Origin of the sequence: Pseudomonas putida, from assembly GCF_001976065.1 — a bacterium.
GTDB lineage: Bacteria > Pseudomonadota > Gammaproteobacteria > Pseudomonadales > Pseudomonadaceae > Aquipseudomonas > Aquipseudomonas serbica.
In genome coordinates this window covers 1-230,686 of the sequence record NZ_MNAH01000005.1, presented here as the reverse complement: position 1 = coordinate 230,686, position 230,686 = coordinate 1, and the positions used below count along the sequence as shown (strand labels likewise).

The following is a 230,686-nucleotide window of genomic DNA, read 5'->3' as shown; positions in this document are numbered from 1 at the left end:
CATGATCGGCGCAGAAGTCGGTATTAGTGTCGCGGCGGAACACCTGGTGCTGTTCCAGGCGTCCGGCAGCATGGCGGCGCAGATTCCGACGGTTGATTCAGGGGTCCGGCGCTACAGTCCCGCCCACTGAAGAAGCAATTCGCTGTAGGAGCTGGCTCGCCAGCGAAGGCGTAGTCTCAGTCGACATCTTCGTTAACTGATCTGCCGCATTCGTCGGAACGCCGTCTGGGGCAAGCCCGCTCCTACAGTTCAAGCACGGCCAATCTCGGCAAATTTCCCCTGGGTGTGCTCCGCCAGCACCGCCGGTGCCAGTTCGACTTCCAGCCCCCGCCGGCCCGCACTGACAAAAATGCTCGCCAATGGTTGAGCCGAACTGTCGATAAAGGTGCGCAAGCGCTTCTTCTGCCCCAGCGGACTGATCCCCCCCAATAGATAACCGGTGGAGCGCTGGGCCGCCGCAGGGTCGGCCATTTCGACTTTCTTCACCCCGGCCGCGTGCGCCAAGGCCTTCAAGTCCAGACTTCCGCCAACCGGCACCACAGCCACCAGCAACTCGCCTTTCTCACTGGCCGCCAGCAAGGTCTTGAACACCTGCGCCGGATCCAGTCCGAGCTTCTCCGCGGCTTCCAACCCATAGGACGCCGCCTTCGGGTCATGTTCATAACTGTGCACACGGTGTTCGGCACGAACCTTTTTCAGCAAATCCAATGCGGGTGTCATGACGGCTCCAGACTGGGTGGCAGTAGAAAAATCCTGCGCCGGATTCTAGGACATTGATCCACAAAAGGCTCTATCGCCTCGCCGCTGCAATAAACGCCGCGCCCGCTCACTGACGCGATCATTCACACAACTAATAGATTATTTGTGACCAATGGTTCACTTTCGACCTTTGACATCAGCGTTTCTTGTCTATATTTTTTCGTTTCTGAATCTGTATGAAAAATCCTACCGCAGTACCCTGCTGTAAACCGGGAACAGTGGAATGAAAGCGCCAGACAAGAAAAACAATGAGGTTTCAATGACAACTGCTTTACAACAACCGTCACTCTCAAGCCAATGCATGGCCGAGTTCCTGGGGACTGCGCTGCTGATCTTCTTCGGCACCGGTTGCGTTGCCGCGCTCAAGGTCGCGGGTGCCAGCTTTGGCCTGTGGGAAATCAGCATCATCTGGGGGGTCGGCGTGAGCATGGCGATCTACTTGACCGCCGGAGTGTCCGGCGCTCATCTGAACCCTGCCGTGAGTATCGCACTGAGCATTTTTGCCGACTTCGAAAAGCGCAAACTGCCTTTCTATATCATCGCCCAAGTGGCGGGTGCCTTCTGCGGCGCCTTGTTGGTGTACACGCTGTACAGCAATCTATTCTTCGATTTCGAACAAACTCACCAAATGGTTCGCGGCACCGCTGCCAGCCTTGAACTGGCGTCGGTGTTTTCCACCTTCCCCAACCCAAGCCTGTCCACCGCCCAGGCGTTCCTGGTTGAAGTGATCATCACCGCCATCCTGATGGGCGTGATCATGTCGCTGACCGACGACAACAATGGCCTGCCCAATGGCCCGCTGGCACCGATCCTGATCGGCCTGCTGATTGCGGTGATTGGCAGTTCGATGGGGCCGCTGACCGGTTTCGCGATGAACCCGGCGCGCGACTTCGGTCCTAAACTGATGACTTTCTTCGCTGGCTGGGGTGAAATTTCCTTCACTGGCGGCCGAGTCATTCCGTACTTCCTGATTCCGGTGTTTGCACCGATTGTCGGTGCCTGCCTGGGTGCTGCCGCCTACCGCGGCTTGATTGCCCGTCACCTGCCGGGTACTGCACCTGCTACAAAGGATGCACAACCTGCCATTGACGGCAAGCCCAGAACCTCTTGATTCCGTTGGCGCGCGCCCCTGCCCGTTTGATCGCGCGCCAGACTTCACTCTCCCTTTTTCGTCCAAGGCAATCGACATGACCGACACTCAGAATAAGAACTACATCATTGCCCTCGATCAGGGTACGACCAGCTCGCGCGCGATCATTTTCGATCGCGACGCCAACGTGGTCTGCACCGCCCAGCGCGAGTTCGCGCAGCACTATCCGCAAGCCGGTTGGGTCGAACATGACCCAATGGAAATTTTCGCTACCCAGAGCGCAGTGATGGTCGAAGCCCTGGCGCAAGCTGGCCTGCATCATGACCAGGTCGCAGCCATCGGCATCACCAACCAGCGTGAAACCACCGTGGTCTGGGACAAGAACACCGGCCGCCCGATCTACAACGCGATCGTCTGGCAATGCCGGCGCAGCACCGAGATCTGCCAGCAGCTCAAGCGCGACGGCCACGAGCAATACATCAGCGACACCACGGGCCTGGTCACCGACCCATACTTCTCCGGTACCAAGCTCAAGTGGATCCTTGATAACGTCGAAGGCAGCCGCGAACGCGCGCGCAACGGTGAGCTGTTGTTCGGCACCGTCGACAGCTGGCTGATCTGGAAATTTACCGGCGGCAAGGTGCACGTCACCGACTACACCAATGCCTCGCGCACCATGCTCTTCAACATCCACACCCTGGAGTGGGATGCGAAGATGCTGGAAGTGCTGGATATCCCGCGGGAAATGCTGCCGCAAGTCAAATCGTCGTCGGAAATTTACGGCCGCACCAAAAGTGGCATTGCCATCGGCGGCATCGCCGGTGATCAGCAGGCCGCCCTGTTCGGTCAGATGTGTGTCGAAGCCGGTCAAGCGAAAAACACCTACGGCACCGGTTGCTTCCTGCTGATGAACACCGGTGACAAAGCCGTGAAATCCAACCACGGCATGCTCACCACCATCGCCTGCGGCCCCCGTGGCGAAGTGGCTTATGCGCTGGAAGGCGCGGTGTTCAACGGTGGCTCCACCGTCCAGTGGCTGCGCGACGAATTGAAGATCATCAACGACGCCCACGACACCGAATACTTCGCCAACAAGGTCAAGGACAGCAACGGCGTGTACCTGGTCCCGGCCTTCACCGGCCTGGGTGCTCCGTACTGGGATCCCTATGCCCGTGGCGCGTTGTTCGGCCTGACCCGTGGCGTGCGCGTCGATCACATCATTCGCGCCGCGCTGGAGTCGATTGCCTACCAGACCCGCGACGTGCTCGACGCCATGCAGCAGGACTCCGGCGAACGCCTCAAGGCCCTGCGCGTGGACGGTGGCGCCGTGGCGAACAACTTCCTGATGCAGTTCCAGGCCGACATTCTCGGCACCCAGGTCGAGCGTCCGCAGATGCGCGAAACCACGGCATTGGGCGCCGCTTACCTGGCGGGCCTGGCCTGCGGCTTCTGGGGCAGCCTGGACGAATTGCGCGGCAAGGCAGTGATCGAACGCAAGTTCGAGCCGACGCTGGATGAAACGGCGAAGGAAAAACTCTACGCCGGCTGGAAAAAAGCCGTCAGCCGCACCCGCGATTGGGAGCCACACGAAGGCGCTGAATAAGCCAGGTTGAGGGCTCGTATCGGGATGTAACTGGTAGGGAGCAGATTCCTGCGGCATCATGGGCAAATTTTGCACGGCAGCCCAAAGGACGCCCCATGAATCTGCCTCCCCGTCAGCAGCAAATCCTCGAACTGGTCCGCGAGCGCGGCTATGTCAGCATCGAGGAAATGGCCACGCTGTTCGTTGTTACCCCGCAGACCATCCGTCGCGATATCAATCAACTGGCAGAAGCCAATTTGTTGCGCCGCTACCACGGTGGCGCGGCTTACGATTCCAGTGTTGAAAACACCGCCTACGCCATGCGCGCCGATCAGATGCGCGACGAGAAACAGCGCATTGGCGAAGCCATCGCCGCGCAGATCCCAGACCACGCCTCGCTGTTCATCAATATCGGTACGACCACTGAATCCATTGCCCGTGCCCTGCTCAACCACAATCACCTGAAGATCATTACCAACAACCTGCATGTGGCCTCGATGCTCAGCGCCAAGGACGACTTCGACGTGCTGCTGACCGGGGGCAATGTGCGGCGTGACGGTGGCGTGGTCGGCCAGGCCAGCGTCGACTTCATCAACCAGTTCAAGGTCGACTTTGCCCTGGTCGGCATCAGCGGCATCGATGAAGACGGCAGCCTGCTGGATTTCGATTATCAGGAAGTGCGGGTATCCCAGGCCATCATCGCCAACGCCCGCAAGGTGATTCTCGCGGCCGACTCCAGCAAGTTCGGGCGCAACGCCATGATCCGCCTGGGGCCGATCAGCCTGATCGATTGCCTGGTCACCGACCAGCAGCCCGTGCCAGCGCTGACCCAGTTGTTGAATCAGCACAAGATTCGTCTGGAGGTCGTTTAACACCGAAGGTGCTTAAACAACCTGTAGGAGCCGGCTTGCCGGCGAAGGCGATCTCAGCAACGCCTTCGCCAGCAAGCCTGACTCCTACGGAACACACGCAATCCCTCCCGCCTTTTAAATGTTCGAATATTTTCCTTTAATCACCCTTCGATGAGTATTTTCAATCGAAGCCGACTGGCTGCGCGCGTCTTTATAGGCTAAGATTTTCGCAAATGAACATTAATGTTCGAATTCAAATACAGAAAATCAAAGAATTCCGAGGCCTTAGCCGATGCCCACTACTCATTTGCCAACGCCGCCTCTCGCCGAGGTCTACGATATCGCCGTCATCGGTGGCGGCATCAATGGCGTTGGGATCGCGGCAGATGCCGCCGGTCGCGGCCTGTCGGTGTTCCTTTGCGAAAAGGATGATCTGGCCAGCCACACCTCGTCGGCCAGTAGCAAGCTGATCCACGGTGGCCTGCGCTACCTCGAACATTACGAATTCCGTCTGGTGCGCGAAGCCCTGGCCGAGCGTGAAGTGTTGCTGGCCAAGGCTCCGCACATCGTCAAGCCCATGCGCTTCGTGCTGCCGCATCGCCCGCATCTGCGCCCGGCCTGGATGATCCGCGCCGGCCTGTTCCTTTATGACAACCTGGGCAAACGGGAAACGCTGGCCGGTTCAAAAAGCCTGAAGTTCGGCCCGGACAGCGCGCTGAAAAGCGAAATCACCAAAGGGTTCGAATACTCCGACTGCTGGGTCGACGATGCGCGCCTGGTGGTATTGAACGCCATGGCGGCCCGGGAAAAAGGCGCCCACGTCCACACCCAGACTCGCTGCGTGAGCGCGCGCCGCACCAAAGGCCTGTGGCACCTGCACCTGGAGCGCGCCGATGGCAGCCTGTTTTCGATCCGCGCCAAAGCGCTGGTGAATGCGGCCGGCCCGTGGGTCGCCAAGTTCATTCGCGACGACCTGAAGATGGAATCGCCGTATGGCATCCGCCTGATCCAGGGCAGCCACCTGATCGTGCCGAAATTGTACGAAGGCGATCACGCGCATATCTTGCAAAACGAAGATCAGCGCATCGTCTTTACCATTCCGTATCTCAATCACTTCACCCTGATCGGCACCACCGACCGTGAGTACACCGGCGATCCGGCAAAAGTGGCGATCACAGAGACCGAGACCGATTACCTGCTGCAAGTGGTCAACGCTCACTTCAAGAAGCAGAGCAGCCGTGACGATATCCTGCACAGCTATTCCGGCGTGCGTCCGCTGTGCAACGACGAGTCCGACAACCCGTCGGCCGTCACCCGCGACTACACCCTGGCGCTGTCGGGCAGCGGCGAGGAAGCGCCCCTGCTGTCGGTGTTCGGCGGCAAGCTGACCACCTACCGCAAGCTGGCCGAGTCGGCGCTGGCGCAACTGGCACCGCACTTTCCGCAGATCAAGCCAAGCTGGACCGCCACCGCGACCCTGCCGGGCGGCGAGGACATGAGCACACCGCAGGCGCTGAGCTCGCTGATCCGCGACAAGTACGACTGGATTCCCAGCGAAATCTCGCGCCGCTGGGCCACCACCTACGGCAGCCGGACCTGGCGCATGCTCGAAGGGGTACAGAATCTCGATGACATGGGCGAACACATTGGCGGCGGCCTGTACACCCGTGAGGTCGATTACCTGTGCAGCGAAGAGTGGGCAAGCAGCGCCCACGACATTCTATGGCGTCGCAGCAAGCTCGGTCTGTTCACCACCCCTGAACAACAGGAACGGCTCGCCGATTACTTGAGCAAGGTTGAGCAGAACCGCAGCAAGATCGAAGCAGCCTGATCCCCCCTCTGGTAGGAGCCCGGCTTGCCGGCGAAGGCGTCCTCAAGCCTTGCGCCAGTCTGTCGGGCGCCTTCGCCGGCAAGCCGGACGCCTATGGATTCGCATTCGGTTTTCCGAACGCGACTCGGCGGTCAATTCGGTAAACCGGATTTCTTCTGCCCGCCAACGCCCCCAATAAATATTTAATTTCCTTATAAATCAGTTAATTAGCCCATACAGCCTGGCCTGGCACGAGTCATGCTCTACACTCTTGGACGAATGCCTGTTGTGCCAACACTTCAGGAGCCGTCAGGCATTCGAAGCACAAAAGGGCCGAAGAACTGGCTCCATAAAAAAAACAATGTCGAGGAAAATTTGATGCGCATCGTTCCCCATATCCTGGGCGCAGCCATTGCTGCCGCTCTGATCAGCACGCCAGTTTTCGCCGCCGAACTCACCGGCACCCTGAAGAAGATTAAAGAGTCCGGTGTCATCACCCTCGGGCATCGTGACGCTTCCATTCCTTTCTCCTACATCGCGGACGCTTCCGGCAAACCGGTCGGCTACTCCCACGACATCCAGTTGAAAGTCGTCGAAGCCCTGAAAAAAGACCTGGACCTGCCGAACCTGCAGGTCAAGTACAACCTGGTCACCTCGCAAACCCGTATCCCGCTGGTGCAGAACGGCACCGTGGACTTGGAATGCGGCTCCACCACCAACAACGTCGAGCGTCAGCAGCAAGTTGACTTCTCCGTTGGCATCTTCGAAATCGGTACCCGCCTGTTGTCCAAAAAGGACTCCAAGTACAAGGATTTCGATGACCTCAAAGGCAAGAACGTCGTGACCACCGCCGGCACCACGTCCGAGCGCATCCTCAAGGCGATGAACGCCGACAAGCAGATGGGCATGAACGTGATCTCCGCCAAAGACCACGGCGAATCCTTCCAGATGCTGGAAACCGGCCGTGCAGTGGCCTTCATGATGGACGACGCCCTGCTGGCCGGTGAAGCCGCCAAGGCCAAGAAGGCTGATGACTGGGCCGTGACCGGCACTCCACAGTCCTACGAAATCTACGGCTGCATGGTGCGCAAAGGCGACGAGCCGTTCAAGAAGGCCGTGGATGACGCCATCAAGGCCACCTACGCGTCGGGCGAGATCAACAAGATCTACGAAAAATGGTTCATGCAGCCAATCCCGCCAAAAAACCTGAACCTGAACTTCCCGATGAGTGACGAACTCAAGGCCCTGATCGCCAATCCGACCGATAAAGCGGCTGACGACAAGAAGTCCTGATTTCTGACTAACCTTATCTCCTGAGAGGGCCCCGGCCCTTTCGGGGGGTTGTCACTCCCTGCTGGCATTTTTTGGAAACACTCGCACCGGTCGCTGTCGAGCCGATGTCGTGTGCCTGACCGTCAAGGTCGGGCGGGAACGGAGCTTCCCCCAAGCGGGTACCTGTACATCGATCGATCTGAGGGGAGACCCTAATGAATTACAACTGGGACTGGGGCGTGTTCTTCAAGTCCACCGGCGTTGGCAGCGAGACCTATCTCGACTGGTACATCACCGGCCTGGCCTGGACCATCGGCATCGCCATCGCGGCCTGGATCATTGCCCTGACACTGGGCTCGATCCTGGGTGTCATGCGTACCATGCCGAACCGCATCGTATCGGGCATCGCCACCTGCTACGTCGAACTCTTCCGTAACGTGCCGCTGCTGGTCCAGCTGTTCATCTGGTACTTCCTGGTACCCGACCTGCTGCCCGCAGACCTGCAAGAGTGGTACAAGCAGGACCTGAACCCGACCACATCGGCCTTCCTCAGCGTCGTCGTGTGCCTGGGCCTGTTCACCACCGCACGGGTTTGCGAACAGGTGCGCACCGGTATCCAGGCGCTGCCCCGCGGCCAGGAATCCGCGGCCCGCGCCATGGGCTTCAAGTTGCCGCAGATCTACTGGAACGTGCTGCTGCCCCAGGCCTACCGGATCATCATTCCGCCGCTCACCTCGGAATTCTTGAACGTCTTCAAGAACACTTCCGTGGCCTCGCTGATCGGCCTGATGGAGCTGCTGGCGCAGACCAAGCAGACCGCCGAGTTCTCGGCCAACCTGTTCGAAGCCTTCACCCTGGCCACGCTGATCTACTTCACCCTGAACATGAGCCTGATGTTGCTGATGCGCCTGGTCGAGAAGAAAGTCGCCGTACCAGGCCTGATTTCCGTAGGGGGTAAATGATGGAATTCGACTTCTCGGGCATCATCCCGTCCCTGCCGGGCCTGTGGAACGGCATGGTCATGACCCTCAAGCTGATGGCCATGGGCGTGATCGGCGGGATCATCCTCGGCACGATCCTGGCGCTGTGCCGTCTGTCGCACAACAAACTGCTGTCGAACCTGGCCGGCGCGTACGTCAACTACTTCCGCTCGATCCCGTTGCTGCTGGTGATCACCTGGTTCTACCTGGCGGTGCCGTTCGTGCTGCGCTGGATCACGGGCGAAGACACACCGATCGGTGCGTTCACCTCGTGCATCGTCGCGTTCATGATGTTCGAAGCGGCTTACTTCTGCGAAATCGTCCGCGCCGGGGTGCAGTCGATTCCCAAGGGCCAGATGGGCGCTGCCCAGGCGCTGGGCATGACCTATGGCCAGATGATGCGCCTGATCATCCTGCCGCAGGCGTTTCGCAAGATGACCCCGCTGTTGCTGCAGCAGAGCATCATCCTGTTCCAGGACACCTCGCTGGTGTACGCCGTCGGCCTGGTGGACTTCCTCAATGCTTCGCGCGCCAGTGGCGACATCATTGGCCGCTCCAATGAGTTCCTGATCTTCGCAGGTCTCGTGTACTTCATCATCAGCTTTTCCGCCTCGCTGCTGGTCAAGCGTCTGCAAAAAAGGTTCGCCGTATGATCTCTATCAAAAGCATCAACAAGTGGTATGGGGACTTCCAGGTACTGACTGATTGCAGCACCGAGGTCAAGAAAGGCGAAGTGATCGTGGTGTGCGGGCCGTCCGGTTCCGGCAAATCGACCCTGATCAAGTGCGTCAATGCTCTGGAACCGTTCCAGAAAGGCGACATCGTGGTCGACGGTACGTCCATCGCCGACCCGAAGACCAACCTGCCGAAACTGCGTTCGCGGGTGGGCATGGTGTTCCAGCATTTCGAACTGTTCCCGCACCTGACCATCACTGAAAACCTGACCATCGCGCAGATCAAGGTGTTGGGCCGCAGCAAGGAAGAGGCCACCAAGAAAGGCCTGCAGTTGCTGGAGCGTGTCGGCCTCTCGGCCCATGCGCACAAGCACCCGGGTCAACTGTCCGGCGGTCAGCAGCAGCGCGTGGCGATTGCCCGCGCGCTGGCGATGGACCCGATCGTCATGCTGTTCGACGAACCGACCTCGGCGCTGGACCCGGAAATGGTCAACGAAGTGCTGGACGTGATGGTGCAACTGGCCCACGAAGGCATGACCATGATGTGCGTGACCCACGAAATGGGCTTCGCCCGCAAAGTGGCCGACCGCGTGATCTTCATGGACGCTGGCAAGATTATCGAAGACTGCAAGAAAGAGGATTTCTTCGGCGACATCAGCCACCGTGCCGAACGTACGCAGCACTTCCTCAACAAGATCCTGCAACACTAAGAAAACACCGCTCCCCAAATGTGGGAGCGGGCTTGCTCGCGAAAGCGGTGTGTCAGTCGCACCTGTTTTGAATGTGCCGCCGTCTTCGCGAGCAAGCCCGCTCCCACATTGGGTCAGCGGTGATTTTAAGATTTGTGTTGTGGTTGACCCAAGGCATCTGTGATGAAATGCGACCCCAATCTTTATCGCGCCACGTCGCCATCACTCGCCGTGAAACCCCGCCTGATTCGCCATCTGTTCCTGCCGCCGCTGATCATCGCGCTGATGATCGGACTGGGTTATATCGGCTTCTGGACCAGTGAACACTATGGTATCCGCAGCCTCGGCGAAAACGGCCAGCGCCAGCTGGAACTGCACGCCCGTGCCGTCGAAAGCGAGATCAGCAAATACACCTACCTGCCCAGCCTGCTGGAACTCGAAACCAGTGTTTCCAAGCTTCTGGCCGACCCGACGCCGGAACACCGGCAGACCGTCAATGATTACCTCGAAGGCCTGAACCGACGCAGCCGCAGCCGGGCCATCTACGTGATGGACACCACTGGCCGCGTCATGGCCACCAGTAACTGGCGCGATGTCGACAGTTACCTGGGCGAAGACCTGTCCTTCCGTGCCTATTTCCAGAACGCCGTACGCGGTCAGCCCGGCCGTTTCTATGGCATCGGCAGCACCAACGGCGAACCCGGTTACTACCTGGCCCATGGCCTGGAAGAACACGGCAAGATCATCGGCGTCGCGGTGGTCAAGGTGCGCCTCGAAGCCATGGAAGAACGCTGGCAGAGGGCGCGCCTGGAAGCCTTCGTCAGCGACGAGAACGGCATCATCATTCTCTCCAGCGATCCGGCCCGACGCCTGAAGTCAGTGGTACCGCTGAGCGAAGAAACCAAGGAAAAGCTCGCCCGCAGTCTGCAGTACTACTGGTTTCCGCTGAACGAACTGCAACCGCTGGCCCGGGAAACCCTGTCCGAGGGCGTGGAAAAACTCACCTTCCCCGCCAACAGCGAACTGGTTTCCGATGACGAAAACATCAGCTACCTGTCGCAAACCCGGCCCTTGAGCGACACCCCCTGGAATTTCACCCTGCTTACGCCACTACAGGATTTGCGCCGCGAAGCGATCAACCAGGGGATTCTGGTGGCCGTGGCATTTGCCCTGGTCGCGTTCCTGCTGATTGCCTGGAACGAGCGGCGCAAGGTGATCGCCACCCGCCTCGCCGCCCGGGAAGCCTTGCAGGAAGCCAACAACCAACTCGAGCGTCGGATTACCGAACGCACCACCGACCTGCGCGCCAGCAACGAGCGGCTCAAGGGTCAGATCCGCGAACGCCGTCAGGCCGAAGAGACGCTGCGCCGTGCCCAGGATGAACTGGTGCAGGCCGGAAAACTCGCCGCGATCGGGCAGATGTCCACCAGCATCGCCCACGAATTGAACCAGCCATTGGCGGCGCTGCGCACCCTGTCCGGCAACACCGTGCGTTTCCTCGAGCGTGGTCAACTGGACGTGGCCAGCACCAACCTGAAGACCATCAACGAATTGATCGACCGCATGGGCCGGATTACCGCCAGCCTGCGCTCCTTTGCCCGGCGCGGTGACGACAAGGGCCAGGCCTGTCTCGGCAAAGCCGTGGACGCGGCCCTGCAATTACTCGGCGGACGCATGGAAAACGCCCATCTGCAATTGCATCGCCACTTCGAGGATGTGCAGGTGCGGATCGACCAGACCCGCCTTGAGCAAATCCTGGTCAACCTGATCGGCAATGCCCTGGACGCCATGCAGGCGCAACCGCAGCCAGAGTTGTGGCTCGAAGGCGAAGTATTCGATGGCAAACATCGTCTGCGAGTGAGGGACAATGGCCACGGCATCGATGCCGAAGCGCGCAAGCACCTGTTCGAACCGTTTTTCACCACCAAACCTGGCGAACAAGGCCTCGGCCTCGGCCTGACCCTTTCCGCGAGCCTGGCCGCTGCCACTGGCGGTCATCTGGGGGTCGAGCACCCGGCCAGTGGTGGTACCGCTTTCGTCCTCAGTTTACCGTTGGTAAGCCCCACTTCCGCTGAGCCAATATGAACAACGACCTTAGTGTATTGATCGTCGAAGACGACCCACATGTGCTCCTCGGCTGCCAGCAGGCGCTGACCCTGGAAGACATTCCCTGCATCGGTGTCGGCAGTGCCGAGGAAGCCTTGGAACGGGTGGGCGATAACTTTGCCGGCATCGTCATCAGTGACATTCGCCTGCCGGGCATCGATGGCCTGGAACTGCTGAACCGCCTCAAGGCCCGCGACCGCAGCCTGCCGGTGGTGCTGATTACCGGTCACGGCGACATTTCCATGGCCGTCGGCGCCATGCAGAAAGGCGCCTACGACTTCATGGAGAAACCCTTCTCGCCCGAACGCCTGGTGGACGTCGCCCGTCGAGCCCTGGAACAACGCAGCCTGGCACGGGAAGTCTCGTCGCTGCGCCGGCAACTGGCCGAGCGCGACTCCCTCGAAGGGCGGATCATTGGTCGTTCGCCGGCCATGCAGAACCTGCGCGAACTGATCGCCAATGTCGCCGATACTTCAGCCAACGTGCTGATCGAAGGCGAAACCGGCACTGGCAAGGAACTGGTCGCGCGCTGCCTGCACGACTTCAGTCGTCGGCACACCCGGCCATTCGTCGCGCTCAACTGCGGTGGCCTGCCGGAAAACCTGTTCGAAAGTGAAATTTTCGGCCACGAGGCCAACGCTTTCACCGGCGCCGGCAAACGGCGGATCGGCAAGATCGAGCACGCCGACGGCGGCACCCTTTTCCTCGACGAAGTGGAAAGCATGCCCCTGTCCCTGCAGATCAAACTGCTGCGGGTGTTGCAGGAACGCACCCTCGAACGCCTCGGCTCGAACCAGAGCGTGGCGGTCGACTGCCGGGTGATCGCGGCCACCAAATCCGATCTCGATGAATCGAGCAAGGCCGGTGAATTTCGCAGTGACCTGTATTACCGCCTCAATGTGGTGACCCTGGAACTGCCTCCCCTGCGCGAGCGCCGCGAAGACATCCTGCAACTGTTCGAGTATTTTTTGCAGCAGTCGTCCTTGCGCTTCGACCGCGTCGCACCGGAACTGGACAACCAGACCTTGTCAAACCTGATGAGCCACGACTGGCCAGGTAACGTGCGCGAACTGCGTAACGTCGCCGAACGATTTGCCCTGGGCCTGCCGGCGTTCAAGAAACCGGGTGCAGGCGGCGGCGCCCAAGGCCTGGCTTTCGCTGAAGCGGTGGAAGCCTTCGAGCGCAACCTGCTCAGCGACGCCTTGCAACGCAGTGGTGGCAACCTGACCCAGGCCAGCCTGGAACTGGGCATGGCCAAGACGACGCTGTTCGACAAAGTGAAAAAGTACGGCCTGAGCCATTAAGCGAGACCCGTGTGGACCTGATACTCAAAGCAACCCTGGGCGCGGCGGTGGTGGTGATCCTCGCCGCCCTGGCCAAGACCCGGAACTACTACATCGCCGGGCTCGTGCCGCTGTTTCCGACTTTTGCGCTCATCGCCCATTACATCGTCGGCAAGGGCCGTTCGCTGGATGACTTGAAGACCACCATCGTGTTTGGCATGTGGTCGATCATTCCGTACTTCATCTACCTGGCCACGCTGTATGTGATGGTCGACCGCCTGCGTCTTGAGGCATCGCTGGCCGTGGCGGCCGTGGCGTGGTTGATCGCGGCATCGGCATTGGTCAGTGTCTGGGTTCGCCTGCACGGTTGAGCACAATCTCCTGTTACAGCCTGGCACGAATACCTGCAGGTGCTGGCCCGCCCCTTGCATTTACCCTCTAAAGCCCCTCGGCCGGTCTTCATGTCAATGAAGCCGGTGTCCGGGAGGGGTCTGCCAAGGGTGAATACTGACCTTGAACATTCTAGATCTCGACCACAGCCTCACGGCCCAGGCACCGATCGCGCAGTTGCTCGACAGCGGCCGCGCCAAACGCCTGGACCTGCTCGACCTCGGCCCGAAACTGCGGCTTTGGTCCAGTGAACGCACCTGGCGCCGCTTTTGCGAGCGCTTGCAACAACGCCCCCGCCACAGCGGCCCACAGCCGGAAATATTCTTCGTCGGCTCCGGCGACTACCACCATTTGACCCCGGCTTTCCTCACCGACCTGCCGGAGCCCACCAGCCTGATCCACTTCGACAACCACCCCGACTGGGTTCGGTTCGCGCCGCGCAGGCATTGCGGTTCATGGGTCAACCAGGCACTGAAACTGCCGAACATCCAGCGCATCGTTACCCTCGGTCCCTGTAGCGACGACCTGCAAAATCCGCAGCTCAAGGGCGGCAACCTGCCAGCGCTCAAGCGCGGCGTGTTGCAACTGTTTCCCTGGCAGCACGCACCGTCGCGCATCTGGGGGCTGATCGGCGATGGTGCCGGGCATCGGCAACAGGAAAACCTGCTGCACTGGCACAACCTGGCTGGATTGGACTGGCCGGCGTTTCTCCAGCAACTGATCGCCAGCCTGCCTACGCAGGCGGTGTGGATCACGATCGACAAGGATGTGCTGGCCAGCGAGGACGCCGCGACCAACTGGGACCAGGGCGCCATGCGCCTGAGCCATCTGTTGCAGGCAATTCGCATGCTGGCAGCCGGCAAACGCATCCTCGGCATCGATGTCTGTGGCGACTACGCCAGGCCGGGCTTCAGTAATGTCCTGAAACGCTGGGAGGCCAGGTCTGACCAACCCCCGGCCGAGCGCTGGTGCGAAGCCGACCTGCTGCGCAATGCCGCGACCAACCAGGCTTTGATCGAGTTGCTGGAGGAGCTGTTCCCATGACCTTCACCGTGATCGTGCTGGTGGCGATTTCCATTGTGCTGGACGTCATCGGTCAACTCTGTTTCAAACTCGGCCTTGATCGCTTGCCGGAGCTCGAAGGCGGGTTTCGCCTGAATGCGTTCTGGGGCCAGGTATTCAGCGCGCCACTCCTGTGGTGCGGGGTCGGCGCCTACGTGATCGAGTTCTTCATCTGGCTCGAAGCCCTGTCCAGGGCACCGCTGAGCCTGTTGTTTCCAGCGGCGGCGCTGGCCTATTGCGGTGTGGTGTTGGCGGGCAAGGTCATTCTCGGCGAACACGTCAGCCGACGACGCTGGCTCGGTACGCTGGTGATTACGGCGGGCGTCATGCTCGTGTGTGCGGTCAATGCATGAAGATCGAGCGATGATCAGGAGCAAGGCCGACTGGCTGCACGAACGTCTGGGCACCGTTGTCCTGTGGGTCCTGTTGATCGGCCTGGAAAGCGCGGGCCAGATCGCTACAAAGGTCGGTGGCGATGAACTGGGGCAAATGGACTTCAACCTGCAGTGGCTGCTGGCAGTGGCGGCAAACACCGGGGTCTGGCTGGCAATTGCCTGCTACATCGCTGCGTTCTTCGTGTGGATGCTGATCCTGCGACGCAGCCATTTGTCCCTGGCCTTTCCCTTGAGCTCACTGGTGTTCGTTGGGGTATTGCTGGGATCCTGGCTTTGGTTGGGGGAGCACATCAGCGTGCTGCATTGGTTGGGAGTAGCCGTGATCATGGCAGGGATTGTGTTGTTGGCCGGGGGTGAAGAAACCTGACCCAGCCCATCCGCCATTTCCTCTTCAGGAGCTGGATTGCGCGAAAGCGCCGTGCCTGTCACATCGCGTCGTTTGGTTCGCCAGCAAGCCGGTTCCTACGGACGATACGGGAATCAGTCGAACTCATAGGCAAGCGCTGCCTGGAATTCTCTCTGACGCCCGTCACCAACGGCTTTGACGATACTGCTGTCGGCCGCAGAACCCGTCAGGTGAATCCAGCTGGCGCTACTCAGCAGCGACCAGTTCGGCGCCAAGGGAATCTCGAAGCTCAGGCTCAGCGCCACGTTCTGCAACCCTCCACTTGCGCTGTAGCGAGCAATCCCCGAGGCCTGTGATTCATCGGCACTGACGCCGAAGTAGGTCTGGGTTTGTCGGGCATCGGCGAAGTGCGCTGTCAGGTTGGTGCTGCCGATCACCCCGCCCCCCACCGGGTAACCCACCTCGCCAACTACCCGACCCAGCACGCCACCCTGCCCGTCGTGCCCGCCGACCGCTTGGCCAACAGAGGCAAATACCCGCCAGAAATCGGCCGGGGCGTATTGCACGAACCCGCCCACCTCGCCCATGTCCGGCACATCGCGCAGGCCCTGCAACTGACCGTTCGCGGTCCGGCCCGGCAGGTAATTCACGAAAGGCCCGGCGCTGAAACCGTTGACCTTGAATGCATTCCAGGTCAGCCCGTCATCAGTGCCCAGGCTGACATCGCCCCAGTCCAGATCGAGGTACGGCAAGGGCCGGGTTTCGTAACGACTGCCGGTCGGATCGTGGGGTTGATAGCTCAGGCCCAGCCCGGCTTCACCGCTGATGCCATCGGCGCGCACGTTGATTGAAAGGCAAGCAAGCGCACCAAGTAGCGCAACTGTAATCCTCGACATGAGGCAATTCCTTGAACGGGACATGCGCGCATCAATCCCCGGATTGCCCCGACCACGCAAGCACTCATGTTGATTGTAGAAACCTACAAAAATTGTAGCTCCGCCTCCGACAATATCTGCCAAACCCCCGGCCCCACGGGGCCAGCCACGATTGGCACAGTCCCTGCTCTGTCCCTTGGAAAGCGCACGGAGCGCATCCTGCCCAATAGGTACAAAACATGATTGACTGGCATATCGTGTGTGATTTCGACGGGACCATCACCCGCACCGACGTGATCGACAGCATCCTCCAGCGTTTCGCCGACCCAGGCTGGGAAGCGATCGAAAATGCATGGCTGGCGGGCGACATCGGCTCCCGAGAATGCCTCAGTCGCCAGCTTTCGCTGGTCAAGGCCACGCCTGCCGAACTGCTCGGCCTCTTCGACAGCATCGAAATCGATCCGCACTTTCCCGATTTCGTCGACCACGCCATCGGCCTCGGCGCGTCCTTCGAAGTGGTCAGCGATGGCATCGAACAAGCCATTGCAAGAATCCTGGCGCGCCACTACGTCAGCCTCCTGCCGATTCTCGCCAATCGCTTGCGCCAGGTCGAAGACAGCCGCTGGCGCATCGACTTCCCGCATGCCAGCGACGCCTGCCGCGGCGCTGCCGGCAATTGCAAGTGCAAGTCTGCACCGATGGCCCGTCGGGTCCTGGTGATCGGCGACGGCCAGTCCGACATGTGCGTAGCCTCCACCGCCGATTTCGTGTTCGCCAAGGATCGCCTGGCCGAACACTGCGAACGCAACAACATCGCTTACGCACGCTTTGACAGCTTCGCCGAACTTCCCGCCCTGCTGGCCCTGCTGCCAAGCGTCAGCGCCGCCAACACTTTCAAACGCGCCACACAGGAGTTTTTCCAGCATGTCTGATATTCGAATCGCCACCGCTGAAGACCAGCTTCTTTTGGAAAAAGAAGCCCGCTATTGCTCCTACGGCGACACCGTCCACTACATAGAACCACCCCGTATTTTCAGCCGCTGCAAAGGCTCGTATGTCTGGGACACCAGCGACCAGGCCTATCTCGACTTGCAGATGTGGTATTCGGCGGTCAACTTCGGCTACGCCAACCCCCGCCTGAACAATGCACTGAAACAGCAGATCGATGCGCTGCCGCAAATCGCCAGTCAGTATCTGCACAAGGGCAAGATCGAGCTCTCGGAGATGATAGCGGTCGATGCCAGGAACAAGTTCGGCCTGGACGGGCGCGTGCATTTCAACGTGGGCGGTTCACAGTCCATCGAGGACTCGTTGAAAGTCGTGCGCAACGCCTCCCAGGGCAAGAGCCTGATGTTCGCCTTCGAGGGTGGGTATCACGGGCGCACCCTAGGTGCTTCGTCGATCACGTCCAGTTACCGCTATCGACGCCGCTACGGCCATTTCGGCGAACGCGCCCACTTCATCCCGTTTCCGTACCACTTTCGCGGCCCCAAAGGCATGACCAAGGAAGAGTACGGCAGTCACTGCGTGAAGCAATTTGCCAGGCTGTTCGAGACTGAATACAACGGCGTCTGGGACCCGAAAGTCGGCCAGTGCGAATACGCTGCGTTTTACGTCGAACCGATCCAGGGAACCGGCGGCTATGTCATCCCACCGATGAACTTCTACAGCGAACTCAAGCATGTGCTCGACCAGCACGGCATTCTGCTGGTGGTCGACGAAATCCAGATGGGCTTCTACCGCACCGGCAAGCTGTGGTCGATCGAACACTTCGACGTCAAGCCGGACGTGATCGTCTTCGGCAAAGCCTTGACCAACGGCCTCAATCCCCTCGGTGGCCTCTGGGCCAGGGAAGAGCTGATCAACCCCGGGATCTTCCCGCCAGGGTCGACCCACTCGACCTTTGCATCCAACCCGCTGGGCACCGCCGTCGGCCTGGAGATGTTCAAGATGACCAGTGAATTCGATTACGGCGCGATGGTCATGAACAAAGGCAAGTATTTCCTCGAGGGCTTGAAAGACCTGCAGAAACGTTACCCGATCATTGGTGATGTCGACGGTCTCGGGCTGGCCCTGCGTTGCGAAATCTGCGCTCCGGACGGATTTACTCCAGACAAGGCAACCCTGGACTTCATGGTCGAAGAAGGCATGAAGGGCGACATCGAAATCGACGGCACCCGACTGGGCCTGATCCTGGATGTGGGCGGGTACTACAAGAACGTGATCACCCTGGCACCGTCGCTGGAAATCAGCTATCAGGAAATCGACCTTGCCATCGCCCTGCTCGATCGCCTGCTGCATCGGGCGATGCAACGATGAACGCTCGGCCTTCACCCGAAGCGGTCGACATTGGCGAAGGTGACGCCGGGTTCATTCTCGGCAGCGGGAATGTGGCGGTGTTGCTGATTCACGGCCTGACCGGCACGCCGACGGAGTTGCGTCGCGTGGCCATGGGCCTGGCCGCGGTGGGGTATACGGTCTACGTGCCAACCCTGGCCGGCCACTGTGGCAACAACGCCGACCTGCAAGCCACGCGATGGCGCGACTGGTACGAGAGCGCACGCAACACCTACCTCGGCGTACGGCGCAAACACCAACGCGTTTTCGTCGGCGGCTTGTCCATGGGTGCCGTGCTGTCGATGTACCTGGCGGCCGAGCACCCGGGACAGATCGAAGGCCTGCTGCTCTACTCGACCACCCTGCGCTACGACGGCTGGAACATACCCAAGGCAGCGATACTCACGCCGTTGCTGATGGCGATTCCGTTCGGCGTGCACCTGTGCCGCTTCAAGGAAAAATCACCTTTTGGCATCAAGGACGAACGCCTGCGGGCAATCGTCGAGCGACAGATGAAGGCAGGCGACAGCAGTAATGCCGGGCTGTTGAGCATGTCCGGGGTCTGTATTCGCGAACTGCACCGGTTAGTGGCGGCAGTGAAAAAACGCATGCCGCACATCACCACCCAGGCACTGGTGGTGCATTCACGCGAAGACGATATCACCAGCCGCTGGAATGCCGACTACGTGGAACGCAATCTCGGCGGACCGGTCGTGAAAATCCTGCTCGACGACTGCTACCACATGATCACCGTCGACCTGCAGTACCGGCAGGTGGTGGCGTTGAGCGTGGATTTTATCCAGCAACGTTTCAAGCAGCAGTCCAACACCCCGCTTTCCGTGCGCCAAACATATCGGCAATTGGCCTGAGACAAGGAAACCCCGTGATCACTGCCCTAGCCTTTTCGACCATCGAGGCCATCGACCGCGATGCCTGGAATGATTGCTTCCCTGCCGAGCTCGAGGATTGGGATTACTACCGGGCTGTTGAACGGGCGGGCATTGCCGGTTTTCAATGGCGCTATCTGGCTGTGTATGAGCAACAGGTTTTGATCGCCGCAGCCGTGGCGTTCACCACTGCCTATTCACTGGACACCACGGTTCAAGGCCTGGGCAAGCGTATCAGTCAACGGTTGCGCCGCTGGTGTCCGGGGCTGCTCGACATTCCGCTCTACGCCTTGGGCTCACCGGTGGCCGAGCGTTGCCATGCGGGCACGCTCCGGCATATCGAACCTGCCAGACGCCCCGCCTTGCTCGAGCAATTGTTGATCCTGGCCCGTAACGATGCGGACCAGGCCGGCATTGGCTTGATGGCTGTGAAGGACGCATCCGACCGGGACCCGCAGTGGTTGCAGGCGTGCCACGATGCCGGCCTGCAAAGCATGCCCGGCTTGCCCGGCGCCGAACTGCCCATCAGGTTCGCCAGCCTCGACGCCTATCTCGACACCCTCGGCAAATCCACCCGCAAGGACTTGCGCCGCACCTTGCGCACCCAGGGGCCGCGTATCGAGTGGCGACGGCAAGTGGAAGATCTGCTGCCGGTCATGATGCCGCTCTACGAATCCACATTGAACCGCAGTGACTTGACGTTCGAACGCTTGCCACCAGCCTACTTCAGCCAGGTGCTGGAACAACTCGATGAACGAGCCGCCTGTGTACTCTATTGGCTCGACGGCGAACTGGTCGCGTTCAACCTGGTATTGCTGGACGACCAGCAGATGGTCGACAAGTTTTTCGCCCACGACCTCGACCGCACCCGCGAACACAACCTGTACAGGCGCAGCTGGCTGGCCAATGTCGACTACTGCATTGAACATGGCCTTACGATCTATGCAAGCGGCCAGGCCGGCTATGCCGGTAAGCTGCGCCTGGGTTGCTCGTTTACCGCCAACACCGTGTTTTTCCGCCACCGCAACCGCTGGCTCAACGGCCTGTTGCGCGGGCTGAAAGTGTTTATCCGTCCGGACCGATCCGACCCTGCCATGGCTGCTGCGATAAGCGAAACCCGATGACTAAAGCCCCACGCCCCAACACCCGCCCCTTCGCCCTCTCCGGCTGGAGCCTGCAGCGCAAACTGGTGCTGGCCTTCTGGCTGGTCAGCGTGATTCCGACGATGATCGCCGCCGAACTGGCGGCCACCACCCTGTCGCAGATTTTCGACAGCAACGTGCGGATCTGGCTGCAGGAGTCGACCAGGATCGTCGAGGACGAAATCAGCGAAATCCTGCGCGACCATACTCGGGCCGTGCACCTGTTCCTACGCTATACGCGCCCGTCCACGGACCGGCTATCTACCCGAAATGACAAACTGACCACTGACATCGCCGACTCTATGGGCATCGATGTGGTGGCGCTGGTGCGCAGCAACGATCAAAAAGTGGTATTCAGCACCGTCGCCGACGATATCGTCCGCCAGATCAGCACGGCCCCCAAAGCCACGCTGCAAACCTTGCAAGTCGCCGGGGTGGCCACCGGCACTGTGGTTTCGACCTTCGAGACCGAGCAGGAAGGCCTCGCGTACAAACTGGTGATCGCCACTTATCTGGACAACAGTTTCCTCACCAGCGTGGCGGACGTTCATTCCCTGGACCTGCGCCTGTACCTGGCCAAGGCGGGCGACTTCTCGGAGATTTTCTCAACCCAGCGCTTCGAGAATCACCCCCTGCAGGTTCCAGCAAAAATCGAACAGTCCATGCGCCAGAGCAAACAACCCATTGAGCAATTCACCAGTCGCTACAGCGGCATCTACCAACCGATACTCAACGAAAACGGCGAGCTGCAAGGCGTGATCTACAGCGGGCTGCTGCGCCACAGCAGCCTGGTCGGGCTGGTGAACCAGAGCAACCTGTTCATCCTGATTTTCCTGCTCAGTTCGGCGGCCTCACTGGCGGTCGGCTGGATGGTTTCGCAACGGCTGACCAAACCCTTGCGCGGGCTCTCCAAGGGCGTGCAGGCCGTAATTGCCGGGGACTATCGCCAGCGCTTGCCCGTGACCGGCGGCGACGAACTGGCGGAATTGAGCAGCACCTTCAACCACATGAGCGAGCGCCTTGGCCAGTTGCAGCATTTGGAATCGCAGCTGCGTCGCCGCGACCGCCTGCTTGCCCTGGGCGAAGTCGCCATGGGCCTGGCCCATGAAATCCGTAACCCGCTGGGGATCATCAAGACCGCGACACAACTGCTGCATCGGCGCGCCGATCTGCCAGAGTCCGACAAGCGTCACCTGGAATACGTTGTCAGCGAAGTCAGCCGGATCAACGACCTGATCAGCGATTTTCTCGAATTCGCCAAGCCCAGTGCGCCCATGCGTTCTACGCAAACAGTCCGGTCGCTGGTAGAGGATTTGCTGGGCTTCTGCGCACCAGAGCTGGCCAGCCACCACATCGAGGCGCACATCGACGATCAGGCCCCCGGTGCCACCGTCCACGCCGACCCACGACAACTCAAGCAGGCCGGCCTGAACCTGATCGTCAACGCCATCGATGCCATGCCCGACGGTGGACAGCTTACCCTTGCGATCAGAAGCGATCCGCCATACACCGTGATCAGCATCCGCGACACCGGCCCGGGCATCGACCCGGACATGCTCGAACGCATTTTCACGCCGTTCGTCACCACCAAGGCCTCGGGCACCGGCCTGGGCTTGGCGAAGGTGTATTCGATCATGGAAAGCCATGAAGGGCGCATCGAGTGCACCAGTGGAAAAAATACCGGCGCCACATTCAGCCTTTACCTACCGGCCAAGGGTGATGGGTTCGACGAGGGTAGCGATGACACATAACGTACTGGTGGTCGACGACGAGCCCAAGCTCTGTGACCTGCTGGCGTCGGCGCTGAATCAGAATGGCATCACGGTGTTCACTGCGGGCAATGGCTTGCACGCCCTGAAAGTGCTGGAGACCGAAGACATCGACCTGGTCATCAGCGACTGGCGCATGCCCGGCATGGACGGTCCGCAGTTGCTGGCAGAAATCAAAAGCCGATTTGCGCACTTGCCGGTGATTGTCATGACGGCCTACAGCACCGTGAAAAACGCCGTGCAATCGATGCGCAACGGGGCGTTCGACTATATCGCCAAACCGTTCGACATTGATGAACTGGACATCACCGTCAGCAAGGCCCTGCAATTTCGCGACATCCTCAAAGACAACCAGCGCATGCGCGCCGAACTCGATGAACACCAGCAAATCGACAGCCTGATCGGGGACAGCCCGAGCTTCCGTCGGGTGTTGCAGGCGATCGATTCGGTACGTGAAAGCAATGCGACGATTTTGCTGACCGGCGAAAGCGGAACCGGCAAGGAAATGGTCGCCCGGGCCATCCACAAACATGGCAATCGCGCCGACAAGCCTTTCGTCGCGGTGAACTGTGCGGCCATCCCCGAAGGATTGCTTGAGAGCGAGATGTTCGGCCATCGCAAAGGCGCGTTTACCGGCGCCGTGGCCGACCGCGTCGGGCGCTTCCTGCAAGCGGACAAGGGCACGCTGTTCCTCGATGAAATCGGCGAAATGCCCTTGGCCTTGCAGGCGAAGATCCTGCGGGCGTTGCAGGAGCGTGTGATTGAGCCGGTGGGCGATCCCCGCGAGCGCAAGGTGGATGTGCGAGTGATTGCGGCCACCAACAAGAACCTGCTCGATGCGGTGGCCAACAAGGAGTTTCGCGAAGACCTCTACTACCGCCTCAACGTATTCCCGATCCCGCTGCCGGCCCTGCGCGAACGGGTCGAGGATATCGCCCCGCTGGCCCGGCATTTCGCCCATGTCCTGGGCGCAACAGCTGGCAAACGCATCAGTGGGTTCAGCCCGGCGGCGCTCCAGGCCATGGCCCGATATTCGTGGCCTGGCAACATTCGCGAACTGCAGAACTGTGTGGAACGTGCGACCATCGTCGCGTCAGGGACGGTCATCGACGACGACGATCTGCCAGCGTACCTGTTTGCTTCAGCCGCGGCCACCTGCAGTGCCATTCCCACCGAGGGCATGGGCGTGCCGTCGGACCTGGAAGCCGCACTGGCGCAGGTCGAGAAGAACTACATCCTGGCAGCCTTGGCCCAGAGCAACGGTGTACAGGCCGCGGCGGCGCAGTTGATCGGTATTTCCGAGCGCAGCTTCTGGTACCGGCTGAAGAAGCTGGGCATTCACGTGGACAAGATCGTGCGCTAAAGAAGGTTGTGTTCAACCACAGGCTCGATCTGCGCCCAATGCGAAGTGTCCTCTCGATGAGCGCGCAGGTACGGCAAGACTGCCGCCAGCAACGGCGCCTTGAACGCTTCCTGAAAACGATGGGCCAACCCCGGTATCAACTTCAACTGGCTGCCACGCAAATGCGCCGCCAGGTGCACGCCATGCATCACCGGCAACAACGGATCGGCCGTGCCATGCACGACCAGCGCCGGCACCCGTAACTGGTTGAGCAATGCCACTCGGCTCGGCTCGGCCAGGATCGCCAGGATCTGGCGCTTGGCCCCCTCGGGGTTGAAGGCCCGGTCATACGCCAGTGCCGCCTGCTGCAGCAAGGCCTGTCGATCATCAGTCACCGCCGGACTGCCCAGTGCCGCCAGCAGGTCCGCCTGCTGCTCCAATGCGACTTCACGATTGGGCGCCCCCCGACGCGCCAGCAACTGCAACAACGCCGCACTCGGCGCCGGCAATCCTTCGGCTCCGGAAGTGCTCATGATCAGGGTCAGGCTCTCGACCCGTCGTGGCGCCATCGCCGCCATGTGCTGGGCAATCATGCCGCCCATGCTGGCGCCCAGCACGTGAAATTGCTCGATGTGCAACGCATCCATCAGCCCCAGGGCATCGTCCGCCATATCGGTCAGGGTGTAAGGCGCCGACACCGGCAAGCCGAGCTTGTAGCGCAACACTTCGAAGGTCAGGTTGGTCTCGGCCGGCGCTTGCCGCCAGGTCGACAGGCCGACATCGCGATTGTCATAACGAATCACCCGAAAACCTTGCTGACACAGTGCGACCACCACTTCGTCGGGCCAGTGGATCAACTGCCCGCCCAGCCCCATCACCAGCAGCAGTGCCGGATCCGACGCACGGCCGATGCTCTGGTACGCCAGGCTTACCTGGGCCAGATCAACCCGTTGGGTGGCAACATCGACGTCACAGCGAGACGCCGCAAGAGACGGCAGACCGCACAACAGTGCGGCCAGGAATAGAACCCGTGAAAAAAACCAAGCACCCATGGAAAAACACCAAAACGCAGAACCCCAGTAGAGCGCGAGTCTGATGAAGTTTGTTCAATCGCGCTGCCACAGTTGCATGACAGTTTCATGAATGCTGCTCAATGGTCGATGCGATAACTATGTAGTGCCACGGGTCCGGAGGATTTTTTTTTAATGGCGCTTGATCAGGCGCGGATCCGCCGCTCCTCCTGGATGAGCTACATCACCATGACCGAAAGACTCTTCCCGACACTCCCCCTCTCCTCGCCAACGGCCGCAGACGAGTTTTCGACGCTGCCAGGCAATATCGACCAGAGCCTGCTGCAAAGCGCCTTGACGCGCTGGCAAGCCTGCCAGGAAGGTTTGCAGGCGCTGCTCACAAACGCACCGCCGGACGCAGGCGCGACGGCCTATTGGGAGGCTCGCGCCCCCGGTACGCCGCTGTCGCGCCGCGATCGGGCGGTTCAGCTATACCGCGGACACATTGAAGCTGCAGCGCAAATGGGATTCGCCCAGAGAACCCTGAGCGCCGAGCAATTGAAACCACTCTGGTTGATCCTGGACTCCGGGACAGAGGCAATGCACCTGGATGACCAGCCCATCCATTGCGAACAGCTGGCGCTGAAACTGAGCGACAACACCCTGGTAAAAATCCCGGCAGCCTGGGTGATCAGCGTGGGCAACCGGCAACCCGTCGAACAATTGCTGTACCTGCCCTCTCGACCGGTTCCCGTCCAGGCCTTCGACGAACGCAGCGACATGGAGCACTGGTTGTCCGGGCAATTACTTGTTCCGCCAGAGTTGACCACTCGATACATCAGTTTTGAATACACGGCCAAAAGCGGCCCATTGACGACAGGCCTCACGGCGCTGTTTGCCCCCGGACCTCAAGCCAGCCGCACCGGCGTATTTGCCCAGGCACCGACCCTCGAGAGCCTGGAGCTGATCGGAGCGTTTGACAATGTAGATCAATCATCGCCTTTCGACAGCCTGGCGGCCGATATTCCACTGGCCTTGCGTCAGTCCTCGCTGCGTAAACAGCTCGCAGCACTGGAAACACTGCTGGGAGATGATGGCGATAGCGACCGTCATCGGACATTCAACGACACCCTCAAGACTCTGGAAGTGGCAGAACAGGCTGCGGACAAGGCTGCATTCGCCCTGCTCTACCGATCCAGAGTCCTGGACCTTGAGACTTTCAACCGTGAGTTCGGCGCGCTGTATCAGGCCCGCAAAAACGGCTTGCAAGCCGAGGCCAGGCTGCAACGGTCCCTCGATCAGTTGGACAATTTGCAGTTGGACATGCTTCAGGCCATCCTGGACCCGGCTGACGAAACCGATAGCGATGTCATGGCGGCCAGCCTGTCGTTGGTCGACCAGAGCACTGGCAATAAAACCCAGGCACTGGACGGTCCGTTTGTCATCACCCGATCCCAGGCGCTGCTCGATCCTGCCGCACCTCACAGCCTGCTGCTCTACTGGCCCGGCACTGGCGGCGGCTTGCAGCGCTTCGCCAATCGCCGGGAGCTGGAAAGTCAGTTGTTCAAAATCCAGGAACAGGATCCGGAGCTGACGCTGAAACTGACGAAAATCAGTTCCGATCCGCTGCTTCACAGTCTGAATCAACAGACCAGCCACTTTGAAGAACAGGCCGCGCAAATACGCCAGCGCCATGCCGACCCGGCACAGGCGTCAGCACGCGAAGATGAACTGGCAAAGCTGCGACAAACAACCCTGGCCGCACTGCAGGTCCCGATGAACGCGGCCAGGCTTCTGGCTCTGGCGCATCGTCTGGAACAAAGCCGCAGTGCCGCCATTGCCTCCCGGCTGCCCGTCTGGCTGGCGACGCTGTCGGCGTCCGCCAGTGCTGGGCTCAAAAGCCTGGTCGAGGCCTATATCCAGGCCATGCATCGCAGTCACGAGCAACTGGAATCGGCGCTGGCGCCCCGCGACGCATTCACCCGTCGACATCTCCAGGCGCGGTTGCGCGAAGACTTCTCGCTAACGGGACACTTTGACGTCCAGCTGGACCTGCCGGATTCGGTCAAACTGCAAAAACAACTGGCCGACGGCGCGGCGCCAGGCACCCCGCAAAAACTCGTGCCGGTACCCAGTGCCAGCCGAAGCCGAATGTCACTCGAGGAGCTGGCTCAGCTCAATATCGATAACACCCCGTCCATGCAGCTGGAACCTCTTTCGCTGCGTCTAGGTTTCATGCGGGTGCACGTCAGCGCGGCCAACGAAAGCGAACGCCAGGCACTGGCGGCCGGCATCACATCCACCTACCTGCGCAGGGTCCTGCCCGAGCTTGACCTGCCCCAGCTCTACGAAGACCAGATTCGCAATACCTTCATGGGCTCCTCCAGCGAAACACTCTTTGTCAGAGAGCATCGCCGTGAATGCCTGATCGAGCCGTGGCGCCTGATGCTCAAATTGCAGGGTCAATGCGCGCACCTGCAAACGCAGATCAATCAGGATCAGCTACAGGTCTTGACCATTGCCATCGATGCCCAAACGCGTGAAGCCTGGCAAGCGCAGGGCAAACGTATCGTCCTGCTCCCGGTGCATCTGGCTGCTGGCGGCAAGGACACACCAAACGAAGGGCCGACCACCCTGTCCGGCGTGACTTTCATCGAAGAACAGGTCAGCAAGATGACATTGCTGTATCTGCCCGATAGCCCCGACGGCCAATTTCTGCGCAGCTATAGCGACCTGGAGACCGCTCGTCGGGCCCTGTTCAATCTTTGTCTGCGCAGCGAGATGGTCAGCTACCTGGCCGGGCGAGCTCTGTCAGGCAATGAGCAAGCCCATGCAAGCCGGATCAACCAGGCCGTATTGAAGCATTTCGACGCGATGATTGGCGTTGGCGTACCGTGGCCCTCGACGACGTCACTGGCCGAACATTTGCTCAATGCCCACATGGGCCGCCTGATCGAAGCCCATCGCGACACATCGCGCTCGCGCAATGCCTTGTACCTGGAGCGCTACGCGCTCAGCGGCTCGAAAGCGTTGAACTACATGAAGATGGCGTTGGGGCTCGTGCCCTTCGTCGGTACCGGGATTGCGCTTTATGATGCCTGGAGCAGTGCCAACAAGGCCGTCACCGCAATGATCAACGGCGAGGTGGGTGAGGGCCTGACAGAGATAGAGTCAGTGCTGCTGGCGTTGATCGATGCCGCCATGGACATCGCTCCCGGCACTTCTCTGCCTCCCCGCTCGACCACCACCGCCCGCTCGCTGACCCGTGCCCGCCAGTTGAAGGCGCTGGGCAAAGACGCTTCGGCGTTACAGCCGACGACAACGCGCCAGGCACGGCACGTCGCCCAGCGTTTCGCCGGTTACGAGTATGAACGTCCGATATCCCTCGCCGGGTTGCAACCGGTCGAGCACGGTGTCTATCGCAATGTCTATCGTCATGCCGATGGCGACTTCATCACTCGCCAGGGGCGCATTTTCCAGGTTGAACTGAGCAAGGACTCACGCGGCTTTAGGCTGAGCGGCACGCACAAGAAAACCTACAAGCAACCGATCGCCCTCGATGACGCAGGCCATTGGGACACCTGGTTCGGTGTTTACGGATCGACCTTCGAAGGCGGCGGGCTGGGCGGCGGAGGCGTGCTTGGGCATCTGGCGGACACCCTCGATCCGATCTGGCCACAAGCCATTCGTGCCCGCTTGCCAGAGTGGTGGCGCAACCGGGTGGTTCGTCGGCATGAGCAACTCACCGCAAAAGCGAACAGCCTTACCCAGCAAATGAATGATCGAATTCCGACAAGCAATGCCGCTATCAAAACCTACCATGCCAGCTCGCTCGACAAACGCAAGGCAATGCTGTCGTCCGTCGACGCAACGTGTATCGCCGACATCGAGTTGGGCATCCGGCAGTATCGGAACCTGGTTGAGTTGCTGCCCCTGGCCAGAGGCAATAAACTAAGTAGAGCACGCGTCATGCAAAGCAATGCCGCCCACCTGCTGGCAGACCGGTTCAAACTGCGCATTTACTATCTCAATCACCGGATGTCGCCATTGCTGGATGAGATAGATGACTTGATCGAGAAACTGGACAATTTGCCACAAGATTCGCTCAAGCAACGCCTGGCCACCCTGGAGCAGATCCGCAGTGTACGGGCGGCCGTGGTCCGGGACATCGATCAGATCGATGCGTTGATGGTCGACCTTAACACCTGGTACGCACGCATCACCAACAAGGGCGAAAAAGCGACACTCACACCCGAAGTCGAGGAAATGACCGGGCGCTTCAGCGATGCAAATCTGCTCTATCTGAAAACCGCCCATTTGATGGAAACCGTCAATCGCTTTGACGGCATCAAGGATGTGTCCTGGTTCTACCTGCAACAACAGTCAGGCAGCCTGCGGGCCAGGGTCGATCGGGCCTTGTATACCCAGCACATGCTATCGCATGGCAGTGGCATCCGGGGCCGCAACCAGGTATTGCAGAACGCCCTTGCGCTTTACACCCGATTCTTGCGGGAAATGAAAGTCTGGACCACCAGCTACCCGCAACACTTCCATATGGACTCGGTCGAGCAATTGATGGCGGGCATCGAGAAGATGGCGGAACGGGCTCGCAAGGGCATTGACCTTCCCGCACTGCCTGCACCGCCCGGGCAGGCCAGGAAAAAAGTCTTCACCACAGAAGATGAGCAGGTGCTTTTCGGCGTTGAAGAGTGGGTGGAGGCAACCCAGTCACACCGGTACCGTTTGACTGGAAAAGGCAACGTCGAGGAAGTCTGGGAACAAGGCAGTAACGGCAGGTTCCGCCAGTTGAACGCCCCGGTTGCGCCATCGACGACAGCGCCAACGGATCTGGCGATGCTGGTGGCCGACGCGCGCAAACGCTTGGACTTGCAGCCGACGTACCAGGCCAAGGTGCAGTCCTATGCCGAGCAAGACATGCTGCCAGTCGACCTGGAACACATGATGGTCAGCGAAGCAGACGAACTGACCCGACGCGCCCTGCACATCGAACAATTGGACGCGCAGAACACTATCATTCAAACCCTGCGTGACAAGGCCGGCGAACTCACCACCCTCGGACGTACCCTGCGAACCCGGCAGTCGCTGAGTAGCAAAAGGCCTACCGACGGCATGCTCGATGATCTTGTGCGCCAGAATGCAGTGGAGATCCGCAAACCCGACGTCATCAAGAACCTCGGCAAGCGCAAGGACGGTCGCGTTGATTACCTGCAGGAATACGAGATCTGGAACCTGAATGCGATACCCGCGAACGTCCTGTGGTACGCCCACTTTCACTACACCAATGCCACGCCGGTATTCAGGCAATTCGAGAAGGCCCATTTGAAATTACCCGAACACCGTTTTCTGACCCACGCTGACGACGCCAGCCTGCCCTATGCGGATATCGGCAAACGATCGGCCGCACTGGAACACTTCGAGAGCCTTTGAACATAAAGGGAGGGCGTGGGTTGCCCACACCCTCCCCAGTGGCTTCAAGCCAACTGACTGCGCAACTGTCGCGCTGCCGCCACCATGTTCACCAGCGCCGCCTCGGTCTCCGGCCACGCCCGAGTCTTCAACCCGCAATCGGGGTTGACCCACAAGCGCTCCGCCGGAATCCGTTTCACGGCCTTGCTGATCAACTTGACCATCTCGGCCGTGTCCGGCACCCGTGGCGAGTGGATGTCATAGACTCCCGGACCGATTTCGTTCGGGTAGTCGAACGCTTCGAAGGCTTGCAGCAACGCCATGTCCGAGCGTGAGGTTTCGATGGTGATCACATCGGCATCCATCGCCGCGATGGCCTCGATCACGTCGTTGAATTCGCTGTAGCACATGTGGGTGTGGATCTGCGTTTCATCACGCACACCGCTGGCGCTCAAGCGGAACGCCTGCACCGCCCAGTCCAGGTATTCCTGCCATTGCGCCCGACGCAGCGGCAGGCCTTCGCGGAACGCCGCTTCGTCGATCTGCACAATCTTGATGCCGGCGGCTTCCAGATCCAGCACTTCATCGCGCAGGGCCAGGGCCAGTTGCTGCGCCTGGACTTTGCGCGACACGTCTTCGCGGGGGAAGGACCACATCAACATGGTCACGGGACCGGTCAGCATGCCTTTCATGACCTTGTCGGTCTGGCTCTGTGCATAGGTGATCCAGTCGACCGTCATGGCTTTCGGGCGGCTCAGGTCGCCGTAGATGATCGCCGGTTTCACGCAGCGCGAGCCGTAGCTCTGCACCCAGCCGAAACGGGTGAAGGCATAACCATCAAGCTGCTCGGCGAAGTACTCGACCATGTCATTGCGTTCGGCCTCACCGTGCACCAGCACGTCCAGGCCCAGACGCTCCTGGATTTGCACGGCGTGGCGAATTTCGTGGTGCATGGCGTCGGTGTAGTCGTTGGCCGACAGCTTGCCCTGCTTGAACGCCTGACGCGCCAGGCGAATCGACCCGGTCTGCGGGAACGAGCCGATGGTGGTGGTCGGGAACGCAGGCAGTTTCAACCGTGCACGCTGTTGCTCGATGCGTTTGGCAAACGGCGAATGGCGCTGGCTGTCGGCAGCACCGATGGCGTTGATCCGCGCCTGCACCTGGGCCTTGTGGATACGCGGCGACTCGGCACGGCGGGTCGCAATGGCACGGCTTTCGGCCAGCGCGGCTTGTACCCTGGGCGCTTGCGGATCGTTCAGGGCATCGCGCAGTACAGCAATTTCACCGCATTTTTGCACCGCAAACGCCAGCCAGCTTTTCAGTTCCGGATCGAGTTTGTCTTCGCGCTCCAGGTCCACCGGGCTGTGCAGCAGCGAGCAGGAGCTGCTGACCCAGAGGTTGTCGCCAAAACGTTCCTGGGCAAATTGCAGTTGCGCCAGCACCGGTTCCAGCTCACAGCGCCAGACATTGCGCCCGTTAACCAGCCCCACCGAGAGAATCTTGTAGGTCGGCAGGCGATCGAGCACGTGCAGCAGTTGATCCGGCGCGCGCACCGCGTCGACGTGCAAGCCTTGCACCGGCAGGCCGACGGCCAGGCCGAGGTTGTCCTGCAGGCCGCTGAAGTAGGTGGCCAGGAGCTTTTTCAGCGGCGAGTACTGGAGGATGTGGTAGGCGCGTTCGAAGGCGTTTTTCCACGCCTGCGGCAGGTCGAGGGTGAGGATCGGCTCATCGATCTGTACCCACTCCACCCCTTGGGCCGCCAGGCGCACGAGGATTTCGTTGTAGACCGGCAGCAGGCGGTCCAACAGCTCGAGTTTGTCGAAGTCGTTGCCCTTGACCTTGCCCAGCCACAGGTAAGTCAGCGGGCCGATGATGACGGGCTTGACGGTGTGCCCCAGGGCCCGGGCTTCGTCGACTTCGTCGAACAGCTGTTCCCAGCCGAGTTTGAACGCCTGGTCGGCACTGAATTCCGGGACCAGGTAGTGATAGTTGGTGTCGAACCACTTGGTCAGCTCCTGGGCGTATTGCGCCTGGCCGTGCTCGCTGCCGCAGCAGCTCGCGGTGGCGCCGCGGGCCATGGCGAACAGAGTGTCGAGGCTGGGCAGGCCGCGCTCGTCCCGGGTGCTGTCGAACCGATCGGGGATCACACCGAACGCCAGGGAGTGGGTCAATACCTGGTCGTACCAGGCGAAGTCGCCGACCGGCAGCAGGTCGATGCCCGCGTCTTTCTGCAATTGCCAATGGGTGGCGCGCAATTGACGACCGACGTTTTGCAGCGACGGCTGGTCGAGGTCACCCTTCCAGTAGGCTTCGAGGGCTTTTTTCAGTTCGCGGTCGGCACCGATGCGGGGAAAACCAAGGGTGTGGGCTACGGCCATGTCGAATTGCTCCTGTAAAAGATGGCGCTATTGTCGACAGCCGAGGCATCATGAGACAAACTCAACCTTTTCGTGTTGATCACAAGTTTTCCTCATGGAGCCGCCCGGTGCTTGAAATCCGTCACCTGAAGACCCTGCACGCCTTGCGCGAAGCCGATAGCCTGGTGGACGCGGCCGACCGCCTGCACCTGACCCAGTCGGCGCTGTCCCATCAGTTCAAGGAGCTCGAGGAACGCATGGGCATGCCGTTGTTCGTGCGCAAGACCAAGCCGGTGCGGTTCACCAGCGCCGGTTTGCGCCTGCTGCAACTGGCCGATGCCACGTTGCCGCTGCTGCGCGCCGCCGAGCGCGACATCGCGCGGTTGGCCGGTGGCACCGCCGGGCGCCTGCACATGGCCATCGAATGTCACAGTTGCTTCCAGTGGCTGATGCCGACCATCGACCAGTTCCGCGATGCCTGGCCAGAAGTCGAGCTCGACCTGGCGTCGGGTTTTTCCTTCGCCCCCCTGCCCGCCCTGGCCCGTGGCGACCTGGACCTGGTAGTAACGTCCGACCCGGTGGAGCTGGTGGGGATCACCTATGTGCCGCTATTTACCTATGAAGCGATGCTCGCCGTAGCGAACCAGCACCGCCTGGCCAGCAAAGCCTACATCGTCCCGCAGGATCTGCTCACCGAAACCCTGATCACCTACCCGGTGGAACGCGACCGCCTGGATATCTTCACGCGCTTCCTGGAACCGGCCGACGTCGAACCGGCCCAGGTCCGCACTTCTGAATTGACGGTGATGATGATGCAGCTGGTGGCCAGCGGGCGCGGCGTGTGCGGCATGCCCCATTGGGCGCTGCATGAATACAGCTCACGGGGCTACGTGAAGGCCAAGCGCCTGGGCGAGAAAGGCTTGTTTGCAACGCTGTATGCGGCGATCCGGGCCGACATGCTCGATGCGCCCTATATGCGCGACTTTTTGCTGACGGCCAAGGACACGTCGTTTTCGACATTGGATGGGGTGAGTGCGGTTCGTTGAAATGCGATCAAATGTGGGAGCGGGCTTGCTCGCGAATACGGTTCAACATTCAGCATTGAAGCTGACTGATACACCGCTTTCGCAAGCAAGCCCGCTCGCACAATTTTTGATCGGGGTGGCTTCAGAGTTCGCGCCACAAGTGGATCTTGTCGAAGTACTCCTCCCCCACCCGCACCGCCATCGGCTCCAGGCCAAACTGGACGAAGCCGCAGCGCCGATAGAGGTTTAACGCGGCATCGTTGCCGGCGGTGACGGTCAGCTTGACCAGTCGCAGATGCGCGTGGGTTTGCGCCTCGGCCAGCACCGCCTGCACCAGCTGCAAGCCGAACCCGCGCTGGCGTACGTCGGCGGATACGTACATGCCAAACAGCGTCGCCTTGTGCCAGGCTTTTTCCCGGGGCTCGAAGGCCAGCCCGGCGATGCCCGCCAACCGGCTGTCGTCGAAGGCACCGAGCACCACATCCAGCTTGCCGGTCAGGCGCGATTCCCACCAGCTCAAGGGCATTGAGGCACGCTCGCGCACGCTGGAGGTGAATGCCTGCGGATGCCGGTCGTAAGCTTCGAGCGTCATCGTCCGATAGTCCAGCGCGTGGCTGGCATCGAGTCGCTGAATCCACATGTTCAGGCCATCCGTTTTTGCTCGAGCATCAGGCGCAACGCCAGTGCCGACAAGACAAAGCCCATGAAATAGCGCTGCATCGCCAGCCAGGTCGGATTGCTGACAAACCATGAGGCGATACCCGCCGCGAACAGGGCGATCATCAGGTTCACGCAGAAACTGACGCTGATCTGGGTCAGGCCCAGGACGATGCTTTGAGTAAACACCGATCCGTGCTCGGGGCTGATGAATTGCGGGAACACCGACAGGTAGAACACCGCAATCTTCGGGTTCAGGGCGCTGGTCAGAAAGCCCATGGTGATCAGCTTGCGCGACGAGTCCGGTGGCAACTGCTGCGCTTCGAACGGCGAACGGGCACCCGGCTTGACCGCCTGCCAGGCCAGCCACAACAGGTACAACGCGCCGGCCCACTTCAACACTTCATAGGCCATCGGCACCGCCAAAAACACTGCGGTCAACCCGGCCGCGGCGGCGAACAGATGCACGAAGAATCCCGCGACCACGCCGAGCAAAGAGGTCACCCCGGCCTTGCGTCCCTGGCAGATCGAACGGGAGATCAGGTAGATCATGTTTGGCCCCGGTGTCAGCACCATCAACAATGCGGCAGCGGCGAAAATCAGCAGGTCTTGAAGCGGGATCATAGGCGAAGTCCCTGGCGTGAATGATCAGGCGGTCGCGATCAGCGAAGCTCGATAAAACGGCAGGATCAGGTCCCGTGTCAATGGCGCCAGAACGACGCCACCGTCGGTGGCCGGATCCATCCAGATCACCTCTTCGATCTCGGCGGCCGGGTTGACATCGGCATCGATGGCCAGCAGAAACAGTTCGGCCTGCACGACAAAACCCGGCTCATTGGCGGCGGGTGCCGAGAACTGCCCGAGGAAGGTGGCGTGCGTCGGATCGATGACCAGGCCCAGCTCTTCTTCCAGCTCCCGGGCCAGCGCATGGGCAGGTTTTTCATGGGCCTCGATTTTGCCACCCGGTTGCATGAACGCCTGGGTGCCGCACTTGCGCACCAACAGGGTTCGGCCGTCGGGACCGATCAACAGGGCGGCGGCAATGTGAATAAGTCCGCAGGGTTGGGTAGCAAAAGTCGACATGAAAAAGGCCTTTTGACTCAAAAAGGTCATTATATTCAACATTGATGCTGGCTGACCCACCGCTTTCGCGAGCAAGCTCGATCCACAGTGGTTTTTGCATCGCAAATTTTTTCAGTCCGAACCCAAGGAAACCGTATGAGCCTGTCACTCCTGAGCCGCTACGCCTTCTTTGCCGTCTGCGTGATCTTCACCCTCGCCAGCCTGCCCTTCCTCGAACACGACTGGCTCTGGCCAATCACCGCCGTCACCGGGGTGCTCAGCCTGATCGGCCTGATTGATCTGCTGCAAAGCCCCCATGCGGTGCGCCGTAATTATCCGATCCTGGGCAATATTCGCTATCTGGTCGAAGCCATTCGCCCGGAAATCCGCCAATACCTGCTCGAATCCGACAGCGACGCGCTGCCCTTTTCCAGGGCCCAGCGCTCGCTGGTTTACTCCCGGGCCAAGAATGAAAGCGCCGACAAACCGTTCGGCACCTTGATCGACGTGTATCAGTCGGGTTTCGAATTCATCGGCCACTCGATGCGCCCGGCGCCCTTGAGCGACCCGAGCGGTTTCCGGGTCACGGTTGGTGGCCCGCAGTGCACCCAGCCGTATAGCGCGTCAGTGTTCAACATCTCGGCCATGAGCTTCGGCTCGCTCAGCGCCAACGCCATCCGCGCGTTGAACCAGGGCGCCAGGCTCGGCAACTTCGCCCATGACACCGGCGAAGGCAGCATCAGCCCCTATCACCGCGAACACGGTGGCGACCTGACCTGGGAGCTGGGCAGTGGCTACTTCGGCTGTCGCACCAGCGATGGCCGCTTCGACCCGGAGCGTTTCGCCGCGCAGGCCCGAACGCCTCAGGTGCGGATGATCGAAATCAAGATGAGCCAGGGCGCAAAGCCAGGTCACGGAGGGATCCTGCCCAAGCACAAGGTCACCCAGGAAATTGCCGATACACGGGGCATCCTGATGGGCGAAGACTGCATCTCGCCGTCACGCCACAGCGCGTTTTCAACGCCGATCGAGATGATGCATTTCATCCAGCAATTGCGTGAGTTGTCCGGCGGCAAACCGGTGGGCTTCAAGTTTTGCCTGGGGCATCCGTGGGAGTTCATGGGCATCGCCAAGGCCATGCTGGAAACCGGCATTTTGCCGGACTTCATCGTTGTAGACGGCAAGGAAGGCGGCACCGGCGCCGCGCCCGTGGAGTTCACCGACCACATCGGCGTGCCGATGCGCGAAGGCCTGTTGTTCGTGCACAACACCCTGATTGGATTGAACCTGCGGGACAAGATCAAGCTCGGCGCCAGCGGCAAGATCGTCAGCGCGTTCGATATCGCCAGCGTGCTGGCCATCGGTGCCGACTGGGCCAACTCGGCGCGCGGTTTCATGTTCGCCATCGGTTGCATCCAGTCGCAAAGTTGCCACACCAACAAATGCCCGACCGGCGTCGCCACTCAGGACACCCTGCGCCAGCGCGCGCTGGTGGTGCCGGACAAGGCCCAGCGCGTCTACAACTTCCACCGCAACACCCTCAAGGGCCTGGCCGAGATGCTCGCCGCCGCGGGCCTTGAACACCCATCGCAGCTATCGGCCAAACACCTGGTGCGACGCATGTCGGCGACCGAGATCAAGTTGTTCTCGCAGCTGCATGTGTTTCTCAAGCCGGGGGAATTGCTGACCGGTGAGATCAATGGCGAGTTCTACTCGCGGATGTGGCAGATGGCGCGGGCCGACAGTTTCGAGCCCAATGAAATCGCCGCCGCCTGACCCGAACCTACTCTTGCAGGAGCTGCCGCAGGCAGCGATCTTTTAGGCTTCAAAGCGCCCCCTTCAATGCGTTTTCACCAACGCAACGATTTGATCGGGGCGGGTTCCTTCATGACAATGAACCCATAATCGCCAATCAGGTAAATCCGGTAGAACTGGCTCTCCACCAACGGCGGGTAGCCTTGATAACCCACCCGCGTCGCGTTGCGTCGCTCCTTCTCCGCCACCACGTTGGTGATGCCTACCTTCGGCAGATTTTCCGCCAGCATGTAGAAGTCGATGTTCAGCAGATAATGCAACACCGGCATCTGTTTGAACGAACCCGCCGCCCCCAGCAGCCAGTGATCGGAATAAGTCACCGACATGTAGATACGCTTGGCGTCACGCAAGGGTTGCTGGCTGGCGATGTCGCGTTCAAGGCTGTTCAGCGCACTGGTGGCGAAGGATTTCTGCACCGTCAGGACCCGGCCATAGGCGAAGGACAACGACAACATGGCCAGCAGCGGTATCAGCAACAGCAGCGGCAAGCGTTCGTGCAGCGTTGCCAGCGCCAGATGACTCAAATAGAACAGCAGCACCAGCAACACCGCGAAGCCCATCAAGGTCCTGGCGCCTTCGTTGAAGTCGCGGAAGAACAGCGCGACACCGGACACCAACAACACCACCACCGGTACGGTCAGCAAACACAGCAGGCCGATCAACAGTCTCTTTGGCCCGCTGTCCTTGCGCTTGACAACCTTCAATCCCAAACACCCGGCGCCGGCAATGGCACATAGCAACAATCCGGCGGCCAGCCAGGTAAATCCGCCATGGAACAGCAGCACGACTTTTTCCAGTACTCGCGCGATGTTGATGTGGATCTGCAGCAAAGGCTGCGCTGCCCAGTTCAGCAACACCGTGCGACGCTGCCCCATGAAGGGGTAGGCACTGACAAGGTAAATCAGCCCACCGAGAAACAATTGGGAGATTCTCCAGCCGATCAGACTGCCCCACTGCGGCCACGCCACTTTGTCATTGACCGCCCTGAGCACTTCAAGACAGCACAGGCCGAGAAACACATTGATGCTGATTTGATACAGGCCCAGCGCCAGCGCAATCAGGAAGGACGGCACCAGCCATTGCAGACTGCGCGAGGGGTGACGAAAGGTGATGGCGTAAATCACCGCCACCACACTCAAGATCATGACCGGCCCGTCGTATTGATAGGTCAGGTTCTGCAGAAAAAACGGGCTGTACCAGAGCGGCAACAGCACCAGGCAGCAGCCGATGGTCGGTTGGCGGAAGTGGTGAAAGGTCAGGCTGGTCAGTGCCCAGGACATGGCCAGGGTGGCGATCAATAACGGCAGTGGATAGATGTTCGGCGCACCGTTGCTGAAAGTCAGGGCCTTGTAGAACAACTCGGCGAACAGGCGCCCTTCCTTTGCCCAGGCCATGCCGGCCGCCAGCGCGCGCCAGTTGTCATCGATGTAGGGATAATCCGCCAGGATCAGCGGCAGGACATACACCAGGGTCGCGAGCAGAAAAAACAGCCAGGCCTGACGTCGCGTGAGTTCCTTGATGAAGAAATCGCTGAACCTGCTCATGCTAGGGTTTGCGCCTGTCTTTGCCGCCGACGATATCCTTGACCACATAGCGCGGCCGGTGCTTGGCTTCGATGTAGATCCGACCGACATACTCACCGAGAATGCCGATGCCAATCAGCTGCACGCCGCCGAGAAACAGGATAGCGGTCATCAGCGAAGGGTAACCGGGCACGTTGTTACCGAAGAACATCTTGTCCAGCACCATGTACACCGCATAGAGCACGGCGAAGATCGACACACACCCCCCGACGTACGTCCATAACCGCAATGGCACCGTGCTGAACGAGGTCACGCCTTCCAGCGCCAGGTTCCACAGTTTCCAGCCGTTGAACTTGCTGTCCCCCACTACCCGCCTGGCCCGTTCGTATTCCACCACCACGGTATTGAAACCCGCCCAGGACAGCACGCCCTTCATGAACAACTGATGCTCAGGCAAGGTGCGAATCACGTCCACCACCTTGCGATCCATAAGCCTGAAGTCACCGACGTTCTCTTCGATCCGGGTGTAGGAAATTCGATTCAACAGGTGGTAGAACAGCGCTGCACTGTGGCGTTTCAAATAACCGTCGGCGGTGCGGTCGCGGCGCTTGGCCAACACCACGTCCGCGCCTTTTTGCCATTGTTCGATCAATAACGGAATGACGCTGATCGGGTCCTGCAGGTCGACATCCATCGGAATCACCGCATCGCCGCTGGCATATTCCAGGCCGGCAAACAGCGCCGGCTCCTTGCCGAAATTGCGCGAAAAATTGATCAGCACGACCTGTTCGTCCACCTGCGCCAGGGCTGACGCCCGTTCGGCTGTGCCATCGGAACTGCCGTCATTGATAAACACGATCTCGACTTCGATGGCGTCGAGTTTCAACTCACGTCTTACCGCCTGGTAAAACAGATCGATTGCCTGTTCTTCGTTGAACACCGGGACGATGAGCGAAACCTTCATACATCACGCTCACGAAACACCACGTACTTGGAAAACAGGAAGCCGAACACCAGGCTCAACGCAGAAAACAGTGCCACGGTCAGCAAGCCATGCAGCCGCCAGACATCGCCGGCATGGCCCACACCCAGGCTGAGCGCACCCATCGCCAGCATGAACAACAGATAGCCGCCGACTGACGCCTTGGCATCGAAGGTATAGAGCGCATTCATATAAAAGGAAAACGAGGCTGCCACACAAAAGGCTGCCAGGTTGCTGGTCGCTTGCGTGAAGCCGAACGCCACGCTCAAGAGAAAAAAGATCTGCCAGTGAATCAGCGTATTGGCGACGCCAATCACGCTGTAGCTGGACAAGCCCTTGCATGAAAGTCTCACATGACGCTCCTGCAATAGAACGCTGCCTACATAGGTATTTGAGCTTGTCTACTGTCAGAAATCGCAGGTATGACGACCTTTCAGACCAGCGGTCAGGGTCTGCGCCAACGTCAGGAGACATCCAGCAATATCCCGCCTTTGCAATTGCCGGCGAATCAGTCCACCCTGCGCGCCGCCAATAGTTAGCGCGCAACTTTTTGCGCTTTCGGCCAATCCTTTGTTCAATACCTGTTTACCAACGAGCCTGCCGTCATGACGCTAGCGCGCGATCACCGGATCGATTTTTTTCGCGGTCTGGCACTGATCTTCATTTTCTGGGATCACGTGCCACACAATCCTCTGGGTCAAATTACCCTGCGCAATTTCGGCTTCAGCGATGCCGCCGAAGTCTTCGTGTTCCTGGCAGGTTTCGCGGCCGTCCTGGCCTACGGCAAAGTCCTTGCCCGGGAAGGTTTGCTGATCGCCTGTGTGAAAATCCTGCGCCGCGCCTGGGTGCTCTATGTGGTGCACATCTTCCTGTTGGCGATGCTGATGGGCATTGTGTTCTTCGCCAACAGCCACGTGGAAACCCGCGACCTGGTGGAAGAAATGGGCATGCACCACTTCATCAGCGATCCCCAGCAGGCCTTGATCGATGAACTGTTGCTGCGCTTCAAACCAAACCTGATGGACCCGCTGCCGCTGTACATCGTGTTACTGGCGGGCTTGCCGCTGGTGTTGCCGATACTGGTGCGCAAGGTCTGGCCGGTGGTGGCGGTATCGTTTGCGCTGTACCTGACCGTGCCGCTGTTTGGCTGGAACCTGGCTGCGATCAAGGATGGCGTCTGGTACTTCAACCCTGTGGCCTGGCAACTGCTGTTTATCCTTGGCGGCGCGGCGGCGATTCATGCTCAACGTCCACGTGTGCCCGACACCCGGCCGCTGGTGCGCCAGCCGCTGTTCATGACGGCGGCGGTGTATGCGGTACTCGCCGCGGTGCTGACGGTCGCCTGGCGCTGGCCACAGGTCCACGACGCCCTGATGCCGGCGAGCCTGAGCAACCTGCTGTACCCGATCAGCAAGACCAACCTGTCGCCGGTGCGCTTGCTGCACTTCCTGGCGCTGGCCTACGTCACCGCGAAACTGGTGCCCGACACCGGCTGGACGCAAAACTGGCTGGCCCAGCAAAGCTGCCGCATGGGGCGTTTTTCCCTGGAGATCTTCTGCCTGGGGGTGTTGCTGGCGCCCCTGGCGGACATGCTCAATGCGCTGACGGACGATGCATTCGCCATGCAGATCTTCACCGCGTTGGTGGGGGCCGGGTTGATGGCGTTGCTGGGGGCGTGGCTGGAATTCAACAAGCGCTTGAATCGACCGTTGTCGGCGGTCACCGCCGTGTAGGTGAAAAAAAGCCCCGATCAACTGACCGGGGCATTGCATTTCAGGCGTTACGGCTTACGAAGCCGAACTCACTGCACCTTGCGAAACATTGGTCGGTTGCAGCTTGAACATGTAGAACAGCACCGTCAGCAGCACCAGGAACGCCGGGCCGACATACAGCGCCACGCGGGTGTCCGGGAAGTACGCCATCAGGCCGACCACCAGCACCAGGAATGCCAGCGCCAGGTAAGAGCTGATCGGGAACAACCACATGCGGTACTTGAGGCCGGCACGCTCGCTGGCGCTCAGGCCTTTGCGGAACTTGAGCTGGGCCAGCAGGATCATTACCCAGGTCCAGATCGCGCCGAAGGTGGCAATGGCCGTCACCCAGACAAACACCTTCTCAGGCACCAGGTAGTTGAGCAGTACGCCCAATAGCAGGGCACCAATGGACAGCAGCAAGGCGCGACGCGGCACGCCGTTGCTGGAGGTCTTGGCGAAACCGGCCGGGGCCTGGCCGTTCTGCGCCAGGCTGTAGAGCATGCGCCCGGTGCTGAAGATGCCGCCGTTGCAGGACGACAACGCCGCCGTGATCACCACGAAGTTGATGATGCCGGCGGCGGTCTTGATGCCCAGACGCTCGAAGGTCATCACGAACGGGCTGCCCTGGGTGCCGATTTCGTTCCACGGGTAGATCGACAGGATCACGAACAGCGCGCCAACGTAGAACAGCAGGATGCGCCAGAACACCGAGCCGATGGCGCTGGGAATGGTCTTTTGCGGGTTTTTCGCTTCACCGGCGGTCAGGCCGATCATCTCCACGCCGAGGTAGGCGAACATGACCATTTGCAGGGACATCAACACGCCCTGCACGCCGTTCGGCATGAAGCCACCGTGGGTCCAGAGATTGGCAATGCCGAGGGCCACACCGTCGTTGCCAAAGCCGAAGGCGATGATGCCGATACCACCGAGCACCATCGCAATGATGGTGACGATCTTGATCAGGGCGAACCAGAATTCGAATTCACCGAAGGCTTTCACCGCGATCAGGTTGATCGAACCCATGCTGACCAATGCCGCCAGCGCCCAGATCCAGCGCGGCACATCGGGGAACCACACGCCCATGTACACCGCCACGGCAGTGATTTCCGCGACACAGGTCACCAGCCACAGGAACCAGTAGTTCCAACCGGTGAGGAAGCCCGCCAGCGGGCCGAGGTAGTCTTGGGCGTAGCGGCTGAACGAGCCGGCGACCGGGTTGTGCACGGCCATTTCGCCCAGTGCACGCATGATCACCAGGATGGCCAGGCCACCGATGATGTAGGACAGCATGATGGCCGGGCCGGCCATTTCGATGGCTTTGGCCGAACCAAGGAACAGACCGACGCCGATACAGGCACCGAGCGCCATCAAGCGAATATGCCGTTCGCCGAGTTCGCGTTTGAGCGGGCCGCCTTGAGCGGTCTCGCCGTGGGGCAACTGATTGCCTACGGACATGGGGTACAACCTCGTCTTGTTATTGGATATATCCACCGAGTGGCGAAGCGCTGACCGATAAGCCAGTGCCTCCCGTAACCGGCCCTGCTTCATGGGCAGTACCGTCTGGCAGGGCAGAACCTGCGAGATCAGCGGGGGGTGCAGTATAAAAAGCTTGTGTCAGAGATTTTCACTCTATAAACCACAAAAATCAGGCGTAAATCTCGGAGAAACCGCTATTCACGGAGATGGATTATCTGATATTCACACGATTTTATCGATCCCTATAGGAGCCGGCTTGCTGGCTCCTACAGTCCTCACAATTTTTTCACCAACGCCAACCACCGACTAAGCTTCAAACAAGTCCGATAAATCTGCGCGTGAATGGATCAATCGACTATGGGCGCTTTAGAACAAACTGATTCGAGTAAAACCGTGGTCCAGACTGAACCTGTGGATGAAGCGCCAACACCTGAAAAACCACCTCGCAGTCGCGTCAAGCACGGCTGGAAAGCGTTCTGGCTGTTGCTGGTGATCATTGCGATCGTCCTGGGCCTGGCGGCGTCCAAGGAAATGCGCACGTCGCGGTTTCAAGCCCGGGAAGCCAGCAAGTTCGCCAAGACCCTGAGCTATGAGCTCAAACCCGGCCCCACCGATTCGATTCGCTACCCAGGCGCCGGGCCTTTCGACCTGCGCCTGGGCTACAGCTCGCTGGGCGAGTTCCTGCCGCGCCTGCTCAAGCGCGATTACGTGATTTCCGCCCAGACCCGGTTTTCCCCCGCCTTGATGGACTACACCAGCAAGGGCCTGTTCGTGCCCTATGCGGAGAAAATCCAGGCGGGATTGTCGATCACCGATTGCCGCGCCAACCCTCTGTACCAATACAAGTATCCGCAACAGCTCTACTCCAGCTTCGAGGCGATACCGCCGGTGGTGGTCAACAGCTTGCTGTTCATCGAAAACCGCTTTTTGCTCGACCCTCGCCAACCCCTGGCCAACCCGGCTGTGGACTGGCCGCGGTTCGGCATGGCGGCCTATACCCAGGTCGCCAAGATGCTGCACCTGCCCGGTCAATCGGCGGGGGGCAGTACCCTGGCCACGCAACTCGAGAAGTATCGGCACTCACCCGACGGGCTGACCGTGTCGGGCGGGGAAAAGATTCGCCAGATGGTTTCCGCCACCGTGCGCGCCTACCAGGATGGGCCGCAAACGCTCAAGGCCCGGCAAAACGTGGTGCGCGACTACCTCAATAGCGTGCCGCTGTCGGCGGTGCCGGGCCACGGTGAAGTCCATGGCATGGCAGAGGGATTGCGCGTGTGGTACGGCGCCGACTTCAACAAGGCCAACGAAACCCTGGCGAGCAATGCCACGGATCCCAAGAGCCTGGCGGACAAAGGCCTGGCCCTGCGCGAAATGCTGTCCTTGATGATTGCCCAGCGCCGCCCTTCCCATTACCTGACCAAGGGTCGCGATGAACTGGCCGACCTCACCGACAGCCACATTCGCCTGCTGGCACAAAATGGCGTGATCGATGCGCCCTTTGCCGCCGCGGCACTGGCCAGCAAAGTGACCTATCGCGACTGGGCGACCCAACCGACCATCCAGCCGATCGAAACCAACAAGGGCATCAGCGTGGCGCGCAGCCGCCTGGCCGGGCTGCTCAATCGTCCGCTGTACGATCTGGACCGGCTCGACCTCTCGGCCACCAGCACCCTGCAGGGCGAACTGCAAACCCAGGCCACCGCCTACCTCAAGCGCCTGGCCGACCCGGTCTATGCCGCTGAAATCGGCCTGATGGGCGAACGCTTGCTGACCCCCACCAGCACCACCCAGGTGCGCTACAGCTTCACGCTGTTCGAACTGACACCGGATGGTTCGCGGGTGCGGGTACAAACCGACAGCACCGACCAGCCGTTCGATATCAATGAAGGCAGCAAACTGGAACTGGGCTCCACGGCAAAAATGCGCGTGCTCACCACTTACCTGCAAATCATTGCCGAGTTGCACGAAAAATATGCCGATATGAGCGTCCCGGAACTGAAGAAAATCGAGGTGCCGGAGCAGGATCGCCTGAGCCGCTGGGTCGTCGATTACCTGATCCAGAACAAGGACCACAGCCTGCAACCCATGCTCGGCGCCGCACTGGATCGCAAGTACTCCGCCAGCCCCGGCGAAGCGTTTTTCACCGGCGGCGGTTTGCACACGTTCAATAACTTCCGCAAGGAAGACAACGGCCGCAACCCGACCCTGCGCGATGCCCTGCGTGAGTCGATCAACCTGCCGTTCATTCGCCTGATGCGCGACCTGGTGCGCTACACCACGTATTCCGGCGTCAACAACCGGGCCGAATTGCTCAAGGACGACCGTGACCCCCGACGCCAGGAATACCTGGCGTCCTTTGCCGACCGCGAAGGCACGTCGTTCCTGCTCAAGTTCTGGAAGAAATACAAGAACAAGGACACCCAGGAGCGGCTCGAGACTTTCCTCGACAGCATGCGCCCGACCCCCATCCGCTTGGCCGCCGTGCACCGTTACCTGTTGCCGAACGCCAGCCAGCAAAGTTTCAACAACTTTGTGCGTTCGCACCTCAATGGCGAAAAGGTCACCGACAAAGAGAAGCTCACCGACGAGCGCCTCGAACGCCTGTACCTCGCCTATGGGCCCGGCACCTACGACCTGCCCGACCAGGGCTTCATCGCCAAGGTCCACCCGCTGGACCTGTGGATGATGGGCTACTTGCTGACCCACCCGGACGCCACGTTCAAGGACATCGTCAAAGCCAGCCAGTTCGAACGCCAGGAAGTCTACAGCTGGCTGTTCAAGAGCCGTCACAAGGGCGCCCGGGACAACCGTATTCGCACCATCCTGGAGATCGAAGCCTTCCTCGACATCCACCAGCGCTGGCAGAAAGTCGGCTATCCGTTCGATCACCTGGTGCCATCGCTGGCCACTGCCATCGGCAGTTCCGGTGACCGGCCGGCGGCGTTGGCAGAGCTGATCGGCACCATCCTCAACGACGGCGTGCGCATGCCGACGCTGCGCATCGACAGCCTGCACTTCGCCGCGAACACGCCCTACGAAACCAAACTGATCAACGACCCGGATGTCGGCAAACGGGTGATGCCTTCCGAAGTCGCCACGGCCATGCGCGAAGCCTTGTCGCAAGTGGTGGACGCCGGTACAGCCAAACGCGTCGCCGGCAGTTTCATCACCCCCGATGGCAAGCCGTTGGCCATGGGCGGCAAGACCGGCACCGGCGACAACCGCATCGAAGCCATCGGTTCAGGCGGACGGATCCTGAGTTCGAAGTCGATCAACCGCACGGCGACCTTCGTGTTCTACATCGGTGACACCCATTTCGGCACCCTGACCGCCTTCGTGCCGGGACGCACGGCCGAGGCCTTCAAGTTCACTTCCGCACTGCCGGTGCAAGTGCTCAAAGGCATGGCGCCGATTCTTACCCCCTATTTGCAACCAGGGAGCAATACACAGTGCCTGCCCGTAGAGGTGGCACGGCGTTGAGCAACGAAGGTAGTAATTAATAATTTTCGGCATGGAAAATTCCGCTGTTTCGTCCAGACGAACAGCGGTTTAACCACAAGAATTCAGACTTTTACTTTGGGCGATGGAAGATAGGCTGGTGACTTCCATCATTGCTCAAGGATTGAAAGCACGATGTCTGATTTACAAGGAAGTGCCGCCGAGAACAAAGGCCACCACTACGACTTTATAAAAAGCCGTATTCCCGACACCTTCAAAAAAGCCTCAGTGCGCAGAGTCAAGGAACTCAGTGCCCGCCGAACAGGGCCAAATCAATGGCTATTCACTGCCTCCAACACGAGTCACAACTTACTGCGAGACGCTAACCTGAAACTTTGGGAATCACAAAGCCAGGTGGATACAACGCTTGATGGGCTACAGGATGTCTATACCTTCGCCGAACCCTTGCTAAGCGCCGCCCTGAAAGAACAGTACGGCGTCGACGATGATGTTAGAACAACTTACTTGCATCTTTACCTCCCCAAGGAAAGACCCTGGTATGCCGCCAACCTATCCAAGGGGGTGGTGACCCGCAAGGTTTCACTGCTTGATGCTGCACTGCATAACTTCGCCGAATCGGAAACCTGCGAAGCGGATTCCGACTTCATCAGCCAGCCCGATGAACGCGGCCACTTCGATATCAAGCCGATCAAGAAAAAAATGTCCATCGCCCAGTTCCAGACCCTGTGTCGCGAACTGGACATTGGCTCGCGTTATACCGAACACCTTGAAAGTTATTTGCTGTCCGATAATCCGGTTGCCCAGGCTTGGCTGCAAATCAAAGTGATCGAGAGTCAGAAGGCCGCACTCACAGCGGCGACGCATCTGGCGCAGATGACTGGCGACATTACGCACGATACCCGCGAGCTGATGCTGTCCATGATCGATGGCCAGCGCACGCTCACCCTCAAGGGCAAGATCGTGCAATTCGGCGAGCTGTCTCTTCTGGACACGCCCTTGACCGGCATCGTGCTGATATCAGCGGATCTGAACAAGACCGAGGATACCGTCCCGGTGATCGCCTACGTTCCCCAGGATCCCGAGCATCCGCTCAAGGAATACCCCTCGGTCACCGCCTTCATGAATGAGCTGGCTCGCCAATTTCGCGACAACGACTTCATCGAATCATCACAAATGACCTATTGCCAGTTCTTCAGCCAGTTCGTCGCCCAGCCACAGCGCGGGCACTTCTTTGCCGAACTCCAGCAACGCCTGTTCACGGTCACGCAACACGAAAAACAGGCACTGGACCAACGCCCGGTGTGGCGACAGGAGCCGGCGGATAACCCCAGGCTGCAATTGAGCGTCACTGCGATGACAGGCGATGTCTGGACCCACCTCTACCAGCAGAAACTCAACAAGATTCTCAATGACGCCAGGCACATTGCCGTCTCCACCGCCGACACGGATAGCGATGCCCGCTGGGCCTGGTGGGACAACTTCAAGAAAATCGTCTCGGACATCTTCAACTTCGCCCTGATGATCGTCACCCCGTTCGTCCCCGGCCTGGGCGAAGTGATGATGGTGTACACCGCGTACCAGATCACCAGCGACGTCATCACCTCCATCGTCGACCTCGCCGAAGGGCAGTGGATCGAAGCCGCCGAGCATGTCATGGGGGTGGTCACCGACATCATCCAGCTGGCAGCCTTCGCCGCAGGCGCCGAGATCGGCAAACTCGCGCGCCTGAAACTCTCGACCTTGATCGAGGGCATGAAGCAAGTGCAACTGCCCGATGGCCAACCGCGGCTGTGGCACCCCGACCTCAAGCCCTACGAACAGCCGGATCTCCAGTTGCCCGTCACTTCCCTTCCCGATGAGCAAGGCCTGCATACCCACGAGGACCAGAAAATCCTGGCGCTGGAGGACAAACATTACGCCGTGCAACAGGAACCGCTCACGGGCAACTACCGCGTCAAGCATCCAGGCCGCGCCGACGCCTATCAACCCGAGTTGAAACACAACGGCCAGGGCGCCTGGACCCACGAAGCCGAGAACCCCCGAGACTGGGAAGGCTCGACGTTGATGCGGCGCCTGGGGCACAGCGTGGCGGATCTGAGCGACATCGAACTCGAACAAGTCCGGACGACCAGCGGCACCGAGGACAACGCCCTGCGCAAGATGCACATGGACAATGCGCCGCCACCGCCGCTGCTGACCGACAGCCTCAATCGTTTCAAGATCCACAAGGACGTCGCCGGGATCGGCGAACGCATCCGCAACGGCCAGCCGCTTGACCCATCCTCCTACTGGTTCGAAAACCTCCCGACTTCGCTCGAAGGCTGGCCTGCCGACAAGGCGCTGAAGGTGTATGCCGATGCCAGCCAGACCGGAAGCTTTCGACAGTATGGAAACCCCGACGCGAGCCCCGGGCAGACACTCGCCACCGATCTCTCCCAGGTCATGGGCGCAAAGCTGCCAGAGAGCATTCTGGCCTTTCTTGATGAGGACGAACTCGGGCACTTGTTCGGCCGCCGAGTCCCCAAGGATGAACAGCTGCAAGCGCTGCGCAATCTATTGGCCGATGAAGCGGAGTCGCTGAAAACCGAGATTTTCAATCAGCGGTACCAGGCCAGTGAACGGTCGGATAACCCGCAGGTGCAGCAGCTCGTACAAAGCGCTCCGACGCTGCCGCGCAGTGCGGCGCAAAAGCTCTTGGGCCAAGCTGGCCAAGCTGATCTTACGCGCATGAAACAGGAACAACGCGTGCCCCTGGACTTGAAAAGCCAGGCCCGTGAAGCGGCATTCGAAGCGCGCACCAGCCATGCCTATGAAGGTTTCCATGACGATGCCCTGCTGACACCCGACACTGAAAGTCTGGCGCTCAATGCGCTTAGAATCCACTCCGACACCTTCAGCGATTTACGCGTCGAAGTGCGTGACGCTACGTTTGACGGGGCATTGCGGTGCAGCGTTGGCAGCGACGAGGCCACAACCCTTCGGACCCTGATCAGGGATGAACATGGTAAGTACGAGGTGCACGACGGCACTAACAAAACCTTGCACGAAAGCGACGACTTCTACGACTCGGTGCTCTACGCCTTGCCGGCGGAAAAACGCACGCAACTGGGCTATCGGACGGGTCAGGGCAGGCAGTTCAAACAATGGGTGATGGCAAAAACCGAAGCACCCAGCGAGCGCCGCACAGCACTACTTGAACCACCGATTCGCCCGGTCGCAGCCCCGGAAACAGTCACCCTTCTTCGGGGGCCCATGATCTCCAGGATGCCAGCGACCTTGAAAGAACGCGTGCAGGATCTTTATCCCCGATTGACCGAACAGGAGGTCGATACGTTTGTTCAATCTCTTGGCGACTCGCACGACCAGGCGCTTGAGACGGTCCGGCGGCTTGAGCGTGAACTGGACACGCTTCGCCAAACGCTTGACCAATGGAGTTTCGGTCAAGTCGACGCCTGGCACCCGACTCGACAAGATTTCATTTCCCGCGGAGGAAAGCACATTGCAGACCGGATCCTGGAATGCTTCGAAAGAAAACCAAGCGTCTTTGGCGAACGCAGCGCCACCGTTGATGGGGGTTATGCACTGGATTTGTCGACAGAGCTCAGCCGTTACGATCTGGAGTACTGGTGGAAAAAACTGCCCGACATCAAGTACTACCTCGACCAGATAACCACCCTGAGCCTGGACCGTACAAGGTTTGCGACGGACGCCGGTGGCTTGTTGAAAGACTTTCCTCGTCTTTCTCAGCTCAGCGCTGCGCACTGCGAACTGACCGAACTCCCGGAAGGGATTGGCAAGATGCACTCGCTGCAAACACTGCGCCTGACAGATAACCAGATTACATTGACACCCACGGCGGTGGAGCAGCTGAGGAACCTGACTCGCATGGAAACGATCAGGCTCGATGACAACCCTCAGCTAGGGCTGCAGCCAAACGTCGAGCGCATGCCCAGACTGAAAACCCTGGGTTTGAGCAATACCGGTGCGACCACATGGCCTGAAGGCCTGTTCAAGAAACGCCGGCCGAGGGACTTCTTTCTCAACCTGCTGGAAAACCCACTGAGTGAAATACCCAGCGTGATCCCGGGCTCCGATGACGCCTACGTCGTCGCACGCGCGCGACTGGATGCACCTCGCCTTTCGGACGCCAATCGTAGTGCCTACGAAAGCTATCGCCGATCAGTCGGACTGAGTGCCACCCAGGCCTATTCCGCCGCGGCTGAGCGCGCGATCGAACAATGGCCGATACCAGAGGACTCCAGATGGTGGGGCGAAAACACCACAGGGCTGCACGGATTCCGAGTGGAAGCCTGGCATGACTTGATGGCTGAACCGGGAAGCCAAGGTTTTTTCGAACTGATTCAGAAACAGACCCTCTGCGCCGATTACCAGGCAGGGGGGGCGTTGCGCAAGCAACTATCGAATCGCGTGTGGCGCATGATCGAGGCGATGAACCTGGACAGCAGGCTGCGCAAGGAGCTGTTCGAAATAGCCACGGCCCCCACCACTTGCGCCGACGCCGGTGCGCAGGTGTTCAACCACATGGGAATCAAGGTGCTCGTCAGCGAAGCGTATGCCCTGTCCGCATCGCCTGCGAAACTTGAAAGCAGGCTGGTGCTCCTGGCAAAGGGCGCTGCCCGCCTGGCACGTGTGGATGACATTGCACGGGCGGATTTCGGCAGCAGGTCCGGCAATCCCGATGAGGTCGAGGTGTACCTGGCGTACGAAACCGGCCTGGCTCAGCGCCTCGGTTTACCCTGGCAATCCGCAGCGATGCTGCATCGAGATATTGCCGGTGTCTCCCCCCGCACGCTTGAGTCAGCCTTTAACACCATCGTATCCATGGAAGAAGGCGACGGCCTGGTCAACGACATGCTCGAGCAACCGTTCTGGGAAAAATACTTGCGCGACACCTACCCAGACGAGTTTCGCCGCAATGCCCGACGCTTCCAGACCAGGTCCGACTTGCTCGATCAGCTGCGCGACGCTCAGCATGCCTGGGTCGATTCAAGTGGATCGGAGCCCGCGCAACGGGAGCCGTTGGAAAAACGAGTGAAAGACCTCTGTGGACAACTTGGCATCGCGCAAGGTATCGCACTCACCGATGAACCCATGACCGATGAGGTGTATGACGGTTTGCTCAACGACATCGGTTACGAGGAAAAGCAATTGAGCAGAAACTTGACCCGCGCGGCGCTGCAAAAAGCCGGGCAGTCATGATCGAGTAACCAGCCCCTGAAGGCGCGATGAATCGCCCTCAGGGGCCCCCGCCTCAACCGACTTCCGAATCCCAGATAACCGTGACGCGTCCTGAATACTGACGCTGTTGCCCGGGGCGAATCATCTCGCCGACTACACTTGCAGGGATATCGAAATGCAGGGTTCCTGGCTTGCGATCCACATAGAACCCTGGCAAAAAGATCTGCATGACACCACCGTTGCGCCGTAATGGCAGGCGATTGACAGGTTGTCCTGCGATGTTCGTCAAGCCAGCAGGCAGGCTCACGCTGACATTCAGTGGTGCGACATGACCGCTCAGAGGATCGCTCACCGCGCAGGTCTGACCGTCCAGGCTGTATTCACACTCCATCTGCATCTTGAAACGCGAACTGGCGGAAATATTGAAGGTCTGGTCGCGGAACAGGCGCGTCGGTTTTCGACCCTGTGTGAGCCAGGATTGCCAGCCGCCTTCGGGCACCAGTTCCACGCGATTACCGCCCGGTGGTACATCGACCTTGAGGGTGTGCAGCACGCTCAACTCGAAATTCAATGCCAGGAAATTACTGCTGGGCAGCATGACGTCGCCCATGTCGAAATCCGCCCCAGGGCCGAGGGTGTAGGTCAGCTGTCCAATGTATTTTCCCGAGGACATGCCCAACGGGTTAGGCGTTACCAGTTCATAGGCAAAATCCAGGTACTGGTAGCGCAGCCAAGGCACATTGAACCTGGCCTGTTTTACGCAAGCGCCTTCTCTAGGCGTTCTCCAGAAAAAGCGATACCGGGTCGGACTGAAAAAACCCATACCGCTGTAACCGCAGGGAGCGGGTGCGTAGACCCAACTGCTGCCCCACAGTTGATTGTGGGCAAGCCGATAGTCATTACCCCCACCCACCAGCTTGATCACGTCATCAGATTCGGCGGCGGAGCCAAAACCGGCGATACGCACTTGTACGTCTTCCTGTTCACCCGTGGCCTCGTGAATGACGGTTAACGTTCTCCACTGCGCCGGAACCTTTATGTACGCTCCCTGACGTGGATTCTCATGGTTGGCCATGATCGGCCTGCTGGAATTGAACTGAATCGGGACCTGCAAGCTAAACATCGCATTTTCTTGACATTGCGCTGGGTAGCTGCCGCAGTAACCACTTGACGGCGTATCGTTTTTGAATTTATTGCGCTGCGGGTTCGCCGAGTCCGGCTTGAACGAGGCCTGAATCGACACCTCCGCAGCCCCTGCCGATGTCAGCCACAGCGACACAAAAACACCCACGCTCGCCCATCGCTTGAACAACTGAAAACGCTTCATCCCTTTAGCCTCATTCCTTTTCGTTTCTACAAAAGGCTACTAAACCTCCGAATCCCAGATGACGGTCACGCTTCCGGAATACTGTCGCTGTTGCCCGGGGCGAATCATCTCGCCCACGTCACTTGCAGGAATTTCGAAATGTAGCGTTCCCGGTTTCCGATCCACATAAAGCGCTGGCTGGAACAACTGCGTGCCACTGCCATCGAGTCGTAGCGGCCTGCGATCGACCGATTGCCCGTCTGTATCCGCCAATCCATGGGGCAGGCTCACGCTCACGTTCAGTGGCACGACGTGACCTGACAGCGGTTCTCGTAACGAACAGGTCTTGCCGTCCTGGGTGTATTCACACTCCATCTGCATCTTGAAACGCGAACTGGCGGAAATGTTGAAGGTCTGGTCGCGGAACAGGCGCGTCGGTTTTCGACCCTGCGTGAGCCACGATTGCCAGCCGCCTTCGGGCATCAGTTCCACGCGATTACCGCCCGGTGGTACATCGACCTTGAGGGTGTGCAACACGCTCAACTCGAAATTCAATGCCAGGAAATTACTGCTGGGCAGCATGACGTCGCCCATGTCGAAATCCGCCCCAGGGCCGAGGGTGTAGGTCAGCTGTCCTATGTATTTTCCCGAGGACATGCCCAACGGGTTGGGCGTTACCAGTTCATAGGCAAAATCCAGGTACTGGTAGCGCATCCAGGGCACATTGAACCTGGCCTGTTTTACGCAAGCGCCTTCTCTAGGGGTTCTCCAGAAAAAGCGATACGACGTCGGAGTGAAATAACCCATACCACTGTAACCGCAGGGAGCGGGTGCGTTGACCCAACGGCTACCCCACAGTTGATCGTAGGCAAGTCGATAGTCATTACCCCCACCCACCAGCTTGATCACGTCATCAGATTCGACGTTGGAGCCAAAACCGGCGATACGCACTTGTACGTCTTCCTGTTCACCCGTGGTCTCGTGAATGACGGTTAACGTTTTCCACTGCGCCGGAACCTTTATGTACGCTCCCTGACGTGGATTCTCATGGTTGGCCATGATCGGCCTGCTGGAATTGAATTGAATCGGGACCTGCAAGCTAAACATGGCATTTTCTTGACATTGCGCTGGGTAGCTGCCGCAGTAACCACTTGACGGCGTATCGTTCTTGAATTTATTGCGCTGCGGGTTCGCCGAGTCCGGCTTGAACGAGGCCTGAATCGACACCTCCGCAGCTCCCGCCGAAGACAGCCACAGCGAAAACAAAATAGTCACGCCCACATATCGCTGGAACACTTGAAAACGGTTCATCCCTTTAGCCTCATGGAATCGGGGCTCAAGCCCCTGGCATGACCGCGTTGAAGATCATGTTGACGTTGCCAAAATAATTGCCGGGCTTGTAAACCCCATCGGCCGGCGGCATCGGCAGGATTTCCAGCAGCACGCGTTTGCCGGAAGCGGCGTCGCTCAGGGAAACCACTTCGCTGCTTTGCTGCTCGCTCAACAGCTTGCCGTTGAACAGCACCCGCATATCAATGTCGTGGGCGGCGGTGCCGTTGGACAGGTAGGGACGGCCTTCAAGCCGGGCTTCGATCGAACCGGCTTCGTTCCTCACATCGAAATACTTGCGCAAACCGCCCAGGGTCGACGACGTGAGATTCCACGGCAATTGCTGCTCGCGGTGGATCCAGCCGGGGTCGGCCGGGATCACATAGAACGCCAGGGAGGGGATGGTCACGACCACGTCGAAACGATGTTCCTCACGGGCAGAAAAAACCGGTGTGGACGTCCCCGCGGCGATGGCCGAGACAAACACCAGAAGCAGCGATTTGCACATAGTCATCAGCCTTTAACGTCCAGTTTCTTGATGCTTTCACCCTCAACCAGCGTGAAACGGTACTCACGACCCGCCTGCTTCTCGAACTCGAACGTTCGCCCGGCGAGGATGTGATGCTTGGTCGTCGGCTGGCAGTCCTGCTCGTTCTTGACCGAGCAATCCTTGAACTCATCGATCACCACGACGGTGTTGCCGTTGTTGCGGATTCGATAGGTGCCCGCCGCGTTTTCTATCGCGCTTTCGAAGCGTGTGGCCTTGGGCCGTACGAAAAACACCGCGCCGTAACCCGCCAATACGTTGACCCCGGCAGAGAGGGTTTTCTTATAGTCCTCACGCTCCTCGCTGGAGACGGCGAATTCGTCTTCCTTTTCGGGCACCACCGGGACGAAACGCACGCGGAAATAGCGTTCCTTGTCGCGCTCGCCCATGAACAGCAATCGCGTGCCCTGCATGCCGTTGGCCGGCACGATCAAGCGCGCCGGGCTGGCCATCAAGCCGTCGCGGGATTTGCCGTCGGCCTGGGGCTTGAGGGGCACTTCCTGTGATTTTCCGTCGGCGTCATAGAGGATCTCGAGGATGTTGACCTTGACGAACGCGGTGCTGTCGCCACCGTTGAAAACCCGTTTCAGGTAGGTACTTTTGTCGCCGTCCAGATAGTCGTAGACGGTGCCGATATTGATGCTCGGTGTGGCGTGAGCAGTCTGGGTGAACAAACAAAAACCAAATAATGCCAACAGGCGTTTCATCGTCCTGTACCTCGTTGATTAATCACGTTCTGCCGGGCTATCAACCCGCTGTCCGATCGATAGGATTCACGTCCGCCAACGTATCCGGCGTGCAGCGCAGGTCACCAATCATCAACACGTTGTTTTCAGTGCGGCCATTGCGCGTGTCGAGGCGGAACTGGCACAGCAACTGGTTGCCGTGACGCACTTCCAGGGTCGGTGAGCCGGCGTTCATTTCCATGGAGAAGAAGCCGTCCACTTCGCTCACGCCGCGACTGGCGTGGTTGATGATGTGGTGGCCCTTGAGCGGGTTGCCCTGGGGGTCGATCAGGCGGCCGAGCACGGTCAGGGTTCGCATCACTTTCACCTGGCGATACTCCACGCCGCCCTTGTTCAAGTGATAACTGGAACGGGCCGGCTGGATGGTCGCGGCGGGCACATGATTGCCTTCGAAGTCGAAGCTGACCGAGCTGCTTTTGTAGGCGGTGATCGGCACGAAGTTGCGCCCCGGCCGCAGTACCGCGCTGCCGCCGCTCAAGTCGTCGGCGCGCAGGGCGATGCCATCGATATCCGATTCGACATCGATGATCATGCCGGCACCATCGCGGTGATACTGGCTGGTCATGACTATTTTTTGACCGCCCACGGCCACGGTGCTGTCCAGGTTCAAGCCACCGGTGAGGTCGTTGTTGAAGGACGAACGCTGGATGAAACCGTCGCCACTGACCAGGTCCGATTGCATGCTCGCCATGGCGTTCAACCCGACGCCGTAGGTGTCGGTGATGGCGGTGGCCGAGACGCTTTGCAACAGGTGATCCTGCAGGCTTTTGCGGTAGGTGACCGAGGCGTTGTTATCCCGGCCGCCCTCTCGGGCTGTGCGCGTGCCAATGCTGCCGGAGATCTGCTCACCCGGGCCGCCCAAGGCAATGTTGACGCTCAGGTCGACGCCACGATTGCGGTCGTCACCCGAGCTGAAACTGCCGGGTCGGTCGAACAGGGCCAGGCGCCAGTTGGCATCGCTGCCAAACAGTCGGGTGCGCTGGGTCCAGCCCAGGTCCACGCCCGTGCCTTCGGTATTGCCTTCGCTGTGGGACACCCGGGCATTGATCGAGCTTTTGTTGGTGATTCGATGATTCACCGAAAGCGACGAGTTGCTGGTCTGACCGACAAATACATTGCGCTGGCGCACTCGCGTGCCGTCCGGCAGGGTGTCATAGAGCCGGGTGGTGTCGAGCCAGCTGCGGTTGTGACTGGCAACGATTCTGCCACCGCCGTAGGAATACAGCCCCTGCACATCCAGACCGGTGCCGTAGTCTTCAGTCTGGTAGACGTTGGCAAAGAGACTGGCATTGTTGACGATCGACCAATCGACCGAGGTGCCGTACTGAAACGAGTCGCGCACCTGGCGCCCGCTCAACCCCAGGATGACCCGTGGATGCAGCAGGTAGTTGAACGCCGCACCCGCGGTCATGTCGCCATCGTCCTGCTCGTCCCAGTTGCTGAACACTTTGGACTCACGGCCGGCGAACAGGTTGTAGCGCCAGCGTTCTTCGTGATCGCGCCAGTTGCTCGGCTTGTAGACCAACTCCTGGGTGCTGGAGGTGATCTGGCCGTCTTCGATCAGGCGCACTTCCACCTCATAGATGCCACCCGGTAGCGGGCGAGTATCGAGGGTCTGCAACCCGGCGGGCATCGCCTGGGTATTGATCAGCAAACCGTCGCGGTAGATTTCCACCGAGCCCTGGCGATTGGCCGTGACATAAATCGGATACACCGCCGGTTTGGGGTTGTTGATAGCCAGGCTGTCGGAGCTGCCATACATCATGCCCACTGCGGTGTCGGGGCTGGCGCCGAAAGCACGCGGTTGTCGGGTCAGCCCTTCGGACGAGGGCGTGAACAAACCCAGGCGCAGGAAACTGCCTTGCAGTTCGCGCTGGGTGTAGAGCTCGTTCACCGAGTGATAAAGCTGGTTATCCAGACCACCCAGGCGAGACAGTTGAATGTTGACCGCTTGAGTCCAGTTGCCCAGGCTGCTGCTGGCCTCAAGGCCATAGCGCCCACCCAGGTCCTGGTTCTGACCGCCGTTGAGGTTCAACTGATTACGCACGATCAAGCCGGTACTGCCGCCTTCGGGCAAGCTGTAGTAACGCTGTACCTGGTCGTCGCGCTCGGCGTTTTCGGTAAGGATCGAAACCAGTGAGTTTTCCAGGCTGTAGTGCACCGCCACCAGTTGCTCCGGGCAGTTGGCCTGACAGCCGCCCAGCGCTACACCTTGTTTCAGATAGTTCGACCAGGTGTCGCGCTCACTGGGTTTAATCGTACTGTCGCTGATATCCGTGAAATCAACGAGGGTGACGCGATCGTCGCGCGATAACACGACCATCGCCTCACCGAGAAATTGTTGGTCAAGCTCCACGCGCACAGCCAAGGGCACATCAAAAAAATGCTCTTCGAACTCGCTGGGCAAACCCTTGGCTTGTGCCAGCAAACTTCGAGGCGTATTAGCGTTATCCGCTGGCGCGGCCAAGGCCGTTGCGCAGAAAAAAAGGGCAAGCGCCGTCGCGATGGGAGTCATCGGGAACATGGACGAGATTCTCTGGAGATATGTGCGTTAAAACCCGATCGACAGGCAGAAGCAACCTATCGACCGGTAAGTTAACGAATCAGGACAAGTCTTGAATCAGGGCTGTATTACTGGATGCGCGGGATGGCATCAAAGATCACAACCGGAGTGGCGGTGTACAGGCCCGTTTGCGCTGCAGTGGGTTTGGCCGCGGCAATCACCAGGTCAGCCCGCATGCCACCGTTGGACTCGGTATCGCCAACCACTTCCTGAGAAGCGCCGGTCAAGGTAATGCCGTTGAAACTATAGGTCAGAGCAATGTTGCTGCTACCGTTGAACAGGGGTTGTGGCCCGCCTTCCACATAAGCACCGACCGAACCATTGGTGTGTCGAATATCGTAAGTCGCACGCACCGGGTCCAAGGTACCGGACGCCAGGTTGTAGAACATTTTTTCATCTTTACCAAAGTCAGGGTTGACCGGTTGGGCATGGAACACCTGGGTTGGAATGTTGGCGCTGATATTGATGGAGGTGCGCGCTTCTTCCGCAGCGAACGCCATCGAAGAGCTGAGGGCCAGGAGGGTCATCGGGACGGCGATTGCAAACTTCTTGAACATTGTCGAGTACCTGTTTTTTCAAAGGATTGGTCTGTAGAAAGTTCAAATTAACCGTGCCAACAAGCAGAGTGATGGCATTTCGGTTCAACTTTCGACAGGGAGGATGATCAACCAATTGCCTAAGAAAGTAAGTACGAAAACTCTGCGCAACATGTAGTAAAAGTGACTCACGCAGCTGTAGAAAAAGCAGGCAAAACAGCAAACTACGTTATTTACCCATCAGCCATATCCTACACACAGTTTTAACTGAAAAAGCATGCAGATATAAATTAAAACAACTTCTGTAAGAAGCATACTACTTTGCCCGCAACTAACGGCCAACAACAGTTGCAACACTGATGATTAGTTTAATTACTCTAAAATTACCAGCACTCCCGGCCCCCGCCTGACCGGCGGAGAGCCGTTGCCCTCCCGACCGTCGGTCAAAAAAGCTTGCACGCACTATAAGATATATCTTACGTTGTATCTAGACACGACAGGAGAAGGAAAAAATGAGAGACCATCATTCCCCGCACCGCGAACATGGCGACGGTCGCGACGGCTTCGAAAAACGCCCCGGCCGCGAACGCGGCGGTCGCGGTCCACGGGTATTCGCCCCCGGCGACCTGAAATTGCTGTTGCTGGCCCTGATCGCCGAACAGCCCTGCCACGGCTATGACCTGATCCGCCAGATCGAAGGCATGTTCGACGGCGCCTACAGCCCCAGCCCCGGCGTGATCTACCCCACCCTGACCTTTCTGGAAGAAAGCGAAATGATCCAGGGCGATGCCCAAGGTGGAAAAAAGCGCTACAGCGTGACTGACGCCGGTCGCCAGTCCCTGAGCGAGCAGGCGGTCGCCCTTGAAGGCGTGCGGGTGCGCATCGATGTGAGCAAACGCTCGCTGCGCGGCCATGATCGCCCCCCGGAAATCCACGAGGCAGTGCATAACCTGCGCCATGCCCTGCAACTGCACCATGGCCGCTGGAGTGCGCAAGAAATCCAGCGCGTTGCCACCCTGCTCAACAACACCGCCAAAGCCATTGTCGACGGCCCTGCCGTTCAGGCTCGCCAGGAGATCGCCGAGTGACCACAGTCGATACCTCAACCATTCACCGTGTCATGCACGAAATCAAACGTCGCCGCCTTGAAGTCTTGCGCGTCGTCGACCTGACCCCGCGCATGCGCCGCATTACCCTGGGCGGGCCTGAGCTGGCCGGCTTCATCAGCCTCGGCACGGATGACCACGTCAAGCTGCTGTTCCCGCAGAACGCGGCACAACAGGCGGCGCTGGACACCCTGGTGCTCGGCGCCGGCAAGGACAACGGCGCGATGCCGGCCATGCGCGACTACACCCCGCGCCGCTATGATCTGGATACTCTGGAGCTGGACATCGATTTCGTCCTGCACGGCGACGGCCCTGCCTCGACCTGGGCCGAACAGGCTCAACCCGGGCAGTTCCTGCACATCGGCGGGCCACGGGGTTCAATGATCGTGCCGGATATCTTCGACAGCTACCTGCTGATCGGCGACGAGACCGCCCTGCCCGCCATCGCCCGACGCCTTGAAGGCCTGGCCGCCAATCGGCGCGCACTGGTAATTGTCGAAGTGGAAAACGGCAAGGAACAGCAAGTGCTGCACAGCCCTGCCGAGGTCAATGTGATCTGGGTGCTGCGCGAAGGGGGTAAAGATCACTTGTTGAGCACCGTGCGCCAGATCCAGGTGCCCACGGGCAATCTGTATGCGTGGGTGGCGACCGAGAGCAAAGTGTCGCGGCAGATTCGTCGGGTGTTGCTTGATGAGCATGGGCTGGATGAGCAGTTCGTCAAAGCCGTGGGTTACTGGCGGCTGGATGACACTGACCAGGAGTGACCGGCTTCAGGCCCTATCGCCGGCAGGCTGGCTCCCACATTGGATCTGTGTACACCACACCCTTGTAGGAGCCTGCTACAAATCCAGGCCTTTGGCACGACGCCCCAGCCACCGATCCCACCCGATCAGCAGCAACGCAATCAAGACAAACCCTGCCAACAATCCACCGGCATTGATGAACACCTGTGGATAACCCAGTTTCTCGACATCAATGAACGGGTAGGGATACACCGCCAGCACATGCCCTCGCAGCAGCGAATAGGCGAAGTAGACCAACGGATAGATCACCCACAACCCGATGTGCTCCGGCCGCAGCCGACCCTTGGGCACGCAACGCCACCAATACAGCAGAAACAGCAACGGCATCACATCGTGCAACAGCTCATCGGCCAGCCACTGCCAGCCTTCTGGATGCCACAAGTGCCGCAACAACAGGTTGTAGGCCAGGCTGACCAGAGCGATGCTCACGGCAACGCCACTGCTGACCCACGGCTGCAGGAACCAGCGCCGCGCCGCCGACTCGCGGGACGTCGCTGCACAGGTCAGCACGGTCGCCACCAGGGTGTTGCTCAGCACGGTGAAATAGCTGAAGAAACTCACCAGGCCACCCAGCAGACTGGCGCCGATATTCCAGCGTGCAAAAAAAATCAGGTACAGCTGAATACTCAGTCCGGCCCAGCCAAGCACGGCCGCCAGCGTGAACAAGCGTCGCTGCATGCCTTGCGCAGGGGGCATGTCAGACCGGGCGCTTGGTGCGCATCAGTTTCACGTACAAGCGCTCGACCTTCTCCCGCGCCCACGGGGTTTTACGCAGGAACGTCAGGCTCGACTTGATGCTCGGATCGCTCTTGAAGCAACGGATATCGACGCGCTCGGCCAACCCTGACCATTCGTAATGGGTCACCAGTGCATTGAGGATCTGTTCCAGGGTCACGCCGTGCAGCGGATCGGGGTTGTGTTCGTTCATGCCGGGCCTTCGAGCAGAGTGGGAATTGGAAGCCGCGCACCTTACGTTAAATGTAGGTGAAACGGAAAAGATCGCAGCCTTCAGCAGCTCCTGCAGGACTGTTACCGAATTCGAAAGGATGCATGTCAGTAAAAGCCCTTTCTCTATTTGTAACAGAACATTATCCTTACGCCCGCCATAGCTGAAACGCTTCTGCCATGCGCTTTACTTGCGCCGTTTACGTTCATCCTCCAAAAAAAGATCAAGAATTTCTTCCCTATGCCTGATTTTCCATTTTCTAAAGACAGCGCTGTCTTCACGCCTGCTGCGCGCCTGAAAGCCCTGAGCCTGTTCACAGGCCTGGGCGCTTTCAGCCTCGCTACCTGTACCCCGGCGGCACCGGCCTTTGACAGCGACTCACCCTGGATGCTCGGTGACTGGAACGGCACCCGCAGTGAACTGTCGGCAAAGGGTTACGATTTCAAGCTCGACTACACCGGCGAAATGGGCAGCAACCTGCAGGGCGGCTACGACCATGATCGCACCGCTCGCTACAGCGACCAGTTCGCGCTGGGCACACACCTGGACCTGCAGAAAATCCTCGGCTGGAACGACGCCGAGTTCCAGCTGACCATCACCAAGCGCAGCGGCAACAACATCAGCAACGACCGGATCAACGACCCACGGGTCGGCGGTTTCACCTCGGCACAGGAAGTCTGGGGCCGTGGCCAGACTACGCGCCTGACGCAGATGTGGTACCAGCAGAAGTTCCTCGACCAGACACTCGACATCAAGGTCGGCCGCTTCGGCGAAGGCGAAGATTTCAACAGTTTTCCCTGCGACTTCCAGAACCTTGCGTTCTGTGGCTCCCAGGTCGGCAACTGGGTGGGCGACATCTGGTACAACTGGCCGGTCAGCCAGTGGGCGATGCGGGTCAAATATCACCTGACGCCCGAGTTGTACGCGCAGGTCGGCGCCTATGAGCAGAATCCGTCGAACCTCGACCGCGACAATGGCTTCAAGCTCAGCGGCAGCGGCACCCAAGGCGCCATCCTGCCGGTGGAACTGGTGTGGACGCCAAAGCTCAACGGTCTGCCGGGTGAATACCGTGCCGGCTACTACTACAGCAACGCCAACGCCACCGATGTCTACAAGGACAGCCACGGCCAGCCTGCCGCCCTGAGTGGCGAGGCGTACCGCAGTGCATCGAGCAAGCACGGTGTGTGGCTGGGCATTCAACAGCAGGTCACCAGCATCGCCAGCGACCATTCCCGCGGCCTGAGCCTGTTCGCCAACGGCACGATGCACGACAAGAAAACCAACGCCATCGACAACTATGTCCAGGCCGGCCTCGTCTACAAAGGCCTGTTCGACGCCCGCGCCCGGGATGACATCGGCTTTGCCATGGCCCGCGTGCACGTCAACCCGGCGTATCGCAAGAATGCCGAGGCGAGCAATCAGGCCAAGGCGGTCTTCGACTACGACGACCCAGCCTTCCTGCCGCCGCAGGACACCGAGTACAGCGCCGAACTCTATTACGGCGTGCACGTCACGAACTGGCTGACCGTGCGCCCGAACCTGCAATACATCCGCCACCCCGGTGGCGTGAACGACGTCGATGACGCCTTGATTGGCGGGATCAAGATCCAGTCGTCGTTCTGACCCACACCACTCCCCCTTGGAGGAGCTGGCTTGCCAGCGAAGGCGGCGTATCAGTCGACACCTATGCCAACAGACACACCGCTTTCGCTGGCAAGCCAGCTCCTACAAGGACTGCGTGAACCCAATAGATTTATCTGAACCATGCCCACGCGGGATCGTCATCTACAGTGAACCTGCGCGGGACCACTTGAAACGTTACGGAGAACCACACTATGAGCACTGAGGGTGCTTTGAGTCGAAGCCGTCTATTGCCGACCCTGCTCGGCATACTGCTTCTGCTAATGGGCCTGGCCATGCTGGCCGGCGGGATCAAGCTGAGCATGCTTGGCGGCTCACTGTACTACCTGCTGGCCGGTATCGGCCTGGCGCTGAGCGGCATCCTGCTGATCGCCGCGCGTCGTGCCGCACTGGGCCTTTATGCACTGGTGCTGTTCGCCAGCACCGTTTGGGCACTGTGGGAAGTCGGCCTCGACTGGTGGCAGCTGGTGCCGCGCCTGGCGATGCTGTTCGCGCTGGGCCTGGTCATGTTGCTGCCGTGGTTCCGTCGTCCACTGCTGCGTGATGGCGCCGCCCCCCTGGGCACCGGCGCCCTGAGCGTGGCCGTGGTGATCGCCGGCGCAACCGCCCTGGCCAGCCAGTTCACCCACCCGGGTGAAATCAAGGGTCAACTGGACCGCGACAGCGTGCCAGGCATGACCAACACCGCCCCGGCCATGCCCGACGGTGACTGGAACTCCTATGGCCGCAGCGCCCATGGTGACCGTTACTCGCCGCTGGCGCAGATCACCCCACAAAACGTCAACAAGCTGGTACCGGCCTGGACCTACCGCACCGGTGACCTGCCTGGGCCGAACGACCCGGGCGAAACCACCGCCGAAAACACCCCGCTGAAAGTCAACGGCATGCTCTACGTGTGCACGCCGCACAGCCAGGTGATCGCGCTGGACCCGGACACCGGCAAGGAAATCTGGCGTTTCGATCCGAAGCTGTCGACGCAGAATGCGGCGAACTTCAAGGGTTGGGCGCACATGACCTGCCGTGGCGTGACCTATCACGATGACGCAGTGTATGCCTCCGAGCAGAGCCCGACCGGTTCGGCCAGCCCGGCCCCGGCCAGCGCTTGCCCGCGCAAGATCTTCCTGCCGACTGCCGACACGCGCCTGATCGCACTGAACGCCGACACCGGCAAGATGTGCGAAGACTTCGGCGACAAGGGCCAGGTCGACCTGCGCGCCAACATCGGGGGCTTCACGGCCGGTGGCTACTACTCCACCTCGCCACCCGCGGTCACCAAGGACCTGGTGGTGATTGGCGGCCACGTCACCGACAACGTCTCCACCGACGAGCCAAGCGGCGTGATCCGCGCGTTCGACGTGCACACCGGCAAACTGGTGTGGAACTGGGACAGCGGCAACCCGGACGACACCACGCCGATTGCCGAAGGCAAGACCTACACGCGCAACTCGCCGAACATGTGGTCCATGTTCGCGGTCGATGAAAAACTCGGCATGCTGTACCTGCCGATGGGCAACCAGACCCCGGACCAGTTCGGCGGCGCGCGTACGCCTGAATCTGAACTGCATGCGGCCGGCCTGACCGCCTTGGACATCGCCACCGGCAAAGTACGCTGGCACTTCCAGTTCACCCACCATGACCTGTGGGACATGGACGTCGGCGGCCAGCCGACCCTGATGGACCTGAAAACCGCTGACGGCGTGAAGCAGGCCGTCCTGGCGTCGACCAAGCAAGGCAGCATCTACGTGCTGGACCGCAGCACCGGCCAGGCCATCGTGCCAATCAACGAAGTGCCGGTGCCGCAAGGCGCGGTGGAAGGCGATCACACCTCGCCAACGCAACCGAAATCCGACCTGAACCTGATGCCGCCGCCGCTGCAAGAGCGCGACATGTGGGGCGTGACGCCGTTCGACCAGCTGATCTGCCGGATCGACTTCAAATCCATGCGCTACGACGGCCCGTTCACCCCGCCGTCGCTGCAGGGTTCGATCGTCTATCCCGGTAACTTCGGTGTGTTCGACTGGGGCGGAATCTCGGTTGACCCGGTGCGCCAGATCGCTTTCGTGAACCCGAGCTACATGGCGTTCAAATCGAAGATGATCCCGGCCGCCGAAATCGCCGCCCAAGGCCCGCGCAAAAGCGAAACCGAAGGCGTGCAGCCAAACAAAGGCGCGCCGTACGGCGTGGTCCTCGAAGCCTTGCTGTCGCCAATGGGCCTGCCGTGCCAGGCGCCGGCGTGGGGCTACGTGGCCGCGATCGACCTGACCACCCATGAAAAAATCTGGATGCACAAAAACGGTACCGTGCGTGACAGCTCGCCGGTTCCGATTCCACTGAGCATGGGCGTACCGAGCCTGGGCGGCACCTTCACCACCGCCAGTGGCGTCGGTTTCCTCAGCGGCACCCTCGACCAGTACCTGCGTGCCTACGACGTGAAAAACGGCAAGCAACTGTGGGAAGGCCGCCTGCCGGCAGGCGCGCAAACCACGCCGATGACCTACACCGGCAAGGATGGCAAGCAATACGTGCTGGTCGTGGCGGGTGGTCACGGCTCGCTGGGCACCAAACAGGGTGACTATGTGATTGCGTACAAACTGTCGGAGTAAGCAATATCCGTAGTTAACGCCAAGGCGACTCTCGCAAGGGGGTCGCCTTTTTTGTGCCTTGAGACCGGCGCTCGGCACCTTGCCTCAACGCCACAGCCGTCTAACATCAAACAAAAGGAAATTTTGTCCCAATCCCCTCAAGTTGAAGGACTCGACTACCGACACAGTACTCATCGGGCAATTGCCCAGACCACAGCAAATCGGCCAAGCTGCAGGCAAAATCCCGCAGGGTGGATTGTCCCTTTGACTGACATCACGGGATTGCCAATACTCATGGCAACTTGATGCTACCCGCACGGAACAAGGAATAACCCTTTGAAGCTGGAACTCAAGAACAGCTTGTCGGTGAAGTTGCTCCGGGTCGTGCTCCTGTCGGCATTGATCGTCGGCGTGGTCTTGAGCTGCGCGCAGATCGTTTTCGATGCCTATAAAACGCGCCAGGCCGTCGCCGGCGATGCCGAACGCATCCTCGACATGTTCCGCGACCCCTCGACCCAGGCCGTCTACAGCCTGGACCGGGAAATGGGCATGCAGGTAATCGAAGGCCTGTTTCAGGATGATGCCGTGCGCCAGGCGTCCATAGGCCATCCCAACGAAGCCATGCTGGCGCAGAAATCCCGTGAGTTGCAGCACTCCAGCAGTCGTTGGCTGACCGACCTGATCCTGGGCAAGGAACGCACCTTCACCACCCAGTTGGTCGGACGCGGCCCCTACAGCGAGTATTACGGCGACCTGAGCATCACCCTCGACACCGCCACCTACGGCAAGGGCTTCATCGTCAGTTCGGTGATCATCTTCATATCCGGGGTATTGCGTGCCCTGGCGATGGGGCTGGTGCTGTACCTGGTCTATCACTGGCTATTGACCAAACCCCTGTCGCGCATCATCGAGCACCTGACCGAAATCAATCCCGACCGTCCCAGTGAGCACAAGATTCCGCTGCTCAAGGGCCACGAGAAAAACGAACTGGGGCTGTGGATCAACACCGCCAATCAGTTGCTGGAATCCATCGAGCGCAACACTCACCTGCGCCATGAAGCGGAAAACAGCCTGTTGCGCATGGCCCAGTACGATTTCCTCACCGGCCTGCCGAACCGCCAGCAATTGCAAACGCAACTGGACAAGATCCTGGTCGATGCCGGCAAGCTGCAACGCCGGGTCGCGGTGCTGTGTGTCGGGCTCGATGACTTCAAAGGCATCAACGAACAGTTCAGCTATCAGACCGGTGACCAGTTGCTGCTGGCCCTGGCCGATCGCCTGCGTGCGCACAGCGGGCGCCTTGGCGCCCTCGCCCGCCTGGGTGGCGACCAGTTCGCACTGGTGCAGGCCGATATCGAGCAACCCTACGAAGCCGCCGAACTGGCGCAAAGCATTCTCGATGACCTGGAAGCGCCGTTTGCCCTGGATCATCAGCAGATCCGCCTGCGCGCCACCATCGGCATCACCTTGTTCCCGGAAGATGGCGACAGTACCGAGAAACTGCTGCAAAAAGCCGAGCAGACCATGACCCTGGCCAAGACTCGCTCGCGCAACCGCTATCAGTTCTATATCGCCAGCGTCGATACCGAAATGCGTCGGCGTCGCGAACTGGAAAAAGACCTGCGCGACGCACTGACGCGCGACCAGTTCTACCTGGTCTACCAACCGCAGATCAGCTATCGCGATCACCGGGTAGTCGGCGTCGAAGCGTTGATTCGCTGGCAGCATCCCGAACACGGGATGGTACCCCCGGACCTGTTCATCCCGCTGGCCGAACAAAACGGCACCATCATCGCCATCGGTGAATGGGTGCTGGACCAGGCCTGCAAACAGTTGCGCGACTGGCACGACCAGGGCTTCAGCGACCTGCGCATGGCGGTGAACCTGTCCACCGTGCAGCTGCACCACGCCGAGTTGCCACGGGTGGTCAACAACCTGTTGCAGATGTATCGCCTGCCCCCGCGCAGCCTGGAGCTGGAAGTCACCGAGACCGGCCTGATGGAGGACATCAGCACCGCCGCCCAGCATTTGCTCAGCCTGCGCCGCTCCGGCGCGCTGATCGCGATCGATGACTTCGGTACGGGTTATTCGTCGCTGAGCTATCTGAAAAGCCTGCCACTGGACAAGATCAAGATCGACAAGAGCTTCGTTCAGGACCTGCTCGATGACGACGACGACGCGACCATCGTTCGCGCCATCATTCAACTGGGCAAGAGCCTGGGCATGCAGGTGATTGCCGAAGGCGTGGAAACCTTGGAGCAGGAGGCCTACATCATTTCCGAAGGCTGCCACGAGGGTCAGGGCTACTTCTACAGCAAGCCCCTGCCAGCGCGGGAACTGAGCGCTTACCTGAGGCAGGCCCAGCGCAGCAACGCCGCCATCCTGTAATCCCTGCAGGAGCGAGCCTGTTCGCTATGGACGTCAGGGCGGCGCGTTTATCTAGACAGCACGCGTTATCGTTAACGTCCATTGCGAGCAGGCTCGCCCCTAGGGTGAATAAGAAATATTTCCAACCACAACCCTTTACACATAATGCGAAAGATTTGCATTATGTCGTCGTTTTGCGCGCTGGTCGCGTTATACCACCCCCTCTCGAAGCAGGATGTTCGCCATGATTCGTATGCCTCTGGCTACCGCCAGTCTGTTGGCCATCGCAATTTCCCTCGCCGGTTGCGGTGAAGGCAAAGACAAAGAAAAAGCTGCCGCTCCTGCGCCAGCGGCCAGCACTGCCGCAGCACCGGCTGCTCCAGCGGCTGCACCTGCCGCTGCCAGCAAGGTCGACGAAGCCGCTGCCAAAGCCGTTGTCGCGCATTACGCCGACATGGTTTTCGCCGTTTACAGCGATGCCGAATCCACCGCGAAAACCCTGCAAACCGCCGTCGATGCCTTCCTCGCCAAGCCGAACGCCGACACCCTCAAAGCCGCCAAGGCTGCCTGGATCGCTGCCCGCGTTCCTTACCTGCAGAGCGAAGTGTTCCGCTTCGGCAACACCATCATCGACGACTGGGAAGGTCAGGTGAACGCCTGGCCACTGGACGAAGGCCTGATCGACTACGTCGACAAATCCTACGAGCACGCCTTGGGTAACCCTGGCGCCACTGCCAACATCATCGCCAATACTGAAGTCCAGGTCGGCGAAGACAAGGTCGACGTGAAGGACATCACCCCGGAAAAACTCGCCAGCCTGAACGAGCTGGGCGGTTCCGAGGCCAACGTCGCCACTGGCTACCACGCCATCGAATTCCTGCTCTGGGGCCAGGACCTGAACGGCACCGGCCCTGGCGCCGGCAACCGCCCAGCTTCGGACTACCTGGAAGGCAAAGGCGCCACTGGCGGTCACAACGATCGTCGCCGTGCTTACCTGAAATCCGTGACCCAATTGCTGGTCAGCGACCTGGAAGAAATGGTCGGTAACTGGAAGCCGAACGTGGCCGACAACTACCGCGCCACCCTGGAAGCGGAACCGGCTGAAAGCGGCCTGCGCAAAATGCTGTTCGGCATGGGCAGCCTGTCCCTGGGCGAACTGGCGGGCGAGCGCATGAAGGTTTCCCTGGAGGCCAACTCCCCGGAAGACGAACACGACTGCTTCAGCGACAACACCCACAACTCGCAGTTCTACGATGCCAAGGGCATCCGTAACGTGTACCTGGGCGAATACACCCGTGTCGATGGCACCAAAATGACCGGCGCCAGCCTGTCGTCCCTGGTCGCCAAGGCCGACCCTGCAGCCGACACCGCGCTCAAGGCCGACCTGGCCGCCACCGAAGCCAAGATGCAGGTGATCGTCGATCACGCCAACAAGGGCGAGCACTACGACCAGCTGATCGCTGCTGGCAACACCGCCGGCAACCAGATCGTCCGTGACGCCATCGCATCGCTGGTCAAGCAGACCGGTTCGATCGAAGCCGCCGCTGGCAAACTGGGTATCAGCGACCTGAACCCGGACAACGCCGATCACGAGTTCTGATCAACGCAGGCTAGCCTGTCCAATAAAAATGCCCCGACACGTTCGGGGCATTTTTTTGCCGCTTCGCCAGCCTCAGATGCGGAGAATGAAAATATTGACCGCGCCACCACCCACTGGCCGCTGGATACCGCCGATCAATGTGACCAGGTTGTTGGTGGCTTGCGCTTGAATGAACAACGCACGGGTCGCCGAATCCATCAGGTCAGTCCTTGGACCGACATAGTGGCGGCCTTCGACCACGTCCCCCGCGACGCGTCGTAATGTCAGCCAATACAGCGCCTCACGCCCCGGACGCCTGAAAATCAGTTCGGACACGGCACCGCCAGCGACCAACTCGTAGCGACTGCCGGTCAATCGCTCGATCATCAATGCCCTTAGCGTGCTTCCCGACCTGCTGCTCAGCGCGTCATGCAACAGTAATGGAATCCCGTCAGTGCTGAAATTCAGCCGACTGTAATAACCCGGCAGACTATTGAGCGGCCAAGTCCCATCGTGCGCCCTCGGCGTTCTCGGCAGCATGGACAACGGATCGCCCAGTGAAACACGGTTTCCCGCCGGCCAGAAACGCCAGTTCTGCAGGGTTCGTCGCAGAGCCGCGATCCCCCAGCCGGTCAGTCCCGCTGGATTGGCCCGATTGAACAGCACGTTGGCCACCTGCAACTGCGTCGCCGCGGTGAATGTCGGGAACCCGTCTCCCACGTACGCGGCGATACTTTTCTCGAAAGGCAAATCAAGCGGATGGACCCACCGGGACAGTGCGCCATTGAACGTCGCCACTCGTGGCTGGCTAAACCGATCAGTCCCAAGCAAGTGCTCGAATTGGGCAAAGGTATTGATCTCAATGGCCGGGTCGTACATGAACACGACACCACTTCTCATGGTTGTCCCTTGCGGCAGGATCGGAAAATAGCGCTCATCGATCTTCACATAGTCGCGCCCGACCAACGCCGGGGCGCCCGCCGTTCGTCGATAGATCCCCATTTCAGCGTTTTGCACCTGAAGTTCGGCGGAATCGATGGTTTGCCCCCAATCGGCAAATTTCTCGTTGGGTGGACGGACTGGGCGCGCCGGAGCGGTAGTCGCTCGACTCGGCCCCGGTGTCGGTTCGATGGGAGCCGGTCGACTGGCGTCGACAACACTCCCGCCGCTCCACGAGCGCGGCAAATCCAGTCCCCTGAGGCGTAGACGCAAACGTTCAGGAGAAACCGTCAGATACGGGTCGAAGACATTCAGGGTCGAACCTGAGCGCAAGTAATGAACCAGGTTCAACTCAAACTCGCTTTCACGTCCTCGCGGAAAAACGAACGAATCGAATACGCGCCTGGCCTGAGTTTCGTCAAGAAACGGATAGAGATCCCTGAGTGCTCTTTCCGTGAACCCGCCGCCCAACCCGGGCGCATCGCGATGAGTGCCGATTTCCCAGTGCCCTGCCGAATCCCGGCGAATCGGTGAGTAATGCCACTGGATCGGTTTGCGAGCATCCCTGACTCGCCAGGCTTCCTCGAAACCTTCATCCAGGATCGCGTACCAATGGTTTTGGTCACTGAGGAAATAATGCTTTGAACCATCGGGTTTCGACGTCCTGTAGTAGATGCCCTTGCCCTCCCACCCTGGCAAAGGCAACAGACCCTCGGGTTTTTTCCGGAGGGCCATTTCCGGGTTCAACCCTCGAGCGCCGGGAGCGCTTTTCAGTCCGCCACTGACAGAGCGCATGCCGATCACGCCATCGGCCAGCGCCCCGACAAACTCGCCCAATGCCCGGACTACGTGGTGGGCCGCACCGGCCCGATCCCCCAGGTTCGCCGCCTCTACCGCGCTGAAGACAGAAAACAGGCTCCTGGCCAGGCCGATCGGCAGCGTCACCCGCACCGGCAACACCATCGTCAGGACATCGACCGCCGTGGTGGCAATGACAAGCCCGGTCTCGACATTGGTTTGTTCGGTGGTGGTCACTTGTGCCGCGGCATCGTTGATCGCGAAGTTGACCTCAGTCTCGTAGGCGTCTTCAAAAACGTTGTTCGCGATCCTGGACATGTGAACCATCGAGAAATCGCCCCGGCCTTTCAACGTGGCCAGGACCTGAGGCTGGAACGCCCGCTCTACCCGCCCGACCAGGTATTCACGCCAGTGACTGTTGTGGGTGAAATCTGGCACGAAGCGCTCACCGACAAACTCATGGAACACCCGGCCGCCAGGAGCCTGCGGCGTATACACCACAATCGAGCCGCCAGCCACGGAGGTACGGAACAACAACACCCCGCGCACCCGTTGACCGCGCAGTTTCAAATGCTCTACCACTACCCGATGCCCCTCGACCTCGCGACGCCGATGGTCGTCGACCGGCACATCGAGCACCGCCTGGACCCAGGCGAAACCGCGCGCCAACCTGTCCGGGTAAAAATCGCCATTGATCTTGGCTTCAATGGCGTCCAGGCGCAGCTGCCGCTCCATGGTCCGGACATAATTGCGCTTGCGAAGCGCCGCCCCCGGGGACGTGATCAAGGCGTCCTTCAAAAACGCGTTATGGCTTTGACCGACGTTGAGCCTGCGCACCAGTTCCTTGACCTGCTCGAGACTCAAGCCGGCAAAAGTCTCGGCCGCTTGCGCTGCAAGCATATCCTCGGGCCGTAAGGCTTCATCGGGCTTGTCGCTGCCCTCGGTCTTCAAGGTCAGCCTGGAGAATTCGGTGAAGTTGAAATCCAGTCCACCGATGTTTTCCAGAGCCAGTTCGGTCAACGTCCGCCGACGGTGCTGGAACTGCGGCTTGCCGGGGTTCTGGATGCTGGAACCAGGGGCACCGGGAGCGATGATAATCGCAGGGACTGATGGATCCCGACTGTGGACGATGAGGTCATCCGGATTTACCGTCAGGCCGTATTCGGACTCAAGTACCGCGCGCAGTCGGCGATTGCTGTAGGCCAACAGGTCGCGGCGATCGCTGAACTGGGCTAATGAGGGAAACCCTTCGGGCTCGGACAGGTTGGCCAGCTCCTCGCCATAACTGGCAATCGCAGCGGCCCAGGCATTTCTGTCGGTCTCGTCTGCATCCTGCAGGAAGACCGCCAACCGGGCCTGGCAACGTTTCTTGATCCTCGCCCACAACACCGGTTCGATATCAAAGGCACGGTGTAGATCGGTCACCCGGTCACAGCCGCGGGGCAAGTCCGCCTTATCGATGTGCGCCCCCGAGGCCTGGTACCTGGCGAGGGTCGAGGCGAGGTTTTCCCGAATCATCAGGCATTGTGATTCGACGCCATGACTGAAGGGGGAGTCCAGACGCTCAAGGTAGTGCAGCCGATCGCGCACAGGGGCAGCGCGATGCAGCGCCAGGCCGCGTGCCTGGTCCTTGTCGGCCACCCAGGCCAACAGCGAGGCGAACTCGGCGCCATGACCCAAGCGTCGATGCAGTTCATGGTCAAGACTGGCCAACGATTCGAACGCCTCAAGGCCAGCGTCCGGGATAAACAACAACACCCGGCCCACATTCGCTGTCGGCGCCACGGGACGAGCCGTCAGGGGGACGTCCTTGGTGTCCCACTTCACCTCCGCGTCTTGCGGATCCCGAGCGGTCAGGATGAAAGCTCCATGCAAGGGGATCGGGGCAGCCTCATCGTCCTTGAGCGCCACGCCATACACACAAGGACGATAGGTGTTCAAAAACTGTCGGGCCTGGGCATTCGGGTAACGCAACACCTTGGCAAACAGCGCCTCATCGGTGGCGTCGAGCAGGCCATCGCTTTTAAGCAGGGCGACCTCGTTTTTCAGCGCCTCGGTGCGAATATCAATCAACCATTGCTTGCGGGTTCGCGAATCGGTCGAGCTCACGGCGCCAGCCCAGTAGGCATCCAGGTACTGTCCATAGTGCGACAGCAGGTTGCCGGCCAGACCATCGAGGAACGTGTCGAACGCAGCGGGCGTTAACGCGGTAAAGAGCGTTGGCTCCCCGCCCGCTTCGGGTACACGATAAAAGCGGGCCTGCCGACCGGCAAAGCCTGCGGCTTGCCCAGTGACGATACGTTGCACCACCGCATCCATCAGGCTGGACAACAATGCCTGGATATCGGATGTATCGTCCGGCTCGCCACCGGTGGATGTGTCGTCATTTTCGCGACACTTGATAAAGCTGCGCAGCAGATCCAGGCGCGGCGTCACGTCGGGGAACGCCTGATCGAAGCGCTGTTGCACGAAAGCATGGAAAGCAGGCTGGTTCTGGAACAGCTCTGCGGTCTGGATATCCAGTGCCGACAGTTTCCTCCCCAGGAGGATCTGTAAAGGGTTGTCCCGCATGGCAGGCAGTGTTGAATGTTCATGCAGCATGGCGCATCTCTTCTGTGGGTGAACTACCCTCATCGTGCCCCTGCGCCATCCCACCGGTGCGTTACATATGTATGGCGTGCGTAACGCCTCGGGTCGTTGTCCCAAATCAGGCAAACGATAATTCCTCTTATTTAAAACCCCCTGCCCTGTTAGACTTTGCGCCCTTGTTTTGCTCGTCTTGCAGGATGTCTGATGCCCTCGCTGCCTCTTCGCTTGTCCGCACTGCTGCTGGCCCTGGGCCTGAGTGCCTGCGATGACGCCCCGAAGTTCACCCAGGCCGAACCCGGTGAAGCCCGCTCCGGCGGCGGCACGACGGTGCGCAAGACCGATCAGAACGCCTTTTCGCTGCCCTCCGCCAACCTGCCGCCGTCGCGGCGCGTGGACTTCAGCGTCGGCAACAGTTTCTTTCGCAGCCCCTGGGTGATCGCGCCGTCGACCACCACCGCCCGCGACGGCCTCGGCCCGCTGTTCAACACCAATGCCTGCCAGGGCTGCCATATCAAGGACGGCCGCGGCCACCCGCCGCCTACCGATGCGTCGAATGCCGTGTCGATGCTGGTACGCCTGTCGATTCCCGACACCCCGGCCTATGCCAACGTCATCGAGCAACAGGGTGTCGTGCCGGAGCCGGTCTATGGCGGGCAGTTCCAGGACATGGCCGTGCCCGGGGTCACGCCGGAAGGCAAGGTGCGGGTCGACTACACGCCCGTCACGGTTCGTTTCAAGGACGGTACCCAAGTCGAGCTGCGCAAGCCGAGCCTGAACATCACCCAGCTGAACTACGGCCCGATGCACCCCGACACGCGATTCTCGGCACGGGTGGCGCCACCGATGATTGGCCTGGGCTTGCTGGAGGCCATCCCGGAAGAGGCGATCCTGGCCAACGCCCAAGCCCAGGCGAAGGACGACAACGGCATCGCCGGACGTCCTAATCGGGTTTGGGATGATGCGCAGCAGAAGACCGTGATGGGGCGATTTGGCTGGAAAGCCGGGCAACCGAACCTCAATCAACAAAATGTCCACGCGTTTTCCGGTGACATGGGCCTCACGACCCACCTGCGACCCTTTGACGACTGCTCCGACGCGCAAACGGCCTGCAAACAGGCGCCGAGCGGCAACGGCCCCGATGGCGAGCCGGAAGTCAGCGACAACATCCTGCGCCTGGTGCTGTTCTATACCCGCAACCTCGCTGTGCCGGCACGCCGCGATGTCGCCACGCCCGAGGTGCTGGCCGGCAAGACCCTGTTCTACCAGGCTGGGTGCCAGTCCTGTCACACCCCCAAGTACACCACCGCCGCCAACGCCGCCGAACCTGAGCTGGCCAATCAAGTGATTCGCCCGTACAGCGATCTGCTGCTGCATGACATGGGCGACGGCCTGGCCGACCACCGCACCGAGTTCCAGGCCAGTGGCCGCGACTGGCGGACCCCGCCGTTGTGGGGCATCGGTTTGACCCAAGCGGTCAGTGGCCACACCCAGTTCCTGCATGACGGCCGCGCCCGCAACCTGCTTGAAGCCGTGCTCTGGCATGGCGGCGAGGCAAAGGCGGCGCAGCAACAGGTTTTGTCTTTCAATGCCGAGCAGCGTGCTGCGCTGCTGGCGTTTTTGAATTCCCTTTAATACCCATCTTCCAGCGGGAGCCCGACATGTTTCGTCCCAAATTGTTGTTCACCAGCCTTGCCGCGCTAGCCCTGGGCGCCTGTTCGCCGCAGGATCCGCAAGCCGTCACCTCGGCGGCGATCGCCAAGTCAGTGATTCTGCCCACCTACACTCGCTGGGTTGAAGCAGACCGCCAGTTGGCTGTCAGCGCTCTCGCCTACTGCGAAGGCAAGGAAACCCTGGATACCGCCAGGGCTGACTTCCTGCACGCGCAAAAAGCCTGGGCCGAGCTGCAACCCCTGCTGATCGGTCCACTGGCCGAGGGCAACCGTGCCTGGCAGGTGCAATTCTGGCCGGACAAAAAGAACCTGGTGGGTCGTCAGGTCGAACAACTGGTCACCGCGCAACCGCAGATCGACGCCGCTGCACTGGCCAAGTCCAGCGTGGTGGTGCAAGGCCTGTCGGCCTACGAATACATCCTGTTCGACAGCAAGCCTGATGTGGCCAACGCCGAGCAGAAAGCCAAGTACTGCCCACTGCTGATCGCCATTGGCGAGCGCCAGAAACAGCTGGCCGAAGAGATTCTCAAGAGCTGGAACAACACCGACGGCATGCTCGCGCAGATGAGCAAGTTCCCGAACCAGCGTTACGCCGACTCCCACGAAGCAATCGCCGATCTGCTGCGCGTGCAGGTCACCGCCCTCGATAGCTTGAAGAAGAAGCTCGGCACCCCGATGGGCCGCCAGAGCAAGGGTGTGCCGCAGCCGTTCCAGGCCGATGCCTGGCGCAGCCAGTCGTCCCTGACCAGTCTCGAAGCCAGCCTCGCCGCCGCCAAAACAGTGTGGGAAGGTGTCGACAACAAAGGCCTGCGCGGCCTGTTGCCGAGCGAACAGAAACCCTTGGTCGACAAGATCGACGCGGCCTACGCCGCTTCGTTGAAACTGTTCGCCAGCAGCCAGCGCTCGTTGACCGAAATGCTCAGCGACGACGCCGGTCGCCAGCAGCTCAACGATCTCTACGACAGCCTCAACGTCGTCCATCGCCTGCACGAAGGCGAGCTGGCCAAGGCGCTGGGCATTCAACTGGGCTTCAATGCCAACGACGGTGACTGATGAGGGCTAGTTCCATGCTGCGACGCCAGGCGCTGAAGTTAGGGAGTTTGCTGCTGGGTGCGGTGACACTGGGCGGCTGGACGCTGTCCAGGCACAAGGATCAAAGCCCGCTGCTGCTCTCCGCGCGGGACGATACCGACGGCAAGCATTACGCCGTCGGTTACCGGCTGGACGGCACCCGGGTGTTTGCCACCCAGGTCGACCAGCGCTGCCATGACATCATCAACCACCCTGCGTTGCCGATCGCGCTGTTCGTTGCCCGCCGTCCCGGCACCGAGAGCTACCTGATCGACTTGCGCGACGGCACGCTGCTGCAAACCCTGAAGTCGCAGGCGAACCGGCACTTCTACGGCCATGCGGTGATTCACCACAGCGGCAACTGGCTGTATGCCACCGAAAACGACACCAGCGATCCGGGTCGCGGCCTGCTCGGTGTGTACACGTTCGAAGGCGAACGGCTGGTGCACAGCGGCGAGATTTCCACCCATGGCATCGGCCCGCATCAAGTGTCGTGGATGCCCGATGGCGAAACCCTGGTGGTGGCCAACGGCGGCATCCGCACCGAAGCCGAAAGCCGGGTCGAGATGAACCTCAATGCGATGGAGCCGAGCCTGGTCCTGATGCAGCGCGACGGCACCCTGCTGAGCAAGGAAACCCTCGGCCAGCAAATGAACAGCGTGCGTCACCTGGGCATTGCCAGCGACGGCACCATCGTCGCCGGCCAACAATTCATGGGGGCGGCTCACGAGCACTCGGAGCTGCTGGCGATCAAGCGTCCCGGCCAGCCGTTCGTGGCGTTCCCAGTGCCTGAGCATCAACTGCAGGCCATGGGGCATTACACCGCCAGCGTTGCGGTGCACAGTGAATTGCGCCTGGTCGCATTGACCGCGCCTCGAGGCAATCGCTTCTTCATCTGGGACCTGGACAGCGGCGAAGTGCGTCTGGACGCGCCCCTGCCCGATTGCGCCGGCGTAGGCGCGGTGGCCGATGGTTTTGTCGTGACCTCGGGCCAGGGGCGCTGCCGGTACTACGATTGCCGCCAGGCAAACCTCGTTGCAAAACCCCTGGAGCTGCCGGCGGGGCTCTGGGACAACCATTTGTACCTGATGGCTTGATGGAGATCCTGTAGGAGCTGGCTTGTCGGGTCGCCGCATCGCAGCGAAGAGGTCCGAAAGATCGCTGCAAATCCAGCGGCCCCTTCGCCGGCAAGCCGGCTCCTGCAGGTAGGGGGAAGCCCCAAAAACATCCATTGGAATCACCCGCGGAGTCGGGGTAAGGTTCCCAACTGTCTCACCTGATTTTCTCCAAGGAACTGGAATTATGCTGCGTCGCCGCATGCTGATCATGTTGGGTGTTGTTCTGTTGATCGTGCTGGTCCTGGCCGGTTACAAAGCCTTCTCCATCTACACGATGATCCAAGGCTTCTCCGCGCCAAAACCGCCGATCAGCGTCGCCGTTGCCACGGCAACCGAACGTCCGTGGCAAGCCCGCCTGCCCACGGTCGGCACACTCAAGGCGCTGCAAGGCGTGGACCTGAGCCTGGAGACCGACGGCACGGTCGTCGATCTGCAGTTCGAGTCCGGGCAGAAAGTCAAAGCCGGTCAACCGCTGTTACGCCTGGACAGCGCCGTAGAAAGCGCCCTGCTCGAAACTGCCCAGGCCGATCTCGGGCTGGCCCAACTTGATTACGGTCGCGGTAGCCAGCTGGTGGGCAGCCAGGCCATTTCCAAAGGCGAGTTCGATCGACTGTCGGCGGTACTGAAAAAGAGCAAGGCCACGGTCAATCAACTGAAGGCAGCGCTCGGCAAAAAAAGTATCGTCGCCCCCTTCAGCGGAACCATCGGCATTCGTCAGGTGGACGTTGGCGACTACCTGGCCAGTGGCACCATGATTGCCACCCTGCAGGACCTCAGCAGTCTCTACGTCGATTTTTTCGTGCCAGAGCAGTCGGTACCGAAGGTCGCCATCGGCCAGCCGGTTGAAATCGTCGTCGCGGCCTACCCGTCCCGGACCTTCCCCGGCACCATCAGTGCAATCAACCCGAAGCTGGAGAACAGCACGCGCAACATGCAGGTCCGCGCGACCCTGGCCAACCCCGATGGCCAGCTGCTGCCTGGCATGTTCGCCAGCCTGCAAGTGATGTTGCCCGACCCGCAACCGAGCATCGTCGTGCCGGAAAGCGCGATCACCTACACGCTCTACGGCAATTCCCTTTACGTAGTCGCAGAGAAAAAAGCCGAAGACGGCAGCCTCGAAAAAGACGACAAGGGCCAGCCGGTCCTGATCGCTGAACGGCGGTTCATTGAAACCGGTGAACGCCGCGACGGCCTGGTGGTGATCAGCAAAGGTGTAAAAAGCGGCGAGAAAGTGGTCACGGCCGGCCAGATCAAACTGGACAGCGGTGCGCACATCGCCATCAGCGACGACAAGACCCTGGCCGAGAAGAACAGTCAGCCTCGCGCTGATTGATCAAGGAACCCCCAATGGCTTTTACCGACCCGTTCATCCGTCGCCCGGTGCTCGCCACCGTGGTCAGCCTGTTGATTGTGCTGCTGGGCTTTCAGGCATGGAGCAAATTGCCGCTGCGCCAATACCCGCAAATGGAAAATGCGCTGATCACGGTCACCACCGCGTACCCCGGGGCCAACGCCGAAACCATCCAGGGCTACATCACCCAACCGCTGCAACAGAGTCTGGCCAGCGCCGAGGGTATCGACTACATGACCTCGGTCAGTCGCCAGAACTTCTCGGTGATCTCGATCTACGCCCGTATCGGCTCCAACAGCGACCGCCTGTTCACCGAGCTGCTGGCCAAGGCCAATGAGGTCAAGAACCAGCTGCCCCAGGACGCCGAAGACCCGGTGCTGAGCAAGGAAGCTGCCGACGCGTCTGCGCTGATGTACATCAGTTTCTTCAGCAAGGAACTGAGCAACCCGCAGATTACCGACTACCTGTCGCGAGTCATCCAGCCGAAACTGGCGACGCTGCCGGGCATGGCCGAAGCCGAGATTCTCGGCAACCAGGTATTCGCCATGCGCCTGTGGCTGGATCCGGCGAAGCTGGCCGGTTTCGGCCTCAGTGCCAGCGACGTGACCAACGCGGTACGCCAGTACAACTTCCTTTCCGCCGCCGGCGAATTGAAAGGCGAGTATGTGGTCACCAGCATCAACGCCAACACCGAACTCAAATCCGCCGAAGCCTTCGCCGCGATCCCGCTCAAGGTCGACGGTGACAGTCGCGTGTTGCTGCGCGATGTCGCGCGGGTCGAGATGGGGGCGGAGAACTACGACAGCATCAGCTCGTTCGGCGGTACGCCCTCGGTGTACATCGGCATCAAGGCCACGCCCGCGGCCAACCCGCTGGACGTGATCAAGGAAGTGCGCAAGCTCATGCCGGAGCTGCAGGACCAGCTGCCGCCCAACCTCAAGGGCGAGATTGCCTACGACGCCACGCTGTTCATCCAGGCGTCGATCAACGAAGTGATCAAGACCCTGTTCGAAGCGGTGTTGATCGTGATCGTCGTGGTGTTCCTGTTCCTCGGTGCGTTGCGCTCGGTGGTGATCCCGGTGGTCACCATTCCGCTGTCGATGATCGGCGTGATGTTCTTCATGCAGATGATGGGTTATTCCCTGAACCTGCTGACCCTGTTGGCCATGGTGCTGGCCATCGGCCTGGTGGTGGACGACGCCATCGTGGTGGTGGAAAACATCCACCGTCACATCGAGGAAGGCAAGACACCGCTGGACGCCGCCATCGAGGGCGCCCGGGAAATCGCCATGCCGGTGGTCTCGATGACCATCACCCTGGCGGCGGTGTATGCGCCGATCGGCTTCCTGACCGGCCTTACGGGGGCGTTGTTCAAGGAGTTCGCCCTGACCCTGGCCGGTGCGGTGGTGATTTCCGGCATCGTCGCCCTGACCCTGTCGCCGATGATGTGCGCCCTGCTGCTGCGCCATGACGAAAACCCCACGGGCCTGGCCCATCGCCTGGACACGATTTTCGAAAGCCTCAAGCGCCGTTACCAGAGCATGCTGCACGGCACCCTCAACACCCGGCCGGTGGTGCTGGTGTTCGCGGTGATCGTGTTGTGCCTGATTCCGGTGCTGCTCAAGTTCACCAAGTCGGAACTGGCACCGGATGAGGACCAGGGCATCATTTTCATGCTGGCCAACGCCCCCCAACCGACCAACCTCGACTACCTGAATACCTACACCGACGAGTTCATCACGATCTTCAAGGCGTTTCCCGAGTACTACTCGTCGTTCCAGATCAACGGTTTCAATGGCGTGCAATCGGGCATCGGCGGTTTCCTGCTCAAGCCCTGGAACGACCGCAGCCGCACGCAAATGGAAATCCTGCCCGAAGTCCAGGCCAAGCTGGCGAGCATTTCCGGGTTGCAGGTGTTCGGCTTCAACCTGCCTTCCCTGCCCGGCACCGGCGAGGGGTTGCCGTTCCAGTTCGTCATCAACACCGCCAACGATTACGAGTTGCTGCTGCAGGTGATCGACCGGGTGAAAAAACGCGCGATGGAGTCCGGCAAATTCGCCTTCGTCGACGTCGACCTGGCCTTCGACAAGCCGGAAGTGGTGGTGGATATCGATCGTGCCAAGGCCGCCCAGATGGGTGTGTCGATGCAGGACCTGGGCGGGACGCTGGCGACATTGCTGGGCGAGGCGGAAATCAACCGTTTCACCGTTGATGGGCGCAGCTACAAGGTCATTGCCCAGGTCGAACGTCCCTTCCGCGACAACCCCGACTGGCTGAACAATTACTACGTGAAAAACACCCAGGGTGAACTGCTCGCCCTGTCGACCCTGATCAGCGTGACCGACCGGGCGCGGCCGCGACAACTGAACCAGTTCCAGCAACTCAACTCGGCGATCCTGTCCGGGGTGCCGCTGGTGAGCATGGGGGAAGCCATCGACGCCGTGCGTCAGATCGCCCGGGAAGAAGCTCCGGCAGGCTTTGCCTTCGACTATGCCGGCGCATCCCGGCAATACGTCCAGGAAGGCAGTGCGCTGTGGGTCACCTTCGCCCTGGCATTGGCGATCATTTTCCTGGTGCTGGCAGCACAGTTCGAAAGCTTTCGCGACCCGCTGGTGATCCTGGTGACCGTACCGCTGTCGATTTGCGGCGCTTTGCTGCCGTTGTTCCTCGGCTGGTCAAGCATGAACATCTATACCCAGGTGGGGTTGGTGACGTTGATCGGCCTGATCAGCAAGCACGGGATCCTGATCGTCCAGTTCGCCAACCAGTTGCGCAAGGACAAAGGCCTGACGCCCCGGGAGGCGGTGGAGGAAGCTGCGGCCATTCGTCTGCGCCCGGTATTGATGACCACGGCGGCGATGGTGTTCGGCATGGTGCCCTTGATCGTCGCCACGGGGGCGGGCGCGGTGAGCCGGTTTGACATCGGTACGGTCATCGCCACCGGGATGTCGATCGGTACGCTGTTCACGCTGTTCGTGTTGCCCTGCGTGTACACGCTGCTGGCCAGATCCGATAAACCCTCACGCTAAGATCGTTCCCACGCAGAGCGTCGGAACGATCAACGCCAACAAAAAAGGCCTCGCATGAGCGAGGCCTTTTATTTTGGCTTTGATCTGTTCAACTTTGCGGCCTCAGTCCTTGAGAAAGCCCGAACATGAACAGCAACAAATCATGATCGGGTTGAGTGGCCACGGATGCCTTGGCAACCCGTGGCAACGGACAGTGCGCGTCACCCTGCACTGAACTGAGGACTTGCGTGCGGGGCTGCTCCCATGCCGCCACCGCGAGTGAAGCAACTGCCAAGGCTCCTACGAGAAACAAACCTCGCGCAACTTCAAGTTTCATTGCTATAAACCTTTGATAGCGCTGCCAAACGCCGTCTCATAAAAATAGACGAGTTTCTTCCAGTCCGTCGAGCTGAATGACGAGTGGCGGCGCAGCTGCTTCATGTCATGGGCAGCCGCCTGCCGAGCGGTCAATCGCTGTCGGCACTTCTCCAGATCGATCAAGGCAACTTCCACTTTGGCAGCCTCGCCCTCACCGGTGACGCGAACAAAGACATGCTTGATATAGATGCAGCTGTGTTGCCAGCGCCCCTTGTGCATGCGCGCCAGGTTCTCGGCCAGGTCCTTGAGCACACGATCGTGCACAGCCTCGCCATGGCGCTCGCGTCCACCACCCTCGTACCACTTCTCGATTTCCTCGAAGCCGTCCAGGGACTTGGTCACCAGCAATGCGCGCCATTTATGCACGGGATCGCGTTGCGCTTCGCAGAAAACGATTTCCGGAACTCGCACATTGAGTAGGCGAAGGCCGGTGAGTGCATCACGCTCGCGCAACACCGTCGGCCGTCCGAAGGGGTGCAATAGACCCCGATGGATATGGCCGGTCTGGCGTTTTACGTAGAGCAGTTGTCCATCACTGCCCATCAGGCGCTGCACACCACTCTCACCGCCACGCCGGACATTGGGCTCTTCCACCCACTCTCCGCGCTGACTCCAGAAATAATCGAATCGATCCTGGGAAGCGACATCCGATGCTGCTGCACACTGCTCTGCCATCTGTTACCTCTTGCGTAATACGTAAACTCGCCACATGGCATAGAGCGGCAAAAAGTCGAGTCGTTCCTGAATACGGAAACCTGCCTGCTCAAATTCTTTTTCTACAACAGCCGCCGGTAACACAAATCGGTTTTGGTAACCTTCCTGCCCACGGGTTTTTTCCGCGCGCTTGCGTTTCCAGGCCTTGAAGTTGCCATCGACCCATAGCGAGAGGATGACGCTGTCACGGCTGACGCGCTCGAATTCGCGCAGGATCGCCAGTCTATGCTGGGCTTCACCGATGTGGTGGAGCAAACGCATGCAGAAAATACTGTCGACAGCGTTATCCGGCAGGGCGATGTCGAACGCAGACGTCTGCAAGGGTTGTACCCGTTTCACCACTTCAGCCGGTTGCGACTGTGTAGCGATCTTGATCATGGACTCGGAGTTGTCGGCACCGATGATCACGCGGTTAGGTTTTTCCGCCAGCATTGGCCAGAAACGCCCCGCACCGCACGGCAGATCGAGGACCAGGCCCGGCTCGCCGACCAACGTCAGCGCCTTGCGCGCCATTTGTACGTCACGCCAGTGGGACAGGCGGCGACCCACGCCATCCTTATGCTTTTGCAGGTAACGTTGGGCGTGTTGATCGTCGTACTTGTTGGAAAAATCCAGTTTGATCGGTCCATCCACCATCTTTAATGTCTCCTGAGCTTCTGATCCGACCACCTTAGGTAGCAATGTGTCGGTTTCAAGTCATGCAATTGTGAAAAATTCGTGACAGCAAACCCAGAATCGTTTCGAAATCTTACAAGACGACGAAACCGATCAACTCACATTGGCTGGATGGAACTGCACCTGAAAACGACAGCCATTGGGTTCCATGGTCGTCAGGGTGACGCTCCAGCCCTGGTTTTCACAAATCCGTTGTACTAACGATAGTCCAAGCCCGAGGCCTTCTCCGCGCTTCTCGTTACCTCTCACGAAAGGTTCGAACATCGCTTCGCGTTTTTCCTCCGGAATGCCCACGCCACTGTCCTCGACCATGAACCCCATGGGCAGCAGTGTGAGTCGGATAAACCCCCGGTCGGTGTAATGCAGCGCATTACGCAGCAAGTTGCCCATGACGGCATGCAGAAGTGTCGCGTTGTAACGTGTATCGCTTGGGTTTCCCCAGTCGACGACCAGCTTGAGACCTTTGGCCTCGATCGGCTGGCGCCACAGGCTGATCAACCCATCGGCCACTTCGCCCAAGGTCTGCTGCGCAGACATGCTGGCATCTTCGCGCTGGGCGCGGGCCAGCATCAGGAAGGTTTGTACCAACTCGCGCATTTCTTCGCTCGCGCGGGCAATTCGCTCGACCTGAGCACGGCCGCGCTGATCGATGCCGGGGTTTTCCAGCAGCAGCTCGCAGGAACTGGCCAGCACCATCAAGGGCGTGCGCAGTTCATGACTGACGTCACTGGTGAACATGCGTTCACGGGTCAGTGCCTGGCGCAAACGGCCGAGGGTAGCGTCGAAGGCCACGGCCAGCTCACCCACTTCATCGGCCGCGTAGTCGGGCGCCAGCGGCGGCGCCAGGCCCAGCAACTGATCACGATGACGAACCTGCCGGGCCAGCCTGACCACCGGCGCCATTACCTTGCGTGCCAGCACCCAGCCGAGGAAGACCGCCAGCGCCAGACTCAGCACGAACCCCACCAGCACCACGGCAAACAGCACTCGCTCGCGTTCTTCGAAATCACTCTGGTCCTGCAACAGCACATACCGCCGGCCGTCGACTACTTCGACCATCGCGTGATACGACAACTGCTCGCGAAAAACCTCATGAAAACCCGGATCCAGGTGCCGCAGATCCTTGGGCAGGTCGAAATCGCCCGGCCCGCCGCTGAAATAGAACAGCTGGTCCGGTTCCGGGCGATGGCTCCAGTCCGAGACGTTATCCATCAGCAACAGGCGCTGCAAATCACCGCCCAGGCCCGCCGAGATCAGCTTTTCTTCCACCAGGTGCACGGTGGCGACGATGCCCATGGCGAAAGCGCCCGCCACCAGCGCGCTCATCAGCGCAAAGGCAATGATGATCCGTTGCGAAAGGCTCTGTTTAAACTCCATCACGCCCCTCGGCCAGGCGGTAACCCACACCGTGCACGGTTTGCAGCAACGGTTTGGCAAACGGCTTGTCGATCACCTGGCGCAATTGATGGACGTGGCTGCGCAGGCTGTCGCTGTCCGGGCAGTCATCGCCCCACAGGGCTTCTTCGAGAATTTCCCGGCGCAGTACATGCGGGCTCTTCTGCATCAGGACCGCCAGCAACTTCAGGCCCACCGGGTTGAGTTTGAGCAATCGGCCTTCGCGGGTGACTTCCAGGGTGTCGAGGTCATAACTCAGGTCGCCGACTTGCAAGGTCCGGCGACCGCCCCCTTGGGTGCGCCGCATGACCGCTTCGATTCGCGCCGCCAACTCAGACAAGGCGAAGGGTTTGATCAGGTAATCGTCGGCACCGGACTTGAAGCCTTGCAGCCGGTCGTCCAGCTGATCGCGAGCGGTGAGCATGATCACCGGGGTATCGCGTCGGGCATCTTCGCGCAGGCGCTTGCACAGCGTGTAGCCGTCGATGCCGGGCAGCATGATATCGAGCACGATCAAGTCGTAATGCTCGGTGGCCGCCAGGTGCAGGCCCGACAAACCGTCCTGTGCGCAATCCACGGTGTAGCCCTTGAGTCCCAGGTAATCGGCCAGGTTGGCCAGGATATCGCGGTTGTCTTCAACCAATAAAATTCGCATGGGCATCTCCTCCGTAAACAGTTACGGCCGTCTTGGCCCGCGCAGCTTAAGGCCAAGTGTGGCTCAGGGCCAGGGTTGCGTGCAGTCGTTTATTTGGCGAAATGGCCGACTCGCGCCTCAACGGTTTTTTCACTATCGGTTCACGGCTTGACGACACGAGAGAGCGCATGCTCCGCGCGGCTGCGCATTCAAGAACATTTCACTGACCAAGGATCCGCCATGGTTTCGATCTCTGCACGCCCCGCTTCTCGCCCGCTCAACTTCTGGGTGTGCGTGGGTGTTCCCGCCGTTGCAGCAATCATTCTGGTATTGCTCGAACTGACGACCCTGGACATGGACCTGGCCAGGCTGTTCTACGACCCGGTCGCCGGGGGATTCATCGGGCGGCACAGTTACTTCCTGGAAACCGTCCTGCATGACCGGGCCAAGCAGATGGTCATCGCATTCTCGGTGCTGGCTATCCTCGGCTTTGCCGGTTCGTTCTTCATGGCCCGGCTCCAACCGTTCAAGCGCGAATTGGGTTGTCTGGTGCTGTCCCTGGGGCTGGCGACGTCTTTCGTCACCCCGATGAAAGCGGTAACGGCGGTGCAATGCCCATGGAGCCTTGAGCAGTTCGGCGGTCACGAGACCTACAGCGAGTTGTTGAGCCCGCGTCCGGCCACGGAAAAACCGGGTCGGTGCTGGCCTGGCGGTCATGCCGCGACGGGTTTCACCCTGTTTGCGCTGTTCTTCGTGTTGCGTGATCGCCGTCCCCGCATGGCACGCGCTGCGCTGGTTTTCGCCTTCGCCCTGGGTTCGGTGTTTTCCATCGGCCGGATGCTGCAGGGGGCACACTTTTTCTCGCATAACGTGTGGACGGCGGTGTTCTGCTGGCTGATCTGCCTGGGGTCGTATTATTGGGTGCTGTACCGGCCGGCGGTGAAGGCTGAGCCGGCGGTTGAAGCGCGACCTGCCAGCGCCTGACAGCGGTCTTTTAGTCTCGAATTGAAGCCAATAAAAAACCCCGCCAGCTTTCGCCGGCGGGGTTTTTCAATACAGGGGTAAGGCTGGCTTACATCATGCCGCCCATGCCGCCCATACCGCCCATGTCTGGCATGCCGCCGCCAGCACCGCTGTCTTTCTTCGGTGCATCAGCTACCGCAGCTTCGGTGGTCAGGATCAGACCGCCGATCGAGGCTGCAGCTTGCAGAGCCGAACGGGTGACCTTGGTTGGGTCCAGGATGCCCATTTCGATCATGTCGCCGTATTCGCCAGTCGCAGCGTTGTAGCCGAAGCTGCCTTCGCCGTTCTTGACCTTGTCGACCACTACGCTTGGCTCGTCGCCGGAGTTGGCAACGATCTGACGCAGTGGCGCTTCTACAGCGCGACGCAGTACAGCGATACCCACGTCCTGATCGGCGTTGTCGCCTTTCAGTTGAGTCAGTGCTTCCAGAGCACGGATCAGGGCTACGCCACCGCCAGGTACCACGCCTTCTTCAACGGCTGCACGAGTAGCGTGCAGGGCGTCTTCAACGCGGGCTTTCTTCTCTTTCATTTCGACTTCGGAGCCAGCGCCAACCTTGATCACTGCAACGCCGCCGGACAGCTTGGCCAGACGCTCTTGCAGTTTTTCACGGTCGTAGTCCGAGGAAGTCTCGGCCACCTGGGCACGGATCTGGTTGATGCGTGCTTCGATGTCGCCTTGAACGCCAGCACCGTCAACGATGATGGTGTTTTCCTTGGACAGGGTTACGCGCTTGGCGTTACCCAGGTGCTCCAGGGTGGTGCTTTCCAGGCTCAGGCCGATCTCTTCGGAGATAACGGTACCGCCGGTCAGAACGGCGATGTCCTGCAGCATGGCCTTGCGACGGTCGCCGAAGCCTGGAGCCTTGACGGCTGCGACTTTGACGATGCCACGCATGTTGTTCACAACCAGAGTCGCCAGGGCTTCGCCTTCAACGTCTTCGGCCACGATCAGCAGTGGACGGCCGGCTTTGGCAACGGCTTCCAGCACTGGCAGCATTTCGCGGATGTTCGAGATCTTCTTGTCGACCAGCAGGATCAGCGGGCCGTCCAGCTCAGCGACCATGGTCTCTGGCTTGTTGACGAAGTACGGGGACAGGTAGCCACGGTCGAACTGCATGCCTTCAACAACCGACAGTTCGTTTTCCAGGCCCGAGCCTTCTTCAACGGTGATCACGCCTTCTTTACCGACTTTTTCCATGGCTTCGGCAATGATGTCGCCGATGGAGTTGTCGGAGTTGGCGGAGATGGTACCTACCTGAGCGATAGCCTTGGTGTCAGCGCATGGCTTGGACAGGGCCTTCAGCTCTTTGACGATCGCGATGGTCGCTTTGTCGATACCGCGCTTGAGGTCCATCGGGTTCATGCCGGCAGCGACGGCTTTCAGGCCTTCGTTGACGATCGACTGAGCCAGAACGGTAGCGGTGGTGGTGCCGTCGCCTGCGTCATCGTTGGCACGGGAGGCAACGTCTTTGACCAGCTGCGCGCCCATGTTCTCGAAACGGTCTTCCAGTTCGATTTCCTTGGCTACGGAAACGCCGTCCTTGGTGATGGTCGGAGCGCCGAAGCTCTTCTCGATGATCACGTTACGGCCTTTCGGGCCCAGGGTCGCTTTTACTGCGTCAGCCAGGACGTTGACACCGGTGAGCATTTTCTTGCGGGCGGAATCGCCGAATTTAACTTCTTTAGCAGCCATGATCGATATTCCTTAAATACTTTGTAGTAACGGGAAAATGAGCGGGTAATCAGCCTTCGACAACAGCGAGGATTTCGTTCTCGCTCATTACCAGCAGGTCTTCGCCGTCGACTTTCACAGTGTTGCTGCCGGAGTAAGGACCGAACACAACCTTGTCGCCCACTTTCACGGACAGTGCACGCACTTCACCGTTTTCCAGTACGCGGCCGGTGCCGACAGCGAGGATCTCGCCGCTGTTGGCTTTCTCAGCAGCCGAACCTGGCAGGACGATACCGCCAGCGGTTTTCTTTTCTTCTTCGCTGCGACGGATGACGACGCGGTCATGCAGAGGACGAAGCTTCATTGTCGATCTCTCCTAATTGTGGTTTTCATCGGCCGGTGTAGTCCCGGCGGGTTTAACAAAGTCCGGCGGTGCCGGGTGCGGTTCGTCGAGCGAACCGCGGAAGTCTGTCTGGCGTGTTCGCCAGAAACCTTGCGGTGACCGTTACATAAGGGCGTACAAGCTGATTACAAGGGCGGGGATCGAAAATTTTTTACGTCGATCTGCCGAAAACGAACACGGCACCCGAAGGTGCCGTGTGCAGGTGACGTATCACTTGGTATCGCGGTGTTCAAACTCGCCTTCGATCACATTGGGCTCGCGACCGAGCGGCTCGCGGGGTGCCGGGCCGCCACGGGGCTGGAGATCATCGGCGAAGGCACGCTGGCGGATCGCTTGTTCCTCGGCACGCTGGCGCATTTTGTTGGCCAGCAGGCGACGGCTGATCGGCAGCAGCATGATCAGGCCGATCACATCGCTGATGAAGCCTGGAAGGATCAACAGACCACCGGCCAATGCCAGCATCAGGCCCTCGAGCGTGGTCTGGGCGGGCAGCTCGCCGCGGTTCAGGCTTTCACGGGCACGCAGCGCCGTCGCCAAGCCGGCGATGCGTAGCACGAACACACCGAACATCGAGCCGAGAATGATCAGCAGCAGGGCCGGGAAAAACCCGATCGCCCCTGCCACCTTGACGAATACGAACAGCTCCAACACCGGGAACAGCAGAAAGAGCAACAAAAAAGGGCGCATCAAATGTTTCCTCAACGCAAGAATGCCTTGCCAGTAATCCTTAGATGACGTCGCCGTTTCGTGAATTCAAGCGTCGGCCACTGCATTTTTCGGCCAATGCTCGGCGTGAGCCAGGAAAACCAAGGCTTCGCGAACTTGTGTCGGCGTATTACAAGGCGCTTGAAACGGCAACCAGTGCAACCCCTGGCCGATGAGCAGGTGCATGCCTTCGCTGTCGATGCCCACCAGCCTGGCCGGCGAGGTTTTCGGCAGGCCGGCCAGCTCGACGTAATGGGCGATGGCCTTGGCGTGATCGGCGTTCATGTGCTCGACCATGCTCAGCTCAGCCTTGCCGGCAAAGGGGTTGGCCAAGGTCAACTCGTTGACCCAGTGGATCGCGCCAAACCCGCCGATGTAGCGATGGCGCACCGGCTTGAGCACCCAGAAATCGAAATCGTGGGCCTTGTGATAGCTCTGCGAATCCGGGAAGTAGCGGTAGTAACGTTCGGCGGCGGCTTCGATGGCAGCCTCGTCTTCGATCTGTTGCGCCTCGGCCAGGTAGGTCAGGCGACCAACGGCCTGGACGTCTTCGGCCCCACGCTCGCCTACGAACAGCGAGCATTTTGGATCCTTTTGCAGGTTGTGGGTGTGCTGGGCGATGCGGCTGATAAGGATCAGCGGCCGGCCGAGCGCGTCCAGGCAGTACGGAACCACGGAGCCAAACGGAAAACCGGGCATCGATTTTGAGTGTGTCGAGAGCACCCCACGGTATTCCTTGAGGAGCAATTCTCGTGCATGCTTAGCCGCTTCAACGCTCAATTTATGACTCCTTATTAAGAATCCGTCGGGAAAACGGACAGGCTGCTGATGGAAGTTTCAGCAAGCCATCGGGGCAGTTCTCATGTGCAGCCGGGCCACTTCAGGCGCAGATCGAGAGGCTCTCTAAAGGAAACCAACCAGACCTGCCTTCGGGGGCCATGCGAAATGCAACTCACTGACAAAGTAATCATTATCACTGGCGGTTGCCAGGGTCTAGGGCGCTCCATGGCCGAGTATTTCGCCGCCAAGGGCGTGAAGCTGGCGCTGGTGGACCTCAACCAGGAAAAGCTCGACGACACCGTCGCCGCCTGCACGGCCATGGGCGTCGAAGCCCGCGCCTACCTGTGCAACGTCGCCAATGAAGAGCAAGTGAGCCACATGGTCGCCCAGGTCGCCGACGACTTCGGTGCGATCCATGGCCTGATCAACAACGCCGGGATCTTGCGTGACGGCTTGCTGCTCAAGGTCAAGGATGGCGAAATGACCAAGATGAGCCTGGCCCAGTGGCAGGCGGTCATCGACGTCAACCTGACTGGCGTATTCCTGTGCACCCGTGAAGTCGCGGCGAAAATGGTCGAGCTGAACAACAGCGGCGCGATCATCAATATCTCTTCGATTTCCCGTGCCGGCAACGTCGGCCAGACCAACTATTCCGCCGCCAAGGCCGGTGTCGCCGCCGCGACCGTGACCTGGGCCAAAGAGCTGGCGCGCTACGGCATTCGCGTGGCCGGCATTGCACCAGGCTTCATCGAAACCGAAATGACCCTGGGCATGAAGCCTGAAGCGCTGGAGAAGATGACGTCGGGGATTCCGCTCAAGCGTATGGGCAAGCCGGTAGAAATCGCCCAATCGGCGGCTTACATCTTCGAAAACGACTACTACACCGGTCGGATCCTGGAGCTGGATGGCGGGTTGCGTATCTAAGGGCACCACAAGACAACTGTGGGAGCGGGCTTGCTCGCGAAGGCGTTAGGTCAGTCAACTTATGTATTGATGACACACCGCAATCGCGAGCAAGCGCGCTCCCATCATTGGATCGCGTTTCTTCAGCCAATCAATCGTCGCTGATGGTGATATTCGGCATTGCCGGCGATACCGCTTCCTGCAACACGATCCGCGCGCCGACATGACGGGCCAGTTCCTGGTAGACCAGGGCGATCGGGCTGTCAGGCTCGGCGATCACCGTTGGCTTGCCGCCATCGGCCTGTTCGCGGATGGCCATCGCCAGCGGCAACGAAGCCAGCAGCTCGACGCCGTACTGATTGGCCAGCTTCACCCCGCCGCCCTCGCCGAACAGATGCTCGGCATGCCCGCAGTTCGAGCAGATGTGCACGGCCATGTTTTCCACCACGCCCAGCACCGGGATGTTGACCTTGCGGAACATTTCCACGCCCTTGCGTGCGTCCAGCAGTGCCAGGTCCTGTGGCGTGGTCACAATCACCGCTCCGGCCACCGGGACTTTCTGCGCCAGGGTCAGCTGGATATCGCCGGTGCCTGGCGGCATGTCGATGACCAGGTAGTCCAGGTCGCCCCACGCGGTTTGCGTCACCAGCTGCAGCAATGCACCGGAAACCATCGGCCCGCGCCAGACCATCGGCGTGTTGTCGTCGGTCAGGAACGCCATGGACATCACTTCGACGCCGTGGGACTGAATCGGCACGAACCATTTCTGGTCCTTGATCTGCGGCCGGGTGCCTTCGGCAATGCCGAACATGATGCCCTGGCTCGGACCGTAGATGTCCGCATCGAGAATCCCGACCTTGGCGCCTTCGCGGGCCAGGGCCAGCGCGAGGTTGGCGGCGGTGGTGGATTTGCCCACGCCGCCCTTGCCGGACGCCACGGCCACGACGTTCTTGACGTTGGCCAGGCCCGGGATCTGGGCCTGGGCCTTGTGCGCGGCGATGACACTGGTGATCTCGACGCGGGCAGCGCTGACACCGTCAAGGCCTTCAATAGCCATTTGCAGCATCTGCGACCAGCCACTCTTGAACAAACCGGCGGCATAACCCAGTTCCAGCTGCACGCTGACGCGGTCGCCCTGGATCTCGATGTTGCGCACGCAACCGGCGCTGACCGGATCCTGGTTCAGATAGGGGTCGGTGTATTGGCGAAGGACGGCTTCCACCGCTGCACGATTGACGGCGCTCATGGGCAACTCCGAAACAAGACTGGGAAAAGATGGCGGGTATCCTACCCCTTCTGTCTTCCGGACGGCATGCCCGGCAACGATTTGCAGGGGTGAAATATCTTTGCCGGCGCTTTATAGTGGCCGACCTCCGTTTCATCAAGTAGCCGAGCCCCATGTCCGAGCCACGCAAGATCCTCGTCACCAGCGCCCTGCCCTATGCCAATGGTTCGATTCACCTCGGCCATATGCTGGAGTACATCCAGACCGATATGTGGGTGCGCTTCCAGAAACACCGCGGCCACCAATGCATTTATGTCTGCGCCGACGACGCTCACGGTTCGGCCATCATGCTGCGCGCGGAAAAGGAAGGCATCACCCCGGAACAACTGATCGCCAACGTCCAGGCTGAACACAGCGCCGACTTTGCCGAGTTCCTGGTGGACTTCGACAACTTCCACTCCACTCACGCCGAAGAAAACCGTGAGCTGTCGAGCCAGATCTACCTCAAGCTGCGCGACGCCGGGCACATCGCCCAACGCTCGATCACGCAGTACTTCGACCCGGAAAAGAAAATGTTCCTGGCCGACCGCTTCATCAAGGGCACCTGCCCGAAATGCGGTACCGAAGACCAATACGGCGACAACTGCGAAAAATGCGGCGCGACCTACGCACCGACCGACCTTAAGGATCCAAAGTCGGCAATCTCCGGCGCCACCCCGGTGCTCAAGGATTCCCAGCACTTCTTCTTCAAGCTGCCGGACTTCCAGGAAATGCTGCAGACCTGGACCCGCAGTGGCACGCTGCAGGACGCCGTGGCGAACAAGATCGCCGAATGGCTGGATGCCGGCCTGCAACAGTGGGACATCTCCCGCGATGCGCCGTACTTCGGCTTCGAAATCCCTGACGAGCCGGGCAAATACTTCTACGTGTGGCTGGATGCGCCGATCGGCTACATGGCCAGCTTCAAGAACCTGTGCGACCGCACGCCGGAGCTGGACTTCGACGCGTTCTGGGGCAAAGACTCCACTGCCGAGCTGTACCACTTCATCGGCAAGGACATCGTCAACTTCCACGCCCTGTTCTGGCCAGCGATGCTCGAAGGCGCGGGTTACCGCAAGCCGACCGGCATCAACGTGCACGGCTACCTGACCGTCAACGGCCAGAAAATGTCCAAGTCCCGCGGCACTTTCATCAAGGCCCGGACCTACCTCGACCACCTGTCGCCGGAATACCTGCGCTACTACTACGCAGCCAAGCTGAGCCGTGGCGTCGATGACCTGGACCTGAACCTCGAAGACTTCGTGCAGAAGGTCAACTCCGACCTGGTGGGCAAAGTCGTCAACATCGCCAGCCGTTGCGCCGGGTTCATCAACAAGGGCAATGCCGGCGTGATGGTCGAGACCAACGCCGCGCCGGAGCTGACCGAAGCTTTCCTGGCCGCCGCGCCAAGCATCGCCGACGCCTATGAAGCCCGCGACTTCGCCCGGGCCATGCGTGAGATCATGGGCCTGGCCGACCGTGCCAACGCCTGGATCGCCGACAAGGCACCGTGGTCGCTGAACAAGCAGGAAGGCAAGCAGGATGAAGTCCAGGCGATCTGCGCCACCGGCGTCAACCTGTTCCGTCAGCTGGTGATCTTCCTCAAGCCGGTACTGCCGCTGTTGGCCGCCGATGCCGAGGCGTTCCTGAACGTCGCGCCGCTGACCTGGAACGACCACGCAACCTTGCTCGCCAACCATCAGTTGAACGAGTTCAAGCCGTTGATGACCCGCATCGACCCGGTAAAAGTGCAAGCCATGACCGACGCCTCGAAAGAAGACCTGACCGCCAGCCAGACCGACACCGGCGAAGCGGCCCCGGCCGGCAACGGCGAGCTGGCGAAAGATCCGCTGTCGCCGGAAATCGAGTTCGACACCTTTGCCGCGGTTGACCTGCGCGTCGCCCTGATCGTCAAGGCCGAACACGTGGAAGGTGCCGACAAGCTGCTGCGCCTGACCCTGGACATCGGTGACGAGCAACGCAACGTATTCTCCGGTATCAAGAGCGCCTACCCGGACCCGTCCAAGCTCGATGGTCGCCTGACCATGATGATCGCCAACCTCAAGCCACGGAAAATGAAGTTCGGCATTTCCGAAGGCATGGTGATGGCCGCAGGCCCCGGCGGTGAAGAAATCTACCTGCTCAGCCCTGACAGCGGCGCCAAGCCTGGCCAGCGGATCAAGTAAGGTATTGCGGTAAACCGATCCCACAGTCGTGCCTGGCGCGACTGTGGGATTTTCATGTCTGGCCCAACCCTCCGTCCTTGCCGGATAATGCCTAAGCTTTTTAGACCGCTGCGGTAAAAAAGCCCCGTTCCTGCCGGCACGATCATGACCGAAACCTTGCTTACGCTTATCAGCACCGCCCTGCTCAACAACCTCGTGTTGCACTGGCCGCTGGGTGTCGATCCGCTGTTGTCCAGCGAACGTCGCCAGGTCCATGCCCTGGGCATCGCGACGACCTGCCTGATGCTGATCACAGGGGTGCTCGGCTATGCGCTCTATCACTGGCTGCTGGTGCCGCTGGAGTTGACGGCGCTGCACCTGTTCGTGTTCCTGCCATTGAGTGCGCTGCTGATCGGCCCGTTGTTGCAGCTGCTTGCACGGGTGTTTTCAACACTGTCCTTCGAACACCTGTGGCCGCTGCTGCTGTGCAATGCCGGGGTACTTGGCGTTGCATTACTCAATGCCCGGGAGGACAAGGGTTTTTTTCACGCCACAGCCTTGAGCTTCGGCGCCGGGCTGGGCTTCTGGCTGGTACTGAGCCTGTTCAACGACCTTCGCCAGCGCACACTCGATAACGATGTGCCCATGCCCTTTCGCGGCTTGCCGATCGACCTGATCGGTGCCGGCTTGATCGCAGTGGCCTTTCTCGGATTCAGCGGACTGATCAAAACATGAGTCTGATTCAACGCATCGACGCCCTCTTGCCGCAGACCCAGTGCGGCAAATGCGGCCATCCCGGATGCAAGCCGTACGCCGCAGGCATCGCCAGCGGCGAGCCGATCAACAAGTGCCCGCCCGGCGGCAGTGAAACCATCAACGCGCTGGCCGAACTGTTGCACGTGCCAGTGCTGGAACTGGACGTCAGTCGCGGTTCGGCCCCGGCGCAGATTGCCTATATCCGTGAGGCCGAATGCATTGGTTGCACGAAATGCATTCAGGCCTGCCCGGTGGACGCCATCGTCGGCGCGGCCAAGTTGATGCACACGGTCATCATCGATGAATGCACCGGGTGCGACCTTTGCGTGGCGCCTTGCCCGGTGGACTGCATCGAAATGCATCCGCTGCCCTTGAACACCGTATTGCCGATTGTCGGTGGCCTGGCCTTCAGCCTGGAAGAGCAACGGGCCCGCGCGGCAAAACGCAATCATTCGCGGCGCCGTTTCGAGCAGCGCAACGCCCGCTTGCAGCGTGAAGAACAACAAAAAAACGCCGAGCGAGAGGCCCGTGCGCAACGGGCTGCCCAACCCAGCACACAGGCACAGGCGGACACAGCGCTCGATCCGGTACAGGCAGCCCTGGAGCGTGTCCGCGCGCAGAAGGCCGCGAATGCCGATGCGGCGCTGAAAAAAGCCAAGATCGACCTGGCGATGAGCCGGGCGCAGTTGAACAAGTCCCTCAAGGCCTTCGGCCATCCGCCGACCTTCGAACAGCAATCGCAGTTGATCGTCCTGCAACAGCAGTTCGAAGCCGCCGAGCAAGCCTTGGCCCACCTGGAACGCGTTGCGCCACCGCCCCCGCCACCCGTCGCGGCCCCGGTGCAGGACGCCGAACTGAAACGCGCAAAAATCCAGCTGGCCATGCGCCGCGCCGAACTGAAAAAAGCCCAAGCCAGCGCAGCACCCGCCGAGCAGATCGAAGCCCTGGAGCGAGCCCTGAGCGAAGCCGAACGCCAGGTGGATGCCCATGCCGCCCCTTGAGCCGGTCGACGAGCGCCTGCAACAGGCGATGAAACTGGTTCTGCTGGCGACGCTGCCAGGGCTGCTGGCGCTGTTCTGGTTCTACGGTTGGGGAGTGTTGCTCAACCTGATCCTGGCAGGCCTCAGTGCGTTGGCCGCTGAAGCGGCAGTGCTGCGATTGCGCAAGCGTGCGCTCAAGCCAACCTTGAGCGACGGCAGCGCCCTGGTCAGTGCAACGCTACTGGCCCTGGCCTTGCCACCCTATTGCCCCTGGTGGCTGACGGTCAGTGCTGCCGCGTGCGCCATGTTGTTCGGCAAGCACCTGTATGGCGGGGTCGGCAGCAACCCGTTCAACCCGGCTATGCTCGGTTTTGCCTTGGTGATGGTGACGTTTCCACAACAGATGACCCACTGGCCCGCCTCCCACGGCATGGACCTGTGGGGTGGTGTGCAGCAAGTGTTCGGTTTCGACCAAAGCCCGGACGCCTGGGTCCGGGCCACGGCACTGGACAGCCTGCGAATAAACAAGAGCCTGACCATGGACGAACTGTTTTCGGCGAATCCGGCCTTTGGTCGTTTCGGCGGCAGCGGCGTGGAATGGGTCAACCTGGCCTTTCTCGCCGGCGGCGCGTTTTTGCTGCAACGCCGCGTGTTCAGCTGGCATGCGCCAGTGGGCATGCTCGCCAGCCTGTTCGTCATCAGCCTGTTGTGCTGGAACGGTTCGGGCTCGGACTCCCATGGTTCGCCGCTGTTTCACCTGCTCAGCGGCGCCAGCATGCTGGGCGCATTCTTCATCGTCACGGAACCGGTATCCGGCGCCAAAAGCCCCGGGGCGCGATTGCTGTTTGGTGCGGGCGTCGGGGTGCTGACCTATCTGATTCGCACCTGGGGCGGCTACCCGGACGGCGTGGCCTTTGCCGTGCTGTTGATGAACCTCAGCGTACCGGCGCTGGAGCGGCTCGTCGCGGCCAGGCAGGAGCGGATCGCACCATGAGCCGAGCGTCGAGCGCCGCCATCCTCGTCTTACTGGCAGCCCTGGGGGCAGGCCTGACCTATCTCGCACAGCACGGCAGCGCGCCACGAATAGCGGCTGAGCAGCGCCTGATCGACAGTCGTTACCTGCTGGACCTGCTACCGCCCGGCAGCTACGACAACCAACCGCTGGACCAACCGCTCACGCTCGAAAACACCGCGCTGGGCAACAGCACGCTGCTGGCGGGTTACCGCGCGACCAACGCCGGCCGAGCCTGTGCCGTGCTGTTACGTAGCCAGGCCTTGGGTTACGCCGGCACCATCGACTTATTGATCGCTATCGATCTCGACGGCAGACTGCTGGGGGTCAAAACCCTCAAGCAAACGGAAACCCCGGGGCTCGGCGCACGCATCGCCGACTGGCCCAATGCCTGGCTTGGTGCATTTTCCGGCAAGTCCCGAACCGATCCGGGTGACAATGGTTGGGCCTTGAAAAAGGACCAGGGACATTTCGACCAGATCGCGGGGGCGACGATCACCTCAAGAGCGGTGATCAACGCCACCCACGACGCCTTGCGCTATTTCGATGAGCACCGGCACTCACTGCTTGGGGGCCCTTCCGATGAGTAACCCGTTGCAGTTGCAGAACACCTTGATGCTCGCACCGTTGATTGGCGCCACCGACTCACTGGTGAATGCCCTGGGGCTGTGGCTGATGTTCATTGTCGTGACCAGTGCCTTCGGCCTGGGCATGAACGCCTTGCGCTCGCGCCTGCTCCCGGCGGCCCATTTGCCGGCCAGCGTACTGCTTGCCGCCACGTTGACCAGTTGTGCAGAAATTGGCGCGCAGGCCTGGTCGCTGCAATGGCACCAGCATGCCGGGATCTATGCCGGCTTGATCGCCTTGCAATGCGTCGTGCTGGAGCGCTCCGATTTCTTCCAGAGCCCTTGGCGAGAGCGCTGGCGCCTGTGTGGCCTGTTCGGCGCAATGATGGTGGCTTTGGGTCTGCTGCGCGAAATCATCGGTTACGGGACACTCGGCAATCATCTACCGTGGCTGGCTGCTGTCACGCACGCGGACTGGCAAGGCTGGGTGCTGTCCGCTGACGGTGGCATGCGACTGGCCACGCTGGCCCCTGGCGGCTTCATACTGCTGGGATTGCTGATCGCCGCCTGGCAAGCCTGGCACCGCACCACACGCTCACACTGACTGCCTTCGAGGAAACGCATCGCCCATGAATGCTGCAAAACGTCTGGAAATTTTCCGCAGGCTGCATGAAGACAATCCGGAACCGAAGACCGAACTGGCCTACTCCTCACCCTTTGAATTGCTGATTGCGGTGATTCTTTCCGCGCAATCCACCGATGTCGGCGTGAACAAGGCCACGGCAAAACTGTTTCCGGTCGCCAATACCCCCGCGGCGATGCATGCCTTGGGGGTTGAAGGATTGTCGGAATACATCAAGACCATCGGCCTGTACAACAGCAAGGCAAAAAACGTGATCGAGACCTGCCGCCTGCTGGTTGAGCGTCATGCCGGTGAAGTGCCGCAGACCCGCGAAGAACTGGAAGCCTTGCCTGGCGTTGGTCGCAAGACCGCCAACGTTGTGCTCAATACTGCATTCCGCCAGTTGACGATGGCCGTGGACACCCACATTTTTCGAGTCAGTAACCGCACCGGCATCGCGCCGGGCAAAAATGTGGTGGAAGTCGAGAAAAAATTGATGAAGTTTGTGCCCAAGGAGTACCTGCTCGACTCCCATCACTGGCTGATTCTTCATGGACGTTATGTCTGCCTGGCCCGCAAGCCTCGCTGCGGCAGTTGCCGGATCGAAGACCTGTGCGAATACAAGCACAAGACCTCGGACGATTGAGCCGCTATTGGGTTTATCGATTTATCGATTGAAAAAATCTTTTTTACCCATCGCAGGATTGTCGATATAAGGAGCCCCAAAGGCCTTCTTCGCCTGGAGTAACTAAATGAGCACTGGCAAAGAGCAATTGGACGTAGATGACGACTTCACCCCCGTAGAGGCTGATGACGCCGAGCCGGTGGTTGAAGTAGCGAAAACCAACCTGAGCAAGCGCCGGACCATCGACAATCTGCTGGAGGAGCGCCGACTGCAAAAGCAATTGGCCGATTACGATTTTGACTTGTAAAACCTAAAAGCCTCCCGAAACGGAGGCTTTTTACCAAGTGCCGAACCGCGATAGGTACTCGCCTGGCGCACTTCGTCAGACGCAGGCTCATCATGCCAGGCCGTTACGCTGGGCCAGTTCGATCAGATCCACCAGGGAGCGCGCATTGAGCTTCAACAGCAATCGGGTCTTGTAGGTACTGACGGTCTTGTTGCTGAGAAACATTCCATCGGCAATCTCTTTATTGGTCTTGCCCCGGGCCAACTGTTGCAACACCATCATTTCCCGTCCTGACAAACGATCCACCATGTCGGCTTCACTGGCGTTACCAAGACTGGCACGCACTGTATGCAAGGCCTGGTTGGGAAAGTAACTGTAGCCTGACAAGACCGCTTTTATTGCACTGAGCAACTCCGTGAGGTCCTGTTGTTTGCAGACATAGCCGGCGGCTCCCGACTGCATGCAGCGCATGGAAAAATGCCCAGGGGACTGGGAAGTCAATATCAGCACTTTCATCGGCATCGCGGCCGATGTCAGTCGTGCAATTACTTCCAGCCCATCCAGTTTCGGTATTCCAATATCCAGGATGACAATATCCGGCAGGTATTCGCGGGCTAGTTGTAATGCGTCCACACCATTATCTGTTTCTGCAATGACTTCGTAGCCATGACGCTCCATCAGCATTCGTACCGCAAGACGAATGACGGGGTGATCATCCACAATCAGCACTTTATTCATGGGCAAGTCCAATTTCGCTGTTCGAATTTTTAGAGCCCGCACAATAGCCTAGTCGTTTCCTCCCTGGCATGTCGCTCCCCCCAACCACTCGCACCGAGAGACATTCCCTACAAAAATTCAGGAATTTTCTTACAAGAAATCCAATAAATCAGAGGAAAGAAAACTTTTTTTGAAGACTTGACTTTCCGATTGTGATTATTTTTTTGTTTCGACCTGCAACAAAAAAATAAGGGGAATTTGACTTCCAGACAGCGATCAGACATGTATCAAACCTGCCCGCATTTCCAAAGACAGCCGGGATCATCCAATATCAACGCGCACTAAAGAAATATCACACACAACTTATCCACTCGTTCTTACAGCAAAAATCATCACATCATCGATTATAAGATAAACACAAACAGGATAGCGCACACCCGACACTGAATAAATGTTAATCCTGAATATTCAATATCCGCTAGATACACAAAATCAAAAGCAGACACGCACCTGCCAAGGAGACTTGAAATGAACAAGATAAGAAAAAGAATAAGCAACCCCATGACAGTGATCGCGATATTCGCAACTTTGTCTGAAACATCAGCCGCCGTTTCGCTGCCCTTTCTTGATGACGAGGATAGGGACGTCTACGTCTGGTTCCTGATCAGCTTTCCCTTTTATTTGCTGTTGCTATTCTTCGCCACACTCAACTTTAACTATCGATCGCTCTATGCCCCGTCCGACTTTGAAAAGGGAAAGCATTTCATAAAAGCCATGGACGGCGCCGAGCAAGCCGAGAACAGGAAGAGCAGAAAGCCCGCCGGCAGGACATCAGTCACTGACGGCCGATACACTCGTCGCCCGTCCAAGGCACAAGACCCACCGCCAGAAATGGTTGCCCTTTCGGCACTCCACCATCATGTGCGTCTGCCTGAACGGTTGAAGGACCTGTATGTAATTGATGCGCGCGAGATGACAGGACAGACCGGATTCAGCCATGTGTTGGAGAGTTTGCAGATCAAGCCGGGAAAAGCTGCACGTGCAGTCGTATTTCTCACCTGTACCGAATCGGATTCAAGATTGAAGCAAGATGCAGCGCGCCCTTCAAAACACGTGAGAAAACACTGCCGCACGACGTTCTGTGCTGCCTACAATTTGAATTCGCAGGATTTGACGGTCATTGACGAACACTTGCCAATCGACGCACGGCAGTCCGTTGCGATTGACGATCATTCAGAAGGGAATCGAGAGGGGCAATAGCAAAAACGGAAAAGGACACTGATGCGGGCATTTAGCAACTCACCCCCTTTCAAATGTGTGGCCCTGTCGATGACCGGGCCACACATTGCATTACGTCAAAGATCTCAGAAAAGCTTGCGACCTTTGTTCGCCGCGATGCGCATGCGCAAGGCGTTGAGCTTGATGAAGCCCGCTGCGTCGGCCTGGTTGTACGCGCCGCCATCTTCTTCGAAAGTGGCAATATTGGCGTCGAACAGCGACTCGTCGGACTTGCGACCGGTGACGATCACGTTGCCCTTGTACAGCTTCAGGCGAACAACGCCGTTCACGTGGGCCTGGGAAGCGTCGATCATCTGTTGCAGCATCAGACGCTCAGGGCTCCACCAGTAACCGGTGTAGATCAGGCTGGCATACTTTGGCATCAACTCGTCTTTGAGGTGAGCCACTTCGCGGTCCAGGGTGATCGATTCGATCGCACGGTGGGCACGCAGCATGATGGTGCCGCCAGGGGTTTCGTAGCAGCCACGGGACTTCATGCCCACGTAACGGTTCTCGACGATGTCCAGGCGGCCGATACCATGCTCGCCACCGATGCGGTTCAGGGTCGCCAGCACGGTGGCCGGGGTCATTTCGACGCCGTCCAGTGCCACGATGTCGCCGTTGCGGTAGGTCAGTTCCAGGTACTGCGGCTTGTCGGGAGCCTTCTCCGGGGAGACGGTCCAGCGCCACATGTCTTCTTCGTGCTCGGTCCAGGTGTCTTCCAGCACGCCGCCTTCATAGGAGATGTGCAGCAGGTTGGCATCCATCGAGTACGGGGATTTCTTCTTGCCGTGACGCTCGATCGGGATCGCGTGCTTTTCAGCGTAATCCATCAGCTTTTCACGGGACAGCAGGTCCCATTCGCGCCAAGGTGCGATCACTTTTACGCCTGGCTTCAAGGCGTAGGCGCCCAGTTCGAAACGAACCTGGTCGTTACCCTTGCCGGTGGCGCCGTGGGAAATGGCATCGGCGCCGGTTTCGTTGGCGATTTCGATCAGGCGTTTGGCGATCAACGGACGAGCGATGGAAGTACCCAGCAGGTACTCGCCTTCGTAAACGGTGTTGGCGCGGAACATCGGGAAAACGAAATCGCGCACGAACTCTTCGCGCAAGTCGTCGATGTAGATCTCTTTCACGCCCATGGCTTGAGCCTTGGCGCGTGCAGGTTCGACCTCTTCGCCCTGACCCAGGTCAGCGGTGAAGGTCACCACTTCACAGTTATAAGTATCCTGCAGCCACTTGAGGATCACCGAAGTGTCCAGGCCGCCGGAATACGCCAGAACGACCTTGTTTACGTCCGCCATGCCATCACTCCACGGGGTTCTACGGAAAGCCGTCAAGTCTACCGCCCATACAAGATAATTTACAGTGGCGCGACAGCTTATGACGACGAAGCGACAGATTATGTCGAGAGCGCGACGATGACAAAAAGGTCAGGAAGTTGCCGACGTGGCCGGCTTCGTCCCTTGAGGGGCCACCTGCTCGGCAGGAGTTCCCCGCTCCAGGCGTATCGCTACCCGACGGTTTTTCGCGCGGTTGGCGTTGCTGGTATTGGGTGCCAAGGGATAACGCTCGCCATGGAAACGCAGGGTGATTTGCGACTCCTGGATGCCGTTGGCCTTGAAGAACTCCATCACCGCCAGCGCCCGACGCCGTGACAGGTCGCGGTTGGTCAGGCGGTTGCCGCTGTTGTCGGAGTGGCCGTCAAGCTCGATGCGGTTGACCGTCGGATCGGCTTTCATGTACTCCAGCATGACCTGCAGCCTGGCCTTGGCGGCCGCATCCAGATCGATACCGCCACCTGGGAAGCCGATCTGCGATTGCTTGACCTGATCGAAGTTCTGCGGCAGCAACTTGGCCACGCACCCCTGATAATCGGCAAAGGCCTTGGTAAACCTGACCGGCAACAAACGCACCTCCGATACCCGGCCATCGCCCGAGGCGTGCCGGACCACAGGACTGCGCCCGTCCATCAGGCCGCTGATCAAGCGTCCGGCCTGTGCCTGCGAACTGTTGAACAGGATGTTGCCGCTGCCGATTCTCACCGTACCCAGGTCGATATCACCGCGTCCCGGCTGCCAAGGCGCAGCGGCGGCCAGCAAGGTCGCAGAACCTCCGCCCATCATTGCGTTGTAGGCATTCAAGCGAAATGTCGCCTGCTCCCCGGCGCGCCGCACGAATTCACCCGAGCCGAAATCGGTGATCGGCTGACTCAGACGGCACTCGAATTTATCGCCTTCGACCGTCCACTCAATACTCTCCAGGCGAGTCTGGAACGTGAGCGCCAACGCAGGAAGGCTGGCAAACACACTGAGCAAGGCAAAATAACGCTGGCGCACGGGAGGCTCCACTGGCTTCTTACGACAAAAGACCGACACACAGATGTCTACGGCATACCTGTTGGATATCGGAAGCTTCCCGTAAAACTTGATAGCGGGTGCCTGCAAGAGTCTTTTCCGGTAGCATTCCCCTCAGTTTGACCCGCCTGGAATCCCCTCATGTCCGACCGCCTGACCCTGCTGCGCCCCGACGACTGGCACATTCATCTTCGCGATGGTGCCGTGTTGACCAATACCGTCGCGGATGTCGCGCGCACCTTTGGTCGCGCCATCATCATGCCCAACCTGGTACCACCGGTGCGCAATGCGGCTGAAGCCGACGGCTATCGCCAGCGGATTCTCGCTGCCCGTCCGGCCGGCAGCCCGTTTGAGCCGCTGATGGTCCTCTACCTCACCGACCGCACCCAGCCTGAAGAGATTCGCGAGGCCAAGGCCAGCGGTTTCGTGCACGCCGCCAAGCTGTACCCGGCCGGGGCGACCACCAACTCGGACTCGGGCGTCACCAGCATCGACAAGATCTTCCCTGCGCTGGAGGCCATGGCCGAAGTCGGGATGCCCTTGTTGATCCACGGTGAAGTCACCCGCGGCGATGTCGACGTGTTCGACCGCGAAAAAATCTTCATCGATGAACACATGCGTCGTGTAGTCGAGCGTTTCCCGACCCTCAAGGTGGTGTTCGAACACATCACCACCGCTGACGCCGTGCAGTTCGTCAACTCGGCTGGGGCCAACGTTGGCGCGACCATCACCGCGCATCACCTGCTGTACAACCGCAACCACATGCTGGTGGGCGGGATTCGGCCGCACTTCTACTGCCTGCCGATCCTCAAGCGCAATACCCACCAGGAAGCCTTGCTCGACGCCGCCACCAGCGGCAGCGAAAAATTCTTTCTCGGCACCGACTCGGCGCCCCACGCCCAGCACGCCAAGGAAGCTGCCTGTGGCTGTGCCGGTTGCTACACCGCTTATGCGGCGATCGAGATGTACGCCGAAGCCTTCGAACAGCGCAACGCGCTGGACAAGCTCGAAGCCTTCGCCAGCCTCAACGGCCCGCGCTTCTATGGCCTGCCGGCAAACACCGATCGTATTACCCTGGTCCGCGAAGAATGGACCGCCCCGACCAGCCTTCCATTTGGCGAGCTGACCGTTATCCCGCTGCGCGCCGGTGAAAAACTGCGCTGGCGCCTGCTGGAGGAACACGCGTGAGTGAAGACCATTTCGACGACGAACAGGAAGGTCAAGGCGGTGGCGGCGGTTCCCGTCATCCAATGGCCGCCCGGTTCCGTGGCTACCTGCCGGTTGTCGTCGACGTAGAAACCGGTGGTTTCAACTCGGCCACCGACGCCCTGCTGGAAATCGCCGCGACGACGATCGCGATGGATGAAAAGGGTTTTGTGTACCCGGATCACACCTACTTCTTCCGGGTCGAGCCCTTTGAAGGTGCGAACATCGAAGCGGCAGCCCTGGAGTTCACCGGGATCAAGCTCGATCACCCGCTGCGCATGGCGGTGAGTGAAGAAGCAGCGCTGAACGATATCTTCCGCGGCGTGCGCAAGGCACTCAAGGCCAACGGTTGCAAACGGGCGATCCTGGTTGGGCACAACAGCAGCTTCGACCTGGGCTTCCTCAATGCCGCGGTCGCGCGCCTGGACATGAAACGCAACCCGTTCCATCCATTCTCCAGTTTCGATACCGCGACACTCGCCGGTCTGGCCTATGGTCAAACCGTGCTGGCCAAGGCTTGCCAGGCCGCCGATATCGACTTCGACGGTCGCGAGGCCCACTCGGCTCGCTACGACACCGAGAAGACGGCCGAGCTGTTCTGCGGCATCGTCAATCGCTGGAAACAGATGGGCGGCTGGGAAGACTTCGGCGACTGATCCGGGTGCGCACCTGCTCCCACAGGGTTCCAGACATATCCCACCCATAAAAAAACCGGCCCTGAGGCCGGTTTTTTTGTATCTGGTACCTTACAGCGCAGCAGCGTGCTCGGTCAGGTAAGCAGCAACGCCTTCTGGCGAAGCGTTCATGCCTTTGTCGCCTTTTTTCCAGTTGGCAGGGCAAACTTCACCGTGCTCTTCGTGGAATTGCAGGGCGTCGACAAGACGCAGCAGCTCTTCCATGTTACGGCCCAGCGGCAGGTCGTTGATGATCTGCGAGCGGACAACACCTTTGTCGTCGATCAGGAATGCGCCACGGAACGCCACGCCGTCAGCGGACTGAACGTCGTAGGCCTTCATGATTTCCTGCTTGATGTCGGCAGCCATGGTGTAACGAACTGCGCCGATACCACCATCGTTTACCGGGGTGTTGCGCCATGCGTTGTGGGTGAAGTGCGAGTCGATCGACACAGCGACCACTTCAACGTTACGTGCCTTGAACTCGGACATGCGGTTGTCCAGAGCGATCAGCTCCGACGGGCAAACGAAGGTGAAGTCCAGCGGGTAGAAGAACACCAGGCCGTATTTGCCTTTGATGGCCGACGACAGGGTGAAGCTGTCCACGATTTCGCCATTGCCGAGTACGGCCGGTACGGTGAAGTCAGGGGCTTGTTTGCCTACGAGTACGCTCATTGGATATCTCCTGGTGTAGAAGCGTTAAGAACTGGGTTTGCATCAGCCTGCCACCCTCAGGCGACAGCCCTGTGACACCAACCCGTTTCGAAAAGACCGGTCATCATACACTGCGTTTTTGGCCTGTCCGTAACGGTTTCTCCCATGGGCGTAAAAAAGGACGAAGGGTATTTCCGTTTACAGCGCATCGTTGGCCAACCGTTCGTCAGGCCTGTCAAAAAGCCCTTCCAAAGCACTTTGACAATCATTCTCGTTAACATTAAGATCCATCGCATTCGAGACATAAACAGCGACGGTTTTCACTTATGTATGTTTGCCTCTGCACTGGCGTCACCGACGGCCAAATCCGCGATGCGATCTATGAAGGATGCTGCAGCTACAAGGAAGTGCGCCAGGCCACCGGCGTTGCCAGTCAATGCGGTAAATGTGCCTGTCTCGCCAAGGAAGTGGTCCGCGAGACCCTGACCAAATTGCAAACCGCCCAGGCGACGATACCTTTTCCTGTCGAATTTACTGCTGCATAAATACCGTATTTCAAAGAACCGGACACGTGTCCGGTTTTTTTATGTCTGAAAATCAACTGCTTAGACTCAAGACGCGGAACACAAACATTCTTATTCCGATTAATTTTCATATATGATTCAATAACTTAGGTTTGACACTCTTAGTTGTGCGGCTCAAACTCTGCCTTTATAGACAGCTAATACAGGGCAGGACCCCATCATGAAAGGCGACGTTACAGTCATCCAGCATCTCAACAAGATCCTTGCCAATGAGCTGGTCGCGATCAATCAATACTTCCTGCATGCACGCATGTACGAAGATTGGGGTTTGAACAAGCTCGGCAAGCACGAGTACCACGAATCCATCGACGAGATGAAGCACGCGGACAAGCTGATCAAGCGCATCCTGTTCCTTGAAGGCCTGCCGAACGTCCAGGACCTGGGCAAGCTGCAAATCGGCGAGCACACCCAGGAAATGATTGAGTGTGACCTGCGCATCGAGAAGACCGGCCATGCTGATCTGAAAGTGGCGATCGCGCATTGCGAAACAGTGGGCGACTTCGGTAGCCGTGAACTGCTTGAAGAGATTCTTGAGTCCGAAGAAGAACATATCGATTGGCTGGAAACCCAACTGGGTCTTATCGACAAGATCGGTATCGAGAACTACCTGCAGTCGCAGATGGGCGACGACGAGTAAGTTCTACACCAACCGCCTCGATGCAAGACAAAGCCCCGCTCTCTTTTGAAGAGGCGGGGCTTTTTCGTTTCATTTTGAAAGGACCTGAAACGGCCCCGGGGATTTTTCCTAAAGCCTGCTCCCGACAAGTCGATAAGCTGGTATCGATAGCTGTGGCTGATCCACTGATCGCCTCACCACCTTTTTCCACAGAAGGTTTTTATGTCCTCCACCAAAGCCCGCGCAGATTCACTTTCGCTTCTGCTGTTTACCTTGCGCAGTGGCAAGCTGATGGCGATCAACCTGCTCAAAGTCAGTGAAATCATCCCTTGCCCGCCACTGACCAAACTTCCCGAATCGCATCCCCACGTCAAAGGCATCGCCACCCTGCGCGGCAACTCGTTATCGGTGATCGACCTCAGCCGCGCCATCGGTGAGCGCCCGCTGGAAGATCCCGACGGTGGGTGCCTGATCGTCACGGACGTCAGCCGCTCCAAGCAAGGTTTGCATGTGCAGGCGGTGAGCAAGATCGTGCACTGCCTGACTACCGACATCCGTCCGCCCCCCTTCGGCTCGGGCGGCTCACGCTCGTACATCACGGGTGTCACCTCGGTCGACGGCACCCTGGTGCAGGTGCTGGACATCGAAAAGGTCATCCATGGCATTGCCCCGGTACCAATCGACATGGCGCCAACCGAGCTCAGCATGGAAGATGCCGAGATCCTGGGCAGCGCTCGCATTCTGGTGGTCGATGACAGTCAGGTCGCGCTACAGCAATCGGTGCATACGTTGCGCAACCTGGGCCTGCAATGCCACACGGCCCGCAGCGCCAAGGAAGCCATCGATTGCCTGCTGGATCTGCAAGGCACCGCCCAGCAGATCAACCTGATCGTCTCCGATATCGAAATGTCCGAAATGGACGGTTACGCCTTCACCCGCACCCTGCGTGAAACCCCGGACTTCGCGCACCTTTACGTACTGCTGCATACGTCCCTGGACAGCGCCATGAATAGCGAAAAGGCACGGCTTGCCGGCGCGAATGCGGTGCTGACCAAGTTCTCTTCACCGGAACTGACCAAGTGCCTGATCGACGCGGCCAAGGCCGTTGCCGAACAAGGTCATTGAGTCGTGGCCGAGCAATTCTGCCTTCTCATGCGGCGCAGTCTCGCTGAAGCCGTGCCCGCCATCACCTGGCCCCAGGGGATCGTGCTGACCGGGTATCGTCCCGAACGGGCGGAGGAAGTTCATCGCTTGATGGAACAGGGTCACTCGCAAGGCGGCGGCCGCGTCCCGGGCCTGGACGTATGGCAACAGCGATTTGAAACCGATCCTGAGTATGATCCGACACTGTGTTTCATCGCTCTGGATGCCCAGGGTATCGTGGGCGTCTGTCAGTGCTGGACCAGCGCCTACATCAAGAGTCTGGTGGTGCATCCACGGGCTCAAGGCCGCGGTTTGGGGCGAGCCTTGCTGCTCAATGCCTTCACCGAATTTCAACGGCGGCACGAAGGCTACGTCGACCTGAAAGTGCTGGAAGACAACCTTCGCGCACAGCGGTTGTATGAAAGCGCCGGGATGTATGTGGTGCGCCGGGAACCGGTTCCGGTCTGACCCGTCCCTCGCCGAGCCCCGCGTTCGCCCCTCCAAGCCTTCAGGCATACTCACACCTTGGCTAACCCCGCCCAAGGATCCCTGAACCATGAAAGCTGTCACCCTGACCTTCGCCTGCCTCACAGCCCTCGCCACCCAGGCCCACGCCTCCAGTCCCGAGGCCTGGGCCGCCTTCGACAAGGCCGTGCTCGCCAGTTGCACCAAGGCCAGCGGTCTGGCGAACGCCAAACCCGTCGGCAACGCCGCACAGTTCGATGACCGGGTCGGCTACACCGCCCTGCTGCTGCAAGGCCAGTACCCGCAAAAGCACATGAAAGGCCAGCAAGGTACCGAACTGTGCCTCTACAACAAGAAAAGCAAAACGGCCTATGTGACCGAGTGGGACTCCATACGAGCAAACTGACACCGCTGTCAGTTAACAGTCACTTTCCTGACCGGGTCATGGGGCTATAACGTAGAAAGACAAAGCTGCGAACACTTCCATTTCCCGACCCGGCGCCCCTCTCGCATGCGAACCCAGAAAAAAACCGTTCTTCTAGCAGCCTTTCTGATCGTGCTGGTGGCGCTGGGCGCGGGGTACCTGATGAAACCATCCACGGTTAAAGTCGCCGCACCGACCGCCATCCCGGTGCGCGTGGTCAACGTGGTCGAAAAAGACGTGCCCCGCTACGTCACCGGCATAGGCTCGGTGTTGTCGCTGCACAGTGTGGTGGTCCGCCCGCAGATCGACGGGATCCTCACCAGGGTACTGGTCAAGGAAGGCCAACTGGTAAGCAAAGGCGACCTGCTGGCGACCATCGACGACCGGTCGATCCGCGCCAGCCTGGACCAGGCCAGGGCGCAACTGGGCGAAAGTCAGGCGCAACTGCAAGTGGCCCAGGTCAACCTCAAGCGCTACAAGCTGTTGAGCGTCGACGACGGTGTTTCCAAACAGACCTACGACCAGCAACAGGCGTTGGTCAACCAGCTCAAGGCCACCGCCCAGGGCAACCAGGCTTCGATCGACGCGGCCCAGGTGCAGTTGTCGTACACGCAAATTCGCTCCCCGGTCAGTGGCCGCGTCGGAATTCGTACAGTGGATGAAGGAAACTTCCTGCGCATGACTGACACCCAGGGACTGTTCACGGTGACCCAGATCGACCCGATCGCCGTGGAGTTCTCCCTGCCGCAGCAGATGCTGCCGACCCTGCAAGGCCTGATCAGCGATCCACAACGCGCCCAGGTCAAGGCCTACATCGGAGCCGACACCGACGGCGAAACCGGGAACCTGCTGGGCGAAGGCCACTTGACCCTGATCGACAACCAGATCAACGCCAACACTGGCACCATCCGCGCCAAGGCCGAATTCAACAACGCCGGGCAAAAACTCTGGCCAGGCCTGTTGGTGACGGTAAAAATCCAGACTGCGCTGGATAAAGATGCATTGGTGGTACCTCCCACCGTCGTACAACGTGGCCTCGACCAACACTTCGTCTATCGGGTAAACGGCGACAAGGTTGAAACCGTGCCAGTGCAGATGGTTTACCAGGGCAGCGGCCAGAGCATCATCAAGGGGGTGAAAGCGGGTGACGTGCTGGTCAGCGACGGTCAGTCGCGACTCAAGCCCGGTGCCACCGTACAAGTGCTGACCGAACCGCCGCAGGTCGTGCAATCGGAGACGGCGCCATGAAAGGCCACGGTTCGATCTCCGCCTGGTGCATCGACCACCCGGTGGCCACGATTCTGCTGACGTTCGCCCTGGTGCTGCTGGGGGCCATCGCGTTTCCGCGCCTGCCCATCGCGCCGCTGCCGGAAGCAGAGTTTCCGACGATCCAGGTGGCAGCCCAACTGCCCGGTGCCAGCCCGGAAACCATGGCGTCATCGGTGGCCACGCCCCTTGAAGTGCAATTCAGCGCCATTCCCGGTGTAACCCAGATGACCTCGAGCAGCGCCCTGGGCTCGACCAACCTGACCCTGCAATTCACCCTCGACAAAAGCATCGATACTGCAGCCCAGGAAGTCCAGGCCGCTATCAACACCGCGGCAGGCAAATTGCCCAAGGACATGCCGAACCTGCCAACGTGGCGCAAGGTCAATCCGGCCGACAGTCCGGTGCTGATCCTCAGCGTCAACTCGTCGCTGATGCCAGGCCCTGAACTCAGCGACCTGACGGAAACCCTGCTGTCCCGTCAACTCAGTCAGGTCGACGGTGTCGGCCAGGTGTCCATCACTGGCCAGCAACGTCCAGCGATCCGTGTCCAGGTGTCCGCCGATAAGCTCGCCGCCATCGGCCTGACCCTGGCGGACATTCGCCTGGCGATCCAGCAGACCAGCCTCAACCTGGCCAAAGGCGCGCTGTACGGCGAATCGAGCATTTCAACGCTTTCGACCAATGATCAACTGTTCCACCCCGACGAATACAGTCAGTTGATCGTTTCCTACAAGGACGGTGCACCGGTTCACCTCAAGGATGTCGCGAAAGTCGTCAACGGTTCGCAAGATGCTTACGTCCAGGCCTGGGCGGGTTCGCAACCGGGCGTAAACCTGGTGATTTTCCGTCAGCCAGGCGCCAACATCGTCGAGACCGTGGATCGCATTCAGGCCGCGCTGCCGGCGCTGCAAGCGATGTTGCCAGCCTCGGTGCAGGTCAAGGTGCTGATCGACCGCACCCAGACCATCCGCGCGTCGCTGCACGAGGTTGAAATCACACTGATGATCGCCGTGATGCTGGTGGTGGCGGTGATGGCGCTGTTCCTGCGCCAACTGTCGGCCACATTGATCGTCTCGGCAGTACTCGGTGTGTCGCTGATTGCCAGCTTTGCGCTGATGTACGTGATGGGCTTCAGCCTGAACAACCTGACGCTGGTGGCGATCGTGGTGGCCGTGGGGTTTGTGGTCGACGATGCGATCGTGGTGGTGGAGAACATCCACCGACATCTCGAGGCCGGTGACGGCATGCGCGAGGCGGCGATCAAGGGCGCCGGCGAGATCGGATTTACCGTGGTCTCGATCAGTTTCTCGCTGGTGGCGGCGTTCATTCCACTGCTGTTCATGGGCGGCGTGGTTGGCCGGCTGTTCAAGGAATTTGCCCTGACCGCCACCTCCACCATCATGATTTCGGTGGTGGTTTCCCTGACGTTGGCGCCCACCCTGGCAGCGCTGTTCATGCGCGCGCCTGAGCATCACGCCCAGGGTAAACCCGGCTTCGGCGAGCGCCTGCTGGCGTGGTACGAAAAAGGCCTGCGCCGTGCCCTCGCCCACCAGACATTGATGATCGGCGTGTTCGGTTTGTCGCTGGGGTTGGCGGTGGCCGGCTACATCTTTATCCCTAAAGGCTTCTTCCCGGTCCAGGATACTGGCTTCGTCCTCGGTACCACCGAAGCGGCGGCCGATATTTCCTACGGCGACATGGTAAAAAAACACCTGGCGATGGCCGAAATCGTCGCCGCTGATCCTGCGGTTCAAGCGTTCTCTCACTCGGTGGGCGTGTCGGGCAGCAACCAGACCATCGCCAACGGCCGCTTCTGGATCGCCCTGAAAAAACGCGGCGACCGCGATGTTTCAGCCAGCGAGTTCATCGACCGTATCCGCCCCCAATTGATGAAGGTGCCGGGCATCGTCCTGTACCTGCGCGCCGGGCAAGACATCAACCTCAGCTCCGGCCCGAGCCGGGCCCAGTACCAATACGTGCTCAAGAGCAACGACGGGGCGGTGCTGAGCACCTGGACCCAGCGCCTGACGGAAAAACTGCGCGGCAACCCGGCCTTCCGCGACATTTCCAACGACCTGCAACTGGGCGGCAGCATCACCCATATCACCATTGACCGCAGTGCCGCCGCACGCTTTGGCCTGACCGCCAGCGATGTGGATGAAGCGCTGTACGACGCTTTCGGCCAGCGCCAGATCAACGAATTCCAGACCCAGATCAACCAGTACAACGTGATCCTGGAGCTGGACACCCGGCAACGCGGCAAGGCCGAAAGCCTCAATTATTTCTACCTGCGCTCGCCCCTGAGCGGGGAAATGGTGCCGCTGTCGGCCCTGGCGAAATTCGATGCGCCCACGGTGGGGCCGCTGTCCATCGCCCATGACGGCATGTTCCCGGCCGCCAACCTGTCGTTCAACCTGGCACCCGGCGTGGCGCTCGGCGATGCGGTGATCATGCTCAACCAGGCCAAGGTCGACATCGGCATGCCCGCGGCCATCAACGGTAACTTCCAGGGTGCGGCCCAGGCGTTCCAGAGTTCGCTGGCCAGCCAGCCATGGTTGATCCTCGCGGCGCTGTTGGCGGTGTACATCATTCTCGGCGTGCTCTACGAGAGCTTCGTCCACCCGCTGACGATCATCTCGACGCTGCCCTCGGCCGGGCTGGGTGCGGTGATCATGCTGTGGATCTGCGGCCAGGACTTTTCGATCATGGCACTGATCGGGCTGGTGCTGCTGATCGGTATCGTCAAGAAAAACGGCATCCTGATGATCGACTTCGCCCTGGAAGCGCAGCGCAAGGGCGGCTTGTCACCGGAAGAAGCGATCTTCCAGGCGTGCATCACGCGGTTCCGGCCGATCATCATGACCACCCTCGCCGCCTTGCTCGGCGCCCTGCCGTTGATGCTCGGCTACGGCACCGGCGCCGAACTGCGCCAACCCCTGGGCATCGCCGTGGTCGGTGGCTTGCTGGTGAGCCAGGCACTGACGCTGTTCACCACGCCGGTCATATACTTGTGGCTGGAGCGTTTATTTCATAGGCCCAAACCTTCGCCAGTGGCAAAGCTGGCGACCACAGACTGAGGCGGGGTCATGCGCGTCCTGATTATCGAAGACGAGGAAAAAACCGCGGATTATCTGCACCGCGGCCTGACGGAACAGGGTTACACCGTTGACCTGGCGCGGGATGGGGTCGAAGGCCTGCACCTGGCGCTGGAGAGCGACTACGCGGTGATCGTCCTCGACGTGATGTTGCCGGGCCTGGACGGCTTCGGCGTATTGCGCGCCTTGCGTGCGCGCAAGCAGACCCCGGTGATCATGCTCACCGCCCGCGAACGTGTGGAAGACCGCATCAAGGGCCTGCGCGACGGCGCTGACGATTACCTGGGTAAACCGTTTTCCTTCCTTGAGCTGGTGGCACGCCTGCAGGCACTGACCCGGCGCAGCGGTGGCCACGAACCGGTGCAGGTGAGCATCGCCGACCTGTGGATAGATCTGATCAGCCGCAAGGCGACCCGCGGTGGCACACGGCTGGACCTGACGGCCAAGGAGTTCTCGCTGCTGAGCGTGCTGGCCCGGCGCCAAGGTGAAATCCTCTCGAAAACCGCCATTGCCGAGATGGTCTGGGACATCAATTTCGACAGCGACGCCAACGTCGTCGAGGTCGCGATCAAACGCCTGCGGGCCAAGCTCGACGGGCCATTCGAAGAGAAATTGCTGCACACCATCCGCGGCATGGGTTATGTGCTGGAGAGCCGTGGTGTCCAGTAATTCAATTGCTCTGCGCCTGAGCGGGATGTTCACGCTGGTAGCGCTTCTGGTGTTCTTGTTGATCGGTTGGGCGCTCTACCAACAGGTCGACAAAGGCCTGGGATTGTTGCCCGAAGCCGAACTGGACGCGCGCTACAGCGTGCTCGAATCCACCGTCGGCCGCTACGGCACGCCTGAGCACTGGGTGAAGATCAACAACAAGCTCAAGCTGCTCGGCGAAGAAGACAAGCGCATCAGTTTCTGGATCATCAGCGGCGATCCGAACTACGAATACGGCAAACCGACACCGAGCATCCGTGCGTTTGCCAAAGGGCCGCTGGGCATGCGCGACATGCAACTGGCAGATCACCCCTACCCGCTGAAAGTGCTGGTCAGCGAATTCCCGGCCAAGGATCAGCGCCCGCCCCTGCGCTTCATGATCGGCATCGACACCGAGACGTTTTTCCATACCCAGCACCAGTTGCTGATCGCCCTGGTCAGCCTGGCAGTTATCGGCGTACTGATGGCCTCGGCGCTGGGTTACTGGGTGGCGCGAATCGGGCTCAAGCCACTGATCAAGCTGTCTCAGGAAGCCCAGCGCCTGGCCCCGCCGTTGCGTTCTGGCCGCTTGCGGCTATCGTCGCTGCCCCCGGAACTGAACCAGTTCGTCGACTCGTTCAACTCGACGCTGGAGCGGGTCGAACAGGCCTACTCGCGACTGGAATCGTTCAACGCCGATGTCGCCCATGAACTGCGCTCGCCACTGACCAACCTGATCGGCCAGACCCAGGTTGCCCTGACTCGCGGGCGCTCGGCAGAGCATTATTTCGAGGTGCTGCAATCGAACCTTGAAGAGCTCGAGCGACTGCGCTCCATCATCAATGACATGCTGTTCCTTGCCAGCGCCGACCAAGGCAGCAAGGCGACCAAACTGACGTCCACCTCGCTGGCCGAGGAAGTGGCCACGACCCTGGAATACCTGGATTTCATTCTCGAGGATGCGCAGGTACGGGTCCAGGTCAGCGGCGATGCCATGGTGCGAATCGAAATCGCCCACCTGCGCCGGGCCTTGATCAACCTGCTGAACAACGCCGTGCAGCACACCGGCCCCGGACAAGTCATCGAGGTGCGCATCGAAGCCGGCGAGCACCAGGTCAGCATCGGCGTGGCCAACCCGGGCATACCGATTTCCAACGAACATCTGCCGCGCCTGTTCGAGCGCTTCTACCGGGTCGATGCCTCGCGCAGCAACAGTGGCAACAATCACGGGCTGGGGCTGGCCATCGTCAAGGCGATTGCCCTGATGCATGGCGGGGATGTGTTCGTGCGCAGTGACCATGGGATGAATACCTTTGGTATGCATTTGCCGGTCTGAGGCCGCAAAAGACCGCTACCTTCGCCCCGGCATCAGGCCAGCCGGTAGGCCGCTATCGCCGGCAGGCCCCACCGTAGATCGGGTTTGGCCGCGAGCGATCTTTGCTCTTTGCGTAACAGTCCTTTCATGAATCCGCTCTTTTTCCTTTCGCCCAAGCGCCTTATCTTTGCCCGCACCAAACAGCACTTGCCAAGCAAGAAGGTTTAAAAGATGTCCAACAGTATGGGTATTGCCAGCGCTTTCGTTCTGTCTTCTCTGTTCCTGTCTCCGTTCGCCATGGCCGAAGAGTCGCACGCCTTCGTCGCGCAGAATTCCGCCCGAGCCGCCGCCTACGAAGAGCACCAGATCGAGATGACCGCCAAAGCCCAGGAGGCCACCCAAGCCCCGCAAGCGTCGAGCACTCAAGCCAAACAGGCTGAAAAAGACAGCTGATTTTGCGCGCATCACTCCTGTTTCCCTCGACACTTTTCATCGGCTCTTCCCAATGAAAAGTTGTCTTCAAAGCCGCTGCCATCAGCGGCTTTTTTTCGTTGTGGTTTTACAACCCGCTGCGCCCTCCTCGCCAACCCGAAATCTTTGCGACTGCAAGAACAGTGATGTTCCCCGCTGACCCAGGAGCTTTACCCCACGTGCGTTTCCCAATCAGTCCCCCTGCGCTGTTCGTTGCAATCGCTGCAACGATGGCCTGCAATACTCACGCTGCCGATGCTGCCCAAGGTTTCACCGAAGACGCCAGCCTCACCATCAACGCACGCAACTACTACATGAACCGCAATCGCCTGCAGCAGGCAGACGACAACATTGAATGGGGTCAGGGTTTTCTGGGCATCTTCGAGTCGGGCTTCACCGAAGGCTCGGTCGGCTTCGGCATCGATGCCCATGCCATGCTCGGGCTCAAGCTCGACGGAGGCGGCGGCACGGACAATTCGAGCATCCTGCCGGCCAGCGACGGCAGCGGCAAAGCACCGGGCTCGTTCTCCACCGCAGGTGCCACCCTGAAGATGCGAGCCTTCAATAGCGAATTGAAGGCCGGCGACCTGTTTCTCGCCAACCCGGTGATTGCCGGCGGTGAAACCCGCATGCTGCCCCAGACCTTTCGCGGCGTCAGCCTGACCAACCACAGCTTCGACGGCTGGCTGATCGAAGGGGGTCAAGCGAGCTTCACCAAACCGTACAACCAGAGCGGTCATGTTCGCATCGGTACGTCCTACGGCAGTCTGGCCGAGGGTGAAGAAAGCCAGCATCTCAATTGGGCCGGCGTGGCCTGGAGCGGTGTGCCAGGCTTGACCAGCAGCCTGTATGCCGCCGAGCTCAAGGACATCTGGAACCAGTACTACTACGACCTCGACTACACCTATGCGCTCAACGAGGTGGTCAGCCTCAACCCGGGCCTGCACTTCTATCACACGCAGGACACCGGTGATGCGCTGCTCGGCCACATCGACAACAACACCTTCAGCCTGCATTTCACTGTCGGCGTCGGTAATCACAGCATCACCACCGCTTACCAGCGGGTCAACGGCAACACCCCGTTCGACTACATCAGCCAGGGCGACAGCGTCTTCCTCGACAACTCCCAGCAATACTCGGACTTCAACGGTCCGAACGAGCGGTCCTGGAAACTCAAGTACGCCTATGACTTTGTCGGCCTTGGCCTGCCGGGACTGACTTCGGCGCTGTCCTGGTCCAGGGGCAAACTGGATCTGACCAAGGTCGACCCAGATAGCCCCGGGTATAGCGCGTGGTACAGCGCTGAGGGCATAAACGCCCGGCACTGGGAACGCGACATCGAGCTCAAGTACGTGGTCCAGGACGGCCAGGCCAGGGACCTGGCAGTGCGCCTGCAATGGGCTACCAACCGGGGCGGCAACGGTTATGGAGTACTTGATCAGGACACCGACGAGTACCGAGTGATTTTCGACTACCCGCTCAATGTCTTCTAAGCTTCAATAAACAAAAGGCCGGCACGTTTTGCTGGCCTTTTTTATCCGCAGTCTGTTGGGAATGCTGCGGATACAACGGGTGTCCGGGACGCTGCCCGATTCTTGCAAAAGAATGTCTCCGACGCCTAGACGACAGAAGCCAGAATAATGAGCGAGCGCACCACATCTCACCAATCAACGCGATCCGAGCGATCCGAGCGGCTGGTGATTCTCGGCAGCGTATTACTGGTGATTGCCATCCTGAGTATCGTGGCGTTTCTGCTGGTGCGTGAACGCGTCAATGCCGAACTGTCAGCCAGCCGCTCCGCCTCCAATATCGTGCAATTGATCGAAGCCGATGTCCTGCGTAACGTCGAACTCTACGACGTGTCGTTGCTTGGCCTGATCGCGGCCTCCCGCCGTGATGACCTCATGCAGGTTTCCCCGCAGATACGTCATCTGGCCTTGTTCGATCGTGCCACCGCCGCCCCCTACAAGGGTGACATCCTGTTGCTCGACCAACAGGGCAACGTGCTCGCCGACTCGGCTTCGCGAGAACCCAGGACAGGCAACTTTGCCGACCGCGAGTACTTCCTGTCCCACGTGAACAACAGCGACCCGGGCATGTTCATCAGTCGGCCTTTTCGCTCCCGAATGGCTAACAACGAATGGCGCATCAGCTTCAGTCGCCGGATCAGTGGCGCACAAGGCGAGTTTCTAGGGGTCGCCGAGGCGGCGATGCGCCTGAGCTACTTCGAACAGCTGTTCAACAGCCTGAACATCGGTCCCGGCAGTTCGATCAGCCTGATCAACAAGGATGGAATCCTGCTGGCCCAGGTCCCTCGCCTGAGCGAAGACCTGACCGGTACGGACTTCAGCCAGCTCCCCAACTTCCAGCGTATCGTCAACGAAGGCGACGGCAGTTTCAGCAGCGTTTCGAATCGTTATCAGGACCAGCGGCTCTACACCTTTTCCCAGGTTGGCAACTTGCCGCTGATTGTCATCGTGGCCTTGTCGGGTGAAGAAGTGTTTTCTTCATGGCAACGCACAGCGTTGGTGGTCAGCCTGGCAACGATCGCCCTGTGTGCGTGCCTGCTGTGGCTGACCTGGCTGCTCTGCCGCGAACTGCGCCTGCGTCACGATGCCGAACTGGAGCTGGCACAACTGGCCGCCACCGACGCACTGACCGGACTGGCCAACCGCCGGACGCTGGACCAGACGTTGCGTCATGAATGGTTTCGCGCCCAGCGTTCCGGCAAGCCATTGTCGTTACTGATGATCGATGCCGATCACTTCAAGGCCTTCAACGACCGCCATGGCCATCAAGCCGGTGATGAGGCCTTGCGCGCGGTTGCCCAGGTGTTACGCACCCACGTACGGCGGCCGGCCGACCTGGTTGCGCGCTACGGTGGCGAAGAGTTCTCGGTGGTCCTGGCGGAAACCGACATGGCGGGCGCACAACTGATCGCCGAGCACATTCGAGAGGCCGTCGAACAGCTACCGCCGATTGACGGCACCGACTCGCCGATTACCGTGAGCATTGGTATCAGTACCTGGAACGCCAGCTCCGACATCAACCTGGAGGTGCTGATGTTTGCCGCGGACAAGGCGCTGTATCAAGCCAAGGAGACGGGACGTAATCGGGTGGTGGCGCTCTAGCGACCACCAAGCAAAATCCGCACACATAAAAAAAGGCCACCCGAAGGCAGCCCTTAAAAAACTAGAGAGGTTTTTTACTTACACGGCCGCGACAGGACGCATGTAAGAGATCGGTGCGGTGCTGGCATCTTCGAACGTCACGACTTCCCAGGCATCTGTCTGCTCAATCAACTTGCGCAGCAGCTGGTTGTTCAGTGCGTGGCCGGACTTGAAGCCCTTGAACTCACCAATCAGGCTGTTGCCCAGCAGGTAGAGGTCACCAATTGCATCGAGGATCTTGTGCTTCACGAATTCGTCTTCGTAGCGAAGGCCGTCTTCGTTCAGTACACCATCGGCGTCGACCACAATGGCGTTTTCAACGCTGCCGCCGAGTGCGAGGTTGTGCTTGCGCAGGTACTCGATGTCACTCATGAAACCAAAGGTACGGGCGCGGCTCACTTCTTTTACGAACGAAGTGCTGGAAAAATCCACGCTTGCACTTTGTGTGCGGTCACGGAAAACCGGGTGATCGAAGTCGATCTCGAAGCTCACCTTGAAACCTTCGAAAGGGACGAAAGTGGCGCGCTTGTCGCCGTCTTCCACAGTCACTTCCCGCAGGATGCGGATGAACTTCTTCGCGGCGTCCTGTTCTTCCAGGCCAGCCGACTGAATCAGGAATACGAAAGGTCCAGCGCTACCATCCATGATTGGCACTTCGGACGCGGAGAGCTCGACGTAGGCGTTATCGATGCCCAGGCCAGCCATGGCCGAGAGCAAGTGCTCCACCGTGTCCACTTTGACGTCACCGTTGACCAGCGTGGTCGACATGGTGGTTTCGCCAACGTTTTCCGCGCGTGCAGGGATCTGCACCACAGGATCGAGGTCGGCACGACAAAACACAATGCCGGTGTCGATCGGCGCAGGCTTGAGGGTCAGGTATACCTTCTCCCCGGAGTGCAGACCTACACCTGTGGCACGGATAATATTTTTCAGTGTGCGTTGTTTAATCATGGCTTGGGCCGCTTCAGCGCAAATTGCGAACTGGTATCAACAAAGGCTGGCGATGATAGCAGACCACGCCTTTGCTGAACACCAATCAACTTCATAGCCCTGATACATTTCATCAATCGGCCTGACGACGCAGGAAGGCCGGGATGTCCAGGTAGTCCAGGTCATCTTGCGGATTCATCTTCGCGGCAGTGGCAGCACCGGCCTGGGCCTGGTTGCGCATGACGGTCGGACGGTCCAGGTCACGGTAGTTCACCGCTGGCGCTTCCTGACGAACAGGGGCTTGTTGTTGCGGCTGGGAAGCCATCGACGTGTGCACGGTATTGTCGATGATCTTCACCGGCTTCTCGATTTTAGCGCCCAGACCGGTAGCAACGACAGTTACGTGCAGCTCGTCGCGCATGTCCGGATCGATAACGGTACCGACCTTGACCATGGCGTGCTCGGAAGCGAAGGCCTCGATGATGCTACCCACGTCGGAGTACTCACCCAGGGACAGGTCAGGACCGGCGGTGATGTTCACCAGGATGCCGCGTGCACCTTGCAGGTTCACGTCTTCGAGCAACGGGTTGCGAATGGCCGCTTCGGTGGCCTCGCGTGCACGGTTCGGACCGCTGGCGCAGCCAGTGCCCATCATCGCCATGCCCATTTCGCTCATCACGGTACGTACGTCGGCAAAGTCGACGTTGATCATGCCCGGACGCTTGATGATGTCGGAGATACCACGAACGGCACCGGCCAGTACATCGTCAGCCTTGGCGAAAGCCGACAGCAGGCTGGCGTCCTTACCGAGGATGGTCAGCAGTTTCTCGTTGGGAATGGTGATCAACGAGTCGACGCTTTCCGACAGCAGGCGAATGCCTTCATCGGCGATCTGCATGCGCTTGCGGCCTTCGAACGGGAACGGACGAGTCACCACCGCAACGGTGAGAATCCCCATTTCCTTGGCCACTTCGGCAATGATCGGCGCAGCACCGGTACCGGTACCGCCGCCCATGCCAGTGGTGATGAACACCATGTTGGTGCCCTGCAGGACTTCGGCAATGCGCTCACGATCTTCGAGAGCGGCCTGACGACCTACTTCAGGGTTGGCACCAGCGCCCAGACCTTTGGTCACGCCGGTACCCAGTTGCAGGATGGTCCGCGCGCCAATGCTCTTGAGCGCCTGGGCATCAGTGTTGGCGCAGATGAATTCGACGCCTTCAATGTTGCTCTTGACCATGTGATTCACGGCGTTGCCGCCGCCACCGCCTACACCGATAACTTTAATAACCGGGCTTGCGGGGATGTTGTCTACGAGTTCGAACATTTTCCCTCTCCTTTACGTTCTCTAGTTTTTTCGCCTACTGCCTGTATCTACAACGGTGTCGCGGTGTTGCGGTAAATCTTAGAAATTGCCCTGGACCCAGCTCTTGATGCGATCGAGCAAGGCGCCTTTGGGTTCTTCGTTGCTGTAGCTGTCGCGGCTGCCGATACCCGAGAACGAGATGCCGTCGGATTGCTTCTGCAGGCCGTACATCAACAGGCCAACGCCGGTGGAATAAATCGGGTTGCGCACCACGTCATCCAGGCCTTTCACGCCGTGAGGCACGCCCAGGCGAACCGGCATGTGGAAGATTTCCTCAGCCAGCTCGGTAGCACCTTCCATCTTCGCCGTACCGCCGGTCAGCACGATGCCGGCCGGGATCAGGTCTTCGTAGCCGCTGCGACGCAGCTCGGCCTGGATCAGCGTGAACAGCTCGTCGTAACGTGGCTCGACCACTTCGGCCAGGGCCTGGCGCGACAGCTCGCGTGGTGGACGATCGCCAACGCTTGGGACCTTGATGGTTTCACCGGCGCCTGCCAGTTTGGCCAGGGCACAGGCGTAGCGAATCTTGATTTCTTCGGCGTACTGGGTCGGGGTACGCAACGCCATGGCGATGTCGTTGGTCACCTGGTCACCCGCGATCGGGATCACCGCGGTGTGGCGGATTGCGCCTTCAGTGAAGATCGCGATATCGGTGGTGCCGCCACCAATGTCCACCAGGCACACGCCCAGTTCTTTCTCGTCGTCGGTCAGCACCGAGTACGCGGACGCCAGTTGCTCAAGGATGATGTCGTCGATTTCCAGGCCGCAGCGACGCACGCATTTTTCAATGTTCTGTGCGGCGTTGACGGCGCACGTGACCACGTGGACCTTGGCCTCCAGGCGCACGCCGGACATGCCCAGTGGCTCGCGGACGCCTTCCTGGTTATCGATCACGTAGTCCTGCGGCAGGGTGTGCAGCACGCGCTGGTCAGCCGGGATCGCCACGGCCTGGGCGGCGTCGAGTACGCGTTCAAGGTCGGCGGAGCTGACTTCGCGATCACGAATCGCCACGATGCCGTGGGAGTTCAGGCTGCGGATATGGTTGCCGGCCACGCCGACAAACGCCGAGTGGATGCGGCAGCCAGCCATCAGCTGCGCTTCTTCGATGGCGCGCTGGATCGACTGCACGGTGGACTCGATGTTCACCACCACGCCCTTCTTCAGGCCACGGGACGGATGGGTGCCGATCCCGACGATTTCCAGCGTGCCGTCGTCCGCGACCTCGCCGACCAGCGCCACCACCTTGGAGGTGCCGATATCGAGACCGACGATCATTTTGCCGCTTTGCACGTTTGCCATGGGTCCTGCCTCTTCTTAATTCTTTGCGACAGCGGGTTGGGCTGTCGTCGGCGCTACTGGTTCCCGCCAGCCAACAGCGAGGCCGTTGGCATAGCGCAGATCGATGCGCGCAATGTTCGTAATCTGTTCTTTTAGCGTCTTGTCATAGATGGCAATGAAACGGCGCATCTTTTCCACCAGGTTGCCGCGTCCCAGCAGCAGTTCGATCCCGGGCCCGGCACTGCCAGGGCCGGTCGTCAGGAACCAGCTGCCTCGTTCGCGCAACTCCAGGCGCGCAATCGAGAAGCCCAATGGCCTGAGCAACTGGCTCAGTACCTGGTATTGCTGCATCACTTGCTGCTGGGCCCGCTGCGGACCGAACAACTGCGGCAAGTGTTCGTAATTGGCCAGCTCGCGTGGGGTAAACGCCTGCCCCTGGTTGTTCAGCAGCGATTCGTCACCCCAACGGGCCACCGGCAGTTGTTCTTCCAGGCGAATTACCACCTGGTCCGGCCACACCCTGCGCACTTCGGCGTGGGCAATCCATGGCATGGTTTCAAGCTCGGTGCGCATGCTCGCCAGGTCGATGGTGAAGAAGCTCGACGCCACGTACGGGGCGATTCGCTGCTGCACCGCCTGCTGGCTGATGTAGCTCAGGTCACCCTGCACCGCGATCTTGGTGATCGGCCGGTCGGCGTAAGGCAACAAACGCTGCGCGCCTTCGTAAGTACCGAACCCCAACGCGACCAGCAGCACCGGCCAGAACAGGGCTTTGAGAAAACCGAAGTTGGCTTTCGGCAGGCGCGCGGACATCGGCTCTTTGGCCACCATTCGGCTGGCACCCCGCGGCACCGGCTTGCGGCCGGGTGCGGGTGGCTGATGTCTCAACTGTGCGCCTTGCATGGTCTTAACCTCGCGGCTCTTCGTTGCCGGCAGCTGAAACGCTGTCGGCCAGAATGGCCAGAACCAGTTGCTGGAAATCCAGGCCGGCAGCACGGGCCGCCATCGGCACCAGGCTGTGATCGGTCATGCCCGGTGCCGTGTTGACTTCCAGGAACCAGAATTGCCCCTCGGCGTCCTGCATCACATCCGCCCTGCCCCAACCGGCGATACCCAGCGCTTCACAGGCTTTCGCCGTGAGGTCCATGAGTTCCTTTTCCTTGGCGCTGTCCAGGCCGCACGGAATGCGGTACTGGGTATCGTTGGCGATGTACTTGGCGTCGTAGTCGTAGAAACTGTGCGTCGTGCCCAGGGCGATTGGAGGCAACACCTGGTCACGCAGGGTGGCGATGGTGAACTCCGGACCTTGAATCCATTGCTCGACCAACACTTGCGAATCGTAGGTACTGGCCGCTTTCCAGGCGTCGATCAATTCAGACGCGGAACTCACTTTGGCCATCCCGATACTTGAACCTTCATGGGCCGGTTTGACGATCAAAGGGAAGCCCAGTTCCGTCGCCGCCGAAATACAATCGGCTTCGCTGCTGAGCACCGCGTGACGTGGCGTCGGAATGCCCAGGCTGTGCCAGACCTGCTTGGTGCGCAGCTTGTCCATGGCCAGCGCCGAGGCGAGGATGCCGCTGCCGGTGTAGGGAATCCCCAGGCACTCGAGCAGGCCCTGCATGCTGCCGTCTTCACCACCACGGCCGTGGAGGATGATGAAGGCGCGGTCGATCTTTTCGTTCAGCAGACGCTGCAGCAGGTCATCGCCGACGTCGAGGCCGAACGCGTCCACGCCTGCGCTTTGCAGCGCATCGAGGACGGCATTGCCCGACTTCAGGGACACTTCGCGTTCGGCACTCTTGCCGCCGAACAGCACGGCAACACGGCCGAAGTCTTTCGGCGCGAGGGTGCTGACGAGGTTGGCATAGGCAGCAGTCATTTCAACTTCCCCTTCTCCGGCGCGGCAACGGCACCGGCGAACAACTCACTTTTCAACAGTTTTGGTGCAAGGCCGCCGATATCGCCGGCACCCTGGCACAGCAGGATGTCGCCAGCGCGCAACAGCGGCTTGACCAGCGGCGCGAGGTCGACACCACGCTCGATGTAGATCGGATCGAGCTGGCCACGCTGGCGGATGCTGTTGCACAGCTTGCGGCTGTCGGCGCCCGGGATTGGTTCTTCACCGGCCGGGTAGACTTCCATCAGCAGCAGGACGTTGGCGTCGGCCAGTACATTGACGAAGTCGTCGTACAGGTCGCGGGTACGGCTGTAACGGTGCGGCTGGTAGACCATCACCAGGCGGCGCTCCGGCCAGCCACCGCGTACGGCCTTGATCACAGCCGCGACTTCGGTCGGGTGGTGACCGTAATCATCGACCAGCATCACATTGCCGCCGTCCACCGGCAGTTCGCCGTAGACCTGGAAGCGTCGGCCGACACCCTGGAACCCGGACAGGCCCTGGACGATGGCTTCATCGCTGACGCCTTCGTCGGTGGCGATGCAAATGGTCGCCAGCGAGTTCAGCACGTTGTGGTTGCCCGGCATGTTCACCGAGACATCCAGCGGCTCGCGGTCAGGGCGCAGTACCGTGAAGAAGGTCTGCATGCCTTGCTGGCGCACATTGATGGCGCGCACGTCGCAGTCTTCGCCGAAGCCGTAGGTGACGGTCGGACGCTTGACCAGCGGCAGGATTTCACGCACCACCGGATCGTCCAGGCACACCACGGCCAGGCCGTAGAAAGGCAGGTTGTGGAGGAACTCGACGAAGGTTTTCTTCAGTTTGTTGAAGTCACCGTCGTAGGTCGCCATGTGATCGGCGTCGATGTTGGTGACCACGGCCACCAGCGGCTGCAGGTGCAGGAAACTGGCGTCGCTTTCGTCGGCTTCGGCGATCAGGTAGCGGCTGGTGCCGAGTTGGGCATTGGTGCCCGCGGCATTCAGGCGGCCACCGATGACGAACGTCGGGTCCAGGCCACCGGCGGCGAACACCGAGGCGATCAGGCTGGTGGTGGTGGTTTTGCCGTGGGTACCGGCAACGGCGATGCCGTGGCGGTAGCGCATCAGCTCAGCCAGCATTTCTGCACGGGGCACCACTGGAATACGACGTTCCAGCGCGGTGGCGACTTCCGGGTTGGAGGTGTTCACGGCACTCGACACCACCAGCACGTCGGCGGCGGCAGCGTTCTCGGCGCGGTGGCCGATGAAAATCTGTGCGCCGAAGGATTCCAGGCGCTCGGTGACAGGCGAAGCCTTCAGGTCGGAACCGGACACTTCATAGCCCAGGTTCAGCAACACTTCGGCAATCCCGCACATGCCCACGCCGCCGATCCCGACGAAGTGGATGCGCCGGATGCGGCGCATTTCCGGTTGCGGCATGGCTTTCTGATTCTCAACCATGGGCCACCTCCAGGCAGGTATCGACCACGTTACGGGTGGCATCGGGTTTGGCCAGGCGGCGGGCCGCAGTGGCCATATCGTTGAGTCGTTGTGGTTGCATCAGGACCTCTGTCAGGCGCGCGGCAAGATCCGCTGCGCCGGTCGTTCTTTGCGGCATCAGGAAGGCAGCGCCTTCACGGGCCAAATAATCGGCGTTGCGGGTCTGGTGATCGTCGATCGCGTGGGGCAACGGCACCAGCATCGAGGGCAGACCGGCGGCAGCCAGTTCACTGATGGTCAGCGCACCTGCGCGACATACCACCAGGTCGGCCCAGCCATAGGCTTGGGCCATGTCTTTGATGAACGGCTGCACTTGCGCCTCGACGCCAGCCGCGAGGTAGCGCTGCGCAGTCACTTCATCGTGGTTTTTGCCGGCCTGATGGAACACGTCCGGACGCAGGTCGACGGCGACTTGCGACAGGGCTTCAGGCAGCAGCTTGTTCAACGGTTCTGCGCCCAGGCTTCCGCCCAGGATCAGCAAACGCGCCTTGCGACCGGCCAGGGCCGGGCGCGGTGTTTCCAGGAACAGCTCGGTGCGCACCGGGTTACCGGTGGTCCGTCGGCTGCTCGACAGGGTAAAGGTGTCGGGGAACGCTTCACAGACTCGGGCGGCCAACGGCACCAGCAACCGATTGGCGGTACCGGCAACGGCGTTCTGTTCGTGAACGATCACCGGCACACCGGCCAGTTTGGCTGCGACACCACCAGGCCCGGTCACATAACCGCCAAAACCCACCACGCAAGCCGGCTGCAAACGACGAATGATCGCCCGCGCCTGCCAGACGGATTTGAGCAACATGAACGGCGCCTTGAGCAGCGACAGCTTGCCCTTGCCACGCAAACCGCTGGCGTTGATCCGATGCAGTTCGATACCGGCGGCCGGGACCAGCTCGTTCTCGATGCCACGCGGCGTGCCCAGCCAGTGCACGGTGTAGCCGCGGGCCTGGAATTCTCGGGCACAGGCCAACGCCGGGAACACATGGCCCCCGGTGCCGCCAGCCATGATCAATACATTAGCGCCCATGGTTCGGCTCCTCGGCGAAGTCGCTCTCATGGAACTCCATCTCTTCGCTGCCCAGGTGGGTTCGACTCTCCCACTCGATGCGCAGCAACAAGCCGAGACAGGCGCAGCAGATCACCAACGAACTGCCGCCATAGCTTAGAAACGGTAAAGTCAGGCCCTTGGTCGGCAGCAGGCCGACGTTCACACCGATGTTGATCAGGAATTGACCGATCCACAGGAACGACAAACCGTAGGCGACATAGGCGGCGAAGAACTGCTTGGCCTTCTCGGCCCACAAGCCGATGTACATGCCGCGAATACAGACGAATACGAACAGGGCCACCGTGCACAACGAGCCCACGGCACCCAGCTCTTCGGCCAGGACCGAGAACACGAAGTCGGTGTGGGCTTCCGGCAGGTAAAACTGTTTCTGCACGCTGTTGCCCAGGCCGACGCCCAGCCATTCACCGCGCCCGAAAGCAATCAACGCCTGGGACAACTGGTAGCCGGCACCGAACTGGTCGGCCCATGGATCGGCAAAGTTGGTCAGACGCGCCATTCGATACGGCTGCATCTGAATCAGCAACACCACCGCCCCGACCGCCAGCACTACCATCAGGGAAAACCGGAACAGTCCGACCCCACCAAGGAACAGCATTGCCGCCGCGGCGCCCATCATCACGACGGTGGCACCGAAGTCCGGCTCCATCAGGAGCAGGCCCGCCATCGGCAGCAGCACGATGAACGGCTTGAAGAAACCCATCCAGCTTTCACGCACTTCTTTCTGGCGACGCACCAGATAACCGGCGAGGTAGATCACCACGAATACCTTGGCGATCTCGGAAGGCTGTACGTTGAAGAAACTGAAGCCGATCCAGCGCATCGAACCGTTCACCTCACGGCCGATCCCCGGAATGATCACCATCACCAGCAAACCGAATGCCCCCAGCAGCATCAACCAGCCCAGGCGTTGCCAGGTGGCGATCGGGATCATCATGGTGACGATGCAGGCACCCAGGCCCAGCACCACGTAGATCAGGTGGCGAATCATGTAGTACAGGGCGCTGCCCGATTGCACGGCCGCCACTTCGGTCGAGGCCGAGGCGATCATGATCAGGCCCAGGCCGAGCAACGCCAGGCAACCGGCGAGCATCGGGAAGTCGAGGTCGATACCGCGGCCGGTGATGAGCGGCGATGGATAGGGCTTGATGATGCCTTTGAGGCTCATGCCAGATCCTCCACGGCTTGGACGAACTGGTGACCACGGTCTTCGTAGTTCTTGAACATGTCGAAACTGGCGCAGGCCGGCGACAGCAGTACCACGTCGCCCGGTTGCGCAGCGGCACGGCATTGCTCGACGGCTTCGACCAGGGAGCTTGCACGAATCAACGGAACGGCATCGCCGATAGCCTGGCCGATCTTGTCGGAGTCACGTCCCATGAGGATCACGGCGCGGCAGTTGGCCGCCACCGGGTCACGCAGGTCCTTGAATTCGGCACCCTTGCCGTCGCCACCGGCGATCAGCACGATCTTGCCGTCAATGTCCGCACCCAGGCCTTCGATGGCCGCCAGCGCGGCTCCGACGTTGGTGGCTTTGGAGTCGTTGTAGTACCCCACGCCATCGAGGTCGCGGACCCACTGGCAACGATGCTCGAGCCCGGCGAAGCTGCGCAGGGCCGAGAGCATGGCGTCGAACGGCAAGCCGACGGCGTGACCAAGTGCCAATGCCGCCAGGGCGTTGGACTGGTTATGGGCGCCGCGAACTTTCAATTCACGTACCGGCATGAGGTTCTGGAATTCGAAGGCCAGGTACTTCTCGCCGCCTTCTTCGCGGATACCAAAGGACTTGAAGTCCGGCTTGGTCAGGCCAAAGGTCCAGCACGGCTGGCCCTCGCCCATCAGTGGCCGGCTCAGGGCGTCCTGGCGATTGACCACGAACTGTTTTGCCCCACGGAAGATCCGGTGCTTGGCCAGGTGATAGGCCGGCAGGCCGCTGTAGCGGTCCATGTGGTCTTCGCTGATGTTGAGCACGGTCGCCACTTCGGCGTTGAGCTGATCGGTGGTTTCCAGCTGGAAACTCGACAGCTCCATCACGTACAGCTCGACGTCGTCGCGGAGCAGGTCAAGCGCCGGCGTACCGAGATTGCCGCCAACAGCGACACGCTTGCCCGCCGCCGCCGCCATCTCGCCGACCAGGGTGGTCACGGTGCTCTTCGCGTTGGAACCGCTGATGGCCACGATCGGCGCCTTCGCGTTACGCGCGAACAGCTCGATGTCGCCGGACAATTTCACGCCACGGGCGGCGGCAGCCTGCAGGCCCGGGGTCGCCAGCGCCAGGCCGGGGCTCACGTAGAGCTCGTCGGCACGGCACAGGAACTCGACGTCCAGTTCGCCGCAACGCACTTCCACCTGCGGGTAGTCACGCTTGAGCGTGGCCAGTTCCGGCGGGTTTTCCCGCGTATCGGCCACCGCAAAGGCCACGCCCCGGTTCGCCAGGAAGCGAACCAGGGACATGCCGCTCTTGCCGAGGCCGACAACGATGCGGAAGTGGTCAGACGCGATCAGGGACACGAGTTTCTACCTCAGTTTCAGGGTGGCAAGGCCGATCAGCACGAGAATCACGGTGATGATCCAGAAGCGGACAATCACGCGTGGCTCGGGCCAGCCCTTGAGTTCAAAGTGGTGGTGAATCGGTGCCATGCGGAACACACGGCGACCGGTCAGCTTAAAGGACGCAACCTGAATGACGACAGACAGTGTTTCCATCACGAACACGCCGCCCATGATGAACAGGACGATTTCCTGACGGACGATCACCGCGATGGTGCCCAGGGCCGCGCCCAGCGCCAGCGCGCCGACGTCACCCATGAAGACTTGCGCCGGGTAGGTGTTGAACCAGAGGAAGCCCAGGCCCGCACCAATCAGCGCGCCGCAGAACACGATCAGCTCACCCGCGCCCGGTACATAAGGGATCAGCAGGTATTCGGCGAATTTCACGTTACCCGACAGGTAGCAGAAGATCCCCAGGCCACCACCGACCATCACGGTCGGCATGATCGCCAGGCCGTCGAGGCCATCGGTCAGGTTGACCGCGTTGCTCGAACCGACGATCACGAAGTACGTCAGGACGATGAAGCCCGCGCCCAGCGGGATGCTGTAGTCCTTGAGCATCGGCAGGATCAGGGTGGTTTCCACCGGGGTCGCGGCAGTCATATAAAGGAAGATCGCCGCGCCGAGGCCGAACACCGACTGCCAGAAGTACTTCCAGCGGCTCGGCAAGCCACGGGAGTTCTTCTCGATCACCTTGCGGTAATCGTCGACCCAGCCGATGGCGCCGAACAACAGGGTCACCAACAGGACGACCCAGACATAGCGGTTGGTCAGGTCAGCCCACAGTAGGGTGCTGACGCCGATCGACGACAGAATCAGCGCGCCACCCATCGTCGGGGTGCCGGACTTGGACAGGTGCGATTGCGGGCCATCATTGCGAACGGACTGGCCGATCTGACGGTTCTGCAGGGTGCGGATCATCCACGGGCCATAGCACAGCGACAAGACCAGCGCGGTCAGCACACCGAGGATCCCGCGCAGGGTCAGGTACTGGAAGACCGCGAAGCCTTTGTAGAACTGTTGCAGATACTCCGCTAGCAGCAGCAGCATTAATGTTTCTCCAGGCTGGTCCCGCACAAGGCGGCAACGATGTTTTCCATCGCGGCGCTGCGCGAGCCCTTGATCAAAATGGTGGTGTTTGTGTCTTGCTCGGCCCCCAGGGCCTTGATCAGCTCAGCCTGCGTGCTGAAGTGAAAGCCTTGTGGACCGAAGGCATTGACGGCGTGAACCATCATCGGCCCGACGGCGTACAGCGCAGAAACCTTGCCGCGGGCGTATTCGCCCACGTCGTGGTGCCCCTGCTGCGCCCAGTCGCCCAACTCGCCGATATCCCCGAGCACCAGAACGGTGCGACCGGAAAAGCCGGCCAGTATATCAATGGCGGCGCACATGGAGGTGGGGTTCGCGTTGTAAGTGTCATCGATCACGCGCATGCCATTGCTGGCCAGTTGCGCAACGGTACGACCCTTGACCGGTTGTACCGCGCCGAGGCCGGTGGCGATGCCGAACAGCGACACCCCCAGGGCATGGGCGCCAGCCGCGGCAGCCATGGCATTGGCGACGTTATGGGTGCCGAGCAGGTTCAGCTGAACGCGCTCCTCACCTTCAGGACTGTGCAGGTTGAACGCCGGGCAACCACGGGCATCGGTGGACAGGTCGCTGGCGTAGAAATCGGCACTGACATTGCTCAGGGCGAAGGTCAGCACCTTGCGCTCGCCAGCGCGGGTCTTCCAGATGTCGAACGCCTTGTCGTCGAGATTGAGCACGGCGACGCCATTGGCATCCAGCCCGTCAATGATTTCGCCCTTGGCCTCGACGATTTTTTCCGGCCCGCCGAACTCGCCGACATGGGCGGTTCCGGCATTGTTGAGAATGGCCACATGGGGCTTGGTGAGGCCCACGGTGTAGGCGATTTCACCCAGGCGCGAAGCGCCGAGCTCGATCACGGCGGCGGTGTGTTCCGGTGCCAGCTCGAGCAGGGTCAACGGCGCGCCGAGGTCGTTGTTCAGATTGCCGCGGGTGGCCAGCACCGGACCGCGGGTGCGCAGGATGCTAGCGAGCATCTCCTTGACCGTGGTCTTGCCGCTGGAACCGGTGATGGCGGCGACGGGCTGGGTGAACGCCGCGCGATTGAGCGCCCCCAGTTGCCCCAAGGCATGACGGGTATCGGCGACCAGCAATTGCGGCAGCGTGCTGTCGGGAACTTCGCGCTCGACCAACGCCGCCACGGCACCTTTGGCCGCGACTTCATTGAGGTAGTCATGACCATCGAAACGCGGACCGACCAGGGCAATGAACAGCTGGCCCGGCTTGATGGCGCGACTGTCGATGCTGACGCCGTCGAAGCTCGCATCTGCAGCGATCAAGCGCGCATTCAGCGCGCCGGTCAGTTCGCTTAGCTTCAAGGCTTTAAGCATGGGCCACCTCCCACGCGGTCAAGGCATGATCGGCCTCGACCAGATCGGAAAAGGCATGGCGCTCGCCGTTGATTTCCTGATAGTCCTCATGACCCTTACCGGCCAGGACGATCACGTCATCCGCCGACGCACCCGCGATCAACTGGGCAATCGCCTGGCCACGGCCGGCAACGAAAGTCACTTTATCCACAGCGGTGAAACCGGCACGGATGTCATCGAAAATCACTGATGGGTCTTCGGTACGCGGGTTGTCGTCGGTGACCAGCACGCCATCAGCCAGACGCTCGACCACTTCGGCCATCAGCGGACGCTTGCCGCGATCGCGATCGCCGCCACAGCCAAACAGGCATAGCAGCCGGCCTTTGACGTGGGGGCGCAGGGCCGTCAGGACTTTTTCCAGGGCGTCCGGGGTGTGGGCGTAATCGACCACAACCAATGGCTGGGTACCACCGCCCAGGCGCTGCATGCGTCCGGCCGGGCCTTCGAGTTTGGGCAGTACCTTGAGAATTTCGTCGAGGGCGTAATCCAGGCCGAGCAAGGCGCCCACCGCCGCCAATACGTTGCTCAAGTTGAAACGACCCAGCAAGGTGCTGCGCAGGTGGTGTTCACCCTGCGGCGTGACCAAGGTGGCGCGCACGCCTTCGTCGTCGAACTGCGCTTCGCGGCAATAGAGGTAAGCACTGCTGTCGAGCAGGCTGTAGGTAATCAGCCGCGATTCACGCTTGTCGGCAGCCAGTTGCCGGCCGAACTCGTCGTCGAGGTTGACCACCCGGCATTTCAGTTCGTTCCAGGCGAACAGCCTGGCCTTGGCTTCGCCGTAGGCCTGCATGGTGCCGTGGTAGTCCAGGTGGTCACGGGACAGATTGGTCATCACGGCCACATCGAATGCCAGCGCGGTGACCCGGCCCTGGTCCAGGCCATGGGACGAAACTTCCATGGCAACCGCCTTGGCACCGGCCTTTTTCAGGTCGCCCAAGGTCGCTTGCACGGCAATAGGGTTTGGCGTGGTGTGCAGGCCGCTTTCGAGCGCGCCATAAAAGCCGCAGCCGAGGGTGCCGACAATGCCGCAGTGCTGACCGAGCAGATCCAGCGCCTGGGCCACCAATTGGGTCACGCTGGTCTTGCCGTTGGTACCGGTCACGCCCACCAGTTTCAGGTGATGGCTCGGCTCGCCGTAAAAACGCCCGGCGATTTCCGACAGCTGCGCCGCCAGGCCCTTGACCGGAATCAGCGGCACGTCAGTGATCGGCAGCACAGTGGCGCCTTCCACTTCATACGCCACGGCTGCGGCGCCACGCGCAAGCGCATCGGCAATGTGCGCACGGCCATCGAATTTGCCGCCCGGCACCGCGAGGAACAAATCGCCCGCGCGTACGTTGCGACTGTCCAGTGCCAATTCACGGATCAACAGATCGTGGCCGGCGTGGGGGAAAATCTTGTTCAGGCTCAGAGACATCAGCCGCGCCCTCCATTGGCTTTCAGTGGAACGACCGGCGCTGCGTTCGCTTGTTGGGTAGGTGGCAGGTTGTCCGGGGTGACGTTCATCAGGCGCAGAGTGCCGGACATCACGCGGCTGAACACCGGTGCAGATACCAGGCCGCCGAAGTAACCGGCCTTGGTCGGCTCGTCGATGACGACCACGATGGCGTAACGCGGATCGCTCATCGGGCCGAAACCGGCGAACAGAGAGCGGTAGGAGTTCTCGGCATAACCTTTGGTGCCGACCGAAGTCTTACGTGCAGTACCGGACTTGCCGCCCACGTGATAGGCCGGCACCTGCGCGCGGAACACGCCGCGCGGGGCCTCGATCACTTGCTGCAGCATGCCCTGCATGGTTTTCGCAACAGCTTCCGGCAGCACCTGGGTGGTCTGTGGCGCCTTGTCGGTTTTGATCAGTGTCAGGGGCGCAAGGCGTCCGTTGTTGGCCAGGGCCGAGAAGGCGTGCACCAACTGGATCGCCGTCACGGAAACACCGTAGCCGTAGGACAGGGTTGCGGTTTCAGCCTTGCGCCATTCGCGGTAGTTCGGCAGGTTGCCGACGCGTTCGCCCGGGAAGCCGAGGCCGGTATCCTGGCCGAGACCCACTTTCTGGGCGAGACGGAAAATCGTCTCACCACCGATATCGAAGGCGATCTTGCTCATGCCGACGTTACTGGAATTGATCAGGATACCGGCAAGGTCAAGCACCGGACCTTCGCTCTTGGAGACGTCCTTGATGGTGTACTTGCCGATCTGCAGGGAGCCCGGGTACACCTCGACGGTGTCGCTCGGCTTCCAGCGTCCGGTTTCGATGGCGGCGCTCATCGAGATCGCCTTCATGGTCGAACCCGGTTCGAACACGTCGATCATCGCGCGGTTACGCATCATCGCCGGTTGCAGGTTGCGGCGGTTGTTCGGGTTGTAGGTCGGCTGGTTGACCATGGCGAGGATTTCGCCGGTCTTCACGTCCATGATCACCAGGCTGCCGGCCTTGGCGCCGTTCTCGATGATCGCGTTGCGCAATTCGCGGTTGGCGAGGTATTGCAGGCGCAGGTCAATGGACAACGCCAAGGGCTTTCCGGCCTTGGCGTTTTTGGTGACCTGGACATCCTTGATCAACCGGCCGCGCCGGTCCTTGATCACTTGCCGTTTGCCGGGGACCCCGGCCAGCCATTCATCGTAGGCGAGTTCGACGCCTTCTCGACCGTGGTCATCGATGTCGGTAAAGCCGACCATATGGGCGGTGACCTCACCGGCCGGGTAGAAACGGCGGAACTCTTCGATGCCGTAGACACCCGGCACTTTCAGGTCGAGTACGGCCTGGCCCTGCTCAGGCGTCAGCCCGCGCACCAGATAAATGAATTCCTTGTTGGCTTGTGCTTCAAGGCGCTCGGCCAGTGCCTTGGGGTCCTGCCCCAGCGCAGCAGCCAGTGCTGGCCACTTTTCCTTGGCCAGTTGCATTTCCTTGGCATTGGCCCACAAGGTGGTGACCGGGGTGCTGACGGCCAGGGGCTCGCCATTACGGTCGGTGATCAGGCCACGGTGAGCCGGAATCGGAATATGCCGAACACTGCGCGCGTCGCCCTGGCCTTTGAGAAAGGCACGGTCGACCACTTGCAGGTCAATGATGCGCCAGGCGATCGCCGCCACCATGACGCCGAGCAAACCCAGCACCAGGCGGAAGCGCCATGGAAAAAGAGCGCCTTCGAGTTTCATCATGGCGCCACCATCTGCACTTCGGCGGCGCCGGGAATGCGCATTTTCAGTTGTTCGGTGGCCAGCACTTCGATACGGCTGTGGGCGGTCCAGGTGCTTTGTTCAAGAATCAGGCGACCCCATTCGGCCTGCGCCTTGTCGCGCACGCTCAACTCGCCGTAGAGCGTGTTCAGCAACTGGCGGTTCCAGTGGGCGCTGTAGGACACGCCAATGGCTGACACGAGCACGCCAACGTACAACAACAGCATGAAAAAGCTTCCGCCGGGCAGTGGCTTGGCAAAAAGCTTGCTCACCGCAGTTTCTCCGCCACGCGCATGACAGCACTACGGGAACGTGGGTTGGCCTTCAGCTCGGCATCGGAGGCCGTCTGTGCTTTGCCATGGATTTTGATTTTCGGTTCGAAGGCGACGTGCCGAACCGGCAGGTTGCGTGGCAGGTTGTCGGCTTCACCTTTGACCAGCTTGCGCATGAACAGCTTGACGATGCGATCCTCAAGCGAATGGAAGCTGATGACCACCAGGCGACCGCCCACTTCCAGGCTCTCCAGCGCCGCTTCGAGACCGGCTTCCAGATCGCCCAGCTCGTTGTTGACGTGAATGCGCAGCCCCTGGAACGCACGGGTTGCCGGATTCTTGCCCTTCTCCCAGGCCGGGTTCGCGACTTTCAAGACTTCAGCCAGATCGGCGGTGCGCTCGAACGGCTTGATATCGCGGCGTTCGGCTACGGCACGGGCCATGCGCCCGGAAAAACGCTCTTCGCCGTATTCCTTGAACACCCGGGCAATTTCTTCCACGGGCGCAGTGTTGACGAATTCGGCAGCGCTGATCCCGCGGGACGGGTCCATGCGCATGTCCAATGGACCATCGTTGAGGAAGCTGAAACCGCGCTCAGGGTCGTCCAGCTGCGGCGAAGAGACGCCCAGGTCGAGCAGGACACCGCTGACCTTGCCGTTCATGCCGCGCGCAGCAACTTCCGCACCCAGCTCGGCAAAGCTGCGCTGCACAACGACAAAGCGGCCGTCTTCGGCCGCTAGCGTCTGCCCAGTGGCAATCGCTTGAGGGTCTTTGTCGAACCCGAGCAACCGACCATCGGGACCGAGCTGGCTGAGGATCAACCGGCTGTGTCCGCCGCGTCCGAACGTTCCGTCCAGATAGCAGCCATCAGGACGTACAGCGAGAGCCTCGACGGCTTCGTCAAGCAGTACGGTGATGTGGTTAAAGCCGCTATCTATAGTCACAGGATCAATTCACGCAGTTCGTCAGGCATCGCGCCCGGTTCTTGAATAGCAGCCAGGTCAGCGGCAGCAACCGCATCCCAGGCATCTTCGTCCCACAATTGGAACTTGTTCAGTTGGCCTACCAGCATCGCGCGCTTATCCAACTTGGCATATTCACGAAGACGCGGTGGAACCAGAAAACGACCACTGCCATCGAGCTCAAGGTCGACGGCATTACCAATCAATAAGCGTTGCAGACGGCGGTTCGCTTCGTGAAGCGAAGGAAGTGCACGCAGTTTGGTTTCAATAATTTCCCACTCATCGAGGGGGTAAACGCACAAACACGGATCAACGGCATCAATGGTGACGATCAACTGACCGGAACTGCGCGAAACCAGCTCGTCACGGTACCGGCTCGGCATAGCGAGACGGCCCTTTGCATCGAGACTGATAGCGTTGGCTCCGCGAAACACGTCAGCGTTTCTCCAAATTCTAGCGTTTTTTGCTCAGAAAACCCACTTCATGCCACTTTCCGCCACTTGCGCACACTATAGGAATGCGCCCACCACACCGTCAAGGCGCGGATTAAAGGAAAACCCTTACAGAACTGAGATTTAGGAACATTAGGAGAGGAGCAACCAGAATCAGGCGGATGAAACCGCCCAACAACTTGAATCAGCACAAGCGGCTGCGTTCAGAAGTTAAAGTGATTTATTAAGAGTAAGATTTTTTCGATATTACGAAAGTGATAATGAAGACGATTCTGAAAGGAGGGAAATTGCCATCATCGAACCCCTGCTCAATGATTTAAGCAGAGGGGAGAAAAAAGGTGGAGAGTCGATCTGTAAGCCGGGTTCTGTCTTGAACAGTCATTCGTCTACGATGGCCATCACTGGACATCTTTAGCAACCTACCCGGTCCCAGCGCGGGCCACGCCTTGGGACCCTATTTGGTCTTGCTCCAAGTGGGGTTTACCTAGCCACGAACTGTTGCCAGACGTGCGGTGCGCTCTTACCGCACCTTTTCACCCTTACCGGCGCCGAAGCGCTTAGGCGGTTATTTTCTGTGGCACTTTCCGTAGGCTCACGCCTCCCAGGCATTACCTGGCACTTCGCCCTATGGAGCCCGGACTTTCCTCCCCCCCCTAATTTTCATAGAGGGCAGCGACTGTCCGATCGACTCTCCGCCGCGAAGGTTACCGGCAGAGCGCCCGAAGAACAAGCGCTAAGCGCCGTTGTGCACGCCTGCGCGTCGGGTTTTCACTCACCCTTCTGTTTATCCAGCGCGATCTGATACAGCACATTCTTTCGTTCGCCGGTAATTTGCGCAGCCAGCGCGGCGGCACGCTTGAGCGGCATTTCTTCGAGCAACAGATCGAGGATACGCATCGCCTCACTGCTGACAGCGCCCTCCTCCTCGGGAGCCGTCCAGCCCGCCACCAGCACCACGCACTCCCCGCGCTGCTGATTACTGTCCGACTCGACGAACCCGCGCAACTCGGCCAGCGGCAAGCCCTTGAGCGTTTCAAACGTCTTGGTCAGTTCCCGCGCCAGCAATGCCGGGCGCTCGGCGCCGAACACCAGCTCCATGTCCTGCAGGCATTCGAGGATACGGTGCGGCGCCTCATAGAAAATCAGCGTACGCGGCTCCTCCTTCACGAGCTCCAGACGCGCACGTCGTCCTACCGCCTTGGCTGGCAGAAAGCCTTCGAAGATGAAACGGTCCGAAGGCAAACCCGCCGCCGACAGGGCCGCAATCAATGCACAGGCCCCTGGCACCGGCACCACATTGATGCCTGCTGCACGTGCCTGGCGGACCAGGTGATAGCCCGGATCGGAAATCAGTGGCGTGCCGGCATCGGAGATCAATGCGACATCATCGCCCGCGAGCAGGCGGGTAATAAAACGGCTACCTTCGTCACGCTCGTTGTGTTCATGACAGGCCGCCAAAGGCGTGGGAATGCCGAAATGCTGCATCAGGCGCTGGGAGTGGCGGGTGTCTTCAGCGGCAATCAAGGCCACCTCACGCAGAATCTTCAGCGCCCGGGCACTGATATCGTCCAGGTTGCCGATGGGCGTCGCCACCACATATAGCGAGCCAGCAGCGGAATTCAAAGCACCTGGAGCAGTCAAAGCGCACACCTCATGTTCGATAAAACGGGCATTGTAGCGCGTAGCGACACTCGCGATACGAGCAAGCAGCACACGCTTTTGCAGGCTTTTGTGCCGCACGGCAACATTTACACCAGCTAAATTGATCGTTTCGCACCACCAACATCGCGCCCCGGCCAGCGCTTGGGTACAATTCCACGCTAATTTGATCGAGTATCAGGAACACTACATGATCGCTTGCCTGCGGCTGTTCTCTGCCCTATGCCTCGCTGCCTTGCTGGCGGCTTGCGCCAGCTCGCCCTCCTCCAGCCTTGGCGAACTTCCACGGACCCCGGATGCCAGCATCGAGCAACTGCTCGAAAAGGCTGCCCAAAGCAAAACGCCGGAAGATGCGGCGCTGTTGCGACTGAGTGCAGCCGACCTGGCCTATCGCCAGGGCAATGCCGGCCAATCCGCCCAGATCCTGCAACAGGTTCCGGTTGAAACACTCAAGCCCGGCCAGCAGATCTTCGCCAACACCCTGGCGGCTGAACTGGCCATGACCCGCAACCAGCCGAAAGCCGCGCTGACCGCCTTGAGTCACCCAAGCTTCCAGCGCCTCGGCGAAATGCCGGAAGAGCAACAGGTTCGCACCGGCACCGTCCGCGCCCGCGCCCTTGAAGCCGATGGCCAGACCTTGGCCGCGGCAAAAGAACGCATCTTCATCGCGCCCATGCTGAGCGGTGAAGCGGCGAGCAAAAACCACGAGGCGATCTGGACCCTGATCGCTTCGCTGCCGACCGAGCAATTGCAGCCGACCACCACCGACGACCTTGGCGGTTGGATGGCCCTGGCGCTGGCCGTGAAGTCTGCTGGCACCCTCGAACAGCAGCAGGCGGCAATCGACAACTGGCGCGCCCAGAACCCGAAACACCCGGCCGCCCGCCAACTGCCGCTGCCACTGACCAACCTCAAGGAGCTGGCCAGTCAACCCCTGAGCAAAATCGCCCTGCTGCTACCACAGGACGGCCCACTGGCGTCGGTCGGCAAAGCATTGCGCGAAGGCTTCATGGCCGCGCATTACCAGGCGCAACAAGCCGGGCAGAAACCGCCAGCCATCGAATTCTACGACAGCTCGCGCCTGACCTCGCTCGACGAGTTCTATCGCAAAGCCCAGGCTGACGGCGTGCAACTGGTGGTAGGCCCACTGGAAAAACCGCTGGTCAAACAGCTCAGCGCCCTCCCGCAACTGCCGATCACCACGCTGGCCCTGAACTACAGCGAAGGCGCCCAAGGTCCAGCCCAGCTGTTCCAGTTTGGCCTGGCCGCTGAAGACGAAGCCCGCGAAGTATCCCGCCGCGCACGCGCTGACGGCCTGCATCGCGCCGCTATCATGGTACCGAAAGGCGAATGGGGCGACCGCGTACTCAAGGCGTTCAGCCAGGACTGGCAAGCCAATGGCGGCAGCATCGTCGCCACCGAGCGTGTCGACCAGCCAGTGCAACTGGCCCAGCAGATTGCCGACATGTTCCAGCTGCGCCAGAGCGAAGGTCGCGCCAAGAGCCTGCAAAGCACCGTTGGCTCGCAGGTAGCCGCCCAGCCGTCGCGTCGCCAGGACATCGAGTTCATCTTCCTCGCTGCCACGCCACAGCAGGCCCAGCAGATCAAACCGACCCTGAACTTCCAGTACGCCGGTGACGTTCCGGTCTATGCCACGTCCCACGTCTTCAGTGCCAGCGGCGACGTCAACCAGTACAACGACATGAACGGCGTGCGCTTCTGCGAAACCCCATGGCTGCTGGATGCCAATGACCCGTTGCGCCGCCAGGTCACCGCGCAGTGGCCGCAAGCGGGCGGCAGCCTGGGCCGCCTGTACGCCATGGGCGTGGACGCCTACAGCCTGGCGCCACGCCTTGGCCAGTTGAAAGCCCTGCCGGACAGCCGCATCGAAGGTCAATCGGGCAGCCTGAGCATGACCCAGAACCAGCGCGTCGTGCGCGAGCTGCCATGGGCGGAGTTCGTCAATGGCCAGGTTCAACGCCTGCCGAACACCCCACGCTGATGCCCGAAAGGTCACGCCAGCAATGCGGTAAAGATGCCGAGCGCCATGCGCTCGAGCATCTTCAGCAACAAGGCCTGCAACTTCTGGCGCAGAACTGGTTGTGTAAACGCGGCGAGCTTGATCTGGTCATGCTGGAGGGCGATACAGTAGTATTCGTTGAAGTTCGCTACAGAAAAAACACTCAATGGGGTGGCGCGCTCGATAGTATCGATGAGCGCAAACGGCAAAAACTGATTTTTGCCGCGCAGTATTTTCTTCAGCGGGAGTCGCGCTGGGCCAACTCCCCTTGCCGCTTCGACGTGGTTGCGATCGACAGCCACCTCGATCAGTTGAACTGGTTGCAAAATGCCTTCGACAGCTGATTGCCTGCGCCCCGAACCGGACACTACCACTCAACACTTTTGCTCTTTGCTTTGCGGGCTGCACATTCACGTGCCGGACAGCCGCGCTCATTAAGGTCACACAGATGGACATGCAATCCCGAATTCGCCAGCTTTTTCAGGCCAGTATCGACACCAAGCAACAGGCGATGGAAGTACTTGCACCGCACATCGAGCAAGCCAGCCAGGTGATGGTCAACGCCTTGCTCAATGAGGGCAAGATGCTTTCCTGCGGCAACGGCGGCTCTGCTGGCGACGCACAGCATTTCTCGTCCGAGCTGCTCAATCGCTTCGAGCGCGAGCGCCCGAGCCTGCCAGCCATTGCGCTGACCACCGACACCTCGACGATCACCTCGATCGCCAACGACTACAGCTACAACGAAATCTTCTCCAAACAGATCCGCGCGCTCGGCCAGCCGGGCGATGTACTGCTGGCGATTTCCACCAGTGGTAACTCGGCAAACATAATTCAAGCGATCCAGGCCGCACATGATCGCGAAATGATTGTCGTAGCATTGACCGGTCGCGATGGCGGCGGCATGGCGTCACTGCTTTTGCCCGAGGACGTCGAGATTCGCGTACCGGCCAACGTCACCGCACGTATCCAGGAAGTCCACCTGCTGGCGATCCATTGCCTTTGCGACTTGATCGACAGCCAACTGTTCGGGAGTGAAGAATGACCCCTAATCGCCTCGGCCTACTGGCCCTGACCCTGTGCCTCGGCATCAGCGGCTGCACCTCGGTGGTTAATGCCAGCCGCGAAGCACCGATCGAAGATGACCGCGGCACCCGCACTTTCGGCAGCAAGATCGACGACTCATTGATCGACACCAAGGTTGGCGTGAACATTGCCAAGGCCGATCCGGCCCTGGACAACGACTCGCACATTGTCGTCACCAGCTTCAACGGCGTCGTACTGCTCGCCGGGCAAACCCCGCGCGCCGACCTCAAGGCCAAGGCCGAACAGGCCGCTGCGGCTGTTCAGCGGGTGAAGACGGTGCATAACGAACTGCAGGTGCTGCCACCTTCCGGTTTCCTTGCCCGCCAGAACGACACCTGGCTGACCTCCAAGATCAAGACCCAGATGCTCACCGACCCGAACATTCCGGGCTCGCGCATCAAGGTGGTCACCGAGAACGGCATCGTCTACCTGCTGGGCTTGCTGACCAAGCAGGAAGCCGCCCAGGCGACCAACCTGGTACAAGGGGTGTCCGGGGTGCAGAAGATCGTGAAGCTGTTTGAATACATCGACTGATCCTTGTTTGGCGGGGATGGCGACCTTGGAACGCCATCGACCGACGGAAATAAAAAAGGGCGATCCTTGCGGATCGCCCTTTTTTATTTCACCACCTTCAAGCTCGGCCTTCCGCTTGGTCGCGGTGGCTCGCTGTCCGGAGGCGGAATATCATCATCCGGCTCGATCTCTTCCTCGTCCTCCAGGGGCGACTCCAGATCGAACACCATACCCTGGCCATTCTCACGGGCGTAAATGCCCAGGATCGATGCAATAGGCACGTACAGGGTATGCGGCACCCCACCAAAGCGGCCTTCGAAGCTCACCGCCTCGTTGTCCATGTGCAAATGACGCACGGCCTGTGGCGACACGTTCAGGACGATCTGGCCATCACTGGCAAAACCTTGCGGCACCTGCACCGAGGGATACTCGGAATTGACCAGCATGTGCGGGGTGCAATCGTTATCCACAATCCACTCGTAGAGCGCACGGACCAGATAAGGTCGACTGGAGTTCATAGCGGCTCCTTAAGCCTTAGCGCATGTCGCGTTCGACACCAGACAGACTCGCCTGGAAAGCCTCACGCGCAAACTGGCGCTCCATGTAATCAAGCAGCGGCTTGGCTGGCCGCGGCAGTTCTATACCCAGAATCGGCAATCGCCAGAGTATTGGCAATAGGCAGCAATCCACCAGGCTTTGTTCCTCACTGAGGAAAAACGGCTTGTCGGCAAACAGCGGCGACACGCCTGTGAGGCTCTCGCGCAGCTCCTTACGCGCCACCGCACGCGCTGCTTCCTTGGTCCGCGAATCCAGGATCAGATCCACCAGACCACACCAGTCTCGCTGAATACGATGAATCAGCAAACGACTGTTGGCCCGCGCCACCGGATAGACCGGCAACAACGGCGGATGTGGGTAACGCTCATCCAGATATTCCATCACCACCGTAGACTCCCACAACGCCAGGTCACGGTCGACCAGCGTCGGCAAGCTGCCGTAAGGGTTCACTTCGATCAGTTTAGGCGGCTGGCGACCAGCCTCAACGTAAATGATCTCGGCGCTGACACCCTTCTCTGCCAGTACGATTCGCACTCGGTGGGAATAGTGGTCGGCGGGGTCGGAGTAACAGGCCAACCGATTGGTCACGCCCATGGCGATCCTCCTCGCTTGTTGAAATTATCGGAAGCGGAAAAACGAGCGCGCCCAGAGGGCGCCTCCCGTAACGCCTGGTTCACCAGGCTCGTTACACCTTCAGAGGCGCCCTTGGGCGCGCGCGATTAACAGCAATTGCTTGAAGCTTTATCAGTGCACATCTTTCCAGTATTCGCGCTTGAGCAAATAAGCGAATACGAAGAAGAACGCCAGGTACAGCAATACGTACGTACCGATGCGCTGATGTTGCAGCTTAACCGGGTTAGCCGAGTAAGCCAGGAAGGTTACCAGATTCTTGACCTTCTCATCGAACTGCTCTTCGGTCAGGGCGCCACTCTTCGGCACGATGGTCAACTGATCGCACGCCTCATGGGTCAGCGGCGTACCGGTCAGCGGATCATATTGCTTCTTGCCGTCCTCGACGATCTGAACCTGTTTGCACCCGACGACCTGACGACCTTGCAGGCCGACCAGCACGTTAGGCATGCCCACGTTCGGGAAGACCTTGTTGTTCACACCCCATGGGCGCGACGGGTCTTCATAGAACGACTTCAGGTAACCGTAGAGCCAATCGGTGCCACGAACACGAGCGACCAGGGTCAGGTCGGGCGGGGCCGCACCGAACCAGGTCTTGGCGTCAGCCGGCTGCATGCCGATGTTCATGTGATCGCCGATCTTGGCACCGGTGAATACCAGCTTGTCGAGCATCAACTCGTGCGGGATGCCGAGGTCATCGGCAACACGCTCATAACGCTGGAACTTGGCGCTGTGGCAGCCCATGCAATAGTTGGCGAACGTACGCGCGCCATCCTGCATCGCAGCCTTGTCAGCAACGTCGATGTCGACTTTTTCCAGCTCGGGACCACCGTGTGGTGCCGCAAAGGACAACACTGGCAGGGCAGCAAGCATCAATACAGCAAATAGTTTTTTCATCAGCCAGTCACCCTTTCCGGAACCGGTTTGGTCTTCTCGAGCCTGGTGTAGAACGGCATCAGGATGAAGTAGGCGAAATACAGGAAGGTACACACCTGCGACAGCAACGTCCGGCCTGGAGTCGGAGCCAGAACACCCAAAACGCCCAGGATCACGAAGGAGATGCAGAACACCCAGAGCCAGATCTTGCTCAGCCAGCCCTTGTAGCGCATCGACTTGACCGGGCTACGGTCCAGCCACGGCAGGACGAACAGCACGGCGATGGCCGCACCCATGGCGATAACACCGAGAAGCTTGTCGGGAACCGCACGCAAGATCGCGTAGAACGGCGTGAAGTACCAGACCGGAGCGATGTGCTCTGGGGTCTTGAAGGCGTTCGCCACTTCAAAGTTCGGCTTCTCGAGGAAGTAGCCACCCATTTCCGGGAAGAAGAACACGATCGAACAGAAGATGAACAGGAACACCACCACGCCGACGATATCTTTCACGGTGTAGTAAGGGTGGAACGCGATACCGTCCAGCGGCACGCCGTTTTCATCCTTGTGTTTCTTGATGTCGACGCCGTCCGGGTTGTTCGAACCGACTTCGTGCAGCGCCAGGACGTGCAGCACCACCAGGCCGAGAATCACGATCGGCAAGGCGACCACGTGCAGGGCGAAGAAGCGGTTCAGGGTGATGCCGGAGATCAGGTAGTCACCACGAATCCACTGGGTCAGGTCGTTGCCGATGACCGGGATCGCACCGAACAGCGAGATGATCACCTGGGCACCCCAGTAGGACATCTGGCCCCACGGCAGCAGGTAGCCCATGAAGGCCTCGGCCATCAGCGCCAGGTAGATCAGCATGCCGAAGACCCACACCAACTCGCGCGGCTTCTGGTACGAACCGTAGAGCAAACCACGGAACATGTGCAGATAGACCACGATGAAGAACGCCGAAGCGCCGGTGGAGTGCAGCAGGCGCAGGATCGAGCCGTACTCGACGTCGCGCATGATGTACTCGACGGAAGCAAAGGCTTCTTCTGCCGACGGGGTGTAGCTCATGGTCAGCCAGACACCGGTTACGATCTGGTTGACCAGGACGAGCAGCGCCAGGGAGCCAAAGAAATAGAAGAAGTTGAAGTTTTTCGGAGCGTAGTACTTGCTGAGATGGTCTTCCCACATCTTGGTGGCAGGAAAGCGCGCATCAACCCAATCCATGAACTTGCTCATCACGCTTTCTCCGTATCGACGCCAACGACGATGATGTCATCGGTCTCATAGGAATGCGGGGGAACTGGCAGGTTCAAAGGCGCAGGTTGCGACTTGTAGACGCGGCCAGCCAGGTCGTAGTGGGAGCCGTGGCAAGGACAGAAATAGCCACCTACCCAGTCCTTGCCCAAGTCAGCGGGAGCGACTTCGGGACGGAAGGTCGGCGAGCAACCCAGGTGCGTGCAGATACCGATCAGCAGCAGGACCTCAGGCTTGATCGAACGTGTTTCCGGATCAACATAGGTTGGTTGAGTCGAGTTCTTGGAGGTCGGGTCAGACAACTGGCCCTCGATCTTCTTCAGATTCCCCAGGATTTCCTGCGTACGGCGGACGATGAACACCGGCTGGCCGCGCCACTCAGCAATCATCTGCTGGCCTGGCTCGATTTTGCTGACATTCACTTTCACCGGTGCACCTGCGGCTTTCGCCTTGGCACTGGGAAACCATGACCCCACGAACGGGACCGCAGCCCCCACCGCTCCTGCAGCACCCACCACGGATGTGGCTGCTACCAAGAAGCGACGCCGGCCTGCATTCACGCCGTCATTGCTCATTCAGTCCTCTCCCATCAGCTTTGTGGCCTGTTAAATCAGGCATCTACTAAGTAAAACTCTGTACTTATAAAAATTTTGCCGAATGGTAATGAAAAGCCCCAATTCTGACAAGGTAATTACCCCGAGGCACCACTGCCAAGCCTTGTAGTATAGGGCGTCTGCCGATGTGGCAAGTTGTCACAGCGCAATTCTTTGAGAAAATCACGAGCACAAAAAAACGCCCAGCTCCGTGAGGAAACTGGGCGTTCTTTTTTGAACGTGGAAGCGAATTAACGCTTCGAGTACTGCGGACGCTTACGCGCTTTACGCAGACCAACTTTCTTACGTTCAACTTCACGTGCATCGCGGGTTACGAAGCCGGCTTTACGCAGGGCGCTGCGCAGAGTTTCGTCGTAGTCCATCAGAGCGCGGGTGATGCCGTGGCGGATTGCGCCAGCTTGACCACTCACACCACCGCCGATCACGGTGACGTAGATGTCGAACTTCTCGACAGTCTCAGTCAATTCCAGCGGCTGACGAACTACCATGCGGGCAGTTTCGCGGCCGAAGAAATTATCCAGCGAACGGTTGTTGATGGAGATGTTACCAGTACCCGGACGCAGGAAAACGCGTGCGGTTGCGGTCTTGCGACGGCCAGTGCCGTAATTTTGAGTCGCCGACATAATGAACTATTCCGTTAAATCTTCAGTTCTTGGGGCTGCTGAGCAGTATGAGGGTGTGCAGCGCCCGCATAGACTTTCAGCTTACGGTACATGTCGCGACCCAGCGGGTTCTTAGGCAGCATGCCTTTGACCGCGGTCTCGATCACGCGCTCAGGGGCCTTGGCGATCAGCTTTTCAAAGTTGATCGACTTGATGCCGCCCGGGAAACCGGAGTGGGAGTAGTACATTTTGTCAGTGGTTTTAGCGCCGGTAACACGGATCTGCTCGGCGTTGATTACGACGATGTAGTCGCCGGTGTCAACGTGAGGAGTGTACTCAGGCTTGTGCTTGCCACGCAGACGGCTCGCGATTTCGGTGGCCAGACGACCCAGGGTCTGACCAGCAGCGTCGACGACAAACCAGTCGCGCTTTACTGTTTCCGGTTTAGCAGTAAAAGTTTTCATTCTTTATAGCCTCAGGGGCCGCCCTGTAAATTAGACGGCGGATCTTACTGAATAGTGCGTACTTTGACAAGTCAAAGGCAGCCGGATACAGACGCTTTCGGGGGCTCGGGTCGGCGCGTCCGTTCAACGGCAAGATTCTTCGGCGGCGGCGCATCACTTCCACTGCAGAAAGAGGTGCGCAATTATGCAGATTGCGAAAAATAATTCAACCTGCTTTTATGATTGTTTTGCCCAGGGGAGCACCCGATGGACTATCGCCAGCTAGGCCGAACCAATCTGAATGTGAGCGCAATCTGCCTCGGCACCATGACCTGGGGCGAGCAAAACAGCGAGGCAGACGCCTTCGCCCAGATCGAGCGAGCCAAGGGCGCCGGGATCAACTTCATCGATACCGCCGAAATGTACCCGGTGCCGCCCAAGGCCGAAACCTATGCCACCACCGAGCGCTACATCGGCAATTACTTCAAAAGTCGCGGTGACCGTGCCGACTGGATCCTCGCCAGCAAGATCGCCGGCCCCGGCAACACCATCGACTACATCCGCGACAAAAACCTGCGGCACAATCGCCAGCACATCACCGCGGCGGTGGACGCCAGCCTCCAGCGCCTGCAGACCGACTACATCGACCTGTACCAGCTGCACTGGCCTGAGCGCAGCACCAACTTCTTCGGGCAGCTGGGCTACAAGCACCAGACCGAGGCCAACCTGACGCCCCTGGAAGACACCCTCGAAGCGCTGGAGGAACAGGTCAGGGCCGGCAAGATCCGCCACATCGGCCTGTCCAACGAAACGCCGTGGGGCACCATGCGCTTCCTGGCCCTGGCCGAGCAACGCGGCTGGCCGCGCGCGGTGTCGATCCAGAACCCCTACAACCTGCTCAACCGCAGCTTCGAGGTCGGCCTGGCGGAAATCGCCATTCGCGAACAGTGCGGCCTGCTCGCCTATTCGCCGCTGGCGTTCGGTTTCCTGTCAGGCAAGTACGAAGGTGGGGCGCGCCCGCCAAAAGGTCGCCTGAGCCTCTACAGCCGCTTCAGCCGCTATTTCAACCCGCAGTCGGAAGCGGCCTGCAGCCGTTACGTCGCCCTGGCCCGTGAGCACGGCCTCGACCCAGCGCAAATGGCCCTGGCCTTCGTCACGCAACAGCCGTTCGTGACCAGCAACATCATTGGCGCCACGACACTGGAACAACTGGACAGCAACATTGCCAGTTTTGATCTGAAACTGTCGGAGGAAGTGCTGGAAGGGATCGAGGCGATCCACAAGGACCACCCGAACCCTGCACCTTGATCGAATGATCGTTCCCACGCTCTGTGTGGGAACGATCAACACTGCATTACAGTGACCGCGCAATAATCTCCTTCATGATTTCATTGGTCCCGGCATAGATCCGCTGCACCCGCGCATCCGCCCACGCCCGGGCAATCGGGTATTCCCACATGAATCCATAGCCGCCATGCAACTGCACGCACTCGTCGAGCACTTTGCATTGCAGGTCCGTGCCCCAATACTTGGCCATCGCCGCCGTCGGCACGTCGAGCTTGCCTTGCAGGTGCAACTCCAGGCAGCGATCGACGAAGACCCGGCCGATCTGGATCTCGGTCGCCATCTCGGCGAGTTTGAACCGGGTGTTCTGGAAGTCGGCAATCGCCTTGCCAAAGGCCTTGCGCTCGCGCGTGTAGTCCAGGGTCCATTGCAACGCCGCTTCGGCTGAAGCCAGGCCGCCGATGGCCACGGTGAGGCGCTCCTGCGGCAACTCCTGCATCAGATACGCGAACCCCATGCCTGCCTGGCCCAGCAGGTTTTCCTTGGGCACCCGCACGTCCTGGAAGAACAGCTCCGAAGTGTCCTGGGCCTTCATGCCGACCTTTTCCAGGCGCTTGCCCTTGTCGAAGCCGGGCGTATCGGCCTCCACCAGAAACAGACTGGTGCCCTTCGCACCCGCCTTCGGATCGGTCTTGGCGACGACGATCACCAGGTCGGCGAGAAAGCCATTGGTGATGAAAGTCTTCGAACCATTGATCACATACTCGTCGCCATCGAGCACCGCGGTGGTCTTCACCCCTTGCAGGTCGGAACCGGCGCCGGGCTCGGTCATGGCGATGGCACTGACCATCTCGCCAGACACCAGTTTCGGCAGGTATTTGTGTTTCAGCATTTCACTGCCGTAATGCAGGATATAGGGTGCAACAATGTCCGAATGCAGGGAAAAACCGATACCGGTCAACCCCAGGCGCCCCACCTCTTCGATGACCACCGCGCTGTACAGGAAGTCCGCCCCCAGCCCGCCATATTGCTCCGGCAGATGCGAGCACAACATCCCCGCCTCCCCTGCCTTGTTCCAGAGTTGACGGTCGATATAGCCCTGCTTTTCCCATTGCCCATGGAACGGCACAGCCTCTTTTTCGAGGAACGTCCGCACACTGTCGCGAAAAAGTTCGTGCTCGGAACTGAACAAGGTTCTGGGAATCATGCGGCACCTTATCTTTGTTTTTAAAGGACTGGACCTTCAGAGACTATGCCTCGCGTCCGATACAGGACACTGGACACATCCGACAAAAAATAAGACGATCCAGCCGTCTGGTGACCACTTTCCCCTATAAGAATAAAGTTGAATTATGTCTAACCAAGCCTCCACGCCCTTGCGGCGCGTCAGCATCCTGGCCATTGACCGGGTTTTCGCTTCCACTCTCATGCAGGCCAAGGATTTCTTCCACCTCGCCAGCCTGCGCTACGGAAAACAACTGGGTCACGGCCTGACTCCCGCCTTCGAAACCCGGCTCGTCAGCCCCGATGGCAAACCGGTCAACACCTTCAGCGATGTGACAATACCGGTGGATGGCGGCCTGGAAAATGCCGACATCATCGTCATCCCCGCCTTCTGGGACGATTTCGATACCCTGAGCAAACGTTACCCACAGGTCCTGCCCTGGCTGCGCCAGCAACATGCGCGGGGCGCCGTATTGTGCGGCGAGGCCACCGGCGTGTTCTGGCTCGCCGAAGCCGGTCTGCTCGATGGCAAGGAGGCCACCACCTATTGGCGCTTCTTCAATGCCTTTGCCGAGCGTTTCCCGAGGGTCCAGCTCAATCAGGACAAGCACCTGACCGACGCCGACAACCTGTACTGCGCGGGCGGCACTACCTCGGCATGCGACCTGTACATCTACCTGATCGAGCGCTTCTGCGGCGCCAACGTGTCCCAGGCCGTAGCGCGGGACATCCTCTATGAAGTGCAACGCAGCTATTCACCGGGAAGAATCGGTTTCGGCGGGCAAAAACTGCACCAGGACGTGATCATCCTGCAGATCCAGCACTGGCTCGAAGAACACTTCGCCGACAAATTCCGCTTCGAAGACGTCGCCCGCGAACACGGCATGAGCATCCGCAACTTCATGCGCCGCTTCCAGACCGCCACCGGCGACAAGCCACTGCACTACCTGCAGAGACTGCGCATCGAAACCGCCAAGGGCCTGCTGTCCGGCAGCCGCAAGAGCATCAAGACCATCAGCTACGAAGTTGGCTACGACGACGCCAGCTTCTTCGCACGCCTGTTCCGCCAGCACACGGAGTTGTCGCCGAACCAGTATCGACAGCAGTTTCAGCAAGCAGCCTGATACAACAGAGATCCAATGTGGGAGCGAGCCTGCTCGCGATGGCGTCGGCATATTCAGCAAATGATGTCGCTGACACACCGCTGTCGCGAGCAGGCTCGCTCCCACAAGGGATTGCGGTGACTTCGAGGTTTCTTCAGCGCAAAAAAAGGGCCTGCAAATGCAGGCCCTTTTTTTCGATTTCGAATCGTCTTACGGCTTATGCGCCCGGGACAGGAATTCGTGGGATTGCATTTCCAGCAGGCGGCTCAGGGTTCTCTGGAACTCGAAGTTCAGGCGACCGCCGGTGTAGAGGTCCTTGAGTTCGACTTCGGCAGAAATGATCAGCTTGACGTTGCGATCGTAGAATTCGTCGACCATGTTGATGAAGCGTCGGGCGATGTCGTCGGTGGTGACGCTCATCTGCTCGACACCGCTGAGCAGCACGGCGTGGAAGATCTTGCCCAGTTCGATGTAGTCGTTCTGGCTGCGCGGGCCATCGCACAGTTCGCGGAAGTCGAACCAGGCCACGTCGTCGCAGGTACGCAGGGCACGAATTTCGCGGTTCTCGATCATCAGCACGTCGTTTTCGATCGCAGCGGTGCATTCCGGCGTCAGCGCGCGGAAGCTTTTGCGCAGGCTTTCGTGGGAGGCTTCGTCGAGCGGGAAGTGGAACAGCTCCGCTTGTTCCAGGTGACGCAGGCGATAGTCGACGCCGCTGTCGACGTTGACGATCTCGGTGTTCTGCTTGATCAGCGCGATGGCCGGCAGGAAGCGCGCGCGTTGCAGGCCGTCCTTGTACAGGCCGTCCGGCACGATGTTCGAGGTTGCCACCAGGGTCACGCCGTTCTTGAACAGCTCTTCCATCAGGGTGCCGAGGATCATGGCGTCGGTGATGTCGGAGACGAAGAATTCATCGAAGCAGATCACCCGGGCTTCGGTGGCGAAACGCTTGGCAATGATGGTCAGCGGATTTTTCTCGCCGCCCAGGGTCTTCATCTCTTCGTGCACGCGCTTCATGAAGCGGTGGAAGTGAGTGCGGGACTTTTCCTTGAACGGCAGCGCTTCGAAGAAGGTGTCGACCAGGTAAGTCTTGCCGCGACCCACGCCGCCCCAGAAGTACAGGCCCTTGACCGGTGCCTGATCCTTCTTGCCAAACAGTTTGCCCAGCAGGCCCGGCTTGTTCTGCTCGGCCGCGACCAGATCGTCGTACAGGCGCTGCAGATGACGCACGGCAGTTTCCTGCGCGGCATCATGGAAGAATTCCGGGCGTTTCAGATCAGCTTGATATCGTTCTAGGGGCGTCATAATTCGTTAGCAAGGCAACAAAAACGGGCCGTCACTGTAGCGATGGCCCGGGGGAATGGCAATCAGCCCTTGGTCGGGCCGAGCCGTTGATTATTCCTGAACGGGCGTCAGGGCGATCCGCAAAGCCTCGATGGCAGCATCGCGCGCGGCACTGTCAGCGAACGCCGGGCTGTCACCCACGCACTGACCTTCAAGCCAGACGCTGAAGGCCAGGTCTTCGCTGCGCACGTCCAAAGGCTGGCCCGATTGCAGTTGCTTGGTCACCTGACCGGCGGTTTTACCGTCGGCAAAGTTACGCGACAGCAACAGTTGCTCGCCATCGGCCGCCAGCAGACGGAAGCGGAAACTGCCGTCGTCTTCGCGGAAGCTGACAAAACGTGCAGCCTTCACGGCTTTCTTCTTGGTGGTCGCCGCCACTTGGGTCTGGGCAACGAACGAACGCAGGCCCACCGCTTCACGCAACTCGTTGAGGAAAGGGGTCGCGACCGCACGAGCCTTTTTCGCACCGTGTTGCAGGATGTCTTCAAGGTCCGCCGGACGCTCGATCAACTGGTTGTACCGCTCACGGGATTCGCCCAGTTCACTGTCCAGCAGCTGGAACAGGCGATTCTTCGCCTCGCCCCAACCCAGGCCCTGCAGCAGATCGCTGCGGAACTCGTCGGCTTGCGCTGGAGTGGCGAACGCCTGGAACAGGGTGAACAGGTGCGAGTTGTCCGGATCCTTTGCCTCACCCGGTGCACGGGAGTCGGTGACGATACGGGAAATCGCGTCCTTCATTTCCTTGGCGCTGCTGAACAACGGGATGGTGTTGTCGTAGCTCTTCGACATCTTGCGGCCGTCCAGGCCCGGCAGCGTGGCCACGCTTTCCTCGATCAGCGCTTCGGGCATGGTGAAGAATTCCTTGCCCTGGCCGAACAGGTGATTGAAGCGCTGACCGATGTCCCGGGCCATTTCCACGTGCTGGATCTGGTCGCGACCGACCGGCACCTTGTGTGCGTTGAACATCAGGATGTCCGCGGCCATCAGCACCGGATAGCTGTACAGGCCCATGGTGATGCCGGCGTCCGGGTCTTCACCGGTCTCGACGTTCTTGTCCACCGAGGCCTTGTAGGCGTGGGCACGGTTGAGCAGGCCCTTGGCGGCGACGCAGGTGAGCAGCCAGGTCAGTTCAGGGATTTCCGGGATGTCGGACTGGCGATAGAAGGTCACGCGCTCCACATCCAGGCCACCGGCCAGCCAGGTCGCGGCGATTTCCAGACGCGAGCGCTGGATGCGCAGCGGGTCATCGCATTTGATCAGGGCGTGGTAGTCAGCCAGGAAGTAGAACGAATCGGCATTGCTGTCACGGCTGGCAAGGATCGCCGGGCGAATGGCGCCGGCGTAGTTGCCCAGGTGCGGCGTGCCGGTGGTGGTAATGCCGGTGAGGATACGGGTACGAGTCGTCATGGGTAATCGCTTGTCAGACTGCAATCAATTCGAAAGACGCGGCAGGATCAGATCCTTGAGATCAGTCAGCTTGCCATGAAAAAAGTGTCCGCATTCTGCCACTTTCAGCAGCTCATGGGGACGTTCGAGCTTGTCGGACCATTGGTACACCAGCTGCGGATCGATGACTTCGTCGGTTTCCGGCTGGATCAAGGTCAATTCGCCGCGCTGTGGCAGTTGATCCTGGGCGCCCAGGCGCATGACGGCCGGTGCGACCATGAACAGATGCTTGAGCTGCTCGCCCTGCGCTTCCAGGCGGCCGCCGAGACTTGCTGCAACAAATCCGCCAAAGGAAAAACCGAACAGCGTGAGCGGTAGATCCGGGTGCCTGGCGCGAAACCATTGGGCTACGGCCTGGGCATCATCGACTTCGCCGGTGCCCATATCGTGGGAGCCTGCGCTGGCACCGACGCCGCGGTAGTTGAAACGCAAGGTAATCAAACCGGCGTCGCGCGCAGTGCGCTGCAGCGTCGAGACCACTTTGTTGAGCATGGTGCCGCCCTGCACCGGGTTCGGATGGCAGATGAGCGCCAGGCCTCGCGGCTGCTCGTTATCCAGGTAAAGTGCTTCAAGTTGCCCGACCGGGCCATCAATCACTACGGGGGTTTCACGCATAAGCAAGGAAGGAACTCCGTGACCTCGAATCGGGTCGACTCGTCTAGCAAATTGTCTGTGGCTGTCTATTACGAGTGAATCGCGGTATACAGCGCAGGTTCGAGCCGTTAACGTAAAGCAAAGCCGTTTATAGAGGAAGGACTCGTGGAACACTCGCTCTTAGTTTGGTTGTTGCCGACTCTTGCCCTGGTTGTGGGTGTCGCCATTGGTTTCCTGATCGCTCGCCTGGCGCCTAATGCCGCGCCTAGCAGCACGCAACGTCAGCTGGACGATATTCAGGAACGTTTCGACAATTATCAGAATGAGGTGGTGACCCACTTCAACAGCACTGCAACACTGGTCAAGAAACTGACTCAGAGCTATCAGGAAGTGCAGGATCATCTCGCCGAGGGTGCCAATCGCCTGGCCCTGGACGAACAGACCCGCCAACGCTTGCTGGCCTCCCTGCACGCCGATGCGGCGCAGGCTCCACGGGAACGCCTGACGCCGCCGCGCAATCAGGAGCCGCCGCGCGACTACGCACCGAAAGCCCCGAACGCACCGGGCATGCTGGACGAGCATTACGGCCTGAAGAAGTAATCAGGTTTAAGGTGTGAAAAAGCCCTCGGACGTTTGATTGCCCGGGGGCTTTTTCATTTATGACATTTTCTTTGCCTGTTGCGGCCCCATCGCGGGCAAGCCCGCGATGGGGCCGGCACCGACACAAAAAAACGCCCGATCTGTCGAGGATCGGGCGTTTTTTATGCCTGGTGTTCAGTCAGTGCCGAACGGTGCCTTACTGCTGGGCACCATACTGCTGGCCTGGAATCGCCTTCAGGTTGACTTCTACCCGGCGGTTCTGCGCCCGACCATTGGCGTCGGCGTTGCTGGCCACCGGATTATCCGGGCCGGCGCCACGGGCGCTGAGGTTGGTACCGCTCACGCCTTGCGAGGTCAGGTAGGTCGCCACGCTCTGGGCGCGACGCTGGGACAGGTCCATGTTGTGCTGGCGAGCGCCGGTGCTGTCGGTGTAGCCAACGATTTCGATCTGGTTCTGATTGAACTCTTTCAGCGAGCCGGCCAGGTTGTTCAGCGGCTGATAGAAGCTCGGTGCGATGTTCGCCGAATCGGTGGCGAACGTGATGTTGCCAGGCATGATCAGCTTGATCTGATCACCTTGACGCTGCACTTCGACACCGGTGTTGGCCATGCTGGCACGCAGTTTTTTCTCCTGCTGGTCAGCGTAGTAACCGTAACCGGCGGCGGAAGCACCCACGACAGCGGCACCAATCAGCGCGCCCTTACCACGGTTGTCGTGGTTGATGGCAGCACCGGCCAGTGCCCCGGCCAGAGCCCCAAGACCACCGTACTTGGCGGTTTTGCTCATGCCCGTGGAGCCGCTATCGGCCTGGCCCTGGCCCTGGCTGTCGTAGGGGTTGGGCGATGCGCAACCGGCCAACAGTGCCACGGCAGTAGCGACGATAATCAAACGAGGCGTGGTGAACATGTAGAGCTCCTACTTTTTTGCATTCTGTGGTGCAACGGACTTAGCATCGGACCCTTGCGGGCGTTGGATCATTTCGACCCGTGAAAATTCCACTTGTTACACATCAGGCCCGAACAAAAGGGTTCTCGCGCATTTCATCGCCCAACCGGGTGTCCGGACCATGTCCGGCCACGACCGTCGCCCCTTCGTCGAGGGTATACAGGCGCTGCTTGATCGAACGCACGATGGTCGCCTGATCGCCTCCCCACAGGTCCGTGCGCCCTACCCCGCGCCTGAACAAGGTGTCCCCGGCAATCAGCAACTTCGCATCGGCAAACCAGAAGCTCATGGAGCCCGGCGTATGACCTGGTGTGTGCAAGGCCACGCCACAGCCACACGCCAGTTCTTCATCGTCGGCCAGCCAGCGGTCCGGCGACGGTACCGGCGTGTAGGGCACACCGAACATCTGGCACTGCATCTCCAGGTTGTCCCAAAGAAATTGATCTTCCTTGTGCAAATGCAGGGTCGCGCCGGTTTTTTCCTTCAACTGGCCCGAGGCCAGGAAGTGATCGAGGTGCGCATGGGTGTGAATGATGCTGACCACCTTCAGGCCCAGGGCATCGAGCCGAGCGAGGATCAGTTCGTGATTGCCACCCGGGTCGACCACGATGGCCTTTTTGGTGATCGGGTCGCCGATGATCGTGCAGTTGCACTGCAACGGGCCGACAGGGAAGGTTTCGCGGATCAGCGCAGGTTTGGCAGCGTCCATGGGTGTTCCTGGAAAAAATGGATAACCTATTCTCGCACAGCTCGACGACATCGCCGATGCCGTCCACTGCCCCTCCCCCTTCCAGATTGCGGAGCAGGACTACAGCAAACAAGGAAACGTCTGATTTACGCCTGACAGCCTCGTATAGAACCCTTGCGCTGCACTTTGCCCTGCCTCCAATCCTTCGGAGGCAGGCGCAATTTGCTCGTCAACGGACAAGGAGTTGCAGCCATGGCAAAGGGATATTTCATTCGCAAGGGCGACAAGACCAGTTGCGGTGGCGAGGTGCTCGAGGCCGATACCCGCGTGATGATGTTTGGCATCGCCCACGCTCGCGCAGGGGATCGGGTTTCCTGTGGCAAAAACGACGAAACCTACCAAATCGTCGGYGGCATCTCGTACATGGACAGTCACGGCAGACTGGTAGCTGGCTCGCTGGATAGCCGCAGCAGCTGCCCCTGCAAGGCCAGTCTCCTCCACTCCTTCACCAACGCCACCTATGAGTCCAAACAAAGTGSTGCGCCGCAAKCCGTGAGGAGTGTCCCTCAACAGGAAGCGGCGCCAGTTGCCCCCAGCAACCCCGTCGCACCGCGACAATCCRGYTTCACTTCAGCACGGGCGCCCACACCSACGCTCAGCGAACGGCCAGGGACRGTCTGTGAAAACCTTTGGCGCGGRTACCAGCAAAGGGTTGAAAACGTCGTGGCACCGGGCGGCAAGTTGATYGCCGACCCRAAGGCGCGCAACAAGGCRATCAATGCTGCCTACGCCCAGCTATGGCGCCACGACCCGCGTTTTCAGTGGGCCGGGCTGGCGGCSTTCGCTTCGAAACAGGTGGGTTGTGGTCTGCTGCACGCGGCGGATTCGGTCGAGAAGATTCAGGCGGAAGAAGAGGCGATACAGCAATTGAGGGACAGTGCCAGACAAGGACTGAGAGGCTTGCTCAGTCCCAGTGAGCGGGAAAAGCGCGCGACCATTCGGGCGTTTGAGCAGCGCCAACGCGAGTACGAGGAGACCAACCGGGACAACCCGGTGTGGGGCTTCACCCATTGGGGGGCCGAGAGTCCGTTGTATTACTCGCAACGGATGTACCGGTTTGTGTACGAGATGCTGGCGATGGGTAATACCACGCTATTCCTGGATGTGTATCCGTTGCATGTGTTCTATCAGGAACGGGGGCTAGAAGCGCTGAAGGATTGCCTGGCTTCACGCAGCAGCATTTACGGGCATGGCCAACATCCGGTGCTGTGGCCGGTTGGGCAAAAAACGCTGGAATTCGGAACTGACCACAAGGAAATCCTATTGGCTTTCGAGGCGATTGAGGCGGGTAACATTGCCAAAAGTGTTGAGCATCTAGCCAGACACGAACAGGTCAACATCCTGCAACCGGCGATGTACGACGACAGCGGTCTGAAATGGTTATTACGCGGTAACCATGCCTCCTACGTCACCAACATCCCCTCCGGTGCCGCTCAGGCCATCGAGCTGACGCTGGCCAGCCAGTGCCGTCCAATTGAGGACGGACGCACCATTGGTTTTGGCAGCAATCCCTTTGCCAACTTGGCTGACATCGAACGCCGCATGACCTTTGTGCTCAAAGCCGCGGCGCAGTTTGACGATTTGCTGCATAGCGACCAACGTGACCAGATTGAGCAATCGATTCGGGATATCGCCTGGGGTGGAGGCGTGCGATGAGCCTGCTGCAGCGCGTGGGCTGGCGACGTGGTGCGTTGGCACTGGCAGTCGCAGCCCTCCTGATAGTGGTGGCGACTCAAACACTGTCGGATGAGCCCGAAATCGCCTTGTTGATTGGTGAGCCTTGGGAGGATATGCGAGGTCGCTCCAGTGCGGCCATTGATCCAGCCATTCCCGGACACTATTGGGGGCGGTTACCCAAGTCCGATGCTCGCCTGCGCTTTGCAGACCCCAAATACGGCTTCGTAACCCCATTGGCCCGCTTCTTCAGTGTGAGCTTCGAAGATGAGCGGGTCAGCAATGTCCGTATGTCCCCGCAAATCGAGCCACTGTTGCTCGACGACACCCTCAAGGTCGTGCTGGATCTGCAGGAGCAATGGCGCAACGCTGGTTGGGTACCCATCCGGGTCAAAGATTTCCCATCGTTCGCCGACACCCCGCAATGGCGAGCCCAATTGCGGGATGAGAATAAGGGCGGCAAAGCATACTGGCACGCGGGCACCCAGTATCAAGTGATGCTGGTGGTCAATCGCTTCACGGATTACAGGCACCCCACCGAGGAGCGCTACCTCATCAAGCTGTCACTGGCCACGCCATGGACGAACCCTTGACCATACGTCATAAAGACCTGGCGAAGCGGCCAAGGCTGGTTCTTGGCCGCGCCAGCGAGAAAATCCGTCCAACGCTACACCAACACCCCCAACTCCTTCGCCCTGGCCACTGCCTGAGTACGCCGCTCTACCCCCAGCTTGCTGTTGATATGGCTGGCATGGGTTTTCACCGTGTGCAGGGAAATGAACAGCTGGTCGCTGATCTCCTGATTCGAGCAGCCTTGGGCAATCAGGCGCAGGACGGCCATTTCCCGGGTGCTGAGTTGCTCCGACGCCGGCGTCGACTCCGGTGCCGGGCGGGCGGCCGCGGCGGGAAGTTTTTCGGCAAGGTCCTGGGAAATCGTGGTCGATGCACAGAGTTGCAGCTGTGCCCGCAGCCAGTCCGGATGCTCGGCCAACAACCCTTCAAAGGGTTGCAACACGCCCCCGGCGGCGGCATCCAAGGCCTGGACCAGCGCCTTGCGGGCCTCGGGCTCGCGTCCGCTGCCCAGCAACAACGAAACCTTTTGCGTCAGCGCCATTGCGCTGAGCATCTGCCGACCGGTTTGCTGGCCATTTTCGAGTAGCGTATTCAAACGCCCTTCGGCCAGCATCGGCTGGAGCTGGATGACCTCCAGCAAGGCTTGCTGCAATTCGATATGCAGCGGCAGTTGCGGGTGGAATTCCGGTGGTGCGGCCGGCTGCTCACCGTTGTAGGTCTGGCCCAATCGCGTCAACCAGGCTTGCGCCAGATCGATACGCCCCTGGGCCAGCCAGAGTTCGCATTTAACCAGGGTAATCATTGCCAGGTAGTAGATCGGCGGCACGTCCCAGATGTGCATCAGCCGTTCGGCTTCGGCGAGTTCGGCGAAGGCCTTGGCGAACTCGCCACTGCTGCCTTCAAGCCGGGCGATCACGCAATGGCCGATCAGCACACTGATGTCGCGACAGGCGCGGGCCTCGCTCAAGCCGGCCTGCAAGCGCAACCGCGCCGCTTGGGGTTGCAGGCGCACCGCCAACAGAAAACCCTCGTACAACGTCAGTCGTGCACGTACGGCAAAGAGCCGCTGCGCCGATAGTCCATGCAAGCGTTGCAGCCCTTGCCGGACTTCATCCAGCGAACGCAGCACTTCGCCCCGGGCCTGCAATACTCGAGCGCGGTCGTAGTGGGCCAACGCCTCGAACAGCGGGTTGCCCACCCGTTGCGCCAGCTCCAGGGAGTCGCGGTTCAATTCCCTGGCACGCCACATGTTGCCATCGGCAATCGCCAGGTTGGACAGGGTCGAGAGGCACATCAACCGCTGGCCATAACGCTTGCACGGAAGGCTCTCCAGCGCTTCGGTGCAATAACGTATGGTCAGTTCGCGGTTACCGCGCCCGCGCGCGATGATCCCGCTCAGGGCCAGCCATTGCGCTAGCATCGACTTTTGCGCGGTGGCCGACGGTGCCGGCAGGAAGCGGCTCAGGTGACTGGCCAGCTCCTCGGCGGCGTCCAGCTGGCAGGCCAGGCCCAACGCCCAGCTGTAGAGCACAATCAAGCGCGGCGTGCTGATCAACAGGCTATCGGGCAAGTCCATTTTCCAGCGCAGCAACATGCCGACGTTCTGTTCGGCCAGCAGTTGTTCTTCGGAAAGGTTTTGCACCAGGTTGGCCGCAACGTCCAAATGACCGGCCCGCAACGCCTGCTCTACCGCCTCATCGAGCAGGCCCTGGGCATTGAACCAGCGGCAGGCGCGCAAGTGCAGGCTGGCGGCCGGCACCATCGATTGCGCGCCAGGCCGGGTACGCAGCAGATCGGAAAACAGATGGTGATAGCGATACCAATGGCCGTGTTCGTCCAGCGGCACCAGGAACACCTGGTGGGCAGCCAGGAAACTGAGGATGGCGGCGCTGTCATGGGCGTCGCGTACGGCGTCGCACAGCTCGCTGCAAAAGCGTTCCTGGGGAGCGGTGTCGTAGAGAAAGGCTTGTACTTCGGCGGGCAGGCAATCAATCACCTCTTCGAGCAGGTAATCGCGGATCAGCCCTTCTCCGCCATGCAGCGCCTGCGGCAACGCGCCCTGGGTGCCTGCCTCGGAGGCGGCGAGCAACCAGAAGCGCAACCCGGCCACCCAGCCTTCGCTACGCTGGATCAGGTTTTCCATCGCCTCGCCACGCAAGGAACTGCTGTGCCGATCGAGCAGGCTCAAGGCTTCATCGTGGGTCAGGCGCAGGTCCTGCTCATGCAGTTCCAGCAACTGGCGCGACAGGCGCAATCGCGCCAGGTGCCAGTCCGGACGCTGGCGACTGGTGACCATCACCAGCAAGCCATCGGGGAGGTGATTGAGGAAAAATTGCAGGCAGCGATCGAGCACCGGCCCCTGGGCCAGATGATAGTCATCGAGCACCAGCAGGAGCGGGGTCGCTGTCGACAGGTGCACGGCCAGCTCGTCGAGCAGTCCGTCCAGCCATTCTTCGAAGGCAAACGGCTGATGCCGCTGGCGCATCTTCAGCAAGCCGAGGGACTGCCTGCCCAGTTGCGGAAAAAAATCCTGCAGGCCTTCGAGCAAGCGCTCGAGAAACCGGCCAGGGTCGCTGTCTCGCGGGCTCAACCCCAGCCACAGGCTTTGCCAGTGAGCCGGCAGCGCCTGACAGAACTCCACCGCCAGCGAACTCTTGCCGAACCCGGCCGGTGCGCTGACCAGCAGCAACCGCCCCCCTAAACCTGCGCTCAAGCGCTCGCACAGGCGTGGGCGCAGCACATGGCCGTCGGGCAATGGCGGTCGGAAAAAGCGCCCCAGCGCAGCGACAGCGACGCTTGCAGGACCTGGTGGTGGGGACAGATCAGTCATGGCCGGCTCTTGTTTGAATTGCGGGTGGCGGCGTTGCAGATGTCCGCAGACTAGCGGTAAACGAGGAGGGAATGAAGGTTATTGCTACAAATGGCTACAAAAAGTCTACGCACATGAAAACGCCCCGAACCAGTCGGGGCGTTTGCAGAGGATGCGGCCTCTATTTCCGTGCCGGTTAGCGAACACCCTCCTGGCGCAATGCCGCCGGAGTGAAGTCGCTGGTGGTGGCGGTGAAGCCGAAGTCATACGCCGACTTCTCTTCGTTCTTCATGCCCAGCGCCAGGTAACGACCCGATTGCAGGTCATACAGGGTTTCCAGGGCGTACCACGGTACTTGCTTGTCGTAGTAGTTCTCGGCATGCGCCTCGGCAACGCGCCACAGTTGATTGCGACCGTCGTAATGGTCGATCACTGCCGCCTGCCAGGTGTCTTCATCGATGTAGAAGTCACGTTTGGCGTAGATATGACGCTGGCCTTCCTTCAGGGTTGCAACCACATGCCAGACCCGGCGCAGCTCGTAGCGAGCCAGGTCCTGGTTGATGTGGCCGGCCTTGATGATGTCGGTGTACTTGAGCTTCGGATCGTCGAGCTTGTAGGCATCGGAGGCGATGTACATCTCTTTCTTGCCTTCGAGCTTCCAGTCGTAACGATCCGGCGCACCGTTGTACATGTCCAGGTTGTCGGAGGTACGCAGGCCGTCGGCAGCGGTACCCGGGCCGTCATAGGACACTTGTGGCGCACGACGCACACGACGCTGGCCGGCGTTGTAGACCCACGCCGAACGCGGCTCCTTGACCTGGTCGAGGGTTTCGTGGACCAGCAGCACACCACCGGCCAGACGCGCTGGCGCGGTCACTTTCTGCTTGAAGTAGAACAGGATGTTGCCCGGGTTCGCCGGATCGTAGTCCTTCATCTTGTCGCGGAACACGAACTGGTCCTGGAAGTACACCAGGCTGAACGAGCCATTCGGTTGTGGCGTGGCCTGGGTCACCAGACGGGTCACACTGCCGCCACGATAGCGGGTGATGTGGTTCCAGATGACTTCAACACCGCTTTTCGGAATCGGGAACGGAATGGCGGTTTCGAAGTTTTCCAGGCCGTTGCCGCCGGACACCAGCTTGGTATTGGTGGCGTTCTTCTTGATGGCGGCGAACACGTCATCCGGCACGGTAGCGCCGCGATGGGACGGATAAACCGGCATCTTGAAGGTTTCCGGATAGCGCTTGAACATCGCGTACTGACCCGGGGCGAGCTTTTCCTTGTACTGGTCGACGTTCTGCGCCGTGATGGTGAACAGCGGCTTTTCACCCGGATACGGATCGGACAGGAAGCCCTTGCTGTCGACGCTGCCGGCATTTTTCGGCAGTGGTTTCCAGGCAGGGATCGAGCCGTCGGCATTGCCGGCCATTTCGGCGCCCATCGGGGTCAGGCTCTTGCCCAGCTTGTCCGCTTCGGCCGCAGGAACTGCAGCCATTACACCGGTCGCCAGCAGCGAAAGCCCCAGGACACCGGCATGGAACAGATTCTTGGTTATTTTCATGTGTGTGCTCGTCCTGAAAATACAGTGCTTAGAAGTTCACGCCGAAGCTGAGCGCAACGAAGTCGCGGTCATCCACGGTGGTGTACTTGCCGTCGAAGAAGTTGGTGTACGCCAGGCTTGCGGTGTAGGTGTTCTGGTACTCGGCGTCGACACCCAGGCTGACCGCTTTGCGACCTTCCTCGAAGTTGGCGCCAGGGCCAGGGGAGTAACCTTCCACGTCGTGGGACCAGGCCACGTTGGGCTTGAGGTTCACGCCGGCGAATACGTCGTTGTATTCCCAGATGGCACGACCGCGATAACCCCAGGAGTTGGCCGTGGTGAAGCCGTCGTTTTCGCAATAGCGACTGACGTTGTTTTGCGGCCCGCCTGCCAAAGTGCCGGTGTTCAAGGTCACGCACTGGTTGTTTGGCAATGGGCCAGGGCCATAGCTCGGGTCACGGCCGTAACGTGCCTTGGAATTGCTTTCCAGGCCGCCAACGTGGGTCCAGCCAACCTCACCCACCAGGGTCAGACGCTCGGCGCCCATTACCTGGTCGAAGAAGTGGGTCAAGGTCGTTTGCAGCTGGCTCACTTCCTTGCGGCGATAACCTTGCTGATCCTGCCCTGGCGTGCCCTGGAGCACAGACACGTTAGGGTTCAGCGGCGTCAGGCCGGAAAACAGGATGTCGGTGGTATTGAGCTGCACCGGAGCGTTCGGCCGGTAGCTGAGTTCACCGCTCCACGCGGTGCCTGTCGGCAAGGTGGTGGAGAAGCTCAAGCCATACAGGCGGATATCTTCAGGGTACTCGACGTAGTAGCTGGAGTTGCCCGCCACCACCAACGGCAGCAAGGTCGGGGCCAGGCCCGCCGCGACACCCAGGGGTACCCCGTTGCCTACCAGACCGCCCACCAGGCCCGCACCACTGTAGGCGCTCGCCGGGGCGCCATGGCCGCTGAAAATCGGTGCACGGCTGTGGTAGTTCATGAAGTAGGCACCGAATTCGGTGTCCAGCGGATCGAACATGTACTTGAAGGACACACCGAACTGGCCGCTGTCACGGGCGTCGCGGTCCGGGCCACGACGAACGATCACGCCTTCGTCCGGGTTACCCCAGGTCACGCCCCTCGCGCCAAGTGTATTGATCGCGGCATTACGCAGTCCGGCCGGCAGCCCCGCCGCCGCCAGGGCGTTGTTGAGCCCGTTCTGGGTGCGCAATACTGCCAGGTTGTTGTCGCAACCATCGCTGATCACGTCTGGCTGCGAGAAGAAAGTGCCGCAGTTGTCGGCAACCGTCTGGTCCCATTCGATCTGATAGAAGGCTTCGGTGGAGAGATTTTCGGTCAGGCTCTGGGACACATAAAACATGTTGACCGGAATCAGGCCTTCCTTGATCTCGGCACCGGGACGACGGAATGCGGACACATCGATCGGGTTGATCGAGTTGATGCCGCCGCCGATGAAGGTACTTTCACCCCAGCTCACTACCTGCTTACCCAAGCGTACCGAGCCCGGCTGATCGGCAATGGCGTAGTTGTGATAGACGAAGGCGTCGAGGATCTGGCCGCCAGCGGATTTGGCGCCTTCCTTGCGATTGTCGTCGCTGATGTCCTTGAACGGGCGGCTCTCGTCCTCGAGCTCGAAGTCGTACCAGTATTTGCCACGGACGAAGATGCCGGTGTCACCATACTTCAACTCAAGGTCATGGATACCCTTGAAGATCTTCGAGAAGGTTTCACCGCTTTTGAAGTTCAGGTGACCGTCATCGGAAGTCTGGGACAGGCCGCGACCGCCGTTGTTGACGCCGATGAGGTTCTTGTTGGCGCTTTCAGTAGACCAACTCGCGCCGATCGACAGGGAAGAGTCGAACTGACCTTCGATTTCACCGATGTTGAAACTGACGCCGAATGCAGGCCCGGCGAGCGTAGAGGCAAGGCTGACGGCCAGAGGCAGTTTAGCCCGGCGCCAGAACTGGTTTACTGATGTCATCGACGCTACTCCATGTGCATTTTATTGTTATGGCAAATAGCACTTCTAAAAACGCTTGGATAACAGGGAGCCATGGCTTCCCAAAGTCATTCCAAAGTTGCATCGCCCCGGTTTGTGCGTTTGCTCCGTTCTTAAAAATCCTTGAGCGGACTATAGCCAGCAGGTAGTACTGCTTGATCCCTCTAAAGTGTGATTTGCGCCTGCCGACCACTCTGGAACAGTCCTTTGCCATGCCGACACCTGTCGGCACGGCAAGGATGGCTGAAAATACGGATTTGACAAGCCAAGCGCTTGCTTGGTGGGGCTGGCGTGCCCTTTTGGGCACGCCAGGGAACGCTTAAAGCGTCGAGAGGAAGGTACTGTTGTTGGCCTGCCATTCGGTGATGTCGACGCGAATTCGCTTCTTGTCGAGCTTACCGACACTGGTCTTGGGAATTTCAGTAACAAGGGCGATCTGACTCGGAATGGCCCACTTGCTCAAGTGCCCCAGCTCCACGAACGGCTTGAGATGCTCCTTGAGTTCGCGGGCACCAATGGCATGGCCCTCGCGCAGTACCAGCAAGGCAAACGGCCGCTCGCCCCACTGCGGATCGGCAATCCCCACCACTGCTACTTCGCGTACCGCCACGTGGCGACTGATCAGGTCTTCGAGGTCCAGGGAGGAGATCCACTCGCCGCCGGTCTTGATCACGTCCTTGATCCGGTCGCGAATGTCGATCACCCCCATGCTGTCCAGGGTCGCCACGTCCCCCGTGTGCAGCCAGCCACCGGCCCAGAGTTCGGCGCCCTTCTGCGGCTCGTTGAAATAACCCTCGGTCAGCCATGGCGCGCGCAACACCAGCTCGCCCTGGGTTTCGCCATCGGCGGGCAGGAAGTTGCCTTCGGTATCGACGATCGCCGCCTCCACCAATGGCCCAGGCACACCGGCCTTGATCCGGTAGGTGGTGCGCTCGTCCTCGGAACCGGCCATCAGTTCGTCATTGAGGTGCGCGCAGGACACCAGCGGCCCGGTCTCCGACATGCCGTAGGCGGCGGTCAACTGGATGCCCTTGGCCTTCGCGGCTTCGTACAGCGTGCGGTTGAGCGCACTGCCGCCGATGACGATTTTCCAGCCACCGAAGTCGATGTCCTGGGCCGCCTTGGCGTTGAGGACCATCTGCAGGATGGTCGGCACGCAGTGCGAGAACGTGACCTTTTCCTTGCGCCACAACTCCACCAGGTACTCCGGATCGTAGCGCCCCGGATACACCTGCTTGAGCCCAAGCATGGTCGCCACATAGGGCAAGCCCCAGGCATGCACGTGGAACATCGGCGTGATGGGCATGTACACGTCGTTGGTGCCCAGCAGCCGCACGCTGTCGATCGCGCCCATGATCGTGGATACGCCCATGGTGTGCAGCACCAGCTGCCGATGGGTGAAGTACACGCCCTTGGGGTTGCCGGTGGTGCCCGTGGTGTAGAACGTGGTTGCCACCGAGTTTTCGTCGAAGTCCTGGAAGTCGTACTGCGGGCTTGCCGCGGCGAGCAATTGCTCGTACTCACCGATGAGGTTCGGCAGGTCGGCGGTCTTTTCCGGCAGGTCGGTCAACAGCAGGGTTTTCTCGACCGTGGTCAGGTGCCCGGCGATCGCGTTGTACAGTCCGACGAATTCACTGTTGACCAGGACAAAGCGGTCCACGGCGTGATTCATGGTGTAGAGGATCTGCTCTGGCGACAGGCGCACGTTGATGGTGTGGATCACCGCACCGATCATCGGAATGGCAAACATGCATTCCAGGTAGCGGTGGCTGTCCCAATCCATTACCGCCACGGTATCCCCGGGCTTGACCCCGGCAGCCGTCAGCACATTGGCCAAGCGTGCGACCCGTTCGATCAGGGTCGGATAGCTATAGCGCAACTGGTCGCGGTAAACGATCTCGCGGGTTTTCTCATAACGCGCGCCGGACATCAGCAGCCGTTTGATCAGCAGCGGAAACTGGTAAGCGCCTTCGGCTGGGGGGATAACGCGAGTCTGCAACATAAGAATCCCTTTTCTGACTACTCGGTCGTGGCTGTTGAGTAAGCACTGTAGTGCCCCTGATCGCCAGCCAAATCAGCCAAAGGGATGATTTGCAGTGCCGCACGAATACCGGCATTGCGCCAGCATTCGTGGGTCATTATGGCCTGTTACAGTCAATGCATTTCGGTAAACGCGAGTTTCACGCCAATGGCGATCAACACTGCGCCCATGGTTCGGTCGAACCAATGCCCCATGCGGGCGAAACCGGCGCGCACACGCTGCTGGCTGAACAGCATGGCCACCAGGCAGAACCAGATCGCCGTTGCCACTGCCAGGTAAACGCCGTAACCGGCCTGCACCGCCAGCGGTGTATGCGGATTGATCACCACAGTGAATAGCGAAAGGAAAAACAGCGTGGCCTTCGGATTCAGCCCGTTGGTCACGAACCCCGACGTGAAGGCGCCGCGCGCGGTGCGCTCGCCGGCTTCCTTGTGCAGATCGTCCGTCACGGCCTTGGCCGGTTGCGCCCGCAGCGCCTTGAAGCCGATGTACAGCAGATAAGCGGCGGCAGCCCACTTCAAGGCGTTGAACAGCACGATCGACTGGGACACGATCAGGCCGATGCCCAGCAACGAGTAGCCAACGTGGAGGAAAATCGCCGTACCGACGCCAAGGGCTGTCCAGGTGCCGGCGCGACGACCATGGGTCACGCTTTCCCGCACCACCACGGCAAAGTCCGGGCCGGGGCTGGCCACGGCCAGCAGGTGAATCAGCGCAACGGTCAAGAACTCGGTCCAGTACATTGGGGCTCCTTAAGGTCAAGCGTAACTATTTATTTCATCTGGTAGGCTCGGCAGATTACGCCTTCAGTTCAATGCACAAAAGGTACAGTTGATGACGAACATTCACCGCGCCGTTTTCCTCGACCACCCCTCCCTGGACCTGGGCGATCTCGACCTCAGCCCACTGCGCGATTGTTTCAGCGAACTGCAGCTGTTCGCCCAGACCCTGCCCGGCCAGGTGATCGAACACCTCAAGGGCGCCACCGTCGCCATCACCAATAAAATCCAGATCGACGCGGCCGCCATCGCTGCCAGTCCCGAGCTGAAACTGATCCTGATCACCGCCACCGGTACCAACAATGTCGATATCGCGGCCGCCCGCGCCCATGGAATTACCGTGTGCAACTGCCAGGGTTACGGCACGCCATCGGTAGCGCAGCACACGATCATGCTGCTGCTCAACCTGGCAACGCGCCTGGCCGATTATCAGAAAGCTGTCGGTCAAGGCCGCTGGCAACAGGCCAAGCAGTTCTGCCTGCTGGATTACCCGATCGTCGAACTGCAGGGCAAAACCCTGGGCCTGCTCGGCCACGGCGAATTGGGCAGCGCGGTCGCGCGCCTAGCCGAAGCGTTTGGCATGCGCGTGCTGCTGGGCCAGATTCCGGGGCGCCCGGCCCGGCCAGACCGCTTGCCGCTGGAACAACTGCTGCCGCAAATCGACGCACTGACCCTGCACTGCCCGCTCAACGAACACACGCGCCACTTCATCGGCGCTCGTGAACTGGCCTCGATGAAACCCGGCGCCTTCGTGGTCAATACCGCCCGTGGCGGCCTGATCGACGAGCAGGCCTTGGCCGATGCCCTGCGCAATGGTCACCTGGGCGGTGCCGCCACCGACGTGCTGAGCGTGGAGCCTCCAGTCAACGGCAATCCACTGCTGGCCCAGGACATCCCACGCCTGATCGTCACCCCGCACAACGCCTGGGGCAGTCGCGAAGCGCGGCAACGAATTGTTGGCCAAGTGACCGAAAACGCCCAGGGATACTTCAGCGGTAAGGCGCTGCGGGTCGTCAGTTGATAAACTGCGGCACTTTTTTTCACAGGAGCAGTTATGGATCCGCGCAGTGAAGTACTGCTTCGTCAGGCTGAGTTATTCCAGGGCTCGGTATTGTTGGCCGGATTGCCCGCCGATGACCTGTTGGGTCGCCTGCCCCACGCCCATGGCTGGAGCTGGCACGCCGGCGATCAGGCGGCGCTGGATGCACGCTTCGCCGAGCGCAGCCATTTTGGCGTGGACGCGCCTGAGCGCGCGTTCGATAGCGCCGTGGTGTTTCTGCCCAAATCCAAGGACCTGACCGATTACATCCTCAACGCCCTCGCCTCTCGGCTGGCCGGCCGCGAGTTGTACCTGGTCGGTGAGAAAAAAAGCGGCATCGAAGGCGCCGCCAAGCAGCTGAACCCATTCGGCAAACCGCGCAAGCTCGACAGTGCGCGGCATTGCCAGTTGTGGCTGGTCACCGTGGCCAACGCGCCCGCGGCAAAACCTCTGGAAACCCTGGCCCAGACGTACGAATTGCCGCTGGCCGAAGGCCCATTGAAGGTCATCAGCCTGCCTGGCGTATTCAGCCACGGTCGACTGGATCGCGGCAGTGCGCTGTTGCTGGAACACCTGGACAAATTGCCAAGCGGCCACTTGCTGGACTTCGGTTGCGGTGCAGGTGTATTGGGCGCGGCGGTGAAACGTCGTTATCCGCACAACCAGGTCACCTTGCTGGATGTCGACGCCTTCGCCGCTGCCAGCAGTCGCCTGACCCTGGCGGCCAATGGCCTGGAAGCCGATGTCATTACCGGTGACGGAATCGACGCGGCTCCGATGGGATTGAGCGCCATCCTGAGCAACCCTCCGTTCCATGTCGGCGTGCATACCGATTACTACGCCACGGAAAACCTGCTGCGAAAAGCAGCCAAACATCTGAAAAACGGCGGCGAACTTCGGCTGGTAGCCAATAGCTTCCTGAAGTACCAACCGCTGATCGAAGAGCATCTCGGGGTGTGCACCATCAAGGCCGAAGGACAGGGTTTCCGCATCTACCGCGCCAAACGCGGATAGAAATTTGTACTTGCCGAATGGATTTTGCCTAGGCAGAATCCGCTCCGTCCTAGGGGAGTAGTCTCCCACGAGCGCCATGCTCGTCCGGCATGCGTCAACATACTTGGTCAACAGGCCATGGCGCATGCGACCCCAGCCTCCGCATCAGACGGAACGCAGGGTTTGACAAGACCTATGACACGAACACCTTACCCGGGGCGGGAAGGCTGTACGTGTCATAGCCGTGTCGACCCGCCCCTTAGGAAAACCCCTGATGCTGGATTCACTACTGGTACCTACCGCAATCGTTGCCTTGGCCGAAATCGGCGACAAGACGCAACTGCTCGCGCTCATTCTCGCCGCCCGCTTTCGCAAACCCTGGCCAATCATCGCCGGCATCATCGCCGCAACCCTGGCCAACCACGCGGCAGCCGGTGCGGTAGGCGCCTGGGTGGGCAGTTTCTTCTCGGATACGATGCTGCACTGGATCCTCGCGGCGAGCTTTGCCGCCACTGCACTGTGGACCCTGGTGCCGGACAAGATGGATGACGACGAGGCCAGTACTGCCCGCAAGTTCGGCCCCTTCCTGACCACATTGATCGCGTTCTTCCTTGCGGAAATCGGCGACAAGACCCAGATCGCGACCGTGATGCTCGCCGCGCAATACCCCGAGCTGTGGCTGGTGATCATCGGCACCACCCTCGGCATGCTGATTGCCAACGTGCCCGTGGTTCTGGCAGGTAACTTTGCGGCGGACAAACTGCCATTGACGCTGATCCGTCGACTGGCGGCGTCGGCGTTCTTCATCCTGGCGATTGTCGCGGTGTACAAGGCGATGCAGAGCAGCGGGTGGGTTTGACGGCGTAGGTCGAGAGACCGCGTTATCGTTCTTCGCGAGCAGGGCTCGCTCCCACATTGGATCGAGTTCAAATGTGGGAGCGAGCCTGCTCGCGAAGGGGCCGTCAGCAGCGCCGCAGGGACATCAGTGCTTCCTGGTCTGCTCGTAAAGCGGCATGACTTTCGGAATCGCCGCCTGCAACGAAGCGATCCGGCTCGATGACGCCGGGTGAGTACTCATGAACTCCGGCGGCGAACCTTCCGACGCCTTGGCCATCTTGTTCCACAAGGTGATCGCGGCGTTCGGGTTGTAGCCGGCACGTGCGGCCAGCTCAAGCCCAATCAGGTCGGCCTCGTTTTCATTGGACCGGCTGTTTGGCAAGGTCATGCCGTAGTTGGCCACGGTATCCGCCAGCGCCAGGGTGTCCGAGCCAAGGCCGAACAAGGCACCGGCCCCCTGCTTGGCCATCTCGATGCCATAGGCCTTGGACATTGCCTCACGACCGTGCTCGCGCAGGGCGTGGGCGATTTCATGGCCGAGGATGGCGGCGATCTCGTCGTCGGTCAGCTTCAGGCTGTCCATCAGGCCGGTATAGAAAATGATCTTGCCGCCAGGCCCGCAGTTGGCGTTGAGCTCATCGCTCTTGATCAGATTGACTTCCCACTTCCACTGGGCCGAATCGGGACGAAAAACCGGCGCCTGGGCAATCAGCCGATCGGAAATCACCTGGATGCGCTTAGCATCGTTACTGGTCTTGTCCAGCACACCCTGGCCGCTCGCCTCGCCCACGGTCTTTTGATAGGACTGGGCGTACATCTGATTGACCTGATCAGTGGACAGCATGCTGAACATGTATTGTTTGCGCTCGACACCTATGGCGCCACCGCTGGTGGTGTTGACCGACTGACAGCCGGCGAGCAGCAGCGCTGCGCCCAGTGCACCTACAACCCAAATCTTGCTCATCGAACAACTCCGTGAAAACTGCCACCTATCCTAGGCGTGGAAATGTATCGACACCAGATACACAGGAAATAAGACGCTTTTTTCAGGCAAAGCTCTCACCGACACAGGAAAAATTAAAAGATCGCAGGCTGTGATCTTTTCAACCTGGAGTAAGGCACTCCGGCCCATTGAGCTTCGGGTCATTGACCATGTTGGCCAGCACCCGCTCGCGCAACGCCGCCGGTTCGCTGGCGAGCAGGGCTTGCAGGGCATGCAGCGGCGTCTCGGGGTCAAGCCACGCGGCCTGCCCTGCCTCGTCAAGAATCAACGGTCGGCGCTGACTGGCGGCCGGTTGCGTGATCACCGCCGTGCTCAGCCACACCTGCTCCTGCACCGGATACGCCTCCCAGATGGCGGCGAAAAACAGCGATGAGCCCTCACCCGGCGTCAGCCAGTACGGCCGCTTGCGTGTGGTGCCGCGCCATTCGTAGAAACCGTTGGCCGGCAGCAGGCAGCGGCGCTGACGCAGGGCCTCGCGAAACATCGGCTGTTCGGCAACGGTTTCGGCCCGGGCATGGGCCGGGGTGCGGGACAGATCGGTCAGCCACGGCGGTGTCAGCCCCCAGCGGGCACGGGCCAGCTCACGCTGGCCGTCCTGGCCTGCGCGCAGCATCAGCACCGAATCGTTGGGGGAAATGTTCCACTGGGCCTGTTGATCGGCCGGAAAACCTGGCAGGGTCGCGAAGTCGCGATTCCAGCGAAACAGGGCATAACGTCCACACATGGGGCAGCACGACTCTTGATCAAACGAACGCCAGCCTAACAGACCAGCGTGCCGGGAAAGCTTTCCGGTTCATCGCCGGACAGCGGCAGCGCAGCATTGTACGCGGTGATCAGCTCCCGGGCGTATTCGGCCTGGTCATTATCCACCGCCAGGCCCAGCAGGCCGTAGATCGGCAATTCTCCCGTGGCGCCCACCAGGTCGCGGCCCACCAGATGCGCCTCGACGCCTTCGCTGGCGAGCATGCCTTGCAGCAACTCGCCTTCCATCAGGTTTTCCGGTTCGTAGATGCGCTGCATGGGTGCCCCTCACTCATTTTCGCTGAAGACTTCCAGAAACCAGTCCTCTCCATGAACCTGCAACACGAATGTGATCGGCCGACAACACACCTGACAGTCTTCGATATAGGTCTGATCGCCGCCGGACAAGTCCACCGTCGTTTCGACTGTTTCACCACAATACGGGCATTCATAAAGCGCAGTTTCCAGCATCGCGGTCTCCCAGGTGACTTGTGCGTATAATCGCCGGTCTATTTGCAGGGCTATTTTTGCCTGACTACTTTTTCAGACCGTGCCCTGCTGGTTTTCGATCAAAACCTTTACTTACCCTAGCCGTTTCTAACAAGAGAGCATGATGGGCGAATTCGATGCCATCCGACCTTACGACGATAGCGAAGTCCCAGCGGTGCTGGCGCGACTGCTCGGCGACAAGGCGTTTCTAGATATCCTCACCCACTTCCGCTTCCCGCGTTTTGCCGGCGCCTTGGGCTGGGCGCTCAAACCCCTTATAGCTCATCGACTGCGCCGCGAGTTCGCCGGCATCACGTCGGTGGCAACCTTGCAGGACAAAGTCGAGTACTACGTCGACCACACCATCGAACGCGCCACGGACGGAGTGACATACACCGGTGTGGAGCAGTTCAAGACCGGCAGCGCCTATCTGTTCATCGCCAACCACCGTGACATCGTGATGGACCCGGCCTTCGTCAATTACGCCGTGTACCACGCCGGCCTGCCGACCCCGCGCATCGCCATCGGAGACAATCTGCTGCAGAAGCCCTTTGTCAGTGACCTCATGCGCCTGAACAAGAGCTTCATCGTGCACCGTTCGATCACCGGTCGGCGCGAGAAGATGGCGGCGTACCAATTGCTGTCGGCGTACATCAACCATTCGATCCGCAACGATTGCGCCTCGATCTGGATCGCCCAGGCAGAAGGCCGGGCCAAGGACGGCGACGACCGTACCGAGTCGGCGATCCTCAAGATGTTCCACATGAGCCGCAAGGACGAGCCGTTCGGTGAAGTCATCCGTTCGCTCAACCTGACCCCCGTGTCGATCAGCTACGAGTACGATCCGTGCGACCAGGCCAAGGCCCGCGAACTCTACATCCGCGCCACCACCGGCAGCTACACCAAGGCCCCCGGCGAGGATGACGTGAGCATCGCCAAGGGCATCACCGGCTACAAGGGTCGGGTGCACGTGAACTTTGCGGCGCCCATCACCGAGCTGTTCGAAGACACCAAGCAATTGGCGATCGAGATGGACAAGCAGATCCTCGGCGGTTATCGCCTGTTCCCGGTGCACTACCTGGCCTACGCCCAATGGCAGGATGTCGACCCGCAACTGCAGGTACCGCGCGCCAGCGAGATTTTCCCGGCCGACGAACTGGCCAAGGCCCAGGACCAATGGCAGCAACGCCTGGATGCCTGCCCCGAGGAACATCGTCCGTTCCTGGTGCTGCAATACGCCACCCCGGTGCGCAATCAGTACCGGGTCAAGGCTGGATTGCCGCTTTAACCGCGGATTCGACAACGGCGCCCTCGGGCGCCGTTTTTATTGGTTTGACCTGTAGGCGCTGCCGCAGGCTGCGATCTTTTGCTTCTAGACCTGGGTGCTGATCCACGACACCAGCAACGCCAGCGCCATGCAGGCAAAGCCAAAGCGGTAGAAAAACCGATTCATGCGCAGGGTTGCCCAATCCAGCGTCGGCTCCTGGCTTGGGCTGCTCTGGCGTTGCGATTGCAGACTGGCCATTGCGCGCTGTTCGCGGCGACGGGTGGCGTGCAGCAACCAACCGCCCGGGAAGGCCAGCAGCAGGGCCAGCAGATTGATCAATTTGGCGGGATGGGCGGTAAACAGCGTCATCAAATGCAGCGACATCACAAACCTCAAACGAAACCGGGGGCGGCAGGCACCTCACCGGTGACCGCGGGCGAATTCTACCGAAAGCCTGCGTCCCTGCCCTGCCTTTCCGACAATTAACGATTCAAATGACCAGTGGCCATGAAAAAAGCCCGGGGCCATTGCTGGCGCCGGGCTTGGGGGCATCTGGCGAATGTTTTACTCGCCGAGGACCTGACCCACGGTCGGGTCCTTGAACAAGCGGGTCAACGCATCGCTCAACACGTCGCTGACCAGCTTGGTGTTGGTTTCCTGATTCGGCGCCATGCCGAAACGCTGGTCCAGGGACGCGCCATAACGACCGCTGTAGCGACGGTTGGCATTCTGCACATCGGAGCGGAAAGTCGCGCCAATGGTTGCCTCGGTCACGTACATGCCTTCTTTGGGCGACTGGTACTTCAATTCGGCCAGCGTCACGGTGATCTGCGGCGCGTTCGCCGCATTGGCCGTCGGGGTGAAGCCCAGCAACCGCACGGCCGCTTCGGCCTGCGCCTGCAGTTTCGGCAAGATCTGCGCGCCCTGCACGGTAATCGCGCTGGTCTCCGGGTACAGGCCGCCACGGGTGCCCAGGGTTGGCGACGGACGACCGTCGACCACGCGCACCACCACCGGCTGGCCGCGGCCGACCGGCGCCAGTTGGGCCGTCAGCTTGGGTTCCGGGTTCAGTTGTTGCGGGCTGTGGGCGCAGCCGACCAACGTCAAGCTGGTCACAGTGATCAAACCGAACAACAGGCGTTGCAACATACTCTTCTCTCCAGAATCAGGCACTAACAGGCTCGCAGTATAGCGGTGCGCCGCTGCAGCGAACCAGCGCAACAATTGAGGAAAGTTCTGACAAATCTTTCAGAATCCGCTGCCTGTCACGCACCTGTCATCGCCCATACACTTGTGCGTCACGGCTCGCTGGCACTCTTCTCAGCAGTCCCCCACAAGGTACTTCGCCATGCGCTTTCTCGTCTCGCTGTTCGCCCCACGCCCACGGCACCGCAGCTTTGCCCTGCTCGACAGCAACGGCCTTTGCCAGGCATTCAAGCAGTGCAGCCTCCAGCCCATGGGCGATGGTTGGGTCGAAATCGAAGAAATTCGCCTCAACTGGCTGCAGCAACCCCTGCCCGCCAGTGCCCGCGTGGGCCAGCATCCACCTCGTTCACAGGCTCGGCAACTGATGGCGACCTGACCAGACGCCTAATAAAAGTCATTAAACACGACCAATTCCCTGCGTTTCTTCGCTACAATCTCCCCCCGATTATAAGGACGTCTCCTGATCGGGCCTCGCAGCATCGTCATTGCTTCGGTTTTGGCACCCCGCACCGCCCACAGAGAGCCGCCCACACAGATCGAGTGAAGCTGGCGCGCTTGCTGTTCCTCAAGCACAACACCACTTTGCGCGAATCTGCAGAGCTGTCATTACGCTCGGTCACTGAGCTGTTTGCCCGTATCGCCTGCCTGGAATTTCCTGGCGGCGGACCATTCGGGCACGGTGCCAGGCTGGGACAGCCCTTTTTTGAGGTTCACGTCTTCAAAAGAGCGTGAAAAAAACGGGTTTTCACAACTTCACAAGAGTGTGGCGAGCAAATGAATAGTTTTGCGTCTGAATATGCACCATTAGCGTCCAGTACAGCCCAACGACACAGGACCGAGTACACCTCGAATACCGGAGCCTGAAGCCTGTCCGCTACGGATTTGGTTGCACAAGCGGGTGTATCGACCATAAGTCGAATTGCCAGTCGCACGTTGAAATGAGTTCATAGGGCTCTTAGTAAACCCGGCCGGTAGCATCCGTCGAAGTTGCGAAAAATTGCGAAGATTCGGACATGGCGATACTGCCATGAGTTCGAGGGGCATCACTGACTCGCCCCGGAACGCCTGGCAGCCATGCCGACAATTTGGTGCTGCAGATTTTGGAGACGCGTTAAATGGCGCATAACGAAGCAGTCGACGTAGTACTGGTTGGGGCCGGCATCATGAGTGCCACCCTCGCAGTACTGCTCAAAGAGCTCGACCCCGCGATCAAGCTGGAAGTCGTCGAGCTGATGGATTCCGGTGCCGCGGAGAGTTCCAACCCGTGGAACAACGCCGGTACCGGTCACGCCGGCCTGTGCGAGCTGAACTACACGCCGCAGGCTGCCGATGGCACCGTCGACATCAAGAAAGCCGTGCATATCAACACCCAGTTCGAGGTGTCGAAGCAGTTCTGGTCGTACCTGACCAAGAAAGGCACGTTCGGCTCGTGCAAATCGTTTATCAGCCCGGTGCCACACCTGAGTTTCGTGCAGGGCGAAAGCGGCGTGTCCTTCCTCAAGGAACGCTTCAACGTGCTGAGCAAGCACCACGCCTTCGCCGACATGGAATACACCGAAGACAAGGCCAAGATGGCCGAGTGGATGCCGCTGATGATGCCGGGGCGCGATCCTGGCGAAACCCTGGCAGCCACTCGCGTGATCAACGGTACCGATGTCAACTTTGGCGCCCTGACCAACCAACTGCTCAAGCACCTGACCAGCGCTCCCGATGCCCAGGTCAAGTACTGCAAGCGCGTGACCGGTCTCAAGCGCAACAACGGTGGCTGGACCGTCAGCATCAAGGACGTCAACAGCGGCAACACCCGTGAAGTCGACGCCAAGTTCGTCTTCCTCGGCGCGGGCGGCGCGGCCTTGCCGCTGCTGCAGGCTTCGGGCATCGAAGAGAGCAAAGGCTTCGGCGGCTTCCCGATCAGCGGCCAATGGCTGCGTTGCGACAACCCGGAAGTGGTCAAGCACCATCAGGCCAAAGTCTACAGCCAGGCTGCCGTGGGCTCGCCACCGATGTCCGTGCCGCACCTCGATACCCGTGTCGTCGACGGCAAGAAATCCCTACTGTTCGGACCTTACGCCGGCTTCACCACCAAGTTCCTCAAGCACGGCTCCTTCATGGACCTGCCGATGTCGGTTCGCGCCGGCAACATCGGCCCGATGCTGGCGGTGGCGAAAAACAACATGGACCTGACCAAGTACCTGGTCAGCGAAGTGATGCAGTCGATGGAGCAGCGCCTGGAATCCCTGCGTCGCTTCTACCCTGAAGCAAAAGCCGAAGACTGGCGCCTGGAAGTCGCCGGCCAACGGGTGCAGATCATCAAGAAAGACCCGAAAAAAGGCGGCGTCCTGCAATTCGGTACCGAACTGGTCGCGGCCAAGGACGGCTCCCTTGCCGCCCTGCTCGGCGCCTCGCCAGGTGCCTCGGTGACGGTTTCGATCATGCTGGAACTGATCGAAAAATGCTTCCCGGGCAAAGCCAAGGGCCAATGGGCTGCCAAACTGGCAGAGATCTTCCCGGCCCGGGAGAAAGTCCTGGAAACCGACGCTGCGCTGTATCGCAAGATCAATGTGCAGAACAACGTTGCCCTGGAACTGGTTGAAGAAAGCAGCGAGACCCCAAGCTTCGCTTGATTCGGTTGCATAAAAAACGCCCCGTCCATCAATGATGGCGGGGCGTTTTTTTATGCCGCCTGAATGATCTTAGCCGCGAGCCTTCTCGATCAACTCGATGTAATCCGGGGCATTGCGTTGATCCTTGATCAGGGCAACGAAGTCATTGCCGTGCTCGTCCTTGCCGTTCACGTCATAACCTGCCTCGACGAAGAACGTCAGGAAACGCTCGAAATCGTCGATCCGCAGGCCACGATAGGCCTTGACCAGCTTGTGCAGGGACGGGGAAGTCGCGTCGACCGGCTCGAAATCGAGGAACAACTTGATCTGCTCATCGCCGATCTCGTCACCAATCACTTGTTTCTTATCTTTACGCATTGCCGACTCCAGCTCGCAGACATTTCACGGGGCGGGCAGTTTACCCCTGCGCGGGCGCCGGGCTCAACGCGGACGAACAGCCCCGGTGTGCAGATCGGCCCAGATGTGGCCGTTGGCGTAGCTCAGGAACTGGCAATACACCGTATCGTTGCGCAACAAGTCGATAATCACCCGATATTGAGCCAGCGGGTAATAAAGCGTCAGGGTTTTGCTCTTGTCGTCGTAGAGCGGCTTTTTCAGGCTTTTGCTTTCGCCATCGAAATTGACCAGCACCTGACTGATGGTGGCGCCCTTGTTCAAGGATTTGCCCTTGAGGCGAATCATCAGCGGCGAAGTAATGGGGATCGGCTGCTGGCTGGACTGGCGCTGATTGCCGACCACCACCGAATATTCGGTGACTTGCAGCAGCTGTTGTTGCTCGGGTTCGGCATCACGCAGGGTCAGGTCGTCCGGCGGCAGGAACTGTGCGTGCATGGGGGCCGGGGCGGCGGCCAGGGGCAGGCTGAGGGTCAGCAACAGGGCGGCACAGCTGCGGATCAGAAAGCTCATGACAGGCTCCGGAATCGGGGCTGAGCACTCTAGCATGGGATCTGTGAACACGATCCATTGTGGAAGCGAGCCTGCTCGCGAAAGCATCGGCACATTCAGCATGAATGTGTCAGTGAAACCGCTATCGCGAGCAGGCTCGCTCCCACAGGAAGAACATCACTCGAACTGCGCGCGCATCCAGGCTTGATACTCGGCAACACCAGGTTCGCCTTCACGCGGCGCCCAGTGCGCCAGCTCGCCTTCGCCCACCGGACGATACGGACCCGCCTTGCACTCGAACATCAGGCTGTCGGCTTCGAGCACAACTAGGCCATGGAACACACCGGTCGGCAAGTCCACGCCGACACAATCGCCGCCAGCCTGCAGCACCTGCTTTTTCACCACCGCGCCGGTCTCGTCGAAAATCAACAGCCCGAGCCGGCCCTTAAGGACCAGCAAGGTCTCGGCCTTGTTGTCACCCAGGTGGCGGTGCGGCGGTATATAGGTGTTCGGTTGCAGCCCTACCGCCATCCGGTGGCAGGCATCTTCCATCTGGTGGAAGTTATGATGCTGGCGTCCACGGGGATTGGCCACGGCTTTCTCGGCCAATTCAGTGAACAGCGTTTGATCAAGAAAGCTCGGTGTGGCCATTGCTTACATTCCTTTAACGGCAAAAATCCCGTTGGCGTTACGCCAGTAGCCTTTGTAGTCCATGCCGTAGCCAAAGATGTAACGATCGATGCACGGCAAACCGACGAAATCGGCCTTCAGGTCCGGGCGAGCCTTGCGGTCGTGGTCCTTGTCGATCAGCACGGCGGTGTGCACTTTACGCGCGCCGGCGTGCTTGCAGAAGTCGATGATAGCGCCGAGGGTATGACCTTCGTCGAGGATGTCGTCGATGATCAGCACGTCACGGTCGATGAACGACACTTCCGGCTTGGCTTTCCAGAACAGCTCGCCGCCGCTGGTTTCGTTGCGATAACGGGTGGCGTGCAGGTAGGACGCTTCCAGCGGAAACTGCAAGTGGGTGAGCAGTTTGCCGGCGAAAATCAGGCCGCCGTTCATCACGCAGAAAACCACCGGGTTGCTGTCCGCCAGTTGATCGTTGATGTGCGCACCGACGCGGGCGATGGCCGCCTCGACTTCAGCTTCGGTGTACAGGCAGTCAGCCTCTCGCATGATTTGACGGATATGCTCGAGATCAGCGGACATGGCGCTCTCCTGGGAGGGGTGGCAGTTTCGGAAAAGCGGGCAAAGGTACGCATCAAGTGAGGCCAGATCAAGCGTTTGTGGACTAACGTACTCTATGTCTATAGGACATCACCCTCGGATAGATTAATCTAGGCCGGTTTTTTTGCCCGCCGCCGGAGCCTTTCCCATGCCCATCCTCGAGATCCGCCACCCGCTGATCCGTCATAAACTTGGCCTGATGCGCCGCGCAGACATCAGCACCAAGAATTTCCGTGAACTCGCTCAGGAAGTCGGCGCACTGCTGACCTATGAAGCCACCAAAGACCTGCCGCTGGAAACCTACGATATCGAAGGTTGGTGCGGCACCGTGTCGGTGGAGAAAATCGCCGGCAAGAAAATTACCGTAGTACCGATCCTGCGCGCCGGTATCGGCATGCTCGAAGGCGTACTCAGCCTGATCCCGGGTGCCAAGGTCAGCGCCGTGGGCGTGGCCCGCAACGAGGAAACCCTCGAAGCCCACACCTACCTCGAGAAACTGGTACCGGAAATCGACGAACGCCTGGCCATGATCATCGACCCGATGCTCGCCACCGGCGGCTCGATGGTTGCCACCATCGACCTGCTGAAAAAAGCCGGCTGCAAGGACATCCGCGCCATGGTGCTGGTCGCTGCACCCGAAGGTATCGCCGTGGTCGAGAAAGCTCACCCGGACGTGATCATCTACACCGCTTCCATCGACCAGAAACTCAACGAACACGGTTACATCATCCCGGGCCTGGGCGATGCTGGCGACAAGATCTTCGGCACCAAGCAGAAGGACGCGTGAGCATGCAGCAAGAGTTCAACGATCCGCTCTGGCGCACAGTGCTGTCTGGCGCCCAGATGCTGTTCGTGGCCTTCGGTGCCCTGGTGTTGATGCCGCTGATCACGGGTCTGGACCCGAACGTGGCACTGTTCACCGCAGGCCTGGGGACAATTCTGTTCCAGGTCGTTACCGGGCGTCAGGTGCCGGTGTTCCTGGCGTCGAGCTTCGCCTTCATCACCCCGATCATTCTCGCCAAGGGCCAGTTCGGCCTTGCCGCGACCATGGGCGGGGTGATGGCGGCCGGTTTTGTCTACACCTTCCTCGGCCTGGCGGTGAAAATCAAAGGCACCGGCTTCATTGATCGCCTGCTGCCGCCGGTGGTGATCGGCCCTGTGATCATCTCCATTGGCCTGGCCATGGCGCCGATCGCCGCCAACATGGCGATGGGCAAGGCCGGTGACGGCAGTGAGCTGATTCATTACCAGACGGCGATGCTGATCTCGATGCCAGCACTGCTGACCACCCTGATCGTCGCGGTGTTCGGCAAAGGCATTTTCCGCCTGGTGCCGATCATTTCCGGCGTGCTGGTGGGGTTTGCCATGGCGTTCTACTTTGGCGTAGTCGATACCGCGAAGATTGCCGCCGCCCCCTGGTTCGCCATTCCGCACTTCACTGCGCCGGAATTCAACTGGCAGGCGATTCTGTTCATCGTTCCGGTGGCCCTGGCCCCGGCCATCGAGCACATCGGCGGCGTGATTGCCGTAGGTAGCGTGACCGGTCGCGATTACCTGAAGAAGCCTGGGTTGCATCGCACCCTGCTCGGCGATGGCATTGCCACCACCGCCGCCGGCCTGTTCGGCGGTCCACCCAACACCACGTACGCCGAAGTCACCGGCGCGGTGATGCTGACCAAGAACTACAACCCGAAAATCATGACCTGGGCGGCGATCTTCGCCATCAGCCTGGCGTTCATCGGCAAGTTCGGTGCGCTGCTGCAAAGCATTCCGGTGCCAGTGATGGGCGGGATTCTCTGCCTGTTGTTCGGCTCGATTGCGGCCGTGGGGATGAACACGCTGATTCGCCACAAGATCGACCTGGGCGAAGCACGCAACCTGGTGATCGTCTCGGTGACCCTGGTGTTCGGCATTGGTGGCGTGCTGGTCGGTACCGGCACAGGTCCGGACGACTTCGGCCTCAAAGGCATCGCGCTGTGCGCGGTGGTGGCGATTGCGCTGAACCTGATCCTGCCGGGCAATGACAGCTGGAAGCACAAGAAGGCTGAAGAGCCGCTGATCTAAGCCAGCCTTGAGGACGCCTTCGCGGGCAAGCCCGCTCCCACAGGGTCAGTGCAAAACCTGTGGGAGCGGGCTTGCTCGCGAAGGCGTTCCGACGATGCTTTTAGAGCACCAACGGTGCCCTTTCGCACAACGCACTCAACGCCTTCGCCCACTGCGGGTCATCGTTGAGGCACGGCACCAGCACCAACTCCTCCCCCCCCGCTTCGCGGAACTGCTCCAGCCCGCGATCGCCTATTTCTTCCAGCGTCTCGATGCAATCGGCGACGAAGGCCGGGCACATCACCAGCAATCTCTTGACCCCACTCTTGCCGAGCTCATCAAGGCGCGCCTCGGTGTAGGGCTCGATCCATTTTGCGCGACCCAAACGCGACTGGAACGACACCGACCACTTGTCCTCCGGCAGCCCCAGGCGCTTGGCAAACTCGGATGCCGTGCGCAGGCATTGGGCGCGGTAGCAGGTCGCCAATACTTCTGGCGAGGCGTTCAGACAGCAATTATCGCTTTTGAAGCAATGGTGGCCGGTAGGGTCGATCTTGGTCAGGTGCCGCTCCGGCAAACCGTGGAAGCTCAACAACAGGTGATCGTAATCCTGCTGCAGATACGGCTTGGCGCTGGCAACCAGCGCGTCGAGATACTCCGGTTGATCGTAGAATGGCTGGAGAATCGAAAACTGCACATCCAGCCGTTTTTCGCGCACCACCCGTTTGGCTTCCTCGATCACCGTGGTCACGGTGCTGTCGGCGAACTGCGGATAGAGCGGTGCGAGAGTGACCTTCTTGTGCCCCTGGGCCGCCAGTCGTACCAGCATCGACTCAATCGATGGCTCGCCATAACGCATCGCCAACTCCACCGGACCGTGGGTCCACCGGGCAGCCATGGCGTGTTGCAGCCGGCGACTGAGCACCACCAACGGCGAGCCCTCCTCCCACCAGATCGACGCGTAGGCGTGAGCTGACTGTTCCGGGCGCTTGAACAGAATCAGAGACACCAGCATGCGTCGCACCGGCCACGGCAAATCGATCACATACGGGTCCATCAAAAATTGATTGAGGTAACTGCGCACATCCGCCACCGAAGTGGAGGCCGGCGAGCCCAGGTTGACCAGAAGCAACGCGTGATCGGTCATGCAACGTCCTATTTCAAAGGCGGCTGGACAAGTCGTCCAGGGCCGCGCGCAAATCAGTGAACTGGAAAGTGAAACCCGCTTCCAGCAAGCGAGCCGGCACGGCCTTCTGGCCGCCCAGCAACAGCAAAGACAACTCACCCAGGCACACCTTCAAGACCAGGGTCGGCACGGGCATGAACGACGGGCGATTCAGTACGCTGCCCAGCGTCTTGGCAAACTCTCGGTTGCGCACCGGGCTGGGCGCGCACGCATTATAAGGACCACTGGCACTTTCCCGATGCAGAAGAAAATCAATCAGGGCGATTTGATCCTTGATATGAATCCACGGCATCCACTGCCGGCCACTGCCGATAGGCCCGCCCAGCCCCAGTTTGAAGGGCAGCAACAGGCGCGACAAAAAGCCGCCCTCTGCCGATAACACCAGGCCGGTGCGAATGAAGATCACACGAATGCCCAAGGCTTCGGCACGCTGGGCGGTTTCCTCCCAGGCGATGCATAACTGGCTGGCGAAATCATCGATGACCGGTGGCGAATCCTCGGTCAGTTCACGCTCACCACCATCGCCGTACCAGCCGACCGCGGACCCCGAAATCATTACCTGCGGTTTCTGTTCTCGGCTTTCAAGCCAGGCCAGCAGGGTTTCGGTCAGGGTGATACGGCTGCTCCACAACAGCGCCTTGCGCTTGTGGGTCCACGGGCGATCGGCAATCGGCGCGCCGGCCAGATTGACGATGGCGTCCACCTGGTCTTGCCCGAGCTCGTCAAGTCGCGCGATACCACGCACCTGGGCACCGCAGATTTTCGCGACTTTTGCAGGCGTCCGGCTCCAGACTGTAAGGCGATGCCCCTGGCTCAACCAGTGCCGGCAGAGCTGACGTCCTATCAAACCAGTACCGCCGGTCAGCAATATGTGCATGACTTCTTCCTCGCGTGGCGTTTTACCCTGATCACTAGTCTATTTTTATAAGCAAGGGATCTTTTGGTATCGGGCAGGCTCTGTGTTTAACAATAGGCCAAGCTGTCAGAACGAGAACGCTGAAAGTTATACCAAAAAACAATATTGTACAGGTTTCAACCCCGGCGTAGTCTGTACAGACAGGTAAACGAGGCCCTTATGACTGTACCTATCGCAATCATCGGCACCGGCATTGCCGGACTCTCAGCCGCACAAGCCCTGACCGAGTTGGGGCATGTCGTGCATCTTTTCGATAAAAGCCGCGGCAGTGGCGGACGCATGTCGAGCAAGCGCAGCGATGCGGGTGCCCTGGACATGGGCGCGCAATATTTCACTGCCCGCGACCGGCGCTTTGTCACCGAAGTCCAGCGTTGGCAAACCAATGGCTGGGTCGCGGAGTGGACGCCACAGCTGTATACCTACCATGGCGGCCGGCTCGATCTGTCGCCGGACGAACAGACGCGCTGGGTCGGCACCCCGCGAATGAGCGCGATCACCCGTGCCCTGCTTGGCGACCTGGAAGTGCACTTCGCCTGCCGGATCACCGAGGTGTATCGCGGCGAAGAACACTGGCATCTGCAGGATGCCGAAGGCTTCACCCACGGTCCGTTCAGTCATGTGGTCATCGCCACCCCGGCCCCCCAGGCGACCGCGCTGCTGGCCTCCGCGCCGAAGCTCGCTGGCGCTGCCGCCGGCGTCAAGATGGACCCCACCTGGGCCGTTGCGCTGGCCTTCGATACCCCCCTGGAAACGCCCATCGAGGGCTGCTTCGTGCAGGACAGTCCGCTGGACTGGCTGGCTCGCAACCGCAGCAAACCGGGGCGCGACAATACTCTCGACACGTGGGTATTGCACGCCACCAGCGCCTGGAGCCGCCAGCATATCGACCTGCCGAAAGAAGCGGTGATCGAACAGTTGCACGGCGCGTTTGCCGAGCTGTTGCACGATGCCATGCCTGCGCCCAGCTTCAGCCTGGCCCACCGCTGGCTCTACGCGCGCCCCGCCAGCAGCCATGAATGGGGGACTTTGGCCGATGCAGACCTGGGCCTGTATGCGTGTGGCGACTGGTGCCTGTCCGGACGCGTAGAAGGTGCCTGGCTCAGCGGCCAGGAAGCCGCCCGCCGTCTGCATGCACACTTGCAGTAAACGCAATATCGCGACACTGGCTTGCCAGCGATGAACGATACGGGGTGGAAACACCACGGTGTCTGGATCGCTGGCAACATCGCCCAGGCGAATCGTCCTCCACTAAAAAACTTATACAAGAAATTTGACTTGTACACCTTTGAATCTATGATGAAGCTATGTTGTACAGACTTACGGGGCTGTACAGGTTTTGATTCCGAGGTGCTCGATGCCCATATCCCCTGCCAAGCCAAAAATCGCCATCAGCGCCTGTCTATTGGGATTTGATGTGCGCTTCAACGGCGGCCACAAAGCTTCGCAGCTGTGCCGCCAAGTCCTCAGCGATTACTTCGAGTTTGTCCCGGTCTGCCCGGAAGTCGCCATCGGCCTCGGCGTTCCGCGCCAACCTATCCGGCTGGTGGGGGACGCGGACACTCCCCAGGCCCTCGGCACGGTCGACCGCGACCTAAATGTCACCCAGCCGCTGGCGGACTATGGCCGCCACATGGCGGCGGAGCTTGGCGATATCTGCGGTTACATTTTCATGCAGCAATCCCCTTCCTGCGGCCTGGAGCGGGTCAAGGTCTACCACGCCAACGGCGCACCGGTGATGGGCGGTGGCCGGGGCATCTACGCCGGTGCGTTCTGTGCCCAGCAAACGGACTTGCCGGTAGAAGAAGACGGCCGGCTCAACGACCCGGTGCTGCGGGAAAACTTTCTTGTCCGTGTATTTGCCTACAGCGCCTGGCAACAGTTGCTGCAGGAAGGCCTGAGCCGTCGCGGCCTGACAGCGTTCCACTCGCGCTACAAGTACCTGCTGATGGCTCACAACCCGATGCAATATAAAATCCTCGGCAACTTGCTTGGCAACATGGGCCAGACAGACCCGCAAGAACTCGGACCGCGCTACTTCACCCAGTTGATGGCCGCCCTGAAGAAATGTGCAACCCGCCGCACCCACAGCAATGTATTGCAGCACCTGAGCGGTTACCTGAAAAAGACCATCAGCGCCGAGGACAAGCAGGAAATGCAACGCCTCATCGGCCAATACCGCCAAGGCATTGTGCCGCTGGTGGTGCCGCTGACGTTGCTCAAGCACCACTTTCGGCAACATCCGGACCCCTACATCGATCAGCAGGTGTACCTGCAACCCCATCCGGAAAATCTCAGCCTGCGAAACGCAATCTGATGAAAGCCCTAGCCGACAGCAGCGCCAGCGAAGACCTCGGTGCCGACTTCAAGAAGGCGCTGGACGAAGGCTGGCTGCCGATCCGCGAAGTCGCCCGGCAAACCGGGGTGAATGCCGTGACGCTGAGGGCCTGGGAACGCCGTTATGGCCTGATCGTGCCGCAACGCACCCCCAAGGGTCACCGGCTGTTCTCGGCTGAACACGTACAACGTATCTTATCGATCCTCACCTGGATCAACCGCGGCGTGGCCGTCAGCCAGGTCAAGCAACTGCTCGACACCCCGCAAGCCTTCAGCGAGCTCGTTGAAAACGACTGGCAGGTGTTGCGCCACAAGTCACTGCAAGCCGTCACGCAGTTGTCCGAGCGCGCCCTCGACGACACCGTCAACCAGGCCATGGCGCTCTACCCGCCGCGCACCTTGTGCGAGCAGCTACTCCTGCCCCTGCTGGCGGAGCTTGAACAACGCTGGCAAGGCCAGTTCGGCACGCAGATGGAACGGGTATTTTTTTATTCCTGGCTACGCAGCAAGTTTGGCGCGCGCATCTACCATGACAATCGTCAGTTGCACAGCGCGCCACTGCTATTGATCAACCACTCGGACCTGCCCCTTGAACCTCACCTGTGGCTCACCGCGTGGTTGATCAGCAGCGTCGATTGCCCGGTGCAAGTGTTTGACTGGCCACTCCCGGCCAGCGAACTGGCATTGGCGGTCGAACTACTGAAACCACGGGGCGTCTTGCTGTATTCCAGCAAAGCCCTAAACCTTTCACAGCTGACGAAACTTTTGAACGGCGTCAGTTGCCCAAAAATGATCGTCGGGCCAACGGTGTGCATTCACCACACCGAGTTGTCCGCAATAACGTCAGAGATCGCTGATCTGTACCTGGCCGATAACCCGTTGGCGGCGCATCAGGTACTGGTTCAACGCGGGCTCATTTAATGGCACTTCAATGAATGATGCGAACGTCCACATGCAATTGATCTGGCTGCGCAGCGACCTGCGCCTGCTCGACAATACCGCCCTTTCGGCCGCGGCAGCGCGGGGCCCGACCGTGGCGGTGTTTCTACTAAGCCCGCAGCAATGGCGCGAACATGACGACGCCCCCTGCAAAGTGGACTTCTGGCTGCGCAACCTGGAGGTTTTAAGTCGGGCGCTGGGCCAATTGAACATTCCCCTGCTGATCCGCAACGCCCCCCACTGGGATGACGCACCGGCCGTGTTGCTCGAGCTGTGCCGGCAATTGCAGGTCGACACGGTGCATCTCAACGAGGAATACGGCATCCATGAAACCCGCCGCGATGCAGCGGTGGCCCGGACCCTCAAGGCCGAAGGCATCGAAGTACGTCGCTATCTCGATCAATTGCTGTTCAAGCCCGGCAGTGTGCTGACCAAGACCGGTACGTACTTTCAGGTCTTCAGCCAGTTCCGCAAGGTCTGTTATGAACGACTGCATCATTCGCTGCCCGGTCTGGTACGCACACCGGCGCCGCAAGCGCCGTTGAACATCGCCAGCGACGCCATCGCGACGCAGGTCGAAGGCTTCGAGGTGCCTCCTCAAAGCCTGCGCGACCTGTGGCCGGCTGGTGAAGAGGAAGCCCGGCGCCGTCTCGACAGCTTCACCGACGTGCAGATCGACTACTACCAGAGCGAGCGCGACTTCCCGGCAAAACCCGGCACCAGCCAACTCTCGGCCTATCTGGCCGCCGGGGTGATTTCTCCTCGCCAGTGCCTGCACGCCGCCCTGCAATGTAACCAGGGTGAGTTCGAAAGCGGCAAGATTGGCGCCGTGACCTGGATCAATGAATTGCTGTGGCGAGAGTTCTATAAACACATTCTGGTGGGCTACCCGCGGGTTTCCCGTCACCGTGCCTTTCGTCCGGAAACCGAAGCCCTGGCGTGGCGCAACGCACCCGAAGAACTCGCCGCCTGGCAGCAAGGCCGTACCGGCTTGCCGATCATCGACGCGGCCATGCGCCAATTGCTCGAAACCGGCTGGATGCACAACCGGCTGCGCATGGTAGTGGCGATGTTCCTGACCAAGAACCTGTTGATCGACTGGCGCGAGGGCGAACGTTTTTTCATGCGCCACTTGATCGATGGCGACCTGGCCGCGAACAACGGCGGCTGGCAGTGGAGTTCGTCCACCGGCACCGACTCGGCGCCTTACTTCAGGATTTTCAACCCGCTGAGCCAGTCGGTAAAATTCGACGCCGATGGCCTGTTCATCAAGCACTGGCTGCCACAACTGTCGGGGCTTGATAAAAAGGCTGTGCACGACCCGGCACATCTTGGCGGTCTGTTCGGCGTGGCAGATTATCCGGCACCGATTGTCGACCTGAACACGTCCCGCGCCCGCGCCTTGGCCGCATTCAAGAATCTGCCGCCGCGGCAAACTGCCGGGAGCCACCATGAATAGCAAAATGCTGCGTCTACATGAATATCTAACGGCATTGGGCCAGGCATGTGCCTGGCAGCGAAGGAGAACGCAATGGGCCTGATACCTCCACGACGGTATTGGTTGACCGGTGCAAGCAGCGGCATTGGCGCCGCACTGGCCGAAGAAATACTCAAGACTGGCGCCCAGCTGGCCGTCAGCTCCCGTTCGCTGGCGCCACTGAGAGTCCTGTCCCTGCGCTATCCCGGGCAGGTACTGGTGTTGGCAGGGGACTTGACCAACAGCCAGACAGTACGTGAAATCGGCGAACAGATTGCCCGGGACTGGGGTTCCCTGGACACTGTGATCCTCAATGCCGGCACCTGCGAATTTGTGGATGCCAAGCAGTTCGATGCCTCGATCATCGAGCATGTGGTGCGCACCAATCTGCTCGCCAGCAGCTACTGCATCGAAGCCGCATTGCCACTGCTGCGCTCTGGCACGGCGCCACACCTGGTGGGCCTGGCCAGTTCGGCAACCTACCTGCCACTGCCCCGCGCCGAAGCCTATGGTGCCTCGAAAGCCGGGATGCGCTACCTGTTCGAATCCCTGCGCAATGACGTGGCACCGGAAGGGATCGCCGTCACGGTGGTCAGCCCTGGGTTCGTCGAGACGCCAGTGACCGCGAACAACGATGCCCCAATACCACGCGCCTCGCCGGCAGGAAAAGCCGCGCAGCACATTTTCCACCAATTGAGTAACCAGCCAGTGGATATCGCTTTGTCGGGGATGTTGATGGCAACCCTGTGGCCGCTGTCGAAACTGCCTGACCGGACCCGGCTGGCGATTGGCAAGCGCATGGTTCGCAGCAGCCCGCCGATCCTGGATCAGTTGTGATGAACAGACGTGCCAGCGACCGAGCGTCCGTCCGAGCTTTCACACTGTAACGGCTGACTGCCTTACACTGCGCGCCATGAAAACCATCCCTCACACGCAAATCGCCACACCGGCGGTGACCTGCTCGACCTGTGCAGCCTGCTGCTGTCAGCTCGAAGTCATGCTGATCACCGATACCGGCGTGCCCGAGCGATTCATCGATACTGACGACTGGGGTGGGGAGGTCATGCTGCGCCTGGATGACGGCTGGTGCGCCGCGCTGGATCGCAACACGATGATGTGCACCATCTACGAGAAACGCCCGCTGATCTGCCGGGAGTTCGAGATGGGTGCACCAGAGTGCATTGAAGAACGCCAGGGAATTTCGACGGCGTATCGCTGAAACTCAATGCGAGAGCCAGCAGGCTGACTCCCACAAGGGTATGTTGCTAAAGCAGTAATCCTTACAACGGCATCGTGTAATGCAACGCGTAACTTTCTACACCGTCGTTGGGAGTGGTGATCCCGGCATTGGAATAGTGCGTCGCGCGAATTCCCACTTCATGCCCGCCGTTAAAGCGCAGGCCGGCACCGAAGCGGTCCTCGAACTGGAATGCGCTGCCCAGGTCGTTGTTTTCAACTTCGGTACTGGCGAACACCGCTACGCCAAACCCGAGTTCGACGTAGGGTTTGATGTTCTGGCCGGAAAACTCATAAACAAACACGGGCGAGAATGAAAGGCTGTGGTTGCTGGATTTCTCGTCACCCTCCCAGTAGGTGTAGGCGCCGCTCCAGTAACCGGTCAAGCGACCCACATCGCTCTGCCACCAACTCTTGTCCCAATCGAATTGCATGCCCAATCGATAAGTCATGGTCGATTCGCCGGTCTGGCCGACCCCGAACTCCACGCCCGCCGCCTGTGCAGTGAAACTATGCCCCATCAATGCAGCCGCAATCGCGGCCAAGCAAAATAGTCGCTTCATAGAAACATCCTTTTCCGAACGATTACGTCTGGTTTTTTTTGCTCTAACTACACAGCTATAGAAGTCGACGGTTATTCAGAAGTTCACCCAAATTGTGCCCCTGTGCCACAACTTGTTTACCCTTCAAAGCTTCGCACAACCCCGGCGTTATTCCACAGTATCGGCAATATATTTGTGAAATGAACCGGATCGGCACTCGTCCAGAACTGCGCGGCACGCGCAGGCCCGGCGGCGAGTAATTCGCGCTCGGCCAGCAGTCGCTGAAGCTGGCGCGCGACCGCCGCACCGGTGTCGATCAGACTGATGTCATCGGGGATCATTTGCTTGAGCAGCGGCTTGAGAAACGGGTAATGGGTGCAGCCCAGGATGATGGTGTCGGCGCCTGCGGCAAGCAGCGGCGCGACGTACCCCTGCAGCAACTGACGCAGGGCAGGACTGTGCAGATCGCCTTGTTCGATCAAATCGACCAACCCGGGGCAGGGTTGGGTGATCACTCGAACATCGGTGGCGAATCGGTCGAGCAGCGCGGCGAACTTGGCGCTTTGCAGGGTGCCCGTGGTGGCCAGCACGCCAACCACACCACTGCGGGTAGCGGCGGCGGCCGGCTTGACCGCGGGCTCCATGCCGACGATGGGCCATTGCGGATAATCGCGACGCAGGTCGGCAACCCCCGCGACCGTGGCGGTGTTGCAGGCCAATACCAGAGCCTTGGCGCCTTGGCCTTGAAAAAACTCGGCCATGACGCTGCAACGCTGGCGGATGAATTCCGGGGTTTTCTCGCCGTAGGGAATGTTCCCGCAATCGCCGAAATACAAGAGAGATTCGTCTGGCAACAAACGCTGGATCTCGGCCAGCACCGAAAGCCCACCGACGCCGGAGTCGAACACGCCGATCGGCGCTTCACGCATGCTTGGGCCCACAGACGCTGCAACCCGGATCACGCTTGACCCGCAACTCACGGAAGCGCGTGCCCAAGGCGTCGATCAGCAACAGGCGCCCCACCAGCGGCTCGCCAAAACCGGCCAGCAACTTCAGCGTTTCAAGGGCTTGCAGGCTGCCGACCAGCCCCACCAGCGGACCGACCACCCCGGCTTCGCTGCAGGTCAATTCGGCTTCACTGCCGTGCCCATACAAACAGTGGTAGCACGGGCTTTCCGGGCGACGCGGGTCGAACACCGACAATTGCCCTTCCAAGCGAATTGCCGCACCGCTGACCAGCGGCTTGCCGGCGTTCACGCACGCTGCGTTGACCGCTTCACGGGTGGAGAAATTATCAGAGCAGTCGAGGACCAGATCCACCCCGGCCACGACAGCAGCCAGCGAGTCTTCATCCAGCGCCGCGCGATGGGCGACCAGCCGGATTTGCGGGTTGATTGCCGTCAGGCGCTTGATCGCCGAGTCGACCTTGCTCATGCCGACGCTGTCGGTGTCGTGAATGATCTGGCGTTGCAGGTTGGTCAAGTCGACCGTATCGAAGTCCGCCAGGTGCAACTCACCCACGCCCGCCGCTGCCAGGTACAGCGCCACCGGCGCGCCAAGCCCGCCGAGGCCAACGATCAGCACACGGCTGTCCTTGAGTCGCAACTGACCGTCGATATCAATGTGCTGCAACAGAATCTGCCGGCTGTAACGCAGCAATTCCTGATCATTCAGCATGGCAGGCACCCCAGGCTGATGCGTTGATGACCGCCCAGGTCGGTACGGCTGTGAATCTGTTCAAAACCACGGGTCAGCAGCAAATCGCGCACCGCCTCGGCCTGATCGTAACCGTGCTCGAGCATCAGCCAGCCGCCCGCGTCGAGATGGTCCGGCGCCTGGTCAATGATCAAGCGCAAATCGTCAAGGCCATCGACCCCGGCTACCAAGGCGCTGGCTGGTTCGAAACGCACGTCGCCTTCCACCAGGTGGGGATCGGCGGACGCTATATAGGGCGGATTGCTGATGATCAACTGAAAACGCTGACCTTCCAGGGCGCTGAACCAATGACTGCTCAGCACCGTGGCATTGTTCAGGTGCAAGCGCTGGCGATTGCGTTCGGCCAGGGCCACGGCTTCCAGCACGCGATCCACGGCAGTGACTTGCCATGCCGGCCGCTCGCTGGCCAGGGCCAGGGCAATCGCGCCGCTGCCAGTGCCCAGGTCGAGGACCTTGGCGGGAGTGGCTGGCAACAGCTCCAGCGCAGCTTCCACCAGCAACTCGGTGTCCGGGCGCGGGATCAGCGTGTGCGGTGCGACTTCCAGGTCGAGCTTCCAGAAACCTTGCTGGCCAAGGATGTAAGCCACTGGCTCACCACTTCGGCGGCGCTGCAAATATTCGGTGAAGGTCACCACCGCTTCGCTCGGCACAATACGTTCCGGCCAGGTGTGCAAGAAGCTGCGGGACTTGCCCAACGCGGCCGCCAGCAACAACTCGGCATCCAGGCGCGCCGTGGGCGAGTCGGGCAGCTCGGCGGCGCGCAACAAACTGGCAATGATCGTCATTTATTCACCTATCGCTGCCAGTTGATCGGCCTGGTACTCGGCCAGCAACGGCTCGATCACCGCATCGACACCCCCGGCGAGGATTTCGTCGAGCGAGTACAGCGTCAGGTTGACCCGGTGGTCGGTGACCCGGCCCTGGGCAAAGTTGTAGGTACGGATACGTTCGGAGCGATCCCCCGAGCCCACCAGCAATTTACGCTCACTGGCGATGGCATTGGCCGCGGCACTGGTTTGCTGGTCGTTGAGCTTGGCCGACAGCCAGGACATGGCCCGGGCGCGGTTCTTGTGCTGCGAACGTTCTTCCTGGCACTCGACCACGATGCCAGACGGCAAGTGCGTGATGCGGATCGCCGAATCGGTCTTGTTCACGTGCTGACCACCCGCACCGGAAGAACGATAGGTATCGATGCGCAAGTCTGCCGGATTGATCTCGATCGCTTCCTGTTCGTCCGGCTCGGGCAATACTGCCACGGTGCAGGCCGACGTGTGGATGCGGCCCTGGGACTCGGTCGCGGGCACACGTTGCACGCGGTGAGCACCGGACTCGAACTTCAGCTTGCCGTAGACGTTGTCGCCCTCGACTCGCGCGATGACTTCCTTGTAGCCGCCGTGCTCACCCTCGTTTTCCGAAAGGATCTCCACCCGCCAGCCGCGCCGCTCGGCATAACGCGAATACATGCGGAACAGGTCGCCGGAGAAAATCGCCGCTTCGTCGCCGCCGGTGCCCGCGCGGATTTCGAGGAACACGTTGCGCCCGTCGTTCGGGTCCTTGGGCAGCAACATGCGTTGCAGACTGGCTTCCAGTTCGACCAGGCGCTCCTTGGCTTCGCGGACTTCTTCCACGGCCATTTCGCGCATGTCCGGGTCGCTGTCCTTGAGCAAGGCCTGGGCGCCTTCGAGGTCTCCCTGCACTTTAAGCAGCTGTTTATAGGTTTCGACGATCGGCTCGACTTCCGCGTACTCCTTGGAATAGGCGCGGAATTTGTTCTGATCGGAAATGACCTCGCCATCGCCAAGCAAGGCGGTCAATTCCTCGAAACGGTCCTGGAGGATGTCCAGCTTATTGAGCAGTGACGCTTTCATTGCGGTTTCTTATCCGAAAAGCTATCCGATGAGCCCTCACCGAGGGCAAAGAGTTCCTGGGCCATCGCCAGCGCATCGAGGCGACCTTCGGCAGAGAGCTTTTTCAACTGCACGCTCGGTGCGTGCAAGAGTTTATTGGTCAGGCCACGCGCCAATTGCACCAGCACCTCTTCGGCGCTGCTACCGTTGGCCAACATGCGCTGGGCTTTTTGCAATTCTTCGTCGCGCAAGCGTTCGCTCTGTTGACGATAGGCCTTGAGCACATCCACCGCCGCCAGTTCGCGAAGGCGCACCATGAAATCTTCAGCGCCGATCGAGACCATCTCTTCCGCCGCCTGGGCTGCCCCCTGGCGACTCTTGAGGTTCTCGGCGACCACTTCGTGGAGATCGTCGACGCTGTACAGGTAGACGTCGTCCAACTCGCCGACTTCTGGCTCGATATCACGCGGGACGGCGATATCGACCATGAAGATCGGTTTGTGCTTGCGCAGTTTCAGAGCGCTTTCAACAGCACCCTTGCCAAGGATCGGCAACTGGCTGGCGGTGGAGCTGATGACGATGTCGCTGCGCACCAGCTCCGCGGGAATGTCCGACAGCAGCACGGCATGGGCGCCGAACTGCTCGGCCAGGATGCTCGCGCGCTCCAGCGTGCGGTTGGCGACCACGATACGCTTCACGCCCAGGTCATGCAGGTGGCGGGCGACCAGGGTAATGGTTTCGCCAGCGCCGATCAGCAACGCCTGACTGCGTTGCAGGTCACTGAAAATCTGTTTGGCCAGGCTCACCGCGGCAAAGGCCACCGACACCGGGTTCTCGCCAATGGCGGTGTCGGTGCGCACTTGCTTGGCAGAATTGAATGTCGCCTGGAACAGCCTGCCGAGCAGCGGACCGATGGTGCCGGCTTCGCGAGCCACGGCATAGGCCGATTTCATCTGGCCGAGGATCTGCGGTTCGCCCAACACCAGCGAATCGAGCCCGGAGGCGACTCGCATCATGTGACGAACTGCCGCATCGTCTTCGTACACATAAGCACTCGCGCGCAGCTCATCGAAGCTCAAATGATGATATTCGGCCAGCCAGCGCAGCACGGTATCCGCCGACAGGTGATCCTGTTCTATATAGAGTTCACTGCGATTGCAGGTGGAGAGGATCGCAGCTTCGCGGCTGTCGGTGAGTCGGCAGAGCTGCTGCAAGGCCTCAACCAGCTGCTCAGGGGTAAAGGCCACGCGCTCGCGGACGTCTACTGAAGCAGTCTTGTGGTTAATACCGAGTGCAAGGAAGGCCATTCAAGGTCGCTGGTGGTGACGTGAAGCCGGCAATTGTCCTACTTCGACACATCGAGGACAACTACTCGATATCTATTGACCTGGTAGGCGATGTCGCGGATTGCGAGCGATTCTCGTTTAGTGCAGGAACTGGCTTGCCAGCGAAGGCGTCCTGACGCCTTGCGTTGGCCTTCAGGGCGTCTTCGCTGGCAAGCCAGCGCCTACAACGACCTGCGTCCACGGGAAAATGCCTGCCCGGTTATGTTTGGCCGAACGCTTGTGTCATGATGATCCGACCGCAGGTTAGTCGTCCTTTTCCTATATGAATAGATCCTCCGCGTTGCTCCTCGCCCTTGTCTTTCTCAGCGGCTGCCAGGCCCTGGGCCCCGCTTCGACGGACGACCCGTCGCCGGTCGAAGACACCACTGCGGCCCCTGAAAAGCCCAAGGTCTACAGCTCATTCAGCGAAGACACCGTCTTCAGCCTGCTGAGTGCGGAACTGGCTGGCCAGCGCAATCGTTTCGATATCGCCCTGGACAACTACGTGACCCAGGCCATCAACACCCAGGATCCGGGCATTTCCGAGCGGGCATTCCGCATTGCCGAGTACCTGGGCGCCGACCAGGCCGCCCTGGATACGGCACTGATCTGGGCCAGGAACGCTCCGGACGACCTTGAGGCCCAGCGGGCCGCCGCCGTGCAACTGGCGCGCGCCGGGCGCTATGACGACTCCATGGTCTATATGGAAAAAGTGCTGCAAGGCAAGGGCGATACCCATTTCGACTTCCTCGCACTGTCTGCGGCCGATACCGACCAGGACACGCGCAACGGCCTGATGAAAAGTTTCGACCGTCTGTTGCAGCGCCACCCGAACAACGGCCAGCTGATTTTTGGCAAGGCCTTGCTGCTGCAGCAAGATGGCGACACCAAAGGTGCGCTGACCCTGTTGGAAGACAATCCGCCGGACGACGGCGAAATCGCCCCGATCCTGCTGCGCGCGCGCCTGCTGCAATCGCTGGATCGCGGTGACGAAGCCTTGCCGCTGCTGCAAAAAAGCATCCGCAAATACCCGGAAGACAAGCGCCTGCGCCTGACCTATGCGCGCATGCTGGTCGAACAGGACCGCATGGACGACGCCAAGGCCGAGTTCTCAAGCCTGGTGCAGCAATACCCGGAAGACGACGACCTGCGATATTCACTGGCGCTCGTCTGCCTGGAGGCCAAGGCCTGGGACGAGGCCAAGGGTTACCTCGAAGACCTGATCGCCCGTGACAGCCACGTCGACTCGGCCCACCTGAACCTGGGGCGCATCGCCGAAGAACGCAACGATCCACAAGGCGCGCTGATCGAGTACGCCAAGGTCGGGCCGGGCAACGATTACCTGCCGGCGCAACTGCGCCAGGCCGATATCCTGATGAGCAACGGCAGGACCGCCGAAGCGCAAAAACGACTCGCGGCCCAACGCGACGAGCAGCCGGACTACGTGATCCAGTTGTACCTGATCGAAGCCGAAACCCTGTCTGCCAACAAACAGGGGGACAAGGCCTGGAAAGTCCTGGAGCAAGCACTGCAACAATACCCGGACGATTTGAACCTGCTGTACACCCGCGCCATGCAGGCAGAAAAACGCAACGACCTGGCCCAGATGGAAAAAGACCTGCGCCTGATCATCAAGCGCGACCCGGACAATGCCATGGCACTGAACGCCCTCGGCTATACCCTGTCTGACCGGACGACGCGTTACGCCGAAGCCAAGGCCCTGATCGAGCAAGCGCACCAAATCAGTCCGGAAGACCCGGCGGTTCTCGACAGCCTCGGCTGGGTGAATTACCGCATGGGCAATCTCGACGAAGCCGAGCGCCTGCTGCGCCAGGCCCTGGAGCGTTTCCCCGACCAGGAAGTCGCCGCTCATCTAGGCGAAGTCCTGTGGGCCAATGGCAAGCAAAGCGAAGCTCGGCAAATCTGGGGCAAATTCCTCAAGGAACAACCCGACAGCCCAACCCTGCGCGGCACCATCAAGCGCCTGACCGGATCAGAGACTCTTTAAGATTATGTTTTTGCGCCACCTTATCGTTTTCAGTTTCATCACCCTGCTCGCCGGTTGCGCGGGCTTCGGTGCCCGCGAATCGGTCGAGGGCCACGGAGATCCGACCCAATGGCGCGAGCACAAACAGCAGCTCGCGAGCCTTGATGGCTGGCAGATCGACGGCAAGATCGGTATCCGTGCGCCAAAAGATTCCGGCAGCGGCACGCTGTTCTGGCTGCAACGTCAGGATTACTACGACATTCGCCTTTCCGGTCCCTTGGGTCGCGGCGCGGCTCGCCTGACCGGGCGCCCGGGCAAGGTTTCCCTGGAGGTCGCCAACCAGGGTCGCTACGAAGCGACCTCCCCGGATGCCCTGCTCGAAGAGCAGCTTGGCTGGAAGCTGCCGGTTTCCAACCTGGCCTGGTGGGTCCGCGGACTCCCGGCTCCAGACAGCAAAAGCCGTTTGACCCTCGATGGCGACAGTCGCCTGGCCAGCCTCGAACAGGACGGCTGGCAGGTCCAATACACGGCCTACACCGAGCAAAACGGCTACTGGCTACCCGAGCGGATCAAACTGCACGGCACCGACCTGGATGTCACGCTGGTCATCAAGGCCTGGCAACCGCGAAAGTTGGGACAGTGACATGCCAGCCAATCGCCTGACCCTGCCTTCGCCGGCCAAACTCAATTTGATGCTGCACATTCTGGGTCGCCGTGAAGACGGCTACCACGAGTTGCAAACGCTGTTTCAGTTTCTCGACTACGGCGACGAAATCACCTTCGCCGTGCGCGACGACGGCGTCATTTGCCTGCACACCGAGTTCGACGGTGTCCCCCACGACAGCAACCTGATCGTCAAGGCCGCGAAAAAACTTCAGGAGCAATCCGGCTGTTCGCTCGGTATTGATATCTGGATCGACAAAGTCCTGCCCATGGGCGGCGGCATTGGCGGCGGCAGTTCGAATGCCGCCACCACCCTGCTCGGCCTCAACCACCTCTGGCAACTGGGTTGGGATGAGGATCGGCTGGCCGCGCTGGGCCTGTCACTGGGAGCCGACGTTCCGGTTTTCGTGCGCGGGCATGCGGCTTTCGCCGAGGGCGTGGGGGAAAAACTGACCCCTGTCGACCCTGAAGAACCCTGGTATCTGGTGCTGGTGCCGCAAGTCTCTGTAAGTACGGCAGAAATTTTTTCTGATCCGTTGTTGACACGTAACACGCCGCCCATTAAAGTGCGCCCCGTTCCCAAGGGAAACAGTCGAAATGACTGCTTGCCGGTGGTAGCAAGGCGTTATCCAGAGGTACGTAACGCATTGAATTTGTTAGGTAAATTTACCGAAGCAAAACTCACCGGAACTGGAAGTTGTGTGTTTGGGGGCTTCCCAAGCAAAGCTGAAGCTGATAAAGTCTCGGCCCTTCTTACAGAGACCCTTACAGGGTTTGTAGCCAAAGGAAGCAACATTTCGATGTTGCATCGCAAGCTGCAAAGTCTGCTCTAAAGGAACCGATTACTGGGTAATCGTTGCAACAGATACAGGGGCGTCGCCAAGCGGTAAGGCAGCAGGTTTTGATCCTGCCATGCGTTGGTTCGAATCCAGCCGCCCCTGCCATTTTCTATACTCATCCAGGTTACCCTCAGCCTCTAGGTACTGCGCGTGTCCAAGATGATGGTCTTTACGGGGAATGCTAACCCCGATCTGGCTCGGCGTGTCGTACGTCAGCTGCATATCCCTCTCGGTGACATCTCTGTCGGTAAATTCTCCGACGGCGAAATTACAGCCGAGATCAATGAAAACGTCCGCGGTAAAGATGTCTTCATTATTCAGCCGACTTGCGCCCCGACCAACGATAACCTCATGGAACTGGTAGTGATGGCTGATGCCTTCCGCCGCTCCTCGGCTACTCGTATCACTGCTGTTATTCCTTACTTTGGTTATGCCCGTCAGGATCGCCGTCCGCGTTCCGCACGTGTGGCTATCAGCGCGAAAGTCGTCGCTGACATGCTTACCGTAGTCGGCATCGACCGTGTTCTCACGGTTGATCTGCATGCTGACCAAATCCAGGGTTTCTTCGATATTCCGGTAGATAACATCTACGGCTCCCCGGTTCTGGTGGATGACATTGAAGATCAGCGCTTCGAAAACCTGATGATCGTGTCCCCGGACATTGGTGGCGTCGTGCGTGCACGTGCCGTTGCCAAATCCCTGGGCGTGGACCTCGGGATCATCGACAAACGCCGTGAGAAAGCCAATCACTCTGAAGTGATGCATATCATCGGTGATGTCGAAGGGCGTACCTGTATTCTGGTCGATGACATGGTCGATACCGCCGGCACCCTGTGCCACGCGGCCAAGGCCTTGAAAGAGCATGGCGCTGCCAAGGTTTTCGCCTACTGCACGCACCCTGTGCTGTCGGGTCGGGCGATCGAAAACATTGAAAATTCCGTGCTGGACGAGCTGGTGGTGACCAACACCATCCCGCTGTCCGCTGCAGCACAAGCCTGTGCGCGTATCCGTCAACTGGATATCGCACCGGTTGTTGCCGAGGCGGTCCGCCGCATCAGCAATGAAGAATCGATCAGCGCGATGTTCCGCTAAGGGCCCTGCCCTTCTCGAAATGTCTCGTTGACGAAAAGCGCCCCGCCCCGGCATTCCTGTCGGGGCGGGGCTTTTTTGCCCATATCGCCTTTAGCGCTGGTCGCAAACGCTGGGGCGAGTGTGGTTATTTTGGAGATACAACATGAACGATTTTACTCTGAATGCTGAAGTGCGTTCCGACCTGGGGAAAGGTGCGAGCCGCCGCCTGCGTCGTCTCGCAAGCCTGGTTCCAGCTGTAGTTTACGGTGGCGACAAAGCCCCTGAATCCATCAGCATGCTGGCCAAAGAAGTTGCCAAACTGCTCGAAAACGAAGCGGCTTACAGCCACATCATCGAGCTGAACGTTGGTGGCACCAAGCAGAACGTCGTGATCAAAGCCCTGCAGCGTCACCCGGCCAAAGGCCACGTGATGCACGCTGACTTCGTACGCGTAGTAGCTGGCCAGAAACTGACCGCTATCGTTCCAGTGCACTTCATCAACGAAGAAGCACCGACCAAGAAAGGCGGCGAAATCTCGCACGTTGTTGCCGAGATCGAAGTTTCCTGCCTGCCAAAAGATCTGCCTGAGTTCATCGAAGTCGACCTGGCTAACGCTGAAATCGGCACCATCGTTCACCTGTCGGACCTCAAAGCTCCTAAAGGTGTCGAGTTCGTAGCCCTGGCACACGGCGATGACAAGGCTGTTGCCAACGTCCACGCTCCACGTGTTGCTCCAGAAGCTACCGAAGAAGGCGCAGCAGAGTAATCACTCTGTGAAGCCGGAGTGATCAAGTAACATCGCGGACTGGAACGTAGCGAGAAAGCGGGCGAGAACGCGGAGTTTACATCATGGTAAATGAGCAATTTTCGTCCACTTTCGCCGCTTTCCCTGATTGCGGCGATGTTATCCACCACTCCAAGGAAGGGCCCCTATCGTGACTGCCATTAAACTGATCGTTGGCTTGGGTAATCCAGGCGCTGAATACGAACAGACCCGGCATAACGCAGGGGCCCTTTTTGTTGAGCGCATCGCGAACGCACAAGGTGTGAACCTTGTGGCGGACCGCAAATATTTCGGCCTGACCGGGCGCTTCTCGCACCAGGGTCAGGATGTTCGTCTGCTGATTCCCACCACGTACATGAACCGCAGCGGCCAGGCCGTAGCGGCCCTTGCCGGTTTCTTCCGTATCAAGCCTGAAGAAATCCTCGTGGCGCATGACGAACTCGACCTGCCACCCGGCGTTGCCAAGCTCAAGCAGGGCGGCGGCCATGGCGGTCACAACGGGTTGCGCGACATCATTGCGCAACTGGGTAATCAGAATACTTTCTACCGCCTGCGGCTTGGCATCGGCCACCCGGGCGTCGCCAGTATGGTTTCAAATTTCGTCCTGGGTCGTGCGCCACGCGCCGAACAGGAAAAACTCGATGCCAGCATCGACTTTGCCCTCGGCGTGCTGCCGGATATCCTCGCCGGTGAATGGAACCGCGCGATGAAAAACCTGCACAGCCAGAAGGCCTGACTTTTACCCGAGGGGAAACACCATGGGATTCAATTGCGGCATCGTCGGCCTGCCTAACGTCGGCAAGTCCACCCTGTTCAACGCCCTGACCAAATCCGGTATCGCGGCCGAGAACTTCCCCTTCTGCACCATCGAACCCAACAGCGGTATCGTGCCGATGCCGGATCCGCGCCTGCAAGCCCTGGCGGAAATCGTCAACCCAAAGCGCATCCTGCCGACCACCATGGAATTCGTCGACATCGCGGGCCTCGTGGCCGGCGCCTCGAAAGGTGAAGGCCTGGGCAACAAGTTTTTGGCCAACATCCGTGAAACCGATGCCATCGCCCACGTGGTCCGCTGCTTCGAAGACGAGAACGTGATCCACGTCTCCAACAGCGTCGACCCGAAACGCGACATCGAGATCATCGACCTGGAACTGATCTTCGCCGACCTCGACAGCTGCGAGAAACAACTGCAGAAAGTCGCGCGTAACGCCAAGGGTGGTGACAAGGACGCCGTCGTCCAGAAAGGCCTGCTGGAGCAACTGATCGCCCACTTCACCGAAGGCAAGCCAGCGCGCAGCCTGATGAAGAACATGGGTACCGACGAAAAAGCGGTGATCAAGGGCTTCCACCTGCTGACCACCAAGCCGGTGATGTACATCGCCAACGTCGCTGAAGACGGTTTCGAGAACAACCCGCACCTGGACGTGGTCAGGGCCATCGCCGAAGAAGAAGGCGCCATGGTTGTTCCGGTCTGCAACAAGATCGAAGCGGAAATCGCCGAGCTCGATGACGGCGAAGAGAAAGACATGTTCCTCGAAGCCTTAGGGCTAGAAGAGCCTGGCCTGAACCGCGTGATCCGCGCCGGCTACGAAATGCTGCACCTGCAGACCTACTTCACCGCCGGTGTCGAAGAAGTCCGCGCCTGGACCGTACGCGTCGGTGCCACCGCACCACAAGCCGCTGGCGTGATCCACACCGACTTCGAAAAAGGCTTCATCCGCGCCGAAGTAATCGCCTACAACGACTTCATCCAGTACAAGGGCGAAGCCGGTACCAAGGAAGCCGGTAAATGGCGCCTGGAAGGCAAGGACTACATCGTCAAGGACGGCGACGTGATGCACTTCCGTTTCAACGTCTGACACTCAAGGCCTTCAACAAAAAAAGCACCCTCGCGGGTGCTTTTTTTGTGGCCGCTATATAACCGCTTACCTGGCCACTTTCGCGCGGGCCGAGTGCAGTTTCTTGTAGCTGTCGATCAGGCGCAGGTGCCGGTCGAGCCCTTCCAGCTTCATGCTGGTTGGCGTCAAGCCGAAGAAGCGCACGCTGCCGTTCACGGAGCCGATCGCGGCGTCCATGCGCTCGTTGCCGAACATCCGGCGGAAGTTGGCCTCGTAATCGACCAGTTCCAGGTCCTCGTCCAGCTGCATTTCCAGCACCACGTTCACGGCCTGGTAGAACAAGCCGCGCTCGACGGTGTTGTCGTTGTACTGCAGGAACATTTCCACCAGCTCTTTCGCCTCTTCAAACTTCTGCAAGGCGAGATTGATCAGCAACTTCAACTCCAGGATCGTCAACTGACCCCAGGCGGTGTTGTCGTCGAATTCGATGCCGATCAAGGTGGTGATGTCGGTGTAGTCGTCCAGTTCGCTGTCTTCCAGACGCTTGACCAGCGACTTCAGGCCGGCCTTGTCGAGGCTGTGCAGGTTGAGGATGTCCTCGCGGAAAAACAGCGCCTTGTTGGTGTTGTCCCAGATCAGGTCGTCCACCGGATAAATTTCCGAGTAGTCCGGTACCAGGATGCGGCAGGCCGTTGCACCGATGTGCTCGTACACCGCCATGTACACTTCCTTGCCCATGCCTTCGAGAATGCCGAACAAGGTCGCGGCTTCCTCGGCATTGGAGTCTTCACCCTGGCCGGAGAAGTCCCACTCGACGAATTCGTAGTCCGACTGGGCACTGAAGAAGCGCCACGACACCACGCCGCTCGAATCGATAAAGTGCTCGACGAAGTTATTCGGTTCGGTCACCGCATGACCTTCAAAGGTCGGCAGCGGCAGGTCATTGAGGCCTTCGAAGCTGCGGCCCTGCAACAATTCCGTCAGGCTGCGCTCCAGCGCCACTTCCAGGCTCGGGTGCGCGCCGAACGAGGCGAACACACCACCGGTACGCGGGTTCATCAAGGTGACGCACATCACCGGGAATTCGCCGCCCAGGGATGCATCCTTGACCAGCACAGGGAAGCCCTGCTCTTCCAGCGCCTGGATACCCGCGAGAATTCCGGGGTACTTCGCCAGCACCTCGGCCGGTACATCCGGCAGGGCAAATTCGCCCTCGATGATTTCGCGCTTGACCGCGCGCTCGAAGATTTCCGACAGGCACTGCACCTGCGCTTCGGCCAGGGTATTGCCGGCACTCATGCCGTTGCTCAGGTACAGGTTTTCGATCAGGTTGGATGGGAAATACACCACCTCGCCGTCCGACTGGCGCACGTACGGCAGCGAGCAGATGCCGCGTTCTTCATTGCCCGAGTTGGTATCGAACAGATGCGAGCCACGCAGTTCGCCATCGCGATTGAAGATTCGCAGGCAATACTCGTCGAGAATCTCCGCCGGCAGTTCATCCTTGGGACCAGGCTGGAACCAGCGCTCGTTCGGGTAATGCACAAACGCCGCATTGGCGATGTCTTCTCCCCAGAACTGATCGTTGTAGAAAAAGTTACAGTTCAGCCGCTCGATAAACTCGCCCAGCGCCGATGCCAGCGCGCCTTCCTTGGTGGCGCCCTTGCCATTGGTGAAACACATCGGCGAGTGCGCATCGCGGATATGCAGCGACCACACGTTGGGCACGATATTGCGCCACGAGGCGATTTCAATCTTCATGCCCAGGCCGGCCAGGATGCCCGACATGTTGGCGATGGTCTGTTCCAGCGGCAGGTCCTTGCCGACGATGTAGGTGCCCGCTTCTGAACCTGACGTGGAAGCTGGCATCAGCAATGCCTGGGCATCGGCATCGAGGTTTTCCACCTCCTCAATCACAAACTCAGGCCCGGCCTGCACCACTTTTTTCACGGTGCAGCGGTCGATGGAACGCAAGATGCCCTGGCGGTCCTTGTCGGAGATATCGGCCGGCAACTCAACCTGAATCTTGAAAATCTGGTTGTAGCGATTTTCCGGGTCGACAATGTTGTTCTGCGACAGGCGGATGTTATCGGTGGGAATGTTGCGGGTGTCGCAGTACAACTTCACGAAATACGCCGCACACAACGCCGACGAAGCCAGGAAGTAGTCGAACGGACCGGGGGCCGAACCATCGCCCTTGTAGCGGATAGGTTGATCGGCCACCACGGTGAAGTCATCGAACTTGGCTTCAAGTCGAAGGTTGTCGAGAAAATTGACCTTGATTTCCATGCGGGGTACCAGAATAACGAGCAAACGAATGGCCGCCATTATCCGGCTTTTCAGCCGGAAGTCTTGTCCAAGCTCACCCTTGCGGCTACGCGGGGTGTAATCAGGCCTTTTTGGTACGCGGCAGGAAAATCGCCAATACGCCCAGCAACGGCAGGAACGAACAGAGGAAGTACACGTATTCGATGCCGTGGATGTCCGCCAGGTGCCCCAGCAGGGCCGCGCCAATCCCGCCGAAACCGAACATCAGGCCGAAGAACACCCCGGCAATCATCCCGACGTTACCCGGCACCAGCTCCTGGGCGTACACCACGATGGCCGAGAAGGCCGAGGCGAGGATGAAGCCGATGACCACGCTGAGGACAGTGGTCCAGAAGAGGTCCACATGGGGCAGTAGCAAGGTGAAGGGTGCAACCCCGAGGATCGAGAACCAGATCACCGCCTTACGCCCGATCTTGTCGCCGATGGGCCCGCCAAAGAATGTCCCTGCGGCCACCGCACCGAGAAACAGGAACAGGTGCAGTTGCGAGCTGGCCACCGACAGGTCGAACTTCTCGATCAGGTAGAACGTGAAGTAACTGGTGAGGCTGGACATGTAGAAGTACTTGGAGAACACCAGCAGCCCGAGCACCACCAGTGCGCTGGTCACCCGCCCCTTGGACAGGCCGTGGGTCGCAGCCTGGCCCTGCTTGAGCTTGAACAGGTTCAAGTGGTTGGCGTACCAGCGGCTGATCCGGTACAGCACGAACAGTGCAAACACCGCGAACAAACCGAACCAGGCGACGTTACCCTGGCCGTAGGGGATGATGATCGCTGCCGCCAGTAACGGACCAAAAGCCGAGCCCGCGTTACCGCCGACCTGAAAGGTCGATTGCGCCAGGCCAAATCGCCCACCCGAGGCCAGTCGGGCCACACGGGAAGCTTCCGGATGGAAGGTCGAGGAGCCAATGCCGATCAAGCCCGCCGCCAGCAGGATCAGCGGGAAGCTGCCGACCACCGACATCATCACGATGCCGATCAAGGTGCAGACCGTACCAGCCGGCAACAGCCAGGGCTTGGGATGGCGGTCGGTGTGGTAGCCGACCCAGGGTTGCAGCAGCGAAGCGGTGAGCTGGAAGGTCAGGGTGATCAGGCCGACCTGGGTGAACGTCAGGCCATAGTTGGCCTTGAGCATCGGGTAGATCGACGGCAGCACCGATTGGATCAAGTCGTTGATCAGGTGCGCCAGTGCCACTGCGCCAATGATGCGCATGACCAGAGGGCTTCCTTGCGAGGTCGCGGGCGCCGCCGCAGTGGCGGACTGAACGTTGCTGATTGCCATGAAAATTCCGAAAAACAAAGAGGTGCACAGGGGCAGATGCACCAATGTGCCATTTTTCGCTGCGGCAGCGCCATCCCCTTAGCCTGCTAACGACCTCGGTATTCGGAAGATTTCAGGTCGATCAATGCCCTCCTCCGCCCCGACTTTTCGGCTCGGGAAGATAAGCGGTTGAAAGTGTAGAGAAATATTTTAAATTTACGCTTGACGCATCTCCGATACCGGTGAATAATGCGCGCCATCTTGGCTACATAGCTCAGTTGGTTAGAGCATAGCATTCATAATGCTGGGGTCCGGGGTTCAAGTCCCTGTGTAGCCACCAAGTGCTAAAAACGGCTTACCGAAAGGTAGGCCGTTTTTTTATGCCTCAAGAAAATGCACTGCGGTCGAGCCCTTCCCTCAACCGCATCGCCTCAGGCCGCCAGCGTCGGCAAGGCGTTCAACGCCCGCTCCCAGATTTGCCAGGTGCGCAACCAGACCATGGCCTGCCAATCGCTGTCGGCGGGATAGAACTGTTCAAGCAGGTTCAACTTGATCTCTCGCCCTACGCCATCGTGGACATCACCGTGCAGATGCAGCCAATGGTCATCGCGCAAATGCCGATGCACGTCCGGTCCCGGATAAGTCCCGCACTCGATGACAAAGGGCATCAACCGTACCTGCGGCAGCGCATCGATCAAGGCTTGCGAGGTGTAGCCGGTGGCCGTCGCCGCCACGCCGGTTTCGCTCAGGGTATCGGCACCGGTGTGCAGGGTGTAGAGCCACGGGCCATAGATCGCCTGGGCATCGGCCAACGCCGGGTACGGCGCCTGGGTGATCGTCAGCAACATCGGATGACCGTACTCCCCGGCACCGGTGTGCAAGTCGAAACACAGCGCAACGTCCGCATGGGCCACGTGTCTTTGCACAATCTGCTGCAAGGTGCGGTTCGACCAGCTGGGGCCCACTCCGCCGTAGAACAATCCATCCGCATGCGCATGCTGGCCACCTTCGACAACCGACATGACCGCGGGCCAGCCATGCAGGCGGATCTGCTCGTCGAGCAAGGCATCGACGCGGTCACGCTCGGGCCCGCGCAACTGGCTGCAGGCATAGATCTCATGCAGCGCGTCATAAGCCTGGTTGTCCGGTAATGCACCGGCGAAATCCAGGTGATTGCGATTGAGGTCGATGTTGTCTTCGTTGACCCGGCGCAGCCACGCCATGCCCCAGGGATTGATCGCATGAATCATCACCACCGCGACATCGGCCGGCAACGAGCGCTTGCCGAGTTCCTGCAGCCACTTTATCTGGCAACCCGAGCCATAGAAGCCCTCTACCCCGTGAGTGCCACTCAGCGTGATCAGCAGGCGTTTGGCGCCAGGATCACCAAGCACCGCCACATCGGTGGCCAGGGCTTCGCCTGAGGGTCCCTTGAGTGGATGGAGGTACTCGCTCAGCGTCGCGCCGGCCGCGGTTGCCGCCGCCAGGAATTGTTCGCGCTGGGAACGGTAGCTCGGCTGGGTTGGAAACTCGCTCTGCATGTCTGCCTCTTGTAGGTCTTCTGGCCTGATCGCTGGCAACGACCCTACCGAAATTCCGTCGATTGATGAAGGGCAACCGCGCCTTCTTGTTTGCGTCACTACAAGGTCGCCGATACAGTCGCCGGTACATTTATCCAACGGACGGAGTGCCCCATGTTCTCAGCCTCCCACACGAGTCGCATTCGCCTGCCAGCCCTCGCGCTGATCTTTACCGCGCTGACCCTTGGCGCCTGCCACAACGCGTCGGCACCGACGCTGCCGGCCGCACCGGAAAGCGCCTCCGGATATCGCACCGACCTGCAGACCCGACACGCCTCCAGGCACATGGCGGCCGCCGCCAACCCCTTGGCGGCCGAAGCCGGTCGGGAGATGCTGCGACGGGGCGGTTCGGCCATCGATGCCGCAATTGCGATGCAAGCGGTACTGACGCTCGTCGAGCCGCAGTCTTCAGGCATTGGTGGTGGCGCGTTGATCGTGCTCTGGGATGGCCAGTCGGTGCGCACTTACGACGGGCGTGAAACCGCCCCGGCCGGCGCCACCGAGAGGCTATTCCTGCAGGCCGATGGCCAACCGATGACGTTTACCCAGGCAGTGATTGGCGGGCGCTCAGTGGGGACCCCGGGGGTATTGCGAGCCCTGGAACTGGCCCATCAAAAACACGGTCGCCTGCCGTGGGCGCAGCTCTTCGAACCCGCCATCGAGCTCGCGGAAAAAGGCTTTGTCATCTCGCCCCGCCTGCATCGGCTGATCGCCGCGGATTCGTCTCTGAGGCGCTCTGCTGAGATGTCAGCATATTTCCTCAATGCCGATGGCAGCCCGAAAGCCAGCGGCACGCTGTTGAAAAATCCGCCCCTGGCCGCGGTGTTGCGACGCATTGCCAGGGAAGGACCGGATGCCTTGTACAAAGGGCCCGTTGCGCAAGAGATCGTGGCCAAGGTCCAGGGCCACGCCAACCCTGGCAGCCTGTCGCTGAGCGACCTGGCCAACTACAGCGCCAAGGAACGCGCGCCCTTGTGTACCGACTACAAGCGCTGGCAAGTCTGTGGCATGCCGCCACCGTCGTCGGGCGGGATCGCCATGGCGCAGATCCTCGGCACCCTGCAAGCGCTGGAGACGCGCGATAAGCGCTGGGCCCTGGCGCCGATGCAACCGGTGAAAACCGGCACCACTGCCGGCTTCGAACCGACCGCCGAGGCCGTGCACCTGATCAGCGAGGCCGAGCGCCTGGCCTATGCCGATCGTGCGCAGTACGTGGCCGACTCGGACTTCGTCCCGGTGCCCGTCAAGGGCCTGGTTGACCCGGCCTACCTGGCCAGCCGGGCTGCGCTGGTCGGCGAGCGCAGCATGGGCACGGCGAAACCCGGTACGCCACCGGGCATCCAGGTCGCCTACGCGCCAGACCGCTCGCCCCTGCGAATTTCCACCTCACAAGTGGTGGCGGTCGATGACGAAGGCGGTGCGGTGTCCATGACCACCACCATCGAATCCGCGTTCGGCTCGCACCTGATGGTCCAGGGTTTCCTGCTCAACAACGAAATGACCGACTTCTCGTTCATTCCCGAAGAGAACGGACGGAAAGTCGCCAACCGCGTCGAACCCGGCAAGCGTCCGCGCTCCTCCATGGCCCCCACGCTGATCTTCGATCGCCACAGCGGTGAATTCCTCGCCAGCATCGGATCGCCCGGTGGTTCGCAGATCATCGAGTACGTGGCCAAATCCACCATCGGCCTGCTCGACTGGCAACTCGATCCGCAGGCGGCGATCAACCTGCCCAACTTCGGCAGTCGAAATGGCCCGACCGAACTGGAAACCGGGCAGTTCAGCGCGACGCTGATCCAGGCACTCAAGGACAAGGGCCACACCGTCAATGAAATCGACATGACCAGCGGCACCCAGGCGATCGTCCGGGTCAAGGATGCACAGGGGAAGGCGTCGCTGGCCGGTGGCGCCGATCCTCGGCGTGAAGGGGAAGCCTTGGGGGATTGAGTCGCCTGCTGCGGGAAAGGGCCTGCCTGGGTGCAGGCAGGCCCTGCCCACTCAACGACTGATTTTCAACGCCTGCCGAGCCTGGTGTTTCGCCAGGGCCAGGTCTATCAGGCGCGTGACCAGTTCGCTGTAGCTCATGCCGGCGGCCTGCCACAGCTTCGGGTACATGCTGATCCGGGTGAACCCCGGCAGCGAATTGATCTCGTTGATCAGCACTTCGCCGCTCTCGGTCAAGAACACATCGACCCGCGCCAGCCCGGAGCAGCCCAGCACCTGGAACGCCTCAACGGCCATGGCGCGAATGCGCTCGCTGGCTTCGACGCTGATCTGGGCCGGAACCACCACCTGCGCGGCCTTTTCGTCGATGTACTTGCTGTCGTAAGAGTAAAATCCGCTGTGCACCACGATCTCGCCACAACCGCTGGCGATGGCCTCTTCGTTGCCCAGTACCGCGCATTCGATCTCACGTCCCTTGACCGCCGACTCGATCAGCACCTTTTCATCGAAGCCCAATGCCAGCTCGACCGCCGCCACGTATTCGGCTTCGTCGGCCACCTTGCTCACACCGACGGAAGAACCCTGGTTGGCCGGCTTGACGAACAGCGGCAGGCCGAGCTTGCCGCTGACCTCGGCGAAACCCGTGCGCGCGGCGCTGGCGCGGGTCAGGGTGACAAACGGCGTGACGGCCAGGCCGGCATCGCGCAACAGGCGCTTGCTGATGTCCTTGTCCATGCAGACCGCCGAACCGAGCACATCGGAACCGACAAACGGCAAGTCGGCCATGCGCAGCAGGCCCTGCAGGCAACCGTCTTCGCCCAGGGTGCCGTGCACGATCGGGAAAATCACATCGACATGGCCCAGCAGCTCGGGCCCGGTGGTTTCCACCAGTTGCTGGCGGGCCTTGCCCGGAACCACGGCCAATTCGCGATTGGATTGATTAAGCGCGATCAGGGCCGGGTTCTCCTGGTTCAGCAGGAAATTCGAGGGATCGTTGAGGTGCCAGTGGCCTTGCTTGTCGATGCCGATCAGTACTGGCTCGAAGCGTGAGCGATCCAGTGCATCGACAATGTTCTTTGCCGACTGCAGCGACACCTCGTGCTCGGCCGAACGACCGCCAAAAATAACGCCCACACGCAGTTTACTCATTGCCTGACCTCATGATGGATGTGCATGCAACCCGGATAGCCGCCACGTTACGGCTGCAAGGTCTTGCCGTCCAGCGGCTCGCCAATGGTCAGGAAATGCCCACCAGCGACGTGGTGCAAGGTGCGCAACGCGTCCTGGCCCTCGAAATGCCAGCGACCGTCGCTGAACACGCGCTCGTCGGCCTGGGCGGCAATCACTTCGGCCAGGAACAGATCGTATTGCTGATGATTGTCGGGTTCCGGCAACAGCCGGCATTCCAGCCAGGCGACACAGCCGTCGAGCATCGGCGCATCGATCAACTCAGCGTCGAAGGTCGGCAGGCCATAGACCTGGAACTTGTCGCGCCCCTGATCCCGGGTCAGTTCCAGGCCAGAGGTCGAGCCGACGGTCTGCACGATATCGGCCTGGGCTGCACAGGGAACGTTCAGCACGAAGGTGGCCGAGGCTTCCAGCAGCTGACGGGTCCAGGTGGACTTGTCCAGGACCACGGCGATTTTTGGCGGCTCGAAATCCAGCGGCATCGCCCAGGCTGCCGCCATGATATTGCGCTGTCCACCATGGGCCGCGCTGACCAGTACGGTCGGGCCGTGATTGAGCAGGCGATAGGCCTTGGGCAACGGGACCGGACGGCGATGGGAAGCACTCATGGGTGTCTGCTCCTGGGGAAAAGAGCCGATTGTAGCCGGATAGAAACCCCTACACTCAGGTTGCCAACTGATTGGCAAACTGCCCCACTGCATTGACCACTTTCTGCGCCCCGTCCTGGATCTCGACGATCACCGAGCCCGCTTCCGCCGCCAGCGCCAGGCCTTGTTCCGCCTGGAGCTTGCCGTCGGCCATCAGGGCCACGGCGTTACGGGCCATGTCCTGGTTTTGCCGCACCACCAGGACAATTTCGTCGGTGGCCTGGCTGGTGCGCGAAGCCAGTTGCCGAACCTCGTCCGCCACCACCGCGAACCCCCTGCCCTGCTCACCGGCACGGGCCGCTTCGATCGCCGCGTTGAGCGCCAGCAGGTTGGTTTGTTCGGCAATCCCGCTGATCGTCTTGACGATGCTGCCGATCACCAGCGATTGCTCATTCAAGGCCTCGATGCCATCGCCAGCGGTTTGCATGTGTTTGGCCAGGTCGCGCATCACATCCACCGCCTGAGTCACCACGGCGTTGCCGCGCTGGGCGCTTTGATCGGTTTGCTGCGAGGTGCTGTAGGCAATGTTGGCCGCTTCCGACACCGCCTGCTCCTGATTGACCTGATCGGTGATCACCGTGGCGAATTTCACCACTTTGTAGAGTTTGTTGTTGGCATCGGTCACGGGGTTGTAGGACGCCTCCAGCCAGACTGTACGACCATGGCTGTCGACGCGCTTGAAACGGTCGGCCACGTACTCGCCTGCGTTCAGACGGCGCCAGAAGTTCTGGTACTCGGCGCTGTTGTACTCCTCCGGCAAGCAAAAGGTGCGGTGATGTTTGCCTTTGATCTGCGCCAGGCTGTAGCCCATGCCGCTGAGAAAGCGGTCGTTGGCGGCCAGCACGTTGCCGCTCAGGTCGAATTCGATCACCGCCGTCGAGCGCACCAGCGCACCAATCAGGTTTTCATGTTCGCGGGAGGCCTCGATGGTGCGGGTCAGGTCGCTGGAAAACATCGAGATATGTTTGATCCGGCCGTCTGCCGTGCGCACGGGCTGCACGATCGAACGTAACCAGGCTTCCTGGCCAGTGCCGCGCAACAGGCGCACGGCCCCGGCAAAGTGCTCGCCACGGCTGAGCGCGGCCTTGAAACGCAGCTGGAATTCGTCGTTTTTCAGGTGATCCGGAACGATCTCCTCAATGTGCCGGCCGATCAGCTCGTTGCTCTTGTAATGCATCTCGCTGAGGAAGTTCTGGTTGACCGATTGCACCCGCCCATCGATATCGAGGGTCAGCACCAGCATCTCGCTTTCCAGGCTTTCCTTGACTTGCTGAAGGCTGGAGAGTTCTTCGCGAAGAGCCGACAGCTCTTGCTTCAAGCGTTTATTGAACATGAGGGTGCACCGATGGGCTGGGTTAGAAAGCGACTTGCAGCCTAGCCATCGGCCTTGCGGGAGTTTTCTGAAGAGCGCGCGAGGATTGTCCTACAAAAATAAACTCGCCGCGCCCCCCCCTGCCTGTCACGCCGCACCGGCAGCCGGGCAACTGGCGATTCTCGGCATCCGCGTGCCGAAATATGCCGCACTGCCCACGCCCACCGCGCCCATCACCGCGCTGAAGATCACACAGATCCAAGGGCTCCACGGCATCAGGCCGATCAACAGCAAGGGCGTGATGCTCGCCCAGGCGGCGTAGGCAATGTTGTAGGTGAAGGAAATGCCCGAGACGCGAATCCGTGCCGGGAACAGGCTGACCATCACCGACGGCACGGCGCCCACCACCCCGCAACTCAGCCCCGCCACCGCGTAAGCCAGGCCGACCCAGCTGCCGCCGCTGATCAGGCAGGCATAGAGCACGCCGATGCCCAGCGGCAGCAACAGGCTGTAGAGCATGACGGTGCGCCAGGCACCAATGCGGTCGACCAGCAAACCGGCGAGCACGCAGCCGATGTTCAGGAACACGATGCCCAGTGCGCTCAGGGCGAAGGTGTGGCTGGCGGTCATGCCGAAGGTTTTCTGCATCATGGTCGGGGTGATGACCACGAACACCACCACCGCCGACGTCAGCACGCAGGTGAGAATCATCGCTGGCAGCAGGGCCAGGCGATGTTCGCGCAGGACTGCCCGCAGCGGCATCTCGACGGCCGCCTCGCGCCGCGCCTGCATGGCCATGAACACCGGGGTTTCGCTGAGCCAGCGCCGCAGCCAGACGCCAATCACGCCAAACACCCCGCCCAGCAGGAACGGATAACGCCAGGCGTAATCGAGGATTTCGGCCGGGGTGAAGGCCTGCGCCAGGAACGTTGCCGTCAGGGCACCGAGTAAATAACCGAAGGTCAGCCCCGCCTGCAGGAAGCCCAGGGCGTAGCCGCGATGGCCAACCGGCGCGTGCTCGGCCACGAACACCCAGGCACTCGGCACTTCGCCACCCACCGCCGCGCCCTGGAGCACGCGCAGGGCCAACAGCAGCAGCGGCGCGAAATAGCCGATCTGCGCGTAGGTCGGCATGATCCCGATCAGCAGGCACGGCAGCGCCATCATCAGGATGCTCAGGCTGAACACCTTCTTGCGGCCCAGGCTATCGGCGAAATGCGCCATCAGGATCCCACCCAGGGGCCGCGCCAGGTACCCGGTGACGAAAATGCCGAAGCTTTGCAGCAGCCGCAGCCACTCGGGCATTTCCGGCGGAAAAAACAGCTGGCTCAGGGTCAGGGCGAAAAATACGAAGATGATGAAGTCGTAGATTTCCAGCGCGCCGCCGAGGGCCGCGAGCCCCAGGGTCTTGTAGTCCGAGCGGCTGAACGGCAGCGGACGTGGATCGGTATTGGCAGTCATGAAAAGAACTCTGGCACAGGCAAAAACCAAGGCGCTCATGGTCTACGCAAACGCGCCTTCGGACAACCCGTTAGACCAAAGTCCCATAGGCGCAAAAACTGCGCCGCAAAATACATGCGCATGAATTAATGTTGGCGTCTGTCCAGAAGGGCCCCTGTTGCCCCGAAGACCACAACAAACATAAAAATCCGAGGTAGTCCCGTGGCCGCTGATATCGAAGATACCCGCTCCGCCCGCTTTGCCCTGCGCTGTTCAAGTTTTGCCGAACGCTGGTTCCCCGACTCCTGGGTATTTGCCGCCCTGGCGGTAATCATCGTCACCGTGGCCACCCTGTTCATGGGCGCCAAGCCGACCGACGCGGCCATGGCCTTTGGTGACGGCTTCTGGAGCCTGATCCCGTTCACCATGCAAATGGCGTTCGTGGTGATCGGCGGTTATGTGGTGGCCAGTTCGCCACCGGCGGTAAAGCTGATCGACCGCCTGGCGAAGCTGCCGAAAAACGGTCGCTCCGCCGTGGCCTGGGTAGCGTTGATCTCCATGGTCGCGTCGCTGCTCAACTGGGGTCTGTCGCTGGTGTTCGGCGGTCTGCTGGTGCGTGCGCTTGCCCGCCGTACAGACCTGAAGATGGACTACCGCGCCGCAGGGGCGGCGGCGTATCTGGGACTGGGCGCGGTGTGGGCCCTGGGCCTGTCTTCGTCTGCTGCGCAGTTGCAGGCCAACCCGGCCAGCCTGCCGCCGTCGATCCTGTCGATTACCGGGGTGATTCCTTTCACTCAAACGATCTTTCTCTGGCAATCGGGCGTCATGTTGCTGGCCTTGATCGTCATCTCGCTGATCATCGCCTACGCCACCGCGCCCGGCCCGAACACGGCGCGAGACGCCAAGGCCTGTGGCGTCGACCCGAGCTTCAACCTGCCACCACTGCAGCCGCGTACACGTCCCGGCGAATGGCTGGAACACAGCCCGTTGCTGACGATTCTGCTGGTGCTGCTGGCGGCTGGATGGTTGTTCCATGAGTTTTCCACCAAGCCTGCGATCAGTGCGATCTCCGGCCTGAACACCTACAACTTCCTGTTCATCATGCTCGGCGCGCTCCTGCACTGGCGCCCACGCAGCTTCCTCGACGCGGTGTCCCGTGCGGTGCCGACCACCACCGGCGTGCTGATCCAGTTCCCGCTGTACGGCTCGATCGCCGCACTGATGACCACGGTCAAGGGCGCCGACGCACAGACCCTGGCCCACCACATCTCGACCTTCTTCGTCAGCATTGCCTCCCACGACACCTATGCCCTGCTGATGGGCGTGTACTCGGCGATCCTGGGGTTCTTCATTCCGTCCGGCGGCGGCAAGTGGATCATCGAAGCGCCGTATGTGATGCAAGTGGCCAACGACCTGAACTACCACCTGGGCTGGGCCGTGCAGATCTACAACGCCGCCGAAGCCCTGCCCAACCTGATCAACCCGTTCTACATGCTGCCACTGCTGGGCGTGCTGGGATTGAAAGCGCGGGACCTGATTGGATTCTCCTTCGTGCAACTGCTGGTGCACACACCGCTGGTGCTGCTGTTGCTGTGGGCATTGGGGACGACGCTGGCGTACACGCCGCCGGTGATGCCGTAACACTTGAATGACTGCACCTGCAGCAAGGCAGGTGCAGTCAGGATTGGCCGGCGGGTAGAGCTTTCAGCAAATCAGGTAATGCTGCTTGCACGGTTTCCCGCACCACCTCAAGGTTGATATCAAAATAACCATGGGCTATTCGGTTGCGCATAGCTCGCATACTGGGCCATGGCACTTGCGGATTTGCCAGGGTGAATTGCGCGTAGCGATCCATGATGTTGGTTGCCCCTTGTTGGGGACCCGGGGGTTGGACGTCCTGAAGCGGCCTACAGCCTCCCGAACGGCCGCTCGTTGCAAATCAAGCGCGGCAGAGGGCTTCATGATTCACCTTTGAGGAGTGCAATATTGGCCGGTCTAGCAGTGCCCGGGAGTGACAAACACTGCGTGACTGACGCTACGTTTGCTACACCGTATGTATGGCCCGTCCAAGGCCCCAACGCTGAAAAGGATCTGAGCATGCTGAAACTCGCAGGCCTAACCCTCGCGGCCCTCACCCTGAGTACCGCTGCCTACGCCGATGTCGCCCTGAAACTGGGCAGTACCGAACGCGTTACCCGCCTCTTCGCCTACCCCAACAACTGCAACGTGATCTGCTTTCGCAACTGGACACTGGAGCAGACCGTCGAGCATTACCTGAACCAAAGCGTGCAGCGCGATGGCTATGGCGAGGCGAAGGTGCTGGTGAAAACCGATAACGGTCAACTGCATGCCGAAATCACGGGGGTTCCCAATGGCTATGAAAAGCCCTTGGCGGCACTGCTCGACGCCGGCGACCTGGCGTACAACGGCGCCAGCAAACTGAACGCCGACGGCAAGTGGGGCTATAGCTGGCATTTTTTCCTGCCGTTGGGCATGGCGCTGGAGAACCGCAGAAGCGTCGAACTGCTGCACTTTCCGCCTGACTATTCGCTGACCCAAGCCCAGGACTACCTGAAATCGGCCACCTCGGATCGCTGGGCCACGCTGCTGACCATCAATGGCATCCCGGCCGAGCAGACGCCGGGCTACCAGACGATCATCGATATCGCCCCGATTGCCGCGCCGTCGAACGCCGGCAAGGACCTGGCGGGCGTCTACGACTACTTCACGGACTACCAGACCGCCATGGTCAAACAGGTCACCCGGCACGCCAGCGGCATGGCCTTGCCCATGGTTGCCTTCGGGGTACCGGTGCGTAACTGGGTCAAGCAGCAATACGGGCCCACCATCAACGTCTTGAGCCTGGTGACGATCAGCCCGGTCGATGGGGTAAAGGTGCCGGTGTTGGGCGCCAACCATCCGAGCTACATCTGGCACGTCGCCGATCCGGCCAGCTACATAGGTAAAGATGCCCAGACCCAGGCCGATACCGCGGGCCTGAAAACCATGGCCCAGGATTTGAGTGTCGCGTGCTGGCAGGCCGCCATGGGCCGTGAACCGGACAGCAATCCTGACGTCGAGCTGAAAAGCTGCACCCAGACCTGGCAAGTGGCCCAGGCCGATAAAACCTGTGAGCTGTTCTACTCCTCGATCCGCAAGCTGACGTCCGCACAAGCCGTGGGCAAATGTGCAAGCGCATCGATCAAGCCCCAGCTCAAACTGCTCAAGGCGCCAGCGCCAGCCCCGGCGATACCCGCGCCGCCGCTGTAAACCGATGAACGGCGGTCGCCGACGCCGGTGTTTTGCAACACCGGCGTCGGCGCAGGGCTTTATTTTGTCTCGACCGGACGCAACCGGTACTGCGGCGGCAATTGCTCGAAACCGCTGATGGTGGTGTTCAGGCTCTTCCAGCGACCGTCCTTGATGCCATAGATGCAGCCGTGGATCGACAGGCTCTGCCCGCGATGCCAGGCATTTTGCACAATGCTGGTATGGGCGACGTTGGCCACCTGCTGGATCACGTTGAGCTCACAGAGGCGGTCGACCTGCTCCTCTTCGGTGGCCAGCTTGGCCAGCTCTTCACGTTTCTCGTAATAGAGATCGCGAATCGAACGCAGCCAACCGTCGATCAGGCCGAACTGGCGATCCTGCATCGAGGCGCGCACACCGCCACAACCATAGTGACCGGTCACGAGGATGTGCTTGACCTTGAGCACGTCCACCGCGTACTGGATCACCGACAGGCAGTTGAGGTCTGTGTGCAGCACCACGTTGGCCACGTTACGGTGCACGAACAGGTCGCCCGGCAGCATGCCGACGATCTCGTTGGCCGGCACCCGCGCATCGGAGCAGCCGATCCACAGGTACTCTGGGGTTTGTTGACGAGCCAGCTTGGCGAAGAAGTCAGGATCTTCTTTGGTGATCGCGTCGGCCCAGCGCTCGTTGTTATCAATCAGATCTTGTAATTCGTTCATGCAATGAAGCCTCGGTAATGGTGCGCTGCTTTGACAGACAACCGCCCGTCGGGGTCACGCGCGTTATGCAGTTGCCACGCTGATACCTGCCTTTGGCGCTCCATGCCGGTTGAATTCTCTGCAACCCAGTGGGTCCACCCTAGTAAGGCTAACAGTATGAGGAATTGCCATGACTGATTCACGACGTCCGTACGATGCGGTGCAACCGGAACCCATCGATGATAACGAAGACCGCATGGGCTCGGTACATGAACTGGATTTTGATGCGGACGAACCCAGCGCAAAAATCGGCGATGAATTGCCGCAAAGGGAACGCGAGAAGCTGATGCCTGACGAGCGCGTGCGTGAGGCCGGCATGACGGGCGCATCGACCGATGACCATGAGCCCACCGACGACGACATGAGCCCGGAAACGCTGATTCGTGAAGACGGTGCCCGGGATGCCCAGGAAGCTGGTGACGGTGATCAGGCCGATTGGGACTTGAGCATTGTCGATGAAGACGACATTGGCGGTGGCAATGGACTGGATGAAGCGGAGATGGCGCAGCGTGATCCGCTGGATAAAAAGCGTTGATCTCCAGCGCCTGGAATCCTGGAATATTGCCTTCGCGAGCAGGCTCGCTCCCATAATGGAGGAGTAAGCCAGCTCGCGATGTTCAATCGACCAGGGTGCAGGCCATGACTACCGCGTCTTCGCGCCCGCCCACTGCCGGGTAGTAATCCCGTCGCCGGCCGATCTCATTGAAGCCATAACGCTCATACAACTTGAACGCCGCGGTATTACTGTCGCGCACTTCCAGGAAGCATTCCCGGGCGTCGGCCTTATAGGCAATCGACATCAAATGCTCAAGCAACGTCAAACCCAGGCCTCGGCCCTGGTTTTCCGGCTTGACGGTGATGTTGAGCAGATGCGCCTCGTCAAGAATGATCTGCACCACTCCATGGCCCACCTGCTGCTGACCTTCGAACATCAGCCAGATCTGGTACTTGCCCAGGCCATCGAGAAAGATCCCGCGGGTCCAAGGGTGGCTGTAGGCCGCGTATTCGATCTTCAGAACAGTTTCCAGGTCCGCCTCGGTCATCGGGCGGAACGATACAGCGTCACTCATTCGATTCATTCCAGCGCGCCATCAGCCGACGCATGGCTTGCCACACGGCGGCCTTGCGCTGTGGCTCTTCCATTAACAATTCCAGGCCCGGTATTGCCCAGGCCGAGCCCAGACCTTCGATCTGCAGTTCGCGGTTGAACGCATCGGCGTCAGCCTCACCGGCAAATCGCACGGCGGGCAGACCGATCAGCCAGAGGCAGGCACATGGCGCCTCTTCCATGCGCACCGAAAGGAAACCTTGCACGAAATCACGGGCCGCATCCGGTCCCTGGTCCATGGTCCCGCGCACCAGCAGCGGCCAGCGTACCGGCTCACCGACGATCTGTGGGCTGTCCGGCAGACCGGCGGCACGCAGCATGTCCTTGAGCAGCAGATAAGCGGGGTCGCGGGCCTGGAACGATTCACCTGTGGGTAACTCCACCAGCAGCAGGCAGCGGCCGGCGCGCAGCAGTTGCAGGGCAAAGCGCGGTGGCGGCACCGGCGCGACCCTGGCGACGACCGGCACCTCCTCGGCCGCCGGTGTAGCGCCGTTGCGCGTGCTCGCCAGCGATGGCCGCGGCACCTCGATTTTCACCCGTTCGGCTGGCTTCACCGCAGGCGTAGCGAGCGTGGTGGGCGCTTCGACCACCGGCACCGGTGCCACGGACGCAACGACCAGCGCCTCGGGTGGCTCCAGCAGCTCGGGCCGCGAAGGAGCGGCAAAGGGCAATTCGGTGCGCGGCAGCCAATTGACCACCTGCATGGCGTTCAAATAAGCGCGACGACGGGACTCGATAAGCAAAGGTCGGCCACTTGTGGATAACTAAAGTGCGCCGATTCTACCGCCCTTCGCTGAAGATCGCCCGCTTTGATCAATTGACTTCACCGATAGTGTTTCCACCTATGAAAAAAGGTAACAGCCCGTCCCGCAAGTGATTCGATACGCCCTCGATGCAGTACAATCGCCGCTTTTAATCGCCAACCAGCTGGCCATTCCGATGATCGAACCCAAGCGCGTCTTGCGCGCCCTCGCTGAACACTGGGCACTTCTGGAGCCTCTGTGTGAGCATTTCGACCAAGGCACACTGAGCCTCAACGAATTGCGCACGCAACTGGCCGCCCAGCAACTCGACAGTACGCCGCAGGACATCACCAGCCTGCTGGATGTGTGGATTCGCCTCGATATCCTGGTTCCTGTGGCGAAAAGCCCGAACCGATTCGAGCTCAACGCGCAAATTCACGACTTCCTCGCCTACCTGCGCCGTGAACACCGTTTGGGCCTGTGCCTGGAAATCGAAGCCTACCTGCGCCATCTCGAGCGCCTGGCAGGCTATATCCAGGACGCCTTCGACATCCGCGACGGCAACGACCTGGCCCGCCAGCTACGCCTGCTCGACATGCGGGTTCGCGATGTACTGAAAAAACTCGATAACGACGAACAGGCACTGGTGGCCGTCGCCGAAAGGGCGAAAACCAGCGACCGACAGATTCCCTTGCGCCAGCGTTACGCCGAGGTGCTGGCGACCTGGGACGAATACGTCGAGCCGATGATCGATCTGGTGAACGCCGACGGCGCCTTCGAGCAAGGCGTGCGCAAGGTCGAAACGGTACTGTTGAAGATGCTCTCCGAGCAGCAACGCCTCGGCCATCTGGTCGACGACGACATGCTGCTGCGCACCCACGCGCGCATCCTCGAAATGCAGACCAGCGCGCAGTTGACCCTGCGTCACGCGCGCGAACTGCTGTTGCCGCTGCGCGAAGAAGCCCGTCGCCACAACGCCGTCACCCGTGGCGCGGCACTGGCGTTGGCGGCCATCCGTCGCAAAGGCATCGATGCCGTACCCCAGGCGGCGATGCCTTTGTTCACGCGGCCGCAGAGCACCTTCCTCGGCAGCGCCAGTCAGGTCGAGGCCTACGTCTATGCCCTGGCCCGCTTCGAACCGAAACCGGCGCGCTTCCCCAAGGCCCACAAGACTCAGAAGGGCGAAGCGCCGCGCGCGCCCCGCACGGTTCGCGAAATGCTCGAACGCTGCGAAGACGCCCTGCCGATGCCGGACCTGATGACCTGGCTGCTGGAGCAGGAGCCGGACGGTGCCACCGACGAATTGCTGTACTGGTTCTCGCGCCTGTCCCGGGAAAAACGCTTCAAGCGCGAGCGCCTGGAACGACGCGATTACCACACACATGAGCATCAGGTCAGCCTGCGCTCCTTCGCCCTGCTCTCGATCGGTGATGACGCCGTCGAGAATTCTGCGAGCACCCCTTATGCATCTTGATCTTTCCGAACTGTCCCAGCTGGCACCGATCTTTCGCGAGCTGTTCAAGGGCTACCACGTCAGCCGCCGCGATCCGGAGCTGTACGCACAGTTGTCGAACTTCCAGGACCAGTACCGCACGCTGTTCAAGGCCCTGGGCTTTGAACTGGTTTGCGACACCCGTGGTTTCTACTACTTCGTGCCGGACGGGGCCGCCGCGGCGGTGAACAAGACCGCCCAGCGCCTGGCGCTGTTCACCTTCATCCTCGTCGAGCACCTGGCTGACCAGGGCCGCGATCCGATCGCCGTGCTCGACGGTGGCAGCCTCGGACGCGATGAACTGCCATCGCTGTTGGAAAAGTACCGCGACCTGTTCATCCAGGCCGAAGTGCAGACCCAGGACGAGCTGGAAGAAAAGATCATGCGGCGCATGACCCAGCTCGGCTTCGCCGGCGAAGAAAACGGCGTATACCGCTTCCTGCCGCCGATGCACCGCTTCCTCGATGTGTGCCTGTCGGTGCAGCAGGACCGTGACCTGGCGGCCAGCCTGCACAGTGTATTGCCGCTGCCGGTCCCGGTGCTGATCGACGAAGACAGCGACGAAAAACTGCTGCAGACCGACGACCCGCTTGACCTCGCCGAATTTGTAGACGAAAGCGAAGAAGACGCCCTGGCCCGCGCCATTGCCGAAGAACAGGAGCTCGACGCATGAGCAAGGAACGCTACGGCATCCGCCGCTTTGCCCTTTTGAACACCGCCGGCTACAGCCTCGGCCTGTTTCCGCTGGAAGAGCCACTGTCAGTCTACGGCGCGAACAACCTCGGTAAATCCGCTTCGATCAACGCGTTGCAGTTCCCGATCCTGGCGCGCATGTCGGACATGAGCTTCGGCAAGTACAGCCTGGAGCAGTCCCGGCGCTTTTACTTCGCCTCCGACACCAGCTACATCCTGGTAGAGGTGAACCTGCCCCACGGTCCTCACGTGATCGGCGTGGTCGGGCGCGGCCCGGGTGGCGGCTTCGGTCACCAGTTCTTCGCCTATGCCGGCCAACTGGACCTGGCGCACTACCAGAAAAACGACACCTGCCTGCGCCAGAAAGAACTGTTCAGCAACCTTGAGCGCGAAGGCCTGAAAGCCTACGAACTCAAGCCCGATGAACTGCGGCGCCTGCTGGTCGGTGGCCACACCTCGATCCCGCTAGACCTCACGCTGATCCCGCTGCGCTCCACCAGCGAACAGAGCCTGAAGACCTTCCGCGCCCTGTTCATCAACCTGCTGCACATGCGTGAAATCACCGCGGCCAAGCTCAAGCAACTGTTCCTCGATGCCTTCGAGCACAGCTTGCGCTCCGGTAGCGTCGATTATATCGCCGCGTGCGAAGAAGCCTTCCGTGATGTACGACGCATGGAACAGGACTACAACTCGCTGGTGGCCGCCGGCCCATTGGTCGAAGCCCTGGCCAACGGCGTGAAACAGCGCGACATCCTGCGCGGCAAGCTGCACCGGATCTCACCGTTGCTCGACTCCTTGCTGGGCACCTGGTCGGACTACGCCAGTGCGCGCAAGGAAGAGCTGACCATTCAGGCCGAGCACTACCGCAACGAGCAGGACGCCCTGCAGAACGATCAACGTGGCGGCACCCAGGAACTGATGCGTCTGGAGCGGGAAATCACCGGCATCCAACGCTGGCTCGGCGAGCTGTCGATGCTCAAGCATCGCTTCGCGCTGATCGATGACGTCAAGGTGCTGGAGCAACAACTGCTGGCCGCCAAGGACGCCCACGACGAACTGGCCGGTGCGCTGGCACAGTCCCGACAGTTCAGCGCCGAAGACCTCGAAGAGCGTCTGCGCGATCTGGAAAAACGCCTGAAGTCGGTCAAGCAGCAACTCGATCACGCCGACAACAACAGCTACGCCCGCCTGCGTGAAGAGTTCTCGCAACAGGACGTCGAACGCCTGATGCGCTTGTTCAACAGTGCGCTATTCAGCCTGCCATTGGGCGAACACGGCATCACCCTCGACGAGAACGGCGACTGGGTGAAGTCCGTGGAGCTGATCCTCGACGGCTTCAAAGGCGAACGCTTCGAAGTGCCGGGCCTTTCCATCGACATCTCGCACATCGAACCACCGGCGTTGCAGGCCCTGGCTGACCGCGCCGCGCTGCGCGACCAGAAAGAGCGCCTGGACAAAGAACTCAAGCAACTGAAAACCCAGCAAGCCGTGGCCGCCGACCGCGCGGCGAGCAAGACCCAGACCGAAGCGCTGTACCAGCAAGTGCTGGATGCGCAGAAAGCCCTGGAAGATTTCCGTCGCGCGCAAACCCTGACCGCCGAGGAAGGCGACAAGCTCGAACAGCTGGCGCAGATGGAAGCCGCACAAGACGAATTGAAGCGCTCCAGCGATGCCTTCACCGAACGTGTCCAGCAACTGTCGGCGAAGCTGCAATTGGTCGGCCGCCAGATCGGTGACATGGAAGCCAAGCAACGCACCCTCGACGACGCTCTGCGCCGCCGTCAGTTGTTGCCGGCGGATCTGCCATTCGGCACGCCGTTCATGGATCCGGTCGACGATTCGATGGATAACCTCCTGCCGCTGTTCAACGACTATCAGGACAGCTGGCAGGGCCTGCTGCGCGCCGATGGCCAAATCGAGGCGCTGTACGCCCAGGTGCGTCTCAAGGGCGTCGCCAAGTTCGACAGCGAAGACGATATGGAGCGTCGTCTGTCACTGCTGATCAACGCTTATGCGCACCGTACCGACGAAGCCCTGACCCTGGGCAAGGCCCGTCGTGCGGCGGTGACCGACATCGCCCGGACCCTGCGCAACATCCGCAGCGACTACGACAGCCTCGAGCACCAGCTGGCGCTGTTCAACCGCGAGATCAACAAGCGCCAGGTGTCCAACCTGCAAAGCTTCCGTATCGTGCTGGCGCCGAACAAGGAAGCACTCAAGCACATCGATCAGATCATCCACAGCGCCGGCCAGTACGAAGAGGGCGAGACCCTGTCGGTCTTCGACCTCAGCCAGAGCGCCGAGCAGGACAACAAGAACGAAGAGGCCAAGGAATACCTGGCGCGGCTGGTGGCGGCAAACCACAACCAGCTCGGCCTCAAGGACTTGTTCGAACTGGCGTTCGAGATCACCAAGGTCAACGGTCAACCGGTTATCCACACCGACATCGACGGCGCGGCCTCGAACGGCACCACCATGACCATCAAGGCGCTGACCAACATGTATTTGTTGCTGCACTTGATGGACCGCGACCTGGCCGGGCGTGTGCGCTTGCCGTACTACCTCGACGAGGCAGCGGATATCGACGAGAAGAACCAGGCGGCGCTGCTGGAGACCAGTCTGCAACTGGGCTTCGTGCCTATCCTGGCGAGTGTGAAACCGCAGGTCTGCGCCAGTGTCGCCATCGACCTGGAAGGTGGCAGCGGCCCGGCTGGCATCTATATCGACGAAGAGGACTGGAAGTACATCCGCCGTCACGAATCGGTGAAGACGCCTGTGAATGTTGAAGCGGATCAGCCGGAGCTGGATGCGGTTTGAGTTGACCCGCTAGATACGAAAAAGGCCGCGATCCAATGGATAGCGGCCTTTTTTGTGGGGCTTTCAGTGCTCTTAGGGCCCCTTCGTCGGAACGCCGCGCGGAGCAAGCCCGCTCCCACAATGGATTTATGTACACCGGTCCATTGTGGGAGCGGGCTTGCCCGCGAAGGCGTCATCACAGACGCCTGATCAGCTCAGGGTTATTTACCGAGCGGAATCTTCGGCGCCCAGGTCAGCCATTCTTCTTCGAACTTGTCGAACAGCGCAAACGTCTGCTCTGGCCGTGCCGGGCTGCCCATGCGCTCACCGTCTGGCGTAGCGAAGGCCACACCGCCCTGGATCATGGTTTCCAGCGACTCGGTGCGCACCGTCGCCCCTCGGAACAGACCAACATCAAAATCAAAACCGCTGGTGTTCCAGAAGCGCGTGCCGCTGCGCACCAATGGCGCGTACTTCGGCTCGATCAGGATGCGGATCAGCACACGATCGGCTGTCTGGCCCAGCTCGTAACCCGTGACCTTGCCCACGGTGATTTCGCGATACGTCACCGGTACCCCAGCCTTCAGCGAACCACGGCGAGGGGCGCTCAATACCAGGCTCAAACCGGTTTCCTGCCTGGCCGCTTCCGGCGGACTGGCCAGCGCCACGAAGTTTTTCTGCGGCCCCAGATTCTTCGCTGCCGGTTGCACCTCGATGTATTGCCCGGTCACCAGCGTTTCCAGGTTCGAGGTCTTGATCAACCCGAGCTCCGGCTTGACCACCCAGAACTGACTGCCGACGCGAGCGATGCGCTCCGGGACTTCATCGATCCGGGCGGTCAGCAGGACCGACTGCAGATCGTCACTCAGGTCAACGTCTTCGATCTTGCCGACATCCAGGCCCTTGAAGCGGACCGGTGTGCCGGCGCGCAGGCCATCGGCACGGTCGACCTTGATCGTGATCACCGTGCCTTTCTGGTTGGCTTGCTCATGGTTGGCGAACAGGCGGAAGCGCGGGATGCGCTTCTGCAATGGCGCATTGGCCTCCGGTGTTTCAAAGGCGATGCCACCGGCCATCAGGCTTTGCAGCGATTCGCTCTTGACCTGGATCCCGCCGGTCAGCCCGCCCGTCAGCGTGATGCCGCTGGCATTCCAGAAGCGCGTCGAGGCGTTGACCAGATCTTCGTATTCCTTCTCGATATGGACGCCAATCACCAGCTGTTTCTTTTTGCGCGAAAACTGATAACTCTGTACCGAGCCCACCTTGACCTGCTTGTAGAGAATCGGGCTTCCCACTTCCAGCGAGCCGAGGTTATCGGTGAACAACACCAGGTGCAGGCCCGGTGAACGCAGATCCAGCGGCGGCGCCTTCGGCCGAGCGACAAACTCGCGTTGCGGCGCGGCGCCTTTGTCCCCCGGACGCACGGCAATGTAGTTACCCTTGACCAATGCTTCAAGACCGGTAATGCCCGCCAGGGAGATCGACGGCTTGACCACCCAGAACTGGGTGCCATCGACCAGGTAATCCTCGGCGAGCGGGTCAAGCGTCAACTCGGCGCTGGCACCAGACAAATCGGCATCGACCTTGAGCGCCTTGAGGGTGCCGACCTGAATGCCTTTGTACATCACCGGCGTGCGGCCAGCCTGCAAGCCTTCGAAGTCGGTCAGCTTGACCTTGACCTTGATCCCGGCGGCAGCGGCGTCGAAGTCTTCATACAGACGGAACGGCAGGCTCGGATCGGTCGGCGGGCTGTCCTTGCGGTTTTCAGGCGTTGCAAACGCAATACCGCCAGCGACAATACTGGCCAAGGACTCACTGCGTACTTTCACACCGGACAGGTTGGCATCGATGCTGATGCCGCTGGCGTTCCAGAAGCGTGTATGTTTGCGCACCAGCTTGGCGTAGGTCGGCTCGATGAAGACCTTGAGTTCAACCGTACTCTGATCTTCGGAAAGCACGTAGCTCTTGATCTGCCCGACCTTGATCTGCTTGTAGAACACCGGGCTGCCACGGTTCAGCGAGCCCAGGCGATCGGCCTTGATCGTCAGGTGCAGGCCTGGCTGGGCGTCGGATAGCGGCGGCTCCTCGGCCAGGGCCTTGAACTTGCGGGTAGGCTCACCCTCTCCCGGACTGATCGCAACATAGTTGCCCGAGACCAGCGTCTCCAGCCCGGTGATACCGGCCAGCGTCACGCTCGGCTTGACCAGCCAGAAGCGCGTGCTGGTGCGCAGGTATTGCTCTACGTCCTTGTTCATCTCGACGCTCGCGATCACCCCTTTGGAGCTGCCTTCATCATCAAGCTTGAGGGTCTTCACCTTGCCGACCGACATGCCTTTGTAGACGACTTCAGTCTTGTTGGCCTGGATGCCTTCACCGCTTTCGAAACGTACCTGAATCTCGATGCCGGTTTCGTTGTAGGCACGCCAGCCAAGCCAGCCGCCAATGATCAAGGCGATCAGGGGCAATATCCAGATGGCGGACCAGTTCGAGGCCGGTCGGGTTTTCGCTACAGGCAAATCAGTCATGGTCGTCGTCCGACTCCGTGTTATCCCAAATCAGTCGGGGATCGAAAGTTACTGCGGCAAGCATCGTCAGAATCACCACGCTGGCGAACGCGATGGCGCCAAGATTGGCCTCGATGGTGGCTAGCCGTCCAAAATTCACGAGCGCCACCAGGATGGCGATCACAAAGATATCGAGCATCGACCAGCGGCCGATGAACTCGATAAAGCGGTACATCCATATTCGCTGGCGAGCAGAGAGTGGCTGGTGGCGCTGCACGGAAAACAGCAACAGTGCGATACCCACCAGCTTGAACGTGGGCACCATGATGCTGGCGATAAACACCACCGCAGCGATAGGAATCATGCCGTGCTGAACCAACTCGATCACCCCGGACATGATGGTGCTCGGATCCCCCTTGCCCAGGGAACTCACGGTCATGATCGGCAGCAGATTGGCCGGTATGTAAAGAATGGCGGCGGTGATCAGCAACGCCCAGGTCCGCGCCACACTGTTCGGACGGCGGGCATGCACCAGCGCGCCGCAGCGAGTGCAGATCTGTTCGTCGGTATCAGCTTCCTGCTTGTTCAATTCATGGCATTCCGCGCAAATCAGAATGCCAGCATCAATCGCCCGCATGGGCATCCTCTCCTGATAAAGCCTGCCAGATCTGGTGAGGAGACATCACGACCTCCAGCCAGACCTGAACCAACAACAATCCAATGAAGCACGCCAGGCCCAGGCCGATGGTCATTGCTGCCATATCTGCCAGCTTGACGATCGCAACCAGTACGCCCATGAGGTAAACCTCGAGCATCCCCCAGTCCCGCAAATGATGGTAAATCCTGTAGAGCAGCAAGCCATAGCTGCGTCCGATGTCAAAACGGATACTCAGCAACACGATCAGTTGGCACAGCAACTTGAGCAGCGGAATCGCCATGCTGCACAGGAACACAATGACTGAAACGCTTTGCATGCCTGTATCGAAAAGCGCGACAACCCCGCTCCAGACAGTGTCTTGCGACGATTGCCCAAGCAGATTGAGTTGCATGATGGGTAAAAAGTTCGCCGGGATATACAGCAGCAGTGCTGCAATCACCAGGGCGAGACTACGCTGAACAACGTTGTATCGATGGGCATAGAGCTCGTATCCACATCGCGGGCACAGGGCTTTCTCGCCATGGTCAAGCTCGGGCTTGCGCATCAGCAAGTCGCACTCGTGGCATGCCACCAAATCGTTCAGCGGTAATTCTGACAGCCTTGAGGCGTCAACCGGATCTGGCATATAACGCTCTGACTCCGAAAAAGTTGGCTCTATTCTAGTGCCCCGAATCAAAAATAACTGTGCCAATTTGTGCGCGAGTCATCGAGATTTTCCTACAGGCAAAAACAAAACCCCTATCTGCATGCGCAGATAGGGGTTTTGGAATTTAATCTTGACGATGACCTACTCTCACATGGGGAAACCCCACACTACCATCGGCGATGCATCGTTTCACTTCTGAGTTCGGGATGGGATCAGGTGGTTCCAACGCTCTATGGTCGTCAAGAAATTCGGGTACTGAGTCGTGGCCGGTTGGCCTCGCTTCAGCAAATTGGGTATGTGACAGCTTGGTGTTTTGTGAGCATCTCGAACTTTCGGTTCGTTTCGTCTTCACACACCGCAATCTGGTCTCTCTCGAGTTCGCAAATTGCTTGGGTGTTATATGGTCAAGCCTCACGGGCAATTAGTATTGGTTAGCTCAACGCCTCACAGCGCTTACACACCCAACCTATCAACGTCGTAGTCTTCGACGGCCCTTCAGGGGACTCAAGGTCCCAGTGAGATCTCATCTTGAGGCTAGTTTCCCGCTTAGATGCTTTCAGCGGTTATCTATTCCGAACATAGCTACCCGGCAATGCCACTGGCGTGACAACCGGAACACCAGAGGTTCGTCCACTCCGGTCCTCTCGTACTAGGAGCAGCCCCTCTCAAATCTCAAACGTCCACGGCAGATAGGGACCGAACTGTCTCACGACGTTCTAAACCCAGCTCGCGTACCACTTTAAATGGCGAACAGCCATACCCTTGGGAC

The 230,686-nt window shown here is 60.2% G+C and carries 200 protein-coding genes, 2 tRNA genes, 2 rRNA genes, 1 other RNA gene, 2 pseudogenes and 1 riboswitch (1 of these 208 cut by a window edge); of the genes and pseudogenes, 102 read left to right on the top strand and 105 right to left on the bottom strand.

The genetic code is table 11. From position 1 onward, the window contains the following. On the top strand, positions 1–130 hold the final stretch of the coding sequence (locus BKX96_RS19525; RefSeq protein WP_046818892.1) for an ABC transporter ATP-binding protein. The gene continues 980 nt to the left of window position 1, outside the view; only the last 130 of its 1,110 coding nucleotides appear in the window; its start codon lies off the left edge, out of view; it ends in the stop codon at positions 128–130. A 119-nt stretch (positions 131–249) separates the two neighbouring features. Here the strand turns inward: BKX96_RS19525 and ybaK are convergent, their stop codons facing one another. Then, positions 250–720 carry a Cys-tRNA(Pro) deacylase gene (gene ybaK, locus BKX96_RS19520; RefSeq protein ID WP_077185241.1) on the bottom strand — a complete coding sequence of 157 codons (471 nt, stop codon included), beginning with the start codon at positions 718–720 and terminating at the stop codon, positions 250–252. A 298-nt stretch (positions 721–1,018) separates the two neighbouring features. On the opposite strand from ybaK, the gene BKX96_RS19515 reads away from it, so the two are divergent. The 14 genes from BKX96_RS19515 to BKX96_RS19450 all read left to right on the top strand — a co-directional run bounded on the left by BKX96_RS19515 (position 1,019) and on the right by BKX96_RS19450 (position 15,310). Continuing rightward, on the top strand, positions 1,019–1,870 hold the full coding sequence (locus BKX96_RS19515; RefSeq protein ID WP_077185240.1) for an MIP/aquaporin family protein: 852 nt from the start codon (positions 1,019–1,021) through the stop codon (positions 1,868–1,870). 76 nt (positions 1,871–1,946) lie between these two features. Further along, positions 1,947–3,452 (top strand): glycerol kinase GlpK, encoded by a 1,506-nt coding sequence (gene glpK, locus BKX96_RS19510; RefSeq protein WP_077185239.1) that lies wholly within the window; start codon positions 1,947–1,949, stop codon positions 3,450–3,452. A gap of 95 nt (positions 3,453–3,547) precedes the next feature. Further along, positions 3,548–4,303 (top strand): DeoR/GlpR family transcriptional regulator, encoded by a 756-nt coding sequence (locus tag BKX96_RS19505; RefSeq protein WP_008056633.1) that lies wholly within the window; start codon positions 3,548–3,550, stop codon positions 4,301–4,303. Positions 4,304–4,574: 271 nt separating this feature from the next. After that, positions 4,575–6,113, top strand: coding sequence for a glycerol-3-phosphate dehydrogenase (gene glpD / locus BKX96_RS19500; protein WP_046818896.1), 1,539 nt, complete (start codon positions 4,575–4,577; stop codon positions 6,111–6,113). Positions 6,114–6,470: 357 nt separating this feature from the next. Continuing rightward, positions 6,471–7,385, top strand: coding sequence for a glutamate/aspartate ABC transporter substrate-binding protein (locus BKX96_RS19495; RefSeq protein ID WP_046818897.1), 915 nt, complete (start codon positions 6,471–6,473; stop codon positions 7,383–7,385). Between the two features lie 194 nt (positions 7,386–7,579). Continuing rightward, positions 7,580–8,326: an amino acid ABC transporter permease gene (locus tag BKX96_RS19490; RefSeq protein WP_046818898.1), complete on the top strand. Its 747-nt coding sequence runs from the start codon at positions 7,580–7,582 to the stop codon at positions 8,324–8,326. Further along, positions 8,326–8,997 (top strand): amino acid ABC transporter permease, encoded by a 672-nt coding sequence (locus BKX96_RS19485; RefSeq protein WP_046818899.1) that lies wholly within the window; start codon positions 8,326–8,328, stop codon positions 8,995–8,997. The genes BKX96_RS19490 and BKX96_RS19485 overlap by 1 nt, the downstream gene beginning before the upstream one ends. After that, entirely contained in the window at positions 8,994–9,728 is a 735-nt protein-coding gene (locus tag BKX96_RS19480; protein WP_046818900.1) for an amino acid ABC transporter ATP-binding protein, read from the top strand. The genes BKX96_RS19485 and BKX96_RS19480 overlap by 4 nt, the downstream gene beginning before the upstream one ends. Positions 9,729–9,890: 162 nt before the next feature. Next, positions 9,891–11,792 (top strand): two-component sensor histidine kinase AauS, encoded by a 1,902-nt coding sequence (gene aauS, locus BKX96_RS19475; RefSeq protein WP_046818901.1) that lies wholly within the window; start codon positions 9,891–9,893, stop codon positions 11,790–11,792. Further along, the gene (aauR, locus tag BKX96_RS19470) at positions 11,789–13,117 is read left to right on the top strand and encodes a two-component response regulator AauR (protein ID WP_046818902.1); all 1,329 of its coding nucleotides are present in this window, start codon (positions 11,789–11,791) and stop codon (positions 13,115–13,117) included. The genes aauS and aauR overlap by 4 nt, the downstream gene beginning before the upstream one ends. Before the next feature lie 20 nt (positions 13,118–13,137). Further along, a complete protein-coding gene (locus BKX96_RS19465) occupies positions 13,138–13,467 on the top strand; it encodes a GlpM family protein (RefSeq protein WP_162488918.1) in 330 nt (109 codons plus the stop codon). Between the two features lie 142 nt (positions 13,468–13,609). Then, complete coding sequence (locus BKX96_RS19460) at positions 13,610–14,530, top strand: arginase family protein (protein WP_046818904.1); 921 nt, start codon at positions 13,610–13,612, stop codon at positions 14,528–14,530. After that, the gene (locus BKX96_RS19455) at positions 14,527–14,901 is read left to right on the top strand and encodes a DMT family transporter (RefSeq protein ID WP_077185238.1); all 375 of its coding nucleotides are present in this window, start codon (positions 14,527–14,529) and stop codon (positions 14,899–14,901) included. Before BKX96_RS19460 ends, BKX96_RS19455 begins: the two co-directional genes overlap by 4 nt. A gap of 10 nt (positions 14,902–14,911) precedes the next feature. Further along, a complete protein-coding gene (locus tag BKX96_RS19450) occupies positions 14,912–15,310 on the top strand; it encodes an EamA family transporter (protein WP_046818906.1) in 399 nt (132 codons plus the stop codon). A 113-nt stretch (positions 15,311–15,423) separates the two neighbouring features. Here BKX96_RS19450 and BKX96_RS19445 read toward each other — a convergent pair whose 3' ends face one another. Beyond that, a complete protein-coding gene (locus BKX96_RS19445; RefSeq protein WP_077185237.1) occupies positions 15,424–16,185 on the bottom strand; it encodes a MipA/OmpV family protein in 762 nt (253 codons plus the stop codon). Between the two features lie 218 nt (positions 16,186–16,403). Here BKX96_RS19445 and BKX96_RS19440 point away from each other — a divergent pair, with 218 nt between their 5' ends. From BKX96_RS19440 to BKX96_RS19415, 6 genes are read left to right on the top strand one after another with little or no spacing between them, the layout of a single operon-like run. Next, complete coding sequence (locus tag BKX96_RS19440; RefSeq protein WP_077185236.1) at positions 16,404–17,096, top strand: MtnX-like HAD-IB family phosphatase; 693 nt, start codon at positions 16,404–16,406, stop codon at positions 17,094–17,096. Then, positions 17,089–18,483, top strand: a complete 1,395-nt coding sequence (locus BKX96_RS19435; RefSeq protein WP_046818909.1) for an aspartate aminotransferase family protein — start codon at positions 17,089–17,091, stop codon at positions 18,481–18,483. Before BKX96_RS19440 ends, BKX96_RS19435 begins: the two co-directional genes overlap by 8 nt. Beyond that, on the top strand, positions 18,480–19,370 hold the full coding sequence (locus tag BKX96_RS19430; RefSeq protein WP_077185235.1) for an alpha/beta hydrolase: 891 nt from the start codon (positions 18,480–18,482) through the stop codon (positions 19,368–19,370). The genes BKX96_RS19435 and BKX96_RS19430 overlap by 4 nt, the downstream gene beginning before the upstream one ends. A gap of 14 nt (positions 19,371–19,384) precedes the next feature. Further along, positions 19,385–20,512 carry a GNAT family N-acetyltransferase gene (locus BKX96_RS19425; RefSeq protein ID WP_046818911.1) on the top strand — a complete coding sequence of 376 codons (1,128 nt, stop codon included), beginning with the start codon at positions 19,385–19,387 and terminating at the stop codon, positions 20,510–20,512. Beyond that, positions 20,509–22,281 carry a sensor histidine kinase gene (locus BKX96_RS19420; RefSeq protein WP_077185234.1) on the top strand — a complete coding sequence of 591 codons (1,773 nt, stop codon included), beginning with the start codon at positions 20,509–20,511 and terminating at the stop codon, positions 22,279–22,281. Before BKX96_RS19425 ends, BKX96_RS19420 begins: the two co-directional genes overlap by 4 nt. Next, positions 22,271–23,662: a sigma-54-dependent transcriptional regulator gene (locus BKX96_RS19415; RefSeq protein ID WP_077185233.1), complete on the top strand. Its 1,392-nt coding sequence runs from the start codon at positions 22,271–22,273 to the stop codon at positions 23,660–23,662. Before BKX96_RS19420 ends, BKX96_RS19415 begins: the two co-directional genes overlap by 11 nt. Here the strand turns inward: BKX96_RS19415 and BKX96_RS19410 are convergent. Beyond that, entirely contained in the window at positions 23,659–24,693 is a 1,035-nt protein-coding gene (locus BKX96_RS19410) for an alpha/beta fold hydrolase (protein ID WP_077185232.1), read from the bottom strand. The genes BKX96_RS19415 and BKX96_RS19410 overlap by 4 nt on opposite strands. A 153-nt stretch (positions 24,694–24,846) precedes the next feature. On the opposite strand from BKX96_RS19410, the gene BKX96_RS19405 reads away from it, so the two are divergent. Further along, positions 24,847–30,099: a dermonecrotic toxin domain-containing protein gene (locus BKX96_RS19405; RefSeq protein WP_256721551.1), complete on the top strand. Its 5,253-nt coding sequence runs from the start codon at positions 24,847–24,849 to the stop codon at positions 30,097–30,099. A 44-nt stretch (positions 30,100–30,143) separates the two neighbouring features. Here the strand turns inward: BKX96_RS19405 and metE are convergent, their stop codons facing one another. Beyond that, positions 30,144–32,456 carry a 5-methyltetrahydropteroyltriglutamate--homocysteine S-methyltransferase gene (metE, locus tag BKX96_RS19400; protein ID WP_077185231.1) on the bottom strand — a complete coding sequence of 771 codons (2,313 nt, stop codon included), beginning with the start codon at positions 32,454–32,456 and terminating at the stop codon, positions 30,144–30,146. Between the two features lie 107 nt (positions 32,457–32,563). Between metE and metR the strand changes: the two genes are divergently transcribed. After that, positions 32,564–33,481, top strand: a complete 918-nt coding sequence (metR, locus tag BKX96_RS19395) for a transcriptional regulator MetR (protein ID WP_008056654.1) — start codon at positions 32,564–32,566, stop codon at positions 33,479–33,481. Positions 33,482–33,602: 121 nt separating this feature from the next. Here metR and BKX96_RS19390 read toward each other — a convergent pair whose 3' ends face one another. Genes BKX96_RS19390 through BKX96_RS19380 form a run of 3 tightly spaced genes read right to left on the bottom strand, consistent with a single transcriptional unit; the run spans position 33,603 to position 35,200 of the window. Then, on the bottom strand, positions 33,603–34,100 hold the full coding sequence (locus tag BKX96_RS19390) for a GNAT family N-acetyltransferase (protein ID WP_077185230.1): 498 nt from the start codon (positions 34,098–34,100) through the stop codon (positions 33,603–33,605). A gap of 2 nt (positions 34,101–34,102) precedes the next feature. Beyond that, positions 34,103–34,741 carry a LysE family translocator gene (locus tag BKX96_RS19385; RefSeq protein WP_046818917.1) on the bottom strand — a complete coding sequence of 213 codons (639 nt, stop codon included), beginning with the start codon at positions 34,739–34,741 and terminating at the stop codon, positions 34,103–34,105. A 24-nt stretch (positions 34,742–34,765) separates the two neighbouring features. Next, the gene (locus BKX96_RS19380; RefSeq protein ID WP_077185304.1) at positions 34,766–35,200 is read right to left on the bottom strand and encodes an NUDIX hydrolase; all 435 of its coding nucleotides are present in this window, start codon (positions 35,198–35,200) and stop codon (positions 34,766–34,768) included. 135 nt (positions 35,201–35,335) lie between these two features. On the opposite strand from BKX96_RS19380, the gene BKX96_RS19375 reads away from it, so the two are divergent. Then, positions 35,336–36,955 (top strand): FMN-binding glutamate synthase family protein, encoded by a 1,620-nt coding sequence (locus BKX96_RS19375; protein WP_077185229.1) that lies wholly within the window; start codon positions 35,336–35,338, stop codon positions 36,953–36,955. Positions 36,956–37,029: 74 nt separating this feature from the next. On the opposite strand, the gene BKX96_RS19370 is transcribed toward BKX96_RS19375, so the two are convergent. Genes BKX96_RS19370 through BKX96_RS19360 form a run of 3 tightly spaced genes read right to left on the bottom strand, consistent with a single transcriptional unit; the run spans position 37,030 to position 39,852 of the window. Beyond that, on the bottom strand, positions 37,030–38,538 hold the full coding sequence (locus BKX96_RS19370) for a glucosyltransferase domain-containing protein (protein WP_046818919.1): 1,509 nt from the start codon (positions 38,536–38,538) through the stop codon (positions 37,030–37,032). A gap of 1 nt (position 38,539) precedes the next feature. Next, positions 38,540–39,481 (bottom strand): glycosyltransferase family 2 protein, encoded by a 942-nt coding sequence (locus BKX96_RS19365; protein ID WP_046818920.1) that lies wholly within the window; start codon positions 39,479–39,481, stop codon positions 38,540–38,542. Beyond that, a complete protein-coding gene (locus BKX96_RS19360) occupies positions 39,478–39,852 on the bottom strand; it encodes a GtrA family protein (RefSeq protein WP_046818921.1) in 375 nt (124 codons plus the stop codon). The genes BKX96_RS19365 and BKX96_RS19360 overlap by 4 nt, the downstream gene beginning before the upstream one ends. A gap of 252 nt (positions 39,853–40,104) precedes the next feature. On the opposite strand from BKX96_RS19360, the gene BKX96_RS19355 reads away from it, so the two are divergent. Continuing rightward, on the top strand, positions 40,105–41,232 hold the full coding sequence (locus tag BKX96_RS19355) for an OpgC family protein (protein ID WP_046818922.1): 1,128 nt from the start codon (positions 40,105–40,107) through the stop codon (positions 41,230–41,232). A gap of 54 nt (positions 41,233–41,286) precedes the next feature. Here the strand turns inward: BKX96_RS19355 and BKX96_RS19350 are convergent, their stop codons facing one another. Beyond that, entirely contained in the window at positions 41,287–42,708 is a 1,422-nt protein-coding gene (locus BKX96_RS19350) for an amino acid permease (RefSeq protein WP_046818923.1), read from the bottom strand. Between the two features lie 378 nt (positions 42,709–43,086). On the opposite strand from BKX96_RS19350, the gene BKX96_RS19345 reads away from it, so the two are divergent. Together BKX96_RS19345 and BKX96_RS19340 are read left to right on the top strand one after the other, a co-directional pair. After that, complete coding sequence (locus BKX96_RS19345; RefSeq protein WP_046818924.1) at positions 43,087–46,209, top strand: transglycosylase domain-containing protein; 3,123 nt, start codon at positions 43,087–43,089, stop codon at positions 46,207–46,209. Between the two features lie 372 nt (positions 46,210–46,581). Further along, the gene (locus BKX96_RS19340; RefSeq protein WP_410454537.1) at positions 46,582–51,408 is read left to right on the top strand and encodes an NEL-type E3 ubiquitin ligase domain-containing protein; all 4,827 of its coding nucleotides are present in this window, start codon (positions 46,582–46,584) and stop codon (positions 51,406–51,408) included. 52 nt (positions 51,409–51,460) lie between these two features. Here BKX96_RS19340 and BKX96_RS19335 read toward each other — a convergent pair whose 3' ends face one another. The 6 genes from BKX96_RS19335 to BKX96_RS19310 all read right to left on the bottom strand — a co-directional run bounded on the left by BKX96_RS19335 (position 51,461) and on the right by BKX96_RS19310 (position 58,435). Beyond that, positions 51,461–52,714 (bottom strand): hypothetical protein, encoded by a 1,254-nt coding sequence (locus BKX96_RS19335; protein ID WP_077185227.1) that lies wholly within the window; start codon positions 52,712–52,714, stop codon positions 51,461–51,463. Between the two features lie 39 nt (positions 52,715–52,753). After that, entirely contained in the window at positions 52,754–54,004 is a 1,251-nt protein-coding gene (locus BKX96_RS19330; protein ID WP_077185226.1) for a hypothetical protein, read from the bottom strand. A gap of 25 nt (positions 54,005–54,029) precedes the next feature. Beyond that, complete coding sequence (locus tag BKX96_RS19325) at positions 54,030–54,530, bottom strand: CS1 type fimbrial major subunit (protein ID WP_046819066.1); 501 nt, start codon at positions 54,528–54,530, stop codon at positions 54,030–54,032. Positions 54,531–54,535: 5 nt separating this feature from the next. Further along, positions 54,536–55,276: a pilus assembly protein gene (locus BKX96_RS19320; RefSeq protein ID WP_077185225.1), complete on the bottom strand. Its 741-nt coding sequence runs from the start codon at positions 55,274–55,276 to the stop codon at positions 54,536–54,538. Positions 55,277–55,316: 40 nt separating this feature from the next. Then, a complete protein-coding gene (locus BKX96_RS19315) occupies positions 55,317–57,839 on the bottom strand; it encodes a TcfC E-set like domain-containing protein (protein WP_077185224.1) in 2,523 nt (840 codons plus the stop codon). Between the two features lie 107 nt (positions 57,840–57,946). Beyond that, the gene (locus BKX96_RS19310) at positions 57,947–58,435 is read right to left on the bottom strand and encodes a CS1 type fimbrial major subunit (protein WP_046819063.1); all 489 of its coding nucleotides are present in this window, start codon (positions 58,433–58,435) and stop codon (positions 57,947–57,949) included. Between the two features lie 491 nt (positions 58,436–58,926). On the opposite strand from BKX96_RS19310, the gene BKX96_RS19305 reads away from it, so the two are divergent. Both BKX96_RS19305 and BKX96_RS19300 read left to right on the top strand, forming a co-directional pair. Continuing rightward, complete coding sequence (locus BKX96_RS19305; protein WP_046819062.1) at positions 58,927–59,502, top strand: PadR family transcriptional regulator; 576 nt, start codon at positions 58,927–58,929, stop codon at positions 59,500–59,502. A gap of 32 nt (positions 59,503–59,534) precedes the next feature. Beyond that, the gene (locus BKX96_RS19300; RefSeq protein ID WP_143512452.1) at positions 59,535–60,284 is read left to right on the top strand and encodes a siderophore-interacting protein; all 750 of its coding nucleotides are present in this window, start codon (positions 59,535–59,537) and stop codon (positions 60,282–60,284) included. A 75-nt stretch (positions 60,285–60,359) separates the two neighbouring features. On the opposite strand, the gene BKX96_RS19295 is transcribed toward BKX96_RS19300, so the two are convergent. Together BKX96_RS19295 and BKX96_RS19290 are read right to left on the bottom strand one after the other, a co-directional pair. Further along, a complete protein-coding gene (locus BKX96_RS19295; RefSeq protein ID WP_077185223.1) occupies positions 60,360–61,019 on the bottom strand; it encodes a Pr6Pr family membrane protein in 660 nt (219 codons plus the stop codon). A 1-nt stretch (position 61,020) separates the two neighbouring features. Further along, complete coding sequence (locus tag BKX96_RS19290) at positions 61,021–61,251, bottom strand: VF530 family protein (protein WP_046819059.1); 231 nt, start codon at positions 61,249–61,251, stop codon at positions 61,021–61,023. A 258-nt stretch (positions 61,252–61,509) separates the two neighbouring features. Here BKX96_RS19290 and BKX96_RS19285 point away from each other — a divergent pair, with 258 nt between their 5' ends. The 4 genes from BKX96_RS19285 to BKX96_RS19270 all read left to right on the top strand — a co-directional run bounded on the left by BKX96_RS19285 (position 61,510) and on the right by BKX96_RS19270 (position 69,459). Further along, positions 61,510–62,892: a carbohydrate porin gene (locus BKX96_RS19285; RefSeq protein WP_077185222.1), complete on the top strand. Its 1,383-nt coding sequence runs from the start codon at positions 61,510–61,512 to the stop codon at positions 62,890–62,892. Between the two features lie 212 nt (positions 62,893–63,104). Beyond that, positions 63,105–65,513, top strand: a complete 2,409-nt coding sequence (locus BKX96_RS19280; RefSeq protein WP_046819057.1) for a glucose/quinate/shikimate family membrane-bound PQQ-dependent dehydrogenase — start codon at positions 63,105–63,107, stop codon at positions 65,511–65,513. 315 nt (positions 65,514–65,828) lie between these two features. Then, a complete protein-coding gene (locus tag BKX96_RS19275; RefSeq protein WP_046819056.1) occupies positions 65,829–67,880 on the top strand; it encodes a putative bifunctional diguanylate cyclase/phosphodiesterase in 2,052 nt (683 codons plus the stop codon). A 223-nt stretch (positions 67,881–68,103) separates the two neighbouring features. Beyond that, positions 68,104–69,459: an imelysin family protein gene (locus BKX96_RS19270; RefSeq protein WP_046819055.1), complete on the top strand. Its 1,356-nt coding sequence runs from the start codon at positions 68,104–68,106 to the stop codon at positions 69,457–69,459. A gap of 72 nt (positions 69,460–69,531) precedes the next feature. Here the strand turns inward: BKX96_RS19270 and BKX96_RS19265 are convergent, their stop codons facing one another. Further along, a complete protein-coding gene (locus tag BKX96_RS19265; protein ID WP_077185221.1) occupies positions 69,532–73,776 on the bottom strand; it encodes a dermonecrotic toxin domain-containing protein in 4,245 nt (1,414 codons plus the stop codon). A gap of 192 nt (positions 73,777–73,968) precedes the next feature. Here BKX96_RS19265 and BKX96_RS19260 point away from each other — a divergent pair, with 192 nt between their 5' ends. The 5 genes from BKX96_RS19260 (at position 73,969) to BKX96_RS19240 (ending at position 82,003) form a co-directional block, all read left to right on the top strand. Further along, positions 73,969–75,396 carry a di-heme oxidoreductase family protein gene (locus BKX96_RS19260; protein WP_077185220.1) on the top strand — a complete coding sequence of 476 codons (1,428 nt, stop codon included), beginning with the start codon at positions 73,969–73,971 and terminating at the stop codon, positions 75,394–75,396. A 26-nt stretch (positions 75,397–75,422) separates the two neighbouring features. After that, a complete protein-coding gene (locus tag BKX96_RS19255) occupies positions 75,423–76,487 on the top strand; it encodes an imelysin family protein (protein WP_046819052.1) in 1,065 nt (354 codons plus the stop codon). A gap of 14 nt (positions 76,488–76,501) precedes the next feature. Then, the gene (locus BKX96_RS19250) at positions 76,502–77,602 is read left to right on the top strand and encodes a DUF1513 domain-containing protein (protein ID WP_077185219.1); all 1,101 of its coding nucleotides are present in this window, start codon (positions 76,502–76,504) and stop codon (positions 77,600–77,602) included. Between the two features lie 205 nt (positions 77,603–77,807). Beyond that, on the top strand, positions 77,808–78,956 hold the full coding sequence (locus BKX96_RS19245) for an efflux RND transporter periplasmic adaptor subunit (RefSeq protein WP_046819050.1): 1,149 nt from the start codon (positions 77,808–77,810) through the stop codon (positions 78,954–78,956). Positions 78,957–78,970: 14 nt separating this feature from the next. Then, the gene (locus BKX96_RS19240) at positions 78,971–82,003 is read left to right on the top strand and encodes a multidrug efflux RND transporter permease subunit (protein WP_077185218.1); all 3,033 of its coding nucleotides are present in this window, start codon (positions 78,971–78,973) and stop codon (positions 82,001–82,003) included. 88 nt (positions 82,004–82,091) lie between these two features. Here BKX96_RS19240 and BKX96_RS19235 read toward each other — a convergent pair whose 3' ends face one another. From BKX96_RS19235 to colR, 5 genes are all read right to left on the bottom strand, one after another. Further along, on the bottom strand, positions 82,092–82,319 hold the full coding sequence (locus BKX96_RS19235) for a hypothetical protein (RefSeq protein WP_046819048.1): 228 nt from the start codon (positions 82,317–82,319) through the stop codon (positions 82,092–82,094). A gap of 2 nt (positions 82,320–82,321) precedes the next feature. After that, positions 82,322–83,035: a lipopolysaccharide kinase InaA family protein gene (locus BKX96_RS19230; protein WP_046819047.1), complete on the bottom strand. Its 714-nt coding sequence runs from the start codon at positions 83,033–83,035 to the stop codon at positions 82,322–82,324. Between the two features lie 3 nt (positions 83,036–83,038). Then, a complete protein-coding gene (locus BKX96_RS19225; RefSeq protein WP_046819070.1) occupies positions 83,039–83,707 on the bottom strand; it encodes a class I SAM-dependent methyltransferase in 669 nt (222 codons plus the stop codon). A 135-nt stretch (positions 83,708–83,842) separates the two neighbouring features. Continuing rightward, positions 83,843–85,126, bottom strand: a complete 1,284-nt coding sequence (locus tag BKX96_RS19220; RefSeq protein WP_077185217.1) for a sensor histidine kinase — start codon at positions 85,124–85,126, stop codon at positions 83,843–83,845. Further along, a complete protein-coding gene (gene colR, locus BKX96_RS19215; RefSeq protein WP_020799911.1) occupies positions 85,116–85,799 on the bottom strand; it encodes a two-component system response regulator ColR in 684 nt (227 codons plus the stop codon). Before colR ends, BKX96_RS19220 begins: the two co-directional genes overlap by 11 nt. Before the next feature lie 219 nt (positions 85,800–86,018). On the opposite strand from colR, the gene BKX96_RS19210 reads away from it, so the two are divergent. Beyond that, the gene (locus BKX96_RS19210; RefSeq protein WP_046819045.1) at positions 86,019–86,762 is read left to right on the top strand and encodes a phosphatase PAP2 family protein; all 744 of its coding nucleotides are present in this window, start codon (positions 86,019–86,021) and stop codon (positions 86,760–86,762) included. 88 nt (positions 86,763–86,850) lie between these two features. Here BKX96_RS19210 and groL read toward each other — a convergent pair whose 3' ends face one another. The 4 genes from groL to BKX96_RS19190 all read right to left on the bottom strand — a co-directional run bounded on the left by groL (position 86,851) and on the right by BKX96_RS19190 (position 90,364). Further along, positions 86,851–88,497 (bottom strand): chaperonin GroEL, encoded by a 1,647-nt coding sequence (gene groL / locus BKX96_RS19205; RefSeq protein ID WP_020799909.1) that lies wholly within the window; start codon positions 88,495–88,497, stop codon positions 86,851–86,853. 49 nt (positions 88,498–88,546) lie between these two features. Further along, a complete protein-coding gene (locus BKX96_RS19200; RefSeq protein ID WP_020799908.1) occupies positions 88,547–88,840 on the bottom strand; it encodes a co-chaperone GroES in 294 nt (97 codons plus the stop codon). Positions 88,841–89,089: 249 nt separating this feature from the next. Continuing rightward, positions 89,090–89,566, bottom strand: a complete 477-nt coding sequence (locus BKX96_RS19195; protein ID WP_077185216.1) for an FxsA family protein — start codon at positions 89,564–89,566, stop codon at positions 89,090–89,092. A gap of 66 nt (positions 89,567–89,632) precedes the next feature. Further along, positions 89,633–90,364, bottom strand: a complete 732-nt coding sequence (locus BKX96_RS19190; RefSeq protein ID WP_077185215.1) for a HugZ family pyridoxamine 5'-phosphate oxidase — start codon at positions 90,362–90,364, stop codon at positions 89,633–89,635. Positions 90,365–90,529: 165 nt separating this feature from the next. Here BKX96_RS19190 and BKX96_RS19185 point away from each other — a divergent pair, with 165 nt between their 5' ends. Beyond that, a complete protein-coding gene (locus tag BKX96_RS19185) occupies positions 90,530–91,288 on the top strand; it encodes an SDR family oxidoreductase (protein WP_046819042.1) in 759 nt (252 codons plus the stop codon). Positions 91,289–91,418: 130 nt separating this feature from the next. On the opposite strand, the gene apbC is transcribed toward BKX96_RS19185, so the two are convergent. After that, the gene (gene apbC / locus BKX96_RS19180) at positions 91,419–92,513 is read right to left on the bottom strand and encodes an iron-sulfur cluster carrier protein ApbC (protein WP_046819041.1); all 1,095 of its coding nucleotides are present in this window, start codon (positions 92,511–92,513) and stop codon (positions 91,419–91,421) included. 152 nt (positions 92,514–92,665) lie between these two features. Here apbC and metG point away from each other — a divergent pair, with 152 nt between their 5' ends. The 8 genes from metG to BKX96_RS19140 all read left to right on the top strand — a co-directional run bounded on the left by metG (position 92,666) and on the right by BKX96_RS19140 (position 99,564). Then, positions 92,666–94,717 (top strand): methionine--tRNA ligase, encoded by a 2,052-nt coding sequence (metG, locus tag BKX96_RS19175; protein ID WP_046819040.1) that lies wholly within the window; start codon positions 92,666–92,668, stop codon positions 94,715–94,717. 144 nt (positions 94,718–94,861) lie between these two features. Continuing rightward, positions 94,862–95,431: an electron transport complex protein RnfA gene (locus BKX96_RS19170; protein ID WP_077185214.1), complete on the top strand. Its 570-nt coding sequence runs from the start codon at positions 94,862–94,864 to the stop codon at positions 95,429–95,431. Continuing rightward, positions 95,428–96,453 (top strand): electron transport complex subunit RsxB, encoded by a 1,026-nt coding sequence (rsxB, locus tag BKX96_RS19165; RefSeq protein ID WP_077185213.1) that lies wholly within the window; start codon positions 95,428–95,430, stop codon positions 96,451–96,453. The genes BKX96_RS19170 and rsxB overlap by 4 nt, the downstream gene beginning before the upstream one ends. Continuing rightward, positions 96,440–97,426 carry an RnfABCDGE type electron transport complex subunit D gene (locus BKX96_RS19160; protein WP_046819037.1) on the top strand — a complete coding sequence of 329 codons (987 nt, stop codon included), beginning with the start codon at positions 96,440–96,442 and terminating at the stop codon, positions 97,424–97,426. The genes rsxB and BKX96_RS19160 overlap by 14 nt, the downstream gene beginning before the upstream one ends. Further along, on the top strand, positions 97,423–98,034 hold the full coding sequence (locus BKX96_RS19155; RefSeq protein ID WP_077185212.1) for an RnfABCDGE type electron transport complex subunit G: 612 nt from the start codon (positions 97,423–97,425) through the stop codon (positions 98,032–98,034). The genes BKX96_RS19160 and BKX96_RS19155 overlap by 4 nt, the downstream gene beginning before the upstream one ends. Further along, on the top strand, positions 98,027–98,614 hold the full coding sequence (locus tag BKX96_RS19150; RefSeq protein WP_046819035.1) for an Rnf-Nqr domain containing protein: 588 nt from the start codon (positions 98,027–98,029) through the stop codon (positions 98,612–98,614). Before BKX96_RS19155 ends, BKX96_RS19150 begins: the two co-directional genes overlap by 8 nt. 25 nt (positions 98,615–98,639) lie before the next feature. Then, a complete protein-coding gene (gene nth, locus BKX96_RS19145) occupies positions 98,640–99,278 on the top strand; it encodes an endonuclease III (RefSeq protein ID WP_046819034.1) in 639 nt (212 codons plus the stop codon). Between the two features lie 106 nt (positions 99,279–99,384). After that, on the top strand, positions 99,385–99,564 hold the full coding sequence (locus BKX96_RS19140) for a PA3496 family putative envelope integrity protein (protein ID WP_046819033.1): 180 nt from the start codon (positions 99,385–99,387) through the stop codon (positions 99,562–99,564). 90 nt (positions 99,565–99,654) lie between these two features. On the opposite strand, the gene BKX96_RS19135 is transcribed toward BKX96_RS19140, so the two are convergent. Further along, entirely contained in the window at positions 99,655–100,281 is a 627-nt protein-coding gene (locus tag BKX96_RS19135) for a response regulator transcription factor (RefSeq protein ID WP_046819032.1), read from the bottom strand. A gap of 507 nt (positions 100,282–100,788) precedes the next feature. Between BKX96_RS19135 and BKX96_RS19130 the strand changes: the two genes are divergently transcribed. Continuing rightward, entirely contained in the window at positions 100,789–101,520 is a 732-nt protein-coding gene (locus BKX96_RS19130) for a hypothetical protein (RefSeq protein WP_046819031.1), read from the top strand. Between the two features lie 104 nt (positions 101,521–101,624). On the opposite strand, the gene BKX96_RS19125 is transcribed toward BKX96_RS19130, so the two are convergent. Continuing rightward, positions 101,625–102,842, bottom strand: a complete 1,218-nt coding sequence (locus tag BKX96_RS19125; protein ID WP_020799894.1) for an argininosuccinate synthase — start codon at positions 102,840–102,842, stop codon at positions 101,625–101,627. A gap of 129 nt (positions 102,843–102,971) precedes the next feature. Further along, the gene (locus tag BKX96_RS19120) at positions 102,972–103,877 is read right to left on the bottom strand and encodes a flagellar protein MotY (RefSeq protein ID WP_046819030.1); all 906 of its coding nucleotides are present in this window, start codon (positions 103,875–103,877) and stop codon (positions 102,972–102,974) included. A gap of 159 nt (positions 103,878–104,036) precedes the next feature. On the opposite strand from BKX96_RS19120, the gene pyrC reads away from it, so the two are divergent. Together pyrC and rnt are read left to right on the top strand one after the other, a co-directional pair. Further along, positions 104,037–105,083, top strand: a complete 1,047-nt coding sequence (gene pyrC, locus BKX96_RS19115; protein WP_046819029.1) for a dihydroorotase — start codon at positions 104,037–104,039, stop codon at positions 105,081–105,083. Continuing rightward, positions 105,080–105,757: a ribonuclease T gene (gene rnt / locus BKX96_RS19110; protein ID WP_008057533.1), complete on the top strand. Its 678-nt coding sequence runs from the start codon at positions 105,080–105,082 to the stop codon at positions 105,755–105,757. Before pyrC ends, rnt begins: the two co-directional genes overlap by 4 nt. Before the next feature lie 90 nt (positions 105,758–105,847). Here the strand turns inward: rnt and BKX96_RS19105 are convergent, their stop codons facing one another. Continuing rightward, complete coding sequence (locus BKX96_RS19105; RefSeq protein WP_008057532.1) at positions 105,848–106,450, bottom strand: peroxiredoxin; 603 nt, start codon at positions 106,448–106,450, stop codon at positions 105,848–105,850. A gap of 305 nt (positions 106,451–106,755) precedes the next feature. Between BKX96_RS19105 and BKX96_RS19100 the strand changes: the two genes are divergently transcribed. The 12 genes from BKX96_RS19100 to BKX96_RS19045 all read left to right on the top strand — a co-directional run bounded on the left by BKX96_RS19100 (position 106,756) and on the right by BKX96_RS19045 (position 119,629). Further along, complete coding sequence (locus tag BKX96_RS19100; protein ID WP_046819028.1) at positions 106,756–106,974, top strand: bacterioferritin-associated ferredoxin; 219 nt, start codon at positions 106,756–106,758, stop codon at positions 106,972–106,974. Positions 106,975–107,173: 199 nt separating this feature from the next. Continuing rightward, a complete protein-coding gene (bfr, locus tag BKX96_RS19095; protein WP_046819027.1) occupies positions 107,174–107,650 on the top strand; it encodes a bacterioferritin in 477 nt (158 codons plus the stop codon). Between the two features lie 201 nt (positions 107,651–107,851). Beyond that, positions 107,852–108,754 (top strand): chemotaxis protein CheV, encoded by a 903-nt coding sequence (locus BKX96_RS19090; protein ID WP_046819026.1) that lies wholly within the window; start codon positions 107,852–107,854, stop codon positions 108,752–108,754. 27 nt (positions 108,755–108,781) lie between these two features. Continuing rightward, positions 108,782–109,240, top strand: coding sequence for a GNAT family N-acetyltransferase (locus tag BKX96_RS19085; protein ID WP_077185211.1), 459 nt, complete (start codon positions 108,782–108,784; stop codon positions 109,238–109,240). An 88-nt stretch (positions 109,241–109,328) separates the two neighbouring features. Continuing rightward, complete coding sequence (locus tag BKX96_RS19080) at positions 109,329–109,643, top strand: hypothetical protein (protein WP_046819024.1); 315 nt, start codon at positions 109,329–109,331, stop codon at positions 109,641–109,643. 105 nt (positions 109,644–109,748) lie between these two features. Next, positions 109,749–110,909 carry an efflux RND transporter periplasmic adaptor subunit gene (locus tag BKX96_RS19075; protein ID WP_077185210.1) on the top strand — a complete coding sequence of 387 codons (1,161 nt, stop codon included), beginning with the start codon at positions 109,749–109,751 and terminating at the stop codon, positions 110,907–110,909. Beyond that, a complete protein-coding gene (locus BKX96_RS19070) occupies positions 110,906–114,007 on the top strand; it encodes a multidrug efflux RND transporter permease subunit (RefSeq protein ID WP_077185209.1) in 3,102 nt (1,033 codons plus the stop codon). Before BKX96_RS19075 ends, BKX96_RS19070 begins: the two co-directional genes overlap by 4 nt. Before the next feature lie 9 nt (positions 114,008–114,016). Continuing rightward, positions 114,017–114,694 carry a heavy metal response regulator transcription factor gene (locus BKX96_RS19065; RefSeq protein WP_007998286.1) on the top strand — a complete coding sequence of 226 codons (678 nt, stop codon included), beginning with the start codon at positions 114,017–114,019 and terminating at the stop codon, positions 114,692–114,694. Continuing rightward, positions 114,684–116,048, top strand: a complete 1,365-nt coding sequence (locus tag BKX96_RS19060) for a heavy metal sensor histidine kinase (protein ID WP_077185208.1) — start codon at positions 114,684–114,686, stop codon at positions 116,046–116,048. Before BKX96_RS19065 ends, BKX96_RS19060 begins: the two co-directional genes overlap by 11 nt. A 210-nt stretch (positions 116,049–116,258) precedes the next feature. Further along, positions 116,259–116,480, top strand: a complete 222-nt coding sequence (locus BKX96_RS19055; protein WP_046819020.1) for a hypothetical protein — start codon at positions 116,259–116,261, stop codon at positions 116,478–116,480. 248 nt (positions 116,481–116,728) lie between these two features. Further along, positions 116,729–117,991 (top strand): OprD family porin, encoded by a 1,263-nt coding sequence (locus BKX96_RS19050; protein ID WP_410454538.1) that lies wholly within the window; start codon positions 116,729–116,731, stop codon positions 117,989–117,991. A gap of 147 nt (positions 117,992–118,138) precedes the next feature. Then, complete coding sequence (locus tag BKX96_RS19045; RefSeq protein WP_077185206.1) at positions 118,139–119,629, top strand: GGDEF domain-containing protein; 1,491 nt, start codon at positions 118,139–118,141, stop codon at positions 119,627–119,629. Positions 119,630–119,707: 78 nt separating this feature from the next. Here the strand turns inward: BKX96_RS19045 and lpxC are convergent, their stop codons facing one another. From lpxC to rsmI, 18 genes are all read right to left on the bottom strand, one after another. Then, positions 119,708–120,619, bottom strand: coding sequence for a UDP-3-O-acyl-N-acetylglucosamine deacetylase (gene lpxC / locus BKX96_RS19040; RefSeq protein ID WP_008060300.1), 912 nt, complete (start codon positions 120,617–120,619; stop codon positions 119,708–119,710). 112 nt (positions 120,620–120,731) lie between these two features. After that, on the bottom strand, positions 120,732–121,925 hold the full coding sequence (gene ftsZ, locus BKX96_RS19035; RefSeq protein WP_046819017.1) for a cell division protein FtsZ: 1,194 nt from the start codon (positions 121,923–121,925) through the stop codon (positions 120,732–120,734). Positions 121,926–122,003: 78 nt separating this feature from the next. Further along, positions 122,004–123,263 (bottom strand): cell division protein FtsA, encoded by a 1,260-nt coding sequence (gene ftsA, locus BKX96_RS19030; RefSeq protein ID WP_034149519.1) that lies wholly within the window; start codon positions 123,261–123,263, stop codon positions 122,004–122,006. Between the two features lie 15 nt (positions 123,264–123,278). Then, entirely contained in the window at positions 123,279–124,145 is an 867-nt protein-coding gene (locus BKX96_RS19025) for a cell division protein FtsQ/DivIB (RefSeq protein ID WP_046819016.1), read from the bottom strand. Positions 124,146–124,149: 4 nt separating this feature from the next. Then, complete coding sequence (locus tag BKX96_RS19020; protein WP_046819015.1) at positions 124,150–125,124, bottom strand: D-alanine--D-alanine ligase; 975 nt, start codon at positions 125,122–125,124, stop codon at positions 124,150–124,152. Beyond that, positions 125,121–126,581, bottom strand: a complete 1,461-nt coding sequence (gene murC, locus BKX96_RS19015; protein ID WP_046819014.1) for a UDP-N-acetylmuramate--L-alanine ligase — start codon at positions 126,579–126,581, stop codon at positions 125,121–125,123. The genes BKX96_RS19020 and murC overlap by 4 nt, the downstream gene beginning before the upstream one ends. Further along, on the bottom strand, positions 126,574–127,644 hold the full coding sequence (murG, locus tag BKX96_RS19010; RefSeq protein WP_077185205.1) for an undecaprenyldiphospho-muramoylpentapeptide beta-N-acetylglucosaminyltransferase: 1,071 nt from the start codon (positions 127,642–127,644) through the stop codon (positions 126,574–126,576). Before murG ends, murC begins: the two co-directional genes overlap by 8 nt. After that, complete coding sequence (ftsW, locus tag BKX96_RS19005) at positions 127,634–128,851, bottom strand: putative lipid II flippase FtsW (protein WP_046819012.1); 1,218 nt, start codon at positions 128,849–128,851, stop codon at positions 127,634–127,636. The genes murG and ftsW overlap by 11 nt, the downstream gene beginning before the upstream one ends. Then, the gene (gene murD / locus BKX96_RS19000; protein WP_046819011.1) at positions 128,848–130,194 is read right to left on the bottom strand and encodes a UDP-N-acetylmuramoyl-L-alanine--D-glutamate ligase; all 1,347 of its coding nucleotides are present in this window, start codon (positions 130,192–130,194) and stop codon (positions 128,848–128,850) included. The genes ftsW and murD overlap by 4 nt, the downstream gene beginning before the upstream one ends. A gap of 6 nt (positions 130,195–130,200) precedes the next feature. Beyond that, complete coding sequence (gene mraY, locus BKX96_RS18995; protein ID WP_008016698.1) at positions 130,201–131,283, bottom strand: phospho-N-acetylmuramoyl-pentapeptide-transferase; 1,083 nt, start codon at positions 131,281–131,283, stop codon at positions 130,201–130,203. Continuing rightward, positions 131,283–132,650: a UDP-N-acetylmuramoyl-tripeptide--D-alanyl-D-alanine ligase gene (locus BKX96_RS18990; protein WP_077185204.1), complete on the bottom strand. Its 1,368-nt coding sequence runs from the start codon at positions 132,648–132,650 to the stop codon at positions 131,283–131,285. Before BKX96_RS18990 ends, mraY begins: the two co-directional genes overlap by 1 nt. Beyond that, positions 132,643–134,106, bottom strand: a complete 1,464-nt coding sequence (locus BKX96_RS18985) for a UDP-N-acetylmuramoyl-L-alanyl-D-glutamate--2,6-diaminopimelate ligase (RefSeq protein ID WP_046819009.1) — start codon at positions 134,104–134,106, stop codon at positions 132,643–132,645. Before BKX96_RS18985 ends, BKX96_RS18990 begins: the two co-directional genes overlap by 8 nt. After that, positions 134,106–135,845: a peptidoglycan D,D-transpeptidase FtsI family protein gene (locus BKX96_RS18980; RefSeq protein WP_178134366.1), complete on the bottom strand. Its 1,740-nt coding sequence runs from the start codon at positions 135,843–135,845 to the stop codon at positions 134,106–134,108. The genes BKX96_RS18985 and BKX96_RS18980 overlap by 1 nt, the downstream gene beginning before the upstream one ends. Continuing rightward, entirely contained in the window at positions 135,845–136,138 is a 294-nt protein-coding gene (ftsL, locus tag BKX96_RS18975; protein WP_046819007.1) for a cell division protein FtsL, read from the bottom strand. The genes BKX96_RS18980 and ftsL overlap by 1 nt, the downstream gene beginning before the upstream one ends. Next, on the bottom strand, positions 136,135–137,082 hold the full coding sequence (gene rsmH / locus BKX96_RS18970) for a 16S rRNA (cytosine(1402)-N(4))-methyltransferase RsmH (protein WP_046819006.1): 948 nt from the start codon (positions 137,080–137,082) through the stop codon (positions 136,135–136,137). The genes ftsL and rsmH overlap by 4 nt, the downstream gene beginning before the upstream one ends. After that, entirely contained in the window at positions 137,079–137,534 is a 456-nt protein-coding gene (gene mraZ, locus BKX96_RS18965; protein WP_033040298.1) for a division/cell wall cluster transcriptional repressor MraZ, read from the bottom strand. Before mraZ ends, rsmH begins: the two co-directional genes overlap by 4 nt. 356 nt (positions 137,535–137,890) lie before the next feature. After that, an RNA gene (gene rnpB, locus BKX96_RS18960) (RNase P RNA component class A) lies at positions 137,891–138,244 on the bottom strand. A gap of 76 nt (positions 138,245–138,320) precedes the next feature. Next, positions 138,321–139,193, bottom strand: a complete 873-nt coding sequence (rsmI, locus tag BKX96_RS18955) for a 16S rRNA (cytidine(1402)-2'-O)-methyltransferase (protein ID WP_077185303.1) — start codon at positions 139,191–139,193, stop codon at positions 138,321–138,323. Between the two features lie 208 nt (positions 139,194–139,401). Between rsmI and BKX96_RS18950 the strand changes: the two genes are divergently transcribed. From BKX96_RS18950 to BKX96_RS18935, 4 genes are all read left to right on the top strand, one after another. Next, positions 139,402–141,213 (top strand): penicillin-binding protein activator, encoded by a 1,812-nt coding sequence (locus tag BKX96_RS18950; RefSeq protein ID WP_046819005.1) that lies wholly within the window; start codon positions 139,402–139,404, stop codon positions 141,211–141,213. After that, positions 141,213–141,575 carry a YraN family protein gene (locus tag BKX96_RS18945; protein ID WP_077185203.1) on the top strand — a complete coding sequence of 121 codons (363 nt, stop codon included), beginning with the start codon at positions 141,213–141,215 and terminating at the stop codon, positions 141,573–141,575. Before BKX96_RS18950 ends, BKX96_RS18945 begins: the two co-directional genes overlap by 1 nt. Positions 141,576–141,679: 104 nt before the next feature. After that, positions 141,680–142,273 (top strand): phosphoheptose isomerase, encoded by a 594-nt coding sequence (locus BKX96_RS18940; protein ID WP_046819003.1) that lies wholly within the window; start codon positions 141,680–141,682, stop codon positions 142,271–142,273. Next, positions 142,270–142,848, top strand: coding sequence for a BON domain-containing protein (locus BKX96_RS18935; RefSeq protein ID WP_008147477.1), 579 nt, complete (start codon positions 142,270–142,272; stop codon positions 142,846–142,848). Before BKX96_RS18940 ends, BKX96_RS18935 begins: the two co-directional genes overlap by 4 nt. A gap of 83 nt (positions 142,849–142,931) precedes the next feature. Here BKX96_RS18935 and BKX96_RS18930 read toward each other — a convergent pair whose 3' ends face one another. The 7 genes from BKX96_RS18930 to rplM form a co-directional block, all read right to left on the bottom strand. Further along, positions 142,932–143,345: a ClpXP protease specificity-enhancing factor gene (locus BKX96_RS18930; protein ID WP_046819002.1), complete on the bottom strand. Its 414-nt coding sequence runs from the start codon at positions 143,343–143,345 to the stop codon at positions 142,932–142,934. A 16-nt stretch (positions 143,346–143,361) separates the two neighbouring features. After that, complete coding sequence (locus BKX96_RS18925; protein WP_007972581.1) at positions 143,362–143,979, bottom strand: glutathione S-transferase N-terminal domain-containing protein; 618 nt, start codon at positions 143,977–143,979, stop codon at positions 143,362–143,364. A 150-nt stretch (positions 143,980–144,129) separates the two neighbouring features. Continuing rightward, positions 144,130–144,912, bottom strand: coding sequence for a cytochrome c1 (locus BKX96_RS18920; protein WP_077185202.1), 783 nt, complete (start codon positions 144,910–144,912; stop codon positions 144,130–144,132). Then, positions 144,912–146,123, bottom strand: a complete 1,212-nt coding sequence (locus BKX96_RS18915; RefSeq protein WP_046819000.1) for a cytochrome b — start codon at positions 146,121–146,123, stop codon at positions 144,912–144,914. Before BKX96_RS18915 ends, BKX96_RS18920 begins: the two co-directional genes overlap by 1 nt. Continuing rightward, positions 146,123–146,716: a ubiquinol-cytochrome c reductase iron-sulfur subunit gene (gene petA, locus BKX96_RS18910; protein WP_034149537.1), complete on the bottom strand. Its 594-nt coding sequence runs from the start codon at positions 146,714–146,716 to the stop codon at positions 146,123–146,125. Before petA ends, BKX96_RS18915 begins: the two co-directional genes overlap by 1 nt. A 269-nt stretch (positions 146,717–146,985) precedes the next feature. Next, positions 146,986–147,378 (bottom strand): 30S ribosomal protein S9, encoded by a 393-nt coding sequence (gene rpsI / locus BKX96_RS18905; RefSeq protein WP_003228056.1) that lies wholly within the window; start codon positions 147,376–147,378, stop codon positions 146,986–146,988. Between the two features lie 14 nt (positions 147,379–147,392). Next, positions 147,393–147,821: a 50S ribosomal protein L13 gene (gene rplM / locus BKX96_RS18900; RefSeq protein ID WP_003228062.1), complete on the bottom strand. Its 429-nt coding sequence runs from the start codon at positions 147,819–147,821 to the stop codon at positions 147,393–147,395. A gap of 246 nt (positions 147,822–148,067) precedes the next feature. Here rplM and BKX96_RS18895 point away from each other — a divergent pair, with 246 nt between their 5' ends. Beyond that, on the top strand, positions 148,068–149,108 hold the full coding sequence (locus tag BKX96_RS18895) for an NADP(H)-dependent aldo-keto reductase (protein WP_077185201.1): 1,041 nt from the start codon (positions 148,068–148,070) through the stop codon (positions 149,106–149,108). 46 nt (positions 149,109–149,154) lie between these two features. Here the strand turns inward: BKX96_RS18895 and BKX96_RS18890 are convergent, their stop codons facing one another. Further along, positions 149,155–150,291, bottom strand: a complete 1,137-nt coding sequence (locus BKX96_RS18890; protein ID WP_046818998.1) for an acyl-CoA dehydrogenase family protein — start codon at positions 150,289–150,291, stop codon at positions 149,155–149,157. A gap of 220 nt (positions 150,292–150,511) precedes the next feature. Between BKX96_RS18890 and BKX96_RS18885 the strand changes: the two genes are divergently transcribed. Continuing rightward, complete coding sequence (locus BKX96_RS18885; RefSeq protein WP_178134363.1) at positions 150,512–151,432, top strand: GlxA family transcriptional regulator; 921 nt, start codon at positions 150,512–150,514, stop codon at positions 151,430–151,432. A 189-nt stretch (positions 151,433–151,621) separates the two neighbouring features. Here the strand turns inward: BKX96_RS18885 and zapE are convergent, their stop codons facing one another. The 3 genes from zapE to BKX96_RS18870 form a co-directional block, all read right to left on the bottom strand. Further along, on the bottom strand, positions 151,622–152,716 hold the full coding sequence (gene zapE / locus BKX96_RS18880) for a cell division protein ZapE (RefSeq protein WP_043302216.1): 1,095 nt from the start codon (positions 152,714–152,716) through the stop codon (positions 151,622–151,624). Between the two features lie 90 nt (positions 152,717–152,806). Further along, entirely contained in the window at positions 152,807–154,162 is a 1,356-nt protein-coding gene (locus tag BKX96_RS18875) for a tryptophan--tRNA ligase (protein ID WP_046818996.1), read from the bottom strand. Between the two features lie 24 nt (positions 154,163–154,186). Next, positions 154,187–154,816, bottom strand: a complete 630-nt coding sequence (locus BKX96_RS18870) for an alpha/beta hydrolase (RefSeq protein WP_046818995.1) — start codon at positions 154,814–154,816, stop codon at positions 154,187–154,189. A gap of 144 nt (positions 154,817–154,960) precedes the next feature. Between BKX96_RS18870 and BKX96_RS18865 the strand changes: the two genes are divergently transcribed. Further along, positions 154,961–155,395, top strand: coding sequence for a Z-ring associated ZapG family protein (locus tag BKX96_RS18865; protein WP_046818994.1), 435 nt, complete (start codon positions 154,961–154,963; stop codon positions 155,393–155,395). 196 nt (positions 155,396–155,591) lie between these two features. Here BKX96_RS18865 and BKX96_RS18860 read toward each other — a convergent pair whose 3' ends face one another. Further along, positions 155,592–156,302 (bottom strand): YiaD family glycine zipper/OmpA-like lipoprotein, encoded by a 711-nt coding sequence (locus BKX96_RS18860; RefSeq protein WP_077185199.1) that lies wholly within the window; start codon positions 156,300–156,302, stop codon positions 155,592–155,594. A 103-nt stretch (positions 156,303–156,405) separates the two neighbouring features. Further along, on the bottom strand, positions 156,406–157,050 hold the full coding sequence (locus tag BKX96_RS18855; protein WP_046818992.1) for an MBL fold metallo-hydrolase: 645 nt from the start codon (positions 157,048–157,050) through the stop codon (positions 156,406–156,408). Positions 157,051–157,281: 231 nt separating this feature from the next. Here BKX96_RS18855 and BKX96_RS18850 point away from each other — a divergent pair, with 231 nt between their 5' ends. Both BKX96_RS18850 and BKX96_RS18845 read left to right on the top strand, forming a co-directional pair. Beyond that, a complete protein-coding gene (locus BKX96_RS18850; RefSeq protein ID WP_077185198.1) occupies positions 157,282–158,745 on the top strand; it encodes a PAAR domain-containing protein in 1,464 nt (487 codons plus the stop codon). Continuing rightward, on the top strand, positions 158,742–159,356 hold the full coding sequence (locus BKX96_RS18845) for a hypothetical protein (RefSeq protein ID WP_077185197.1): 615 nt from the start codon (positions 158,742–158,744) through the stop codon (positions 159,354–159,356). Before BKX96_RS18850 ends, BKX96_RS18845 begins: the two co-directional genes overlap by 4 nt. A gap of 74 nt (positions 159,357–159,430) precedes the next feature. Here BKX96_RS18845 and BKX96_RS18840 read toward each other — a convergent pair whose 3' ends face one another. The 5 genes from BKX96_RS18840 to BKX96_RS18820 form a co-directional block, all read right to left on the bottom strand. After that, positions 159,431–162,166: a winged helix-turn-helix domain-containing protein gene (locus BKX96_RS18840; RefSeq protein WP_077185196.1), complete on the bottom strand. Its 2,736-nt coding sequence runs from the start codon at positions 162,164–162,166 to the stop codon at positions 159,431–159,433. Between the two features lie 175 nt (positions 162,167–162,341). Continuing rightward, entirely contained in the window at positions 162,342–163,706 is a 1,365-nt protein-coding gene (locus tag BKX96_RS18835) for a DUF1329 domain-containing protein (protein WP_046818989.1), read from the bottom strand. Between the two features lie 28 nt (positions 163,707–163,734). Beyond that, a complete protein-coding gene (locus BKX96_RS18830; RefSeq protein ID WP_046818988.1) occupies positions 163,735–165,672 on the bottom strand; it encodes a DUF1302 domain-containing protein in 1,938 nt (645 codons plus the stop codon). A 337-nt stretch (positions 165,673–166,009) separates the two neighbouring features. Next, a complete protein-coding gene (locus tag BKX96_RS18825) occupies positions 166,010–167,692 on the bottom strand; it encodes a fatty acid--CoA ligase (RefSeq protein WP_046818987.1) in 1,683 nt (560 codons plus the stop codon). Between the two features lie 152 nt (positions 167,693–167,844). Continuing rightward, entirely contained in the window at positions 167,845–168,474 is a 630-nt protein-coding gene (locus BKX96_RS18820; protein ID WP_008060238.1) for a LysE family translocator, read from the bottom strand. Between the two features lie 91 nt (positions 168,475–168,565). Between BKX96_RS18820 and BKX96_RS18815 the strand changes: the two genes are divergently transcribed. The 3 genes from BKX96_RS18815 to BKX96_RS18805 all read left to right on the top strand — a co-directional run bounded on the left by BKX96_RS18815 (position 168,566) and on the right by BKX96_RS18805 (position 171,401). Then, entirely contained in the window at positions 168,566–169,531 is a 966-nt protein-coding gene (locus tag BKX96_RS18815; RefSeq protein WP_077185195.1) for a 2-hydroxyacid dehydrogenase, read from the top strand. Positions 169,532–169,564: 33 nt separating this feature from the next. After that, entirely contained in the window at positions 169,565–170,563 is a 999-nt protein-coding gene (locus BKX96_RS18810; RefSeq protein WP_046818985.1) for a methyltransferase, read from the top strand. A gap of 39 nt (positions 170,564–170,602) precedes the next feature. Then, a riboswitch (yybP-ykoY riboswitch) is annotated at positions 170,603–170,727 on the top strand. 89 nt (positions 170,728–170,816) lie between these two features. After that, complete coding sequence (locus BKX96_RS18805; protein ID WP_046818984.1) at positions 170,817–171,401, top strand: TMEM165/GDT1 family protein; 585 nt, start codon at positions 170,817–170,819, stop codon at positions 171,399–171,401. Positions 171,402–171,524: 123 nt separating this feature from the next. Here the strand turns inward: BKX96_RS18805 and BKX96_RS18800 are convergent, their stop codons facing one another. The 4 genes from BKX96_RS18800 to BKX96_RS18785 form a co-directional block, all read right to left on the bottom strand. Next, on the bottom strand, positions 171,525–172,343 hold the full coding sequence (locus BKX96_RS18800) for a M48 family metallopeptidase (RefSeq protein ID WP_046818983.1): 819 nt from the start codon (positions 172,341–172,343) through the stop codon (positions 171,525–171,527). 139 nt (positions 172,344–172,482) lie between these two features. Further along, a complete protein-coding gene (locus BKX96_RS18795; RefSeq protein WP_046818982.1) occupies positions 172,483–173,106 on the bottom strand; it encodes an SOS response-associated peptidase in 624 nt (207 codons plus the stop codon). Positions 173,107–173,141: 35 nt separating this feature from the next. After that, positions 173,142–173,402, bottom strand: coding sequence for a putative signal transducing protein (locus BKX96_RS18790; RefSeq protein ID WP_046818981.1), 261 nt, complete (start codon positions 173,400–173,402; stop codon positions 173,142–173,144). 9 nt (positions 173,403–173,411) lie between these two features. Next, a complete protein-coding gene (locus tag BKX96_RS18785; protein ID WP_046818980.1) occupies positions 173,412–173,594 on the bottom strand; it encodes a CPXCG motif-containing cysteine-rich protein in 183 nt (60 codons plus the stop codon). Positions 173,595–173,733: 139 nt separating this feature from the next. On the opposite strand from BKX96_RS18785, the gene BKX96_RS18780 reads away from it, so the two are divergent. Next, positions 173,734–174,900 (top strand): 1-acyl-sn-glycerol-3-phosphate acyltransferase, encoded by a 1,167-nt coding sequence (locus BKX96_RS18780; protein ID WP_077185194.1) that lies wholly within the window; start codon positions 173,734–173,736, stop codon positions 174,898–174,900. A gap of 84 nt (positions 174,901–174,984) precedes the next feature. Here the strand turns inward: BKX96_RS18780 and BKX96_RS18775 are convergent, their stop codons facing one another. After that, entirely contained in the window at positions 174,985–175,263 is a 279-nt protein-coding gene (locus BKX96_RS18775) for a hypothetical protein (RefSeq protein WP_046818978.1), read from the bottom strand. A 180-nt stretch (positions 175,264–175,443) separates the two neighbouring features. Next, a complete protein-coding gene (locus tag BKX96_RS18770; protein WP_046818977.1) occupies positions 175,444–176,028 on the bottom strand; it encodes a YajG family lipoprotein in 585 nt (194 codons plus the stop codon). A 199-nt stretch (positions 176,029–176,227) separates the two neighbouring features. Here BKX96_RS18770 and BKX96_RS18765 point away from each other — a divergent pair, with 199 nt between their 5' ends. Both BKX96_RS18765 and mqo read left to right on the top strand, forming a co-directional pair. Continuing rightward, positions 176,228–176,461 carry a hypothetical protein gene (locus BKX96_RS18765; RefSeq protein ID WP_046818976.1) on the top strand — a complete coding sequence of 78 codons (234 nt, stop codon included), beginning with the start codon at positions 176,228–176,230 and terminating at the stop codon, positions 176,459–176,461. Positions 176,462–177,200: 739 nt separating this feature from the next. Continuing rightward, a complete protein-coding gene (mqo, locus tag BKX96_RS18760) occupies positions 177,201–178,709 on the top strand; it encodes a malate dehydrogenase (quinone) (protein ID WP_046818975.1) in 1,509 nt (502 codons plus the stop codon). Positions 178,710–178,778: 69 nt separating this feature from the next. Here the strand turns inward: mqo and BKX96_RS18755 are convergent, their stop codons facing one another. The 4 genes from BKX96_RS18755 to BKX96_RS18740 all read right to left on the bottom strand — a co-directional run bounded on the left by BKX96_RS18755 (position 178,779) and on the right by BKX96_RS18740 (position 180,806). Then, complete coding sequence (locus tag BKX96_RS18755; protein WP_015096805.1) at positions 178,779–179,066, bottom strand: PA4642 family protein; 288 nt, start codon at positions 179,064–179,066, stop codon at positions 178,779–178,781. Between the two features lie 63 nt (positions 179,067–179,129). Beyond that, complete coding sequence (locus BKX96_RS18750) at positions 179,130–179,615, bottom strand: hypothetical protein (RefSeq protein ID WP_046818974.1); 486 nt, start codon at positions 179,613–179,615, stop codon at positions 179,130–179,132. Positions 179,616–179,771: 156 nt separating this feature from the next. Beyond that, entirely contained in the window at positions 179,772–180,245 is a 474-nt protein-coding gene (locus BKX96_RS18745) for a WbuC family cupin fold metalloprotein (RefSeq protein WP_046818973.1), read from the bottom strand. Between the two features lie 3 nt (positions 180,246–180,248). Beyond that, complete coding sequence (locus tag BKX96_RS18740) at positions 180,249–180,806, bottom strand: hypoxanthine-guanine phosphoribosyltransferase (RefSeq protein ID WP_046818972.1); 558 nt, start codon at positions 180,804–180,806, stop codon at positions 180,249–180,251. A 166-nt stretch (positions 180,807–180,972) separates the two neighbouring features. On the opposite strand from BKX96_RS18740, the gene upp reads away from it, so the two are divergent. Both upp and BKX96_RS18730 read left to right on the top strand, forming a co-directional pair. Beyond that, on the top strand, positions 180,973–181,611 hold the full coding sequence (upp, locus tag BKX96_RS18735; protein WP_008060213.1) for a uracil phosphoribosyltransferase: 639 nt from the start codon (positions 180,973–180,975) through the stop codon (positions 181,609–181,611). 2 nt (positions 181,612–181,613) lie between these two features. Beyond that, the gene (locus BKX96_RS18730) at positions 181,614–182,888 is read left to right on the top strand and encodes a uracil-xanthine permease family protein (protein ID WP_046818971.1); all 1,275 of its coding nucleotides are present in this window, start codon (positions 181,614–181,616) and stop codon (positions 182,886–182,888) included. A gap of 100 nt (positions 182,889–182,988) precedes the next feature. On the opposite strand, the gene hemH is transcribed toward BKX96_RS18730, so the two are convergent. Together hemH and BKX96_RS18720 are read right to left on the bottom strand one after the other, a co-directional pair. After that, the gene (hemH, locus tag BKX96_RS18725) at positions 182,989–184,014 is read right to left on the bottom strand and encodes a ferrochelatase (RefSeq protein WP_046818970.1); all 1,026 of its coding nucleotides are present in this window, start codon (positions 184,012–184,014) and stop codon (positions 182,989–182,991) included. Positions 184,015–184,027: 13 nt separating this feature from the next. Continuing rightward, on the bottom strand, positions 184,028–184,930 hold the full coding sequence (locus BKX96_RS18720; protein ID WP_046818969.1) for a TIGR01777 family oxidoreductase: 903 nt from the start codon (positions 184,928–184,930) through the stop codon (positions 184,028–184,030). Between the two features lie 198 nt (positions 184,931–185,128). On the opposite strand from BKX96_RS18720, the gene BKX96_RS18715 reads away from it, so the two are divergent. The 6 genes from BKX96_RS18715 (at position 185,129) to BKX96_RS18690 (ending at position 190,938) form a co-directional block, all read left to right on the top strand. Then, complete coding sequence (locus tag BKX96_RS18715) at positions 185,129–186,115, top strand: NAD(P)/FAD-dependent oxidoreductase (protein WP_046818968.1); 987 nt, start codon at positions 185,129–185,131, stop codon at positions 186,113–186,115. A 208-nt stretch (positions 186,116–186,323) separates the two neighbouring features. Continuing rightward, complete coding sequence (locus tag BKX96_RS18710; protein WP_046818967.1) at positions 186,324–187,283, top strand: YbgA family protein; 960 nt, start codon at positions 186,324–186,326, stop codon at positions 187,281–187,283. Further along, the gene (locus BKX96_RS18705; RefSeq protein ID WP_046818966.1) at positions 187,283–188,224 is read left to right on the top strand and encodes a MerR family transcriptional regulator; all 942 of its coding nucleotides are present in this window, start codon (positions 187,283–187,285) and stop codon (positions 188,222–188,224) included. The genes BKX96_RS18710 and BKX96_RS18705 overlap by 1 nt, the downstream gene beginning before the upstream one ends. Before the next feature lie 31 nt (positions 188,225–188,255). Continuing rightward, positions 188,256–189,701, top strand: coding sequence for a deoxyribodipyrimidine photo-lyase (gene phrB, locus BKX96_RS18700; protein ID WP_077185302.1), 1,446 nt, complete (start codon positions 188,256–188,258; stop codon positions 189,699–189,701). Between the two features lie 72 nt (positions 189,702–189,773). After that, positions 189,774–190,556, top strand: coding sequence for an SDR family NAD(P)-dependent oxidoreductase (locus BKX96_RS18695; RefSeq protein WP_077185192.1), 783 nt, complete (start codon positions 189,774–189,776; stop codon positions 190,554–190,556). Positions 190,557–190,632: 76 nt separating this feature from the next. Next, positions 190,633–190,938: a YkgJ family cysteine cluster protein gene (locus BKX96_RS18690; protein WP_034149582.1), complete on the top strand. Its 306-nt coding sequence runs from the start codon at positions 190,633–190,635 to the stop codon at positions 190,936–190,938. 61 nt (positions 190,939–190,999) lie between these two features. Here the strand turns inward: BKX96_RS18690 and BKX96_RS18685 are convergent, their stop codons facing one another. The 6 genes from BKX96_RS18685 to hemA form a co-directional block, all read right to left on the bottom strand. Next, positions 191,000–191,518, bottom strand: coding sequence for an acyloxyacyl hydrolase (locus tag BKX96_RS18685; protein WP_077185190.1), 519 nt, complete (start codon positions 191,516–191,518; stop codon positions 191,000–191,002). A gap of 116 nt (positions 191,519–191,634) precedes the next feature. Further along, positions 191,635–192,426: a glutamate racemase gene (gene murI, locus BKX96_RS18680; RefSeq protein ID WP_077185188.1), complete on the bottom strand. Its 792-nt coding sequence runs from the start codon at positions 192,424–192,426 to the stop codon at positions 191,635–191,637. Continuing rightward, on the bottom strand, positions 192,419–193,174 hold the full coding sequence (locus BKX96_RS18675; RefSeq protein ID WP_077185186.1) for a molybdopterin-synthase adenylyltransferase MoeB: 756 nt from the start codon (positions 193,172–193,174) through the stop codon (positions 192,419–192,421). Before BKX96_RS18675 ends, murI begins: the two co-directional genes overlap by 8 nt. Then, a complete protein-coding gene (gene prmC, locus BKX96_RS18670) occupies positions 193,168–193,998 on the bottom strand; it encodes a peptide chain release factor N(5)-glutamine methyltransferase (RefSeq protein ID WP_077185184.1) in 831 nt (276 codons plus the stop codon). Before prmC ends, BKX96_RS18675 begins: the two co-directional genes overlap by 7 nt. Then, on the bottom strand, positions 193,999–195,081 hold the full coding sequence (gene prfA / locus BKX96_RS18665; RefSeq protein ID WP_046818960.1) for a peptide chain release factor 1: 1,083 nt from the start codon (positions 195,079–195,081) through the stop codon (positions 193,999–194,001). Further along, positions 195,078–196,367, bottom strand: coding sequence for a glutamyl-tRNA reductase (gene hemA / locus BKX96_RS18660; RefSeq protein WP_077185182.1), 1,290 nt, complete (start codon positions 196,365–196,367; stop codon positions 195,078–195,080). The genes prfA and hemA overlap by 4 nt, the downstream gene beginning before the upstream one ends. A gap of 301 nt (positions 196,368–196,668) precedes the next feature. Here hemA and BKX96_RS18655 point away from each other — a divergent pair, with 301 nt between their 5' ends. The 8 genes from BKX96_RS18655 to ychF all read left to right on the top strand — a co-directional run bounded on the left by BKX96_RS18655 (position 196,669) and on the right by ychF (position 203,588). Continuing rightward, positions 196,669–198,393 carry a tetratricopeptide repeat protein gene (locus BKX96_RS18655; protein WP_046818958.1) on the top strand — a complete coding sequence of 575 codons (1,725 nt, stop codon included), beginning with the start codon at positions 196,669–196,671 and terminating at the stop codon, positions 198,391–198,393. Between the two features lie 4 nt (positions 198,394–198,397). Next, on the top strand, positions 198,398–199,015 hold the full coding sequence (gene lolB / locus BKX96_RS18650; RefSeq protein WP_046818957.1) for a lipoprotein insertase outer membrane protein LolB: 618 nt from the start codon (positions 198,398–198,400) through the stop codon (positions 199,013–199,015). Position 199,016: 1 nt separating this feature from the next. After that, entirely contained in the window at positions 199,017–199,868 is an 852-nt protein-coding gene (gene ispE, locus BKX96_RS18645; protein ID WP_046818956.1) for a 4-(cytidine 5'-diphospho)-2-C-methyl-D-erythritol kinase, read from the top strand. Positions 199,869–199,904: 36 nt separating this feature from the next. After that, positions 199,905–199,979, top strand: a tRNA-Gln gene (locus tag BKX96_RS18640). A gap of 45 nt (positions 199,980–200,024) precedes the next feature. Further along, positions 200,025–200,966 (top strand): ribose-phosphate pyrophosphokinase, encoded by a 942-nt coding sequence (locus tag BKX96_RS18635; RefSeq protein ID WP_003171603.1) that lies wholly within the window; start codon positions 200,025–200,027, stop codon positions 200,964–200,966. A gap of 142 nt (positions 200,967–201,108) precedes the next feature. Next, entirely contained in the window at positions 201,109–201,711 is a 603-nt protein-coding gene (locus tag BKX96_RS18630; protein ID WP_046818955.1) for a 50S ribosomal protein L25/general stress protein Ctc, read from the top strand. Between the two features lie 169 nt (positions 201,712–201,880). Next, the gene (gene pth, locus BKX96_RS18625) at positions 201,881–202,465 is read left to right on the top strand and encodes an aminoacyl-tRNA hydrolase (protein WP_046818954.1); all 585 of its coding nucleotides are present in this window, start codon (positions 201,881–201,883) and stop codon (positions 202,463–202,465) included. Positions 202,466–202,487: 22 nt separating this feature from the next. Next, complete coding sequence (gene ychF, locus BKX96_RS18620; RefSeq protein WP_046818953.1) at positions 202,488–203,588, top strand: redox-regulated ATPase YchF; 1,101 nt, start codon at positions 202,488–202,490, stop codon at positions 203,586–203,588. 66 nt (positions 203,589–203,654) lie between these two features. Here ychF and BKX96_RS18615 read toward each other — a convergent pair whose 3' ends face one another. Both BKX96_RS18615 and BKX96_RS18610 read right to left on the bottom strand, forming a co-directional pair. Then, complete coding sequence (locus BKX96_RS18615; protein WP_077185180.1) at positions 203,655–205,856, bottom strand: OsmC domain/YcaO domain-containing protein; 2,202 nt, start codon at positions 205,854–205,856, stop codon at positions 203,655–203,657. Positions 205,857–205,956: 100 nt separating this feature from the next. Further along, complete coding sequence (locus BKX96_RS18610) at positions 205,957–207,174, bottom strand: MFS transporter (RefSeq protein ID WP_046818951.1); 1,218 nt, start codon at positions 207,172–207,174, stop codon at positions 205,957–205,959. A 242-nt stretch (positions 207,175–207,416) separates the two neighbouring features. Between BKX96_RS18610 and BKX96_RS18605 the strand changes: the two genes are divergently transcribed. Beyond that, a tRNA-Met gene (locus BKX96_RS18605) sits at positions 207,417–207,493 on the top strand. 91 nt (positions 207,494–207,584) lie between these two features. Here BKX96_RS18605 and BKX96_RS18600 read toward each other — a convergent pair. Next, positions 207,585–208,694 (bottom strand): DUF2817 domain-containing protein, encoded by a 1,110-nt coding sequence (locus tag BKX96_RS18600; RefSeq protein ID WP_046818950.1) that lies wholly within the window; start codon positions 208,692–208,694, stop codon positions 207,585–207,587. A 153-nt stretch (positions 208,695–208,847) separates the two neighbouring features. Between BKX96_RS18600 and ggt the strand changes: the two genes are divergently transcribed. Further along, positions 208,848–210,680: a gamma-glutamyltransferase gene (gene ggt, locus BKX96_RS18595; protein ID WP_077185178.1), complete on the top strand. Its 1,833-nt coding sequence runs from the start codon at positions 208,848–208,850 to the stop codon at positions 210,678–210,680. Positions 210,681–210,731: 51 nt separating this feature from the next. Here ggt and ddlA read toward each other — a convergent pair whose 3' ends face one another. From ddlA to BKX96_RS18575, 5 genes and pseudogenes are all read right to left on the bottom strand, one after another. Next, the gene (gene ddlA, locus BKX96_RS18590) at positions 210,732–211,826 is read right to left on the bottom strand and encodes a D-alanine--D-alanine ligase (RefSeq protein WP_077185176.1); all 1,095 of its coding nucleotides are present in this window, start codon (positions 211,824–211,826) and stop codon (positions 210,732–210,734) included. Positions 211,827–211,873: 47 nt separating this feature from the next. Beyond that, a complete protein-coding gene (locus BKX96_RS18585) occupies positions 211,874–212,473 on the bottom strand; it encodes a flavin reductase family protein (RefSeq protein WP_077185174.1) in 600 nt (199 codons plus the stop codon). A gap of 55 nt (positions 212,474–212,528) precedes the next feature. Further along, positions 212,529–212,966 (bottom strand): annotated as a pseudogene (locus BKX96_RS33560) (methyl-accepting chemotaxis protein); the annotation flags it as partial. Positions 212,967–213,116: 150 nt separating this feature from the next. Beyond that, positions 213,117–213,755, bottom strand: a pseudogene (locus tag BKX96_RS33555) (PAS domain-containing protein); the annotation flags it as partial. A gap of 216 nt (positions 213,756–213,971) precedes the next feature. Continuing rightward, positions 213,972–215,285 (bottom strand): MFS transporter, encoded by a 1,314-nt coding sequence (locus BKX96_RS18575; RefSeq protein WP_077185170.1) that lies wholly within the window; start codon positions 215,283–215,285, stop codon positions 213,972–213,974. Positions 215,286–215,486: 201 nt separating this feature from the next. Here BKX96_RS18575 and BKX96_RS18570 point away from each other — a divergent pair, with 201 nt between their 5' ends. Then, positions 215,487–216,905 (top strand): short-chain fatty acid transporter, encoded by a 1,419-nt coding sequence (locus BKX96_RS18570; RefSeq protein ID WP_046818944.1) that lies wholly within the window; start codon positions 215,487–215,489, stop codon positions 216,903–216,905. Positions 216,906–216,942: 37 nt separating this feature from the next. Here the strand turns inward: BKX96_RS18570 and BKX96_RS18565 are convergent, their stop codons facing one another. Further along, positions 216,943–217,119: a HepT-like ribonuclease domain-containing protein gene (locus BKX96_RS18565; protein ID WP_077185167.1), complete on the bottom strand. Its 177-nt coding sequence runs from the start codon at positions 217,117–217,119 to the stop codon at positions 216,943–216,945. Positions 217,120–217,361: 242 nt separating this feature from the next. Between BKX96_RS18565 and BKX96_RS18555 the strand changes: the two genes are divergently transcribed. Continuing rightward, positions 217,362–218,534, top strand: a complete 1,173-nt coding sequence (locus BKX96_RS18555) for a hypothetical protein (protein ID WP_077185165.1) — start codon at positions 217,362–217,364, stop codon at positions 218,532–218,534. A 59-nt stretch (positions 218,535–218,593) separates the two neighbouring features. Here BKX96_RS18555 and can read toward each other — a convergent pair whose 3' ends face one another. Continuing rightward, complete coding sequence (gene can, locus BKX96_RS18550) at positions 218,594–219,238, bottom strand: carbonate dehydratase (RefSeq protein WP_046818942.1); 645 nt, start codon at positions 219,236–219,238, stop codon at positions 218,594–218,596. Positions 219,239–219,407: 169 nt separating this feature from the next. On the opposite strand from can, the gene BKX96_RS18545 reads away from it, so the two are divergent. Next, on the top strand, positions 219,408–219,812 hold the full coding sequence (locus tag BKX96_RS18545; protein ID WP_077185163.1) for a serine kinase/phosphatase: 405 nt from the start codon (positions 219,408–219,410) through the stop codon (positions 219,810–219,812). A gap of 82 nt (positions 219,813–219,894) precedes the next feature. Here the strand turns inward: BKX96_RS18545 and rimI are convergent, their stop codons facing one another. Together rimI and BKX96_RS18535 are read right to left on the bottom strand one after the other, a co-directional pair. Beyond that, the gene (gene rimI, locus BKX96_RS18540; protein WP_007978046.1) at positions 219,895–220,347 is read right to left on the bottom strand and encodes a ribosomal protein S18-alanine N-acetyltransferase; all 453 of its coding nucleotides are present in this window, start codon (positions 220,345–220,347) and stop codon (positions 219,895–219,897) included. Further along, positions 220,340–221,089: an energy transducer TonB gene (locus tag BKX96_RS18535; protein ID WP_077185161.1), complete on the bottom strand. Its 750-nt coding sequence runs from the start codon at positions 221,087–221,089 to the stop codon at positions 220,340–220,342. Before BKX96_RS18535 ends, rimI begins: the two co-directional genes overlap by 8 nt. A 235-nt stretch (positions 221,090–221,324) precedes the next feature. On the opposite strand from BKX96_RS18535, the gene mksB reads away from it, so the two are divergent. The 3 genes from mksB to mksF are packed head-to-tail and all read left to right on the top strand — an operon-like array spanning position 221,325 to position 226,130. Then, on the top strand, positions 221,325–222,602 hold the full coding sequence (mksB, locus tag BKX96_RS18530; protein ID WP_162488919.1) for an Mks condensin complex protein MksB: 1,278 nt from the start codon (positions 221,325–221,327) through the stop codon (positions 222,600–222,602). After that, entirely contained in the window at positions 222,592–223,293 is a 702-nt protein-coding gene (gene mksE, locus BKX96_RS18525; protein WP_046818938.1) for an Mks condensin complex protein MksE, read from the top strand. The genes mksB and mksE overlap by 11 nt, the downstream gene beginning before the upstream one ends. Beyond that, positions 223,290–226,130: an Mks condensin complex protein MksF gene (gene mksF / locus BKX96_RS18520; protein ID WP_077185159.1), complete on the top strand. Its 2,841-nt coding sequence runs from the start codon at positions 223,290–223,292 to the stop codon at positions 226,128–226,130. The genes mksE and mksF overlap by 4 nt, the downstream gene beginning before the upstream one ends. Positions 226,131–226,330: 200 nt before the next feature. Here mksF and BKX96_RS18515 read toward each other — a convergent pair whose 3' ends face one another. The 5 genes from BKX96_RS18515 to BKX96_RS18495 form a co-directional block, all read right to left on the bottom strand. After that, positions 226,331–228,634 (bottom strand): PqiB family protein, encoded by a 2,304-nt coding sequence (locus BKX96_RS18515; protein WP_077185157.1) that lies wholly within the window; start codon positions 228,632–228,634, stop codon positions 226,331–226,333. Continuing rightward, positions 228,627–229,250: a paraquat-inducible protein A gene (locus BKX96_RS18510; protein WP_077185155.1), complete on the bottom strand. Its 624-nt coding sequence runs from the start codon at positions 229,248–229,250 to the stop codon at positions 228,627–228,629. Before BKX96_RS18510 ends, BKX96_RS18515 begins: the two co-directional genes overlap by 8 nt. Next, positions 229,237–229,896 carry a paraquat-inducible protein A gene (locus tag BKX96_RS18505; RefSeq protein ID WP_046818934.1) on the bottom strand — a complete coding sequence of 220 codons (660 nt, stop codon included), beginning with the start codon at positions 229,894–229,896 and terminating at the stop codon, positions 229,237–229,239. Before BKX96_RS18505 ends, BKX96_RS18510 begins: the two co-directional genes overlap by 14 nt. Positions 229,897–230,045: 149 nt before the next feature. Further along, a 5S ribosomal RNA gene (gene rrf, locus BKX96_RS18500) occupies positions 230,046–230,161 on the bottom strand. A gap of 156 nt (positions 230,162–230,317) precedes the next feature. Then, positions 230,318–230,686 (bottom strand): 23S ribosomal RNA (locus BKX96_RS18495); the annotation flags it as partial.

Coding starts and splice junctions, on each gene's coding strand:
- BKX96_RS18875 (WP_046818996.1), bottom strand. CDS start 154,162: ATGACGACTCGTACCCGTATCCTCACCGGCATTACCACCACCGGCACG.
- BKX96_RS18510 (WP_077185155.1), bottom strand. CDS start 229,250: ATGCGGGCGATTGATGCTGGCATTCTGATTTGCGCGGAATGCCATGAA.
- BKX96_RS18535 (WP_077185161.1), bottom strand. CDS start 221,089: ATGCAGGTGGTCAATTGGCTGCCGCGCACCGAATTGCCCTTTGCCGCT.
- rpsI (WP_003228056.1), bottom strand. CDS start 147,378: ATGTCGGCGACTCAAAATTACGGCACTGGCCGTCGCAAGACCGCAACC.
- BKX96_RS19260 (WP_077185220.1), top strand. CDS start 73,969: ATGCCCTCGCTGCCTCTTCGCTTGTCCGCACTGCTGCTGGCCCTGGGC.
- BKX96_RS19385 (WP_046818917.1), bottom strand. CDS start 34,741: ATGATCCCGCTTCAAGACCTGCTGATTTTCGCCGCTGCCGCATTGTTG.
- BKX96_RS18915 (WP_046819000.1), bottom strand. CDS start 146,123: ATGAGCAAGTTCATGGATTGGGTTGATGCGCGCTTTCCTGCCACCAAG.
- BKX96_RS19335 (WP_077185227.1), bottom strand. CDS start 52,714: ATGAAGCGTTTTCAGTTGTTCAAGCGATGGGCGAGCGTGGGTGTTTTT.
- BKX96_RS19130 (WP_046819031.1), top strand. CDS start 100,789: ATGAACAAGATAAGAAAAAGAATAAGCAACCCCATGACAGTGATCGCG.
- BKX96_RS19350 (WP_046818923.1), bottom strand. CDS start 42,708: ATGTCCGTAGGCAATCAGTTGCCCCACGGCGAGACCGCTCAAGGCGGC.
- BKX96_RS18630 (WP_046818955.1), top strand. CDS start 201,109: ATGAACGATTTTACTCTGAATGCTGAAGTGCGTTCCGACCTGGGGAAA.
- BKX96_RS18545 (WP_077185163.1), top strand. CDS start 219,408: ATGACTGATTCACGACGTCCGTACGATGCGGTGCAACCGGAACCCATC.
- BKX96_RS18555 (WP_077185165.1), top strand. CDS start 217,362: ATGCTGAAACTCGCAGGCCTAACCCTCGCGGCCCTCACCCTGAGTACC.
- BKX96_RS18790 (WP_046818981.1), bottom strand. CDS start 173,402: ATGCAGCGCATCTACGAACCGGAAAACCTGATGGAAGGCGAGTTGCTG.
- groL (WP_020799909.1), bottom strand. CDS start 88,497: ATGGCTGCTAAAGAAGTTAAATTCGGCGATTCCGCCCGCAAGAAAATG.
- BKX96_RS19315 (WP_077185224.1), bottom strand. CDS start 57,839: ATGTTCCCGATGACTCCCATCGCGACGGCGCTTGCCCTTTTTTTCTGC.
- BKX96_RS18855 (WP_046818992.1), bottom strand. CDS start 157,050: ATGGACGCTGCCAAACCTGCGCTGATCCGCGAAACCTTCCCTGTCGGC.
- BKX96_RS18830 (WP_046818988.1), bottom strand. CDS start 165,672: ATGACATCAGTAAACCAGTTCTGGCGCCGGGCTAAACTGCCTCTGGCC.
- BKX96_RS19405 (WP_256721551.1), top strand. CDS start 24,847: ATGGCGCTTGATCAGGCGCGGATCCGCCGCTCCTCCTGGATGAGCTAC.
- BKX96_RS18685 (WP_077185190.1), bottom strand. CDS start 191,518: ATGAAGCGACTATTTTGCTTGGCCGCGATTGCGGCTGCATTGATGGGG.
- BKX96_RS19140 (WP_046819033.1), top strand. CDS start 99,385: ATGAGCACTGGCAAAGAGCAATTGGACGTAGATGACGACTTCACCCCC.
- metG (WP_046819040.1), top strand. CDS start 92,666: ATGTCCGAGCCACGCAAGATCCTCGTCACCAGCGCCCTGCCCTATGCC.
- BKX96_RS18795 (WP_046818982.1), bottom strand. CDS start 173,106: ATGTGTGGACGTTATGCCCTGTTTCGCTGGAATCGCGACTTCGCGACC.
- BKX96_RS18870 (WP_046818995.1), bottom strand. CDS start 154,816: ATGCGTGAAACCCCCGTAGTGATTGATGGCCCGGTCGGGCAACTTGAA.
- BKX96_RS19125 (WP_020799894.1), bottom strand. CDS start 102,842: ATGGCGGACGTAAACAAGGTCGTTCTGGCGTATTCCGGCGGCCTGGAC.
- petA (WP_034149537.1), bottom strand. CDS start 146,716: ATGAGCAATGACGGCGTGAATGCAGGCCGGCGTCGCTTCTTGGTAGCA.
- BKX96_RS19305 (WP_046819062.1), top strand. CDS start 58,927: ATGAGAGACCATCATTCCCCGCACCGCGAACATGGCGACGGTCGCGAC.
- mraY (WP_008016698.1), bottom strand. CDS start 131,283: ATGCTGCTGCTGCTAGCGGAGTATCTGCAACAGTTCTACAAAGGCTTC.
- BKX96_RS19075 (WP_077185210.1), top strand. CDS start 109,749: ATGCGAACCCAGAAAAAAACCGTTCTTCTAGCAGCCTTTCTGATCGTG.
- BKX96_RS19310 (WP_046819063.1), bottom strand. CDS start 58,435: ATGTTCAAGAAGTTTGCAATCGCCGTCCCGATGACCCTCCTGGCCCTC.
- hemA (WP_077185182.1), bottom strand. CDS start 196,367: ATGGCCTTCCTTGCACTCGGTATTAACCACAAGACTGCTTCAGTAGAC.
- BKX96_RS18675 (WP_077185186.1), bottom strand. CDS start 193,174: ATGCTGAATGATCAGGAATTGCTGCGTTACAGCCGGCAGATTCTGTTG.
- apbC (WP_046819041.1), bottom strand. CDS start 92,513: ATGAGCGCCGTCAATCGTGCAGCGGTGGAAGCCGTCCTTCGCCAATAC.
- lpxC (WP_008060300.1), bottom strand. CDS start 120,619: ATGATTAAACAACGCACACTGAAAAATATTATCCGTGCCACAGGTGTA.
- BKX96_RS19105 (WP_008057532.1), bottom strand. CDS start 106,450: ATGAGCGTACTCGTAGGCAAACAAGCCCCTGACTTCACCGTACCGGCC.
- BKX96_RS19265 (WP_077185221.1), bottom strand. CDS start 73,776: ATGCTGCATGAACATTCAACACTGCCTGCCATGCGGGACAACCCTTTA.
- BKX96_RS18775 (WP_046818978.1), bottom strand. CDS start 175,263: ATGTCGCTGCATTTGATGACGCTGTTTACCGCCCATCCCGCCAAATTG.
- prfA (WP_046818960.1), bottom strand. CDS start 195,081: ATGAAAGCGTCACTGCTCAATAAGCTGGACATCCTCCAGGACCGTTTC.
- BKX96_RS18765 (WP_046818976.1), top strand. CDS start 176,228: ATGCGCTTTCTCGTCTCGCTGTTCGCCCCACGCCCACGGCACCGCAGC.
- BKX96_RS19290 (WP_046819059.1), bottom strand. CDS start 61,251: ATGAACGAACACAACCCCGATCCGCTGCACGGCGTGACCCTGGAACAG.
- phrB (WP_077185302.1), top strand. CDS start 188,256: ATGCAATTGATCTGGCTGCGCAGCGACCTGCGCCTGCTCGACAATACC.
- BKX96_RS18990 (WP_077185204.1), bottom strand. CDS start 132,650: ATGCTTAAAGCCTTGAAGCTAAGCGAACTGACCGGCGCGCTGAATGCG.
- BKX96_RS19055 (WP_046819020.1), top strand. CDS start 116,259: ATGTCCAACAGTATGGGTATTGCCAGCGCTTTCGTTCTGTCTTCTCTG.
- BKX96_RS19050 (WP_410454538.1), top strand. CDS start 116,729: ATGGCCTGCAATACTCACGCTGCCGATGCTGCCCAAGGTTTCACCGAA.
- BKX96_RS19295 (WP_077185223.1), bottom strand. CDS start 61,019: ATGCCCCCTGCGCAAGGCATGCAGCGACGCTTGTTCACGCTGGCGGCC.
- BKX96_RS19505 (WP_008056633.1), top strand. CDS start 3,548: ATGAATCTGCCTCCCCGTCAGCAGCAAATCCTCGAACTGGTCCGCGAG.
- BKX96_RS19320 (WP_077185225.1), bottom strand. CDS start 55,276: ATGAAACGCCTGTTGGCATTATTTGGTTTTTGTTTGTTCACCCAGACT.
- BKX96_RS19210 (WP_046819045.1), top strand. CDS start 86,019: ATGGTTTCGATCTCTGCACGCCCCGCTTCTCGCCCGCTCAACTTCTGG.
- BKX96_RS18610 (WP_046818951.1), bottom strand. CDS start 207,174: ATGGCAATCAGCAACGTTCAGTCCGCCACTGCGGCGGCGCCCGCGACC.
- BKX96_RS19495 (WP_046818897.1), top strand. CDS start 6,471: ATGCGCATCGTTCCCCATATCCTGGGCGCAGCCATTGCTGCCGCTCTG.
- BKX96_RS18885 (WP_178134363.1), top strand. CDS start 150,512: ATGCAGGCCAAGGATTTCTTCCACCTCGCCAGCCTGCGCTACGGAAAA.
- BKX96_RS18840 (WP_077185196.1), bottom strand. CDS start 162,166: ATGACTGATCTGTCCCCACCACCAGGTCCTGCAAGCGTCGCTGTCGCT.
- BKX96_RS19480 (WP_046818900.1), top strand. CDS start 8,994: ATGATCTCTATCAAAAGCATCAACAAGTGGTATGGGGACTTCCAGGTA.
- BKX96_RS18925 (WP_007972581.1), bottom strand. CDS start 143,979: ATGGGCGTGACCAATCGGTTGGCCTGTTACTCCGACCCCGCCGACCAC.
- BKX96_RS18890 (WP_046818998.1), bottom strand. CDS start 150,291: ATGATTCCCAGAACCTTGTTCAGTTCCGAGCACGAACTTTTTCGCGAC.
- BKX96_RS19485 (WP_046818899.1), top strand. CDS start 8,326: ATGGAATTCGACTTCTCGGGCATCATCCCGTCCCTGCCGGGCCTGTGG.
- BKX96_RS18950 (WP_046819005.1), top strand. CDS start 139,402: ATGATCGCTTGCCTGCGGCTGTTCTCTGCCCTATGCCTCGCTGCCTTG.
- BKX96_RS18695 (WP_077185192.1), top strand. CDS start 189,774: ATGGGCCTGATACCTCCACGACGGTATTGGTTGACCGGTGCAAGCAGC.
- BKX96_RS18820 (WP_008060238.1), bottom strand. CDS start 168,474: ATGTACTGGACCGAGTTCTTGACCGTTGCGCTGATTCACCTGCTGGCC.
- BKX96_RS18985 (WP_046819009.1), bottom strand. CDS start 134,106: ATGTCTCTGAGCCTGAACAAGATTTTCCCCCACGCCGGCCACGATCTG.
- bfr (WP_046819027.1), top strand. CDS start 107,174: ATGAAAGGCGACGTTACAGTCATCCAGCATCTCAACAAGATCCTTGCC.
- BKX96_RS19160 (WP_046819037.1), top strand. CDS start 96,440: ATGCCGCCCCTTGAGCCGGTCGACGAGCGCCTGCAACAGGCGATGAAA.
- BKX96_RS19440 (WP_077185236.1), top strand. CDS start 16,404: ATGATTGACTGGCATATCGTGTGTGATTTCGACGGGACCATCACCCGC.
- ftsW (WP_046819012.1), bottom strand. CDS start 128,851: ATGAGCCTCAAAGGCATCATCAAGCCCTATCCATCGCCGCTCATCACC.
- ispE (WP_046818956.1), top strand. CDS start 199,017: ATGCCAGCCAATCGCCTGACCCTGCCTTCGCCGGCCAAACTCAATTTG.
- BKX96_RS18810 (WP_046818985.1), top strand. CDS start 169,565: ATGGATCCGCGCAGTGAAGTACTGCTTCGTCAGGCTGAGTTATTCCAG.
- BKX96_RS19490 (WP_046818898.1), top strand. CDS start 7,580: ATGAATTACAACTGGGACTGGGGCGTGTTCTTCAAGTCCACCGGCGTT.
- rimI (WP_007978046.1), bottom strand. CDS start 220,347: ATGAGTGACGCTGTATCGTTCCGCCCGATGACCGAGGCGGACCTGGAA.
- BKX96_RS19170 (WP_077185214.1), top strand. CDS start 94,862: ATGACCGAAACCTTGCTTACGCTTATCAGCACCGCCCTGCTCAACAAC.
- BKX96_RS18930 (WP_046819002.1), bottom strand. CDS start 143,345: ATGAACTCCAGTCGACCTTATCTGGTCCGTGCGCTCTACGAGTGGATT.
- mqo (WP_046818975.1), top strand. CDS start 177,201: ATGGCGCATAACGAAGCAGTCGACGTAGTACTGGTTGGGGCCGGCATC.
- BKX96_RS19325 (WP_046819066.1), bottom strand. CDS start 54,530: ATGTGCAAATCGCTGCTTCTGGTGTTTGTCTCGGCCATCGCCGCGGGG.
- mksE (WP_046818938.1), top strand. CDS start 222,592: ATGCATCTTGATCTTTCCGAACTGTCCCAGCTGGCACCGATCTTTCGC.
- BKX96_RS18805 (WP_046818984.1), top strand. CDS start 170,817: ATGCTGGATTCACTACTGGTACCTACCGCAATCGTTGCCTTGGCCGAA.
- ychF (WP_046818953.1), top strand. CDS start 202,488: ATGGGATTCAATTGCGGCATCGTCGGCCTGCCTAACGTCGGCAAGTCC.
- BKX96_RS19515 (WP_077185240.1), top strand. CDS start 1,019: ATGACAACTGCTTTACAACAACCGTCACTCTCAAGCCAATGCATGGCC.
- ftsA (WP_034149519.1), bottom strand. CDS start 123,263: ATGGCAAACGTGCAAAGCGGCAAAATGATCGTCGGTCTCGATATCGGC.
- mksF (WP_077185159.1), top strand. CDS start 223,290: ATGAGCAAGGAACGCTACGGCATCCGCCGCTTTGCCCTTTTGAACACC.
- BKX96_RS18845 (WP_077185197.1), top strand. CDS start 158,742: ATGAGCCTGCTGCAGCGCGTGGGCTGGCGACGTGGTGCGTTGGCACTG.
- BKX96_RS18745 (WP_046818973.1), bottom strand. CDS start 180,245: ATGGCCACACCGAGCTTTCTTGATCAAACGCTGTTCACTGAATTGGCC.
- BKX96_RS18710 (WP_046818967.1), top strand. CDS start 186,324: ATGCCCATATCCCCTGCCAAGCCAAAAATCGCCATCAGCGCCTGTCTA.
- BKX96_RS19150 (WP_046819035.1), top strand. CDS start 98,027: ATGAGTAACCCGTTGCAGTTGCAGAACACCTTGATGCTCGCACCGTTG.
- BKX96_RS18780 (WP_077185194.1), top strand. CDS start 173,734: ATGATGGGCGAATTCGATGCCATCCGACCTTACGACGATAGCGAAGTC.
- BKX96_RS18945 (WP_077185203.1), top strand. CDS start 141,213: ATGCCCGAAAGGTCACGCCAGCAATGCGGTAAAGATGCCGAGCGCCAT.
- BKX96_RS19345 (WP_046818924.1), top strand. CDS start 43,087: ATGGGCGCTTTAGAACAAACTGATTCGAGTAAAACCGTGGTCCAGACT.
- BKX96_RS19135 (WP_046819032.1), bottom strand. CDS start 100,281: ATGAATAAAGTGCTGATTGTGGATGATCACCCCGTCATTCGTCTTGCG.
- BKX96_RS19065 (WP_007998286.1), top strand. CDS start 114,017: ATGCGCGTCCTGATTATCGAAGACGAGGAAAAAACCGCGGATTATCTG.
- BKX96_RS18935 (WP_008147477.1), top strand. CDS start 142,270: ATGACCCCTAATCGCCTCGGCCTACTGGCCCTGACCCTGTGCCTCGGC.
- BKX96_RS18770 (WP_046818977.1), bottom strand. CDS start 176,028: ATGTTGCAACGCCTGTTGTTCGGTTTGATCACTGTGACCAGCTTGACG.
- ggt (WP_077185178.1), top strand. CDS start 208,848: ATGTTCTCAGCCTCCCACACGAGTCGCATTCGCCTGCCAGCCCTCGCG.
- metE (WP_077185231.1), bottom strand. CDS start 32,456: ATGGCCGTAGCCCACACCCTTGGTTTTCCCCGCATCGGTGCCGACCGC.
- pyrC (WP_046819029.1), top strand. CDS start 104,037: ATGTCCGACCGCCTGACCCTGCTGCGCCCCGACGACTGGCACATTCAT.
- BKX96_RS19245 (WP_046819050.1), top strand. CDS start 77,808: ATGCTGCGTCGCCGCATGCTGATCATGTTGGGTGTTGTTCTGTTGATC.
- BKX96_RS18815 (WP_077185195.1), top strand. CDS start 168,566: ATGACGAACATTCACCGCGCCGTTTTCCTCGACCACCCCTCCCTGGAC.
- zapE (WP_043302216.1), bottom strand. CDS start 152,716: ATGACGCCCCTAGAACGATATCAAGCTGATCTGAAACGCCCGGAATTC.
- BKX96_RS18980 (WP_178134366.1), bottom strand. CDS start 135,845: ATGAAACTCGAAGGCGCTCTTTTTCCATGGCGCTTCCGCCTGGTGCTG.
- BKX96_RS18565 (WP_077185167.1), bottom strand. CDS start 217,119: ATGGATCGCTACGCGCAATTCACCCTGGCAAATCCGCAAGTGCCATGG.
- BKX96_RS19375 (WP_077185229.1), top strand. CDS start 35,336: ATGAGCCTGTCACTCCTGAGCCGCTACGCCTTCTTTGCCGTCTGCGTG.
- BKX96_RS18515 (WP_077185157.1), bottom strand. CDS start 228,634: ATGACTGATTTGCCTGTAGCGAAAACCCGACCGGCCTCGAACTGGTCC.
- BKX96_RS19410 (WP_077185232.1), bottom strand. CDS start 24,693: ATGGGTGCTTGGTTTTTTTCACGGGTTCTATTCCTGGCCGCACTGTTG.
- BKX96_RS19380 (WP_077185304.1), bottom strand. CDS start 35,200: ATGTCGACTTTTGCTACCCAACCCTGCGGACTTATTCACATTGCCGCC.
- BKX96_RS19280 (WP_046819057.1), top strand. CDS start 63,105: ATGAGCACTGAGGGTGCTTTGAGTCGAAGCCGTCTATTGCCGACCCTG.
- BKX96_RS19195 (WP_077185216.1), bottom strand. CDS start 89,566: ATGCGCCCTTTTTTGTTGCTCTTTCTGCTGTTCCCGGTGTTGGAGCTG.
- BKX96_RS19370 (WP_046818919.1), bottom strand. CDS start 38,538: ATGAGCAGGTTCAGCGATTTCTTCATCAAGGAACTCACGCGACGTCAG.
- BKX96_RS18505 (WP_046818934.1), bottom strand. CDS start 229,896: ATGCCAGATCCGGTTGACGCCTCAAGGCTGTCAGAATTACCGCTGAAC.
- BKX96_RS19240 (WP_077185218.1), top strand. CDS start 78,971: ATGGCTTTTACCGACCCGTTCATCCGTCGCCCGGTGCTCGCCACCGTG.
- BKX96_RS19300 (WP_143512452.1), top strand. CDS start 59,535: ATGCACGAAATCAAACGTCGCCGCCTTGAAGTCTTGCGCGTCGTCGAC.
- murG (WP_077185205.1), bottom strand. CDS start 127,644: ATGGGCGCTAATGTATTGATCATGGCTGGCGGCACCGGGGGCCATGTG.
- hemH (WP_046818970.1), bottom strand. CDS start 184,014: ATGACCGATCACGCGTTGCTTCTGGTCAACCTGGGCTCGCCGGCCTCC.
- BKX96_RS18825 (WP_046818987.1), bottom strand. CDS start 167,692: ATGTTGCAGACTCGCGTTATCCCCCCAGCCGAAGGCGCTTACCAGTTT.
- BKX96_RS18585 (WP_077185174.1), bottom strand. CDS start 212,473: ATGAGTGCTTCCCATCGCCGTCCGGTCCCGTTGCCCAAGGCCTATCGC.
- murI (WP_077185188.1), bottom strand. CDS start 192,426: ATGCGTGAAGCGCCGATCGGCGTGTTCGACTCCGGCGTCGGTGGGCTT.
- BKX96_RS18835 (WP_046818989.1), bottom strand. CDS start 163,706: ATGAAAATAACCAAGAATCTGTTCCATGCCGGTGTCCTGGGGCTTTCG.
- lolB (WP_046818957.1), top strand. CDS start 198,398: ATGTTTTTGCGCCACCTTATCGTTTTCAGTTTCATCACCCTGCTCGCC.
- nth (WP_046819034.1), top strand. CDS start 98,640: ATGAATGCTGCAAAACGTCTGGAAATTTTCCGCAGGCTGCATGAAGAC.
- BKX96_RS18895 (WP_077185201.1), top strand. CDS start 148,068: ATGGACTATCGCCAGCTAGGCCGAACCAATCTGAATGTGAGCGCAATC.
- rplM (WP_003228062.1), bottom strand. CDS start 147,821: ATGAAAACTTTTACTGCTAAACCGGAAACAGTAAAGCGCGACTGGTTT.
- BKX96_RS19270 (WP_046819055.1), top strand. CDS start 68,104: ATGATTCGTATGCCTCTGGCTACCGCCAGTCTGTTGGCCATCGCAATT.
- BKX96_RS19255 (WP_046819052.1), top strand. CDS start 75,423: ATGTTTCGTCCCAAATTGTTGTTCACCAGCCTTGCCGCGCTAGCCCTG.
- BKX96_RS19455 (WP_077185238.1), top strand. CDS start 14,527: ATGACCTTCACCGTGATCGTGCTGGTGGCGATTTCCATTGTGCTGGAC.
- aauR (WP_046818902.1), top strand. CDS start 11,789: ATGAACAACGACCTTAGTGTATTGATCGTCGAAGACGACCCACATGTG.
- BKX96_RS19430 (WP_077185235.1), top strand. CDS start 18,480: ATGAACGCTCGGCCTTCACCCGAAGCGGTCGACATTGGCGAAGGTGAC.
- can (WP_046818942.1), bottom strand. CDS start 219,238: ATGAACGAATTACAAGATCTGATTGATAACAACGAGCGCTGGGCCGAC.
- BKX96_RS18720 (WP_046818969.1), bottom strand. CDS start 184,930: ATGCACATATTGCTGACCGGCGGTACTGGTTTGATAGGACGTCAGCTC.
- BKX96_RS19155 (WP_077185212.1), top strand. CDS start 97,423: ATGAGCCGAGCGTCGAGCGCCGCCATCCTCGTCTTACTGGCAGCCCTG.
- BKX96_RS19435 (WP_046818909.1), top strand. CDS start 17,089: ATGTCTGATATTCGAATCGCCACCGCTGAAGACCAGCTTCTTTTGGAA.
- BKX96_RS18715 (WP_046818968.1), top strand. CDS start 185,129: ATGACTGTACCTATCGCAATCATCGGCACCGGCATTGCCGGACTCTCA.
- BKX96_RS19200 (WP_020799908.1), bottom strand. CDS start 88,840: ATGAAGCTTCGTCCTCTGCATGACCGCGTCGTCATCCGTCGCAGCGAA.
- BKX96_RS18600 (WP_046818950.1), bottom strand. CDS start 208,694: ATGCAGAGCGAGTTTCCAACCCAGCCGAGCTACCGTTCCCAGCGCGAA.
- BKX96_RS18860 (WP_077185199.1), bottom strand. CDS start 156,302: ATGTTCACCACGCCTCGTTTGATTATCGTCGCTACTGCCGTGGCACTG.
- BKX96_RS18655 (WP_046818958.1), top strand. CDS start 196,669: ATGAATAGATCCTCCGCGTTGCTCCTCGCCCTTGTCTTTCTCAGCGGC.
- BKX96_RS19365 (WP_046818920.1), bottom strand. CDS start 39,481: ATGAAGGTTTCGCTCATCGTCCCGGTGTTCAACGAAGAACAGGCAATC.
- BKX96_RS19250 (WP_077185219.1), top strand. CDS start 76,502: ATGCTGCGACGCCAGGCGCTGAAGTTAGGGAGTTTGCTGCTGGGTGCG.
- BKX96_RS19045 (WP_077185206.1), top strand. CDS start 118,139: ATGAGCGAGCGCACCACATCTCACCAATCAACGCGATCCGAGCGATCC.
- ftsZ (WP_046819017.1), bottom strand. CDS start 121,925: ATGTTCGAACTCGTAGACAACATCCCCGCAAGCCCGGTTATTAAAGTT.
- BKX96_RS19020 (WP_046819015.1), bottom strand. CDS start 125,124: ATGACTGCTGCCTATGCCAACCTCGTCAGCACCCTCGCGCCGAAAGAC.
- BKX96_RS18920 (WP_077185202.1), bottom strand. CDS start 144,912: ATGAAAAAACTATTTGCTGTATTGATGCTTGCTGCCCTGCCAGTGTTG.
- BKX96_RS18575 (WP_077185170.1), bottom strand. CDS start 215,285: ATGACTGCCAATACCGATCCACGTCCGCTGCCGTTCAGCCGCTCGGAC.
- BKX96_RS18705 (WP_046818966.1), top strand. CDS start 187,283: ATGAAAGCCCTAGCCGACAGCAGCGCCAGCGAAGACCTCGGTGCCGAC.
- BKX96_RS18730 (WP_046818971.1), top strand. CDS start 181,614: ATGCAGCAAGAGTTCAACGATCCGCTCTGGCGCACAGTGCTGTCTGGC.
- BKX96_RS19080 (WP_046819024.1), top strand. CDS start 109,329: ATGAAAGCTGTCACCCTGACCTTCGCCTGCCTCACAGCCCTCGCCACC.
- BKX96_RS18755 (WP_015096805.1), bottom strand. CDS start 179,066: ATGCGTAAAGATAAGAAACAAGTGATTGGTGACGAGATCGGCGATGAG.
- BKX96_RS19185 (WP_046819042.1), top strand. CDS start 90,530: ATGCAACTCACTGACAAAGTAATCATTATCACTGGCGGTTGCCAGGGT.
- BKX96_RS19235 (WP_046819048.1), bottom strand. CDS start 82,319: ATGAAACTTGAAGTTGCGCGAGGTTTGTTTCTCGTAGGAGCCTTGGCA.
- BKX96_RS19100 (WP_046819028.1), top strand. CDS start 106,756: ATGTATGTTTGCCTCTGCACTGGCGTCACCGACGGCCAAATCCGCGAT.
- ybaK (WP_077185241.1), bottom strand. CDS start 720: ATGACACCCGCATTGGATTTGCTGAAAAAGGTTCGTGCCGAACACCGT.
- mksB (WP_162488919.1), top strand. CDS start 221,325: ATGATCGAACCCAAGCGCGTCTTGCGCGCCCTCGCTGAACACTGGGCA.
- glpK (WP_077185239.1), top strand. CDS start 1,947: ATGACCGACACTCAGAATAAGAACTACATCATTGCCCTCGATCAGGGT.
- BKX96_RS19330 (WP_077185226.1), bottom strand. CDS start 54,004: ATGAACCGTTTTCAAGTGTTCCAGCGATATGTGGGCGTGACTATTTTG.
- BKX96_RS19390 (WP_077185230.1), bottom strand. CDS start 34,100: ATGTGGATTCAGCGACTCGATGCCAGCCACGCGCTGGACTATCGGACG.
- aauS (WP_046818901.1), top strand. CDS start 9,891: ATGAAATGCGACCCCAATCTTTATCGCGCCACGTCGCCATCACTCGCC.
- murC (WP_046819014.1), bottom strand. CDS start 126,581: ATGGTTGAGAATCAGAAAGCCATGCCGCAACCGGAAATGCGCCGCATC.
- upp (WP_008060213.1), top strand. CDS start 180,973: ATGCCCATCCTCGAGATCCGCCACCCGCTGATCCGTCATAAACTTGGC.
- BKX96_RS19090 (WP_046819026.1), top strand. CDS start 107,852: ATGTCCTCCACCAAAGCCCGCGCAGATTCACTTTCGCTTCTGCTGTTT.
- BKX96_RS19230 (WP_046819047.1), bottom strand. CDS start 83,035: ATGGCAGAGCAGTGTGCAGCAGCATCGGATGTCGCTTCCCAGGATCGA.
- BKX96_RS19025 (WP_046819016.1), bottom strand. CDS start 124,145: ATGCAAGGCGCACAGTTGAGACATCAGCCACCCGCACCCGGCCGCAAG.
- BKX96_RS18740 (WP_046818972.1), bottom strand. CDS start 180,806: ATGTCCGCTGATCTCGAGCATATCCGTCAAATCATGCGAGAGGCTGAC.
- BKX96_RS18615 (WP_077185180.1), bottom strand. CDS start 205,856: ATGGAAATCAAGGTCAATTTTCTCGACAACCTTCGACTTGAAGCCAAG.
- BKX96_RS19420 (WP_077185234.1), top strand. CDS start 20,509: ATGACTAAAGCCCCACGCCCCAACACCCGCCCCTTCGCCCTCTCCGGC.
- prmC (WP_077185184.1), bottom strand. CDS start 193,998: ATGACGATCATTGCCAGTTTGTTGCGCGCCGCCGAGCTGCCCGACTCG.
- BKX96_RS18785 (WP_046818980.1), bottom strand. CDS start 173,594: ATGCTGGAAACTGCGCTTTATGAATGCCCGTATTGTGGTGAAACAGTC.
- BKX96_RS19445 (WP_077185237.1), bottom strand. CDS start 16,185: ATGTCGAGGATTACAGTTGCGCTACTTGGTGCGCTTGCTTGCCTTTCA.
- BKX96_RS19070 (WP_077185209.1), top strand. CDS start 110,906: ATGAAAGGCCACGGTTCGATCTCCGCCTGGTGCATCGACCACCCGGTG.
- BKX96_RS19085 (WP_077185211.1), top strand. CDS start 108,782: ATGCGGCGCAGTCTCGCTGAAGCCGTGCCCGCCATCACCTGGCCCCAG.
- BKX96_RS19355 (WP_046818922.1), top strand. CDS start 40,105: ATGACGCTAGCGCGCGATCACCGGATCGATTTTTTTCGCGGTCTGGCA.
- BKX96_RS18750 (WP_046818974.1), bottom strand. CDS start 179,615: ATGAGCTTTCTGATCCGCAGCTGTGCCGCCCTGTTGCTGACCCTCAGC.
- rsxB (WP_077185213.1), top strand. CDS start 95,428: ATGAGTCTGATTCAACGCATCGACGCCCTCTTGCCGCAGACCCAGTGC.
- BKX96_RS19220 (WP_077185217.1), bottom strand. CDS start 85,126: ATGGAGTTTAAACAGAGCCTTTCGCAACGGATCATCATTGCCTTTGCG.
- ddlA (WP_077185176.1), bottom strand. CDS start 211,826: ATGAGTAAACTGCGTGTGGGCGTTATTTTTGGCGGTCGTTCGGCCGAG.
- BKX96_RS18690 (WP_034149582.1), top strand. CDS start 190,633: ATGAAAACCATCCCTCACACGCAAATCGCCACACCGGCGGTGACCTGC.
- BKX96_RS19450 (WP_046818906.1), top strand. CDS start 14,912: ATGATCAGGAGCAAGGCCGACTGGCTGCACGAACGTCTGGGCACCGTT.
- colR (WP_020799911.1), bottom strand. CDS start 85,799: ATGCGAATTTTATTGGTTGAAGACAACCGCGATATCCTGGCCAACCTG.
- BKX96_RS19415 (WP_077185233.1), top strand. CDS start 22,271: ATGACACATAACGTACTGGTGGTCGACGACGAGCCCAAGCTCTGTGAC.
- BKX96_RS18940 (WP_046819003.1), top strand. CDS start 141,680: ATGGACATGCAATCCCGAATTCGCCAGCTTTTTCAGGCCAGTATCGAC.
- glpD (WP_046818896.1), top strand. CDS start 4,575: ATGCCCACTACTCATTTGCCAACGCCGCCTCTCGCCGAGGTCTACGAT.
- BKX96_RS18800 (WP_046818983.1), bottom strand. CDS start 172,343: ATGAGCAAGATTTGGGTTGTAGGTGCACTGGGCGCAGCGCTGCTGCTC.
- BKX96_RS19285 (WP_077185222.1), top strand. CDS start 61,510: ATGCCTGATTTTCCATTTTCTAAAGACAGCGCTGTCTTCACGCCTGCT.